Source organism: Nocardioides luteus (assembly GCF_014648595.1).
In the GTDB taxonomy this organism is placed as follows: Bacteria; Actinomycetota; Actinomycetes; order Propionibacteriales; family Nocardioidaceae; genus Nocardioides; species Nocardioides luteus.
In genome coordinates this window covers 1-170245 of record NZ_BMRK01000003.1, presented here as the reverse complement: position 1 = coordinate 170245, position 170245 = coordinate 1, and the positions used below count along the sequence as shown (strand labels likewise).

The 170245-nt window shown below is 69.9% G+C and carries 157 protein-coding genes, 1 tRNA gene and 1 pseudogene; 103 read left to right on the top strand and 56 right to left on the bottom strand.

What is annotated here, in order from left to right; genetic code table 11:
- The first annotated feature begins 365 nt into the window (after positions 1–365).
- The 8 genes from IEY81_RS05265 to IEY81_RS05230 all read left to right on the top strand — a co-directional run bounded on the left by IEY81_RS05265 (position 366) and on the right by IEY81_RS05230 (position 9874).
- Complete coding sequence (locus tag IEY81_RS05265; protein WP_189117410.1) at positions 366–2465, top strand: molybdopterin oxidoreductase family protein; 2100 nt, start codon at positions 366–368, stop codon at positions 2463–2465.
- Positions 2462–3961: an FAD-dependent oxidoreductase gene (locus tag IEY81_RS05260; RefSeq protein ID WP_189117409.1), complete on the top strand. Its 1500-nt coding sequence runs from the start codon at positions 2462–2464 to the stop codon at positions 3959–3961. Before IEY81_RS05265 ends, IEY81_RS05260 begins: the two co-directional genes overlap by 4 nt.
- Positions 3958–6555 carry a nitrite reductase large subunit NirB gene (gene nirB, locus IEY81_RS05255; RefSeq protein WP_189117408.1) on the top strand — a complete coding sequence of 866 codons (2598 nt, stop codon included), beginning with the start codon at positions 3958–3960 and terminating at the stop codon, positions 6553–6555. The genes IEY81_RS05260 and nirB overlap by 4 nt, the downstream gene beginning before the upstream one ends.
- Entirely contained in the window at positions 6552–6902 is a 351-nt protein-coding gene (gene nirD / locus IEY81_RS05250; protein ID WP_189117407.1) for a nitrite reductase small subunit NirD, read from the top strand. The genes nirB and nirD overlap by 4 nt, the downstream gene beginning before the upstream one ends.
- 9 nt (positions 6903–6911) lie before the next feature.
- Positions 6912–7424, top strand: a complete 513-nt coding sequence (locus tag IEY81_RS05245; RefSeq protein ID WP_189117406.1) for a hypothetical protein — start codon at positions 6912–6914, stop codon at positions 7422–7424.
- A gap of 111 nt (positions 7425–7535) precedes the next feature.
- Positions 7536–8690 (top strand): uroporphyrinogen-III synthase, encoded by a 1155-nt coding sequence (locus IEY81_RS05240; RefSeq protein WP_189117405.1) that lies wholly within the window; start codon positions 7536–7538, stop codon positions 8688–8690.
- Positions 8687–9367 carry a sirohydrochlorin chelatase gene (locus IEY81_RS05235; protein ID WP_189117404.1) on the top strand — a complete coding sequence of 227 codons (681 nt, stop codon included), beginning with the start codon at positions 8687–8689 and terminating at the stop codon, positions 9365–9367. The genes IEY81_RS05240 and IEY81_RS05235 overlap by 4 nt, the downstream gene beginning before the upstream one ends.
- A gap of 90 nt (positions 9368–9457) precedes the next feature.
- Complete coding sequence (locus IEY81_RS05230; protein ID WP_189117403.1) at positions 9458–9874, top strand: globin domain-containing protein; 417 nt, start codon at positions 9458–9460, stop codon at positions 9872–9874.
- Positions 9875–9879: 5 nt separating this feature from the next.
- Here the strand turns inward: IEY81_RS05230 and argJ are convergent, their stop codons facing one another.
- Positions 9880–11028 carry a bifunctional glutamate N-acetyltransferase/amino-acid acetyltransferase ArgJ gene (argJ, locus tag IEY81_RS05225; protein WP_189117402.1) on the bottom strand — a complete coding sequence of 383 codons (1149 nt, stop codon included), beginning with the start codon at positions 11026–11028 and terminating at the stop codon, positions 9880–9882.
- A 174-nt stretch (positions 11029–11202) separates the two neighbouring features.
- Complete coding sequence (locus IEY81_RS05220) at positions 11203–11664, bottom strand: hypothetical protein (RefSeq protein WP_189117401.1); 462 nt, start codon at positions 11662–11664, stop codon at positions 11203–11205.
- Between the two features lie 336 nt (positions 11665–12000).
- On the opposite strand from IEY81_RS05220, the gene IEY81_RS05215 reads away from it, so the two are divergent.
- The 5 genes from IEY81_RS05215 (at position 12001) to IEY81_RS05190 (ending at position 18214) form a co-directional block, all read left to right on the top strand.
- Positions 12001–13842: a phosphoenolpyruvate carboxykinase (GTP) gene (locus IEY81_RS05215; protein ID WP_189117400.1), complete on the top strand. Its 1842-nt coding sequence runs from the start codon at positions 12001–12003 to the stop codon at positions 13840–13842.
- A gap of 164 nt (positions 13843–14006) precedes the next feature.
- Positions 14007–14381, top strand: a complete 375-nt coding sequence (locus tag IEY81_RS05210; RefSeq protein WP_229787371.1) for a DUF805 domain-containing protein — start codon at positions 14007–14009, stop codon at positions 14379–14381.
- Positions 14382–14437: 56 nt separating this feature from the next.
- Positions 14438–14935 carry a PGPGW domain-containing protein gene (locus tag IEY81_RS05205; RefSeq protein WP_189117398.1) on the top strand — a complete coding sequence of 166 codons (498 nt, stop codon included), beginning with the start codon at positions 14438–14440 and terminating at the stop codon, positions 14933–14935.
- A gap of 206 nt (positions 14936–15141) precedes the next feature.
- Positions 15142–16029 carry a hypothetical protein gene (locus tag IEY81_RS05200; RefSeq protein ID WP_189117397.1) on the top strand — a complete coding sequence of 296 codons (888 nt, stop codon included), beginning with the start codon at positions 15142–15144 and terminating at the stop codon, positions 16027–16029.
- Positions 16030–17818: 1789 nt separating this feature from the next.
- Entirely contained in the window at positions 17819–18214 is a 396-nt protein-coding gene (locus IEY81_RS05190; protein WP_189117633.1) for a RidA family protein, read from the top strand.
- A gap of 66 nt (positions 18215–18280) precedes the next feature.
- On the opposite strand, the gene IEY81_RS05185 is transcribed toward IEY81_RS05190, so the two are convergent.
- Positions 18281–19636: a hypothetical protein gene (locus IEY81_RS05185; protein ID WP_189117396.1), complete on the bottom strand. Its 1356-nt coding sequence runs from the start codon at positions 19634–19636 to the stop codon at positions 18281–18283.
- Positions 19637–19660: 24 nt separating this feature from the next.
- Entirely contained in the window at positions 19661–20128 is a 468-nt protein-coding gene (locus tag IEY81_RS05180; protein WP_189117395.1) for a hypothetical protein, read from the bottom strand.
- A gap of 108 nt (positions 20129–20236) precedes the next feature.
- Here IEY81_RS05180 and IEY81_RS05175 point away from each other — a divergent pair, with 108 nt between their 5' ends.
- The 6 genes from IEY81_RS05175 to recD all read left to right on the top strand — a co-directional run bounded on the left by IEY81_RS05175 (position 20237) and on the right by recD (position 31498).
- The gene (locus IEY81_RS05175; RefSeq protein ID WP_189117394.1) at positions 20237–20836 is read left to right on the top strand and encodes a hypothetical protein; all 600 of its coding nucleotides are present in this window, start codon (positions 20237–20239) and stop codon (positions 20834–20836) included.
- A 546-nt stretch (positions 20837–21382) separates the two neighbouring features.
- Positions 21383–22587 (top strand): IS3 family transposase gene (locus tag IEY81_RS05170; RefSeq protein ID WP_189117393.1). Its coding sequence is split into 2 segments (ribosomal slippage): positions 21383–21667 and positions 21670–22587, totalling 1203 coding nucleotides; the frame shifts between segments, so codons are not numbered across the junction.
- Positions 22588–22641: 54 nt separating this feature from the next.
- Complete coding sequence (locus IEY81_RS05165) at positions 22642–22833, top strand: hypothetical protein (RefSeq protein ID WP_189117392.1); 192 nt, start codon at positions 22642–22644, stop codon at positions 22831–22833.
- 159 nt (positions 22834–22992) lie between these two features.
- On the top strand, positions 22993–26442 hold the full coding sequence (gene recC, locus IEY81_RS05160; protein ID WP_189117391.1) for an exodeoxyribonuclease V subunit gamma: 3450 nt from the start codon (positions 22993–22995) through the stop codon (positions 26440–26442).
- A gap of 2 nt (positions 26443–26444) precedes the next feature.
- Positions 26445–29738 carry a UvrD-helicase domain-containing protein gene (locus tag IEY81_RS05155; protein ID WP_189117390.1) on the top strand — a complete coding sequence of 1098 codons (3294 nt, stop codon included), beginning with the start codon at positions 26445–26447 and terminating at the stop codon, positions 29736–29738.
- Positions 29735–31498 (top strand): exodeoxyribonuclease V subunit alpha, encoded by a 1764-nt coding sequence (gene recD / locus IEY81_RS05150; RefSeq protein WP_189117389.1) that lies wholly within the window; start codon positions 29735–29737, stop codon positions 31496–31498. The genes IEY81_RS05155 and recD overlap by 4 nt, the downstream gene beginning before the upstream one ends.
- Before the next feature lie 12 nt (positions 31499–31510).
- Here recD and IEY81_RS05145 read toward each other — a convergent pair whose 3' ends face one another.
- From IEY81_RS05145 to IEY81_RS05130, 4 genes and pseudogenes are all read right to left on the bottom strand, one after another.
- Complete coding sequence (locus IEY81_RS05145; RefSeq protein ID WP_189117388.1) at positions 31511–32122, bottom strand: ACT domain-containing protein; 612 nt, start codon at positions 32120–32122, stop codon at positions 31511–31513.
- 71 nt (positions 32123–32193) lie between these two features.
- Positions 32194–32643 carry a nitroreductase family deazaflavin-dependent oxidoreductase gene (locus IEY81_RS05140; protein WP_189117387.1) on the bottom strand — a complete coding sequence of 150 codons (450 nt, stop codon included), beginning with the start codon at positions 32641–32643 and terminating at the stop codon, positions 32194–32196.
- 45 nt (positions 32644–32688) lie between these two features.
- Positions 32689–32988, bottom strand: a pseudogene (gene trxA / locus IEY81_RS05135) (thioredoxin); the annotation flags it as partial.
- A gap of 32 nt (positions 32989–33020) precedes the next feature.
- On the bottom strand, positions 33021–33311 hold the full coding sequence (locus tag IEY81_RS05130) for a MerR family DNA-binding protein (protein ID WP_229787367.1): 291 nt from the start codon (positions 33309–33311) through the stop codon (positions 33021–33023).
- A 190-nt stretch (positions 33312–33501) separates the two neighbouring features.
- Between IEY81_RS05130 and IEY81_RS05125 the strand changes: the two genes are divergently transcribed.
- Together IEY81_RS05125 and IEY81_RS05120 are read left to right on the top strand one after the other, a co-directional pair.
- Positions 33502–34449: a 1,4-dihydroxy-2-naphthoyl-CoA synthase gene (locus tag IEY81_RS05125; protein ID WP_189117385.1), complete on the top strand. Its 948-nt coding sequence runs from the start codon at positions 33502–33504 to the stop codon at positions 34447–34449.
- 103 nt (positions 34450–34552) lie between these two features.
- Positions 34553–35107, top strand: a complete 555-nt coding sequence (locus IEY81_RS05120) for a hypothetical protein (protein WP_189117384.1) — start codon at positions 34553–34555, stop codon at positions 35105–35107.
- Between the two features lie 28 nt (positions 35108–35135).
- Here the strand turns inward: IEY81_RS05120 and IEY81_RS05115 are convergent, their stop codons facing one another.
- Entirely contained in the window at positions 35136–35723 is a 588-nt protein-coding gene (locus tag IEY81_RS05115; RefSeq protein ID WP_189117383.1) for a TetR/AcrR family transcriptional regulator, read from the bottom strand.
- Positions 35724–35788: 65 nt separating this feature from the next.
- Here IEY81_RS05115 and IEY81_RS05110 point away from each other — a divergent pair, with 65 nt between their 5' ends.
- Together IEY81_RS05110 and IEY81_RS05105 are read left to right on the top strand one after the other, a co-directional pair.
- Positions 35789–36727, top strand: coding sequence for a hypothetical protein (locus IEY81_RS05110; RefSeq protein WP_189117382.1), 939 nt, complete (start codon positions 35789–35791; stop codon positions 36725–36727).
- A complete protein-coding gene (locus tag IEY81_RS05105) occupies positions 36727–37899 on the top strand; it encodes an MFS transporter (RefSeq protein WP_189117381.1) in 1173 nt (390 codons plus the stop codon). The genes IEY81_RS05110 and IEY81_RS05105 overlap by 1 nt, the downstream gene beginning before the upstream one ends.
- An 11-nt stretch (positions 37900–37910) precedes the next feature.
- On the opposite strand, the gene IEY81_RS05100 is transcribed toward IEY81_RS05105, so the two are convergent.
- Together IEY81_RS05100 and IEY81_RS05095 are read right to left on the bottom strand one after the other, a co-directional pair.
- The gene (locus IEY81_RS05100) at positions 37911–38708 is read right to left on the bottom strand and encodes an SDR family NAD(P)-dependent oxidoreductase (RefSeq protein WP_189117380.1); all 798 of its coding nucleotides are present in this window, start codon (positions 38706–38708) and stop codon (positions 37911–37913) included.
- 55 nt (positions 38709–38763) lie between these two features.
- Entirely contained in the window at positions 38764–39486 is a 723-nt protein-coding gene (locus tag IEY81_RS05095) for a PaaX domain-containing protein, C- domain protein (protein ID WP_189117379.1), read from the bottom strand.
- A gap of 63 nt (positions 39487–39549) precedes the next feature.
- Here IEY81_RS05095 and IEY81_RS05090 point away from each other — a divergent pair, with 63 nt between their 5' ends.
- Positions 39550–41193, top strand: coding sequence for an acyl-CoA dehydrogenase family protein (locus IEY81_RS05090; protein ID WP_189117378.1), 1644 nt, complete (start codon positions 39550–39552; stop codon positions 41191–41193).
- Positions 41190–41969, top strand: a complete 780-nt coding sequence (locus IEY81_RS05085) for a crotonase/enoyl-CoA hydratase family protein (protein WP_189117377.1) — start codon at positions 41190–41192, stop codon at positions 41967–41969. Before IEY81_RS05090 ends, IEY81_RS05085 begins: the two co-directional genes overlap by 4 nt.
- A gap of 251 nt (positions 41970–42220) precedes the next feature.
- Here the strand turns inward: IEY81_RS05085 and IEY81_RS05080 are convergent, their stop codons facing one another.
- Positions 42221–42640 (bottom strand): MarR family winged helix-turn-helix transcriptional regulator, encoded by a 420-nt coding sequence (locus IEY81_RS05080; RefSeq protein WP_189117376.1) that lies wholly within the window; start codon positions 42638–42640, stop codon positions 42221–42223.
- Positions 42641–42725: 85 nt separating this feature from the next.
- Here IEY81_RS05080 and IEY81_RS05075 point away from each other — a divergent pair, with 85 nt between their 5' ends.
- From IEY81_RS05075 to IEY81_RS05055, 5 genes are read left to right on the top strand one after another with little or no spacing between them, the layout of a single operon-like run.
- Positions 42726–43511 (top strand): crotonase/enoyl-CoA hydratase family protein, encoded by a 786-nt coding sequence (locus IEY81_RS05075; protein ID WP_189117375.1) that lies wholly within the window; start codon positions 42726–42728, stop codon positions 43509–43511.
- Positions 43508–45523 (top strand): acetoacetate--CoA ligase, encoded by a 2016-nt coding sequence (locus IEY81_RS05070; protein WP_229787365.1) that lies wholly within the window; start codon positions 43508–43510, stop codon positions 45521–45523. The genes IEY81_RS05075 and IEY81_RS05070 overlap by 4 nt, the downstream gene beginning before the upstream one ends.
- On the top strand, positions 45520–46476 hold the full coding sequence (locus IEY81_RS05065) for a 3-hydroxyacyl-CoA dehydrogenase NAD-binding domain-containing protein (RefSeq protein ID WP_189117374.1): 957 nt from the start codon (positions 45520–45522) through the stop codon (positions 46474–46476). Before IEY81_RS05070 ends, IEY81_RS05065 begins: the two co-directional genes overlap by 4 nt.
- A gap of 25 nt (positions 46477–46501) precedes the next feature.
- Positions 46502–48037, top strand: a complete 1536-nt coding sequence (locus tag IEY81_RS05060) for an acyl-CoA synthetase (protein WP_189117373.1) — start codon at positions 46502–46504, stop codon at positions 48035–48037.
- Between the two features lie 2 nt (positions 48038–48039).
- On the top strand, positions 48040–48924 hold the full coding sequence (locus IEY81_RS05055; protein ID WP_373292219.1) for an amidohydrolase family protein: 885 nt from the start codon (positions 48040–48042) through the stop codon (positions 48922–48924).
- Between the two features lie 80 nt (positions 48925–49004).
- Here the strand turns inward: IEY81_RS05055 and IEY81_RS05050 are convergent, their stop codons facing one another.
- Genes IEY81_RS05050 through IEY81_RS05030 form a run of 5 tightly spaced genes read right to left on the bottom strand, consistent with a single transcriptional unit; the run spans position 49005 to position 55158 of the window.
- Positions 49005–50372, bottom strand: coding sequence for an alpha/beta hydrolase (locus tag IEY81_RS05050; RefSeq protein WP_229787364.1), 1368 nt, complete (start codon positions 50370–50372; stop codon positions 49005–49007).
- Positions 50372–51601, bottom strand: a complete 1230-nt coding sequence (locus IEY81_RS05045) for an MFS transporter (RefSeq protein WP_189117370.1) — start codon at positions 51599–51601, stop codon at positions 50372–50374. Before IEY81_RS05045 ends, IEY81_RS05050 begins: the two co-directional genes overlap by 1 nt.
- A gap of 4 nt (positions 51602–51605) precedes the next feature.
- Entirely contained in the window at positions 51606–52850 is a 1245-nt protein-coding gene (locus IEY81_RS05040) for a 2-hydroxyacyl-CoA dehydratase family protein (RefSeq protein ID WP_189117369.1), read from the bottom strand.
- On the bottom strand, positions 52847–53923 hold the full coding sequence (locus IEY81_RS05035) for a 2-hydroxyacyl-CoA dehydratase family protein (protein ID WP_189117368.1): 1077 nt from the start codon (positions 53921–53923) through the stop codon (positions 52847–52849). The genes IEY81_RS05040 and IEY81_RS05035 overlap by 4 nt, the downstream gene beginning before the upstream one ends.
- On the bottom strand, positions 53920–55158 hold the full coding sequence (locus tag IEY81_RS05030; RefSeq protein ID WP_189117367.1) for a CaiB/BaiF CoA transferase family protein: 1239 nt from the start codon (positions 55156–55158) through the stop codon (positions 53920–53922). Before IEY81_RS05030 ends, IEY81_RS05035 begins: the two co-directional genes overlap by 4 nt.
- A 297-nt stretch (positions 55159–55455) precedes the next feature.
- Between IEY81_RS05030 and IEY81_RS05025 the strand changes: the two genes are divergently transcribed.
- From IEY81_RS05025 to IEY81_RS04975, 11 genes are all read left to right on the top strand, one after another.
- Positions 55456–56358: a transporter substrate-binding domain-containing protein gene (locus tag IEY81_RS05025; RefSeq protein WP_189117366.1), complete on the top strand. Its 903-nt coding sequence runs from the start codon at positions 55456–55458 to the stop codon at positions 56356–56358.
- Positions 56358–57275, top strand: a complete 918-nt coding sequence (locus tag IEY81_RS05020) for an amino acid ABC transporter permease (RefSeq protein ID WP_189117365.1) — start codon at positions 56358–56360, stop codon at positions 57273–57275. The genes IEY81_RS05025 and IEY81_RS05020 overlap by 1 nt, the downstream gene beginning before the upstream one ends.
- On the top strand, positions 57272–58114 hold the full coding sequence (locus IEY81_RS05015; RefSeq protein WP_189117364.1) for an amino acid ABC transporter ATP-binding protein: 843 nt from the start codon (positions 57272–57274) through the stop codon (positions 58112–58114). Before IEY81_RS05020 ends, IEY81_RS05015 begins: the two co-directional genes overlap by 4 nt.
- Positions 58111–59235, top strand: coding sequence for a CapA family protein (locus tag IEY81_RS05010; protein ID WP_189117363.1), 1125 nt, complete (start codon positions 58111–58113; stop codon positions 59233–59235). The genes IEY81_RS05015 and IEY81_RS05010 overlap by 4 nt, the downstream gene beginning before the upstream one ends.
- A 51-nt stretch (positions 59236–59286) precedes the next feature.
- Positions 59287–59838, top strand: a complete 552-nt coding sequence (locus tag IEY81_RS05005) for a MarR family winged helix-turn-helix transcriptional regulator (protein ID WP_189117362.1) — start codon at positions 59287–59289, stop codon at positions 59836–59838.
- Positions 59839–59948: 110 nt separating this feature from the next.
- The gene (locus tag IEY81_RS05000) at positions 59949–61253 is read left to right on the top strand and encodes an MFS transporter (RefSeq protein ID WP_189117361.1); all 1305 of its coding nucleotides are present in this window, start codon (positions 59949–59951) and stop codon (positions 61251–61253) included.
- Positions 61254–61352: 99 nt separating this feature from the next.
- Positions 61353–62549: a sensor histidine kinase gene (locus IEY81_RS04995; RefSeq protein WP_189117360.1), complete on the top strand. Its 1197-nt coding sequence runs from the start codon at positions 61353–61355 to the stop codon at positions 62547–62549.
- On the top strand, positions 62546–63208 hold the full coding sequence (locus IEY81_RS04990; protein WP_189117359.1) for a response regulator: 663 nt from the start codon (positions 62546–62548) through the stop codon (positions 63206–63208). Before IEY81_RS04995 ends, IEY81_RS04990 begins: the two co-directional genes overlap by 4 nt.
- Positions 63209–63345: 137 nt before the next feature.
- The gene (locus IEY81_RS04985) at positions 63346–64200 is read left to right on the top strand and encodes an alpha/beta hydrolase (protein ID WP_189117358.1); all 855 of its coding nucleotides are present in this window, start codon (positions 63346–63348) and stop codon (positions 64198–64200) included.
- Positions 64197–64937: an ABC transporter ATP-binding protein gene (locus tag IEY81_RS04980; RefSeq protein WP_189117357.1), complete on the top strand. Its 741-nt coding sequence runs from the start codon at positions 64197–64199 to the stop codon at positions 64935–64937. The genes IEY81_RS04985 and IEY81_RS04980 overlap by 4 nt, the downstream gene beginning before the upstream one ends.
- Position 64938: 1 nt before the next feature.
- On the top strand, positions 64939–65772 hold the full coding sequence (locus IEY81_RS04975) for an ABC transporter permease (RefSeq protein WP_189117356.1): 834 nt from the start codon (positions 64939–64941) through the stop codon (positions 65770–65772).
- Positions 65773–65898: 126 nt separating this feature from the next.
- Here IEY81_RS04975 and IEY81_RS04970 read toward each other — a convergent pair whose 3' ends face one another.
- The 3 genes from IEY81_RS04970 to IEY81_RS04960 form a co-directional block, all read right to left on the bottom strand.
- A complete protein-coding gene (locus IEY81_RS04970) occupies positions 65899–66456 on the bottom strand; it encodes a hypothetical protein (protein ID WP_189117355.1) in 558 nt (185 codons plus the stop codon).
- A 46-nt stretch (positions 66457–66502) separates the two neighbouring features.
- Positions 66503–66913, bottom strand: coding sequence for a hypothetical protein (locus tag IEY81_RS04965; protein ID WP_189117354.1), 411 nt, complete (start codon positions 66911–66913; stop codon positions 66503–66505).
- A 72-nt stretch (positions 66914–66985) separates the two neighbouring features.
- Complete coding sequence (locus tag IEY81_RS04960) at positions 66986–68161, bottom strand: beta-1,3-glucanase family protein (protein WP_189117353.1); 1176 nt, start codon at positions 68159–68161, stop codon at positions 66986–66988.
- 121 nt (positions 68162–68282) lie between these two features.
- Here IEY81_RS04960 and IEY81_RS04955 point away from each other — a divergent pair, with 121 nt between their 5' ends.
- From IEY81_RS04955 to IEY81_RS04940, 4 genes are all read left to right on the top strand, one after another.
- The gene (locus IEY81_RS04955) at positions 68283–68984 is read left to right on the top strand and encodes an NAD-dependent deacylase (RefSeq protein WP_189117352.1); all 702 of its coding nucleotides are present in this window, start codon (positions 68283–68285) and stop codon (positions 68982–68984) included.
- 31 nt (positions 68985–69015) lie between these two features.
- A complete protein-coding gene (locus tag IEY81_RS04950) occupies positions 69016–69732 on the top strand; it encodes a hypothetical protein (protein ID WP_189117351.1) in 717 nt (238 codons plus the stop codon).
- Between the two features lie 194 nt (positions 69733–69926).
- Positions 69927–71300 carry an MDR family MFS transporter gene (locus tag IEY81_RS04945; protein WP_229787432.1) on the top strand — a complete coding sequence of 458 codons (1374 nt, stop codon included), beginning with the start codon at positions 69927–69929 and terminating at the stop codon, positions 71298–71300.
- Between the two features lie 43 nt (positions 71301–71343).
- Positions 71344–72492, top strand: coding sequence for an acyl-CoA dehydrogenase family protein (locus tag IEY81_RS04940; RefSeq protein WP_373292218.1), 1149 nt, complete (start codon positions 71344–71346; stop codon positions 72490–72492).
- Positions 72493–72616: 124 nt separating this feature from the next.
- On the opposite strand, the gene IEY81_RS04935 is transcribed toward IEY81_RS04940, so the two are convergent.
- Positions 72617–73399, bottom strand: a complete 783-nt coding sequence (locus IEY81_RS04935; RefSeq protein ID WP_189117350.1) for a PE-PPE domain-containing protein — start codon at positions 73397–73399, stop codon at positions 72617–72619.
- A gap of 222 nt (positions 73400–73621) precedes the next feature.
- Here IEY81_RS04935 and IEY81_RS04930 point away from each other — a divergent pair, with 222 nt between their 5' ends.
- The 21 genes from IEY81_RS04930 to IEY81_RS04830 all read left to right on the top strand — a co-directional run bounded on the left by IEY81_RS04930 (position 73622) and on the right by IEY81_RS04830 (position 92129).
- Complete coding sequence (locus tag IEY81_RS04930) at positions 73622–74806, top strand: M24 family metallopeptidase (RefSeq protein WP_229787358.1); 1185 nt, start codon at positions 73622–73624, stop codon at positions 74804–74806.
- 23 nt (positions 74807–74829) lie between these two features.
- Positions 74830–76038 (top strand): aminotransferase-like domain-containing protein, encoded by a 1209-nt coding sequence (locus tag IEY81_RS04925; protein WP_189117349.1) that lies wholly within the window; start codon positions 74830–74832, stop codon positions 76036–76038.
- Complete coding sequence (locus tag IEY81_RS04920) at positions 76035–77198, top strand: M20 family metallopeptidase (RefSeq protein WP_189117348.1); 1164 nt, start codon at positions 76035–76037, stop codon at positions 77196–77198. Before IEY81_RS04925 ends, IEY81_RS04920 begins: the two co-directional genes overlap by 4 nt.
- An 8-nt stretch (positions 77199–77206) precedes the next feature.
- Positions 77207–78445, top strand: coding sequence for an amidohydrolase (locus tag IEY81_RS04915; RefSeq protein WP_189117347.1), 1239 nt, complete (start codon positions 77207–77209; stop codon positions 78443–78445).
- A gap of 2 nt (positions 78446–78447) precedes the next feature.
- Complete coding sequence (locus tag IEY81_RS04910) at positions 78448–78981, top strand: DUF8738 domain-containing protein (protein ID WP_189117346.1); 534 nt, start codon at positions 78448–78450, stop codon at positions 78979–78981.
- Positions 78982–79022: 41 nt separating this feature from the next.
- Positions 79023–79760: a VIT1/CCC1 transporter family protein gene (locus tag IEY81_RS04905; protein ID WP_229787356.1), complete on the top strand. Its 738-nt coding sequence runs from the start codon at positions 79023–79025 to the stop codon at positions 79758–79760.
- A gap of 140 nt (positions 79761–79900) precedes the next feature.
- Positions 79901–81319 (top strand): Rieske 2Fe-2S domain-containing protein, encoded by a 1419-nt coding sequence (locus IEY81_RS04900; protein WP_189117345.1) that lies wholly within the window; start codon positions 79901–79903, stop codon positions 81317–81319.
- Complete coding sequence (locus IEY81_RS04895; RefSeq protein WP_189117344.1) at positions 81316–81903, top strand: 3-phenylpropionate/cinnamic acid dioxygenase subunit beta; 588 nt, start codon at positions 81316–81318, stop codon at positions 81901–81903. The genes IEY81_RS04900 and IEY81_RS04895 overlap by 4 nt, the downstream gene beginning before the upstream one ends.
- Before the next feature lie 7 nt (positions 81904–81910).
- Positions 81911–82261 carry a hypothetical protein gene (locus tag IEY81_RS04890; protein WP_189117343.1) on the top strand — a complete coding sequence of 117 codons (351 nt, stop codon included), beginning with the start codon at positions 81911–81913 and terminating at the stop codon, positions 82259–82261.
- Positions 82258–83058, top strand: a complete 801-nt coding sequence (gene hcaB, locus IEY81_RS04885; RefSeq protein WP_189117342.1) for a 3-(cis-5,6-dihydroxycyclohexa-1,3-dien-1-yl)propanoate dehydrogenase — start codon at positions 82258–82260, stop codon at positions 83056–83058. The genes IEY81_RS04890 and hcaB overlap by 4 nt, the downstream gene beginning before the upstream one ends.
- Before the next feature lie 37 nt (positions 83059–83095).
- A complete protein-coding gene (locus IEY81_RS04880; RefSeq protein WP_189117341.1) occupies positions 83096–83293 on the top strand; it encodes a ferredoxin in 198 nt (65 codons plus the stop codon).
- Positions 83290–84537, top strand: coding sequence for an NAD(P)/FAD-dependent oxidoreductase (locus IEY81_RS04875; protein WP_189117340.1), 1248 nt, complete (start codon positions 83290–83292; stop codon positions 84535–84537). The genes IEY81_RS04880 and IEY81_RS04875 overlap by 4 nt, the downstream gene beginning before the upstream one ends.
- The gene (gene phtC / locus IEY81_RS04870) at positions 84534–85265 is read left to right on the top strand and encodes a 3,4-dihydroxyphthalate decarboxylase (RefSeq protein ID WP_189117339.1); all 732 of its coding nucleotides are present in this window, start codon (positions 84534–84536) and stop codon (positions 85263–85265) included. Before IEY81_RS04875 ends, phtC begins: the two co-directional genes overlap by 4 nt.
- 29 nt (positions 85266–85294) lie before the next feature.
- The gene (locus IEY81_RS04865; RefSeq protein WP_189117338.1) at positions 85295–86089 is read left to right on the top strand and encodes an IclR family transcriptional regulator; all 795 of its coding nucleotides are present in this window, start codon (positions 85295–85297) and stop codon (positions 86087–86089) included.
- A gap of 165 nt (positions 86090–86254) precedes the next feature.
- A complete protein-coding gene (locus tag IEY81_RS04860) occupies positions 86255–87433 on the top strand; it encodes an ABC transporter substrate-binding protein (RefSeq protein WP_189117337.1) in 1179 nt (392 codons plus the stop codon).
- Positions 87430–88308: a branched-chain amino acid ABC transporter permease gene (locus IEY81_RS04855; protein WP_189117336.1), complete on the top strand. Its 879-nt coding sequence runs from the start codon at positions 87430–87432 to the stop codon at positions 88306–88308. The genes IEY81_RS04860 and IEY81_RS04855 overlap by 4 nt, the downstream gene beginning before the upstream one ends.
- Entirely contained in the window at positions 88305–89306 is a 1002-nt protein-coding gene (locus tag IEY81_RS04850) for a branched-chain amino acid ABC transporter permease (RefSeq protein WP_189117335.1), read from the top strand. Before IEY81_RS04855 ends, IEY81_RS04850 begins: the two co-directional genes overlap by 4 nt.
- Positions 89303–90067: an ABC transporter ATP-binding protein gene (locus tag IEY81_RS04845; protein ID WP_189117334.1), complete on the top strand. Its 765-nt coding sequence runs from the start codon at positions 89303–89305 to the stop codon at positions 90065–90067. The genes IEY81_RS04850 and IEY81_RS04845 overlap by 4 nt, the downstream gene beginning before the upstream one ends.
- Positions 90064–90837 carry an ABC transporter ATP-binding protein gene (locus IEY81_RS04840; RefSeq protein ID WP_189117333.1) on the top strand — a complete coding sequence of 258 codons (774 nt, stop codon included), beginning with the start codon at positions 90064–90066 and terminating at the stop codon, positions 90835–90837. Before IEY81_RS04845 ends, IEY81_RS04840 begins: the two co-directional genes overlap by 4 nt.
- 107 nt (positions 90838–90944) lie before the next feature.
- The gene (gene thpR, locus IEY81_RS04835; protein WP_189117332.1) at positions 90945–91520 is read left to right on the top strand and encodes an RNA 2',3'-cyclic phosphodiesterase; all 576 of its coding nucleotides are present in this window, start codon (positions 90945–90947) and stop codon (positions 91518–91520) included.
- Between the two features lie 84 nt (positions 91521–91604).
- Positions 91605–92129, top strand: coding sequence for a DoxX family protein (locus IEY81_RS04830; RefSeq protein ID WP_189117331.1), 525 nt, complete (start codon positions 91605–91607; stop codon positions 92127–92129).
- 85 nt (positions 92130–92214) lie between these two features.
- On the opposite strand, the gene upp is transcribed toward IEY81_RS04830, so the two are convergent.
- Positions 92215–92856 (bottom strand): uracil phosphoribosyltransferase, encoded by a 642-nt coding sequence (gene upp, locus IEY81_RS04825; RefSeq protein WP_189117330.1) that lies wholly within the window; start codon positions 92854–92856, stop codon positions 92215–92217.
- Positions 92857–92937: 81 nt separating this feature from the next.
- Here upp and IEY81_RS04820 point away from each other — a divergent pair, with 81 nt between their 5' ends.
- From IEY81_RS04820 to IEY81_RS04810, 3 genes are all read left to right on the top strand, one after another.
- A complete protein-coding gene (locus tag IEY81_RS04820) occupies positions 92938–93450 on the top strand; it encodes a tRNA adenosine deaminase-associated protein (RefSeq protein ID WP_189117329.1) in 513 nt (170 codons plus the stop codon).
- A 26-nt stretch (positions 93451–93476) separates the two neighbouring features.
- Positions 93477–93944, top strand: coding sequence for a nucleoside deaminase (locus IEY81_RS04815; protein WP_189117627.1), 468 nt, complete (start codon positions 93477–93479; stop codon positions 93942–93944).
- Positions 93945–93954: 10 nt separating this feature from the next.
- Positions 93955–94042 (top strand) — tRNA-Ser (locus IEY81_RS04810).
- A gap of 162 nt (positions 94043–94204) precedes the next feature.
- On the opposite strand, the gene IEY81_RS04805 is transcribed toward IEY81_RS04810, so the two are convergent.
- The 4 genes from IEY81_RS04805 to IEY81_RS04790 all read right to left on the bottom strand — a co-directional run bounded on the left by IEY81_RS04805 (position 94205) and on the right by IEY81_RS04790 (position 96736).
- Positions 94205–95062: a fructosamine kinase family protein gene (locus tag IEY81_RS04805; protein WP_189117328.1), complete on the bottom strand. Its 858-nt coding sequence runs from the start codon at positions 95060–95062 to the stop codon at positions 94205–94207.
- Positions 95059–95520, bottom strand: coding sequence for a low molecular weight protein-tyrosine-phosphatase (locus IEY81_RS04800; protein WP_189117327.1), 462 nt, complete (start codon positions 95518–95520; stop codon positions 95059–95061). Before IEY81_RS04800 ends, IEY81_RS04805 begins: the two co-directional genes overlap by 4 nt.
- A gap of 53 nt (positions 95521–95573) precedes the next feature.
- Complete coding sequence (locus IEY81_RS04795; protein ID WP_189117326.1) at positions 95574–95963, bottom strand: phage holin family protein; 390 nt, start codon at positions 95961–95963, stop codon at positions 95574–95576.
- 71 nt (positions 95964–96034) lie between these two features.
- Positions 96035–96736 carry a GntR family transcriptional regulator gene (locus IEY81_RS04790; RefSeq protein ID WP_189117325.1) on the bottom strand — a complete coding sequence of 234 codons (702 nt, stop codon included), beginning with the start codon at positions 96734–96736 and terminating at the stop codon, positions 96035–96037.
- Positions 96737–96870: 134 nt separating this feature from the next.
- On the opposite strand from IEY81_RS04790, the gene IEY81_RS04785 reads away from it, so the two are divergent.
- From IEY81_RS04785 to IEY81_RS04745, 9 genes are all read left to right on the top strand, one after another.
- Positions 96871–97791: a dimethylarginine dimethylaminohydrolase family protein gene (locus tag IEY81_RS04785; RefSeq protein ID WP_189117324.1), complete on the top strand. Its 921-nt coding sequence runs from the start codon at positions 96871–96873 to the stop codon at positions 97789–97791.
- Positions 97792–97801: 10 nt separating this feature from the next.
- Positions 97802–98881, top strand: coding sequence for a histidinol-phosphate transaminase (gene hisC, locus IEY81_RS04780; protein WP_189117323.1), 1080 nt, complete (start codon positions 97802–97804; stop codon positions 98879–98881).
- Between the two features lie 129 nt (positions 98882–99010).
- Complete coding sequence (locus tag IEY81_RS04775; RefSeq protein ID WP_229787354.1) at positions 99011–99568, top strand: CDP-alcohol phosphatidyltransferase family protein; 558 nt, start codon at positions 99011–99013, stop codon at positions 99566–99568.
- 1 nt (position 99569) lies between these two features.
- The gene (locus tag IEY81_RS04770; RefSeq protein ID WP_189117321.1) at positions 99570–100055 is read left to right on the top strand and encodes a hypothetical protein; all 486 of its coding nucleotides are present in this window, start codon (positions 99570–99572) and stop codon (positions 100053–100055) included.
- A gap of 46 nt (positions 100056–100101) precedes the next feature.
- Positions 100102–102624, top strand: coding sequence for a circularly permuted type 2 ATP-grasp protein (locus IEY81_RS04765; protein ID WP_189117320.1), 2523 nt, complete (start codon positions 100102–100104; stop codon positions 102622–102624).
- Positions 102621–103532: a transglutaminase family protein gene (locus IEY81_RS04760; RefSeq protein WP_189117319.1), complete on the top strand. Its 912-nt coding sequence runs from the start codon at positions 102621–102623 to the stop codon at positions 103530–103532. Before IEY81_RS04765 ends, IEY81_RS04760 begins: the two co-directional genes overlap by 4 nt.
- A 16-nt stretch (positions 103533–103548) precedes the next feature.
- Positions 103549–104034, top strand: coding sequence for a hypothetical protein (locus IEY81_RS04755; RefSeq protein WP_189117318.1), 486 nt, complete (start codon positions 103549–103551; stop codon positions 104032–104034).
- Positions 104035–104050: 16 nt separating this feature from the next.
- Positions 104051–105058, top strand: coding sequence for a zinc-binding metallopeptidase family protein (locus tag IEY81_RS04750; RefSeq protein ID WP_189117317.1), 1008 nt, complete (start codon positions 104051–104053; stop codon positions 105056–105058).
- Positions 105059–105068: 10 nt separating this feature from the next.
- Positions 105069–106034 carry a glutathione S-transferase family protein gene (locus tag IEY81_RS04745; RefSeq protein WP_189117316.1) on the top strand — a complete coding sequence of 322 codons (966 nt, stop codon included), beginning with the start codon at positions 105069–105071 and terminating at the stop codon, positions 106032–106034.
- Positions 106035–106048: 14 nt separating this feature from the next.
- Here the strand turns inward: IEY81_RS04745 and IEY81_RS04740 are convergent, their stop codons facing one another.
- Positions 106049–106648, bottom strand: coding sequence for a hypothetical protein (locus IEY81_RS04740; protein WP_189117315.1), 600 nt, complete (start codon positions 106646–106648; stop codon positions 106049–106051).
- Between the two features lie 207 nt (positions 106649–106855).
- Here IEY81_RS04740 and pdhA point away from each other — a divergent pair, with 207 nt between their 5' ends.
- The 3 genes from pdhA to IEY81_RS04725 are packed head-to-tail and all read left to right on the top strand — an operon-like array spanning position 106856 to position 110294.
- Positions 106856–107992: a pyruvate dehydrogenase (acetyl-transferring) E1 component subunit alpha gene (gene pdhA / locus IEY81_RS04735; RefSeq protein WP_189117314.1), complete on the top strand. Its 1137-nt coding sequence runs from the start codon at positions 106856–106858 to the stop codon at positions 107990–107992.
- Entirely contained in the window at positions 107989–108966 is a 978-nt protein-coding gene (locus tag IEY81_RS04730; protein WP_189117313.1) for an alpha-ketoacid dehydrogenase subunit beta, read from the top strand. Before pdhA ends, IEY81_RS04730 begins: the two co-directional genes overlap by 4 nt.
- Entirely contained in the window at positions 108963–110294 is a 1332-nt protein-coding gene (locus IEY81_RS04725; protein WP_373292220.1) for a dihydrolipoamide acetyltransferase family protein, read from the top strand. Before IEY81_RS04730 ends, IEY81_RS04725 begins: the two co-directional genes overlap by 4 nt.
- 120 nt (positions 110295–110414) lie before the next feature.
- On the opposite strand, the gene IEY81_RS04720 is transcribed toward IEY81_RS04725, so the two are convergent.
- The 7 genes from IEY81_RS04720 to IEY81_RS04690 all read right to left on the bottom strand — a co-directional run bounded on the left by IEY81_RS04720 (position 110415) and on the right by IEY81_RS04690 (position 118184).
- Positions 110415–112070, bottom strand: a complete 1656-nt coding sequence (locus IEY81_RS04720) for an ABC transporter permease (protein ID WP_189117311.1) — start codon at positions 112068–112070, stop codon at positions 110415–110417.
- The gene (locus IEY81_RS04715) at positions 112067–113014 is read right to left on the bottom strand and encodes an ABC transporter ATP-binding protein (RefSeq protein ID WP_189117310.1); all 948 of its coding nucleotides are present in this window, start codon (positions 113012–113014) and stop codon (positions 112067–112069) included. The genes IEY81_RS04720 and IEY81_RS04715 overlap by 4 nt, the downstream gene beginning before the upstream one ends.
- 54 nt (positions 113015–113068) lie before the next feature.
- Positions 113069–113740, bottom strand: coding sequence for a TetR/AcrR family transcriptional regulator (locus IEY81_RS04710; RefSeq protein ID WP_189117309.1), 672 nt, complete (start codon positions 113738–113740; stop codon positions 113069–113071).
- A gap of 114 nt (positions 113741–113854) precedes the next feature.
- Positions 113855–114778: a hypothetical protein gene (locus IEY81_RS04705; RefSeq protein ID WP_189117308.1), complete on the bottom strand. Its 924-nt coding sequence runs from the start codon at positions 114776–114778 to the stop codon at positions 113855–113857.
- A 15-nt stretch (positions 114779–114793) separates the two neighbouring features.
- Positions 114794–115366, bottom strand: coding sequence for a hypothetical protein (locus IEY81_RS04700; RefSeq protein WP_189117307.1), 573 nt, complete (start codon positions 115364–115366; stop codon positions 114794–114796).
- Between the two features lie 345 nt (positions 115367–115711).
- Positions 115712–116620, bottom strand: a complete 909-nt coding sequence (locus tag IEY81_RS04695; RefSeq protein WP_189117306.1) for an exonuclease/endonuclease/phosphatase family protein — start codon at positions 116618–116620, stop codon at positions 115712–115714.
- Between the two features lie 91 nt (positions 116621–116711).
- Positions 116712–118184 (bottom strand): carboxyl transferase domain-containing protein, encoded by a 1473-nt coding sequence (locus tag IEY81_RS04690; RefSeq protein ID WP_189117305.1) that lies wholly within the window; start codon positions 118182–118184, stop codon positions 116712–116714.
- A 119-nt stretch (positions 118185–118303) separates the two neighbouring features.
- On the opposite strand from IEY81_RS04690, the gene IEY81_RS04685 reads away from it, so the two are divergent.
- From IEY81_RS04685 to nagB, 6 genes are all read left to right on the top strand, one after another.
- Positions 118304–119455 (top strand): LLM class flavin-dependent oxidoreductase, encoded by a 1152-nt coding sequence (locus IEY81_RS04685; protein ID WP_229787353.1) that lies wholly within the window; start codon positions 118304–118306, stop codon positions 119453–119455.
- Positions 119456–119775: 320 nt separating this feature from the next.
- Positions 119776–120231, top strand: a complete 456-nt coding sequence (locus IEY81_RS04680; protein ID WP_229787351.1) for an HNH endonuclease — start codon at positions 119776–119778, stop codon at positions 120229–120231.
- A gap of 170 nt (positions 120232–120401) precedes the next feature.
- Positions 120402–121439, top strand: coding sequence for an ROK family transcriptional regulator (locus IEY81_RS04675; RefSeq protein ID WP_229787349.1), 1038 nt, complete (start codon positions 120402–120404; stop codon positions 121437–121439).
- Entirely contained in the window at positions 121439–122905 is a 1467-nt protein-coding gene (locus IEY81_RS04670) for a glycoside hydrolase family 3 N-terminal domain-containing protein (RefSeq protein WP_189117303.1), read from the top strand. The genes IEY81_RS04675 and IEY81_RS04670 overlap by 1 nt, the downstream gene beginning before the upstream one ends.
- Complete coding sequence (locus IEY81_RS04665; RefSeq protein ID WP_189117302.1) at positions 122902–123843, top strand: ROK family protein; 942 nt, start codon at positions 122902–122904, stop codon at positions 123841–123843. Before IEY81_RS04670 ends, IEY81_RS04665 begins: the two co-directional genes overlap by 4 nt.
- Entirely contained in the window at positions 123834–124631 is a 798-nt protein-coding gene (gene nagB / locus IEY81_RS04660) for a glucosamine-6-phosphate deaminase (protein WP_189117301.1), read from the top strand. The genes IEY81_RS04665 and nagB overlap by 10 nt, the downstream gene beginning before the upstream one ends.
- A 207-nt stretch (positions 124632–124838) precedes the next feature.
- Here nagB and galT read toward each other — a convergent pair whose 3' ends face one another.
- The 4 genes from galT to IEY81_RS04640 all read right to left on the bottom strand — a co-directional run bounded on the left by galT (position 124839) and on the right by IEY81_RS04640 (position 129896).
- Positions 124839–125936 (bottom strand): galactose-1-phosphate uridylyltransferase, encoded by a 1098-nt coding sequence (gene galT, locus IEY81_RS04655; protein ID WP_189117300.1) that lies wholly within the window; start codon positions 125934–125936, stop codon positions 124839–124841.
- 165 nt (positions 125937–126101) lie between these two features.
- The gene (locus IEY81_RS24450) at positions 126102–127670 is read right to left on the bottom strand and encodes a serine/threonine-protein kinase (RefSeq protein ID WP_189117299.1); all 1569 of its coding nucleotides are present in this window, start codon (positions 127668–127670) and stop codon (positions 126102–126104) included.
- On the bottom strand, positions 127667–129070 hold the full coding sequence (locus IEY81_RS04645) for an FHA domain-containing protein (protein WP_189117298.1): 1404 nt from the start codon (positions 129068–129070) through the stop codon (positions 127667–127669). Before IEY81_RS04645 ends, IEY81_RS24450 begins: the two co-directional genes overlap by 4 nt.
- A complete protein-coding gene (locus IEY81_RS04640; RefSeq protein ID WP_189117297.1) occupies positions 129063–129896 on the bottom strand; it encodes a PP2C family protein-serine/threonine phosphatase in 834 nt (277 codons plus the stop codon). The genes IEY81_RS04645 and IEY81_RS04640 overlap by 8 nt, the downstream gene beginning before the upstream one ends.
- A 230-nt stretch (positions 129897–130126) precedes the next feature.
- Here IEY81_RS04640 and IEY81_RS04635 point away from each other — a divergent pair, with 230 nt between their 5' ends.
- From IEY81_RS04635 to IEY81_RS04620, 4 genes are all read left to right on the top strand, one after another.
- On the top strand, positions 130127–136432 hold the full coding sequence (locus IEY81_RS04635) for an Ig-like domain-containing protein (RefSeq protein WP_189117296.1): 6306 nt from the start codon (positions 130127–130129) through the stop codon (positions 136430–136432).
- A 13-nt stretch (positions 136433–136445) separates the two neighbouring features.
- Complete coding sequence (locus IEY81_RS04630) at positions 136446–137414, top strand: AAA family ATPase (RefSeq protein WP_189117295.1); 969 nt, start codon at positions 136446–136448, stop codon at positions 137412–137414.
- Between the two features lie 173 nt (positions 137415–137587).
- Positions 137588–138757 (top strand): DUF58 domain-containing protein, encoded by a 1170-nt coding sequence (locus IEY81_RS04625; RefSeq protein WP_189117294.1) that lies wholly within the window; start codon positions 137588–137590, stop codon positions 138755–138757.
- A complete protein-coding gene (locus tag IEY81_RS04620; RefSeq protein ID WP_189117293.1) occupies positions 138754–140997 on the top strand; it encodes a transglutaminase TgpA family protein in 2244 nt (747 codons plus the stop codon). The genes IEY81_RS04625 and IEY81_RS04620 overlap by 4 nt, the downstream gene beginning before the upstream one ends.
- A gap of 10 nt (positions 140998–141007) precedes the next feature.
- On the opposite strand, the gene IEY81_RS04615 is transcribed toward IEY81_RS04620, so the two are convergent.
- Together IEY81_RS04615 and IEY81_RS04610 are read right to left on the bottom strand one after the other, a co-directional pair.
- Entirely contained in the window at positions 141008–141373 is a 366-nt protein-coding gene (locus IEY81_RS04615; RefSeq protein ID WP_189117292.1) for a PPOX class F420-dependent oxidoreductase, read from the bottom strand.
- Positions 141374–141428: 55 nt separating this feature from the next.
- Complete coding sequence (locus IEY81_RS04610; RefSeq protein ID WP_189117291.1) at positions 141429–141896, bottom strand: DUF4383 domain-containing protein; 468 nt, start codon at positions 141894–141896, stop codon at positions 141429–141431.
- 135 nt (positions 141897–142031) lie between these two features.
- Between IEY81_RS04610 and IEY81_RS04605 the strand changes: the two genes are divergently transcribed.
- Positions 142032–142301 (top strand): type II toxin-antitoxin system Phd/YefM family antitoxin, encoded by a 270-nt coding sequence (locus IEY81_RS04605; RefSeq protein ID WP_189117290.1) that lies wholly within the window; start codon positions 142032–142034, stop codon positions 142299–142301.
- Positions 142301–142720, top strand: coding sequence for a type II toxin-antitoxin system VapC family toxin (locus IEY81_RS04600; RefSeq protein WP_189117289.1), 420 nt, complete (start codon positions 142301–142303; stop codon positions 142718–142720). Before IEY81_RS04605 ends, IEY81_RS04600 begins: the two co-directional genes overlap by 1 nt.
- Here IEY81_RS04600 and IEY81_RS04595 read toward each other — a convergent pair.
- Complete coding sequence (locus IEY81_RS04595; protein WP_189117288.1) at positions 142701–143882, bottom strand: PucR family transcriptional regulator; 1182 nt, start codon at positions 143880–143882, stop codon at positions 142701–142703. The genes IEY81_RS04600 and IEY81_RS04595 overlap by 20 nt on opposite strands.
- An 81-nt stretch (positions 143883–143963) precedes the next feature.
- Between IEY81_RS04595 and IEY81_RS04590 the strand changes: the two genes are divergently transcribed.
- Together IEY81_RS04590 and IEY81_RS04585 are read left to right on the top strand one after the other, a co-directional pair.
- The gene (locus IEY81_RS04590) at positions 143964–145115 is read left to right on the top strand and encodes a ferredoxin reductase (protein WP_229787347.1); all 1152 of its coding nucleotides are present in this window, start codon (positions 143964–143966) and stop codon (positions 145113–145115) included.
- Positions 145116–145143: 28 nt separating this feature from the next.
- The gene (locus IEY81_RS04585; protein ID WP_189117286.1) at positions 145144–146394 is read left to right on the top strand and encodes a fatty acid desaturase family protein; all 1251 of its coding nucleotides are present in this window, start codon (positions 145144–145146) and stop codon (positions 146392–146394) included.
- A 76-nt stretch (positions 146395–146470) separates the two neighbouring features.
- On the opposite strand, the gene IEY81_RS04580 is transcribed toward IEY81_RS04585, so the two are convergent.
- Entirely contained in the window at positions 146471–147367 is an 897-nt protein-coding gene (locus IEY81_RS04580; RefSeq protein WP_189117285.1) for an SDR family oxidoreductase, read from the bottom strand.
- Between the two features lie 76 nt (positions 147368–147443).
- Between IEY81_RS04580 and IEY81_RS04575 the strand changes: the two genes are divergently transcribed.
- Complete coding sequence (locus IEY81_RS04575; protein WP_189117284.1) at positions 147444–148007, top strand: TetR/AcrR family transcriptional regulator; 564 nt, start codon at positions 147444–147446, stop codon at positions 148005–148007.
- Between the two features lie 84 nt (positions 148008–148091).
- Entirely contained in the window at positions 148092–148643 is a 552-nt protein-coding gene (locus IEY81_RS04570; protein WP_189117283.1) for a RipA family octameric membrane protein, read from the top strand.
- A gap of 151 nt (positions 148644–148794) precedes the next feature.
- Here the strand turns inward: IEY81_RS04570 and IEY81_RS04565 are convergent, their stop codons facing one another.
- Together IEY81_RS04565 and IEY81_RS24515 are read right to left on the bottom strand one after the other, a co-directional pair.
- Entirely contained in the window at positions 148795–149508 is a 714-nt protein-coding gene (locus IEY81_RS04565; RefSeq protein WP_189117282.1) for a Type 1 glutamine amidotransferase-like domain-containing protein, read from the bottom strand.
- Positions 149509–149580: 72 nt separating this feature from the next.
- On the bottom strand, positions 149581–152652 hold the full coding sequence (locus IEY81_RS24515; protein ID WP_189117281.1) for a M4 family metallopeptidase: 3072 nt from the start codon (positions 152650–152652) through the stop codon (positions 149581–149583).
- A gap of 142 nt (positions 152653–152794) precedes the next feature.
- Between IEY81_RS24515 and IEY81_RS04555 the strand changes: the two genes are divergently transcribed.
- Positions 152795–153094 (top strand): WhiB family transcriptional regulator, encoded by a 300-nt coding sequence (locus IEY81_RS04555; RefSeq protein WP_271188394.1) that lies wholly within the window; start codon positions 152795–152797, stop codon positions 153092–153094.
- 4 nt (positions 153095–153098) lie between these two features.
- On the opposite strand, the gene IEY81_RS04550 is transcribed toward IEY81_RS04555, so the two are convergent.
- Positions 153099–153995, bottom strand: coding sequence for a sigma-70 family RNA polymerase sigma factor (locus IEY81_RS04550; protein WP_189117280.1), 897 nt, complete (start codon positions 153993–153995; stop codon positions 153099–153101).
- Positions 153996–154234: 239 nt separating this feature from the next.
- On the opposite strand from IEY81_RS04550, the gene IEY81_RS04545 reads away from it, so the two are divergent.
- A complete protein-coding gene (locus tag IEY81_RS04545; RefSeq protein WP_229787345.1) occupies positions 154235–154699 on the top strand; it encodes a carboxymuconolactone decarboxylase family protein in 465 nt (154 codons plus the stop codon).
- A 90-nt stretch (positions 154700–154789) separates the two neighbouring features.
- Here IEY81_RS04545 and pgm read toward each other — a convergent pair whose 3' ends face one another.
- Positions 154790–156478: a phosphoglucomutase (alpha-D-glucose-1,6-bisphosphate-dependent) gene (pgm, locus tag IEY81_RS04540; protein ID WP_189117278.1), complete on the bottom strand. Its 1689-nt coding sequence runs from the start codon at positions 156476–156478 to the stop codon at positions 154790–154792.
- A gap of 38 nt (positions 156479–156516) precedes the next feature.
- On the opposite strand from pgm, the gene IEY81_RS04535 reads away from it, so the two are divergent.
- Positions 156517–157308: a crotonase/enoyl-CoA hydratase family protein gene (locus IEY81_RS04535; protein ID WP_189117277.1), complete on the top strand. Its 792-nt coding sequence runs from the start codon at positions 156517–156519 to the stop codon at positions 157306–157308.
- Here IEY81_RS04535 and IEY81_RS04530 read toward each other — a convergent pair.
- From IEY81_RS04530 to IEY81_RS04520, 3 genes are all read right to left on the bottom strand, one after another.
- The gene (locus tag IEY81_RS04530) at positions 157290–158192 is read right to left on the bottom strand and encodes a hypothetical protein (RefSeq protein WP_189117276.1); all 903 of its coding nucleotides are present in this window, start codon (positions 158190–158192) and stop codon (positions 157290–157292) included. The genes IEY81_RS04535 and IEY81_RS04530 overlap by 19 nt on opposite strands.
- Before the next feature lie 87 nt (positions 158193–158279).
- Positions 158280–159221: an oxidoreductase gene (locus IEY81_RS04525; protein ID WP_189117275.1), complete on the bottom strand. Its 942-nt coding sequence runs from the start codon at positions 159219–159221 to the stop codon at positions 158280–158282.
- 48 nt (positions 159222–159269) lie between these two features.
- Complete coding sequence (locus tag IEY81_RS04520; protein ID WP_189117274.1) at positions 159270–159878, bottom strand: LysE/ArgO family amino acid transporter; 609 nt, start codon at positions 159876–159878, stop codon at positions 159270–159272.
- Positions 159879–159952: 74 nt separating this feature from the next.
- Between IEY81_RS04520 and IEY81_RS04515 the strand changes: the two genes are divergently transcribed.
- A complete protein-coding gene (locus IEY81_RS04515; RefSeq protein ID WP_189117273.1) occupies positions 159953–160876 on the top strand; it encodes an ArgP/LysG family DNA-binding transcriptional regulator in 924 nt (307 codons plus the stop codon).
- Here the strand turns inward: IEY81_RS04515 and IEY81_RS04510 are convergent.
- The 4 genes from IEY81_RS04510 to IEY81_RS04495 form a co-directional block, all read right to left on the bottom strand.
- On the bottom strand, positions 160846–161226 hold the full coding sequence (locus IEY81_RS04510) for a hypothetical protein (RefSeq protein ID WP_189117272.1): 381 nt from the start codon (positions 161224–161226) through the stop codon (positions 160846–160848). The genes IEY81_RS04515 and IEY81_RS04510 overlap by 31 nt on opposite strands.
- A 90-nt stretch (positions 161227–161316) precedes the next feature.
- Positions 161317–162540 carry an MFS transporter gene (locus IEY81_RS04505; RefSeq protein ID WP_189117271.1) on the bottom strand — a complete coding sequence of 408 codons (1224 nt, stop codon included), beginning with the start codon at positions 162538–162540 and terminating at the stop codon, positions 161317–161319.
- 112 nt (positions 162541–162652) lie between these two features.
- Positions 162653–164506, bottom strand: coding sequence for an acyl-CoA dehydrogenase (locus IEY81_RS04500; protein WP_189117270.1), 1854 nt, complete (start codon positions 164504–164506; stop codon positions 162653–162655).
- A gap of 114 nt (positions 164507–164620) precedes the next feature.
- Positions 164621–164812 carry a hypothetical protein gene (locus IEY81_RS04495; protein WP_229787343.1) on the bottom strand — a complete coding sequence of 64 codons (192 nt, stop codon included), beginning with the start codon at positions 164810–164812 and terminating at the stop codon, positions 164621–164623.
- Between the two features lie 210 nt (positions 164813–165022).
- Here IEY81_RS04495 and IEY81_RS04490 point away from each other — a divergent pair, with 210 nt between their 5' ends.
- Positions 165023–165475, top strand: a complete 453-nt coding sequence (locus tag IEY81_RS04490) for a nuclear transport factor 2 family protein (RefSeq protein ID WP_189117269.1) — start codon at positions 165023–165025, stop codon at positions 165473–165475.
- Positions 165476–165591: 116 nt separating this feature from the next.
- On the opposite strand, the gene IEY81_RS04485 is transcribed toward IEY81_RS04490, so the two are convergent.
- On the bottom strand, positions 165592–166629 hold the full coding sequence (locus IEY81_RS04485; RefSeq protein WP_189117268.1) for a calcium-binding protein: 1038 nt from the start codon (positions 166627–166629) through the stop codon (positions 165592–165594).
- A gap of 123 nt (positions 166630–166752) precedes the next feature.
- Here IEY81_RS04485 and IEY81_RS04480 point away from each other — a divergent pair, with 123 nt between their 5' ends.
- Positions 166753–167928: an IS30 family transposase gene (locus IEY81_RS04480; protein ID WP_444544144.1), complete on the top strand. Its 1176-nt coding sequence runs from the start codon at positions 166753–166755 to the stop codon at positions 167926–167928.
- A gap of 73 nt (positions 167929–168001) precedes the next feature.
- On the opposite strand, the gene IEY81_RS04475 is transcribed toward IEY81_RS04480, so the two are convergent.
- Both IEY81_RS04475 and IEY81_RS04470 read right to left on the bottom strand, forming a co-directional pair.
- A complete protein-coding gene (locus IEY81_RS04475; protein WP_189117266.1) occupies positions 168002–168634 on the bottom strand; it encodes a DUF2461 domain-containing protein in 633 nt (210 codons plus the stop codon).
- 36 nt (positions 168635–168670) lie between these two features.
- On the bottom strand, positions 168671–170047 hold the full coding sequence (locus IEY81_RS04470) for a class-II fumarase/aspartase family protein (RefSeq protein WP_189117265.1): 1377 nt from the start codon (positions 170045–170047) through the stop codon (positions 168671–168673).
- Between the last annotated feature and the right edge of the window lie 198 nt (positions 170048–170245).

Below are 170245 nucleotides of genomic sequence, written 5' to 3'. Positions count from 1 at the left end.
TCAGTTACGTCGGCCGAGACGTCAGTTGTGTCGGTCGAGACGTCAGTTACGTCGGCCGAGATGGTTTGGTGCCCGCTCGGTCGACCAAAGCGACGCTTCGCGCGACCGGGGTGACGCCTCGAGCGCCCGGGCTGACGCTTCGGTCGACGGCCGCGACGCCTCGGCCGCCCACGCTGACGCTTCGAGTGCCCGGGCTGACGCTTCGGCCGACGGCAGCGACGCCTCGGCCGACGGGGGAGACCTCTCGGCGTTGTGAGGTGGTGAGCGGAAGTTGACGGAAGGGGTACGGAGAGCCGGTCGGGGCGAAACCTTGACGCCGGAATGTAGAGGTCGCCAGTCCCCGACCCGAAACGGTGTGAGTACGCGTGACCGACACCCACTGCCCTTACTGCAGCTTGCAGTGCGGGATGACCCTTTCACGCAAAGGGCCCCGGCTGGAGGTCAGTGAGCGAACGTTCCCGGTGAACGAGGGCGCACTGTGTCGCAAGGGGTGGACGGCTGCGGGGCTGCGCGGGAGCCGAGAGCGGCTGACCACGCCGATGGTGCGCGACCGGGCGACCGGGGAGTGGAGCGCGGCGACGTGGGACGAGGCGCTCGACCTCGTCGCGGGGAAGCTCGCCGACCTGCGTAGCACCCACGGCGCTGACGCCAACGCCGTCTTCGGCGGCGGCGGGCTGACCAACGAGAAGGCTTACCAGCTCGGGAAGTTCGCCCGGGTCGCCCTGGGCACCTCGCAGATCGACTACAACGGCCGCTGGTGCATGAGCTCCGCAGCGACAGCCGGCAACCAGGCGTTCGGCGTCGACCGCGGGCTGCCGTTCCCGCTGGCCGACATCGAGCAGACCGACGTCTGCGTACTCGTCGGCTCCAACCTCGCCGAGACGATGCCGCCGGCGGCGCGCCATCTCGACCGGCTGCGCGAGAACGGCGGCAAGGTCGTCGTCATCGACCCGCGCTTGACCCCGACCGGCGAGCGGGCCGACCTCTTCCTCCAGCCGGTCCCCGGCACCGACCTGCCCCTCGCCCTCGGCGTGCTCCATCTGCTCGACGCCGCCGGCGCGGTCGACGAGGACTACGTCGCCGAGCGGACGACGGGCTTCGAGGACGTACGCCGCTCCGTCGCTGCCTGGTGGCCCGAGATGGTCGAGCGGGTCAGCGGTGTCGAGGCCGCGCAGCTGCGGGAGCTCGCCTCGCTGCTGGCCGGTGCAGGGAAGGTCATGGTGCTGACCGCTCGTGGCGCCGAGCAGCACGCCCAGGGCACCGCCACCGTCCTCGCCTGGATCAACATCGCGCTCGCGCTCGGCATGCCGGGCCGACCGTACTCCGGCTACGGCTGCCTGACCGGTCAGGGCAACGGCCAGGGCGGGCGCGAGCACGGTCAGAAGGCCGACCAGCTCCCGGGGTACCGGATGATCGACGACCCCGCGGCCCGCGAGCACGTCGCCGCGGTCTGGGGTGTCGCGCCCGAGTCGATCCCCGGCAAGGGCCGCTCGGCCTACGAGCTCCTCGACGCGCTCGGCACCCCGGACGGCCCCAAGAGCCTGCTCGTCTTCGGCTCCAACATCGTCGTCTCCGCCCCCAACGCCACCCACATCGCCTCCCGCCTCGCCGCACTCGACCTGCTGGTCGTCGCCGACATGGTGATGAGCGAGACCGCCGCTCTCGCCGACGTCGTCCTGCCGGTCACCCAGTGGGCCGAGGAGACCGGCACCATGACCAACCTCGAGGGCCGGGTCATCCTGAGAAATCAGGCGATCACCCCGCCCGAGAACGTACGTTCCGACCTCGATGTGATCGCCGGGCTGGCGGCGCGTCTCGAGATACTCCAGGGACTTTCCGTCGGTTACTCACCAGTAGACCGACCGAAACTCCCTGGACTACCCGGTCCGACCTGGTCCACCGACCCCGCCGAAGTCTTCGACGAGCTGCGAGCAGCCTCGAAGGGCGGCAAGGCCGACTACAGCGGCATCACCTACGACCGCATCCGCGAGGAGGACGGCGTCTTCTGGCCGTGCCCGGAGGGCAGCGAGGGCACTCCGCGGCTCTTCGCCGAGGAGTTCTTCCACCCCGACGGCAGGGCGCGCTTCGTCGACGTCGCCCACCGAGGTCCGGCCGAGGTGACCACTGACGACTACCCGCTCCACCTGACCACCGGCCGGGTGCTCGCGCAGTACCAGTCCGGCGCTCAGACCCGGCGCATCAAGGAGCTCCCCGACGAGGGTGCCTTCGTCGAGATGCACCCGCTCCTGGCCGGCCGCGTCGGCGCCCACGACGGCGACCCGGTCGTCGTACGCACGCCGCGCGGCGAGATGAAGGCGCCCGCTCGGATCGTCGCCACGATCCGCCCCGACACGATCTTCGTGCCGTTCCACTGGGTCGGCGCCAACAAGCTCACCAACGACGCCCTCGACCCCTCCAGCCGGATGCCGGAGTTCAAGGTCTGCGCTGCGGCGGTGAGCGCATGAGCAGCGAAGCGACCGCAGGTGACGTGTTATCCCAGTCCGCGCCGCCGCAGAAGCGCATCGTCATCATCGGCGGCGGCATGGCCGCAGCCCGTCTGGTGGAGGGGCTGGTCGCGCGCGGCCTGGGGTCGCAGACGACCGTGCTCGCGGAGGAGCCGCACGTCCCGTACAACCGGATCCTGCTCTCCGCCGTGCTCGAAGGGACCCACCGTCCCGGGGCGCTCGCGCTGCGCGAGAAGCAGTGGTACGCCGACCGGGGAGTCGATCTCCGCCTGGGCAGCCTCGTCGTCGACATCCACCGCGACACCAAGACGGTCGAACTCGCCGACCGGACGCGGGTCCCGTACGACGCCGTCGTGCTGGCGACCGGGGCGATCCCGACCCTGCCGCCGATCCGTGGCGTGGTGCGGATGGACGGCTCGATGGATCCGCGGGTGCAGGCGTTCCGCAGCCTCGACGACTGCGCGCGGCTGCTCGACACGCTCCACGACCATCCCCACGGCAAGCCGCGCAGCGCGGTGATAGTCGGCGGCGGCCTGCTCGGTCTCCAGGTCTCCCGAGCGCTCGCGGTCCGGGGCATCGAGACCGAGATCGTCGAAGGGCGCGACCACCTGCTCAGCAGCCAGGTCGACGCGTCCGCCGGCAAGGTGCTGAAGCGGTCGATGGCCAAGCTCGGCACCCAGGTCTACCTGGGCGCCCGCGCGACCAGGCTGACCGACGAGGGTCTCCGGCTCGACAACGGCTACACGCTCGAGACCGACCTGGTGGTGCTCACCGCCGGCGGCCGTCCCCGCGCAAATCTCGCCAGAAGGGCCGAGCTCACCGTCAACCGCGGCATCGTCGTCGACGACCAGCTGCGCAGCGTCGACGATCCCGACGTCTACGCGATCGGCGACTGCGCCGAGCACAACGCGACCACCACCGGCTTCGTCAGCCCTGCGTGGGAACAGGCCGGCGTCCTCGCCGAGGTGCTCGCCGGCAACGAGGCCGCCTACGAGGGCCACCGGGTCGTCGCCCGCCTGCGCGCCACCGATCTCGACGTCTGCGTGCTCGGCGAGCCTCAGCACGAGAGCGGCGAGGTCGTCGAGATCGCCAACCCGATCAAGGGCACCCACCGCAAGCTGGTCGTACGCGACGGCCGCATCGTCGCCGGTGCCCTCGTCGGCGACCTGAGCCGGGTCGGCCTGATCACCCAGGCCTTCGACCGGCAGACCGTCCTGGGCGAGCACGAGGCCGGGAAGCTCCTCCTGCCCGAGCCGTCCGCCGCCGGGTCCGGCGTCCCGACCCTGCCCGACGACGCCGAGATCTGCGCTTGCGCCGGGGTCAGTGCGGGCCGGATCCGGGCGTGCACCTCCCTCGAGGACGTACGCGACAGCACCCGCGCCACCACCGGATGCGGCGGCTGCGCACCGACCGTCCGTCAGCTCCTTGCCACTCGTCCCAACAGCACCCAGCAGCCCAGCGATACGAAGCTCAGTCTGGAAGGAACCACCTCATGAGCCCTCACCTCCGCAAGAAGGTCGTCGTGGTCGGCCACGGCATGGTCGGCCACCGCTTCGTCACCGCCGCGATCGAGCGTGGACTCACCGAGACCCACGACATCGTCGTGCTCGGGGAGGAGCCGCGGCCGGCGTACGACCGGGTCGCCCTCACCAGCTTCTTCGAGGTCGGCGCCGAGGCCCTCTCCTTCCTGCCCTCCGGTGCCTACGAGGACCCGCGGGTCACGCTGCGCACCAGCACGAGCGTCATCGAGATCGACCCCGCCGCCCAGACCGTGATGCTCGCCGACGGCGAGGAGATGGCGTACGACGAGCTCGTGCTCGCCACCGGAGCGGCCCCGTTCGTGCCGCCGGTGCCTGGGGCCGAGCTCGGCAACGTCTTCGTCTACCGCACGATCGAGGACCTGGAGGCGATCCGGCAGGCCGCCAGGACCGCGAAGGCGGGAGCCGTGATCGGCGGAGGGCTGCTCGGGCTGGAGGCGGCCAACGCGCTGCACCAGCTCGGCGTCGAGACCCATGTCGTCGAGATGAACCCGAGGCTGATGTCGGTGCAGATCGACGAGGCCGGTGGGCGCATGCTCGGGCGGCACATCGCCGACCTCGGGCTCACCGTGCACACGAGCGTGGTGACGGAGTCGATCTCGCCGGACGCCGGGGTCTCGACCGGCTCGACCACCGTGGGTGCGCTCAAGTTCAGGGACGTCGACGAGCCGCTCGCCGTCGACATGGTGGTCTTCTCGGCCGGCATCCGGCCTCGTGACGCACTCGCCCGCGCGGCCGGTCTCGACCTGGCCGAGCGCGGCGGCGTGCTGGTCGACGAGCAGTGCCGCTCCTCGGACCCGCACGTGTGGGCGGTCGGCGAGTGCGCCGCCCCCGCCGGGCGGATGTACGGCCTGGTGGCGCCCGGCTACGACATGGCCGAGGTCGTCGCCGACGCGCTCCTGGGCGGCCAGGGCACCTTCACCGGCGCCGACATGTCGACCAAGCTCAAGCTGCTCGGCGTCGACGTGGCGAGCTTCGGCGACGCCCACGGCACCACCGACGAGTGCCTCGAGCTGACGTACTCCGACGCGGTCGCCGGTGTCTACAAGAAGCTGGTGATCAGCGAGGACGGCACCCGGCTGCTCGGTGGCGTGCTGGTCGGCGACGCCTCCGCGTACGGCCTGCTCCGCCCGATGGTCGCCTCGGGCATGATGCTTCCGGAGAACCCGGAGGAGCTGATCCTCCCTCAGTCCACGGGCGGTGGGGGAGGCATCCAGCTTCCGCCGGAGGCGCAGGTCTGCTCGTGCAACGACGTGACCCGCGGTGACATCGAGGCGGCGGTCGACGACGGCTGTCAGAGTGCCGCGGAGGTCACGAAGGCGACCAAGGCCGGAAGCACCTGCGGCTCCTGCAAGGTGCAGGTGAAGACGATCGTCGAGGACTACTTCACCGCTCAGGGCAAGACCGTCGACACCTCGCTCTGCGAGCACTTCAGCATGACCCGCGCCGAGCTCTTCGACGTGGTCCTGATCCACGGCTACAAGACCTTCGACCAGATCATCGAGGCCCACGGCACCGGCCGCGGCTGTGACCTGTGCAAGCCGGCCGTGGCGAGCATCCTGGCCAGCCAGCTCAACGGCCACGTGCTGGCCAAGGAGAACCGCAAGCTCCAGGACACCAACGACGCCTACCTCGCCAACCTGCAGAAGAACGGCTCCTACTCGGTCGTCCCGCGCATCCCCGGCGGCGAGATCACCCCCGAGGGGCTGATCGTGATCGGTGAGGTCGCCAAGGACTTCGGCCTCTACACCAAGATCACCGGCGGCCAGCGCATCGACATGTTCGGCGCCAGGATGGAGGACCTGCCGGCGATCTGGAAGCGGCTGGTCGACGCCGGGTTCGAGTCGGGCCATGCGTACGGGAAGTCGCTGCGTACGGTGAAGTCCTGTGTCGGCTCGACCTGGTGCCGCTACGGCGTCCAGGACTCCGTCGGCCTCGCGATCATGCTGGAGACCCGCTACCGCGGGCTGCGCTCGCCCCACAAGCTCAAGGGCGGCGTCTCCGGGTGCGCCCGTGAGTGCGCGGAGGCGCGCGGCAAGGACTTCGGCGTCATCGCCACCGAGAAGGGCTGGAACCTGTACGTCGGGGGCAACGGTGGCGCGATCCCGGCCCACGCCCAGCTGCTCGCCGGTGACCTGAGCACCGAGGAGCTGGTCCGCTACCTGGACCGCTTCCTGATGTACTACGTCCGCACCGCCGACCGCCTCCAGCGCACCGCGACCTGGATCGACTCCCTCGACGGCGGCCTGGACCGCGTCCGCGAGGTCGTCATCGACGACGTGCTCGGCCTCGGCACCGAGCTCGAGGCCGCGATGGCACGCCACACCGAGACCTACTTCGACGAGTGGAAGGCGACGATCGAGGACCCGGAGAAGCTGCGCCGCTTCGTCTCCTTCGTCAACGCCCCCGAGGTCCCGGACCCGAACATCTCCTTCGGGTCCACGCGCGGCCAGATCGTCCCCGAGGTGGGCGCGGAGCCGGTCTCGCTGGGTGCCTCGATCCCCGTCGGCCTTCCCGATCTCGTAGAGCCCACCCTGGAGGAGTCGCGATGAACGCAGCTCAGACCGTCACGTACATCTCCGTCTGTCGTCTCGACGACATCGACCCCGAGACCGGCGTCGCAGCGCTGGTCCGAGGTGAGGCGGTGGCCGTCTTCCGCACCGTCGACGACCGCGTCTTCGCACTGTCCAACTACGACCCGTTCGGGCACGCCTCGGTGCTGGCCCGCGGCATCGTCGGGACCCGGGGCGAGGTGCCGTTCGTCGCGTCCCCGCTGCTCAAGCAGCCCTTCGCGCTGGAGACCGGCATCTGCCTCGACGACCCGTCGATCTCGGTCGCGACCTACGACGTCGACGTCGTGGACGGGGAGGTACGGATCGGCGCCCGCCGCCCGCACTAAGGTGTCGCCATGACCGATCCTGCCCTCGGGGCCACGCAGCCTTCGACCGGGCCGCTGGCCATCATCGAGTCCATGCGGTGGCCGACGCGTCAGTGGCTCAGCGTGGCCGTCTCGGTGGTGCTGACCCCGATCGCCCTCGCGAGCTTGATGTCCGGCGGATATCTGCACTACACCGAGGCCACCCTGCAGTTCGAGAACTCGCCGGTCGGAGTCGGCTTGATGATCCTGGGCGCGCTGCTGCTCCTCGTGGTCTCAGCCGTCGCTCGGGTCGCGGGCATCGGTCCGGTCGCCGCGGGCGTGCTGTGCGCGCTGTTCGGGGTGGTCGCGATGTTCTCTCGGCACTTCCTCTGGGACGCGACGGACCTCTTCGGCGTCCGCTCGCTGCAGATCGGCACCCTCAACTTCGCCATCGTCCTGCTGCCGGCCGTCGGAGCACTCCTCATCGGCACCGGGTTCTCCGGCCGGTGGAAGCGGGACGCGGCCGAGCGGCCCGCCACCGGTGGGGCGATCGTCGAGCTGTGACCGCCCCTGCTGCCGCTTCCGGATCGGGGGCTGTGAGACCGTGAGCGAAACTTAGCCCCCACGATCGAGCAGCCCGCGTACGCCGAAATGCGGCTGCCACAGGGTGGAAGCATGGCGGTGCAGAATGCGCAGGAGATCTACGATTCCGATGTGGACGGTGGCGCGCTGAGCGGCTTCCGCGTCGGTGTGACCGCGGCGCGGAAGGCCGAGGAGCAGATCAATCTGCTGGAGAGGCGGGGTGCCCAGGTGGTCTGGGCGCCCGCGCTCTCCGTCGACCCCAACCGGGTCGACGCCGGCGCGCTGCGCACGGTGACCGAGCAGATCATCGGGCAGAAGATCGACATGTTCCTGGCCACGACGGGCATCGGCACGCGTACGTGGTTCGACGCCGCCGAGGAGTGGGGCCTGCTCGACCCGCTCCTGGAGACGCTCGGCCGTGCCGAGATCCTGGCGCGCGGGCCCAAGTCGGTCGGCGCGCTGCGCCGACGCGGGCTGCGGGAGCTGTGGGCTCCCGAGTCGGAGGAGTTCGACGACGTCCTGGAGCACCTGCGCGGCCGCGACCTCACCGGCAAGCGGATCGTGGTGCAGGAGCACGGGCAGTCCCTGTCGATGGTCGCCCACGCGCTGACCCGGCAGGGCGCCGAGGTCGTCAACGTGACCGTCTACCGGGTCGAGTCGGCCTCCGACCCCGAGCCGATGTTCCGGCTCGTCGAGACCCTGGCCGACGGTGAGCTGGACGCGGTCACGTTCACCTCTGCGCCCGCCGTCGCGGCGTTCATGCAGGCGGCCGGGTCGGTCGGCCTGCGTGACGAGGTCGTGGCTGCGTTCCAGGCCGACGTGGTCGCCGCCTGTGTCGGGCCGGTGACGGCCGCGGCCTTCGAGATGTGGGGCGTACCGACCATGGTCCCCGACCGCTCACGCACCGCGGCGATGGTCAAGATGCTCGAGACGGAGCTGCCGCTGCGGCGCTCGGGGCTCATGGTCGAGCTCGCCGGCGGACACCAGCTGCTGCTCCACGACGACGCGGTCATCCTCGACGGCGCCGAGGTGAAGCTCTCACCCGCCCCAGCCGCGGTCCTCGGCGCGCTGGTCGCCAACCCCGGCAACGTCGTCTCCCGTCCTGCCCTGCTCGCCATGCTCCCCTCCGGCACCGCAGGCTCCGAGCACGCCGTCGAGATGGCGGTCGCCCGGCTCCGCTCCGTCCTCGGCACCAAGACGATCCAGACCGTCGTGAAGCGCGGCTACCGGCTGGCGGTGGCCTCGTGAGGCTCGTCGTGGTCGCCCACGGCACCCGCCAGCTGCTCGGCAACGCCGTCGCCTCGATCATCGCCAAGCGCGCCGGCCGGGTGCTGGTGATGGAGTCGCGAGCCGCGTACGTCGAGCTCTGCGAGCCGCTGCTCACCGACGTCCTCGCGGACCGGCAGCCGTCGGTCGTGGTCCCGCTGCTGCTCTCGAGCGGCTATCACATCAAGGTCGACCTGCCGCAGGCCGCCGAGGGGCTGCCCGTGGCGATGGGCCGCGCGCTCGGGCCAGACGGCTTGCTCGCCACCGCTCAGGTCTCCCGACTCGTCGCCGCCGGTGCGTCCCCTGGCCAGCCCGTGGTCCTGGTCGCCGCCGGCTCCAACGACCCGTCGGCGCGTGCCGACCTCGCCGGCGCAGGCCTTCTGCTGGAGGCGGTCTGGGGTGGCACGGTCCGGGTCGCCACGGTCTCCGGCTCGGGCGCTCCACCGATCGCCGAGGTCGTACGTCCCGGCGACGCCGTCTCCCCCTACCTGCTCGCCCCCGGCTTCTTCTCCGACCTGGTCCGGTCACGCTCGACGGCGGCCGGGGCGGAGATCGTCGCCGACGTGATCGGTCCCCACCCCGACGTGGTCGAGCTGGTCGTACGTCGCGCATCGACGCTCCTCGGCGACGCCGACCTCACCCGGTCGCAGGTCGGGTGACGTCCTGCTGTGAGGTTGTGAGATCGCATTCACCGCGGTCTTTCTCCGCGGTGGCCGTGGTCGTCACACGCGCACGAGACCGTGGTTGTCATGGACAAAGACATCCTCACCGAGAGCCTCCTGCTGGTCGACGGCCAGGAGCACGCCCTGACGCCACGCTTCTACTCGATCCTGTTCGAGCGCTATCCCGCCGTACGCCCGATGTTCTCGGCCGACATCGCCCCGCAGGCCAAGATGCTGCGCGAGGCCGTGGTCGCCGTGGTCGACCACCTCGACGACGCCGCCTGGCTCTCCGGGACCCTGGGTGCGCTGGGCCGTAAGCACGCCGGCCTGGGCGTCACCCCGCCGATGTACGACGCCGTGGCCGAGTGCATGATCGCCGCCATGGAGGAGCTCGGCGGGGACGAGTGGACCCCGGAGATGACCGCAGCGTGGACCGAGGCGCTGGGTGCGGTCGCCGGGCTGATGCTCGCCGGGGCGGAGGCCGATCAGGCCGAGGCGGTCTAGTCGGCTCAGGTGGTGTAGTCGGCGTTGATCCGGATGTAGCCCTCGGTGAGATCGCAGCCGTAGACCGTGAACTCACCGGAGGCGATGCCGAGGTCGACCTCGATCGAGACCTCGTCGCCAGACAGATAAGTCGATAAATCGGCCAGTAGATCTTCGGAGACCTGCACCGGGTAGATCTCCGTCCCGCCGAAGGCGATGCGGACTCGCTCGGGGTCGATGTCGGTCTCGTCGTGGAGCTTGCCGATCGCCATCGCGATCCGGCCCCAGTTGGGGTCGGCGCCGTGGACGGCGGTCTTGACCAGCGGCGAGTTCACGATGGCCTTGCCGACCCGCTTCGCCTGGGCGTCGTCGCGAGCGCCGCTGACGCTCACCTCGATCAGCGTGGAGGCGCCTTCGCCGTCGGAGGCGATCTTCTTCACCAGCGCCAGGGCGGCGTCGTAGAGCTGCGCCTCGAACTCGGCGAGGTCGACCGGGCCGGCCTCGCCGGAGGCGAAGATCGCCGCGGTGTCGGAGGTGGAGGTGTCGGTGTCGATCGAGACCGCGTTGTAGGTGCGGTCGACGACCCGGCGGAAGACGGCGTCGAGGTCTGCGGCGGACACCTCGGCGTCGGTGAAGAAGTACGTCAGCATCGTCGCCATGTCGGGCTCGATCATCCCGACGCCCTTGGCGACGCCGGTGATCGTCGCGCCGCCGACGGTGCGGGTCTCGACCTTGGCGATCGTGTCGGTGGTCATGATCGCGGTCGCGATCGCCTCGAAGTCGGCCTCGGCCGCCGTGCCGTAAAGCTTCTCGATGGCCGGGGTGATGACCTCCATCGGGTACTGCACACCGATCACGCCCGTCGAGGCCACCAGGAGCTCCTCGGGGCGGACGCCGACGACCTCGGCCGCCAGGCGGCGTACCTCTCTCGCGTTGGCCTCGCCCGTCGCACCGGTCGCGACGTTGGCGTTCTTCGAGATGGTCACCACGCCCCGGAACGCGGAGACGTCCGAGGCGCGCGAGAGCAGCACCGAGGCGCCCGCGAAGCGGGATCGGGTGAAGACCGCAGCGCTCGTGACCGAGCCGGCGGGGGCGGCGACGACGGCGAAGTCGTCAGCGCCCTCCTTGAGGCCGAGGTTGGCGGTGACTCCGACGAATCCAGCGGGCTGCGACATAGCCGGATTCTAAGCGGCGCGGGTGCTCGTTGGTCCGGCAGTCTCGCGGGCGTGGGCGGTCACATGGTGAGACGCCGAGGCGTACTTGACGGGCACTTCATGGACTTGACGGGTGTTTCAGTGCCCGTCAAGTCCAGGGATACCCGGTCGACCGGGTATCCCACGCCCGGTCCCTCAGGCCCGAACCCAGGCGAACGCAGCCGCCTCGAGGATCATCCACGACCGGAGCACGCGCCCCACGAACGTGATCCCGACGAAGAGGATGAGGTTGCACTTGAGCGTGCCGTAGATGACGGCGAGGATCGCGAGCGGCGGCAGGCCGCTGAGAGCGGCCGCGGCGAGGAGACCGCCGGCGTAGGCGGGTCGTCCCTGCGTACGCTGCTCCCACTTCGACCGACGCTGCTGCCACTTCTCCGTGGACATCTTCTTGCGGACGAAGGGGAGGGCGGTGGTGCCTTGGCCGGCGTAGTACCAGACCACCTTGGAGCTGGTCTGGCCGATGCCCGCCACCAGGGCGAGGAGGAGGGCGGAGAAGGTGAGGTTCGAGGCGGCCACCGCGAGGTAGGTCTCGAAGTTGATGATGGGGAAGAGGCCTCCGGTGAAGGAGGTGGCGAAGGTCCCGAGAATGAGCTCCATCAGCCGACCACTTGTCCGGTCACTGGTCCGGTGGCGCAAAGAGGGTTCGACTCAGCGAACATGTGTTGGGGGATCACGCGCAGAAGATTAGATGTAATCCGTGTCACTGCGCGACATGGAGCGTCTCATCCACATTACGGACCCCTCGCCGAAATGAGGCATTTGTCACTATGACGAGGGCTGACGAGGGTCTCCGGACCCGGCGACGGCAGTTGGATCGATCAATTGTCGCAGCCCGCGATCGATGACCCACTCTGGTGCACGGTACCCCGGTTGGAGCCCTCTTCAACTGGGGTAACGTGCCTGCAATCGGCGAAACTTTTGAAGGGTGTCGGAATGGTTGACGTGGAGAAGGTCCTCGATGAGGCGGGGCTGACGAATCCTCATGTTCGGGAGTACGTCTCCTACTGGGCAGGGATCACCGGAGCCGAGCGGGTCGAGGTCGTCAGCGCAGCCGACGACGAGCGGCTCCTCCAGGAGTCCCTCGAGGCCGGCGAGCTCCTCCCGGTGACCGGCGGCCGTTACTACAGCCGTTCCTACAGCAAGGACACCGCGCGCTCCGAGGAGCGCACTGTGGTCGCCACCTCCAACCCGGAGGACAAGGGCGTCTACAACAACTGGAAGCCCGCCGAGGAGGTCGTCAAGACCCTCACCGAGCGGATGACCGGCGCCTCGGCCGGCAAGACGATGTACGTCATCCCCTACCTGATGGCTCCGGCCGGCTCGCCGCTCGAGGCCTACGCCGCGGGCGTCGAGCTCACCGACAGCCGCCCCGTCGTGCAGCAGATGATCCGGATGGCGCGCGTCGGCATCGACTACATCAACAACCTCGAGGACCCGAACTCCTTCGTCCGCGCGGTCCACGTGACCGGCGACCTGCCCAACCTCGGCCAGGGCACCGACCGCGACCAGCGCCTCTTCGCGACCGTCGCCGACCAGCGCACGATCCTCCACTACGGCTCCTCCTACGGCGGCAACGCGCTGCTGGGCAAGATCGCCCACGGCCTGCGCCAGGCCTGCTACGACGGCCGCGCCTCCGGCAAGTTCCTCGCCGAGCAGTTCCTGCTGCTGGGCATCGAGGACAAGGAGACCGGCGAGAAGTTCCACGTCGTCGGCGGCTTCCCTTCGGCCTCCGGCAAGACCAACCTCTCGATGACCTTCACCCCCGACGCGCTCGGCGACCGCTACAAGGTCAGCTTCTACGGTGACGACATCGCCTGGATCTGGGTCGGCGAGGACGGCAAGCTCTACGCCTTCAACCCGGAGAACGGCGTCTTCGGCGTCGCCAAGGACACCAACGAGGGCTCCAACCCGGGTGCCATCGCGGGCATCGAAGAGGGTTCCGGCGCGATCTTCACCAACGTGGCCTACAACGAGAAGACCCAGGAAGTCTGGTGGGAGGGCAAGACCAAGCACCACCCCGACGACCTCGACGGCTGGATCGACTGGAAGGGCGAGAAGATCGCCAACCGGATCGCCGACGAGCTGGGCGACCCGTGGGCCCACCCCAACTCCCGCTTCACGATCCCGATCTCGCGCGTGCCGAACGCTGCCGACGACTACGACGCCCCGACCGGCGTGCCGGTCGACGCGATCATCTTCGGCGGGCGCACCCGTGACCGCGAGCCGCTGATCCGCGCGATCGGCGACGTCGCCGAGGGTGTGTACGACGGCCTGACGCTGGGTGCCGAGGCGACCTTCGCCGCCGAGGGTGTCGAGGGCCAGCTGCGCTACGACCCGATGTCGATGCGGCCGTTCCTGGCCTACGAGGAGGGCGACTACGCCCGCCACTGGCTGAACATCATCAACGCGGCCACCGAGAAGCCGATCTTCGCCCACGTCAACTGGTTCCAGCGCGACCCGGAGGACGGCCACTTCCTGTGGCCCGGATTCCGCGAGAACGTGCGGGCGCTGCTGTGGCTGCAGGCCTACCAGAAGGGCGAGGTCAAGGGCCAGGAGACCGCCGTCGGCGTGATCCCGACGCAGGAGGAGCTCGACCTGCGCGGCCTCGACCTGCCGCAGGAGGACCTCGACCGCATCCTCAACATCGACGTCGAGCGGTGGCAGCAGGAGATGGGCTTCCGCGAGGAGCACCTCAAGCAGTTCAAGCTGCCGGAGGAGATCTGGGAGGCGCACAAGCGCGTCGCGGCCGCCATCGACGAGGCTGCGAAGGGCTGACGTTCCACATCGAGGGGGCGGCGTACGGAGAATGCTTCCGTACGTCGCCCCTGATGTTTCCAGGTGCAACCGTTTGCTACGGGAAGATGAACTTTGCTGCTATCTGGAACAGATGCCCGGGCCGATATTTACGTGGCCGACGTCCCCACCTAAGGTTCCTGCCCGTGACGATCCCCTTGGACCAGCCGCTCCGTGCGGCCTCGATCACCGAGGCCTACGCGCGGTTCTGGAAGAAGTACGCGACGTTCTCGGGTCGCGCCAGCCGCACCGAGCTGCTCTGGCCGATGCTCGTGAACCTTCTCCTGCTCATCGTCCTCGTGCTGGCGCGCAACGACGTGGTGAGCCTCGTGATCAGCCTCTACGCGCTGGCGGCGTTCGTGCCGTCCATCGCCCTCGGCGCGCGCCGTCTCCACGACATCAACCGTTCCGGTTGGTGGCAGCTGATCCTGGTCGTACCCATCATCGGCGACATCGTTCTCGCCGTCCTCTGGCTCACCTTCCCGAGCCCTGAGGGCATCAAATACGACCTCGCCGCATGACCGATCGCAACCCACTCGTTGGTCTCGGGGTTGTACCTGAATGGCAGGCTATTCCCATGAAGTCCCTCGCAGGAGCCGCAGCGAAGCGGCTCGCCTACGAGACCGTCGGCTGGTTGCTGGTGGTCGCCGGCATCGCCGCGATGGTGCTGCCCGGCCCCGGACTGCTGATGCTCTTCGGCGGCCTCGCGGTGCTGTCGAGGCAGTACGCCTGGGCCCGCCGCTACGTCGAGCCGGTGCGGCTCCGGGCGATGCGAGGTGTGGCCGAGGGCGTCGAGACCTGGCCCCGCATCATCCTCTCGACCCTCGGGTCGCTCTGCATCGGCGCCGTCGGCGTCGTCTTCCTGATCAGCCCGCCCGCGCCCCACTGGTGGCCGCTGGAGGCCACCTTCTGGCTCCTCGGCGGAGCCTGGACCGGCGTCACCCTCCTCGCCTCCTCCGCCCTCGCCCTGGGCATCCTCTTCTACTCCTACCGCCGCTTCCACGGCCACCCCGACGCCCGCCACCAGCTCGACGAGGACATCGAGCACACCGGTGAGATGAACCGCGTCGCCTGAGCGTGTTGAAAGGATGCCCACGCCCTAGTCTCGAGGTCGATGGCACTCTGGTACGCCTTCCGCCTAGGCGGACGCGGGCTGCAGGTGCAAAGCACCAGAGCATCGTCACGCTGGACTACGCAAAGCCTCTGGGTGTGGTGCGCGAAGCGGGGGCGAGTTTATGAGAATGACGACAACTGGAAGATCACGGATCGAGGAGGGCGGTGGTGAACCGGTGGTCGACTGCGCGGTTGATCGTGGCTTCGGCCCTAGCGGGTCTGGCGTTGGTAGCGTGCTCATCGGAAACTGATGATGCTGGTCATGGGGTGCAAGCTGGTCAGGTCGAGAAGGTTTCGCCCGAGAAGATCAGCGGAGGCAGTAAAGCTGAACTGGGTCTCCCGACTGGGGTGCTGACCGTCAAGGTAGTGCCTGCGATGGACGAGGTTGCTAGCGATGCTGGCGACCTGAAACCTCGGGACGGGGTGACACTGGTCGGCTTGGCTTGGACTCTCAAACTTCATCCGAGTTCAGATGGGCGCGACGTACTTCTCGATGACCAGACCTTGGAGTCGCTGCCAATGCCTTCTTTCTCACTGCTTGATGGCAACAAGAAGGTGTCTCTTCCGGCAGAGGCGCCATCGCAGTGGTATCGCGGGCTGGTCGTAGGCGCGAAGAACCCTTCGGTCCTCCAGGTGGAGTATGACGGTGTGACGCAAAGCGTCGACCTTGAGACAGGTGTTGTCGAGGGAGATCAAGGTGCTCAGCTGAAGGACCTCGAGTCAGCGTCGACGACTCTCGACAGACGATGCCCGGCTGACGCGTTCAAGCCGAAGGAGGCAGCACTTACGCATGAGTGCGGAGTGCGGGCGGTGCATGTCCTCCCTTACGTCGCCGGGTCGGGCTGGGCGCCGAACGGTCAGACGTGGGTGGTGGTCGATGCCGATATTGAGGGCCAGGCGACCGTACGCATCGGGCAGGACACGGGACGCGAGTTGGCGAGTCCGTCGGACGCAGTGCATAGGTTTGCATTCGCTGCTCCGAACCTGCCCGCTGAAGTGACTTTCGATTTCGGGTCAGGGATTTCGCCGGTCTCGGTCGGTCTGTCCTCGAGTTAGCGATCCTCGATGATCCGCTGCGGAGGCGGCCTCATCGTCGACCCGGGATCGTTCCGGAACAAGAAGGTTTATCCATCGAACGCGCGCCGGCGAACGTCCGTTTCATCGCGACGGCGATGCACGGATGGAGGCTTCGGCCGTCGAGGGAGTTCACCGGGGCGGAACGGCAGGTTTGAGCCTAGCCGTAGTCCCGTGGTGGGCGACCTTCACTTGAAGGCCGAGCGAGTCCTGCGGCCTGACGACAAAGGGCTGCTGCGGTGGTGAAGCTGTCGCCGGTTCTGTTGATCCATCCCCGCCTCTTGCGTCCTGGCCCCTCGTCTTCCTCTTCTAGTCCTACTGCCGCTCCCACGGCCCCCGACGCCCGTCGCCAGCTCGACGACGACATCGAGCACTTGGGTGAGATGAACCGTGTGGCGTGAGCCTCTGCGCCCTCGCCGCATGTCCGGGGGTCGAGGTCGCCTGCCCTTACAAGGTACGTCGAAAAATCGCCTGCCTCCGCGAGTCGCAGGTCTCGCCACGATCGAAATCCGCACGTTCGGTCGCGCGCCGTACTTCGCCGTTGTCTTGCCAAGGTGCGTGTAGACGACACAGTCGGCGGGCTCGGTCCTCCAGGAAGACGTCGTTCCCGGTGTCCGGGAGCGACGTCGATCTGCTCGATACATCGCGTGTCGACGCTTCTGCTTCTAGACCAACGCCGGAGCCAAGTCTAGATTCCCGCGGCAGGCAAGGAGTATCGGTTCGCTACTGCGAGCGCCGTTCGTCCATCGCGCGGCGGAGCTCCGGCGGGTCCAGCGCTTCGACCTCGGCGCCGAGCTGCCACAGTGCCCCTCTGCGTGCCATAAGTCTTGGAAGGTGACCTCCAGACGGAGCCAGCCGTCCGGGTCTGGCGCCTCCGCGCGTACGGCCTCGGCCATGTCGAGCAGTTGGTCGCTCCGTACTGGATCGACACGAACCTGGACGGCGATGTGGCCGTCCGAAAGGAACTGCGCGCAGCGATCGGCCCAGATGCGATGGAGATCGACGTGCTCCGGCCGTTCAGCCGGATCGGGGAGGCGCTCGCTTCCATGATGCGCGACATCCGGAAGGTGCGGTCGACGCCGTCCTCGGTGGTCAGCAGGTAGCCCTTCTCGCGCACGGTGACCAGACCGATCGGGTCGACGATGCATCAGCGCGGCGCCTGGCCTCGGGAGGCGTAGTGGAGGTGCAGCTTGTGTCCGGTGAGCACTGCTTGTCGGACCTCGGCCATGGTGTGGTCGGGGACCTCGTCGACGTCGAGCCGGCGCGAGAGCAGGTCGGTCTCCGGGTCAAGAGGAACCGCTGCGCGGCGTCGCTCGTTGCGGTCTGGTGGCCTTCTGGGAGTGCGTCCACCATCTTCCGCATCGCTGACGCGAGCGCTGAGCCGAGCCCGAAGATCTGCTCGGCACGTCCCGAACCGGCGGTCAGGAGGGCGAGGGCCTCATCATGGTTCAGGCCGGTGAGCTCGGTCCGAAACCCGGGGAGCAAGGAGTAGACACCGTGGCGGCCGCGCTCGGCGTAGACCGGGACGCCGGCGGCCGAAAGCGCTTCGATGTCGCACAGCACGGTACGGGTCGAGCTCGAGCTCCTGGGCGAGGACGTCAGCGGTCAGCCGTCCGCGCTGGCGCAGGAGGAGCACCAGGGACACCAGCCGGTCGGCACGCACGGGTCAGAATCTAATCGAATACCTGACAGAGGATGTCGTGTTTCCTTGCGAGGCTGGATCCGCCGCGGGGGAGGCCCTCGCGTGAGCCGAACGGAGATGGACATGGCGATCGAACGAATCCCAGTGAACCCCGTGACCTGGTCGACGGGGCTGGGCTTCAACCAAGGTGAGGTCGTGACCGGTGCGACCCGCACGCTCTACTGCTCGGGCCAGACCGCGATGGGTGCCGACGGCAAGCCGCAGCACGAAGGCGACATGGTCGCGCAGATCCGTCTGAGCCTCGACAATCTGGAGGCTGTACTCGGTGATGCCGAGATGTCTCTGAGCAACTTGGTCCGGCTCAACGTGTACGCCACCGATGTCGACCTCCTCTTTCAGCATTACGACGCGCTCGCCTCACGCCTCGGCGCGGCGGGGGTAGCGCCAACGACCACCATGCTCGGCGTCACCCGTCTGGCCGTTCCCGGCCAGATGATCGAGCTCGAGGGCACCTCTGTCGCGTGAAGGAAACGACGAGAAGCGGTGCTGATCCGTCTTCTGCTGGATCAGCACCGCTTCTCTTTCACGTTGTTACTTGGACTGGCGAGGCCCGCTCTCGCCGCCGTCAGCGGGAGGGTTGGGAACCCAACCGCGCGATGCGCCAGGGTCCAGAACGTCGCTGGCGGTCTCGGTCCAGTCATCGGTGTAGTCGGCTGCCCACTCCTGGTTCTGGCTGCCGTTCTCGTCGCGCTTCTTGCCGCCGCGGCGACCGCCCACGCCGGCTCCGCGCCCGCCTGCACCAGCCCGACCAGCACCACGGCCGCCAGCCGCACCTGCACCACGGCCGCCAGCCGCACCTGCACCACGTCCGCCGGCTCCACGACCGCCTGCGCCGCGGGCTCCCGCACCTGCACCGGCACCCCTGGCGCCAGCCGCACCCGCACGGGCGCCTGTCGAACGAGCTGCGGCCGACCTCGAGGTGGCTGCCGGGGCGCCCGCCTTCGCGGACGCCCCGCCCGCGGCAAACTTGCTGGCGAGCGCCTTCGCCACGCCTGCGGTCAGGAGCGCGCCGCCGCCAGCAACGGCCATGGCGGTCATCCCGCCGGTTCCGCCCGCGAGCGGAGCCAGCCCGTTGGCCGTTTCGACCATCGCGTACGAGGTCGACGGCGCAGGCGAGCCGTCAGCGTTGATCCACTGGTTGCCGTCCCATTCCGGCTTGTTCTCCGCCTGGTGTGCCTCGATGTTCGCCTTCTCCTGCGCGATGATCTCGTGACCCCAGCCCTCGGGGTAGAGGGTGTTGGAGTTGATCTTCGAGATCCGTGCTCGAGATGCGGCAATCTGGCTGTAGGAGCCCGGGGACGACGGCGGCTTTGGCGCAGGGTCGTTCGGAGACCCGGGCTCTTCCGTAAGGGCACGAACTGGCGGCTGGGATGTGTAGTTTTGCGTATCGACCTGCTCGATTTGTCGTGCAGCAGCCTGTTCAGCGTCAGCGATAGTTGCTTGCTGAGCGTCGTACGCGCGGCGATCGGCTTGGAAGTTCTTCCGGTTTTGAACTGCTTGCGCCGAGTCGATGCCAGGACCGGTCTGGGCGTACTTCGAGGCCGACTCATCCGGGGCAGAGACCGGTTCGAAAGAAAGCTTCTGTTCGAGGGCCCGATGTTTCTCCTGCGCCCGCTTGACCTCAGCGCGGGCCTCACCGAGGGCCTCAATGGCATCTGTGAGTTGTTGGACCTTGCTGGTCAACTTAGTTGCAGAGGTCTGGAACGCAGCTTTGGCAGCGATGCTGGTGTCCGAGGTCTCCTCGAACGCCTCTGGGACCCTCTTCGCAGCTAGGTGGAGGTCTTTCACAAGTTCTTGGAACACCCTTCGGGCGTTCTCCCAGTCCTCCAGACGCGTTTGTATGTCGTCGGGGTCAGCGTTGACCACATACTCTCTGAGAATTGACATCATGGTGCCTCTAGGACCCATGGATTACCCCTCCGCCTTGTCGTCTTGACCAAACTTGGCTCGCGTCGCCGCTTCTTCCAGCGCTCCGAAGTCGGGGAGGAACGGCAGGTTGATGTCAGGTAGGTTCAGTCGAGCATCCTTGACCAAGTTGTCGAAGAACGGTTGGCTGATCAAGTCGACACCTGCGGTCATCAGGTTGTGAGCGTCCGTGCGAGCTTGCTCGTCCGCGTCCTCTACAGCACGGACAGCGTCGTCAAGGCCATCGACGAACGAAACCATGGCTTTCGAGGTCTCTGAGAGTGCGGAGTTGATGCGCTCGGTAGCGAGGTTCATCAGGGTCTCGAGAGTGTTGGCGGTCTGACTGCCCCCGAGACTGCCGGCGCGGGGCTTGTCGACGTGCACCTTGTCGAGTTCAACTGTGTCGTCGATGAGTACCTGTTTGATCTGATTGACGAGGGGCTTGTTGACCCCAGTCGAGCGTGGCCCTGTCATTGGCAGTCTCCCGAGTGTGTCCGGACGTTGACCTAAGTTAAACAGCAGACCCTAGGGGGTGTCGATCAGAAAGCCACTAGTCTGTGAAGAGCCGATACGCTCTCTGGCATGACCAGATCTCGGAGACGCTCCATCGCGTTCGCAACCGCGGCTGTGGTTGTGCTTCTTGGAACCGGCGTTGCCGGGTGCGGCAAAGACTCCCCGTCGGGCAAAGAAACGACGATGACGGCGCCCTCGTCGGGTGGTGCGGCGTCGCCTGAGCCCACCGACCCAGGGGCAGGTTGGCACGGCGTCGAGTCGGACGGGGTGCAGCTCAAGGCGCCGCCCGCTTGGGATGTGCGTATGGAGGACGGAGTCCACTACGTACTGAGCACGCCGAAGGACGAGCAAGGCTTCAGAGACGGCTTTGCAACCCTCATGACAGGGTCGACCCTCGCGGCATCAACTGACGAGCTCGCGTCGACCAGTCGTGAAAGCGTGATCGGTGACTACTCGGACGTCGAGCGACTGGACGATGTGCAGTTCAGGGGCACGAAGTTCTTCCATATCCAGGCCACCGGAGAGTCTCGAACGTACGACCTCTACGGTGCTCTCTTGGACGGCGGCACCGAGGTATCTGTGCATTGGTCGTTCGCCGGGGAGACGTCTCGCAAGAAGATCGATAAGTACATCAACGAAGTGATGGCAACGTTCAAGTTCGCAGGCTGAGCAACGAGCGAGCGCAGTGGCATCTACGAGGGGTCGCCGACGTCCATCGGTACGTCAAGGTCAATGACTCCCGTCCGCCAGCCACTATCCTCTCCGGTCATGGCTGGATCTCGGACGGGCGTCGCCCGATCCCTCACTGCGATCACCGTTGCGGCGATCACGGCGTTGGCGCTCTCCTCTTGCGGCGGAAACGATGCACCGTCGGGACCCGACACCTCATCCTTACCAAGCGCCCCGGAGGCCTCTGAGTCATCAACCGCGTCCGGTGAAGAAGAAACGGCGAAAATCAACGGCGCGCTCCTCACGGCTCCCGCCGGCTGGTAGGTCGAGTCCGGAGAATCCCGCTACGTGCTCAGCGCGCCAGACGACGACCACCCCACTGGTAGGGCGATCTTCAAACGCTGATGTGACCCTCGCCTCCGACGTGGACGATCTCGCCAAGGCCGCACTCTCGCGGGTGGAAACGGCGTACCCGGAGGGACTGCTGCAGGGTTAGGTGACATCTGATCTGTGGTGCCGAGAGGTGCTGCTGGAAGGATGTGTGCTGTGCCGAAGCCGTACCCCAAGGAGTTCCGTGACGATGTTGTTCGTGTCGCGAGAAACCGTGAGCCTGGTCAGCAGTTGAAGCAGATCGCTGCTGACTTCGGGATCAGCGAGTCGTGTCTGACCAACTGGCTGCGGCAGGCCGATGTCGAGGACGGGGCGAAGCCGGGGACCACGGCGGCTGAGAACGCTGAGCTGCGTGAAGCGAAGAAGCGGATTCGGTTGCTCGAGCAGGAGAACGAGGTGCTGCGTCGGGCCGCGGCCTATCTCTCGCAGGCCAACCTGCCGGGAAAATGATGTACCCGCTCGTTCGTGAGCTGGCTGTCGACGGGATCCCCGTCGCGGTGACGTGTCGGGTCCTCAAGATCGCTCGCCAGCCCTACTACCGGTGGCTTCGAGGACCCCTCACGCCCGCCATGCTGGAAGAGGCCTACCGAGCCAATGCCCTCTTCGACGCGCACCGCGACGACCCCGAGTTCGGTTACCGGTTCCTGGTCGAGGAAGCCGGTGCGGCCGGGCAGCAGATGGCGGAGCGGACCGCGTGGCGGATCTGCTCGGTCAACGGCTGGTGGAGCGCGTTCGCCAAGCCCAAGCGTGCGAAGGCGAAGAAGGCCGGCCCACCGGTTCACGACGACCTGGTCGCGCACGTCGACGAGCACGGTGTGACCCGGCACTGGTTCGCTGCGCACGCCCCGAACGAGTTGTGGTTGACCGACATCACCGAGCATCCCACCGGTGAGGGCAAGCTCTACCTGTGCGCGGTCAAGGACGTCTACGCGAACCGGATCGTGGGCTACTCCATCAGCGACCGGATGAAGTCCAAACTCGCGGTCAACGCACTCGAGAACGCGGTCCGGATGCGCCGAGCAGCCAGTGAGGACGTGGCCGGTTGCATCGTTCACTCCGACCGAGGCAGCCAATGTCGCAGCCGAAAATTCGTCCGAGCGATCAACCGCCACGGGCTGGTCGGATCGATGGGTCGCGTCGGCGCGTGTGGCGACAACGCGGCCATGGAATCGTTCTTCAGCCTGCTCCAGAAGAACGTCCTCGACCGCACGGCGTGGGAGACCCGCGAGGACCTCCGCATCGCGATCGTGACCTGGATCGAGAAGACCTACCACCGCCGACGACGACAAGCGACCCTGGGACGTTTAACTCCCATCGAGTACGAGACAATCAAGATCACGCCAGCCACTCAGGCTGCGTGACCCAACCTGTCACCCGATCCTGCAGCAGTCCCGGACGGGAAACGTCTCCCCGACGTGAAGTATGGCGGCAGCACGTTCTTCCACCTTCGAGGGACCAATGAGACCGAGCGGTTCGACCACTACGGAACCGTGGTGGGTGACTCTGAGGTCGTGGTTGCTTGGTCGTTCAATCCTGAGTGGGTCACGCGCGAGGAAGCAGATGCGTTCATCGAACAGGTGATGCCGACGTTCAAGTTCGGGGGCTGACAACCGCGCGAGGTCACCGCTGCGGGACGAGGCCGTAGAAAGTGATCGTCGCGTCGAACATGACAGATCGGTCTTCACCTACCGTTGCGCGGACACTTGCGACAAGCCGCTCTGGGTGCCTCAGAGGCGATGTCGGAGCTCACCGATAGGTTGCGGTCTGTGGTCGTACATCTGCACCGCGCGCCGCGGACCGATCTGCTCGCCGACTCGCTCGGCGAGCTGCTTTCGGTGCCTTCCGAGGATCCCTTCGCGACCGAGGTCGTGGTGGTGCCGGCGCGCGGGGTGGAGCGGTGGTTGTCGCATCGGCTCTCGCATCGGCTGGGGGCGGCTGAGGGGCGTGCGGACGGGATCTGTGCGGGGGTCGACTTTCGGTCGCCGTGGTCGCTGTTCGCCGAGATCGCGGGTACGGGCGACGAGGATCCGTGGGGGCCGGAGTCGCTGACCTGGCCGGTGCTGGCGGCGATCGACGCCTCGCTCGACGAGCCCTGGGCGCGGTCGCTCGCGCAGCATCTGGGTCACGGAGATCAGACGGAAGAAGGGGTACGCCGACGGGGGCGGCGGCTGGCGCTGGCGCGGAGGCTCGCGAAGCTGTTCGCTGCGTATGCGGACCAGCGGCCGAGCGTGGTGGCCGACTGGAGCGCTGGGCAGGACACCGACGGGCTCGGCAAGGAGATCGCCGACGATCTGGCCTGGCAGCCGCCGCTGTGGCGGGCCGTCGCGGACCTGGTCGGTGGGCCGACTCCGGTGGAGCGGCATGCTGCGACGGTCGCACGGCTGAAGGAGGCGCCGGGGGAGTTCGAGCTGCCGGAGCGGGTCTCGCTCTTCGGGCACACCCGACTCTCGGCGACCGACGTCGAGCTGGTCGCGGCGCTCGGGGAGCACCGGGACGTACATCTGTGGCTGCCGCATCCGTCTGAGGATCTGTGGCAGGCGCTGGCGGGGCTGGAGGGGACGGTCGCGCGTGCGGAGGATCGGGCTCATGCCGCTGTGGGGCATCCGCTGCTGGCGACGTTGGGGCGAGATACGCGGGAGTTGCAACGGTCGCTGAACCGGTTCTCGGGAGGTCTCGACGAGGTCGACCGGCGGGGGCTGGGTCTCGACAAGCTCGACCACCGGGGTTCAGGTCTCGACGAGGTCGACCAGCGAGGGCTGGGTCTCGACAAGATCGACCAGCGGGAGTCGAGTCTGCTCCGATGGCTCCAGGAGGACATCCGCGGCAACACGCTCGGGCAGCGCGAGGAGCGGGTGCTGGACCCGAAGGACCGGTCGATCCAGGTGCACGCCTGCCACGGTGAGACGCGGCAGGTGGAGGTGCTGCGGGAGGTGCTGCTGGGGCTGCTCGAGGACGACCCGACGCTGGAGCCGCGCGACGTGCTCGTGATGTGCCCCGACATCGAGACCTTCGCGCCGCTGATCGAGGCTGCGTTCGGGCTGGGGGATATGACCGGCGAGACCGGCCACCCCGGCCACCGGCTGCGGGTGAAGCTGGCCGACCGGTCGCTGACGCGCACCAACCCGCTGCTCGACGTGGCCACCAGGCTGCTCGACCTGGCCGGCGGTCGGGCGGGGGTGAGCGACGTACTCGATCTGGCTCATCTCGACCCCGTTCGGCGCCGGTTCGGGTTCAACGACGACGCGCTGGAGCAGCTCGAGGACTGGGCCAAGGACGCCGGGATCAGGTGGGGCTTCGACGCAGAGCACCGGGAGCCCTTCGGGCTGGAGTCGTACGTCGCCAACACCTGGCGCTTCGGCATGGACCGGATCCTCACCGGGGTGGCCATGTCCGAGGACTCGGCGACCTGGCTCGACACGACGCTGCCGCTCGACGACGTGGGCAGCGGGTCGGTGGAGCTGGCCGGACGGTTCGCCGAGATGGTCGACCGGCTCGAGTCGATTACCGACGAGATGGCGGGCGTGCACCCGCTGGCCCACTGGCTGAAGATCATCGAGGAGGGCGTCGCCGCGCTGACCTCGGTCTCGACCAACGACGAGTGGCAGGCCGGCCAGGTGACCCGCGAGCTGTCCCGGGTGCGCGAGGCCGCTGCGGGCCACACGGTGGACGAGCTGCGGCTGCCCGACGTGCGCGCGCTCCTGGGGGCGCGCCTGGCCGGAAGGGCGACCCGCGCCAACTTCCGCACCGGCACGCTGACCGTCTCCACCCTGGTGCCGATGCGGTCGGTGCCCCACCGGGTCGTCTGCCTTCTGGGCATGGACGACGGTGTGTTCCCCCGGGTCGGGATCACCGACGGCGACGACCTGCTGGCCCGCGACCCGCAGACCGGCGAGCGCGACCTGCGCAGCGAGGACCGGCAGCTGTTCCTCGACGCGCTGCTGGCCGCGACCGAGACGCTGGTGGTGACCTACACCGGTGCCAACGAGTACTCCGGCCAGCCCCGGCCGCCGGCGGTGCCGCTCGGCGAGCTGCTGGACACCCTCGACACCACTGCCGTCACCGACGACGGCACGCCCGTCTCCAACCGTGTGACGATGAGACATCCGCTGCAGCCGTTCGACCCGCGCAACCTGACCCCCGGAGCGTTGGTCGCCGACCGCCCGTTCTCCTTCGACAAGGCCGCGGAGGCGGGTGCGGTCGCCGCTGTCTCGGAGCGAGTCCAGCCTCCTGAGCTGCTGCCGACAGCGCTGACGCCGCAGCCGACCGGCGACGTGACCCTCGAGGAGCTGCTCTCTTTCTACCGTTCGCCGGTGCGCGCGTTCTTCCGTGACCGGCTGGAGCTGGCCCTGGCCCGCGAGGAGGAGCCGCTCTCCGACGGTCTCCCGGTCGAACTCGACGGCTTGGGGCAGTGGTCGGTGGGCGACCGGCTGCTCCATGACCTCCTCGCCGGTCTGTCGGAGGAGCAGGCGACGCAGCAGGAGTGGCGCCGCGGCGTACTTCCCCCGAAGTGGCTCGGCTGGCGCATCCTCACCGACGTGATCACCAAGGCGAAGCCGATCGCGGCCGAGGCGCTGCGGGTGCGCCAGGCAGGCATCTCGACCGGCCAGTCGCGAGCCGTCGACGTCGAGGTCGACCTCGGCGAAGGACGCCGGCTGACCGGCACCGTGCCGGAGGTCTACGGCGACCGGCTGGCGCCGGTGACGTACTCCCGCCTGGGCGCTCGGCGGCGGATCGAGTCGTGGGTGCAGCTCGTCGCGCTGGCCGCCTCCGACGAGGACCGCGCGTGGAGCGCCTGGACCCTGGGCCGACCGGGAAACTCCAGGTCACGCACACCCTTCGGGCTCTCCCAGCTCGGCCCGCTCGACCACACCGCGATCGACGTGCTGCGCGACCTGGTGCGGCTGCGCGACCGAGGCCTGACCTCGCCGCTCCCGCTGCCGCTGAAGACCTCGCTCGCCTATGCGCGCCAGCGGCGCACCCAGGCCGGGATCGACGACGCGCTCTACAAGGCCGGCTGGGAGTGGAACGACGGACGCTACGAGGGCGAGGAGTCCGACGTGGAGCAGGTGCGTGCCTGGGGCAAGGGCTCGGGCATCCCCGGGCTGGGCGATCAGCCGGAGCCGGGCGAGGAGTTCGACGGAGAGACCAGCCGCTTCGGTGCGCTCGCGATGCGGGTCTGGTCGCCGCTGCTGGCGGCGGAGCAGGGGAGCTGGTGACCATGGACGGATTCGACCTGACCGGTCCGCTGCCGACCGGCACGACGCTGATCGAGGCCTCGGCAGGCACCGGCAAGACCTTCACCATCGGCGCCCTGGTGACCCGCTACGTCGTCGAGGGGGTCGCGCGGCTCGACGAGATTCTCGCGATCACCTTCGGCCGTGCCGCCTCGCAGGAGCTCCGGGACCGGGTGCGCTCCCACCTGGTCGACGCCGAACGCGCCTTCGCAGCCACCGTCGCGGGCCAACGCCCGACCCCGCTCGACGCCCATCTCGAGCTGCTGCTGGACGTGCCCGAGGAGGAGGTCCGCGTACGTCACGAGCGCGTGCGCGACGCGCTCGCCTCCTTCGACGGCGCCACGATCGCGACGACCCACCAGTTCTGCCAGCTCGTGCTGCGCTCGCTCGGGGTGGCCGGTGACACCGACGCCGGTGCGGAGCTGGTCGATTCGCTCGACGAGCTGGTCGTGGAGGTCGTCGACGACCTCTACCTGAAGTGGTTCGGCGAGGTCCGGGAGCGGCCACCGTTCGGCCGCGACGACGCGCTGGCACTGGCGCGCACCGCGATCGAGGACCCGCAGTCCGCGCTCGCGGCCGCACCTGATGAGAACCCGCTCGCGGCCGCGCGGGTCCGGTTCGCGGAGGCGGTGCGCGAGGAGGTCGCCCGGCGCAAGCAGATGCGGGGCGTCCTCTCCTACGACGACCTGCTCTGCCGCCTGGCCGACGCGCTCGAGGACCCCTCGGCCCCGGCGCGGTCGCGGATGCGTCAGCGGTGGCGGATCGTGCTGGTCGACGAGTTCCAGGACACCGACCCGGTGCAGTGGCAGGTGCTGTCGCGGGCGTTCGACGGGCACGCCACGCTCGTGCTCATCGGCGACCCGAAGCAGGCCATCTACGCCTTCCGTGGCGGCGACGTCCACACCTATCTGACCGCCGCCCGGACGGCGAAGACGCAGTCGACGCTCGACATCAACTGGCGCAGCGACGAGCCGCTCGTCAAGAGTCTGCAGGTGGTGCTTCGCGGCGCCGCCCTGGGCTCGCCGGAGATCGTCGTGCACGACGTGCAGGCCCATCACACCGGCTCACGACTCGTCGGCGCTCCCCACCCGGCGCCGTTCCGGATCCGTCGCGTCGGTCGCACCGGATTCAAGCTCACCCGCGGCAAGATGATCACCGCCGGCGCCGCACGCAACCACATCGCCCGCGATCTCGCCGGCGACGTCGCCGAGCTGCTCGGCTCGGGAGCGACCTGGTGTGACGAGCCGGTGCGAGCCGGCGACATCGCGGTCATCGTCGCGATCCGCTCCCACGGCCTCCTCGTCCAGCGGGCGCTGCAGGAGCGTGGCATCCCCGCCGTGATGGCCGGTGGCGGCGACGTCTTCCTGACCCCCGCCGGTGAGGACTGGCTCGCGCTGCTCCAGGCGCTCGACTCGCCCCATCGGGCGCCGTTGGTGCGCGCGGCCGGGCTGAGCGTCTTCTTCGGTCACACCGCGGCCGAGCTCGACGCGGGCGGGGAGGCACTCACCTCACGCATCGCCGACACCCTGCGCGGCTGGGGGCTGCTGCTTCGCGGACGAGGTGTCGCGGCGCTCATCGAGGCGGCCGAGGAGCGCGGGCTCACCGCGCGCGTGCTGCAGCGTACCGACGGCGAGCGGCTGCTCACCGACGTACGTCATCTCGGGCAGCTGCTCCACGACATCTCGGTGCGCGACTCGCTCGGGCTGCCGGCGCTGCTGGCCTGGTTCCAGGACGAGCGGCGGCGATCGGCCGCGACCGAGCGGCCACGGAGGCTCGACTCCGATGCGGCAGCGGTGCAGATCGTGACGGTGCACGGCTCGAAGGGCCTGCAGTACCCGGTCGTCTATCTACCCTTCGCCTACGACTTCTTCGTGCGCGACCCGGAGGTCGCGCGGTTCCACGACGACGCGGGGCAGCGGACGATCGACGTCACCGGCGGCGGTGCGCAGTGGGCCCAACACTTGGCCCGCCACCAGGAGGAGGAGCTGGGGGAGGAGCTGCGCGACCTCTACGTCGCGCTGACCCGAGCGCAGTCGCAGGTCGTCGCGTGGTGGGCGCCGACGGCCAACACCGCGACCGGCGGGCTCCACCGGCTGCTCTTCGGGCGCGGCCCCGGCCAAGCGGTGGTGCCGGACACGGTCGCTGTGCCGAGCGACGAGGACGCGGCGAGCCTGCTGACCAACGTCTCGCGTCACGGCGGTCCCGTGGCAGAGGAAGCGGTGCCGGTCGCGGCAACGGCGCCGCGGCGAGAAGCGCCACCCGGCGCCCTCGCCGCCCGACCGTTCACCCGTGACGTCGACGCGGAGTGGCGGCGTACGTCCTACTCCGGACTCATCCGGGTCGACGAAGGCGTCGCGGCCACGACGACCTCGGAGCCCGAGGTCGAGGGCAAGGACGACGAGCCCGGGCTCGCCGACGCCGACCTCCCGGCGTCGGAGCTCGAACTCGTCGAGACCCCCGAGGTGCAACTCTCGCCGATGGCCGAGCTGCCCAAGGGCGCAGGGTTCGGCTCGTTGGTCCACGCCGTCCTCGAGCACACCGACCCCGAGGCGCCCGACCTGGCCGAGGAACTGCTGACCAGGACCAGGGAGCAGCTGCGCTGGTGGCCGGTGGCGGCCTCGGCCGAGGAGCTCGCGACGGCGATCCTCCCGCTCAACCTCACCCCGCTCGGCCCCCTGGCAGACGGGCTGACGCTCGCCCAGATCCCGCTGCGCGACCGGCTGCGCGAGCTCGACTTCGAGATCCCGCTGGCCGGCGGTGACGCGCGTGGGCCGGGGGCGCCCGACGTACGACTGCGTGACCTCGCGCCGCTGCTGCGAACCCATCTCCCGGCCGACGACCCGATGGTCACCTACGCCGACCGGCTGGAGGCTCCGCCGTTGGGGGACCAGACGCTGCGGGGGTATCTGACGGGGTCCGTCGACGTCGTCCTGCGTCTGCCCAACGGCCGTTTCGTGGTGGTCGACTACAAGACCAACTTCCTCGGTGTCGAGGCGATGGACTACACCCAGCCGAAGCTCGCCGAGGCGATGCTCCACTCCCACTACCCGTTGCAGGCGCTGCTCTACTCCGCGATCGTGCACCGTTTCCTGCGCTGGCGGCTGCCCGGCTACGACCCCGAGCAGCACCTCGGCGGAGTGCTCTACCTCTACGTCCGCGGCATGCTCGGCGCCGACACCCCGGTCGTCGACGGCATCCCGACCGGCGTCTTCACCTGGCAGCCGCCCGCCGCGCTGGCGGTGGCGCTGTCCGATCTCCTGGACGGAGTGGTCGCATGATCGAGCGCTGGGAGTCCGAGGACCCCAACGACCCGAGGCTGGCCCGGTCCGCGACCGGTCTGCTCGCCTCGTTCAACCGCGAAGGGGTGCTCACCGCTGCCGACGTCCACGTCGCGACGCGTGCCGCCGCGCTCGCGGGCGAGTCGCGCGACGAGGTCCGGCTGGCGGTCGCGCTGGCCGTCCGCGCGGTCCGCCACGGCTCGGTCTGCGTCGATCTGTCGACGCTGCCGGAGACCGAGGAGACGTTGCCCTGGCCCGACCCGGCCGGATGGTTGAAGGCCGTCGCCGACAGTCCGCTGGCAGCGCAGTCCGTGGTGCAGGTCGCCGACGGTCTGCTCTACCTCGACCGCTACCACCGCGAGGAGGGCCAGGTACGCGACGACCTGCTCTCCCGCCTGGCCTCACCGCGGCCCGTGGCCGACGAGCCCTTGCTCGAGGCGACCGCAGCCCGGCTCTTCCCAGGCGAGGGATACGCCGAGCAGCGGGCCGCCGCGCTCGCCGCCGCCCGCCAGTCGACCACGGTGCTCACCGGCGGCCCCGGCACCGGCAAGACGACGACCGTCGCCGGGCTCCTCGCCCTGCTCACCGAGCAGTCCGAGACCCCGCTGCGGGTCGCGCTCACCGCGCCCACGGGCAAGGCGGCCGCCCGGCTCCAGGAGGCCGTCGAAGGCGCCCAGCGGGCGCCGCAGTTCACCGCGGAGGACCGGTCCCGGCTCGAGGGTCTGACCGCGTCGACCCTCCACCGGCTGCTCGGCTGGCGGCCAGGGTCCTCGACGCGGTTCAAGCACCACCGCACCAACCGGCTGCCCCACGACGTGATCGTCGTCGACGAGACCAGCATGGTCTCGCTGACGATGATGGCCAGGCTGCTGGAGGCGGTCCGCCCCGAGGCGCGACTGATCCTCGTCGGCGACCCCGACCAGCTCGCCAGCGTCGAGGCCGGCGCGGTGCTCTCCGATCTCGTCGCCGGGCTCTCGGTGCGTTCGCCCGAGGCCGTGGCCGAGCTTCGGACCACCCATCGTTTCGGTGGTGCGATCGGAGCCCTGGCCGCGGCGCTGCGCGACGGTGACGATGGCGCCGACGCTGCGCTCGACGTGCTCCGGTCCGGCGACCCCGCGGTCGAGCTCGTCGACCCCGAGGACGAGGCCCGCATGGCCGAGGTCGAGCGCGACCTGATCACCCACGCCGCCGCCCTCCACGAGGCCGGCCTGGCGGGCGATGCGGAGTGCAGCGTACGCATGCTCGACGAGTCACGCCTCCTCTGCGCCCACCGCGACGGACCTTGGGGTGTCGCCCACTGGAACCGGTTGGTCGAGCGCGGCCTCGCCGAGACGACCGGTGAGCCGCTCGGCGCCGGCTGGGGCCACGAGTGGTATCCGGGCCGGCCGGTCCTCGTCACCGCCAACGACTACGGTCTCGGCCTCTTCAACGGTGACACCGGTGTCACCTACCGAGACGCCGCGGGTGACCTCCGGGTCGCGATCGCCGGCGGCGGGGCGTACGCGCCCTCACGCCTCGGCGACATCGAGACCCTGCACGCGATGACCGTCCACAAGTCCCAGGGCAGCCAGGCCAGGTCCGTCACCGTCCTGCTTCCGCCCGGCGACTCGCCGCTGCTCACCCGCGAGCTCTTCTACACCGCGGTCACCCGCGCCCAGGAGCGCGTCCGCGTCGTCGGCACCGAGGAGGCCGTCGCCGCAGCGGTCACCCACCGCGCCCAGCGAGCCTCCGGCCTCCGCCAGCGGCTCGGCCACGACTGAGGACGAGCCGGGTCAGGATCGTGCGATGGAGCTGGCCAGCGAGGCGAGGTGACCGAGCCGGGCGAGCTCGGAGTCGAGGAAGTCAGGGCCGCCGCGGCGGCCGATGATGACGATCTCGTTGCCGTCGATGCGGGCGCCGGCGAAGACGTTCTCGTCCGCGTCGTCGACCTCGATGCGCTCGGGCCGGTCGAGCTCGATGAACGGGACGTTCTCGGGGGAACCCTCGGTGGACCGGCCGATGCCGTTGACGCGGTGGACGCGGAAGGCCCAGTCGGCGCGGAAGGTCAGCGGCAGCACGTCGACGAGGCGGTCGAGGGCCTCGTGGGCGTTCTCGGTGAGGTCCTCGACGGCCTCGAGATCGAGGAACAGGTTGCCGCCGGCGGCATAACGGGAGATCCAGACGACGTGCACGTCCTCGAGCTCGTTGCACGCCGAGACGATGGAGTCGGGCATCGTGCCCGGCTCGGTCTCGAGGAGCACATCATCGACGGCTCTGCCGTCGACGGTGTTCTTCTCGACGATCTCGATCGCCTCGATGTCACCGCCGGCTTCACCGATGGCAGAGGCGAGGCGACCGAGAGAACCCGGGATGTCGGGCAGCTCGACGCGTAGCAGGAACGGCATGGCTATAGACCCTAGCGTCGCCAACCGACACTCGTCGCACCGTCCCGGTTACGTGCCGGTCAATTGGTTGGCTATGCGTCGACCGGCTCGAGAAGGAAGAGTGGGAAGATCCGCGACGTCTTGGGCTGGTACTCGCCGTACGTCGGCCAGGTCTTCACCGCGTAGTCCCACCACTCCTCGCGCTCGGCCCCGGAGAGCTCGCGCGCGACGTACGCCTTCTTGGTGCCGCCGTCCTGGAGCACCATGTCGGGGTATGCGCGGAAGTTGGCCACCCAGGCCGGGTTCTTGTCGCCGCCGCCGACGGAGGCGACCGCGAGGTAGCGGCCGTCGCGCTCGACCCGCATCAGCGGGGTCTTGCGGATCGCGCCGGTCTTCGCGCCGCGGTTGGTGATCAGGATGATCGGATTGCCGTCGCGCTCGAGGACGTTGGCCTCGGCGCCGTTGGAGGCCTCGAACGCGGCGACCTGCTCGCGCACCCAGTCGGCCGTGCTCGGGACGTATTCACCTTGCAGTTCGGTCATGCTCTCTAGAACACCAGCGAGCGCGACCTATTCCAAGGCCCCTGATCACGCGAGCGCCTTGTCGAGCTCGCGATCGATGTGCGACTTCGGCCGCGCGCCGACCAGCTGCAGCACCGGCTTCCCGCCACGGAAGAGGAGCATCGTCGGCACCGCCATGACCCGATAGTCGGCGGAGGTCGCCGGGTTCTCGTCCTGGTTCAGCTTCACCACGCGCAGGCTTCCCGCCCGTTCGGCGGCGATCTTCTCGAGGATGGGCGCCAGCTGACGGCACGGCGGGCACCACTCGGCCCAGATCTCCACGAGCACCGGCGTCTCGGACATGAGTACGTCCTCGACGAACTGGGCATCGGTGATGTCCTCGGTCACGGCGGTCTGGCTCATCGTCTGTCTCCTTCTGGGTTCGATGCTTCTGAATTCGATGCTTCGGCGGCCGGTCGGTACGACTCCGCTTCGCGCAGCAGCCCGGCGAGCTCGCCGCGCAGGGCGGTCAGCTCCGAGACCCTCCGGTCGATCTCGGCGATGCGCTGCCGATAGGCCTCGAGGGAAGCCGGGCACACGTCGGCACGGTCGTTGCCGGCGCGCAGGCAGTCGACGAACGGCAGCGTCTCCTCGGCGGTGAGCCCGAGCGAGAGCAGGGCACGGATCTCCCGCACCACCTGCACGTCCATGTCGGCGTAGTCCCGATATCCGTTGCGCGCACGCCGCGGCGAGCAGTCCCCGTGACTCGTAGTAGCGCACGGCCTTCACCGTCACGCCCGCCTGGTCCGCGAGCTCTTTGATCTGCACGTCGTCGACGGTAGACCTTGACCCTGGGGGCAAGGTCAAGCCGATAGAGGACCGGCCGGATAACCTCAGCCCATGAGCGCCATCGAAGGAGTCTCCAACACGTTCGACCCGAGCCGCTGGGACGAGGTGCCGGGCTTCGAGGATCTGACCGACCTGACCTATCACCGGGCCAAGGAGCACGGCACCGTACGCATCGCCTTCGACCGCCCCGACGTGCTCAACGCCTTCCGGCCGCACACCGTCGACGAGCTCCTCCGCGTCCTCGAGCACGCCCGCACCTCCGCCGACGTCGGCTGCGTCCTCCTGACCGGCAACGGGCCGTCGGAGAAGAACGGCAAGTTCTCCTTCTGCACCGGCGGCGACCAGCGCATCCGCGGCAAGGCCGGCTACCAGTACGAGGAGACCGATGCGTACGCCGCCGGCCGCACCGGCGCCGAGGAGCCGACCCCGATCGACAAGGCCAAGCTCGCCCGCCTGCACATCCTCGAGTGCCAGCGGCTGATCCGCTTCATGCCGAAGGTCGTCATCTGCGTCGTCCCCGGCTGGACCGCCGGCGGCGGCCACTCCCTCCACGTCGTCTGCGACCTGACCCTGGCGAGCGCCGAGAACGCGCGCTTCAAGCAGACCGACGCCGACGTCGGCTCGTTCGACGGCGGCTACGGCTCGGCCTACCTCGCGCGCCAGGTCGGCCAGAAGTTCGCCCGCGAGATCTTCTTCCTCGCCGAGGAGTACTCCGCCGAGGACGGCGTACGCATGGGCACCGTCAACCGCGCCGTCCCCCACGCCGAGCTCGAGGACGTCGCGCTCGAGTGGGGCCGCAAGATCAACGGCAAGTCGCCCACAGCGCAGCGGATGCTGAAGTACGCCTTCAACCTGCTCGACGACGGTCTCGTCGGCCAGCAGATGTTCGCCGGCGAGACCACCCGTCTGGCGTACATGACCGACGAGGCGCAGGAGGGCCGCGACCAGTTCCTGGAGAAGCGCGACCCCGACTGGTCGCCCTACCCCTGGTACTACTGAGCCGGCGCTTCCTCCAGAAAACACCGCGCGCGGCTCGCCCTCCCGACGTAGTCTTCGGCCGACACGGCGCGTCCGCCCGGACGCGCCAGGGATCGAGGAGCGCATGCCAGGACAGATCGTCGGATCGTTGATCGGCGCCTCCTTCGGGATGGTCTACGTCTTCGTGAACAGCGGGTCCTTGCCCACGCCGGTGCGCTGGATCTCGTGGCTGCTCGCCGCCGCGGCTTTCGTGGCGGTGGTGATCGCGGCGGTCGGCCTCGCGCGGCGTACGCCGGCGGTCGAAGACCGCGAGGTGGGGCGCGGCTTCCCGAAGAGCTACTGGCTGGTGGTGGCGATCGAGGCGGTGGCGCTCATCGGCGGCGCGCAGCTGCTCTCGGGTCCGCTCGACCTACCCGAGGCAGGGGTGGCGTGGGTGTCGGTGGTCGTGGGGGTCCACTTCATCCCGCTCGCCGTGATCTTCCGGCAGCCGTTCTTCCACTGGTTGGGGGCGGCGATCGCTGGCTGCGGTGCGGTGGGCATCGTGCTCGCCCTGCTCGGCTCCGGGGCGCTCCCGATCGACCTCGTGGCGGGCATCGTGCCCGGCGCGCTGCTGCTCGCCTTCGGCTGGTGGGGCGTGCACCGCTCACCCGAGCCGGTCGAGCAGCGCTCCGCAGCCTGAGCCCGAGACGAGATCGGGGTAGGCCAGGTCAGTGGGGCAGATCGAGCTCCGCGACGGCCCTGATCGCTGCCCGGATCGGGTTGTCGAGCCAGATCGGGATGGGCTCGCCGAGGAGCGTACGCACCATGCCCAACGGCGTGTCCCGGGCAGCGAGCGCCGTCACCTCGAGACTGCGCCGGCTGACCTGCCCGTAGCGCCGCTCGGCCAGATGCGCGATCAGGCCGCCGACCGGGGCGTTGAGGTCGGGCAGCACGTCCTCCAACCCGGCCGGCGGCGCGGCCACGAGATCGCGGTGGCGGTAGACGGTGAGCATCCGGGCATCGACAGGGTTGGCCCGGCAGAAGGTCGGGATGAGCATGCCCGTCTCGACGATGGCCTCGACCGGGTCGGAGATCTCACGTATGTCGTCGAACTGCGCGTGGAAACGACCTACGGCACGCACCCATGCCGAGGCGAACAGTGCGTCGCGCGAGGCGAAGCGGTGATAGATCGAGCCGGACGGTGCGCCGAGCAGGGCGGTGACGTGAGCGACGGTCGCCGACCGCCAGTGGGTATGCACCGCCTGGGCTGCGGCGTCGAGGATCTCTTCGGACGTAAAACGTGCGGGCTTGACCACGGGGCCAGCGTAGGTCAAGGTAGAGACCATCATCTAGAGACTCGTCACTAATTGAAGGACATGCCATGCAACGGCATCTGCAGTCGCTCGCCTTCGGCCTCGTGATCGTGGCCGTCGTGCCCTACACCGTCCTCAAGCTGGTCTGGCTCGCCGGATCCGAGATCGGTCTGAAGAACGCTGCAGCCGTCGCGGAGGCCGAGAGCTCGCGCATGCTGGTCGGCAACACCGTCACGATCGTGCTCGACCTGCTCGCGGTCGCGCTGGCCTACGCGCTGATCCGGCCGGTGGGGCGCAAGGTGCCGGCCTGGGTCGTGCTGCTGCTGGCAGGCGCGGCGACCGGCCTGCTCGCCCCGATCCTGCTCGGTCTGCCGCTGGGCATGGTCGTGCAGCTGGCCACCTCGGGCAACGTACGCACCAGCGGCATGGACAACCTCGAGCCGTGGGTGTTCGGCCTGGTCTACGGGGGCTTCGCGCTGATGGCCGTGGCCCTCTGCGTGCTGCTGTGGCTCTACGTCGTCGACCGCTGGGCGGGCATCCTGGCCGCGCCGCCCAGGCCGCCTGCGCTATGGGTCGTGGTGGCGGGAGCGCTCGGGCTGCTGCCCTTCGGTGCCGGCATGCTCTGGTGGGGGCTGATGGGCCCGGGCGGGGGAGGGCCGCAGGCCATGGATGCGACCGCGCAGCGCACCGTGCTGGTGGTCACCGGCATCCTCGCCGTCGCGGCGTTCCTGGCGCCGTACGCCACTCCCCGGCGCGAGAGCTACAGCCGTGCCGCGTGGCTGGTGACGTGGACCGGGTGTGCGGTCGCCGCGCTGCAGGGCCCGACCCAGGTGCTGCTCGCCAACGGCGGCAACCCGACCCCGGTGATGATCGTGCTCGCGCTGATCACCACGCCCGGCAGCTGCCTCTACGGCTGGATGGTGCTGAGGGGCCGCCTGGCCGCGGGCGAGGGTCGGGGCCAGTCCTCGACCGGGGTCGCGCTCGCCGCCGAGGGTGGCGCGCACTGATGCCCGGATGGCTCGTCGCGCTGTTCGCCGCGGCGTTCGTCTTCTACACCGATGACTACGTGATCGCCGGCATCCTGCCCGAGCTGGCCGACGACCTCGGCGTCGGCGAGGGGCAGGCGGGGCAGCTGGTCACCGCGTTCTCGCTGACCGTCGCCGTCGCTGCGCCGGTCGCCGCGGTGGTCCTCGCCCGCGTCCCGCGGCGCCGGCTGTTCGCGGTCGCGCTGGTGGTCTTCGTCGTCGCGAACGCTGCGGCGGCCCTCGCGCCGCCGTTCGCCGTCCTGATGGTGCTACGGGTGGTCGCCGCCCTGGCGGCGGCCAGTGCCACCCCCGCGCTGTTCGCCTACGCCGCCGGCCATGCGCCGGCTGACAAGGTCGGTCGCTACCTTGCCATCATCTCGCTCGGTGTCACCGGGTCGATCGCTGCCGGCGTACCTGTCGGCACCTGGATCGGCGGCGCGCTCGGATGGCAGGCGACCTTCGCCGCCGTGGCGATCGCCGGCGCGCTCGTCCTGCTGCTCGTCCTGCGTACGTTGCCCGGCGAGGATCGCCTCGATGAGGCGCCGGCGCTCGGTGAACAGCTGCGGACCCTGCGGCAGCCGGCCATCTCGCTGGGGCTGCTGGCCAACTGTGCACTGATGACCGGGTCGATGATGATGCTCACCTATCTGGCTCCCTACCTCGCGACCACGACGACCGGTGGTGTCGACATGCGCGGCCTCGCCTTCGGTCTGGCCGGCGTCGCCGGGATCGCCGGGATCTGGCTCGGCGGGCTCGCCACCGACCGCTGGGGTGCGGACCGTGCGCTGCTGTTCGGCGTCGGCGTGATCGTCGCTGCGATGGCAGGCCTGTGGGGTCTGTGGGGTGCCCGTCCGGCACCCCTGCTGCTCGTGCTGGTCGTGACGACGGTGTGGGCGGCCATGGCGTTCTGGAACTCGCCGGCGATCCAGGCCCGTCTCCACGCCCTCGCCGGCCCCGTCGCAGGGCAGGCGCTGGCGCTCAACACCTCGGGCACCTACCTCGGAGTCTCGATCGGCGCCGCGATCGGCGGGGTCCTCCTCTCCGGTGTCGGGGTCGGAGGTCTACCGATCGCCGCGGCGGCGTTCGCGATCGGTGCGCTCGTGCTGCTCGCGCTCGCTCGTCCGGTCGGTCGGGCGTCGACCCAGCCGGCGTGACCCCGGCCTGATCATTCCGCGAGACCCGGGTGGTTGCGCGCGACCATCGACAGCAGCAGTCGCCGGGGAAGGTGGTGGTTGAACGCTGCCGCGACGCGGTTGGGGGTGCCGGGGACGATGACCCGCTGCCCCCGGGCCAAGCCGTCGACCGCAGTCTTCGCGACGGCATCGGCCTGGCGCCACATGAAGGCCGGCAGCGACTTCTCGGCCTCCTCGTCCGGGATGCCCGCTGCCGCTCCGAAGCCGGTGCGCACCGGACCCGGGCACAGTGTTGCCGCGGTGACACCGGTGCCGCGAAGCTCCTCGTACATCGCGTCGGTGTAGGAGAGCACGAACGCCTTGGCGGCGCCGTAGGTGGCCTGGCCGGGCACCGGGCCGAAGGCCCCGACCGAGGCCACGTTCAGCACGGCTCCGCGGCCACGTTCGACCATGCCCGGGATGATCCGGCTGCACAGGTCGACCACGGCGCTGACGTCGACCTCGACCAGGCGCAGCTCGGCCGCCGGGTCGGACTCGGCGACCGGCCCGAGGTTTGCCATCCCGGCGTTGTTGACCAGGATGTAGGGGACCAAGCCGAGGTCGGCGATCTGATCCGGTAGCGCCGCGCGTTGCTCGCGGTCGGCCAGGTCGACCGGCAGCACCTCCGCACCGCCGAGCGAATCGGCGAGCTCGCGCAGGAGGTCCGTACGCCGCGCGACCAGCGCCACCCGATGACCGCGCCGGGCGAGCTCGCGAGCGATCTCCGCCCCGATCCCCGACGAGGCTCCGGTGACGACGGCGACCCCGTCAGGACTGGGAGGCGGAAGCATGACGAGGGAGCCTACCGGCCACGAGGCTGTCGGGCCGGTCCTAGCGCCCTGGCTTTCAGGCAAGCGTGACGAGGTCGCTCAGCTCACGCTGATAGGCGTCGTACGTCTCGCGCAGCTCTGCGGCCGGCCACCTGGAGGGCCGGAGGTCAGGAGGGAGGAGCGGGTCGGCGTCGATGTGGCGCACGATGGCGGCGGCGGTGGCGAGCCGGAGCGCGGGCTGCGTGGTCGAGTCGAGGCGTTCGAGCAGGTGCTCGGCCTCGCGCGTCCATCCGGCCAGGTCCCACAGGGAGGCGGCCAGCTCGCCCGGATCCTGCTCCGGCGTCGCCGTGAACGTCTGGAGCACCGGGTCGGAGAAACGCGGTCGCCGCAGGTTGGCCGGCCGGGTCCAGACGCCCTCGCGCAGCTCGGCGAGACGGTGGGACTTGAGCGCGTCACGCAGGACGGCCCGCTCGGGGCCCGGGCGCCCGGCCGCGACGACGACGGTCATCTCCCAGGAGCCGTCCCACGCCTTGTCGGCGGTGTGCACCGCCTCGTCCTGGTGCGCCTGGCGCTGGATGAGCCGCTCGCCGAGGCGATAGCCGTCCTCGGCGCGCGACAGGTCGCCGTCGGCGACCGCGCGGGCGGCCGCGACCCGCACGGTCGCGGGGGCGATGTCGAGCAGCTGGCCGGCGCGGGCGAGGTCGGCCGGGGTCAGCGGTGACGGGTGGGCGCCGAGCAGCAGGCTCAAGATCGCGGAGCGGGCCGAGAGTGGAGCCAGGTCGTCGAGCGCGGTAGCCACGCGAGCATCCTCTCATGCAACAACTATCGACACGACTGTTGCGATATCTGTAACATCGGAGCCATGACCAGCGCTCCCGAGCCCTACTCCACCCACGAGGTCACCAACCAGGTGCCGCCCCTGGAGGGCCACAGCACCGCCGACGACGCGGCGCTGCGTGAGGGCGTCGAGCGCGAAGGTGCGGCGTGGGCGCTGCCGGAGATCGACGAGCTGGGCCGCCTCGCCGGCACCGCCGAGGCGCAGGAGTGGGGCCGGCTCGCCGAGCGGGTGCCGCCGCGTCTGCACACTCACGACCGCTACGGACACCGGGTCGACGAGGTCGAGTACGTCCCGGCGTACCACCAGCTGATGACGACCGCCGTCGAGCACGGGCTGCACGCGGCTCCCTGGGCCGACGACCGCCCCGGCGCCCACGTCGCCCGCGCGGCGAAGTTCTACGCCTGGAATGTCGACGCCGGCCACGGCTGCCCGGTCTCGATGACCTACGCCGTCGTGCCGGCGCTGCGCGCCAACCCCGAGCTCGCCGCGCGGTTCGAGCCGCTGCTGACGGCCCGTGCGTACGACTTCGGGATCCGTGACCCCGAGACCAAGCGCGGACTCATCGCCGGGATGTCGATGACCGAGAAGCAGGGCGGCTCCGACGTGCGCGCGAACACGACGACCGCGACCGAGCAGGCTGACGGCACCTATGTCCTGCGCGGCCACAAGTGGTTCACCAGCGCGCCGATGAGCGACATGTTCCTCACCCTCGCGCAGACCTCCGCCGGGATCTCCTGCTTCCTCGTCCCGCGCGTGCTGCCTGGCGGAGAGCGCAACGCGATGCGCTTCATGCGGCTGAAGGACAAGCTCGGCAACCGCTCCAACGCCTCCTCCGAGATCGAGTACGACGCCGCCGTCGGCTGGCTCGTGGGGGAGGAGGGCCGCGGGGTGCGCACCATCGTCGAGATGGTCAACATGACCCGTCTGGACTGCGTGATCGGCTCCGCGGCCGGCATGCGCAACGCCCTCACGATGGCCAGCCACCACGCCTCGCACCGCTCCGCGTTCGGCAAGCTGCTCACCGACCAGCCGGCGATGCGCAACGTGCTCGCCGATCTGCAGGTCGAGTCGGAGGCGGCCACGACCGCGATGATGCGGCTGGCGGGTGCCAACGACCGGGCGATCCGCGGCGACGAGGGCGAGGCCGCGCTGCGCCGGATCGCGCTCGCGGTCACCAAGTACTACGTCTGCAAGCGCGCGCCCCAGATGGTCAACGAGGCGCTCGAGTGCCTGGGCGGCAACGGCTACATCGAGGACTTCGACATCGCTCGCATCTACCGCGAGATGCCGCTGCTCTCCATCTGGGAGGGCTCCGGCAACGTCGCCGCGCTCGACGCCCTGCGGGCGCTGGCCAAGGAGCCGCACACCCTCGACGCCTTCATGGCCGAGGCGGAGCTCGCCGCCGGCGCCGACACCCGCTACGACGCAGCGCTCGACCGGCTGAAGAAGGAGTTCACCTCCTTCGACGACCTCGAGTTCCGGGCCCGCCGGATCGTCGAGCAGATGGCCCTCGTCTTCCAGGGGTCGCAGCTCGTCCGGCACGCGCCCGACGCCGTCGCCGACGCGTTCTGCTCCTCGCGGCTCGGCCGCGACTGGGGCGGCGCCTTCGGCACGCTCTCGCCACGTGGCGACGTCTCCGCGATCCTCGAGCGCGCCCTCCCGGCATGACCGCGGACGCGTCGGTCGTCGTCACCAAGGACGGCCCGGTCACCACGATCCGGATCAACCGTCCAGAGGTACGCAACGCCGTCGACCGGGCGACGGCCGAAGCCCTGGTGGCTGCCTTCGAGGAGTTCGACGCCGACCCCGACGCCGCTGTCGCGGTGCTGCACGGCGAGGGCGGCGACTTCTGCGCGGGCGCCGATCTCAAGGCGGTCGCGAGCGGTGACCCCAACCGCTTCGAGCCTGACGGCCACGGCCCGATGGGCCCCACTCGGATGCGCCTGAGCAAGCCCGTCATCGCGGCCGTCGCCGGTCACGCGGTCGCCGGCGGACTCGAGCTCGCGGTCTGGGCCGACCTGCGCGTGATGGAGGAGGACGCGGTCTTCGGCGTGTTCTGCCGGCGCTGGGGCGTACCCCTCATCGACGGCGGCACCGTCCGACTGCCCCGCCTGATCGGCACCAGCAACGCGATGGACATGATCCTCACCGGCCGCCCCGTCGGTGCCGAGGAGGCCCAGCGCATGGGCCTGGCCAACCGCGTCGTCCCACCCGGTCAGGCCCTCGCCGTGGCGCAGGGGCTCGCCGGCCAGCTCGCCGCCTTCCCGCAGACCTGCATGCGCCACGACCGCCTCTCCGTCCTAGAGCAGGAGGGGCTCAGCGAGCAGGACGCTCTGGCGGCCGAGTACGCCCACGGCGCGGTCTCGGTCACCGCCGACACCGTCGCGGGTGCGACCCGGTTCGCCGGTGGGGCGGGTCGTCACGGGTCGTTCGAGACCGACTGACCGCCTTCGGGGCTGACGTCCAAGCCCTCCGCGAGTCGGCGCATCTGCCCCGGTTTGGAGCGTTGAGTCGGCGCATCTGCCCCGGCTCAGAGCGCTGAGTCGGCGCATCTGCCCCAGTGTCGACGCGATGTGGGGCAGTTGCGCCGACTCGACGTGTTCTGGTGAGGCAGTTGCGCCGACTCGGCGTGTTTTTCTGGGGCAGTTGCGCCGACTCGGGGTGTTCTGGTGGGGCAGTTGCGCCGAGTCGGCGGTCAGGACAGGGCGCGGCGGGCGGTGTCCAGCAACGTACGGAAGACGTCCCGGTCCTCGGGGCCGAGGTCGGCGAGCATCTGCTCCTCGAGCTCCTCGACGCGCGGGTCGTAGGTGTCGAGGAAGGCGCGGCCCTCGGGGGTGAGGCTGATCAGCATCCGGCGGCGGTTGTCGGGGTCGGTGCGGCGCTCGATGAGGCCGCGGCGCTCGAGGGCGCCGATGAGGTCGGCGGCCGACTGGGCGCGTACGAACGAGGCGCGGGCGAGGTCGGCGGCGCTCATCGTGGGGCGCCGCTCGAGCACCGAGAGCGCCGTGTACTGCAGGGCGGTGACCCCTGATTCCTTCAGTACGGCGTCCAGGCGTGCTCGCGTGGCGAGCTCGAGCTGTTTGACGACGTAGAGCAGCAGGGGTGCGTCGGTCATGCGGTCATTCAAGCATCGCGAGCGCTTGCGAGCGGGGCAGATGTCTGAGATTATCAGGATTCCTGTCAATCATGAGGAGTTCATCATGCTCGGAACCCCCCTGCCCGATGCCCTGCGGGCAGAGCGCATCGACGACGTCGCGGTGCTGACCCTCGCCCGTCCCGCGAAGCGGAACGCGCTCAGCGACGAGGCGGTGCTCGGGATCGAGCGGTTCTTCGACGGCCTCGAGCCGGACGTACGCGCGGTCGTGATCGACGCGGACGGCGACCACTTCAGCGCCGGGCTCGACCTGGCCGAGATGACCGAGCGCGACACCCTCGCCGGGGTGACCCACTCGCGGATGTGGCACCGGGTCTTCGAGAAGATCGAGCTCGGACCGGTGCCGGTGGTCGCGGCGCTGAAGGGAGCCGTGGTCGGCGGCGGTCTGGAGCTGGCCGCCGCCGCGCACATCCGGGTCGCGGAGGAGTCCACCTTCTACGCCCTGCCCGAGGGGCAGCGCGGCCTCTTCGTCGGCGGCGGCGCCTCGGTGCGCGTCCCGCGGCTCATCGGGGTCTCCCGGATGGCCGACATGATGCTGACCGGCCGCCGCTACGACGCGCAGGAGGGGCTGGCGCTCGGCCTGAGCCAGTACGCCGTGGCCGACGGCACCGGCCGCAAGGCCGCCCTCGAGCTCGCCGGCCGGATCGCGCAAAACGCGCCGCAGACCAACTTCGCCGTGGTGCAGGCGCTGCCGCGCATCGCCGAGGCCAACCCCCGCGACGGCTTCCTGATGGAGTCGCTGATGGCCGCGATCGCCCAGGGCACCGACGACGCCAAGGGGCGGATGCGGGACTTCCTCGACGGCCGCGCGAAGAAGGTGACCGACGAGTGAGCACCACCTGGCAGACCCCGGAGATCGACCAGGGCGACGTCGTCTGGACCCCGCCCGCCGACGTCCTCTCCACCTCCCGGGTCGGCGAGCTCCTGGCCTGGCTCGGCCGCGAGCGCGGCCTGGAGATGACCACCCACGAGGAGCTGTGGCACTGGTCGGTGAGCGACCTCGACGGCTTCTGGTCGGCGGTGTGGGAGTTCTTCGGGGTGCGGTCGCACGCTGCGTACGACACCGTCCTCGCCTCCCGCGAGATGCCCGGCACGCGCTGGTTCCCAGGCGCGACCCTCAACTACGCCGAGCACGCGGTCGGCACCGACGAGGACCTCGACCGGGTCGCCGTGATCGGTCGCTCGCAGACCCGCGACGACCTCGAGCTGACCTTCGCCGACCTGCGCGACCAGGTGGCCCGCACCCGCGCCGCCCTCCAGAAGCTGGGCGTACGCCGCGGCGACCGCGTCGCCGGCTACCTCCCCAACATCCCCGAGGCCCTGATCGCCTACCTCGCCACCGCCAGCCTGGGAGCGACCTGGGCGAGCTGCGCCAGCGAGTTCGGGCCGCGCAGCGTGATCGACCGCTTCGCCCAGATCGAGCCGGTCGTGCTGCTGGTCGCGGGCGGCTACCGTTACGGCACCAAGGACATCGACCGGCGGGCCCAGGTGGCCGAGATCCGCGCCGAGCTGCCCTCGGTACGCCACATGGTCGACGTCGAGTACGGCGACCACCGGGTCGACGACGCGCTCTCGTGGACCACCCTGCTGGCCCAGGACGACGAGGCCGAGCTCGCCTTCGAGCCGGTGCCGTTCGACCACCCGCTGGTGGTGCTCTTCTCCTCCGGCACCACCGGCCGGCCGAAGGCGATCGTCCACGGCCACGGCGGCATCCTCCTCGAGCACCTCAAGAACCACGCGCTGTCGTGGGACATGGGACCCGAGGACCGGATGCTCTGGTTCTCCACGACCGCCTGGATGATGTGGAACGCGCTGGTCTCCTCGCTCCTGGTGCGCTCCTCGATCGTCATGGTCGACGGCAACCCGATGCACCCCGACATCGCCTGGCAGTGGCGGCTCGCGGCCGAGACCGGTGCCACGATCATGGGCGCCAGCCCTGGCTTCGTGATGGCCTGCCGCAAGGAGGGGATCGACCTCCGAGACGCCGGTGACCTGCGGGTTCGCGTCCTCGGCTCGGCCGGGGCGCCGCTCCCGCCGGAGGGCTACGCCTGGCTGCGCGACCAGCTCCCGGGCGCGCAGATCAACGTCGGCAGCGGCGGCACCGACGTCTGCTCCGGCATCGTGCAGAACAACCCGCTGCTCCCGGTCTACGCCGGCGAGATCTCCGGTCGCTGCCTCGGCGTGGACGCGCACGCCTTCGACGAGTCGGGCAACCCGGTGACCGGCGAGCTCGGCGAGCTGGTCATCACCTCGCCGATGCCCTCGATGCCGGTCGGCTTCTGGGGCGACGAGGACGGCTCCCGCTACCGCAGCGCCTACTTCGACCACTATCCCGGCGTCTGGCGCCACGGCGACTGGATCCTCTTCCACGACAACGGCAGCTGCCACGTCGCCGGCCGTTCCGACGCGACCCTCAACCGCGGTGGCGTACGCCTCGGCACCGCCGAGTTCTACCGCGTCGCCGAGGAGGTGGACGGTGTCGCCGACTCGCTGGTCGTCCATCTCGAGGACCCCGACGGCGGCAACGGCGAGCTGCTGCTCTTCGTCGTCACCGACGAGGGCACCCACCTCGACGACCAGTTGCGGTCCCGCCTGACCGGCGCGCTGCGCTCGGCGCTCTCCCCACGACACGTCCCCGACCGGGTGATCGAGGTGCCGGCGGTGCCGCGCAACCTCACCGGCAAGAAGCTCGAGCTGCCGGCCAAGCGGATCCTGCAGGGCGTACGTCCCGAGGACGTCGCCAGCAAGGACGCGCTCGCCGACCCGGCAGCCCTGGACCCGTTCGTCGCGCTGGCCCACTCGCGCGCGGCGGACGGCACCACCACCACGAGGAGCAGGTCATGAGGAGCGGTGAGGACGTCCGTACGCTCGGCGTCGTCGGCACCGGCGCGATCGGCGTCAGCTGGGTGGCCCTCGGGCTCGAGCACGGGCTCGACGTCGTCGCCTGGGACCCGGCCGAGGGCGCCGAGGAGCGGCTGCGCGCGCAGGTCGCCCCGCTGGTCGAGCCGGGAGGCCGCCTGCGGCCGAGCGTGTCGAGACCGACACAGTCCTCCGGAGCGCTTCGCTTCGCCGAGAGCCTCGACGAGCTCGGCACCACCGCCGACCTGGTGCTCGAGAGCGGCCCGGAGCGGCTGGAGGTCAAGCGCGAGATCTTCGCCGCGCTCGACGCCGCAGCCGCCCCCGACGTACTGCTCACCAGCAGCTCCTCGGGCCTGATGCCGAGCACGTTCCAGGACGCCTGCACCCGACACCCCGAGCGGGTTCTGGTCGCCCACCCGTTCAACCCGCCGCAGCTGATGCCGCTGGTCGAGGTCGTCGGTGGCTCGGCGACGTCGCCGGAGGCCGTCGAGGCGGCCCTGGAGACCCTGCGCCACCTCGGCAAACGGCCGATCCACATCCGCCGCGAGGTGCCCGGCCACGTGGCCAACCGGCTCCAGGCGGCGCTGTGGCGCGAGGCCTACCACCTCGTCGACGAGGGCATCGTCTCCGTCGCCGACATCGACACCGCCATCTCCGACGGCCCGGGGCTGCGCTGGTCGCTGCTCGGCCCGTTCGCGACCCAGCACCTCTCCGGCGGACCGGGCGGCCTCGGGCACGTGCTCGAGCACCTCGGCCCGCCCATGGTCGAGTGGTGGGACGACCTGGGCCACCCCGAGCTCACCCCCGAGCTGACCGAGAGACTGGTCGAGGGGGTCGGCGACGAGCTCGACGGGACCCCCGCCGAGGAGCTGGTCGCCCGCCGTGACCAGGCGCTGCGGCGGCTGCTGGAGATCAAGACCGACCTCGGGCTCGGCTGAGCCCGCGAGACGAACGAGGATCGACATGTTGGACAGCGGGATCGGATCGTGGCCCGCCCGCCGGGCCCGGATGACGCCCGGAGCGCGGGCGTTCGTGCAGGACGAGTCGGTGGTGACGTACGCCGAGGTCGACCGCCTCGTCGAGGCGCTCGCCCACGGGCTGCGTGCGCGCGGCGTCACCGCCGGTGACCGGGTCGCCTTCCTCGGTCTGAACTCCATCGAGCTCGCGGTGACCCTCTTCGCCGCCGCGCGGCTGGGCGCGATCTTCCTGCCGCTCAACACCCGGCTGGCGCCGCCCGAGCTCGCCTGGATCCTGACCGATGCCGAGCCGGCGCTGCTGATCCACTCCGACGCCTTCGACGAGGCGGTCTCCGCGGAGTCGGTCGAGGCCGTCGACCTGCCCCGTCACCGCTTCACCGAGGCCGGCGGCCACGGGCTCGACGCGCTGGCCGGCGAGACGGCGCGGGAGGACCGGCCCGACCGGATCGACGTCGAGGTGGGCCTCGACGACGTCTTCATGATCCAGTACACCTCCGGCACCAGCGGCCGCCCCAAGGGCGTGATGCTCACCCACGGCAACATCGCCTGGAACGCCTTCAACCTCCTCGTCGACGTCGACGTCCGCTCCGACGAGATCGCCCTGGTCACCGCCCCGCTGTTCCACACCGCCGCGCTCAACCAGGTGCTGCTGCCGACTTTCCTCAAGGGCGGCACCTCGCTCATCGCGGCCCGGTTCGATCCCGCGAAGGCGATCGCGACCATCGAACGGGAGCGGGTGACGCTCCTCTTCGGCGTCACCTCGATGTACCAGGCGCTCGCCCAGGAGCCGTCCTGGAAGACCGCCGACCTCGACAGCCTCCGCTCGGCGCTCAGCGGCGGCGCCCCGATCCCGCGCACCCTCCTCGACACCTGGCAGAGCCGCGGCCTGCACATCATCCAGGGCTACGGCCTCACCGAGGCCTCGCCGGGGACCACCATGCTGCGCGCGGGCGACGGCCTCGACAAGCTCGGTTCCGCCGGCACCCCCTGCTTCTTCACCGACGTACGCGTCGTCGCCCCCGACGGCGACGAGGCGACCTCCGGCCAGCCGGGTGAGGTGCACGTCAGCGGCCCCAACGTGACCCCCGGCTACTGGCACGACGCCGCGTCGACGGACGCTGCCTTCGACGGCCCCTGGCTGCGTACCGGGGATGTCGCGGTGGCCGACGACGACGGCTTCCTCTACATCGTCGACCGGGTCAAGGACATGTTCATCTCGGGCGGGGAGAACGTCTTCCCGGCCGAGGTCGAGCAGGCGATCTACACCCATCCCGACGTCGTCGAGGCCGCCGTCATCGGTGTCCCGGACGAGCGCTGGGGCGAGGTCGGCCGAGCCGTGGTCGTACGCCGCCCCGACTCCGCCATCCACCCCGATGACCTGCTGAAACATCTCGACGGACGGCTCGCCCGCTACAAGATCCCCAAAGCGGTCGTCTTCGTCGACGAGATCCCCCACAACGCCTCCGGGAAGCTGTCGAAGTCCCGGGTGCGCGAGCTCTACGGCACCCCGGAAGGATCATGAGAATGCACTACGAGCCGCGCATCGACGTCGATGCGATCACCGCTCTCGACATGCACGTCCACGTGGAGAAGGACGGCCACGGCTGCCTGTCGCTGTCGGACGACCTGATGGACGCCTCCGCGGCGTACTTCCGCTCCTCCGACAACCGCACGCCCACGGTCGCCGACCTGGCCGAGCGCTACCGGGCCAAGCAGATGGCGGCGGTGGTGTTCACGGTCGACGCCGGCACCGCCACCGGCCACCCGCCGCTGTCGAGCGTGGAGATCGCCGAGCAGTGCGCCGAGCACGCCGACGTGCTGATCCCGTTCGGCTCCGTCGACCCCCACCGTGGTGCCGATGCGATCGCGCAGGCCCGGACGCTGGTCGAGGACCACGGTGTCCGGGGCTTCAAGTTCCACCCGAGCCTGCAGGCGTTCTCCCCGGACGACCAAGCCTTCTACCCGCTGTGGGAGGCCCTGGAGGGGCTCGGCGTGCCGGCGCTGTTCCACACCGGCCAGAACGGCATCGGCGCCGGTCTCCCGGGCGGTCGCGGGATCAAGCTGCGCTACTCCCAGCCGCTGCTGCTCGACGACGTCGCCGCCGACTTCCCCGGCCTCACGGTCATCCTGGCGCACCCGTCGGTGCCGTGGCAGGCGGAGGCGATCTCGATGGCCACCCACAAGGCCAACGTCTTCATCGACCTCTCCGGCTGGTCGCCCAAGTACTTCCCGGCCGAGCTCGTACGCGCCGCCGGTGGCATGCTCAAGCGCAAGGTGCTCTTCGGCAGCGACTACCCGCTCATCGCCCCCGAGCGCTGGATCTCCGACTTCGAGGGGCTCGGGCTCAAGCCGGAGGTGCTGCCCGGGATCCTCAAGGAGAACGCGATCGGTCTCCTCGGGCTGCGCTGACCGCGAGCCGACAGCCTCTCCCGAACCCCCACCCAACGGCCCCGGCCGGTCATCGCGACCGGCCGGGGCCGACTGGTCTCTCAGCCCCAGCTGGGGGAGTAGGGCCGGTTGAAGGCGTCGGGCCGGAAGGGGATGAACCTGGTCGGGCCGAGGTCGAGCGACTTCGCGACCTGGTTCATCCGAGGCGGCGTCTCCCGACCGTGCCAGCCGCCGGTGTCGAGCCGGTGGAGCAGCAGGTGGGCGGCCGCGACGCGCTCGGCGTCGGAGAAGCCGCAGTGGGTGGGTGCCTCGACGTACGTCTGACGCAGCAGGTGGGAGTTGCCGGCGCGGTCGACCTCGTCCTGGTACTCGCTCTGCTGCGCGACCGTCGAGATCTGGTCGCCGATGTTGCTCATCGTCACGACCGGCACGCTGATCCGGCCGTCGAACTCCGTACCGAGCTCGAACTGCTTCACCGCGTCGGGGTCGGCGCTGATCCGCGGCGCGCGGTCGACGGTCGCGACGTCGTCCTCGAGCGACAGCCCGGCCTCGCGGTAGAGCCGGTCGACCACGTGGCGGGCGGCGGGGGAGGCGGTGGCGAGCTGCTCGGCGTAGTCGACCCCGGTGTTCCACGAGGGGTTGCCGCCGAGGAGGGTCTCGAAGGTCCGGCGGCTGCTCATCGCCTGGCCGATGTAGGGGAGCGAGTCGGCAGCGAGGGCGCCGTACCAGCCCCGCTGGTAGGCGTCGGTGTCCCGCGGCGTCGGCCGTGGTGCCGACTCCGACCACGCCGGCAGCTGGCCGATCGTCGCGGCCAGTGCGATCCGGGCACGGCCCTCGGGGGTCTCCTGGGCCTCGGCGAGGCGCTGCTGCCACGCGGCGACCGACCCCGGGACGTCCTCGGGGATGCCGACGACGGGCAGGGCGCCGGCCGGATCGAGGAGCGTGGAGAGGACGAAGACCGTGTCGAGCTTCTGGTTCCACTGCGACACGGTGCCGGACAGGCCACCGCACATCGAGACCACGCCGTCGATCGCGTCCGGATGATGCTGCGCGACCCCGGCGGCGACGAACCCGCCCATCGAGCTGCCCATCGTGATCCTCCGGTCGGCCTCGCCGGCGGTCTCCTCGAACCGGTCCAGCGCCTCCACCTGGTTGGCGATGGCGGCCGGGATGTTCCAGCCCGTCACGGTGCGGGTCGTCCCGCCGTACGCCGCACCCTCGTCGACCAGGCGCTGGGCGGTCGGCGACGGCTCGGCCGAGCCGGCGAAGTCCATGTCGACGAAGACGGTGCCGTTCCAGTCGTCCGGGACGAGGAACCGGTAGGGCGTCGAGTCGGCCAGGTGTCCGCTGATCACGGTGTCCTCCGTCGCTCCCGTCGCAGGGCTGCTGGTCATCATCAGTGCCGACGCCATCATCACCGCCGCAGCGGCTGCGGCGATCGCAGCTCTCGGTCGTGCTCTGAGGTTCATCACAACTCACTTTCCTGGTCGGTCGTGCATCGCGGCGGTCGGTCGCCACGTCGGAGGGGCCGGAGGGCGACGACGATCGCGCAGGTCACCGCGACCGCGGCGCCCACCAGCAGGGACATCCGGGCAGAGGAGCGGTCGATGACCCAGCCGCTGATCAGGCCCCCGAACGGGGCCATCCCGACGTTGCCGAGCAGCATCAGCGCCATCACCCGACCGACGGCGCCCGGCGGTGCCGCCGCCTGTGCGGCGGCGTTGATGACCGCGGTGTAGAAGCCGAAGCCGAGGCCGAGCACCGGCGCGAGCAGGAGGAAGAGGGGGAGGGTGCCGGGCAGGGCGCTGGTGAGCAGGGTCGTCCCCAGCAGCGCGCAGCCCGTCGCGAGCGCGCCCGTCGACACCCGAGGCAGCGCGGTGGCGACCAGGCCGCCGGCCACCGCGCCGACCGCGTTGAGCGCGTGGTTGAGCCCGACGCTCGTCGCCGAGCCGTGGAAGGTCAGCGAGACCATCGAGGTGAGGACGATGTTCAGGTTGAGCGCCAGCAGCGCGATCGCCGCGTTGACGGCCAGGAGGAGCCTCAGCGACCCGTCGCGGAGCAGCCCGCCGAGCCCACCGCGAACGAGGTCCGGGCCGTGGCCGACGCGGTCCTCACGGGGCCTGACGAAGAGCAGCAGCACGAAGACGAGCACGAAGGACGCCGCGTTCGCCAGCAGGCACACCACCGGACCGGCCGCCTGGAACAGCAGCCCGGCCAGCCCGGGCCCGATCGACCGGCCGGCGGCCACCGCGATCGTGCTCAGCGAGACCGCACGGCCGAGGCGCTCCGTGCTCACCAGCGACCGGATGATCGCCTGCGCGGCGACCCGTTCGAAGGCGTTCACCGCGCCCAGGCAGGCGACCAGCACGTAGACCACGGCGAGGCCGGCGTTCTCGGTCGCGACAGCGGCGGCGAGCAGGAAGACCACGACCGCGGAGAGCGCCGCCCCGACCAGCAGTACCGTCCGCGAGCTGACCCGGTCGACGATGCGGCCGGCGTGGATGCTGAGCAGCAGGATCGGCAGGAACTGCGCGAAGGTCACCCCGCCCAGCGCCTGCGCGCTGCCGGTCGCCTCGAGCACCACCAGCGACAGCGCGAGGTTCTGGAACCAGGTGCCGACGTTGGTGACCACCTGACCGACGAAATAACGGAGGAACCCCGGGTGGGCGAGCGGCGACAGGATCCCGTCGTACGTCATCGGGTCAGCCCCGGGCCGGCACCCGATCGCGCAGGAAGTCGGCGATCCGCTCGGGGATGCGAGCCGCGTCGGTCGAGCGCGAGTCGGCGTTGTTCGCCCGGATCTCCAGGACGGGGATGCCCTCGGCCTCCAGTGCCTCGGAGATGAAGCCGCCGCCAGGGGTGTCGTCGGCGACGAGGTGGACGACGCCGTCGACGCCGTGGGTGCGGGCCTCCTTGACGTACCACTCCGCCGACCACGGCGGGACGTAGAGCAGGTCGGTCAGGCCGACGAAGCGGGCGGCCAGCGCGCGGAGCGGATCAGGGCCATAGCGGACGTAGCCGTCGGCGGCGATCGCCAGGTACATCGACCAGACGAACACCGCGCCGAACTCCTCCTGGAACCGCTGGTAGAGGTCGAGGTCGGACCAGAGGCCGCGGCCGATCCACATCAGCCGGCGCCGCTCGCCGGGGCAGACCGCGACACCGTCCTCGATGCGCTGGGCCACCTCGTCGTGGAGCCGGTGGGCGGCGTCGACCGCCCACTGCGTGCCGCGGTGCCACTGCGGCACCATCACCGCCGGGATGGTGTCGTTGACCAGCACCGGAGCCGGCCGTGCCTGCGCGAGCAGCTCACGCGTACGCCGGTTCCACTCGGCCTGCTCGTTGGCCAGCCGCATGATCTCGACGAAGCGGTCCTCGTCGAAGCGACGGCCGGTGCGCTCCTCCAGCCAGCCGATGAGCTCCTCGATCTCCCCCTGCAGCAGATCGAGGCGGTCGGTGCCGAACGCCGTCTCCCACTCGCGCGGCACCAGCTCCCACCAGCGCGGCGGCACCGGGTCGGCACCCGTCCGGGAGAGCTGGTACGTCTCGGTGCCGGGCCTGCGACCCCACTGCTCGAAGATCTTGTGGGTGACGTCGCCATGGCTGTCGGCGATCGCGAACGCCGGGTCGGGCAGGCCGCCCCACGGCTGCTCCTCGACGGGCAGGTCCTGCGCGCCGAGCGGCATCGCGTCGTACTGCAGGCTGTGGTCGGGCAGGCCCGCCTCCGCGACCTTGCGCATGCTGGCCGGGCCGAGCCGCTTGGCGGCGATGATCGACGCCCACCACTGGTTGACCACGTAGGGCACGTCGAACGCGCGCAGCACCTCGTGGGGTGCGTCGGCGTTGACGAGCGCGATCGGGTCGCCGGCCCGGGCACGGCGCGCGGTCTCGGCGAACCACGCCTTCTGGTGCTGCGTCGCGGCGCGCGCCGCGTCGAGGCGGCTCATGCGTCGGCTCCGGCCGTGGCGAGCAGCTCCCGGAGATCGGCCAGGCTCTCCCGCGCGGCGGTCGCGGCCGCGTCACCGGAAGGGATGCGGGTGCGTGCGACCAGCGCGATGTCGTGGTCACGCAGCGCCTGCCGCTGTCGGGGCAGGTCCCAGACCGGGGCGTCGTCGTGCTCACGCACCAGGGCGATCGCTGCTCGCGCGCGGGTGTGGGTGGCGCGTCGCAGGGTGTGTCCGGCCCGGGCTTCGGCCAGCCCGCCGGTCGCTGCTGCCGGCCGGGCGAGATGAGCGTCGGTGAGGGCGTCGGTCACCTCGTCGATGCTCGAGCCGTCGGCGGCCACGCCGAGCCAGGCGCCGTCGCCGGTGTCGTGGTCCTCGCCGACGACGACCACGTCGCCCGTGGCCTCCAGGGCGCGGTAGATCTCAGCGTCGGGATGGTTGCTGCCGGTCAGGTGCACGCGCGTCGCGCCGGGCGCCGTGGCGCCGCCGGCACCGGCCACAGCGGAAACCGCCACCTCGGGCGGCTCCGTCGCGGCCAGAAGGTAGGCCGTGAGGGCCTCCGTGCCGGTGCAGTCGCCCGCGCGCCGGCGCTCCCGCATCGCCTCGAGCGCACGACCGAGCTCGCGCTCCTGCTCGGCCGCGCGGCGCAGCGACGTCAGGTCGGTACGGTTGCCGGTGACCTGCGCGCAGAAGTCGAGCAGGCGAGCGTACTGCCTGCTCACGAAGCATCGCGCCGGCGCGTTCGCGCTCACCCGCGGGACGTCGACGAGATGGACGGGGAACGGCACCCGGCCCCGCTGGGCGAGGATGCGCAGGACGTAGAAGATCCGGAGGTTCGCCTGCGAGTCGTGGCAGACCACCAGCCCGGAGAGGTCGTCGTGGCGGCCGGCCAGCAGGTCGTCGAGAACCCGGCCGGCGGCTGCGTCGACGGTGCCGAGGAGCTCGGCGGCCTCGGGGGTGACCGGCTCGTGCCAGGAGCCGAGCAGACGGCGGGGGACGGCTCCGGCGGCGAACACGAGCTGTCGTGGGACGTCGTCGCCGATGATGCCGATCCGGGGCGCGTCGGCGTCGCTCACAGGACACCGGCCTCTCGCAGCTTCTCGACCCGGTCCGGGTCATAGCCGAGCAGGTCGCCGAGCACGCTGTCCGTGTGCTCGCCCAGGCCCGGCGCCGGGGCGCTGATGTCGATCTGGCTGCGGGAGAAGACCATCGGCACGCCGCTGCCGTAGAGCCCGTCGTGGTGCCCGAACTTCGGGTGGACCAGCGGGGTCACCTCGCCCCGGCCGGTGACGAGCTCGTCGCGTACGGCCGCGGCGGTGTCGCGCACAGGCGCGACCGGCACCGAGCTGGCCTCCAGTGCCGCGATCGCCGACTCCAGGCTCCGCTCGGCGGCCCAGTCGCCGATCATCCGGTGCAGCAGGTCGGCGTTGTCGACCCGGGCGTCCCGGGTGGCGAAGAGGTCGGTGTCGGCCAGCTCGGCCTTGCCGATCGCGGTGAGGGCCCCGCGGGCGAAGGCGTCGGTGGGCGCGCAGATGGCGAACCAGCCGTCCTGGGCGCGGAAGGTGCCGAACGGGGCCAGGCGCGGCACGAACGATCCGGTACGCAGCGGGAACCCGACCGACTCCAGGGCATCGAACGGCTCGCAGGCGACCAGCGAGGTGAGGCTGCCGAGCATGGAGACGTCGACGTGCTGCCCCTTGCCCGTGCGCTCGGCATCGAGGACGGCCGAGAGCGTTCCGATGACGGCGAACAGCGGGGCGACCAGGTCGCCGATCGGCAGGCCGAAGCGTACGGGCGCGTCGCCCGGCTCGCCCGCGGTCATCATCACGCCGCTGAGCGCCTGGATGATCGTGTCCATGGCCTTGCCGTCGCCGGGCACGCCCTGGGCACCGAAGCCGCTGATCGAGGTGTAGACGATGCGGTCGTTGACCGCGCTGGCGGCGGCGTAGTCGATGCCGAGGCGCTCGGTGACGCCCGCGCTGTAGTTCTCGACGACGATGTCGGCGTTGCGGACCAGGTCGAAGAAGACCTGCTTGCTCTCCGGCTGCTTGAGGTTGAGCGTGACGCTCTCCTTGCCGCGCCCGCGAGAGAGCATCGACACCGACATGTCGTCCGGCGAGGTGCGGCGCAGGCGCAGCCCCTCGGCGGTGAGGTAGGGGGAGTTGTTGCGCGAGGAGTCGCCGCCACGCGTCGGGTTCTCGACCTTGATCACCCGCGCGCCCAGACCGGCGAGCAGCAGTGTCGCGTAGGGGCCGGCAAGCGCGGTCGTCAGATCGATGACGGTCTTACCGGACAGGGGTCCCGAACTCATGTCATACCTCGGCTTCTCGTGGGTCCCGAGCAGCGGCGGGCGGGTCTGCGTCGTCGGCGTCGCTGAATCCCGTCGCTCTGTTATCAAGCAACTTGATATCACAGGAATCCTGATGATCACAAGAGTCGTCGTCCCAGGCCTCATTCCTCGCTTGAGCAGCGCCGTAGATAAATTTCTTGAGATGTATTGACAGGATCCCTGTCAGATGCTGATATCAAGTCTTATGAGAAGTGTCGTGGGTCACACGGACCGGGCGACGCGACCGGACCCCCACCGAAACTGGAGTGCACCATGCAGATGAGGACGACTGTCTCGCTCGTCTCGATCGCCCTTGCCGGAGTTCTTCTCACGGCCTGCGCGGACAGCGCGGCCGAGGAGCCCGGCGCGGCCTCGGGCGAGGTGGACACCAGCGCTCCGCTCTACGACTCCCTCCCGAAGGACGTCAAGGACGCCGAGGAGCTCGTGGTCGTGGGCGACGCGCACCCGCCCTACCGCACCGTCGAGTCCGACGGCGAGGTCACCGGCATCGACCCGGACATGTGGGCCGTGCTGGGCGCAGAGCTCGGCGTTCCGGTCCGGATGGAGGTCTCCCAGTCGATGCCCAGCATGCTGACCGGCATGCAGTCGGGCCGCTGGCAGGCCTGGAACGGGCCGGTGCAGGCCAACCCGGAGCGCGAGAAGGCGTTTGACGCCATCACCTGGCTGCAGACCCGGACCTCGTACGTCTTCCCCGAGGGCTCCGAGGTGAAGGAGGGCGAGGGCGCGCCGTGCGGGAAGAGCATCGCGATCGTCGGCGGCAGCATCACCGAGAGCGAGGTCGACAAGCTCAACAAGTGGTGCGCGGAGCAGGGGGAGCCGGCCAACAAGCGGTCCGACTACGCCGACACCAACGCCACGCTGCTCGCGGTGAAGAGCGGTCGGGCCGACCTGGCGGGCATGACCGAGACGGCCGCGCTGGACGTCACCGGCGCCGACGACAGCTACGGCTACGTCACCCAGACCGACGAGCAGGGCTCGGGTGTGAGCCTGCTGGCCCTCCTGACGCCCAAGGACAGCGGGCTCGGGAAGACGCTCTACCAGGCGTTCCAGAACATCTTCGAGAACGGCGAGTACGAGAAGGTGCTGAAGAAGTGGGGCCTGGAGCCGGTCGCGGTCGAGGAGCCGCTGATCAACCCGACCACGAAGCGTGAGCCTGCCTGATGGCCGTCGACACAGCACTCGCCAATCCGACGACGGCCCGCCCCGACGCGGCCATCGCCCGGCCGAGGTTCCGGCCGGGCCGGCTCGCGGCGGTCGTGGTCCTGGTGGCGGCCACCGTCCTGGTCCTGGTCTGGGCGGCGACCAACCCCCGCTTCGAGTGGGGCGTCGTCGGAGACCTGATGTTCGACCCGTCCGTGATGGCCGGGCTCGGGATGACGCTCCTGCTCACCGTCGTGTGCATGGCGCTCGGCACCGCCCTCGGCACCGCCGCGGCCGCCGGCCAGCTCAGCGACTTCGGGCCGGTGCGGTGGTCCTGCCAGATCTACGTCGGTCTGCTCCGCGGCGTACCTCCGCTCGTGCAGCTGATCTTCTGGTTCAACCTGGCCTACCTGGTGCCGCGTCTCTCGATCGGGCTGCCCGGCGCCGACCCGGTCGCCTCCTGGTCGGTCAACGAGCTGATCACGCCGCTGACTGCCGCGATCATCGGGCTCAGCCTGCACGAGAGCGCCTACATGGCCGAGATCATCCGCGCCGGGATCATGTCGGTCGACAGCGGCCAGCGCGACGCCGCCCGGGCGATGGGCTACTCGCGACACCAGACCTTCTGGAAGATCGTCGTGCCCCAGGCGATGCGGGTGATCGTGCCGCCGTCGGGCAGCCAGTTCATCGCGCTGCTCAAGGGCACCTCCCTGGTCAGCGTGATCACGCTGACCGACCTGCTCTACTCCGTCCAGATCATCTACGGCCGCACCTACCAGGTCGTACCTCTGCTCCTGGTCGCGGTGATCTGGTACCTGATCGTCGTGACGCTGCTGACCCTCGTGCAGCGCCGGATCGAGCGGCGGCTCGGCCGCGGCTACGACCGGACGACGTCCGCGCGAGTCCGCGCTCGTTCCCTGGAAGGTGATCCCGCATGACACAGGCCGCGACACAGGCCTCGACACCGGCACCGGCCGAGCCGGTCGTCCGGGTCGAGGGGCTCCGCAAGCGCTACGGCGACAAGCTGGCGCTCGACGGCGTCGACCTCGAGGTGCACGAGCAGGAGGTCGTCGCCGTCCTCGGGCCGTCCGGGTCGGGCAAGTCGACCCTGGTGCGGTGCATCCACCAGCTCGAGACGATCGAGGGTGGCGCGATCCACCTCGACGGCGAGCTGCTCGGCTACGAGGCCCACCGCGGTGGCTATCGCACCCTGAGCGAGAATCGGGTCTGCGTGCAGCGCCGGCGGATGGGCATGGTCTTCCAGCAGTTCAACCTGTTCCCGCACTGGACGGTGCTGAAGAACATCGCCGAGCCTGCGATGTCCGTCCACGGGCAGAGCCGGCGGCAGGCGGAGGAGCGTGCCCGCGACCTCCTCGACCGGGTCGGGCTGGCCGACAAGGCCGACGTCCATCCGCGTCATCTCTCCGGCGGGCAGCAGCAGCGGGTGGCGATCGCGCGAGCCGTCGCGACCCGGCCCCGGGTCGTGCTCTTCGACGAGCCGACCAGCGCGCTCGACCCCGAGCTCGTCGGGGAGGTGCTCAAGGTGATGAAGGATCTCGCCGAGACCGGCATGACGATGGTCGTGGTCACCCACGAGATGGAGTTCGCCCGCGACGTCGCGACCCGCTGCGTCTTCATGGCCGACGGCAAGGTCGTCGAGGAGGCCCCCTCGGACCAGTTCTTCTCCGCTCCGCGCAGCGAGCGCCTCCGCTCGTTCCTGTCCCGCTACTCCGGCGAGCGCCGCTCGCCGACCGATCTCGAGAAGGTGTCCTCATGACCGTACGTATCGCCGCGGTGGGCGACATCGTGCTGCAGCAGCCCGAGGCCGGGAAGCTCTTCGGGCCCAGCACCGAGGTGATCCGGGCGGCCGACGTCGCCATCGGCCAGATCGAGGTGCCTCACACGACCTCCACCGAGACGGCCGGCATCACGGTCCCCTCGCCACCGGCGGAGCCCGAGATGCTGCAGTCCATGGCGGAGGCCGGCTTCACCGTCGGCACCACCGCCGGCAACCACGCCTTCGACCTCGGCACCAAGGGGGTCCTCGACACGATCGAGGCGGCCGCTGCGTACGGGATCTCGACGACGGGCACGGGGCTGAACCTCGCCGCCGCCTCCACCCCGGTCGTGACCAGCGTCCGCGGTCGGACGGTCGGCGTGCTCAGCTACAACTGCGTGGGTCCGCGCGAGTCGTGGGCGACGAGCCTCAAGGCCGGCGCCGCGTACGTCAAGGTGATCACCCACTACGAGCTCGACGACGCCAACCCGGGCAACCCGCCCACCGTCTACACCTTCTGCGACCGGTCCTCGCTGAGGGCGATGACCGACCAGGTCGCGGCCCTGGCGGACCAGGTGGACGTCGTGGTGGTGGCGCTCCACAAGGGGATCGGGCACACCCCGGCGGCGATCGCCGACTACGAATACGAGGTCTCCCGGGCGGCCGTCGACGCCGGTGCCGACATGGTCGTCGGTCATCACGCGCACATCATGCGCGGCATCGAGGTCTACCGCGGCGCGCCGATCTTCCATGGGCTCGGCAACTTCGTGACCGTCACCGACGCGCTGACGCCGGATGCCGACAACGACTCCGAGGAGCTGAAGGCCTGGGCGCTGCGGCGCCGGGAGCTCTACGGCTTCGAGCCGGACCCGGCTATGCCGGGCTACCCGTTCCATCCGGAGAGCCGCAACACGGCGATCGCGGTGATCGACGTGGACGACGAGGGCCGGGTGCGTCCGTCGTTCGTCCCTTGCTGGATCGACGGGGAGGCGCGGCCGGTGCCCCTGAGGCGGGGCGAGCGCGATTCCGTGGTCGAATACATCGAGCGCATCTCCCGGGCTGCCGGGCTGTCGACGACGTTCCGCTGGCTCGACAGCGGGGATGCGGTTGCCGTGTCCTGATGGTCGCGCTCGCGCTCCAGCCCTCGTCTCGATGTGAAAGTGGTCCACCCCATGTCCGAAGAGCCAACGACGCCGCCGCGCCCCGCGCCGCCCGTCGGTCCGGAGCGGCTCCCCACGGCGGCGTTCTCGCGCATCGAGTACGTCTCCCAGCGGCTCGCGCGGGCGCTCCAGCGGGCGACCGAGCTGATCGCCGCGAGGCAGTCGATCTCGGTCTCCGAGTATCGGATGCTGCTGATCCTGAGCGACCAGGTGCCGCGCTCCAACGCCGACCTCGCGCGGCTGATGTTCGTCTCCTCGCAGGCCGCCCATCTCGTTCTCTCCGACCTGGTCTCGCGTGGCCTCGTGGAGCGCACCCCGCACCCCGACAACCGGCGGATCCGGCTCGCGCGTCCCACCGATGCGGGCATGGCCAAGCTCAACGCCTGCCTGGCGGAGATGATCGCGGTCGAGGACCGCATCTACGCGGGGATGCCGCCGGCCGAGCGCGGTCTCCTCCTCTCCTCGCTCCACCACGCCGCCGAGGTGCTGGCCGGCGGCTACTTCGGTGACGAGGCCACCGAACGAGAGGCGGTCCGCCTGCGGGCCGAGCGCAAGGAGCGCTGACACAGACCGGCGATCCCGGTCCTGGACCCCGTGGTGGGTTGACGACGTGATGCGCGTCACCCACAATTGGCAGGAATCCTGATAAACAGGAACCCTGAACGGAGTCCCCCATGACCCTCACCTCCGGCGGAAACACGACCGGCCCACGCACGAAGATGGGCAAGATCGTCGCCAGCAGCTTCACGGGCAGCCTGATCGAGTACTACGACTTCCTGCTCTACTCCACGGCCTCGGCGGTCGTCTTCAACGAGGTCTTCTTCTCCAACCTCGACCCGGTGACCGGCACCATCGCATCCTTCGGCACCTTCGCGGCCGGTTATCTGGCGCGCCCGCTCGGGGGCGTGGTCTTCGGCCACTTCGGCGACCGGCTCGGCCGCAAGAAGATGCTGGTCATGACCATGCTCATCATGGGTGTGGTCAGCTTCCTGATCGGCTGCCTCCCGACGTACGGGCAGATCGGCGCGGCCGCGCCGGTGCTCCTCGTCCTGCTGCGCGTCATCCAGGGTGTCGCGGTCGGCGGCGAGTGGGGTGGCGCGGTGCTGATCACCGCCGAGCACGCCACGTCCCGACGCGGGCTGTGGGCCTCGTTCACCAACGCCGGTGCGCCCGCGGGCATGGTGCTCTCCACCGCAGTGATGGCGGTGATGGCCTCGGTCACAACGCCCGAGCAGTTCCTGGCCTGGGGCTGGCGCGTGCCGTTCCTGCTCAGCATCGTGCTGCTCGCGGTCGGCCTGTGGATCCGGCTCAGCGTCACCGAGTCGCCCGCCTTCGAGAAGATGAAGGACAGCAAGGCCGAGTCGCGCACGCCGCTGCTCGAGGTCCTCCGCAACCACCCGCGTACGCTCCTGCTGGCCGTCGGCGTCGGCCTCGGCGCCTTCGTGGTGCAGGGCACCCTGACCACCTTCCTGATCTCCTACGCTCTCGGCGCCGGCTTCGAGCGGCCCACGGTGCTCAACGCGCTGACGGTCTCCTCGGCAGGTGCCGTGATCGGCATCCTCGGCTGGTCCGCACTCACCGACCGCGTCGGCCGGCGCCCGGTCGTCCTCTCGGCTGCGATCGCGACCGCGGTCTTCGCCTACCTGCTCTTCCCGATGCTCGACAGCGGCAGCGTCGCGCTGCTCTTCCTCGCCGTGATCCTCGGCCAGTCGGTCATCCATGCCGCGTTCTACGGCCCGCTCGCGGCGCTGATGAGCGAGGTCTTCAAGACCTCCTCGCGCTACACCGGCGCCTCGCTCGGCTACCAGCTCGCAGGCATGGGCGCGGGCTTCTCGCCGCTGCTGTTCGCCTCGCTCCAGAAGGCCGGCGCCGGGACGGTCATGCTGTCGACCGTCATCGCGGCCTTCTGTCTCCTCAGCGTCTTCTCCCTGCTCCGGCTCGGGGAGACCAGCTCCCGCGAGCTGGTCGACGCTTCCTGATTCCCCCACCCCGGTGCCCGCTGCGTGCGTCGCGGCGGGCACCGTCGGGGAGGCCGGTGAGCGGGTGCGTCGCACACAGCCCGCTGGTTTACTGAAAGCATGCTCAAGACGTGGACCGGGCGCGGTCGTCTGGCGCTGTACGTCGCCGCGACGATCCTCGGGATCGTGCAGGCTGCGGTGCTGGGCGACGCCTACCACGTCACCGGCGGGATCGCGCTCCTGCTCGGCTTCGCCCACGCGGCCTGCATCCCGCTGGCGCTGCGCCGTCCGGTCGAGGCGGCCGGCCTGTCGCTGGTCGCGGTGACCGTGGCGGCTGTTGCGTTCGCCGGCGAGGGGCTTCCCGGTTGGCCGTGGATGGTGGCGCCGCCGACGCTGATCCAGCTGCTGGTGCTGCTCATCGTGACCCTGGTCGCCGGGTGGCGGCTGGCCGCGATCACACTGGGCATCCAGGTGGCTGCCGGTGTCGCGCTGGCCATCCTGGGACTGGCATGGAAGAACCCCTTCCTCTCCTCGCTGGGCTCGGTGGCCAACTTCGCCCTGCTCGCGCTGCTGATCTGCGCGCTCGCGACGGTCGCCCGGCGGCTCTCGGAGTCGCGCAGCGCTCTGCGCGTCGAGCACGAGCGCCGCTCGGTCGTCGAGGAGAAGGCCCGCATCGCCCGTGAGCTCCACGACGTGATCGCCCACAACATGTCGCTGATCACCGTGCAGGCCAGGTCGGCGCCCCACCGGGTCGACGACGTCAGCCCGGCCGCGGAGGCCGAGTTCGCCGAGATCGCCGACCTGGCGGCCTCGGCGCTGCGGCAGATGCGCGGGGTGCTCGACGTGCTGCGTACGGAGGAGGGGCAGTCGGGCCGGGTCCCGGTGCCTGGCGTGGACGGTCTGCCAGAGCTCTTCGACTCCGCCCGCGGGACCGGTCAGCGGGTCGAGGTGCACGGCGACCTCCCCGGGCCGGACGACCTGGCTCCCGAGGTCGGCACCGCGGCCTACCGGATCGTGCAGGAGGCACTCAGCAACGCCCGCCGCCACGCTCCGGAGGAGCCGGTGACCGTCGACCTGGCCACGGGGGAGGGCGACCTCGAGATCCGGGTCGCCAACGCGCTCGACGGAGCCGCGGCCCCATTGTCGGAGAAGGAGACCGGTGGGCACGGGCTGATCGGAATGCGCGAGCGTGCCGGCGCGGTCGGCGGCAGCCTCACCGCCGGCGCCGACGGTGAGGAACAGTTCGTCGTCGAGGCCCGGCTGCCGACGCAAACGGCGGTGCGAGTTCGCTCCAAACGCGGTAGGAAGACTTCGTGACGGTGAAGATCGTGGTCGTCGACGACCAGGAGATGGTGCGCTCGGGTTTCGTGGCGCTGCTCGACACCAAGCCGGACATCGAGGTCGTCGGCACCGCGCCCGACGGCGCCGAGGCGCTGCAGGTGGTGCGGCGTACGCATCCCGACGTGGTGCTGATGGACGTCCGGATGCCGGTGATGGACGGGATCGAGGCGCTTCGCCAGCTGTCCGGGGACCCGGCCACCGCCCAGGTCAAGGTGGTCATGCTGACCACCTTCGACGCCGACGAGTACGTCCACGAGTCGCTGCGCCTCGGCGCCAGCGGGTTCCTGCTCAAGGACGCCTCGCCCGACGAGCTCGCCTCCGCGATCCGCGTCGTCCACGCCGGCGAGGCCCTGCTCTCGCCGTCGGTGACGCGCCAGGTGATCGCCCAGTTCGCCCGCGCTCCGCGCCGTCGCCGGGCCGACCCGCGCCTCAAGCAGCTCACCGAGCGCGAGCGCGAGGTGCTGGAGAACATCGCCCGCGGCCGCTCCAACAGCGAGATCGCCGCCGAGCTGTTCCTCGCCGAGCAGACCGTGAAGACCCACGTCAGCCGCATCCTCGGCAAGCTCGGGCTGCGCGACCGCGCCCAGGCCGTCGTCTTCGCCTACGAGAGCGGTCTGGTCGCCCCGCACGTCTGATCCGTCCGCCCCGGGTCTCGACCGGCTCGACCACCGGTCATGGTCAGGTAGGGGGCGTCCCCTACTACCCCGGTATCGGGGCGAATGGCTCCGCAGAGTGACGCGCGACGGGAAACCTGCTTCCTACCGTCACAGCCATGACAGTTGTGACGCCGCTCAGATACGGCCTCAACGAGGCCGCCGATGCCAGCATCGGACCCACCATCCTCGCCTCCGACCCGCCCGGAGGCGCCCGCGTCGTCGAGGCCTTCGGGGACGTCGCGACCGCTGACCACATCGCCGTTCTGGTGCCCGGCAACGGCCACCATCTCGGCAACTACTTCACCAGCACCGAGGCCCACTCGCCCCGCTCCCGCGGCCAGCTGCTGCTGCGTACGATGCAGGAGCTCGCGCCGGAGAGCCGCTCGGCCGTCGTCGTCTGGCTGGGCTACCACTCGCCGCCGGAGTGGTACAACGCGATCACCAACGAACCGGCCTACGCCGGGGCGAGCGACCTGGCCCGGCTGACCCGCTACCTGCCGCGCTCGGCCCACATCACCCTGGTCGGCCACAGCTACGGCTCCACCGTCGCCGGCCTGGCACTCGCCGTCGCCCGCGCCGAGGACTACGTCGCGCTCGGCAGCCCCGGCATGGGCGTGATGCGCCGCTCGGAGCTCGGTTCGCGCACGCGGCTCTGGGCCGCGTACGGCGAGACCGACCGGATCCGGCTCATCCCGCAGCTGCGGGTCGGTCGCTACGGCCTCGGCCGTAGCCCGCTCCACCGCGAGATCGGGGCGACCCGTTTCGGCACCGGCGACATCCCCGGCCACTGCGGCTACTACGCCGAGGGCAGCGAGTCGCTCCTCAACGTCGCGCGGATCTCGCTCGGCCGCTATGCCGAGGTCACCCCGGCCGGCGTGGTCTCGACGAGCTCGCCCACCGAACGCCGGGCGATCGCTCGGCACATCGCCGCAGCAGACATCACTGCAGAAGACATGGAGAAGGCAGCATGATCACCGACGAACCCGCCATCTGGACCCAGGGTCTGCGCAAGAGCTACCCCGGCCGCGGCGCCGCCCTGGACGGCATCGACCTCGCCGTCCCGGCCGGCACGGTCCATGGTCTGCTCGGCCCGAACGGCGCCGGCAAGACCACGACCGTACGTATCCTGGCCACCCTCGCCGGCTTCGACGCGGGCCAGGCGTGGGTCGCCGGCCGTAACGTGGCCCGCGACCGCGCGGGGGTGCGGGCGCGGATCGGTGTGGCCGGGCAGTACGCCGCCGTCGACGGTGTCCTCAGCGGTCGGCAGAACCTGGAGATGTTCGCCCGCCTGCACCGGATGCGGGCGAAGGCCGCGCGGCAGCGAGCCGACGAGCTGCTCGAGCGCTTCGACCTCGTCGAGGCCGCCGGTCGTCCGGTGCGCGGTTACTCCGGCGGCATGCGCCGGCGGCTCGACCTCGCCGTCAGCCTGATCCGCAGCCCGCGGGTGCTCTTCCTCGACGAGCCGACCACCGGCCTCGACCCGCGCAGCCGCATCGAGGTCTGGGACGCGGTCCGCGAGCTGGCTTCGTCGGGGACGACGGTGCTGCTCACCACGCAGTACCTGGAGGAGGCCGACCGGCTGTGCTCACGCATCACGATGGTCGACCGCGGTCGCGTGGTCGCCGAGGGCTCGCCCGAGGAGCTCAAGGCCAGCGTCGGTGGTCGCGACCTCGACGAGGCGTTCCTGCTCATCACCGAGGGGGCCTGAGATGACCACTGTGACCGACGCGAGCACCGTCCACGGATCACGCATCACGTGGGCGATCGTCGACACCTGGGTGGTCGCCAGGCGGCACCTGCTCCATCTCGTACGCCGCCCCGACGAGCTCCTCGGCACCCTGATGATCCCGGTCATGGCGGTGGCCATGTTCGGCTTCGTCTTCGGGGAGGCCTTCGGGGTCGCGATGGACGTGCCGGGCGCGGAGTACCGCGAGTTCCTCCTCCCCGGCCTCTTCGCGCTCACCATGGCCTTCGGCATCGGCAACACCACGATCTCGGTCGCCGAGGACGTACGCGGCGGGGTGCTCGACCGGATGCGGTCGCTGCCGATGTCGCCGGTGGCGGTGCTCGCCGGACGGGCCCTGGCCGACATGATCCTGGCCGTCGTCGAGCTCGGGATCCTGCTGGCGCTCGGGACGCTGTTCGGCTGGCAGGCCCATCTCGGCCTCGGGGGAGTGGTCGCAGCGTTGGGACTGCTGGTCCTCCTGCGCCTGGCCTTCTCCTGGGTCGGCATCCTGCTCGGCCTGCTGGTCAGCGGGCCGGAGGCGGCGATGAAGTACTTCGCCCTCGTCTTCCCGCTCGCCATGGTCGCCGACACGATCGTGCCCACCGACCTGATGCCGGGCTGGCTCAGCATCCCCGCCGCCTGGAACCCGCTCTCGTCCACCGTCATCGCCACCCGCGAGCTCTTCGGCAACGGCGTCGTCCCGGCCACGACCTGGGTCGGCGAGCATGCCATGACGATGGCCGTCGCCTGGCCGGTCGCCATCATCGCGGTCTGTCTGCCGCTGGCCATGGTGCGGCTGCGCCGGCTGGGTCGGTGACCCGGGCCCCAGGGATACCCGGTCGACCGGGTATCCCTGGACTTGACGGGCACTGAAACACCCCACAAGTCCACAAAGTGCCCGTCCAGTCCCCTGATCCGTCTCACCATCCGAGCATCAAGCCGGTCACGGAGCAGAGGCCGACAGCACTTCCCCACGGACCCGCCCGTGATCCGAGTAGTCCGGCTCGACCTCCACGACGCCGGCCCCGCCGACGCCCTCACGCCAGTCCCGGTAGAGCGCCTCGGCCTCACCGTCCTCACGAGCCCGCCGGTCGAACGAGATCCGCGTGACGTACCCGTTCTCGGAAGAGATCAGGACCCCGTCGACCTCGGCCTCGAACGACCGCCCGTCGGGCAGCACCAGCGAGATCCGCTCGCTGTCGTAGTCGCGCATCCCGGGGAACGACTCGCCGTCATCGGGGAGGCTGGAGAACCGGACGGGCTCGCGCAGGTCGAGCTCGATGGTGTCCGGGTCGCTGTCGAGCTGGGCGAAGACAACAAGACCGCCGATGGCGACCACCGGGATCGCGAGCACCCCGAGCCCGGTCCACAGCAGCGGGCGGGGGTTCTTCCCCGCCGTCCGCGCCACCAGCGAAGCCACGAGGAGCACGACCGCGAGCAGGACGAAGCCCAGGAGCACGGCTCCCAGGACGATGATCACGACCGCTCCACCCGCACCCATGGGCGTCAGTATCCCGGCCGCGGACGACGCCGGCAGGAGAAACGACCTAGCCGAACGTGTCGACGAGACAGATGGCCAACGAGGAGAAGTAGACGACCCCGGCGAAGATCGCGTGGAAGCCGACCCGCACCGGCAGCCGGCGCTTGAAGATCGAGCGGACGGCGAGCTTGTAGGCGTTGATCGTCGAGAGGTGGCTGCCACCGAGCCGTCGAGTACGTCGCAGCAGCATCGTGTCGCCCAGCGCGTTGCCGATGTTGAGGAGACCGAACGCGACCCAGCCCCACAGGACCCGGTCGGTCAGGACGTACGTGATCCAGCAGGCGACGGCGATGACGGAGATGGCGACGTGGGTGAGGACGATCCGCGGGTAGACGCGCCCGTGCCGGAGCCAGCCCGTCAGCAGCACCGCGCCGGCGGCCGCCTGGACGAGCCACGCCACGAGGACCACGTACGACATGTAGCGACCGTACGAGCCCTCGTGGCGTGGTGGAGGCGACTGACCGACGATCCCCGATAGAGGGGACGAGCCTCAGAACGGGGTGAGCGTGACCGCCATCTCGGAGGCGTTGTCCTCGACATACGAAGCGAACCCGCCGACGTCGTCGAAGGCGAACCCGTACGCCTTCCCGTCGACCGTGTTGTCGTGCAGCGCCTTGCTGTAGACGTGGTTCGGCGTGCCCCCGTAGAAGCCGCCCGGGTCGTCGGTCGGCTGGTTGGCGGAGGCGAGCAGCGTGGTGCGGTTGAAGCCGGCACCGAGCACGGCCGCGACCGGACCGGTGACGCCGTCGTTGGGCGCGGCCAGGGCGCCGTCGCAGAAGAGCACGTCGCGGGTCGAGGGCCGGCTGAAGGCCTTGACCCCGTTGTCGAAGACGAACTGGTCGCCGCTGACCCGGCCCGTGAAGGTCGTGTTGTTGGCGTTGACGACCATGTCCTCTCCGGCGTACTTCGACCACACCTGGTCGATGTAGGAGTCGAAGTACGACGAAGAGAATCTTCCCGAGTCCAGCCCGTGACCCGGCGCGATGATGCGCCGGTCGTCGACGACCAGAGAGCTGAAGTCGGGCGAGGCCGAGATCGCGTCGAAGATCTTCTGGCGGCCACCGCCGACGAGGGTGCCGGTGGTCGGCGACTCCTCACCGGTCAGCGAGATCGAGAGCGGCACGCTGAACATGTCGACCATGGTGGTGTTGCAGTAGATCCGGCCGTCCTTGTAGGTGAACTCCACGCAGTCGTGCAGCACCCCGTAGCTCGGGTCGGACTCGACCCACGCCGCCGGGTAGGCGAGCGCGTTGCCCTCGTTGACCTTGAACTTCAGCTTGTCGCCGAGCGAGAAGTAGATCCGGCCTGACATGTCGGCGGGGATCTGGGAGAGCGTGTCACCGCTGCTCGAGAACGGGATCGAGTAGTCGGCGTACCCGTCGGCACCGTTGTCGGAGAGGGAGACGGGCACGAGCGCGCCCTCCGGCGTGACCCGGGACTGCTCGCCCGTCGCCAGGTTGGTCCCGACGATGTAGTAGTGGATGGAGCCGTTGTCGTACGCGCCGGTCTGGTTGACGAAGCGGAGCTGGATGGCTGCCTGGGCGCCGATGCCGTGCGGGCGCATGGCCCGGGTGGCGGCCGAGGCGGGTTGCCAGCCGGTCCCGCCGAGGAGCGGCACGGCGAAGGCGGCAGAGGTGGCGGCGAGTACAGATCGTCTGGTCAGCATGGGACCTCCCGAGTGGGGAACTGTAGGAACGCGAGTTACAGTAAGGGGCCTTTACAGTAAAAGTCCATACCCTTGGACCGCGCCAAAGCCAGCGGAGGCCTCGCCGACCTCGCTAACCTGGATGCTCGTGAAGGTCGTCGTTCTCACTGGTGCCGGGATATCCGCAGAGAGCGGTCTCGCGACCTTCCGCGACGCCGACGGTCTCTGGCAGGGCCACAGCATCGACGACGTCGCCACCCCCGAGGCCTTCGTGCGCGAGCCCGCGACCGTCCACCGCTTCTACGACGCCCGCCGACGGGAGCTGCGGTCGGCGACCCCCAACCCGGCCCACCTCGCGCTCGCCCGCCTCGAGCAGGTCCTCGGTGACGACCTGCTGGTGGTCACCCAGAACGTCGACGACCTGCACGAACGCGCCGGCTCACGCCGGGTCGTACACATGCACGGCGAGCTCCTCTCGGCCCTCTGCGAAGGGTGCCAGGGCCGGTTCGTCTGGGACGACGACCTCGCCGGTGCGCCCGCCTGCCCGGGCTGTGGCAACACCATGCTGCGGCCCGACGTGGTCTGGTTCGGTGAGATGCCCTACGACATGGACCTGATCGAGCGGGCCCTCCTCGAGGCCGACCTCTTCGTCGCCATCGGCACCAGCGGTGCCGTCTACCCGGCCGCCGGTTTCGTACGCATGGCCGCCCTCGCCGGGGCCAAGACGCTCGAGCTCAACCTGGACTCCTCGGAGACCTCGCACCTCTTCGACGACTCCCGCCAGGGACCGGCCGGGACGATCGTGCCCGAGTGGGTCGCCGACGTACAGAGACTCCCGCGTTGACCCCTTCGTAATATCTGTCACGATAGGCCGCGTGTTTCGCCATGCCGTGCTCACGACCGCCCTCATCATCGCGCTGACCAGCGCTCTCGCCGGCTGTGGCGAGGAGGAGGGAACGCTGTCGCAGGCTCGCGAGTACGCCAAGGAGCCCGGCAACCAGATCGCCGAGCACGCCCGCACCGCGATGCACGATCTCGACACCGTCCACGTCGAGGGCGACGTGCTCGACCCGAAGGGCACCAAGATCACCGTCGACCTCGACGTCTCCGCCGAGAAGACCTGCGTCGGCACGGTCAGCATCGGCAAGGGCGAGATCTCGCTGCGCTCCATCGCCGGGTCGGCCTGGTACCAGGGCGACAAGGACTTCTGGCTCTCGATCGCGCCGAGCAAGGCCGAGGGCGAGCGCATCGCCAAGCGCGTCGGCGAGAAGTGGGTCGCGCTCGAAGGTGAGCTGGCCAGCGTGCGCGCCTTCTGCAGCATCGACAGCCTCACCGCTCAGATGGTCCCGGCCGAGGCCGAGGCCCAGGCGATCGGCCCGACGATGTCGGCCGAAGGCCCCGCCGTACGCCTCGACGTCACCCACGGCGAGACCGAGAGCACCACCTTCGTCCGCGCCTCCGAGCCCCACCGGATCGTGAAGTGGACCCAGGGCAGCTCCGGCGAGCTCAACTTCTCTGACTTCGACAAGGACTTCCAGGTCGAGGAGCCTCCCGCCGACGAGGTCTTCGACCTCGCCGAGCTGGAGAAGTGAGAACAACGCCCTCGCTATTCTCACTTTTCAGTGAAAAGTGAGAACAACTTGCCTCGTGCGCCCTTCGTCGCCAGCGCTCGAGCGGAATGAAACAACCGTCGGGAACCTTGCTGAAGAACATGCCGACCTCGACCAGACCCACGCGCAGCTCCATCGGCCTACGTAGCGAACGTGGGCCGATCCTGCTCGCGGTGATGGTGTCGCTGAGTCTGGTCGCGATCGACCTGACGATCCTGGCGACGGCGGTGCCGAGCGTGGTGAAGGATCTCGGCGGGTTCGAGCAGTTCCCGTGGCTCTTCTCGATCTACGTCCTGGCCACCGCGGTCACGACGCCGCTCTACGCCAAGGTCGCCGACCGGCTCGGACGCAAGCCGGTGATGGTCGCCGGCGTCGTCGCCTTCCTGATCGGGTCGCTGCTGTGCGGGCTGGCGTGGTCGCTGACCGCGCTGATCGTCTTCCGCGCGATCCAGGGCATCGGCGCGGGCGCGATCCAGCCGATGGCGATGACGATCGTCTCCGACATCTACACGCTCGAGGAGCGGGCGGTCGCCACCTCGTACGTCGCCTCGGTCTGGGCCACCGCCGCCATCGTCGGGCCGACGCTCGGCGGCATCTTCGCCGACTTCCTCGACTGGCGGCTGATCTTCCTGATCAACCTGCCGGTCGGAGCGGTCGCGCTGTGGCTGCTGCGCCACTTCCACGAGGTCCGCAAGCCGGCCCCGACGACCAGGATCGACTGGTCGGGCGCTGGGCTGCTCACCGTCGGCGGGATCGCGCTGCTGCTCGGGCTGCTCGAGGGCGGTCACGCCTGGGCATGGCTGTCGCCGGTCTCGCTCACGATCTTCGCGATCGGTGTCGCAGCGCTCGTCGCCTTCGCGTTCGTCGAGCGGCGTGCCGCCGACCCCGTGCTGCCGCCGTGGGTGCTGCGCCACCGCGTGGTCGCTCCCGCCAACGCCGCCAGCCTGACCGTCGGTGTGATCATGCTCGGGCTCACCACGTACGTCCCGCTGTACGCGCAGAGCGTGCTCGGCCACTCGGCGCTGGTGGCCGGCTTCGCGCTCGCCGGGATGAGCATCGGCTGGCCGATCGCCGCGTCGACCGCCGGCCGGATCTACCTCTCGCGAGGTTTCCGCACCGCGGTCGCGCTCGGTGCGCTGCTGGTCATCGCCGGTCAGGTCGTGCTGGCCACGGTCGGGGAGGGCTCGTCGTTCTGGCACCTCGCGCTGCCCTGCTTCGTCCTGGGCCTCGGCTTCGGCTGGTCGGTCAACCCGGGCGTGGTCGCCGCCGGGTCGGCCGTGGACTGGGAGGTACGCGGCGTGGCGACCGGGTCCAACATGTTCGCGCGTTCGGTCGGCTCGGCGCTCGGCGTCGCGCTCTTCGGTGCGGTCGCGAACGGGCTGGTCCGTCGTGAGTACGCCGGGGGAGAGGTGCCGCCGCTGGAGGAGCTGCCGGCCGACGTACTCGCTCCCGCTCTGCACGTCGTCTTCCTCGTCGGCCTGGCTGTCTCGGCCGCGTTGCTGCTGGTCGCGTGGTTCACGCCGGTGCGGATCAGGAAGACTGAATTCTGAGAGGGTTACCACTGAGTAACCACTGAGTCGTAGACTCCGAGTCATGCTGAAGCGCGACCACTATGAGGAAGACCACGAGGACTTCCGAGCCTCCGTCCAGCAGTGGCTGGAGCGTTCGGTCAAGCCCCACACCGACAAGCACATCGCCGACAAGGCGCTGCCCCGCGAGTTCTGGCTGGAGGCTGGCGAGAACGGCTTCCTCGGGCTCGCGATCCCGGAGGAGTACGGCGGCGCCGGCGCCGAGGACTTCCGCTTCAACGCGGTCCTCGCCGAGGAGCTCGCCAAGATCGGCGCGGCCTACCCGACCTGCGTCGGCATCCACTCCGACATCACCGCTCCCTACCTGGTGCGTCTCGGCACCGAGGAGCAGAAGCAGCGCTGGCTCCCGGGCGTGGCCTCCGGTGAGATCCTGCTCGCCATCGGCATGACCGAGCCGTCCGGCGGCTCCGACCTCGCCGCGCTGAAGACCACCGCGGTCCGCGACGGCGACGAGTGGGTCATCAACGGCTCCAAGACCTTCATCACCAACGGCTACTCCTGCGACCTGGTCATCACCGCGGTCCGCACCGACCCGGAGAAGGGCGCCAAGGGCATCACCCTCTTCGCGATCGAGGCGACCAAGGAGGGCTTCTCCCGCGGCCGCAAGCTCGACAAGGTCGGCATGGAGGAGTCCGACACCGCCGAGCTCTTCTTCGAGAACGTACGCGTCACCGACGCCGAGATCATCGGCGAGCTCAACCGCGGCTTCATCCACATGATGGAGGAGCTCCCGCAGGAGCGCGTCTCCTGCGCCGTCGCCAACATCGCGCAGGCCAAGCAGATCCTGCTCGAGACCGTGCAGTACGCCAAGGACCGCAAGGCCTTCGGCCAGTCCATCGGCGCCTTCCAGCACAACAAGTTCCTGCTCGCCGAGCTGGTCACCCAGATCGAGGTCGCCGAGGCGTACGTCGACAAGTGCGTCGCCGCCCACGCCCGCGGCGAGCTCTCGCCCGTCGAGGCGTCCAAGGCCAAGTGGTGGTCCTCGCAGGCGCAGTCCGAGGTCCTCGACCACTGCGTCCAGATCCACGGCGGTTACGGCTTCATGAACGAGTACCGCGTCGCCCGCGCCTGGCGTGACGCCCGCGTCACCAAGATCTGGGCCGGCTCCAACGAGATCATGAAGGAGCTCATCGGCCGAGACCTCGGCTTCTGAGCTGACCTCGAGGGTCGAGCTCGTCGAGACCCGTACGCCGCGGGAGGCCCCTCCACGGGGGTCTCCCGCGGTCGTTTCTGCGTCAGGTCCGTGCAGGGCGCCGTGGCAGGCCAGGCCGCCTCGGTCAGACCGGGTACGGCGGCCTGCAGTCCTGTCGACCCAGCCGGTGAGCGTTGTTGATGTAGACGCCGTCAGCGATCGAGTCGCCCATGATCGAGCGGTGGTCGGTCGGCCGGTCCCACTGGTAGCACCAGTGCTGGGCGAAGTAGCCGCCCAGGCCCGCACCGAGGGGCGCGTCGAAGTTGCAGATGCCGTCAGTCTCGATGCAGTACCGGATGTACGGGATGCCGCCGAAGTCGGAGCGTCCCGGGCCAGGGGAGACCCAACCGGTGAACGGCACGCCCGCGCCTGCCGGCACGACCGCGCCGATGCCGGCGCCGGCCGGTCCGGCGGGCTGCATCGGGTCGGCATACAGCTTGGCCCGGAACCGCGACTTGTCCACGCCGGGCACGTTGCCGTCGGCTAGGTCGTTGAGGACGAGGTTGGCGACGATCGCACCTTGGGAGTAGCCGACCACGACGTAGGTGGAGTCGGAGCTGTAGTTCGCCCGGATCAGGTCGATCGCGTTTCGCCGGCCGATCTGGACGCTCTCGTTCATCGGCGTCTGGTCGGGGCACGACGTGCCCTGGCCACCTGCGGGGTAATGGACGCGCAGGGGGATCCCGCCGCGCAGCCATTCGTCGCGGTAGACATCCGCGGGGCTGTCACAGGTGCCGCCGATCAGCACATAGTAGGTGGCTCCGCTCGTCGCTGAGGCCGGTGGCGACGAGGCGACTGAGCCGGGCACAGCCGCTGTGACGGCGCCCAGGAACAAGATGAGACTGCGAACGAGTCGTCTGCTGGCCATGCGTCCTCCCGAGATGGTGTCCGGTGGCCCGTGCTCGGGATCCCGGCGTACGCCTATAGCGCATCACATCCGGGACGGTTTCGTACTGGGAAGTCGCATCGCCAGGCCCTGAACATTTCGTGGTGTTTCGGCGACGCTACGTCCGATCGAAATGTTCGGTTTGTCTATTGTCAACAATCAGCGCCTCAGTCACCATGGCCGAATGGCAGGGACGGTTTTCGCGTGGTGAGTGTGTTCGGCTCCGAGGAGTACGCGGAGCGGCTGCGGAAGGTGCAGCAGCGGATGGTGGAGCGGGGCTGGTCGGCGCTGGTGGTGGCGGACCCGGCGAACCTCTACTACCTCACGGGCTATAACGCCTGGTCGTTCTACGTTCCGCAGTGCGCGGTGGTGCCGGCTGAGGGTGAGCTGCATGTGTTCCTCCGGGCCATGGATGCGCACGGAGCGACGAACACGGCTGTGCTGCCGGAGGAGCGGATCCACGCCTATCCGGAGGAGCTGGTCCACCGGCCCGACGTCCATCCGTACGACCACATCGCCGCCCAGGCGCGGGCGCTCAATCTATTTGTCGACAATCCTGACGAGGTCTTGGCGATGGAGCTCGACGCCCACTTCCTGCCGGTGCGCGGCTTCCTGGCCGTCCAGCGCGCGCTGCCGCGCACCCGGATCGTCGACAGCGAGGAGCTGGTCAACTGGGTGCGGCTGGTGAAGTCGCCGGCCGAGCAGGACGAGCTGCGGGCCGCAGGCGCGGTCGCCCAGCGGGCGATGACCGCGGCGCTGGCGGGCGTGACGTCGGGCCGGCGCGAGTGCGACGTCGTCGCCGACATCCAGGCCGCGCAGACGGTCAGCGTCGGCGGGGTCGGTGGTGACTACCCCGCGCTGGTGCCGCTGCTGCCGACCGGTGACAGCGCCGACACACCCCACCTGACCTGGACCGACAGGGTCCTGAGGCGTGGCGAGGCGACCACGATCGAGCTCGCCGGCGTACGCAACCGCTATCACGCTCCACTCGCCCGCACCGTCTGTCTCGGGCCACCGTCGGCGAAGCTCCTCGACTGCGCCGCCGCGACCGCAGAGGGCATGGAGGCCGCGCTCGGGTCGATGAAGCCAGGGGCGGCCGGGGCGGACGTACATGCCGCCTTCACCGACGTGATCGCCTCCTACGGGCTCGGCAAGGACTCCCGGATCGGCTACTCGATCGGCATCGGCTTCCCGCCGGACTGGGGCGAGCGGACCGTCAGTCTCCGGGCCGAGGAGCAGACCGTCCTCGAGCCGGGGATGGCGTTCCACGTGATCCTCGGGATGTGGATGGACGGCTGGGCGTATGAGCTCTCCGAGTCGGTCCTGGTCACCGAGCACCTGCCCGAGCCGCTGACCCAGATGCCGCGTCAGCTGATCGTCAACGAGTGATCGCCAAAGGATAGGAGCGTCAAGTGTCGACAATCCACGCAGAAGCCCGGTTGCCCCTGGCTGCACGCAGCGAGCACCTGGTCGGCTCGGTGATCGACTCGAGCACGTCGCTGCTGGCCGGGCAGACCCACGACATCGTGCGCCTCGCGATGGGCAGTCCGGCTCAGGACGCCATCCCGTCCGAGGCGCTGTCGGCGATCCCGCTGGCGTCGCACGCCTTCGACTACGCGGCGACCGAGGGCGACCCGGCGCTGCGCGAGGCCCTGCTGGCGCAGCTCGCCGGCACGAGCGACGCGACCACGCCCGACCGGCTGACCATCACCTCCGGCGGGATGCAGGGTCTCGACCTCGCCCACAAGCTCTTCACCGACCCCGGTGACCTGGTCGTGGTCGAGGCGCCGACCTACACCAACGGCAGCGCCACCGCGCTCTCCTACTCGGCCGATCTCCTCGAGATCCCGGTGGACGAGGTGGGTCTCGACGTGGAGCGGCTGGAGGCGGAGGTACGCCGCACCGGCCGTCGTCCGAAGGCGATCTACTCCATCCCGACCTTCCAGAACCCGTCGGGCGCGACGCTGTCGCTCGAGCGCCGGATCCGGCTCATCGAGCTGGCTCGCGAGTGGGGCTCGATGCTGATCGACGACGACCCGTACGGCCTGCTGCGGTTCGCCGGTGACCCGCTCCCCACGCTGCACGAGCTGGCCGAGGGTGACCCGCTGGTCTTCTCGGTGCGCACCTTCTCCAAGACCGTGGCGCCGGGGCTGCGGGTCGGCTGGGTCGACGCCGACCCGTCGCTGAGCCGGCTGCTGATCAACGCCAAGCAGGCCATGGACACCTGCACGAACCTGCCGGCGCAGCGCCAGCTGGCCGGTTTCCTCGACTCGGGCGGGTTCGACGCCCACGTCGCCGATCAGAGGATTGTCTACAAGGAGCGGAAGGAGGCGATGCACGCAGCGCTGACCGCGCACTTCGGTGGCCGGGCCACCTGGACCGACCCCGACGGCGGCTTCTTCCTCTGGGTCACGTTCGACCCACCGGTCGACACCACCGCACTCTTCGAGGTCGCGCTCGCCGAAGGGGTCGCCCTGATCCCGGGCAACGCGTTCTCGCCCGGCGGCCTCTTCCCGCACTCGATGCGCCTCTGCTTCGCCTCGACCCCGCCCGAGCGGATCGCCGAAGGCGTCGCCCGCCTCCGGCGAGCCGTCGACAGGCTCCTCCAGGAGGGGCGGTGACGGCGGGCCCGGATGCCGAGGAGGTCGTCGAGCTCGCGCAGCGGCTGGTCCGCGCGCGGGGTCAGAACCCGCCGGGGGAGGAGTGCGCGACCGTCGAGGTGCTCGCTGACGAGTGCCGGCGACGGGGTTTCGAGGTCACCCTCGAGGAGGTGGCGCCAGGCCGGGTCAACCTGATCACGCAGGTCGGCCACGGCCCGGGCCCGGGCCTTCTGGTGGTGAGCCACTCCGACGTGGTCCCACCCGGCGACGGCTGGGCCGGCGACCCGTTCTCCGGAGACGTACGCGACGGGCGGCTGCACGGCCGCGGCAGCGCCGACACCAAGGGCGGCCTGGCGGCAGCGATCGTCGCATTGTCTACAATCGACAACGCCACCGACCAACCCCCGATCACGCTCGCCGTCCTCGTCGACGAGGAGGAGTTCGGCCTCGGCATCCGTCACTTCGTCCGCGATTTGTCGACAAATAGCCACTCGGCCTGCGTGGTCGTCGAGCCGACCAGCCTCCAGCCGGTGGTCGCGGCCCGCGGGGACGCCTACGTCGAGATCACGCTCACCGGGCTGGCCGCCCACTCCGGCAACCCGGCCGACGGCCGCAACGCCATCCACGGGATGGCGCAGGTCGTCACCGAGATCGAGCGCTGGCACGCCGAGCTGGCGGCCGACCCGCACCCGCTCTGCGGACCGGCGACCTGGAGCGTCGGCACCATCGAGGGTGGCCAGGCGACCTCGACGGTCGCCGCGCACTGTCGGATCACGGCCGACCGCCGGCTGCTCCCGGGCGAGTCGGCCGACGACGTGCTCGGGCAGGTCGAGCGCCGCCTGGAGAAGCTCGCCCTCGACGATCGTGGCCTGTCCCTCGACCTCGAGATGACCATGGACATGCCCGGCTTCGAAACCGGTGTCGACGATCCGATCGTCGACAAGATCGCCACCGCGCTCCAAGCGGCCGGCTCCCCCGCCGCCGCACCCACCGGCTGGACCGCAGCGTGCGACGGCGGATTCGTAGCGGCCCGAGGCATCCCGACCGTCGTGCTCGGCCCCGGCTCCGTCGCCGAGCAGGCCCACCGTCCGAACGAGAGAGTCGAGATCGACGAGCTCGTCACCGCCGCTCGCGCCTACGCCCACCTCTTCCGTCACGCCACCGACCTGGGCCCGGCATGATGGCCGTCATGACTCAGCGTTCCTCTGTCGCCATCACCCATGCGTACGTCGTCCCGGTCTCGGGCGAGCCGATCGAGAACGGCACCGTCGTGATCGAGGACGGGGTGATCACCGCGGTCGGAGCCGACGTCGAGGTCCCGGACGGCATCGACACCATCGACGCAGCGGGGAAGTGGCTGCTCCCTGGTTTCGTCGAGGGCCACGGCCACATCGGCACCCACGAGCAGGGCGAGGGCTGGGCCGGTGACGACACCAACGAGATGACCAACCCCGACGGCGCGGCGCTGCGGGCGATCGACGCGATCAACATCGAGGACGAGGGCTTCCGTGACGCCCTCGCCGGCGGCGTGACCACGGCAGTGATCAAGCCCGGCTCCGGCAACCCGATCGGCGGCCAGACGCTCGCGATGAAGACCTGGGGCGGCCGCACCATCGACGAGCAGGTCGTCTCCGACTCGGTCTCGGTCAAGAGCGCCCTCGGCGAGAACCCCAAGCGCGTCTACGGCGACCAGAAGAAGACCCCGTCGACCCGGCTGGGCGTCGCCAACATCATTCGGATGGCCTTCGTCGAGGCGCAGAACTACGCGGCCAAGAAGGCCGCCGCAGACGAGCGCGGCGAGCCGTTCGAGCGTGACCTCGGCAAGGAGACCCTCGCCCGCGTGCTCAGTGGCGAGCTCGCCTGGGACCAGCACACCCACCGCGCGGACGACATCGCCACCGCGATCCGGCTGAGCGAGGAGTTCGGCTACCGCCTCGTGGTCAACCACGGCACCGAGGGCCACCTGCTCGCCGACGTGCTCGCCGAGAAGGACATCCCGGTCATCTACGGCCCGATGTTCGTCTCCCGCTCGAAGGTCGAGGTGCGCAACCGGGCCAACCGCAACATCGCCGCCATGGCCGCCGCCGGCGTCCGGGTCGCGATCACCACCGACCACCCGGTCATCCCGATCAACTTCCTGGTCCACCAGGCCTCCTTCGCCGTACGCGACGGCCTCCCGCGCGACACCGCCCTGGCCGCGATCACCACCAACCCGGCCGAGTTCCTCGGTCTCGACGACCGCGTCGGCGCGATCGCACCTGGCCTCGACGGCGACGTGGTGATCTGGTCCGGGGACCCGCTGGACACCGACCATCGGGCCGAGCGCGTCTTCATCACCGGCACCGAGGTTTACAGCTGGGACGCCGAGGCCGACGCGGGTCGCGGCGCCGGCGTCACCCGCGAGCGTGCGACGCGCTTCGGGATCTGAGCATGCGCAACGAACCTCGGACGGCACACGTACCCAAGGACATGACCCCCACCACCTTGAGCAACGCCACGACCACCGCCGCGAGCGCCGAGAGGAGCACGCGCCGCAGGGTCCGCCGCACGGCGTACGTCCTGCCGGTCCTGGCGCTCGCGCTGGCGCCGTTCATTGCCGGATGTGGCTCCGAGGCGAAGGATCCGGGCGCTAACGTGTCTGACGTGCCCACCTCATCGAGCCCGACGCCCGACGACCCCAACGTCGCAGCCGCGATCGCCGACCTGACGAAGCGTCAGGGAGTGAAGAGCGAGGAGATCACCGTCGTCTCCAACGACGAGGTCACCTGGCGCGACGGCAGCCTGGGCTGCCCGGAGCCGGGGAAGATGTACTCGATGGCCCTCGTCGACGGCGTACGCATCGTGCTCGAGGCCGGCGGGAAGAGCTACTCCTACCACGGTGGCAAGACCGGTTCGGTCAAGTACTGCGAGAACCCGCAGGAGCCCGCGCCCGACAAGGGCAGCAGCAGCGACGCACCCCAGTGACCGGTGAGTGACCCCAGTGAGTGACCCAGTGACGGTGACGAGTGACCACGACCAGTGACGGCGGTGCCCACGCGGGCCACGGAGACGCCGAGGAGCGGGCCGAGGGCCTGAACAATCGGCTCAACTGGCTGCGCGCGGGCGTCCTGGGCGCCAACGACGGCATCGTCTCTACGGCCGGCGTGGTCATGGGTGTGGCCGGCGCGACCACCGACGACACCGCGATCCTCATCGCCGGTGTCGCCGCGGTCGTGGCCGGTGCGATCAGCATGGCGGCGGGGGAGTACGTCTCCGTCTCGACCCAGCGCGACACCGAGGAGTCGCTGATCGCCAAGGAGCGCCGCGAGCTGCGGGACATGCCCGAGGAGGAGCTGGCCGAGCTCGAGGGCTTCCTCCGCGAGCGCGGGCTCGAGGACGAGACCGCAGCCGACGTCGCCCGTCAGCTCACCGAGCGCGACGCGCTGCGCGCCCACGCCGCCCTCGAGCTCGGCATCGACGTCGACGACCTCTCCTCACCGTGGGCCGCCGCCGGCGCCTCGATGGTCTCGTTCACGCTCGGGGCGCTGCTGCCGCTTCTGGCGATCATGCTCTTCCCCGACAGCGTCCGCATCTGGGCCACGGTGCTCGCCGTCACGGCCGCGCTCGCCGTCACCGGCTGGACCAGCGCCCGCCTCGGCTACGCCCCGCCCCTCCGGGCCGCCCTGCGCAACGTCGCCGGTGGTCTGCTGGCGATGCTGGTGACCTACGTCGTCGGCGACCTCCTCGGCGCCAACATCGGCTGACTGATCGAGGCGCAGATCCGGCGCCTGTCACCTCAAGCTAGTTCTTCTCTGCATAGAAGAACTAGCGCCCTTCTCTTGCCTTGCGACTCTCTTTCTAGCAGAATCGCTCTCTGAAAGGCAGAAGAAACAGAGGAGCAGCGATGGCAGACCAGACAGCGGTGTTCGAAGCCGTGCGCGAGGGCATGATTCCCGCGCACGTGTACAACGACCGCGAGATCTTCGAGCTGGAACGGGACCGCCTGTTCAACCGCTCCTGGATGTTCCTCGCGCACGAGTCCGAGATCCCCGACGTCGGCGACTACGTCGTGCGCCACGTTCTGGAGGACTCGTTCATCGTGACTCGCGACAACAAGGGCGAGGTGCGCGTCATGTTCAACATGTGCCTGCACCGCGGCATGCAGGTGTGCCGCGCGGAGATGGGCAACGCGTCCAACTTCCGCTGTCCTTACCACGGCTGGAGCTACCGCAACGACGGCCGCATCCTCGGCCTGCCGTTCCACCAGGAGGCTTACGGTGGCGAGGAGGGCTTCAAGAAGAAGGGGCAGACGCTGCTCCCAGCGCCTTCGATGGACACCTACAACGGTCTGATCTTCATCAGTCTCGACCCCGACGCCGAGCCGCTCGAGGACTTCCTCGGGGACTTCAAGTTCTACCTCGACTACTACACCAAGCAGAGCGCCGACGGGGTCGAGGTCCGCGGTCCGCAGCGCTGGCGGGTGAAGGCCAACTGGAAGATCGGCGCCGAGAACTTCGCCGGCGACATGTACCACACGCCCCAGACCCACACGAGCGTCGTGGAGATCGGTCTCTTCCGGGAGCCGAAGGCGGAGAAGCGGAAGGACGGCAACACCTACTGGGCGACCAGCGGCGGTGGCACGACTTACAAGCTCCCCCCGGGCACGCTCGAGGAGCGGCTCGCGTACGTCGGCTACCCGGCCGAGATGATCGAGCGGATGAAGGAGAGCTGGTCGCAGGACCAGCTCGACGTCATCGGTCGGGACGGCTTCATGATCTCGGCGGCGTCGATCTTCCCGAACATCTCCCTGGTCCACAACTGGCCCAAGGTCGAGGACACCGACTCCGACGAGGTGCTCCCGTTCATCTCGCTGCGGCAGTGGCAGCCGATCTCCGAGAACGAGACCGAGGTCCTGTCCTGGTTCATCGTCGACAAGAACGCGCCGGAGGAGTTCAAGGCCCTCTCCTACAAGGCCTACCTGATGTGTTTCGGGTCGACCGGAATGTTCGAGCAGGACGATGTCGAGAACTGGGTCTCGCTGACCAACACCGCGGCCGGCTCGATGGCTCGCCGCCTGCATCTCAACTCCCGGATGGGCATGAAGATGGACGGCTCCGAGGTCGTCCCGGCGCTCACCAAGGAGCAGTTCGCCGGTCCGGGCAAGGCGTACGTCGGTTACGGCGAGTACAGCCAGCGCAACCTGCTGAGCAAGTGGGCCGACTACCTCGAGCGTGAGCCCGAGCCGGCGAAGGGCATCAGCCTGGGCGGAGCGATCCGCGGCGAGCAGGGCCGCACGAGCTGCAGCGAGGAGCAGAACCGATGACCACTCACTACCCGATCGACGCCCGCCGTTCCCAGCTCGCCGGGCACGCCTCGACGACCGAGAAGGTCGGCGAGTCGCTCCCCTTCGACGACCCGCGGCACCTCTCGGCCCACCGCTGGATCGTTGAGGAGACCTACCTCCTGGACGAGCAGCGCTACCAGGACTGGCTGGCCACGCTCGCCGACGACATCCACTACTACATGCCGGTCAAGGTCACCACGGCCCTCGGCGCCGGCTACGACACCGCGCCCGGGATGGCGCACTTCGACGAGAACAAGTACTCGCTCTCCCGTCGGGTCGCCCGATTCGAGACCGAGCACGCCTGGACCGAGGACCCGCCGTCGCGACTGCGCCACTTCGTGACGAACGTACGCACCTTCGCGACCGACAACGACGACGAGATCGTCGTGGAGTCGGCGACGCTGCTCTTCCGGAGTCGAGGCGACATCAACGAGCCGGCGATCGTCTCGGCCGGCCGCCGGGACCTGCTCCGCAGGAACGGCGACGGCTGGCTGCTCGCCCGCCGCCACCTGGCCGTCGACGAGTCGGTTCTGCGTACGCAGAACCTCGCCATCTTCCTGTGAGGTCATGATGAGTGATGAACGGCCCCACCTGGAGTGGGAAGGCGAGTCCGAGGACCGCGCCGCCGCGATGTCGGCCGCCCGGCGACGCGCGGAGTTCCTGGAGATGGCGGTCGGCGATCCGATCGTGATCGCCAACGAGTTCTCCGAGATCCGAGTCGTGCGGGTGAACACCCGCAACGGCGCCCGGCTTCTCATCGATTCTCCGAAGTCGGGTCAGTGGATCACGCTCGACCCGCTCGAGCTCGAGGCCCTGACCTGGCAGAACGAGGCCACCTTGTCGGCCATGGTCGGCAACATCGCGGCGCCGCTGATCCCGGACGCCCAGGAGACGAACGGATCCGAGGAGGAAGACCGATGAACCGGTGGCTCGAGGGCCGACGTGCGCTCGTGGTCGGAGCCGGCTCTGGTATCGGCCGTGCGGTCGTCGACGCCTTTCTCGACGAGGGTGCGCGGGTCGCCGTGCTGGAGCTGTCGCGGGAGAAGTGCGAGGCGATCTCCGAGACGTACCCCGACATGCCTGTCGTCGCCGGGGATGCCACCACCTTCGCCGCGAACCAGGAGGCGGTCGCCGCCGCGGTGGACGCGTTCGGCGGTCTCGACGTCCTGGTCAGCTGCGTCGGCATCTTCGACTTCTACAAGGGGATCAGCGAGCTCGACGCCGACGTGCTGGACTCGGCGTTCGACGAGATGTTCAACATCAACGTGAAGTCGCACCTCATGTCGGTCAAGGCTGCCCTGCCGGCGCTGGAGGCGGCCGGCCGCGATCACGGCACGTCGATCATCCTGACCGAGTCGACATCGGCCTACTACCCGGGCCGTGGCGGGATCCTCTACGTCCCCTCGAAGTTCGCGGTCCGCGGCGCGGTCACCTCGCTCGCCCACGAGCTGGCCGCCAGGAAGATCCGGGTCAACGGTGTCGCTCCCGGCGGCACTCTCAACACCGACCTCCGCGGCCTCGACAGCCTCGGGCTCAATGACAAGCGCCTCGACGACACCCCGGGCCGGGAGAAGGAGCTCGCCGGCCGAGTCCCGCTCGGCGTCGCGCTCAGCGGTGAGGACCACGCCTGGAGCTATGTCTTCCTCGCCTCCGACCGCGCCCGCGGCATCACGGGGGACGTCGTCCATCCCGACGGCGGCATCGCCGTCAAGCGCTGATCACGCACAGACCCAACAGATTCGAAGGAGCGAACCGATGGCCAAGCTGACCGCCGACTTCGGCGCCTGCCAGGGCTACGCCAACTGCGTCGTGGCGGCCGACGATGTCTACGACATCGACGACGACGGGATCGTGGTGCTGCTCAAGGAGCACATCGAGGAGTCCGATCGAGCACGCGTGGAGGAAGCCGCCCGCAGCTGCCCGGTCAACGCGCTCCAGGTCGTCGACGGATGAGTGTCGCCAAGATTCTCATCGTCGGCGCCTCGGTCGGCGGCGTACGCACGGCTCAGGCGCTCCGCGCGGATGGTTTCGCGGGGCGGATCGTGCTCGTCGACGCGGAGTGCGAGCTGCCCTATGACAAGCCGCCCCTCTCCAAGGGCCTGCTGCTCGGCATGACCGACTCGGAGAAGATCCGCCTCCTCACCGAGGAGACGGCCTCCGAGCTCGACCTCGAGCTGCGGCTGGGGGTCGAGGTCGTCGGCCTGGACGCCGAGGCCAAGCAGGTCACTCTTGCGGGCGGGGTCGCCGAGACGTACGACGGGCTCGTCATCGCCACCGGGGTGGCCGCCAGCTGGGGACCTTGGGGTGGCCTCCAAGGGCAGGGCGTCCACGTGGTGCGCACCCTGGCCGGCGCCGCCGAGCTGAGAACCGAGCTGGCCGCAGGAGGGCCGGTCGTCGTCATCGGTAGCGGCTTCATCGGTGCCGAGGTGGCGGCGAGTGCCCGCGCACTCGACCTGGAGACCCACCTGATCGACCTCGTGTCGACTCCGATGAGCCGCTCGTTCGATCCCGAGGTCGGCGAGTTCTTCGCCAGGCTCCACGCCGACCGCGGGGTCATCACCCACTTCGGGGTGGGGGTGGACGAGGTCTCGGGCGCCCGGGGCGACCTGACCCTCCGCCTCACCGACGGCTCGGCCCTGAAGGCCGCCGTGGTGGTCGTCGGCATCGGCGCTCGGCCGGCCACCGACTGGCTGGACGGGTCGGGCCTGAGGCTCGAGGACGGGGTCGTGTGCGACGAGCACCTGCGTGCAGTGGGGGTCGACGACGTCTACGCCGTCGGCGACGTGTGCCGCTGGACGGACGCAGGCACGGGGGAGCTGGTCCGAGCCGAGCACTGGACGAACGCTGTCGACCAGGCCCTCTGCGTAGCACGCAACATCATGCGCCCCGAAGAGCCGACCAGCTATCGCGCTGTCGAGTACGTCTGGACCGATCAGTACGACTGGAAGATCCAGATCGTCGGTCGTCACGAGACCGCCGTAGTCAGACAGATCCTCGGGGATCCCAACTCCGGCCGGTTCGTCGTGCTCTATGGCGGCGAGGGCGGTGTCTTGACCGGAGCGGCCGTGGCCAACTGGCCCAAGGCCCTGGTCACCACCCGCAAGGCGATGGCGGCCGGTCGACTGTTGGCAGAGGTCGTCGACAAGCTGGATGGTGGAGCCGCACCCGAGGCTGCGCGGGTCGGGGTGCGAGCATGAGCAGAGCGAGTCATGCCGCTGGGCGTGAGCTGATCGCAGGCGCCTGCAGGGTGCTGGCCGCACGCGGGCTGGCCGACGGCATCCTCGGCCACATCAGCCTGCGTGTCGAGGAGGACCTGATCCTGGTCCGCTGCCGCGGCCAGGATGAGCGAGGGCTGGGCCGGACGTCCCCGGATGACATCCGGCTGGTCCACCTGGACGGATCCGAGGCGGCCCCCGGCGAGCTGGACGGCTACGCCGTGCCCAACGAGCTGCCGCTGCACAGCGCCGTGCTGCGTACGCGCCCGGAGGTCTCGGCCGTCGTGCACGCGCATCCGCCCTCGGTGGTGGCGGCCGACCTGGCCGGGATCGCGATCCGACCCATCGTGGGCGCGTTCGACATACCCGGGTGCAGGCTGGCTGCCGGCGGCGTGCCTGTCTATCCGCGCGGTGTGCTGGTCCGCAACGACCGGCTCGGCGCTGAGATGGTCGAGGCGATGGGGGACCGGCCGGTGGTGCTGCTGCGCGGTCACGGGCTCACCAGTGCCGGCGTCAGCGTAGAGCAGGCGGTGCTCCAGGCAATCAGTGTTGACACCATCGCCGAGCTCTCGCTGAGAATCACGGCCGCCGGCGGGGAGCTGGCGGACCTGGCTGAGGAGGACATGGCCGAGCTGCCCGATCTGGGAGCCGGTTTCAACACCGGCACCGCGTGGAGGCACGAGCTCGTGCGAGCCGGACTTCGCGACTGAAGGGTGCTGTCACGACATAGGGTTCTCTCGTGACAGCGACCACTGACGGCTTCCCCTCCGCGCCCGAGCACTCGGCTCCTCCGCAGTATCCGATCGAGTCGGTGGACAACGCCCTGCGGCTGCTCTGGCTCCTCAGCGAGCGCCGTTCGCTGAGGCTCACCGAGGCGAGCCAGTATCTCGGTGTCGCCTCCTCGACAGCCCACCGCCTGCTGGCGATGCTGCAGTATCGCGGTTTCGTCCGGCAGGATCCGAGCACCAAGGCATACGAGCCGGGACCGTCGCTGGACCGGATCGCGTTCGCGCTGCTGCGTCGGCTCGACATCCGAGATCTCGCCCGCCCTGTTCTGGAGAAGCTCAACGAAGCGACCGGCGAGACGGTTCACCTCGGCACCCTCGAGGGGGCAACGGTGCGTTACCTCGACTCTCTGGAAAGCCCCCGCGCCGTGCGGGTCGCCTCGCGTTCCGGCGGAGCGATGCCGGCACACTGCACGTCGACCGGGAAGGCGATGCTGGCGACCCTCGACGACGCCCAGGTGATCGCGCTCTATCCCGATGAGGCGCTGCCGCAGCAGACGTCGAAGTCCGTCGCGACTCGTACTGCCCTCCTGGGTGAGTTGGCCACCATCCGGGCTCAGGGCTTCGCGATCAGCGACGAGGAGAGCGAGGAGGGTGTCTGGTCGGTCGCGGTGCCGGTCGGCGGCGCTCCTATGCCCACCGCGCTCAACATCTCGGTGCCGATCAGCCGGATGAACGTCAAGCGGCGCAAGGAGATGGCCGGGCTTGCTCGCAAGGCGGTAGCCGACCTGGAGACAGAGTTGAGATGACGCGTTGAATCCCCTGGTAAGGGCCCTGCCGACTCCCGTCGGCAGGGCCCTTCGGGTTGTAGGAGGTGCGACGACCGGAGCCAAGCAAAAGTGTGAACGCGACCCTTGACCTGTGACGGCGCTCACTGTAGAACAGAATCCAGTTCTTCAGAGAGGAAATCTTTTATGAGTGCGATGACCGCGACGCGGCCGCGAGCACGGCTCTTCGGGCCGCTCGGTGTGGCCGCCGCGCTGGCGCTCTCGGGATGTTCTGCCGTGGCGGCCGCAGAGGGCGAGGCCATCCGGATCGGCTTGATAGCCAGCCAGACCGGCCCCGGCAGTCAGCTCGGGATCGGAGAGGTGCGGGGCGCCGAGCTGGCCGTCGAGCAGATCAACGCCGACGGTGGTGTCAACGGTCAGCGGCTCGAGCTGATCACCGCCGACGACCAGAGCAATCCGTCCCAAGCGGTGCTCCAGGCTCGCAAGATGCTCGGCCGGGTCGATGCGTTCGTCGGGCCCTCGACGTCCGGTCCGTGCAAGGCCATCGGCCCGCTGGCCGAGAGCGCTCAGGTGGTCAACTACTGCCTCTCGCCGGGCCTCAAGCCCGAGCCGGGTGGATGGCAGTGGTCGGCGAGCGTCGCGACGCACGACCTGACCAGCCGGCTGGTCGACTACTGGAAGAGCCAGGGCATCACCCGGATCGGCCTGCTGACCCAGACCGACTCCTCCGGTGCGGAGGGTGCCGAGTCCACCAAGGCAGCGATCGATGCGGTCGACGGGATGGAGCTCGCGGGCGAGGCGACCTTCAGCCCTGACGCGGTGTCGGTGACCGCGCAGCTGCAGCAGATCGCCCGGCACGAGCCGCAGGCGCTGGTCGTCTGGGCCACGGGCGCGGGCGCAGGTGTCGCCTTCAAGGGGATGGGCCAGGTCGGCCTGGACGTCCCGGTCGCGACCACCGACGGCAACCTGACCTATGCCTTCGTCGACCGGGTCCAGAACTTCCTCCCCGACCCGCTCCTGATCCCTGCGACGCGCGACTTCTGGGATCCCGCGGAGTACCCGAACGACGAGGTGCGCGAGATCGAGGCGAACTACCACGACGCGTACGTCGCGGCGCACGGTGAGCAGCCCGACTTCGGTCCGGGCGTCGCCTACGACGGTGTCCACCTGGTCGCCGAGGCGCTGGAGCGGGCCGAGGGCGACGCCGCGCAGGCGCGTGCCGAGCTGGAGAAGATCACGGACTTCGACGGGGTCGTCGGGACGTACAACTTCTCACGCGAGGACCACCGCGGCCTCGCCGAGAAGGATGTCGCGATCGTGCAGGCGACCAAGGACGGGTTCGAGTTCATCGGAGGAGTCGAATGAGCGACTACCTGCAGTCCATCCTCGGCGGTCTCGCCGACGGGTGCGTGTACGCGCTGATCGCGCTCGGCATGTCGGTGATCTACTCGATCAGTCGCATCATCAGCCTGGCTCAGGGCGGCTTCGTCGTGCTGGCCGCGCTCTGCGCGGTCTCGTTGCAGAGCGGACTGGGCATCAGCCCGCTGGCCACGCTGCCGATCATGGTCGTCATCTTCTCGGTCGGCATGATCGGGGTCGCTCAGATCGTCATCCAGCCCGCCGCCAAGAGGGCCACCCCGGAGCGGTTGCTGCTGGTCACTGTCGGCATGCTCCAGGCGGTCGGTGGCCTCCTCCTGATCGGTTGGGGGAATCTTCCCTACACGATGCCGGCCTTCACCGGCGACGCTCCGGTCAAGGTGGCCGGGTTGAGCCTGCCGACGCAGTACTTCTGGCTCGCCGGGGCCCTCGCCGTCTCCGTGCTGGGCCTGTGGCTCCTGCTCACGAAGACCGACATCGGTCTCGCGATGCGGGCCACCGCCTCCAACCCGGGCGCGGCCGCGCTGCAGGGTATCCGCGTCGACCGGATGCGGCTGATCGCCTTCGGCCTCGCGGGTGCCATGGCCGCGCTGGCGGGCACCACGATCGTCCCGATCACGTTCCTGCAGTTCACCACCGTCACCCCGTACGCCGTCGCCGGCTTCATCGCTGCCGTCGTCGGTGGTCTCGGCAGCAACATGGGTGCGGTCACCGGTGGCCTGCTCCTAGGTCTGCTCCAGGGCGTGTTCGGCCGCTACTGGAACGCCGACCTCGCCCAATTGACCGCGATCGCCCTGCTCGTGGCCGTCCTCGTGATCCGCCCGCAGGGCATCTTCGGAACTCCGGAAAGGGTGCGTCGATGACTGTCGCTCAGATTGCTCCGGTACGCGTGAGCGCTGCGACCGGGCGGACCTGGCTCGGTCTCGCCGTCGGCGCCCTGGCGGCGCTCGCGCTGCCCTACCTGATTCCGACCCAGATGAGTCTGCTGGTCACCGTCGGCATCTTCTACCTGGCCTGCATCGGACTCACGCCGCTGATCGGGCAGGCGGGCCAGGTCTCGCTGGGCCAGACCCTGTTCATGGCGATCGGTGCGTACGGTGCCGGTCTGCTCACCTTGAAGTGGCAGTGGCCGACTGCGCTTGCTGCTGTCGTGCTGGCCCTGTTCTGCGGCGGACTGGCGCTGATCTTCGGTGCTGCCTTCCTGCGGCTTCGCGGCTACTACTTCGCGCTGGCCACGCTCGGTCTCGCGGTCGCCACCGCGGCGCTGAGTACAGCTTGGATCTCGGTCACCGGTGGTCCGTCGGGGATGGTCGACATCCCGAGTCTCAGCCTCTTCGGCTACGAGGTCTTCTCGGATCAGGCCAACTTCTACCTGCTGGTCGTGCTCGGCGGCATCGCTGCCTGGATCACCACCAACCTGCGCACGTCGCAGACGGGCCGCGCACTGGCCGCGGTCGGCCACGACTCGGTCGCGGCCGGGATGCTTGGCATCAACGCCTCGCGTTACAAGGCCGTCGCGTTCGCCATCTCGGCGATGACGGCCTCCCTGGCCGGCAGCCTGTACGCCTTCTACCTGCGGTTCTTCTCCCCGGAGATCATCACGGTCACGGTCGCCTTCAGCATCGTGATCATGGTGGCGATCGGCGGCTCACGCAGCGCCTTCGGGCCGCTGATCGGCGCGCTGGTGATCCAGGGTGTCCCGCAGATGGGCCAGACCTTCGCCACCTGGGTGCCGTTGTTCGCCGGCCTCGTGCTGATCGTGGTGATGACCTACTTCCCAGGCGGCCTGTGGGGTGCGATCGGCGATGCCGTCGGAGCCCTCCGTCGCCCCGCCCCGTCCCACGCGAAGGAGCAGAGATGAGCCCACTGTTGACAGTACGCGGCCTGAGCCGAAGCTTCGGCGGCGTCGCGGCCGTGCAGAGTGTCGACCTGGAGGTCGAGCAGGGGACGATCCGTGCGGTGATCGGTCCCAACGGCGCCGGCAAGACGACTCTGCTCGACCTGGTCACCGGTTTCACCAAGCCAGACATGGGGACCGTCGACTTCGACGGCCACCAGCTGGTCGGCCGTTCGCCTCGCGACCTGCCCTCGCTCGGGCTGATGCGGACCTTCCAGTCCGCGCGCCTGGTGCCCTCGTTGACCGTGCGGGAGAACGTCATGCTCGGGGCGTACCGGTTCACCAGGGCCCGTTTCCTCTCCGACGCTCTGCGCCTGCCGAGGACCCGGCGGGAGGAACGCGAGCTCCGCTCGCGTGCCGACGAGCTGATCGGCTTTCTCGACCTGACCCGCTTCGCGGACAGCAGGGCCACTGACCTTCCGGCCGGTGCGCAACGACTGGTGGAGGTGGCGCGCGGTCTCGCCGGTGCGCCCAAGCTGCTGCTCCTCGACGAGCCTGCGGCAGGTCTCGACGACAGTGAGACCCGCGAGCTCGCCGACGTCCTGCACGCCGTGCGGGAGGGCGGGGTGACGATGGTGCTGATCGAGCACAACATGTCCCTGGTGCTGGCGATCAGCGACCAGGTCACGGTGATGGACGCCGGCAAGGTGATCGCCGACGACGTGCCGAGCACCGTTCGCGAGGACGCGGCTGTCCGCAAGGCCTACCTGGGAGTCGCCTCATGATCGAGCTGAAGAACCTCTCCGCCCGGTACGGCCGGGTCGGTGTCCTACGCGAGGTCGACCTGCACGTCGCGCCCGGTGAGGTGGTCGCGCTGCTCGGCGCCAACGGTGCCGGCAAGACCACGTTGTTGCACAGCGTCGCCGGCGTGCACCGTGCCGTCACCGGTGCGGTACTGCTGGACGGCGACGACGTCACCGCGCTCGATGCAGCCCGGCGTACGCGGCGAGGGATCTCGCTGGTCCCTGCCGGCCGGCAGGTCTTCGCGGAGCTGACCGTCGAGCAGAACCTCCAGGTCGGTCTGCACGGGACCCGGCTGAGCGCAGCGGAGCAGTCGAAGCGCTTCGAGCAGGTGCTCTCGATGTTCCCCGTCCTGCGTGACTTCGCCTCCCGCCCGGCAGGGCTGCTCTCCGGCGGACAGCAGCAGATGCTCGCGATCGCACGCGCGCTGGTGCGGCAGCCGGCCTACCTGCTGCTCGACGAGCCGTCGCTCGGTCTGGCGCCACAGATCGTCGAGCAGATCCTCGGCGTCCTCGAAACGCTGACCGAGAGTGGTGTCGGCGTGCTGCTCGCGGAGCAGAACGCCGGCGCTGCACTGGGAGTTTCGCAGCGCGGAGTCATCGTGGAGAACGGAGTCATCGTCCGCGCCGACAGCTCCGACGGGCTTCTCAACGATCCCGAGGTGAGCAACCACTACCTCGGTGTCGAGCAGGAGGCCGTCGAGGTTGCCGACCGGGCAGTCCTCCCGACGAGCATCTTCGAGCCGATCGATTGACGTCTCAACGCGATGCGGCACCCCCGTCCAGGGCCGGGGTGTCGCATCGCATCCGTGCCCGATAACCCACGTGATCCTGTCGGCCCCGCCCGGCACAATGGACAGCGATGAATCGAATGTTCGTGGCGGTCGTGCCGCCGGAGTCGGTGATCGAAGATCTCGACGAGTTCCTGTCCGTACGCCGCGACGCGGCCACCTTCCGCTGGTCGACTGCCGACCAGCTCCATCTGACGCTCGCCTTCGCCGAGCACGTCCCGGACAGGTCCCTCGATGACGCGATCGAGCGGCTGGAGACGGCCGCGGGGCGGCGCACTCCCTTCGAGATGAGCGTCACCGGAGGCGGCGCCTTCCCCAACGTCGCCGAGGGCAAGGTGCTCTACGCCGGGGTCGAGACCGACGCCGGCGAAGAGCTCGACCGGGTGGCCGCCGGCGCCAAGAACGCGCTGGTCAAGGCAGGGGTAGAGGTCGACGGAGGCCGCTTCCGGCCACACCTGACCGTCGCCCGCACCGGCTCGCCGACCGAGCTCAGCAACTGGGTGCGGCTGCTCGATGCGTACCGCGGGCCGGCCTGGACCGTGTCGTCCTTCGACCTGGTGCACTCCCGGCTGGGCGAGGGTCCGCGCAAGCGTCCTGTCTACGAGACCGTCGCGACCTTCCCGTTCGGGGACGGTCCCCTCAGCTGAGACGAAAGCCCCGGGCGGTAACGCCCGGGCTCGGACCCCGCTACCGTGTGCGGCTCGTTCTGACCTGACAGAGGAGAACCGGACATGAGTCGTCGAGTGGGGCGCAACGCCTACACCGGGCTTTTCAACGATGTCGTGCTGCTGGCCGCCCGGGTGGTGGTCGGCGGGATCTTCATCGCGCACGGCTGGCAGAAGTACGACCAGGGTTTCGCCGGCACCGAGCAGTTCCTCGGCGGCCTCGGAGTTCCGCAGCCCGCCATCGCCGCACAGGTGGCGACCTACGTCGAGCTCGTCGGCGGTGGCCTGCTCGTGCTCGGCCTCTTCGCACCGATCGTCGGGATCGTGCTGGCGGGTCAGATGGCCGGAGCGATCTGGTACGCCCACCGCACCACCGAGGTCTTCGTCGACCAGGGCGGCTGGGAGCTCCCGGCCGCACTCGGTGTCGCCGCCCTCGCGCTCGGCCTCGTCGCTCCCGGCCGAATCACCCTCGACCAGCTCCTCACCTGGCCCTTCCGCGCTCGTGCGCGCCGGAAGGCCGAGGACGAGCAGGCTTCCGAGCCCGCCGAGGAGCAGCCGGTCGTCGAGGAAGCTGTCGCGCTCAAGGCCTGAGCCGTCGGTGGTCGAGCTTGTCGAGACCTCCTACTGTGCGAGGGTCTCGACAGGCTCGACCACCGGACCCACCGACCAGCGTGGCTCAGCCCGCGACGCCGTAGAGACGGTCGCCGGCGTCACCGAGACCGGGGACGATGTAGCCGTTCTCGTCGAGCTTCTCGTCAAGGGCGGCGGTGACGAGGCGAACGGGGGCCTCGATGCCGTCGAGGGCCTTCTCCAGGGCGGCGATGCCCTCGGGGGCGGCGAGCAGGGTGACGGCGGTGATGTCGTCGGCGCCGCGCGAGACCAGGAAGTCGATCCCCGCGGCGAGGGTGCCACCGGTGGCGAGCATCGGGTCCACGACGTAGCACTGCCGCCCGGAGAGGTCGGCGGGGAGACGCTCGGCGTAGGTGGTCGCCTCGAGCGTCTCCTCGTTGCGGACCATGCCGAGGAAGCCGACCTCGGCGGTCGGCAGCAGCCGGATCATCCCGTCGAGCATCCCGAGACCGGCCCGGAGGATCGGGACGATCAGCGGCTGCGGGTCGGTGAGGCGTACGCCCTGGGTCGCGGACACCGGCGTGACGATGTCGACCGGAGCGACCCGGACGCCGCGGGTGGCCTCATAGGCGAGCAGGGTGACGAGCTCGTCGGCGAGACGCCGGAACGTCGACGAGTCGGTCTCCTTGTTGCGAAGCGTGGTGAGCTTGTGGGCGACGAGCGGGTGGTCCACGACGAGGGTCTCCATGGGCTGAACCCTACGATCGGATGCCCCCGCGGTCACCAATTCCCCCTAGACCCAGGGCGGTTTCGGTGTCACTCTGGTCGTGTGTCTGATCAGCTGGAGCAGATCGAGAGTGTGGACTTCGCCGTCGCGATGTATCGCGAGAACGGCACCTGGGTCGTGCGCGAGCTCGCGCGTGACCTGCTGACCGATGTCGAGACTCTGACGCACGCGCTCCACCGCTTCCCGGGTGACGGCGGCGCGATCGCGATGGCGGCGATCGACGAGGACTTCTTCCTCATCGTCCGAGTCTCCGGTGCGGCCACCAAGGTGCTGCTCTCCGACGTGACCGCGGCCGACGAGTGGGAGCTGGCGGCGTCGGCTCTCGACGTGCTCGGGCTGCCGCTGCCGGAGGAGGTCGAGGAGGAGGAAGAGGCGGATCCCGCCGGTGACCTCGGCATCCTCGCCGACTTCGGGATGAGCGCGGTCGACATGGGCATCCTCATCGACGAGATGTTCGAGGAGGACCTCTACCCCGACGAGACGCTCTCCGAGATCGCCCGCGCGATCGGCTGCGGCGAGGCCTTCGACGACGTCGTCGGTCTCACTCCCGCGTGACCCCGACCGCCCGCTGGGAGGGCCCGATGCGGGCCGCTCTCGACGAGGGTCGCGCTGCGCTGGCGACCGGCGACGTACCGATCGGCGCCGTCGTCGTGGACCCCTCCGGGGTCGTGATCGGCACCGGCCGCAACGTACGCGAGGCCGAGGCCGACCCCACCGGGCACGCCGAGGTCGTCGCGCTGCGCGAGGCGGCGAAGACGCGTGGCGAGTGGCGCCTGGAGGGCTGCACGCTCGTGGTGACGCTGGAGCCGTGCACGATGTGCGCCGGCGCCGCGGTCCTGGCTCGGGTGGAGCGGATCGTCTTCGGCGCCTTCGACGACAAGGCCGGTGCGGTGGGCTCGCTGTGGGACGTCGTACGCGACCGCCGGCTCAACCACCGACCCGAGGTCGTGGCCGGGCTGATGGCCGATGAGCAGCGGGTTCTGCTGGAGGACTTCTTCGGTGCCCAGCGAGCCACCCCCGATTTAGACGAAGGCACCCCGAGGTTGTAACTTATTCGGCGGTGACGTGTCCGAGCGGCCGATGGTGCAACACTCGAAATGTTGTGTAGGGAGACCTACCGTGGGTTCAAATCCCACCGTCACCGCCATCAGACAAGGGCGCTCGATCTGCGGGAACGCAGATCGAGCGCCCTTTCTGCATCTTGCCGGTGACTCACCGCGATACCTCCCGGGCTGAGGCGGCGAGATCGACCTTTCGCGGTCGAGAACTGACCTCTCGGCGTCGATTTCTGACTTCTCGGCGCGGCGGGTCAGAGGTAGCGGGCGGCCACCGTGGCGGCGCGGGAGCCGTAGCCGCCACCGAACATCGCGGCGTGGACGAGCAGCGGGAAGAGCTGGTGGAGACCCTGTCGGTCCTCCCAGCCCTCGGCGAGGGGAGTCGTCTCCTCGTAGGTGGCCATGGCGCGCTCCAGATGCGGGAGGCCGAAGAGGGCGAGCATGGCGAGGTCGACCTCGCGGTGACCGGCGTACGCGGCGGGGTCGATGAGCCAGGCGTCGCCGCCGCGGTCCCAGAGCACGTTGCCGTTCCACAGGTCGCCGTGGAGCAGCGCGGGCGGCTCCTCGGGGACCAGTGACGGGAGCTTCCCGACGACCTGCTCGACGCAGTCTGCGCCGTCGGCGTCGATGGCGCCGCGGTCGCGGGCGGCGCGGAGATAGGGGAGCAGGCGGCGTACGGCGTAGAACTCGGCCCAGGTCTCGGTGGGCTTGTTGGGCATCGGCAGCCGGCCGATGAAACCGTCCCGCTCGGCACCGAAGCCGGCGACCGGGGTGCTGTGCAGGCCGGCGAGCGCGCGGCCGAGCTCCTCGGCGGTCTCGGCGTTGGGGCGGCCGGGCTCGATCCATCGGAGCACCAGGCAGTCGGCCTCGGCGGCGAGCACCTCGGGGACGTTCACCGTGCCGGACTCCGCCAGCCAGCGGAGGCCGCGGACCTCGGCGGCGACGAAGTCGTCGCGAGCCGGCGAGAGCGCCTTCATCAGCACCAGCGAGCCGTCGCTGAGCCGGATCTTGGTCGCGGTCGAGATGTCACCGCCCGCGACCGGAGACGTGCTCACGACCGCCGCCCCGAGCAGCTGCTCGGCGCGACGGGCGACCGCGGGCTGCCGGGTCACGAACCCGGCCTCGACGCGGCCAGGGACGCGGTGATCGCATCGCTCGTGCGCTCCACCATCGCCAGCACCTCCCGGAACCCCTCGGCACCACCGTAATAGGGGTCGGGCACGTCCCCGGGCCCTTCGGGATCGAAATCACGGAACATCCGCAGCCCGCTCGGCGGCGCCTGACCAGCCAGATCAGCGAAGTTGTCGGCGTCCATGGCGAGCACGAGGTCGTAGGTCTCCGGGTCCCCGACGGGCCACTGCTTGGCCCGGTGACGCTCGGGGTCGTAGCCCGCCTCGAGCAGCGTCGCGGCCGCCCGACGGTCCATCTTCTCGCCGGCGTGCCAGCCGCCGGTGCCGGCCGAGACGAGCTCGACGTCCTGGAGCCCGGCACCGTCGAGACGGTCCCGCAGCACCACCTCCGCCATCGGAGAACGGCAGATGTTGCCCAGGCAGACGACCGCGATCTTCATGGCCCGAGTTTTACATTTTGACCAAGAATGCGGGGCGGATGCCCGAATTGGTCTCAGTCGTCGCTGTCCGGCCAGACGCGGTCGACGGCCCAGCCGACGATCGAGATGATGATGCCGCCCAGCACCGCCGCCCAGAATCCGTCGACGTGGAAACCGACGCTGTCCGGGAGGATCCATGCGGTCAGACCGAGCATCGCCGCGTTGATCACCAGCAGGAACAACCCCAGGGTGAGCAGGATGAACGGGAAGGCGAGGACCTTCAGGATCGGCTTCACGAACGCCGAGACGATGCCGAGGACGAGGGCGACGAGGAGCAGCGGGAGCAGCTTCTCCTTGACCTCCGCCATGCCGCTGGTCGGGCCGTCGAACGAGATCCCGCCGACGAGCCAGGTCGCCACGGCCAGAGCGATGGCGTTGGTGATGAGCCAGGTGACGATGCGCATGCTGGTGAGTCTGGCAGGCCTGCCGGGCGTACGTAAGGGGCGGGCGCCAGGTGTGGAGACCGTGTTGGTTTCTACCCCTCCAGCTCGAGCGCCTTGCAGATGGAGTGGGCCGCGTCGGAGAGGTGGTTCTCCAGGAACCGCTCCGCGTCGTGGATGCGGTCGGCGTCCAGGAGCCGGACGAGCGCGGCGTGGTCCTCGGCCTGGTCGTGGGCGTTGCGGCGGATGCGGTCGACCTGGGCGAGCGCGAGCTTGAGCTCGAGCACCAGCTGCTCCTGCATCGCGACCAGCCGCGGCGACTCGGTCAGCGCCACCAGCGAGAGGTGGAAGGCGAGGTGGCGCTCGTTGAGCTCGCGATAGCTGGAGGACTCCGAGTGCACCGCAGAGATGTACGCCTCGAGCGACTCGTGCACCGCGCGGCGGGCCTCGGGAGAGGCGTCGAGCCAGTTGCGGACCCCGGCCCCCTCGAGCACCCAGCGGGCTGCGCAGACGTCGCGGACCGAGGCGGCCTCGGGGCTCGCGACCGCGACCCCCTTGTTGGGGGCGCGGGTGGCCAGGCCCTCGGCGACGAGGATGGTCAGCGCCTCGCGGACGGTCGAGCGGCCGACGCCCAGCGACTCGGCGAGGCCGTGCTCCCGCAACGGGGTGCCGGACTCGAGCTCGCCCTCGAAGACCGCCCGGCGGAGCTCGTCGGCCACGCGGTCGACCGTCGAGGCCGGTTCGTCCAGGGCGAGCGACTCGAAGGCGTCGGACTGCTTCGAGCTCTGCTTCACCATGGGGCCCATTGTCCTACCTGCTCTGTCTTCCGGTGATGGCCGTTCATGCCCTAACCTATCGGGACACGATTGTCAGACAATCAGGCAATCGGACGATCTGGCGATCTTTCGATCTGAACCGAGAGGGGTTACGAGTGAGCACTTCGCTGAGCTGGGGCCGTCACTACCTGATGACAGAGCCGACGCACTACCGCATCGACTACGCCATCAACCCGTTCATGGACACCGATATCCAGCCCGATCCGGCGCGTGCTCGCGCGCAGTGGGAGACCCTCAAGGCCACCATCGAGGAGCTGGGCGGACGCGTCGACGTCATCGCGCCGCGCGAGGACAGCCCCGACATGGTCTACGCGATGAACCTGGGCTTTGCGGCCACCCTCGCCGAGGAATCCGCCGATCGCCTCGGGCTCCGCTTGGGCAGGCGCCACGTGCTCCTGTCCCACATGCGCTTCCCCGAGCGCCGCAACGAGACCCGCTCCGCGATCGAGTGGTTCGCCGAGCACGGGTGGAGCGCGGCGTACGTCGGCAAGGACGGCGTGGGTCCGACCTTCGAGGCCGGCGACGTCTTCCCGTTCGCGGGCCACCTGGTCGCCGGCACCGGCCCGCGCACCGACGAGATGGCGCTCAAGACCCTGGCGACCGAGATGGGTGTGCGGGTGCTGAGCGTGCGTACGACCCACTCGGGGATGTACCACCTCGACCTGGCCTTCTGCCCGCTCGACGACCGCCGCGCGATCATCTGCCCGGACGCGCTCGCGCCGGAGTCGGCGGAGGCGCTCCTGGCCATGATCGACGAGCCACTGGTGATCACCGAGGAGGAGGCGCTGACCACCTTCGCCGCCAACTCGATCGTCATCGGTCGCACCATCGTGATGCCGGCCTGCCCGGACCGGATCCGACCGATCCTCGAGGGCTGGGGATTCACGATCCGGATCGTCGACATGAGCGAGTTCCACCTCGGCGGCGGATCGGTCCGCTGCGTCACCAACCCGCTCGACATCGTGGTCGGCCGGGACGTTCCCGTGGTTTACGGCGGCGAGGTCGTCCCCACCTAGAATTGTGATCATGACCACCCCGCAGCCTCGTCCCAGTGTCGCCGCCATGCCCGCCTACGTCGCGGGCAAGCCGCCGGCCGAGCGACCGGGGCTCGTGACCTACAAGCTCTCCTCCAACGAGAACCCCTACCCGCCCCTCGACGGCGTCCTCGACGTCGCCGCCGAGGCGGCCGGACGGGTCAACCGCTACCCCGACGCCGGCAACACCGAGCTCTACGACGCCCTCGCGCAGGCCTACGACGTGCCTGCCGAGGAGCTCGCCCTCTCCACCGGCGCGGTGGCCCTGATCTTCCAGCTGATCTCGGCCTACTGCGGTCCCGACGACGAGGTCGTCTTCGCCTGGCGCAGCTTCGAGGCCTACCCGATCGCAGTGCTCGCCGCCGGCGCGACCGCGGTGAAGGTGCCGGTCACGGCCAGCGGTGAGCACGACCTCGAGGCGATGGCGGCGGCGATCACGGAGCGTACGAAGGTCGTCTTCGTCTGCAGCCCCAACAACCCCACCGGCACCTCGGTCACCCAGACCGAGCTCGACGCCTTCCTCGCGAAGGTGCCCGAGCACGTGCTGGTCGTGGTCGACGAGGCCTACGCCGAGTTCGTCCGGATGGACGACGCGATCGACGGCATCGCCACCTACCGCAGCCGGTCCAACGTGGTCGTCCTGCGCACCTTCTCCAAGGCCTACGGTCTGGCCGGCTTCCGGGTCGGCTACGCCTTCGCACCGGCGCCGATCGCGGCCACGCTGCGCGCGATGGCGCTGCCGTTCGGCGTCAACGTGGTCGCCCAGGCGACCGCCGTCGCCTCGCTCGAGCGCCAGGCCGAGCTGCTCGCCCGCGTCGACGACCTGATCACCGAGCGCACCCGCGTGGTCGAGGGCGTACGCGCCGCCGGCTGGGACATCCCCGACGCCCAGGGCAACTTCGTCTGGTTCGCCTTCGACTCGGCCGAGCGCTGCGAGGAGTTCGCCGCGGCGGCCGACGAGGCCGGTCTGATGGTCCGCCCCTACCCGCCCGAGGGGGTGCGGGTCTCGATCGGCGAGCCCGAGGCCAACACCCGCTTCATCGAGCTGATGGGCCGTTTCTCTCGGGGTTGACCCTGAACCTGGCCGCGAAACACCCCCTGGATCTGCGTCAACTGGTTCGCGGGCGGGCCTCTTGTGAGTACCGTCACCGCCATGACACTTGCTGTGACGGCGCCACGACCGGTTCTGCGGGAGCGGCTCGTGTCCATACCCAACACGGTCACGGTGGCACGCACCGTGGTCGCGCTCGGGCTCGGGATCGCCGCGGTGGTGGTCGACAGCCTGCCGATGCTCGGGGTGGCGTACGTCTGCTACTGGGCCGGTGACTCGCTCGACGGCTACCTCGCCCGCAGGCTGGACCAGGAGACCAAGATCGGTGCGGTCTTCGACTGCGTCTGCGACCGGGCCTCGACCTGCCTCCTGGCGGTCGGTCTGATCGCGCACGCGCCGGAGGCCTGGCCGCCGGTCGCGATCTTCCTGGCCAACTTCATGGTGCTGGACTTCATGCTCTCGCTCAGCTTCCTGTGCTGGCCGCACGTGGTCAGCCCCAACTACTTCCACCAGATCGACGAGCGCGTGTTCCGGCTCAACTGGTCCCACCCCGCCAAGGCCGCCAACACCGCCGGCGTGGTGCTCATGGTCGTCCTCGGGCTGACCTGGCCGGTCTTCCTCTGGGTGGCGTCCACGGTCGCGGTGGCGATCTTCGCGGTCAAGGTCTGGTCGACCGTACGCGTCGCCCGGCTGCTGGCGTTGAGCTGAGATGCTCGACCAGGTCTGGCAGGCTCTGGCCGCGACCGGCTACGGAGTGGTCTCCGCCCTGGTGCCGATCTTCAACGCCGAGGCCTACGCCGCGGTGGCCGGTGCCGCCGGCTCCTGGCCGACCGCCCTCGTGGCGGTCCTCGGGCTCGCGCTCGGGCAGACGACCGGGAAGCTGATCATCTACGAGGCCGCCGGGCGCGGCGGCAAGTGGTGGGGACAGCGCTTCGCGCGCGGCGCCGAGAAGGAGCGGGACGGGTCGAAGGGCCGCCGGTGGTGGGACCGCGCCGTCGTCGAGCTCGCCCGGCCCCGGACGGCGACGCCGCTGCTCGTCGCGGCGGGGGTGGCCGGCGTACCTCCGCTCGCCATGCTCGCGCTCGCCGCCGGGGTGGCAGGCACCAACCGGGTGCTCTTCGTGGCGGTGTGCTTCGCAGGACGGGCGGTCCGCTTCGGTCTGTGCGCCTTCGGCGTGGGGGTCTGGTTCGACTGAGACGGTTGGTTGGCGCTGCACGCCGAGGATCGGCCAGTCTTGACCCATGACGGTCCTCCGTGAGTACGCCGAAGCGCTCGGCCTCCGCGCTGCGACCGACCAACCCGACGGCCGGCCCGACGGTCGACCCGACGGCCGACCGGACAGCCGGCCCTATGACGAGGTCGTCGGACCCGACGGCACCCTGCGCCCGGCCTGGAAGCCGATGGCGGAGACGGCCCTCTCGATCACGCCGGCCACGCTGAGCCGGATCGGCCACGACGTCGAGCGGTTCCTCGCCGACGACGGGGTGACCTACCTGCGCCCGGGCGCGCGGCCCCAGCCGTGGCGGCTCGACCCGGTGCCGCTCGTCATCGACCCCACCCAGTGGCGCACCCTCGAGGTCGGTCTGGTCCAGCGCGCCGAGCTGCTCAACGCGATGCTCGTCGACCTCTACGGGCCGCAGCGGCTGCTCGCCGACGGGATCGTGCCGGCTGCCGTCGTCTTCGGCCATCGCGGCTTCCACCGCGCCGTCGCGCGGCCGAGCAACCACGACCCGCGGCCGCTCGTGCTGGCCGCCACCGACCTCGGCCGCGGCCCTGACGGCGAGTGGCGGGTGCTCGCCGACCGCACCCAGGCGCCGAGCGGGATCGGCTACGCGATGGAGAACCGGCGGGTGGTCAGCCGGGTCCTGCCCGAGCTCCACCGCGACGCCGGGCTGCACCGGATGGAGCCCTACTTCGCCGCCCTGCGGTCGGCCCTCCTCGAGTCCGCCCCCGGCGACCAGGCCGACCCCCGGGTCGTCGTGCTCTCCCCGGGCACCCACTCCGAGACCGCCTACGACCAGGCGTTCCTCGCCTCGACCCTGGGCTTCCCGCTGGTCCAGGGCGCCGACCTGACCGTCCGCAACGGGGAGGTCCTGATGCGCGGCAACGGCGACCGGCTGGAGCGCGTCGACGTGATCCTGCGGCGGGTCGATGCGACCTGGTCGGACCCGCTCGAGCTCCGCGGCGACAGCCGGCTCGGCGTGGCCGGCCTGATCGAGGCCGTACGCCGCGGCACCGTGCGCGTGGTCAACGGGCTCGGTGCCGGGGTGCTCGAGAACCCCGGCCTCGTCCCCTACCTGCCGGCCGCGTCCGAGGCCCTGCTGGGCGAGCCGCTGCGGCTCGGCTCGATCGCCACCTGGTGGTGCGGTGACCCGGTCCAGCGCGCGGAGGTGGAGCAGCGGCTGGCCGGCCAGGACCTCGTCGTGCGGACGCTCGAGGGCGCCATCGTCGAGGGCACCCCCGAGGAGCTCCTCGCCCGGATCGCCGCGGACCCCTATCGCTTCGTCGGTCAGGAGCAGATCACGCTCTCCCGGGCGCCGACCTGGGCGGAGGGCCGCGGTGCGGTCGGTCGTCCGCTGACGCTGCGCACCTTCTCGCTCCGCTACGGCTCCGCCTACCGGCCGCTGGTCGGCGGGCTGGCCTCGGTCCGCGCCGACGACAGCGGCCTGCCGCCGTGCAGCAAGGACGTCTGGGTGCTCAAGGAGTCGCCGGAGGCTGCCGACCAGGGCCTGGCCGACGTGCTCCCGATGACCCACACCCGCTCGGTCACCGTGCTCGTGCCGCGTGCGCTGGAGGACATGTTCTGGTCGGGGCGCTACGCGGAGCGTGCCGAGGACCTCGTCCGGCTCGTCCTGGCCACCCAGGCGCTGGCCGAGGCGCCGGATCGTCCGGCCGGACCCACGCGGCCACAGACGTCGGCCGACGTCGGTGTCGAGGTGATGCGGGGCGCGCTCGGCAGGCTGGTCGGACACGTCCACGCCGAGATCGACGCCGAGCTCCGCTCGCTGCTGCTCGACGCCGACCGCCCCGGGTCGGCGGCGCAGTCGCTGGTCGCGCTGCGGCGTGCCTTCAGCGGCGTACGCGACCAGCTCAGCCCCGACGTCTGGCGGATCTTCACCTCCGCCGACCGAGCGGCCCAGGAGCTGTGGGACAACCCGCACTCGCTCCAGATCGCTGAGTCGGGAGCCGAGATGCTGCACGGGATCCTGGCGATGCAGGGGATCGTGGCGAGCATGATCCGCGACGAGGGCTACCACTCGATCCGGATGGGCCGGTTCCTGGAGCGGGCGATGCAGCTGTGCCAGCTGCTCCGGGCCACCACGACGGTCCGCCGTGGCCTCGAGGTCGACCGCGCCGTGCTCGACGCGGTGCTCACCTCGGCCGAGTCGGCGGTCACCCACCGCCGCCGCTACCGCGGCTACGTACGCACCGGGGGAGTGCTCGACCTGCTGATCATGGACCGCGACAACCCGCGTTCCCTCGCCTTCTGTCTCCACGAGCTGCGGCTCCATCTCGACCAGCTCCCGGGGTCGACCGGCTCCTCGCGCCCCGAGCGGCTCCTCGACGACCTCATCGAGACGGTCGACCGCACCGAGGTCGCCGGCCTGGTCGCGATCGGCGGCGTCGGCCGGCCCAACCTGGAGGCCTTCCTCGACCAGGTCCACGCCCAGCTGGTCCGGCTCGCCGAGGCGATCAGCGACCTCCACTTCACCACCGGCCCGGCCCCACGGCCCCTCAACGCGCTCCCGGCGGTGCACCGATGAGATACACGGTCGACCACACCACCGTCTACGCCTACGACGACGACGTCACCGACTCGGTCGGGATCGCCAACGTGACGCCGCGGGAGCTGCCGCACCAGCACGTCGAGACGACGCAGGTGCGGATCACCCCCGCGCCCGCCGACCAGTCGACCGACGTCGACTTCTACGGCAACACGGTGACCTACTTCCAGGTGCTCCAGCCCCACCGGCGGCTGGAGATCTCGGCCACGTCGGTCGTCGACGTCACCGGCCCGACCTGGGACGAGACCGCCTTCGACCAGCCGTGGGAGCGAGCCCGGCCGCTGGCCGACACGGCCCTTCCCGGCGCCTGGCGTGCGGCCGACCTGGCGGTGGCCTCGCCGCTGGTGGAGCAGACCCAGGAGGCGTACGACTTCGGTGCGGTGTCGCTGACCGAGGGGCGAGGGCTCGTCGAGGCGGCGGAGGATCTGATGCACCGGGTCCACGCCGGGTTCGACTACGACGACACGGCCACCACCGTCACCTCGACCATCCCGGAGGTCTTCGCGGCCCGCGGTGGGGTCTGCCAGGATTTCGCCCACCTGATGTTGGCCTGTTTGCGAGCGCACGGCCTCGCGGCCCGCTATGTTTCCGGCTATCTCGCCACCACCCCGCCACCGGGGAAGCCGCGGCTCGTCGGAGCCGATGCCTCCCATGCCTGGGTGGAGGTGTGGCTGCCCCACCTCGGGGCGGACCTCAACGGCGCGGGGTCGGGCCAGTGGCTCGCCCTCGACCCGACGAACGACACCAGAGCCGATGATCGTTACGTGAGCGTCGCCTGGGGTCGCGACTATGCCGATGTCCCTCCGGCGAAGGGGGTCATCTACACCGAGGCCACCACCTCGACGCTGACCGTCTCCGTCGATGTGGCCCCCGACCAGCAGGAGTGAAGTTACGGTGTTGCTCGTGCCTGTATCTGATCGTGGGGGCCACCCGCAGCGGGCGAGCATCGTGACCCGCGGCAGCCGTTGGCGACGTGGGGCACAGATCTCCGGTGTGCTGGTGGTGGCCGCGGCTCTGATCGCGCTCACGCTCTGGCTGCTCGCGCGCGACTCCAACCCGGCCGAGGTCAGCCGTGAGTTCATGGAGACCGACTCCGTCACGACCCTCTACGAGCTCGCCTCCGACGAGGGCGACCAGCTCCTCGACGACGGTGGGGCCAGCGCGATGATCGACGCCGCCGAGGGCAAGCGCACCTACGCCGACCCCAGACGCCGGGCGGTCAGCCGCACCCTGACGTTCGGCGAGCCCGAGATCCAGGGGGACTTCGCCCGGGTCACGGTCGCGGTCTCCTACGCCTCCGAGAGCGGTCCGGTCCCCGACGAGTCGCTGGGCGTGGAGCTGGTCCGGGAGGGTGGCGTCTGGCGCGTCGACAGCTGGGGGATCAGCTGAGGCGGATGATGGAGGCATGAAGGCGTTCACCTGCCGGGAGTGCGGCAACCGGCTCTACTTCGAGAACTCCGCGTGCGTCTCCTGCGGCACCCGTCTCGCCTACTTCCGCGAGGACCGCGAGATCGTCCCGGTCTCGCCCGAGGGCAGGTACGTCGATCGAGACGGCTACATCTGGTGGGTCTGCGCCAACGCCGTCGACACCGGCTGCACCTGGCTGGCCCGCATCGAGGGGCAGATGTGCTTCGCCTGCGAGCTGACCCGAACCCGCCCCAACGACGCTGCGCCCGACCGGGTCTGGGACCAGTTCTCCCGTGCCGAGCAGGCCAAACGCCATCTCGTGGTCGAGCTCGACTCGCTCGGTCTGGAGCTGCGCACCCGGGCGCAGGACCCGCAGGAGGGCCTCGCCTTCGACATGCTCGCCAGCGACGGCGACGCCGCCAGCCAGGACGTGGTCATCGGTCACGACAACGGCGTGATCACGATCGACCTCGCCGAGTCCGACGACGCCTACCGCGAGCAGGTCCGGATGCGGCTCGACGAGCCCTACCGCACCATGCTGGGTCACCTGCGTCACGAGGTCGGCCACTACTTCGAGTGGCAGCTGGTCCGCGGTCCGGAGCTGATGGCGCGCTGCACCGAGGTCTTCGGCGACGAGTCGGTCTCCTACGACGAGTCGCTGCAGCGCCACTACTCGCAAGGCCCGCCGGACGGCTGGGCGGAGCGCTACATCTCCACCTACGCCACGATGCACCCTTTCGAGGACTTCGCCGAGACCTGGGCTCACTATCTGCATATCCGCGACACGCTCGGGTCGGCCGCTGCGTACGGGCTGGCCGACCCGGTGCCGGACGGGATGCCGTTCCGCCAGGTCGTGACCGACGTCTGGGTGCCGCTCTCGGCCGCGCTGAACGTGATCAACCGGTCGATGGGCCACGAGGATCTCTATCCCTTCGTGATCCCGCCCGCCGTGCTGGACAAGCTCGACTTCGTGGACACGTTGGTTCAAGGGTCAACCGAGCCCTAGGGTGAGGCCCATGGGGCAGCAGGCGACGTACATCGAGCCGGGCAACGAGTTCAACCGGGACATGAACTACATCCCGGACCGGATCACCAAGGACGCGCGGACACCGGAGTTCGGGCCGCGCGACGTGCCGTTGTGGCCGGTCGAGCCGGGTCGCTACCGGCTGATTGCGGCCGCCGCGTGCCCGTGGGCCAACCGGGCGATCATCATCCGCAACCTGCTCGGGCTGCAGGACGTCATCTCGCTCGGCCTCGCCGGCCCCACCCACGACGCCCGGTCGTGGACCTTCGACCTCGATCCGGGCGGGGTCGACCCCGTCCTGGGGATCGAGCGGCTGCAGCAGGCCTACTTCGAGCGCTATCCCGACTATCCGCGCGGCATCACGGTGCCGGCGATCGTCGAGGAGTCCTCCGGCAAGGTCGTCACCAACGACTTCCCGTGGATCACCCACGACTTCTTCCACGAGTGGACCGACTTCATCGCCGAGGACGCCCCCGACCTGTGGCCGCGTGAGCTCCGCGAGGAGATGGACGAGGTGAACAAGCGGGTCTTCACCGAGGTCAACAACGGCGTCTACCGCTGCGGCTTCGCCGGCTCCCAGGAGGCGTACGACGCTGCGTACGAGCGCCTCTTCGCGGCTCTCGACTGGCTCGAGGAGCGACTCTCCGGGCAGCGCTACCTCGTCGGTGACCAGCTCACCGAGTCCGACATCCGGCTGTTCACCACGCTGGCGCGCTTCGACGCGGTCTACCACGGCCACTTCAAGTGCAACCGGCAGAAGCTCGCCGAGATGCCCGCGCTCTGGGCCTACGCGCGCGACCTCTACCAGACCCCCGGGATCGGCGAGACGATCGACTTCGCGCAGATCAAGGCGCACTACTACATCGTCCACACCGACCTGAACCCCACCTCGATCGTCCCGGCCGGGCCGGACCTGTCCGGGTGGGACGAGCCGCACGGGCGTGAGGCCCTCGGCTGAAAGAAGTCTTTCTTTCAGCCGGCGTAGTAGCCGGTCTGCTGCTGGTGGCCCTGCTGCTGGTGGCGCTGCTGCTGTCGGGCGGCGCTGACGGCGGCGAAGTAGGCCGAGGACGGCCGCAGCCACAGCAGCACCAGGATCGTGATCGCCAGCAGCGGGTCCACGACCGCGAACACCATGCTCAGTGGTGACCCGGGGACGCCCGGGCCGCCGAGCGCTGCGCTGCCGGCTGCGCTGCCGAGGCTCGACAGGCTGCCGGCCAGCGCGAGCGCGCCGAAGACGGTCGCGGTCACGCGCGCCCAGTTGCGGCCCCGCCCGTTCATCACCGCCATCCAGATCCACAGCCCCATCGAGAGCAGTGCGAGGACCGCGCCGCCGACCACGATGATCGGGATGAGCACGTCAACCAGCTGCTGCGCGTCCAGGGTCGAGGAGTCGTACGTCGGCTGACCCTCGATCTCCGAGATCATCGTCGACTCGAGCTCGGCGGTGTCCAGGGTGAACAGGGAGAGCAGCGAGGCGATCTCGAGCACACCGCCGAGCCACATCCCGTAGACGGCGTACGTCAGGGTCCGGGGCCTCTCGAGGGCCTGACTGTGGGGGTGCGGGTCGGACATCGTGTGCCTCCGGGCGTCGCGGGGCGGCAACTCTAACGGCGCGCCACGGGTGCGACCACCGTATTTCCGGCCCGGTCGGTGCACTCGGTTGACCTCCGTGGCTCACCGGGGGCGAGTACCGTGTGGCTATGCCGGTGTGCCACGGATCACAAGTCCGTGATCGGCGTAGCCAGCGGTGGCAACCCCACCCCGTGTGAAGGAAGCGTGATGACTGAATTTCTGGATCCGAGTCCCAGCCACACCGACATGGTGCAGCTGTTGAACCCTGAGGGAGAACGGGTCTCGCACCCGGACTTCGAGTTCTCACCCGACCGGCCCGAGGACGAGACCGTCCGCGGCTTCTACCGCGACATGGTGCTGACCCGTCGCCTCGACGTCGAGGCCACCGCGCTGCAGCGCCACGGCGAGCTGGGCCTGTGGGCACAGCTGCTGGGCCAGGAGGCGGCGCAGATCGGCGCGGCCCGCGCGCTCGCACCCCAGGACTTCGTCTTCCCGACCTATCGCGAGCACGGCGTGGCCTGGTGCCGCGACGTCGACCCGATGCAGCTGCTCGGGCTCTTCCGCGGCACCGACCAGGGCGGCTGGGACCCCGACGAGCACAACTTCGGGCTCTACACGATCGTCATCGGCGCCCAGACGCTGCACGCGACCGGCTACGCGATGGGTGTGCAGATGGACGGTCTCGTCGGCACCGGCGACCCGACCCGGGACACCGCGGTCGTGGCCCACTTCGGCGACGGCGCCTCATCCCAGGGCGACGTCAACGAGGCGATGGTCTTCGCGGCCTCCTACAACGCGCCGGTGGTCTTCTTCTGCCAGAACAACCAGTGGGCCATCTCCGAGCCGGTCGACCAGATGGTCAAGGTGCCGCTCTACAAGCGCGCCCAGGGGTTCGGCTTCCCCGGCATCCGGGTCGACGGCAACGACGTGCTCGCGACCTACGAGGTGATGAAGTCGGCGCTCAAGCGGGCTCGTGAGGGTGGTGGCCCGACGATGATCGAGGCCTACACCTACCGGATGGGCGCCCACACGACGACCGACGACCCGACCCGCTACCGCCTCTCCGACGAGGTCGAGGCGTGGAAGCTGAAGGACCCGATCGCCCGCGTGGAGGCCTACCTCCGTCGCGGCGGCGGCGCCTCGACGTCGTTCTTCTCGAAGGTCGAGGCGGAGGCCGAGGCGCTCGGTGAGCGGCTGCGCGCCGGCATCCACGACCTGCCCGAGCCCGACCCCGTACGCCTCTTCGACAACGTCTACTCCGAGCTGCCGCCGGAGCTGCAGGAGCAGCGCGACGGCTACGCGGCCTACCTCTCCTCCTTCGACCTGGAAGGGGCTTCGCGATGACCAAGATGACGCTGGCGAAAGCGCTCAACGCCGGGCTCCGGCGAGCGATGGAGGACGACCCGAAGGTCGTCCTGATGGGCGAGGACATCGGCCGGCTCGGCGGTGTCTTCCGGATCACCGACGGGCTGCAGAAGGACTTCGGCGAGGCGCGGGTCGTGGACACCCCGCTGGCCGAGTCGGGCATCGTCGGCACCGCGGTCGGGCTCGCGCTGCGGGGCTACCGGCCGGTCGTGGAGATCCAGTTCGACGGGTTCGTCTACCCGGCCTACGACCAGATCGTCTCCCAGGTGGCCAAGCTCCACTACCGCTCCGGCGGCCGGGTGGCGATGCCGATGGTCATCCGCATCCCGTTCGGCGGCGGCATCGGCGCGGTCGAGCACCACAGCGAGTCGCCGGAGGCGCAGTTCGCGCACACGCCCGGCCTCAAGGTCGTGGCCTGCTCCGACCCGGTCGACGCCTACTGGATGATCCAGCAGGCGATCGAGCATCCCGACCCGGTCATCTTCCTGGAGCCGAAGCGGCTCTACCACTCGACCAAGGCCGACATCGACGTCGACGCCACCCCCGGACCGCTCTTCGCCTCCCGGGTCGCCCGGTCGGGCTCCGACGTGACCGTGCTGGCCTACGGGCCCACCGTGAAGACCGCGCTGACCGCGGCCGAGGCGGCAGCGGGAGAGGGCAAGTCGGTCGAGGTGATCGACCTGCGCGCGCTCTCCCCGCTGGACATGGCTCCGGTGGTCGAGTCGGTGCGGCGTACCGGCCGGGCGGTCGTCGTCCACGAGGCCCACGTCAACCTCGGCCTCGGCGCCGAGCTCGCCGCCCGCATCACCGAGGCCTGTTTCCACTCGATGGAGGCGCCCGTCCTCCGCGTAGGTGGCTTCGACACCCCCTACCCGCCGGCCCGTGCCGAGGAGTACTTCCTCCCCGACCTCGACCGGGTCCTCGACGCCGTCGACAGGAGCCTCGCGTGGTGACCTCCCAGGAGTTCAAGCTGCCCGATGTCGGCGAGGGCCTCACCGAGGCGGAGATCGTCGGGTGGCACGTCGCCGTCGGCGACACGATCAAGGTCAACGACCCCGTCTGCGACATCGAGACCGCCAAATCGGTCGTCGAGCTCCCCTCGCCCTACGCCGGGGTCGTCCAGGAGCTGCTCGTCGAGGTCGGCACCGAGGTCCAGGTCGGCACCCCGATCATCCGCATCGGCGACGCCGCCGCCGAGCCGTCAGAATCCGACGCCGAGACGTCAGAAATCGAGCCCGAGAAGTCAGAAATCGACGCCGAGACGTCAGCTCCTGAGCCAGAGGCAGAGCAGCCGCTGACGCTGGTCGGCTACGGCTCCAAGGAAGACGCGGTCGTACGCCGCTCCCGCACCGTCTCCACCCAGAACGGCTCCGCGGCCGGCGCCGGTGTGCTCGCCAAGCCGACGGCCCGGAAGCTGGCGCGGGACCTCGGCGTGGACCTCGCGACCGTGACCCCGCAGCGGGAGGACGGCGTCATCACCACCGCCGACCTGGAGGGACTGGGCGACGCCCCGGAGCCCGCTGCGCCCGCCCCAGCAGCCCAGGTCGAGTCGGTCGGCGGCGAGCGCCGCGAGCCGATCAAGGGCCTGCGCAAGCAGATGGGCCAGGCGATGGTCGACTCCGCGTTCACGCTGCCGCACGTGACCATCTGGACGACGGTCGACGTGACCCGCACCTCCGAGCTGATCACCAGTCTCAAGGCGCACCGCGACTTCGCCGATGTGCGGGTCGGCCCGCTGCTGGTCGTGGCCAAGGCCGCGCTGCTGGCGATCCGGCGCAGCCCGATCATCAACTCCTGGTGGGACGACGCCGCCCAGGAGATCGTGTTCAAGGACTACGTCAACCTCGGCATCGCCGCAGCCACGCCGAGGGGCCTCCAGGTGCCGAACATCAAGGGCGCCGAGCGGATGTCGCTAGTCGAGCTCGGCATCGCGCTCAACGAGCTCACCGCCACGGCCCGCACCGGCAAGACCCCGCCGGCCGACCAGACGGGCGGGACCTTCACGATCACCAACATCGGCCCGTTCGGCATCGACGGAGGTGCGCCGATCATCAACCCGGGGGAGTCGGCCATCCTCTCCGTCGGCGCGGTCAAGCGGCAGCCCTGGGTGGTCTCGACAGGCTCGACCACCGGAGAGGTCGAAGAGCGCATCGAGCCCCGCGACGTCTGCACCCTCGCGCTCAGCTTCGACCACCGCCACATCGACGGTGAAGCCGGCTCGCGTTTCCTCGCGGACGTGGCGAGGATCGTGGAGGACCCGAGCACCGCCCTCCTGTTCTGACCGGCCGAGACGTCAGCTGCGTCGGTCGAGTGGGCACATCGGTGCCCGCTCGATCGACGTACGTGACGTCTCGATCGACGTACGTGACGTCTCGGCCGGCGGGGCTGACTTCTCGGCGGGTCAGCCGTGGACGTCGCGTCGGCGGAAGCCGACGAGGGCGACCAGGACCAGCGCAACCGCGACACCCAGCAGGCCGAGCGTGTGGCTGACCGGCATCGGGTCGGAGAGCGTGTTCTCGACCCACCAGTAGGGCGACAGCCCGCGGAGCCAGTCGGGCAGGTCGAGCATGTCGGCGAACATCAGCACCAGGAACATCCAGCCGAAGAGCGCCCACGCGAGACCCGAGGCCCGTGGGGCCCAGGCGTAGACGGCCAGGGTGAAGGCGAGGACGACGAGCACGGCGGGGGTGTAGGCGAGGGCCAGGCCGGTGAAGTCGCCGAAGCCGATCGAGTCGAGCCCGGCGGCGTACCCGCCGAGCGCCATCGCCCAGATCCCGGCGAAGAGCACCACCAGCGAGCCGACCGCGGCGACCAGGGCGCCGGAGAGCAGCCACCTCAGCCGGGCGACGGGTTTGGCGAGGACCAGGGCGGCACGGGTGGCGTCCTCCTCGGCCTTCGCGCGGAGCATCATCACGATCGCGTACGCCCCGGCGCCGAAGGCGGAGTAGGCGGCGATGAACGCGGCGAAGATCCGCACCATCTCGTCGCCGGAGCCCTCGAGCAGCTGGTCGTAGAGCGGGTTGTCACCGACGGCCTCGAGCATGTTCGGGACCTCGGTCAGGATCGTGCCGGTCGCGAACCACATCGCCGACAGCCCGAGCGCGGTCCAGAGCAGGGCGGTCCGCTGACGCACCCAGGCCAGGGCGACCGGCCCGCTCAGCAGCGGTGAGGCGTCGGCCCGGCCGCTGCGTACCTTCACCATCCCGGCTCCGAAGTCGCGGTGGGACGCGAGCACCGCGGCGAGCACGAGCAGTGCGAACGCCACCACGACGGCGATGCCGAGCGGCCAGAGCCGGGTGTCGACGAAGACCCGCGTCTGGTGGACCCAGGCGATGGGGGAGAGCCACGAGAGGGCGCTGCCGTGCGGCTCCTGGATGTCGCCGATGACACGGGCGACGTAGGTGACGCCGAGTACGCCGAAGGCCATGCCCAGCGCGCCGCCGCTGCTCTCGGAGAGCTGGGAGGTGACCAGCGCGACCGCGCCGTAGACCAGCGCCCCGAGCGCGATGCCGAAGGCCATGATCGCCGACTCGACGGGGTCGAGACCGACGCCGGCCAGCGCCAGGGTGCTGCCGACGGCGACGATCAGGTTGGTCAGCAGCACCTGGACGATGACCGCTGCCAGGGGTGCGTGGCGGCCGAGCACGCCCGCCCGCATCAGCTCGGAGCGGCCGGACTCCTCCTCCGAGCGCGTGTGGCGGACGACCTGCAGGATCGTCATCGCGGCGAGCGCGATGGTCACCCAGAGGATGAGCTCGTTGGCGGCCGCCGGGCCGCGCCGATAGTCATCGAGGCCGTAGCCCGGCCCGCCCATCGCGATCATCGCCGGGCTACTCAGCGTCGCCGCCCGGCCGGCCCGAGCCTCCGGGTCGTCGTCGAGCACCGAGTACTCACCGCCCGGCGCGAGCGAGCCCAGGTAGAGCAGCGCGATCAGCACCGTCCACACCGCGATCCGGATCCGGTCGCGCCGGAGCATGAACCGGATCAGGTGGCCGGCACCGGTGAAGCTCGCCAGGGCCGTACGCCGCGGCGCGGCTGCCGCCGCCACCGCGCTCATGATGCTTCCTTCTCGGTCTCGGGCTCGATGACGTCGCCGTAGTGACGCATGAAGAGCTCCTCGAGCGAGGGCGGGGTGATGGTCAGGCCGCGTACGTCCAGGGTGGTGAGGGTCTTCATGACCTCACCGACCGCGTTGTTGTCCACATCGAAGGCGACCCGGGTGCCGGCGCCGTTCTGGCTGGTCACCAGGTCGTTGACCGCAGGGAGCGTGGCCAGCCGGGACGGGTCGCTGCCGACGGTGGCGACGACCGAGGAGCGGGTGAGGTGGCGGAGCTCCTCGAGGGTGCCGGACTCGACGGCCACCCCGGCACGGATGATCGTGACGGTGTCGCAGACCTTCTCGACCTCGCTGAGGATGTGACTGGAGAGCAGCACCGACGAGCCCGCGGCCTTGGCCTCACGGGCGTACTCGGTGAAGACGGCCTCCATCAGTGGGTCCAGCCCCGAGGTGGGCTCGTCGAAGATGTAGAGGTCGGACTCGTCGAGGAACGCCGCGACCAGTGCGACCTTCTGCCGGTTGCCCTTGGAGTAGGTGCGCGCCTTCTTGGTCGGATCGAGGTCGAACCGCTCGAGCAGCTCGGCCTTCCGCGCCTTGCGCCGGGCTTTGTCCCCGCGCGGCTTGAGCCGGGTGAGGTAGTCGATGCACTCGCCGCCGGAGAGGTTCGGCCAGAGGTTCACGTCGCCGGGGACGTACGAGATCCGCTTGTGCAGCTCGACGGCGTCACGCCAGACGTCGCCGCCGAAGAGGCGGGCGGTGCCGGCGTCGGCGCGCAGGAGTCCGAGCAGGACCTTGATGGTGGTGGACTTGCCGGCTCCGTTGGGGCCGAGGAAGCCGGCGACCTGGCCGTGCTGGACGGTGAGGTCGAGGCCGTCGAGGGCCTTGAAGGAACCGAAGGACTTGTGGAGACCCGCGATCTCGACCGCGGGGTTGGTGTCGGACATGAGCAGCTCGCTTCCGCGCTGGGAGGGATGAGGGCGATGCCGACGGGGCGGGCGTCAGTCGGACGCGGGCTCCGCGGCGGCGTCGTCCGGCGGGTCCGGGACGTAGAGGAGGTAGTCGTCGAGCATTCGGCGCGTGGTGAAGACGCCCTGGGTGTAGAGCTCGATCATCGGGAGGTAGCCCGTCGCCAGGAAGCTCCGCACCGTGCCGCCGATGTCGCGGGGGTCCCGCGAGGGATCCAAGGACAGCTCGAGCGTCAGCGCGCCGAGGGCCGAGAGCACCAGGTAGCGCGCCCGGGCGCGCTCGTCACGGCTCGGCTTGATGAGTCCGGCCTCGATGCCGTGCTTGGTGTAGCCGACCGCGTCCTCGATCATCTGCTCGATGAAGGCACGGCCGACCGGCCCGCCGCTCTGCAGCGACCGAAGGACGTAGCCGAGCATCGGCGCGTACTCGTCCGCGTTCGCGAACCGGTGCAGGATGCCCTGCCCGGACGTGATCTCGTCGATCGTCGCACTCTTCGTCGCCCGGATCTCCGCGAGCACCCGCTCGTCGCACTCGGCGTGGAGCTCGTCCTTGGTTCCGAAATGGTGGATCACCAGCGCCGGGCTGACTCCGGCGTCGCCCGCGATCGACCGCACCGACGCACCGAAGCCTTCCCGTGCGAACCGCAGCACCGCGGCGGAGAGGATCCGGTCGCGGGTGGTCTCATCGGCAGGGGCTGAACGCATGTTCAATGCTAAACACGTGTTCAGTCAGGGTGCAAGAGAGTTGCTAGACCAGGGCGCACTCGACGGTGAACTGACCGAGGTCTGCTTGGGCTCGTCTTGGTGGGTCTGTGCCGATCAGTTCGGGTGAATCCCCTGGGCGACCTTCTCGCCGTAGGCGGCACAAGACTCGGCGGTGATATCCGGGAATCGCTTGTCCTTGTAGCAGGAGAGATCGACCTCGAGAGTATTGCCGTAAAGCATGGTCTTGTACGTTTCGGACCAAATGCCATCGGACTCGTGACTGACGTGGGCGAGCAGGAGACCTCCGTCCGAGGTGACGTTGTCGTGCCGACGCACGTTGTCGTAGAACTTCTTCGTCACGGGGAGCTCGAACTTCATCATCTTCTCGAGGTCCTCAGCAGTCGCCTTCCCGCCACTGCCTCCCGCGACCTCGTTGCGGACCTGTAGTTTCATCGGTGAGCTCTGGTCCTTCTGGAGCTTGTCGTAGTAGGCCAACGGGCTCCGCTTCTTCGGGCCGGCGAGCACGAAGTGCCACTTGTCGTCAGGGACGCTGATCGTGGCGTCCGGGACCCAGATCCCGGGGATCTGGTCATGGAGCTTCGGAGGCCATGTCGCGGGGTCGATCGACACTGCCGTTCCGGGGCTGTCGGATGACTCGTCCTCTTCTCCGGCAGCCGCGCCCATGCCGTTCTTCGCGCAGGTCTCGAGCACACGATCGAGATAGGGACGTCGCTCGGACCCTGCTGGGGTCTTCGACCGGAGCTCCTCCGCGGTCTTCTGCAGGTCGGCGTTCTCGGCGTAGTCGCTCATCATCAGGAACAGGACGTTCCACTGGCTGTCAGTGTCATCTTCCAGTGCGGGCAGATTCTTCGCCTTGCTGCAGAACACCTGGTCACGCTCGGAGAGCGTCAGCTTGGCCGGGGCCTTCCTTCCGTCGTCGCTCTTTGTGTCCTTGCCGGCGTTGCTGTTCGTGCTCCCTCCACAACCGGCCAGAGCGATGGCGGCGGTGACCATGAGGGCAAGTGCTGTCTTACGCATCGGGTCTCCTCTTGGTCATCCGAACTCGAGGGTGGACATGATGTTGTCGAGATGGTCCTGGACCTCGGTGCCAGAGGCGTGCGAGCTGAACGTCCAGCTGAACCAGATGTGTCTGCCGTTGTGCCAGGTGCCGAACATGTGCCACCGAGAGCCCACCTCACCGCCGTCGGGTTCGTACTTCACGAAGTGGTAGAACTCCTTTCCGCTTCCTCGGACGTTCGGCAAGCGGAAACCGCGTTCCGGCTCATTGAAGTGCACCTCGATCTGCTCGTCGAGGTACTCGCCGAAGCGCGCAGGATCCTTCGGCGGGCTGCCGTCATCGCCGCCACCGAAAGACAGCGGCACCTGAGACTCGACCGTGACGAAACCCGTCCACTGCACCGTCGAAGGCCCCCACTGCGGCGCGGAAACCACGACCTTGTCATCGCCGCCACCGCCAGGCACCTCGAGGTCCGGGACCGAGCCCAGCTCCGTGTCCTCCTTCCACTTTGGCGGCACCTTGAAGCTCACCTTCGCCTTGGAGTTGGTGAATGTCTTCCAGCCATCCGGTGCAGCCTCGGCCTTGAACTTCTCGACCTTGCCCGGCACGTACGCCGATGGCATCGAGATGCCAGCCTCAGCAGACGAAGACGGCGCGGGCGTCGAGGAGGAGCGCAAGTTGTTCGCGCTCTCCGCACTCGCCGAGAGCGGTGCTGCTGTCGCCAGGACGCCGACGAGTGCCAGACCGAACCGAATTGGACGATGAGAACGCAACAGAGCCTCCCGAGACCACCGCAACGACGTTTGACTGTTATAGCGCCTGAATGCATGATTTTGCATCCATCACCTTAAGTAAAGACGATCGTAGTATGCCTTGTCGCCACGGTGGCTGTTTCTCGTGTCGAACCTTGGTCAGGCCGTAACTCTGTGCGCGGCGGCCAGTGAACGCGCGGATCAGTCGGTGGTCCAGGTGAAGTCGACGGCGATCGGGAAGTGGTCGGAGAGCATCAGGCCGCTGCCGTCCTCGCGGAAGTCGGCGTCGAGGTTGCGGAAGGAGGTGGCGGTCAGGTCGAGGTCGTCGCCGTCGCGGTAGAGCACCTTGTCGATGACCTCGCACTCCACGCCCGGGTCCACGTCGGGGCAGCCGAGGGCGGGACTGCCGCGGTCGGGCTCGTCGCCGCCGCGGACGAGCTCCACCCACGCGTCGGTCAGGCCGTTGGCGGCGACGAAGTCGGAGATCCGGTCGCCCTCGGTCGTGTAGCGGGTGTTGGTGTCGCCCATGACCAGGACCGCGTTGCCGGCGGAGTGCTCCGAGATGTACGCGGTGAGCTGCTCGAGGTTGTTGCGGCGGGCGGCCTCGTCGAGGCTGTCATCGCCGGCGTCGGCGTGCAGGTTGTAGACGTCGATCCAGGTGTCGGGTGCGATCTGCGCGCGGTGGAAGGTGAACCCCTTGGGCGTCAGGCAGTCGGCCTGGTTGATCCAGCAGCGGTTCCAGGTGACGCGGTCGAGCGCCTCGTACGGCAGGTGGTGCAGGCTGTTCAGTCCGCTCCCGAACGGCACCCCGCCCGAGGTCGGCGTGCGGTGGGCGTGCACGTCGGTCTCGTAGAGATAGGCGTGGTAGTTGAAGTCCTCCTGGACGTTGACGATGTCGAACTCGCTGATCCGGCGGCCGATCTCGTTGGTCGCGCTCTTGCGTGGCGTCGGTGCGCTCGAGATGGGTTCCGGGAGGCCGGCGATGTTGTACGTGAGCGCGCTGATGCTCCCCTCCTGGGCCTGCGCGGGTGGAGCGCCGACGAGGGAGACCGCGGTGGCGGTGGCGAGGGCGCTGGTCGCTACGGCGAGGAGCCGGTTGATCTGAGGCACGAGAAACTCCGATCGATGGTGGGGTGCTGCCGAGAGCAGCTCCGAGCCAACCCATCGTGGCGGAGTTCGCGGTCGCTGTCCGCAGATCTTCTCAGCCGGTGTAGCGCGCCGCGCGGGCCGTCGGCTCGCCCGGGCCCGAGCGGAGCAGCCCGAGCAGCTCGTCCTCGAGGATCGAACCGACCCGGCGGCAGAACTCCTCCGGCTCGTCGGCGGCGTCGGGCGACTCGGCCACGATCCGGTCGACGACGCCGATCTGCTGGAGGTCGACGGCGAGCACCCGCTGCGCCTCCGCCATCTCGGCGGCGTGGTCGGAGTCGCCGTGGACGATCGCGCTCGCGCCCTCGGGCGGCAGCGGCGAGAGCCACGCGTGCTGGGCCGCGACCACCCGGTCGGCGGGGAGGAAGGCGAGCGCACCGCCGCCGTTGCCCTCGCCGAGCATCAGGCTCAGCGTCGGGGTCTCAACGTTGACGAGCGCCCCCAGGGTACGAGCGATCTCGCCGGCGATGCCGCCGTTCTCGGCCTCGGGCGAGAGCGCGGCACCGGGGGTGTCGATGACGGTCACGACGGGGAGGCCGAGCCCGGCGGCGAGCTTCATCCCGCGCTGCGCCTCGCGCAGCCCTTCGGGGCCCAGCGGCTGATGGGCCTGCTCGCGGCGGTCCTGCGCCAGCACCAGGCACGGCGCCGACCCGAACCGCGCCAGCGCGATGATCAGCCCCGGGTCGCGCTCGCCCTGCCCGGTGCCGTTGAGGGGTACGACGTCGGAGGCCGCGATCCGGAGCAGCGCGCGTACGCCCGGGCGGTCGGTCCGGCGGGACCGGGTGATCGCGTCCCAGGTGTCGATCTGCCCGCTGGTCTCGACACGCTCGCTGGCGCTCGCGGCTCGACCAGCGTTGGACCTGAGGTCGAGGATGGTGAGGACGCGGTCGACCAGCCCGGCGAGCTCGGCGGGAGGGGCTACGCCGTCGACGAGGCCGTGGGCGAAGAGGTTCTCGGCGACCTGTACGCCGGAGGGGAACGGGCGTCCGTTGAGGACCTCGTAGACCTTCGGGCCGAGGAAGCCCAGGAGCGCCTCGGGCTCGGCCACGGTCACGTGCCCCAGCGATCCCCACGAGGCCATCACGCCGCCGGTGGTCGGGTGGCGCAGGTAGACGAGATAGGGGAGCCCGGCGGCCTTGTGGCGGGTGACCGCCTCGGCGATCCGCACCATCTGCACGAACGCCGGTGTGCCCTCCTGCATCCGGGTCCCGCCGGAGGCCGGCCCGGCGAGAAGGGGCAGCCCCTCACGGGTCGCCCGCTCCACGGCTGCGATCAGCCGCTCGGCCGAGGCGCGCCCGATCGACCCGGCCAGGAACCGGAACTCGGAGAGCACCACCGCCACCCGTCGGCCGGCGATCCGCGCCTCACCGGTGACCACCGACTCGTCGGTGCCGGCTCGCTCGCGCGCCTTCGCCAGGTCGGCGGCGTACGCCTCGGAGATGTCACCGTAGGACGGCGCCATGTCCCAGGACGTCCAGGTCCCGTCGTCGAGGACTAGGTCGATCAGCTCGGCAGAGGTCAGGCCCATGTGCCGACCATACCCCGAGTTGGCTCATTGGCTGAGCCTCTGTCCACGAGTGGACACCCTCGATCGATAGTCGACAAAGTCAATTAACATTGATCAAAAGATCGACGAAGGAGTCCGGCATGACCGTCCCCCACGCCCCCGAGTTCCTCTGGTACCTGCCCAACTTCGTCGAGGCCGGCCACCGCGGCGACACCGAGTCGGCCGAGGACGGCCACGGCACCCTCGAGCACCAGGTCGGCCTGGCCGAGGCGGTCGAGGAGGCCGGCTGGACCGGCGCCCTGCTCGGCACGAGCTGGGGGAGACCCGACACCTTCACCGTCGCGACCGCGCTGGCCGCGCGCACCCGCACGTTCGAGCCGCTGATCGCGATCCGGCCCGGCTACTGGCGCCCCGCCAACTTCGCCACCTCCGCGGCCACTCTCGACCAGCTCAGCCGGGGCCGGGTGCGGGTCAACATCGTCTCCGGGCAGGACGACCTGGCCGCCTACGGCGACCGTGAGGAGTCGCGCGCCGCCCGCTATGCGCGCACGAAGGAGTTCATGCGCCTGGTCCGTCGCCTGTGGACCGAGGAGGACGTCACCTTCGCCGGCGACCACTTCCAGGTCATCGGCTCCACCGTCGCGCCGCGTCCGTACGCCACCGAGGCCCGCCCCCACCCGCGGCTCTACTTCGGCGGTGCCTCTGCGGAGGCCGAGGCGGTGGCCGCGACCGAGGCGGACGTACAGCTCTTCTGGGGCGAGCCGCTGGACGGCATCGCCGAGCGGGTCGAGCGCCTCCGCGGCCTGGAGCAGGAGCTCGAGCGCGACCTCCCGCCGCTCGAGTTCGGGCTCCGCATCACCACGCTGATCCGTGACACCCGCGAGGAGGCCTGGCATGACGCGGAGGAGCGGGTGCGGCAGATGGCCGAGTCGGCGGGCGACCGCGAGCTCCGCCGCTCCGGGAGGGCCGCGGTCGGCCAGAGCCGGCTCCTCGATCTCGCCGAGCGCGGCGACGTCCTCGACGACTGCCTCTACACGGCCCCCGGGCGGTACGGCGGTGGCGGCGCCGGCACCACCTGGCTGGTCGGCTCCGCCGACGACGTCGCGGCCGCGCTCAGCCGCTACCAGGAGCTCGGCGTCAGCCACTTCGTCCTCTCGGACACGCCCTACCGCACCGAGGTCGCCCGGGTCGGGCAGGCGCTGATCCCGCGGCTCCGCGACGGCGATCCGGCGGTGCCAACGGCACCAAACGGCGTACGCCTGCCGCAGGCGACCGGAAAGACACGCTTCTGACCTGCGAAAACCGTTGGAGACTGAGGGGTCTTCGCTCTATTCTGGTATCACCCGGTCTCACCACCGGGCCAAGACCACCCGTCCCATTGAAGGACCGCACATGAGCACGCAGCACTCGACCACCGCCCCGGCGGCCTGGTCGCTGACCGCTGCGCACGAGCGCGACCCTCATGCCCGCGGGAGCCGACAGTGACCTGGGTGCATAGCCACACCGGATCATTCCGGGCCGCTCCTGCGAGACATGCCTGTCTCGTCGGGGCGGCCCTTTTCGTTTCCCGAACGTACGCCATCTATCCGACTCTCCTGGGAGGTAACCGAGTATGACCACGACCATGGGCGCCGTGACGCTGTATAACGCCTCCTTCGAGCCGCTCGGGAGGGTCTCGTTCAAGCACGCCGTGCGGATGCTCTTCCGCGAGGTGGCGGTGGTGCACGAGCAACAGGGCGACAAGATGATCGGGCCACATCCATGGCCGAAGGCGGTACGGCTGGTCCGCTACATCGCGATGCACTGGATGTATCGCCCGGCCGGCTACTCCCGCGAGGGAGTGCTCAAGCGGGACCATCATCGCTGCGCCTACTGCGGCGGCGCCGCCCGCACCATCGACCACCTGCTGCCGCAGTCTCGCGGAGGCAGATGGACGTGGCTCAACACCGTCGCCGCCTGTGGGAAGTGCAACGGCCGCAAAGGCAATCGCACGCCCGAGGAGGCCCACATGGTGCTCCGCATCGAGCCGTACGTCCCCACTCGGGCTCAGCTCGCCGCCATCGTCTGATCCGCGATGTGCAGCTTTCTGCCCGAGGCGTGGGCAAAACGGCCTTATCGACTTGACGGAGCATTAATAAGTACGATGGACTAACAAACATGTCCAAGGCGAGACGGCGAACTCTGCGACCCATCGGGAAGCTGTTGCAGGAAGACGCGCGCCGTCACCATCGCTCGCTCGTGCTCCAGCACCTCTTCGCGGTGGGCCCCGCGAGCCGCGCCGACCTGGCCCGCGCCTCGGGACTGACCCGCGCGACGGTCTCCGACCTGGTCGGCAGCCTGCTCGCGGACGGCCTCGTCGAGGAGCTCGGTGCGCCCGTGGAGAGCCGGGTCGGGAAGCCGCCGATGCTGATCGGTCTCGCCGCCGATGCGACCCACATCGTCACCATCGACGTCTCGGGTGACGACTCGGTCGTCGGCGCGGTGCTCAACCTGACCGGCGATGTCGTCCACCGCACCACCCGCTGTCGCGAGGGACGCACCGGCAGCGAGGCCGTCCGCCTGGTGAAGGACCTGATCACCGAGCTGATCGCGAGCACGGACCGCCCGACCCTCGGCATCGGGATCGGCAGCCCCGGTGTCGTCTCGGCCGACGGCACCGTGGTCGCCGCGCCCAACCTGGGCTGGTCCGACGTCGCGCTCGCCGAGCAGGTGCGCCGGGACACCGGCCGGCCGACGTACGTCGCCAACGACGCGAACACGGCGGTGCTGGGGGAGTACACCTTCGGCCAGTCCGGAGACGGTGGCCTGATGCTCGTCCGGGTCGGCACCGGTGTCGGTGCGGGGCTCGTGCTCGAGGGCGCGCTGCTGCACGGCTTCGTCGACGCGGCCGGTGAGGTCGGGCACGTGACGGTCGACCCCGACGGTCCGCAGTGTGCGTGCGGACGCAACGGCTGCCTGGAGACCTTCCTCGCGGTGCCGCGCCTGCGCGAGCGCCTCGAGACAGCTCACGCCGATGCGCTCGTGGAAGCCGGCGTACATCTTGGAAAGGCATTGGCGCCCGTGGTCGGAACCCTCAACCTTCACGAGCTGGTCCTCTCCGGGCCGGCCGATCTCCTCGACGGGCCGCTGCGGGAGAGCGCCGACCGGATCATCCGCGAACGGACGATGCCGGTCAGCGGCGAGCCGCTGGAGTTCCGTACGTCGACGCTCGGCGAGGACGTGGTCATCGTCGGCGCCGCGGTGCTGGTGCTCGCCGGAGAGCTGGGGGTGTCGTGATGCCCGAGGCCTCCCGCTCCCACGTGGAGACGCTGGCGCTGCGCGTCCAGGTGCCCGCCTTCGCCGGTGCCACGCTCCCCGACGACTATGCCGAGCTGCTCGGCGCCGGCCTCGGCGGGATCTGCCTCTTCGGCACCAACACCGCCGCTGGCGAGGAGTCCGTACGCAGCCTGGCGGCCGAGATCAGGGCGGCCTCCGCCACGGGTGGCTGGGACCCGGTGATCACCATCGACGAGGAGGGCGGGGACGTCACCCGGCTCGAGGCCCTGACCGGCTCCTCGGTGCTCGGTGCCGCCGCGCTCGGCGCGGCCGACGACCTGTCCCTGACCGAGGAGACCGGCCGGGCGATCGGCACGCGGCTGGCCCGAGCAGGCGTCAACCTCAACCTGGCGCCCGTCGCCGACGTGAACTCCAACCCCGACAACCCGGTGATCGCGACCCGGTCGTTCTCCCGCGACGCCGGCGTCGCAGCCAAGCACGTCGCCGCCTGGGTGCGAGGCATGGAGTCGACCGGCGTCGCCGCCTGCGTCAAGCACTTCCCCGGTCACGGCGACACCGGGCAGGACAGCCACGTCGCGCTGCCCGTGCTCGACGTCGACCTGGCCACGCTGCGCGACCGCGAGCTGGTGCCGTTCCTGGCCGCGGCCGAGGCCGGCGCGGCCTCGGTGATGACCTCCCACATCGTGGTGCCGGCGCTCGATCCCGAGCTGCCCGGCACGCTCTCCGCGCCCGTCCTCGGGATGCTGCGCGACCTGGACTTCGAGGGGCCGATCGTCTCCGACGCGCTCGACATGGCGGGTGCTTCGGCGACCCGCGGCATCCCGGCAGCAGCCGTGCTCTCGCTGCGGGCCGGCGCCGACCTGCTGCTCCTCGGCCCGGAGAAGCCGGTCTCGCTGGTGCGCGAGACGGCCGATGCGATCGTCGCCGCCGTCGAGTCCGGTGAGCTGCCGCTGGACCGGCTCCAGGACGCGGTCGCACGCATCGACCGGCTGCTCGCCGACCTCGCCGACTCCGCAGAATCCTCGTCGGACCGTCTCGGCGACCCCGACCCCGACCCCGGGTTCGCGAAGCGCTCCGTCGAGGGCGCCCGCCGCGCGCTGGCCGCCGTGAGCGACCTCACCGGCATCCCCGACCTCACCGGAGCCCGGGTCGTGACCGTCGACACCGCTGCCAACATCGCCGTCGGCGACGTGCCGTGGGGGATCTCGCCGGACCTCGTCCTGCGGCCCGGCGACCCGCTTCCCGACCTCCCCGACGTGCCGCTCGTCGTGCAGGTGCGCGACGCCCATCGGCGTCCCGAGGTCGCCCGGATCGTCGCCGACCTCCCCGGTGTGGCGGTGCTGGTGGAGTGGGGATGGCCCGGTGCGTACGACCCGGGCGTGCCCCGGCTGTGCCCGCAGGGCTACTCGCTGCCGGGCGTGGCCGCGGTCACCGAGGTGCTGAGACGATCGGGCTGGACCCGGTGAACGGCTCACGGGTCGGCCTCGACATCGGCGGCACCAAGATCCACGGCATCGCCATCGGGCCGGACGGCGACGTACTGGCCGAGGACCGCGCCGCCACCACCCTCGGCCCCGAGGGGGTCGTGAAGAGCGCCGCGGCCGTCGTCGCGAGCCTGCGCGCCGCGCTCGACGGTGGCGAGATCAGCTCGATCGGCGTTGGCATCCCCGGCATCGTCGACACCCGTGCGGGCACGGTGAAGCACGCTGTCAACCTCGGTCTCGACGGGGACGCGTTCCCGCTCGCCGCGCTGCTCGGTGAGCGCACCGGAGCGGTCGTCACGCTCGAGAACGACACCAACTCGGCCACCCTGGGCGCCCACGCCGTCGAGGACGTCGACGACCTCGTCTATCTCTCGCTCGGCACCGGCCTGGCCGCCGGCCTTTACCTCGGCGGAGCGCTCCGCCGCGGGTTCCACGGCGCCGCTGGCGAGGTCGGGCACCTCCCGGTCGACCCGGAGGGCCCGGTGTGCGGGTGCGGCCAGCGCGGATGTCTCGAGCTGGTCGCCTCCGGAGCAGCGCTCGCGGCCGCCTGGCCGACCCCCACCGGCCACCCTGCCGAAGCGCTCTTCGCGGCAGCCGCCGCAGGTGACCCTGCTGCCGTCGCCGTGCGCGACCGCTTCGCCGACGGTGTCGCCGCCGCCGTACGCGCCCTCGCTCTCGCCGTCGACCCCGAGCGTGTGGTCATCGGCGGCGGTGTCGCCGCCATCGGCGAACCGCTGCGCGAGGCGATCGCAGCCGCGCTCACCCGGCAGGCCGAGAGCTCGCCGTTCCTCACCTCTCTGGAGCTCGCCTCCCGCCTGCGGGTCGTCTCCGCCGCTCCCGTCGCGGCCATCGGCGCCGCCCTGATCACCCCGTCGAACCGCTCGCGCGGACCGATCGAAGGAGGACTGGCATGGAAGTAGTCGTTCTCGAGGACCCCGCCGCGGTCGCCTCCCTGGCCGCGGACACCATCGAAGACGTCGTACGCCGCCGGGCAGCCGCCGGCACGCCGGCCGTGCTGGGCCTGGCCACCGGCTCGACGCCGCTGGCGACGTACGAGGAGCTCATCCGGCGCGCCCGAGCCGGCCACGGGCCGTCCTACGAGGGCGTGCAGACCTACAACCTGGACGAGTACGTCGGGCTCCCCGACGGTCACGAGCAGTCCTACCTGGCGACCATCCGGCGCGAGTTCACCGACGCGATCGGCATCCCGCCCGAGCGGGTCCACGGTCCCGACCCGACCGAGGAGACGCTGCCGACGGCGGGTGAGCGCTACGAGGAGGCGATCGTGGCCGCGGGCGGGATCGAGGTGCAGATCCTGGGCATCGGCTCCGACGGCCACCTGGCCTTCAACGAGCCCGGCTCCTCGCTGGCCTCCCTGACCCGGATCAAGACGCTCACCGCGACCACCCGGAAGGACAACGCCCGCTTCTTCGGCTCGCCCGAGGCCGTGCCCCACCACGTGCTCACCCAGGGGCTCGGCACCATCACCCGGGCCGGCCACCTGCTGCTCCTCGCCACCGGCGAGGGCAAGGCCGAGGCGGTCGCTGCCGCGGTCGAGGGGCCGGTCTCGGCGAGCTGCCCGGCCTCCGTCCTCCAGCTCCACGGCCACGTGTCCGTCCTGCTGGACGAGGCCGCGGCCTCCCGTCTCGTACGCCGCGACTACTACCGCGAGGTCTACGCCGGAAAGCCGGACTGGCAGGGTCTTTGACAAAGTTCCGCGCGATGTCGACCGATCGGCGGGAAAGCCGCAGGTCAAAATTGCTGTGCCACATGTGAACCCACCCGGCGCTCCTCCCCGGGGATCGGGGGCGAGCGCAGCAACCGCACCTTCGGCGTCAACGTCATCGGCGTCGTCCACACCGAGTTCGAGCAGGGTGCGGGTGCGTGGCTCGACACCGACGTTTCCTGTGTCCGGTCAGACTCGGACCGCGCGGAGCCGCTCGGCAGCGGTCTCCGGCGGGATGTCGTTGATCCAGAACGCGACCCCGGACTCGATGCCGGCCAGATACTTCAGCCGGCCCGGCGCGCGCCGGATGGTGAAGATCTCCGCAGCCAGGTGCCAGGTGTCCTCGCGACCGGTCGGGGCCTGCTGCCAGCCGGCGATGTAGGGCACCGGCCCGGCGTCGTCGAGGCCGTCCATCCGCTGCAGGCACTCCTGGTAGAGCGCGGCGAGGTCGCCCATCTCGTCGGAGGTCAGTCCCGGCAGCGAGCCGACGTGCCGCCGTGGCACGACCCGGATCTCGTAGGGCCAGCGACCGGCGTAGGGCACGTACGCCACGAACGACGCGTTCTCGGCCACCACCCGCGACCCGTCGGCGACCTCGTCGGCGAGCACTTCGCACTGCAGGCACTCGCCGGTCGCCTCCCGATGGGCGTCGGCGGCGTTCACGAGCGACTCGATCCGCGGGGGCAGCACCGGCATCGCGTAGATCTGGCCGTGGGGGTGCTGCAGCGTCACCCCGATCTCCTCACCGCGGTTCTCGAAGCAGAAGACGTAGGCGATGTCCGGCATCGCGGACAGCTGCTCGGTGCGGTGCGCGAGCGCCGCGATCACGGTGCGCACCCGCTCGGGTGGGAGGTCGACGAAGCTCTGCTCGTGGTCGCTGGTGAAGCAGACCACCTCGCACCGGCCATAGCCCGGCCGTGACACGAACGGCTCTCCGGTCGCCGCCATGACGCTCGCCGTCGACAGTGACGGGAAGCGGTTCTCGAAGGACACCACGTCGTAGCTCTCGGCCGGGATCTCGGTGAGCCTCCCGTCGGTCGACGGGCACAGCGGACACTCGTCCGAGGGTGGCTTGAACGTACGCGTCTGGCGGTGTCCCGCCACCGCCGTCCACGTCGCCGTCAGCCGGTCCCAGCGCAGCTGCGAACCACCCGCCCGCGGCTCCAGCGGCCGCTCGTCGTGGACGCTGCGCAACGTCGGCTCCTCGTCGAAGAACCAGATCTCCCGCCCGTCCGCCAGCTTCGCTGACGTCGCTATGGGATTGGTCGGCGATGGGGTGTTCGGCATGCTGCCAGTATCACCCTCTGCGTACCCGTGATGAGGGCGGGGTTGGTGGTGCGAATCGGGGTACTCCAGGGAGTTTTGGCCGGTTACTCGCCAGTAAACCGGCCAAAACTCCCTGGAGTACCCCGGCAGCATGATCCGACGACCGCCCGCAGCCCCCCGCCCGAACTACTTGCTGACGCACCCCTGCGCGGCACCCTGCGAGACGTTCCCGTTCTCGCCGAGCGAGCGGACCTGGATGCAGACCTTGTCGGCGCCGTCGAGGCGTACGACGGCCTTGGAGCGGTCGACCTTGCCGCTGGTGGAGTTGTCGCCGACCCATTTGTAGCCGGTCGCGCCGGAGACGCCGGGCCAGGTGAAGACGGCGCGGTTGCCCTTGAGGGTGCCGGTGACCTTGGTGGGTGCGGCCGGGCCGGTGACGCCGGGGAGGTCGGTCTCGACGGGTGGCGGCGGGACCTCGTCGGGCTTCTCGTCCTCGCCGCCGCGGGAGAGCACGATGCCGATCACGGCGGCGACGAGGAAGAGGACGACGACACCGATGATCGCCGGGGTCTTGCTGCGGCCCTCCGCGGGGCGGGCGCCGGTGAGGACCGAGGGGCCCTCCTCCGTACGCGGGTAGCTGAACCGGGTGCGGTCGGCGGAGGCCGAGCCGGCATCCGGGTGGGGTGCCGAGGCGAGCGAGGCCGGGGGCTGGGTGATCGGTGCCTGCGCGAGGACCTGGGACGGCGGCTTGAGCTCGGTGGCCTTCTCCAGCTCCGGGTCCGCAGGCGGGTAGGGGAGGTGGGAACGCCCGGAGCCCGTGGTCGGGCCCTCGCCGCGCGCGGCCGGGATGTCGGGGACGACCGGGATCGAGCCGCTGCCGCCGGCGTCGCGGTCGAGCACCTGCACCTCGGTGCGTCCCAGCCGCAGCTCCTGCTCGATCCGCTGGAAGTGGCGGGCCAGGTCGAGCGCGGTGCGCGGACGGTAGGCCGGGTCCTTGGCCATCGCCTGCTGCAGGACGCGGTCGAGCGAGGGAGGTACGTCGGGCCGTCCCGTGGCCGGGGGAGCGGTGTGCAGGATGCGGGAGAAGACGGCACGGTCGGAGTTGTTGCCGCGCTCCGCGAACGGCGAGCGCCCCACGAGCAGGTGCCAGACGGTCGCGGAGAGCGAGTAGACGTCGGAGGCGACGGAGCCGTTGGAGGCCGAGGTGAGCACCTCGGGCGGCGACCACGGCAGCGAGACCCCGATGTCGCCCTCGTCGTCGCGCGGGCGGCCGGCGATGCCGAAGTCGGCCAGACCCGGGACGTCGTAGCGGGAGAGCAGGATGTTGGACGGCTTGATGTCGCGGTGGATGATGCCGGCGCGGTGGGCGGTCTCGACGGCGGAGGCCATCTGGATGCCGAAGCGCAGCGCGTCCTGCACCTTCATCGGGTTGTTGCGGACGCGGGCCCCGAGGTCGGCGTTGGGGTAGTAACCCATCACCAGATAGGGGCGCCCGTCCGGCGTCTCACCGGCGCTGTGCACCGGCACGATGAACGGGTGCTCGGCCAGCTCGGCCATCACCGCGGCCTCGGCCGCGAACTGCGCCCGCTGCGTCTCGGCGAGGTCGGAGGAGCGCATCAGCTTCACCGCGACCCGCACCTTCGGGTGGTGACGCTCGTAGAGGTAGACGTCGGCGAAGCCACCCGAGCCGAGCCGGCCCAGGCAGGTCATCCCGGGCAGCTCGGGGCCGAGCTCCGGGTGGGGCGCGCCGCTCACCCGAGGACCTCGTAGGTGAGGTTGATCGAGCCGGCGAGGCTCACCACGGCACCGGGCTCCAAGGCGTACTCCTCCATCGGCCGCATCTGCTGCGGCCGCCCGCCGGGCAGGGTCAGGTAGGAGCCGTTGGCCGAGCCGAGGTCACGCACCAGCACCTGCCACTCCTCCAGCCTCACCTCGGTGTGCAGCCGGCTGATGTCGGGCAGCATGACCTTCACCAGATGAGGAGGTACGCCGCCGGCCCCCGTGTTGCCGTTGGCATCCGTACGCGGCGACCGCCCGAAGACGGCGCCACGGTCGAGGACGACCACGCGTCCGTCGTCCAGCTTGAGCTGGCCGAGCGCGGGCCGCGGGACCGAGACCGGCTGCTGGTGGGGCGGCAGCGCGAGGCGGCAGATGCGGCAGGTCGGGGAGTAGGGCGGTGAGGCGTGGCCCTGCGGGCAGTAGACCGCCCACACCGTCGGCCCGCCCGCAGGCGGGATCGGAGTGGGTGTCGGGGTAGGTACGTCGCGTACCCGGGTCGCCATGTCCTGGGGCGGGTTCGGCGCGGACGGGGGCCCCGGCGGTGGCGGCATCACCGGCTGGTGAGGCGGCGGACCGGGCGGCTGATACGGCGGCGGGCTCTGCGGCTGCGGCGCGCGCGGGGCCGGCTGCGGGGTCGGCTGCACAGGCTGCCGGTCCGGCGGACCCCACGCAGGCTGGTCGGACTTCTTGGCGCCCTTCTTGCGCCACGGCAGCCCGTCGATGAGGCCCTTCTTCGGCTCAGGAGCAGGCTGGGGCGGCGTCACCGGTGGCGGTGGCGCCGGGGCGGGAGTCGGCGGAGGAGCGGGGTAGGACGGCATCGCCGGAGGCGGCGAGACGGGCGCGGGCCCGGGCATCGGCGAGGCAGCCAGGTCCGAGCGCCGGATGGTGTGGTCGAGCGGAGCCATGGCCGCGTCGACCTGCGCCTGCGCGGCCCCGTCGGGGTCGAAGACCACGTCGAGCGAGCGGGCGTGCGCAGTGTCGAGCAGCGGCTGGTCCTCCTCCATGCCGCCCCAGGCGCCGTTGGCGAGCTCGGCCCGCTCCGGCACTGCGGCGAAATGACCGTCGGACCACTTGCCGGGCACGTCGATGCCGTCGATGAAGACCGGCACCTCGTTGACGACCGCGGTCACCTTGGCTGGGGAGCGCACGGCGTACCGCACCCGCGGCCCCTCGCGCCCGACCAGCGCGAAGCCGGGAGCACGTGGTCCGTCGGCGGAGAGCAGCCCCGCGATCGCGTCGACCGGGCGCGGGTCGGACAGCGCGGCCTGCACGCCGCTGACGCGCGGATCACCGGGGCCGAGCTGCACCAGCGCCCAGCACCGATCTCCCCGCAACGCCAACCAGTGCCCCGCGCAGTAGGTAGCGGAATCACTCATGATGCGCCGAAACGTCACTTCCTGACGTCGAGACGTCAGTTTCCGACGCCGAAGCGTCACTTTCTGCCGGGGCGGTGAAGAGCGAGGGCGGAGGTGTCACGAGTACCACAGTGACATTGTCGCGCCCGCCCGAAGCAACCGCAGCGTCCACCAGCCGTTGGGCCAGGTTGTCGATGCTTCCGCCGACCCCGAGCGTCTTCGAGGTGATCTCGTGGATCTCGTGGTCCTCGAGCTCGCCGGTGAGCCCGTCGGAGCAGAGCAGGAAGATGTCGTCGGGCGCGATGTCGATCAGCCAGGTGTCCGCCTGCGGCGCCGGGTAGGTGCCGAGCGAGCGGGTGATGACGTTGCGCAGCGGGTGCACCCGGGCCTCTTCGGGGGTGATCATCCCGGCCTGGACCATGACGGCGACCTCGGAGTGGTCGACGGTCACCTGGGTGACGCCGGCCGGCGAGAGCCGGTAGACGCGCGAGTCGCCGACGTTGAAGACCAGCCAGTGGGGCGCACCCTCCGACTCCACGAGCGCGACGCCCGTCAGGGTCGTGCCCATGCCCTGCTTCGCGGAGCTGCGGGAGGCCTCCGAGGTGATCGCGGAGTTGGCGGCCTCGACCGCCTCGACGATGTCCTCGGGAACGGGGTTGATGGAGGCGAAGCGCCGCTGGAAGGTCTCCACCGCGAGCGTGCTGGCGACATCGCCGCTGGCGTGACCGCCCATCCCGTCGGCGACGACCGCCACCGCGGGCAGCATGACGAACGAGTCCTCGTTCACCTCGCGGACCCTGCCGACGTCAGTCGCTCCCGCAGCACGCAGGGCTGGGTATGCGGTCATGCTGTTCCTTTTATCGGACATTTGTCGGACATCCCGGTCGGGATGCGAAATAGTGATGCTGGAAGCGGACACTTTAGAACATCCCGTACCGTACCGGTGAGCGTGTTCACTGAGCCGTGTGCCAGGTTTGGCTGATTCGTGTGGCTTCGAACCCCGAGGCGCGCCTAGAGTAAGCCCGGCTTTTTGTGTCTGCTGGCTGTTTTGCAGGGAAGGACTTGGGGAGAGTCTTGGTGGCACGTTTCGGGATGGCGCCCGGCTGGATGCGGCGCCACAGGACCTCCATCGCGTCCTGGGCCGCCCTGGCGGTGGTCGTGAGCGGGTTGACCGTCTACGCGATCCAGTCCTCGGGCTACCCCGTGCACAAGGCCGACCTCGACGACGGCGGCATCTGGGTCACCAACCAGTCGTGGGGCACCCTGGGCCGGCAGAACCGCCCGGTCGCCCAGCTCGACGGTGTGGTCTGGGCCGACAACGAGACCGGCTCCCGGTCGGAGCGGGCCGGGCTCGACGTGGTGCAGAACGGCATCGCGGTGGCCTCCGTCGACCGCGACGCCCGCACCGTGACCCCGGTCAACACCAAGCTCGCCGAGGGGCTCGACGACGACGCCGTGACGGTGAAGGACAGCCGCGTGGTGATGGGCGGCACCACCATCGGCGTCGCCGAGCAGAAGACCGGCAAGGTCTGGCTCACCTCTGTCGACCCGACCACGGGCGTCGGCGACCTCTCCGACCTCTCCGCCTCCACGAAGCCGACCGAGACGGTCGGGGCGGATGCGGTGCTCACGATCGGCACCGACGGCACCGCGTACGCAGTCTCGGCCGCGAAGCGGACGCTGACCGCCTTCGCGACCGACGGTGACGGCTTCCGCGAGCCGGAGGAGACCAAGCTCCCGAAGAGCCCGGAGTACGCCGAGACCCCGACCTCCGCGACCGTCGTCGGCGACGAGGTGATCACCCTCGACGGCGCCGGCTGGCTGCTCGGTGCCTCCAAGGGCTCCGACGTCGCCGAGGACTTCGGTGACACCGCGGAGAGCGCGGTCCTCCAGCAGCCGTCCGAGGCTGCCAAGGAGGTCCTCGTCGGCGACGCGACCGGCCTGAAGGCGGTCTCGCTGAGCAACGGCGAGATCCGTCACGTGGCCGAGTCCGCCGGTGACCCCGCCGCTCCCGTACGCCTCGGCGACTGCGTCTTCGGCGCCTGGGCCAACGGCTCGACCGGGTCGGTGGTGACGCAGTGCGGCGAGGGCGAGCCGGTGCTGGGTGAGATCCCGACGCTGGGTCCCGCCGCCGAGCTCGAGTTCCGGATCAACCGCGGTCAGCTGGTCCTCAACGACCTGCGCAACGGTGACGTCTGGGAGATCGACGGTGCCGACATCAAGAAGATCTCCAACTGGGAGTCCTTCCAGCCGCAGACCCAGAAGCAGAACCAGAAGAAGGACAAGCAGCAACAGCAGACCAAGGCCGCGCAGGCTCCGAAGGCCAAGGACGACAACCTCGGCGCCCGCGCCGGGCGCACCACCGTCCTGCACGTCCTCGACAACGACTCCTCGGCCAAGGACTCGATCCTCAGCGTCGTCTCGGTCGGCAAGGCGTCCATCAAGGGCGTGGAGACCACCATCGCCCCCGACCGGCAGTCGATCCTGGTGACGACCCCGGAGTCCGCCGAGGGGAAGAAGACCAGCTTCAAGTACACGGTCGACGACGGGCTGAAGGGCAAGGCCGGCCAGGACGACGCCAGCGTCGAGCTCAAGATCCAGGGCTCCGGCGGCACCGGCAAGCCGACCCTGCGCGAGCACTACACGCCGACCGACTACACCGTCGCCGCCGGCGGCACCGTGGAGATCCCGGTCGTCGGCGACTGGCGCGACGAGCGCTACGGCGACCCGGTCACCGCCCAATCCCCGTCCGCCGACAAGGGCTCGGCGAGCGTGACCCCCGACGGCCTGCTGCGCTACACGGCGGCCACCGACGCCTCCGGCACCGAGAACCTCGGCTACCAGGTCACCACCGGCGGCAAGCCCGCCAAGGACAAGGTCAAGATCAACATCGTCGAGGGCGCCAACACCGCCTCCCCGGAGCCGAAGGACGACGTCGCCGAGGGCACCCAGGGCTCCTGGGTGACGATCCGGCCGCTCGACAACGACATTCCCGGCGCGGACCCGTCCAACCTCGACGCGACGCTCACCCTCGCCGGCGACGTCCCGCCCAAGGGCGGCCTCGAGGTGAGCACCGACCGGGAGACCGGCGTGGTGCGCGCCAGGGGCACCTCGCCCGGCACCTACCAGCTCAGCTACAACGCCGGTTTCGGCGCCGCGAAGCCGGCCTCGGCGAAGATCCGCGTCGACGTGAAGCCCGCCTCCCAGGCGGCCGACGAGCCGATCGCGACGCCGGACACGACGGCCGTGCTCGGCACCTCCACCCGCACCCTCGACGTCCTCGCCAACGACTACGACTCCCGCGGCCGGCTCCTCGCCGTGACCCATGCCGAGCCGGTCGGCGACAGCGACCTGACCGTCGCGGTGCTCGACGGTCGCTGGCTGCGTATCCAGGCGTCCAAGCCCGACATGAACCCGTCCACCCAGGCGATCCGCTACACCATCAGCAACGGTGCGGCCGAGGCCGAGGGGTCGGTGACGGTGAGCCAGCGCCCGCCGCTGCGCGGTGCCGAGAACGCCCCCGAGGCGGTGGACGACGAGGCGACCGTACGCGCCGCCGACTCCGTCTCCATCCCGGTCCTCGACAACGACTCGACGCCGTCGGGCGACCCTGTCGGCCTGGTCGTCGACCAGACCATGGAGACCAAGGGCCAGCTGCAGGTGCTCGGCCAGCCGACGGTCGGCGAGGCCTACATCGACGGCAACCGGGTCCGCTACGTCGCCCCCGACGACGTGAAGGGACCGGTCGACGTCGACGTCCGCTACGTCGTGCAGAACACCGGCGACCCCTCCGCGGAGCACTCCTCGGGCAACATCCGCATCCACGTCAAGCCGCTGCCGAGGAAGAAGGCCGACAACTCCCCGCCGGCGCCGAAGGCGCTCGAGTCGCGGGTCGTCCAGGGTGACGAGGTCACCCTGCGCCTGCCCACGGTCGGCACCGATCCCGACGGCGACTCCGTCTCGGTGACCAGGATCAACAGCGCGCCGTCCTACGGCCGCGTCCTCGCCCACGGCGCCAACACGATCACCTACCAGGCTTTCCCCAACGCGGCCGGCACCGAGGAGTTCACCTACGAGGTCAGCGACCCGTTCGGCGCGGTCGCCACCGGCACCGTACGCATCGCCGTGGTCGCGCCCGGGGCTCCCCAGCGGCCGGTCGCCGTCGACGACCTGGTCACCCTGGACCCGTCCAAGAAGCTGACCTACGACGTGCTCGCCAACGACCTGCGTACGCCGGGGACCGAGCTCCACCTGGCCGTGACCGACGCGGCGGAGGGCTCCGGCGTCGAGCAGCGCTCCGACGGCATCGTCACCGTCGAGGGCGGCTCCGAAGAGCCGTTCCAGCACATCCCCTACCGCGCCACCACCGGCCTCCACGAGGACACCGGCGAGCTCGCGATCCGCTATCAGGAGGGTTACGACAATCCGCCGATGGCCGGGATCGTGGTCGCCGAGCCCGAGGGCGACTCCGCGACCGCGACCGTCGACGTGATGACCAAGGTGACCGACATCGACGACGCGCTCGAGGACCTCGAGGTCGACGCGGTCAAGGGGCCCTCGGTCGGTGAGGACGAGGCGAAGCCGAAGATCGACGACGGCAAGGTGACCCTGCCGGTCGGCGACACCACCCGGGTGTGGACCTACCGGGTCACCGACCCCGACGGTGCCCAGGCGGTCGGCTCGATCTACGTCCCCGCCCGTCCCAAGGACGCCCCCTACCTGAAGCCGGGCTCCGAGCTCCAGCTCAACCCGGGCGAGACGAAGAACGTCGACATCACCGACTACGTCGAGGACCCCGAGGGTGACCCGGTGGTGCTGACCACCACCGACAAGATCGTGCCCGCCCCCGAGGGGATGCTCAACACCGGCGACACCACCGCTACGACGGTGAAGGTGACCGCCGGCGAGACCAAGGGTCCGGCGACGCTGACCTTCGAGGTCGCCGACCGCGAGAAGATCACCTCCGCCGACGCTCACCTCTCGGTGATCTCCCTGCCGGTGCAGATCGGCAAGGAGGAGCCGGAGATCAACTGTCCGAGCACCCCGGTCGAGGTGCCGGAGAGCGGCAACGGTGCGCTCGTCGACATCGCCGCGATCTGCCACGTGTGGACCGCCGACCCGGCCGACGCCGACGACCTCGACTTCACCGCCGAGATCGGCGACGGGCTCGACGGCGTGGACGTGAAGCAGGAGAACGGCGGCCTGCGGCTGCTCGCCGAGCACGCCGACGCCGGTGCCCAGGGCGCGCTGGAGATCGGCGTCGAGGGCAGCGACGCGAAGGGCCAGCTGCTGGTCAAGGTCATCGCGTTGCCGCCGCCGTCGCTCTCCCCGATCAAGCCGCTGCAGACCGAGGCCGGCAACCCGGTCGCGATCGACATCGCCGACTATCTGCAGACCCCGGTGCCCGCGGAGTCGCAGGAGATCGTGATCACCAAGCTCGATCCCGTCAACGGCGACTCACCCGACATGGGCAAGGCCAGCGGCTCGAAGATCACCTTCAACACGCCTGAGGAGGGGCACGGCCACTATCGCTACGCGATCGAGGTCAGCGACTCCGGCAAGGACTCCAAGCGAGTCAAGGCCACCGGCGTCATCGAGGTGGACGTCATCGACGTCCCCGGCGCGCCGACGGGGCTGCGTACGACCTCCGACTTCCTCTCCAACGTGGTCGCGCTGTCGTGGAACGCGCCGAAGGACAACGGCGACGACCCGATCCAGCGCTACGAGGTGGAGGCCAACGGCGACCACGTCCAGGACTGCCCCTCGACGTCGTGCCGGATCACCGGGCTGAAGAACGGTGTCGTCTACGACTTCCGCGTCCGCGCGGTGAACTCGGTCGGCCCGAGCCGCGAGTGGAGCAACTCGGCGGAGGGCGAGCCCGACGCCTACACCGGTCCGGTGCAGAACCTCCGGGTCACCCGCCAGCGCGACCACAAGGTGGAGCTGAGCTGGAGCAAGCCGGCTCCGTGCGACTGCTCCGAGGTGCAGAAGTACCGGATCAGCTGGCCGGGCGGCGGCATCAAGGACATCTCCGCCGGCCAGACCACCTATCCGGCCGCGGTCAGCTCCAACGGCGACCCGGTGCAGTTCACGGTCGTGCCGCTCAACGACAAGGGCGTCAAGACCAACAAGGGCCCGTCCTCGACGGTCGAGGGGATGGGCGCCGGCAAGCCGGACACCCCTGCGACGCCGACGTTCACCTGGGCCGACACGGCCAACAACACCGGCAAGACGGTCACGGTCTCGTGGAGCCCGGTCGCGCCCAACGGCCCCGCGCCGGTCGCCTACGAGGTACGCCGCACCGGCGGCTCCGGCGAGAAGATCGTCTGCTCGTGGGTGGCCGAGACCAGCTGTCGCGACGACGTCGCCAACGACGGCACGATCTACACCTACGCCGTCCGCGCCCGCAACGCCGAGGCGACCTCGCCGCGCGAGACCGGTGGCGGTGGCTCGCCGGAGGCACACATCTCCAGCTACTCCGCCGGCGGCAAGGTCGAGGCGGCGGCGACGCCCGACTCCGTCTCGTTCGCGAGCGCGACCCCGACCGGGGCCAACGGCACCGCGCAGATCGTCTTCACCCCGCGCGCCTCGCACGGCAAGACCAACCGCGTCGAGTGCGTACGCAACGGCTCCTCCTGCGGGAGCTGGACCTACCCGCCCGACGGCGCCGGTCAGCAGACCAAGACGATCACCGGCTTCACCAACGGGAGCTCGACCCAGGTGTCGCTGCATGCCTGCAACGGGTCCACCGGTGGCACCGGATCCGGGAGCTCCTGCGGCGCCAAGACAACGAAGAACGTGACCACCTACGGCCCGCTGGGCACGCCGTCGATCTCGGCGAGCGTGGACGGCAACAAGGTCAACTGGCGGGTCAGCTACAACCCCAACGGCAAGGCTGCGACCGTCACCGTGAAGCGCGGCGGCAACCAGGTCGCGCAGTTCAACACCGGCACCGGCGCCGGCAACCGGTCGGGCACGGACACCGCGCCCAACTGGGACACGTCCTACACCTACACCGTGACCATCAGCTCGTCCGGCCGGGCGAGCAAGTCCGACTCCGTCACGGTGAAGACCGACAAGCCGCCGGACCCGACGATGCAGGTCAACAAGGCCGGCGAGTGCTCCGGCAGCGCCTGCCCCCAGCCGGAGACCCAGTGTGGCGGCACGTGCTGGTACGTCGGGTCCACCATCACCGACCCCGCCTTCCCGGGCAAGACCTGGGAGTGCCGCACGAGCGCCACCACCTCCCGCTGGAACGTGAACATCGGGAGCAACGGCAAGGGCACGGGCAGCGGTCGCGGCTGGGTCGGCGCGAACACCCCGTTCAAGGTGACCTGCACGACCTCCGGGCGACCCAACCTGTCGAAGAACGTCACGTGGTAATGGAGAGAAGAAGATGACCGTCACCCAAGAGCAGGCTCGTTGGTTCCACGACACCTTCGAGAAGCTTGCCGACAATGTCGAGAAGGCCGTTCTCGGCAAGCGGAACGTGATCCGCCTGGTGCTGACCGCGCTGCTCTCCGAGGGTCACCTGCTGCTCGAGGACTACCCCGGCACGGGCAAGACCCAGCTCGCCCGCGCGCTCGCCAACACCGTGCAGGGCTCGCATGCCCGCATCCAGTTCACGCCCGACCTGCTGCCCTCCGACGTCACCGGTGTGACCGTCTACGACCAGGGCAAGGGCACCTTCGAGTTCCACCCCGGTCCGATCTTCCACTCGATCGTGCTCGCCGACGAGATCAACCGAGCCTCCCCGAAGACCCAGAGCGCCCTGCTCGAGGTCATGGAGGAGGGCCGGGTCACCGTCGACGGCGCGACCCGTGAGGTCGGTCGTCCGTTCATGGTGATCGCGACCCAGAACCCGATCGAGCAGGCCGGCACCTACCGGCTGCCCGAGGCACAGCTGGACCGCTTCCTGCTGAAGACCTCGGTCGGCTACCCCGACCAGAACGCCACCGTCGAGCTGCTGATGAACTCCTCGGTACGCGACCGCGCCACCCTGGTCACCCCGATCATCACCGCCCCGACGGTCACGCAGATGGCCGAGATGGCCGACCAGGTCTACATCGACCCCGCGATCGTCGCCTACGTCTCCGCCCTCGTCGACCACTCGCGCCGTCACAAGCACGTCCGCCTCGGCGCCTCGATGCGTGGCTGCCTCGCCCTGGTGCGTACGGCCAAGGTGTGGGCGCTCGCCGAGGGCCGCTCGCAGGTGCTGCCCGACGACGTCAAGGCGCTCGCCGAGCCGGTGCTCTGCCACCGCCTGATCCTCGACCCGGAGGCCATGTTCAACGGCGTGACGGTCGAGGACGTCATCGGTGACCTGCTCACCTCGGTCCCGGCTCCGCAGGAGCGCGTTTCGTGACCTCGCCCCCGCTGGTTGAGCCGCCGGAGCCGCTAGGCGGAGGCGTGTCGAAACCAACACGGTCCCCTCGGCGTTCGGCGGGTGGTGTGTTGGTCTCGACACGCTCGCTGGCGCTCGCGGCTCGACCAGCGGTCGGGGCGGTTCGATCAGCGGTGGGCATGATTCGGCGAGCGGTGGCGAAGTGGTTCGGCAACGTCACCTCGATCGGCTGGGGCGTGCTGCTCCTCGGCGCGATCGCCTGGGTCGCCGCGACCGCGCTCGGCTGGATCGAAGCCGCCGTGGTCGCGATGGCGGCGCTCTTCCTTCTCATCGGTGCAGCCTTCTTCATGATCGGGCGCACCCGGCTCGCGGTCGCGACCGTCGTCGAGCCGCCGCGGGTCGCCGTCGGCCAGGCACTGACCGGCGAGCTGCGCGCCCGCAACGAGGCGCGCGGCCCCCTCGTCTCCACGACGCTGGAGTTCCCGATCGGGGCCGGCGGGGTGACGTACGACCTGCCGATGCTGATGCCGGGTGCCGAGCACACCGAGCTGTTCGTGGTGCCGACCCAGCGCCGCGGCGTGATCGACGTCGGCCCGGTCCGCACCGTGCGCGGCGACCCGCTCGGCCTCTTCCGGCGCGTGCAGGAGTGGACCGACCGCACCGAGGTCTTCGTCCACCCGCGCACCACCCACCTGGAGCCGTTCGGGGTCGGTCTGGTCCGCGACCTCGAGGGCTCCACGGCCCAGAACACCTCGATGAGCGACCTGGCCTTCCACGCGCTGCGGGAGTACGTCCCCGGCGACGACCTTCGCCACATCCACTGGCGCTCCTCCGCCCGCCACGGACAGCTGCTGGTGCGGCAGTTCCTCGACACCCGCCGCTCCCACATCGTCGTCATCGTCGACTCCTCGCCGACGTCCTACGACAGCGAGGAGGAGTACGAGACGGCCATGTCGATCGCCGGCTCGCTGCTGCGGCGCGGCATCCTCGACGAGTTCGACGTCTCGCTGGCGACCGGTGACGTGCTGCTGGTGCGGGCCACCGCGGCCGGCGGGGGAGGGCGCTCGGCGCTCGACGCCTGCTCGCGGGCGACCCCGCAGCCGAACAACCTGGTCGAGATCACCGCCGAGGCGGCCGGGCAGGCGCCGGACGCGTCGCTGGTGATGCTGGTGACCGGCCGCTACCCGGAGTTCGTCACCCTGCAGCGGGCGGCCGGCCAGTTCTCGGTCGACGCGACCACCGTCGCCGTGCGGGTCGACTCCTCCCAGCGGGCGGGCTTCAAGGCCGTCGCCGACCTGCCGATGCTCACCGTGCCCGACCTGGACCAGCTGCCGATCGTGCTCGCGAAGGGGTTGTCCGGATGACCAAGCAGCAGGCCGCCGTGGACGGCACCCTCCTGTTCCTCCTCGGCACCATCGCCTTCCTCGGCTTCGACGACACCTACGCCGGCTGGACCTACCTGATCGCCGGTGTGGCCGGGCTCCTCCTCGGCATCCTCATCGCCTTCGTCGGCCGCGGCCAGCCCGTGGTCGTGCTCGCCGTCGGCCTCCTGGCCGCCTTCTTCGTGCTCGGTGGCGCGGTCGCGCTCCACGGCATCGGCGACCTCTCGTTCCTGCCGGTCCCCGACACGGTCGGCACCCTCGCCGACAACTCCGTGCACGGGTGGAAGCGGCTGCTGACGACGCTGCCGCCGGTCGACGGGGGTGCGCTCCTGACCATCCCCTACATCCTCGGTCTGCTCGCCGGCTGCCTCGGCTTCGCGATGGCGCTGCGGATGAAGGCGGCGCTGCCGCCCGTGCTCGTCGCCTTCGCCCTGCTGGCCGGCGTCATCCTGCTCGGCGTGCAGGACCCGTCCAAGACCGCGCTGCTCGGCGCCCTCTTCGGGGCGCTCGCGATCACCTGGCTCTGCATCCGCGGGATGCGCGCCCGCACCCTCGCCTCCACCGGCGGCCGTCGTCTCTCGCGCACCGCCATCGGTGCTGCGCTGTGCCTCGGCGCGGCCGGGCTCGCGTTCCTCGGCGGACCGCTGCTGCCGGGCCTCGCCCCGGAGCGTACGGTCCTGCGTGGTGAGATCGAGCCGCCCTTCAACGTGGGGCAGTACCCCTCACCGCTGGCCGGCTTCCGGGTCTACACCAAGGGCTACCAGACGCCCGAGGACGACCGCCGGCTCTACGAGAAGGACCTCTTCACGGTCTCGGGGCTGCCCGAGGGCACCCGCGTCCGCGTCGCGGCGATGGATTCGTACGACGGCACCGTCTGGCGCGCGGCCAACGACTCCGGAGTGACCGAGGGGCCCGAGGACACGTTCCGGAAGGTCAGCTCGACGCTGCGCAACCCGCTCGCCGACGGCAAGCAGGTGAAGGGCACGATCACGATCGGCGAGGACTTCGGCGGCGTGTGGGTCCCGCTGCCGACCGCGCTCACCCACATCTCGTTCGACGGCCCCGACGCCGACTCGTTCCGCTACAACCTGGCCACCTCGACCGGTGTGCTGCCCTCGTCGCTGAAGCCCGGTGACTCCTACTCCTTCACCGCCTCGGTCGACGATGCGAAGGTCGGGGAGAAGAGCGAGCCGTGGTCGGGCGGGTCGCCGATCGGCGACGAGGCCGCCCAGTTCCAGGCGCTCGCCGCCGAGTACGCAGGCGGCGGCGACTCACCGATGACCAACGCGCTGGCGGTGGCCGAGAAGCTGAAGTCCGAGGGCACCTACACCGACGGTGAGCCGCCCAACCAGCAGTACCCGGCTGGCCACTCGCTGCGCCGCCTCGCCGACTTCACCGCCAAGGGCGGCCAGCTGGCCGGCAACGACGAGCAGTACGCCGCGCTGATGGCGATCCTCGCCAACCAGGTCGGCGTGCCGGCCCGGGTCGTTCTGGGCGCGGTCGTCGGCTCCGACGGCGTCATCCAGGGCAAGGACATGCACGCCTGGGTCGAGCTGCGGATGTCGGACGGCTCCTGGGCCACCCTGGACTGGTCCGAGTTCATGAACACCGAGAAGCCGCCCCAGCAGAACGCTCCCCAGCCCGAGGAGCTCGTCACCGGCAAGGTCGTCCCGCCGCCGGCGCCGGTGCGCCCGCCCGCGACCTCGGGCGACCCGCTGGACGAGTCGGTCAACCAGAAGGCCAACTCGCGACCCGACGGGTTCACGCTGCCCGGCTGGCTGGTCGCCGTCCTCAAGTACGTCGGTGTCCCGATCCTGCTCGTCGCCGCGGTCTGCGGAGCGATCATCGGCGCCAAGCTCTGGCGGCGACATCGCCGGCGCACCCGGGGCACCCCCGTCGCCCGCCTCTCCGGCGGCTGGCGCGAGACCCTCGACAACGCCCGCGACTACGGCGTCGGCGTGCCGGTCGGAGCCACCCGCCGCGAGCAGGCCTCGGTCCTCTCGGCCGCGCCCGGGCTCGACGCTGCGCCCGGCCTCGCGCTCCTCACCGACACAACGATGTTCGGTGAGGAGCACCCGGCCGACGCCGAGGTCGAGGCGTTCTGGGAGCAGGTCGGCTCGCTGCGTACGTCACTGTCCGACTCGCGCACCCGGTGGCAGCGCATCCGCGCCGCGATCAACCCGCTCTCGCTCGTGCCTGCGAGGGTGTGGCGCAAACGCTGAGGCCGGTGGGTCAGTCGTCGAGGCCGTAGTCGCGGACCCACTCCGGAGTGATCCGGATGATCTCGCGAGACGTCCCCTTCATCGGCGGCTCGACGTCCTCGAGCGCCTCGGCGGTGCCGCGGATCTCGACCATCCGTGGCTTCCAGGGGTCGGTCGCGGCGAGGTCGTCGACCACGAACGCGACCCGGTCGTGCTTCTGGATGTTGCGGAACTTCCGCGACCTGCCCATCGCGAAGCCGCCGATGACGATCCGATGCTCGTCGTCGATCTGGAACCCCACCGGATTGTTCTGCAGGCCGCCGTCCGGGGCGAGCGTGGCGAGCCGCCCCAGAGGCTGGGAGCGGAGGTATCGGAGCTGGGTGTCGGTGAACGTCATGGCTCAACGGTCCTCGCTCAAGTCGGGTTGAGGTCAACCCGGTCGTGCCGACCCGTCAGTGGGAGTGACGCGGTCGCGCGCGCACGGTCGGCTTGCGCCCCAGCACGACGCCGAGTGCGACCATGCCGACTCCGAGGATCAGGTGGAGCCAGTTGTCGGCATCGTCGAGCGGCACGAAGTTCGCGGCGCTGTGGTGGTCGACGACCAGGCCGTAGATCCACAGCACCAGGTAGACGGCACCGCCCCCGAGCAGAAAGGCACGAGCCCCGCCGAACGAGGTGGCCATCAGCAGGCCGGCGACCCCGAACAGGAGATGCACGATGTTGTGCAGGATCGAGACCTGGAAGATGCCGAGGAGCTGCGCCTCGGACTCGTGACCGGCGAAGGTCATCGTGTCGTAGCCGGTGGTGATCCCAGGGATGAAGCCGAGCACACCGACGAGCAGGAAAGCGGCACCCACGACCGTCGCGGCGGTCTGCAGCGCCGTCGCGGTCCTGGACCGAAGGGCAGCGGTATCAGTCATAGCCCGCCGGTACCCCGATCCGGGCCCCCAGATGCTGTACACGGCCGGGGGTATCCATTCCTGTTCACGCTGGGTGCGGTAGACCATTGGCTCGGCGTCGTAGAAAAGTTCTACGCAGCGGCCTATCATGGACAGATGAGCGAGGTACGCGTGGGAGAGCTGAATCAGCAGACGGGCCGGGTGCTGAGGCGCGTCCAGAACGGCGAGTCACTGATCGTCACCGATCATGGCCGGCCGGTGGCGATGCTCGTCCCTGCGCCCAAGAGCAGGTTCGACCAGATGGTCGCTCTCGGCCGAATCCGCCCGCCCCGGGGCGGCGGCGGTGGGTGGAGGTCGGTGAAGGGCGTGTCAAGGGACGAAGACCTGGACGACGTCCTCGCTGAGCTGCGCGAGGAGAGCATCTGATGCTGGTCTACGTCGACACCTCTGCGCTGGGGCGGATCCTGGTGAACCATGCCGACCGACCAGCGTTGGAGAACTACCTGGACGGGGTCGTGGCGCGGGGCGACCGGCTCATCTCCTCAGATCTGCTGGACGTCGAGCTGGCTCGGCTCAGAGTTCGGATGGATCTCGATCCGGTCGACGTGGAGCGCGTCTGCGAGGGCATCCACTTCATGGGCATCCTGCCTGAGGTCGTCGAGTCTGCGAAAGACATCGAGCACACCCTCAAGTCGCTCGACGCGATCCATCTCGGCACCGCTCTTCTCCTGGCCGACGAGGCCGAAGGAGAAGATGCGGTCGAGCAGGTGGTGACCTACGACAAGCGGATGGTCCATGTCGCCGAGGAGCTCGGCTTCGAGGTGGTCAGCCCAGGGCGACGGTGAGGGCGAGGACGGTCGCGGGGTCGTCGAGGCGGTCGCCGTAGACGTCGCGGAGCTGGCTCATCCGATAGCGGACGGTCTGCGGGTGGATGAAGAGCTCGGCGGCGACCTCGTCGCGGCGGCCCTGGTGGAGGAGCCAGGAACGGAGCGTCTCGGTGAGCTTCTCGGCGGTGGCGGGGCGGAGGTCGGCCAACGGGGCGAGGACCTGGGCGCGGAGGTCCTCGCGGGCGTCGGCGTCGGCGGAGAGGACGAGCTCGACGAGGTGCTGCTCGGTGTCGGAGCCGAGGCCGGCGAAGTGGGCGCGGCGGGCGCGCTCGTAGGAGATCCGGGCCTCGCGCCAGGGCTTGGCCGGGCCGACGACGGCGCGACGCCCCTCCAACGCCTTCATCAGCGCCCGGCGCCGGCGGCCGTGGGCGTCGGGGACGAGCAGCAGGGTGTGGTCGTCCAGGTCGCGCAGGTCGTCGAACTCGAGGGTGGCCTGGTTGACCTTGGCGAGGATGGTGCCGACCTGGGAGTTGGGGACGAGCACGGCGGTCAGTGTGCTCGGCGGGGTCCACTCGGCGCGTACCGCCGCGTCGTCGAGCTGCTCCGGCGTCACCCCGGCGAGCAGCTGACGGGCCAGCCGCTCGCGCAGCTGACGCTGGACACGGCCGGTCGTGGCGCGCTCGTCGGCATGGCCGGCCGCGGAGGCCTCGGAGATCTCGTCGATCCAGGCGAAGACCAGCGCAGCGAACTCGGCGAGCGTCTCGGGTGCCATCCCTCCTTCGACGGCCCGGCTGGAGAGCTCGCGCCAGGCGACACGGGCGCCGATCCGGTAGGCCGCGAGCAGCGCCTCGGTGGTGCGGCCGGAGCGGGCCTCGCCCCGACCGAGGCTGTAGGCGCCCTCGAGCGCCGGGGGAGTGGCGGTCGCGGCCTCAGCGGCGAGGCCGTCGCCGGAGGCGAGCGAGAGGAAGCCACCCAGGGCGATCCCCACCGCGGTACGGATCGTCTCGCCCATCTGGCCCGAGAGGGCATCCTGGTAGGCGGGGACCTCGGCGATGATCGCGGCGACGACCTCGTCGCTGACCCTCGGCAGAGCCTCGCGGACCGATTCGACGATTTCTGGGCTCAGATGGACCTTGTAGGACGAAAGAGCCGGGAACTCACGGGAACTTTTGTTCGTCACGTATAAATCCGCCCTTCAGATTCACGTCGCTGGCACAGGAGTTTACCTCGGACAAATAGCACCATGGAAAGCATGGTTGAGATGTCCACATCCCCCGCCCTGCTCGCACCGGGCGAGGTCAGGCGACCCGCCTGGCGGGAGCGCTTCTCACGCAAGGCGTGGGAGGTCGCCGAGTCGATCGCGACGCCGCTCGCCCCGGCCGACTACCTGGACATGTTCAATCCCTTGCGGCCCGGTGCTGACCTGCGCGGACGTGTCGTGAAGGTGACCCCGGAGACCGCCGACGCTGCCACGATCGAGATCAAGCCGGGCGCCGACTGGCGAGACCACGTCCCCGGTCAGTACGTGCGCGTCGGCGTCGACGTCGACGGCGTGCGCCACTGGCGCGCCTACTCGCTGACCCACGGCCCCCGCAAGGACGGGCTGATCTCGATCACCGTGAAGGCCGTCCCCGGCGGAAAGGTCTCCAGCCACCTGGTGCGCCGCCTGAGCCCCGGCAAGATCGTCCACCTCGAGCAGGCGGCCGGCGAGTTCGTGCTCCCCAGCGACCTGCGCGGCCACAAGTTCCTGATGGTCACCGCCGGCTCCGGCGTGACCCCCGTGATCGGGATGCTGCGCAACCTCTTCCCCGTCACCGACGAGGGTGTCGTGCAGCACCAGCGCCTCGACGTCACCGTCGTGCACGTCGCGCCGAGCCGTCCCGACTCGATCTTCATCCGCAACCTCGAGTCCCTCCACGAGGCCGGCGCGATCCGCCTCGTCACCCGCTACACCGGCAGCGAGGGCCGCCTCGACGTCGACACCCTGAACGAGCTCGTCCCGGACCTGAAGGAGCGGCGGGCGTACGCCTGCGGTCCGGCCGGGCTCCTCGACACCCTCCAGGCCTGGTACGACGCCGAGGGCCTGCCGCTCCAGACCGAGCAGTTCCGCCTGGCCACGGTTGTCACCGGCGAGGGCGGCACCGTCGCCTTCACCGGCAAGACCGTCGACGCACCTGGTGACCGGCCGATCCTCGACGCCGCCGAGGACGCCGGCGTCCTCATGCCGAGCGGCTGCCGTATGGGCATCTGCTTCGGCTGCGTTCTCCCGATGAAGGAGGGCGCCGTCCGTGACCTCCGCAACGGCGAGCTGACGGTCGCCCATCCGGGTGAGACCGGACCCGAAGGGGTACCGATCCAGACCTGCATCTCCGCCGCCGCCGGCGAGTGCGTCATCGACCATCCCGCTTCTTAGACACGTCCCCCACGAGAGTGAGACATCCATGACCATCGCACCTGATGCCCCGGCCTACACCGGCCCCATCGCCCACCTGACCCGCGAGGACGTCGAGCAGCTCGGCCGCGAGCTCGACGCCATCCGCCAAGAGGTCATCGACACCCGTGGAGAGCGCGACGCCGCGTACATCCACAAGGTGATCAAGGTCCAGCGCTCGCTCGAGCTCGGCTCCCGTGCCGTCCTGCTCGCGAGCATCTTCCCGCCGGCGTTCGTCGTCGGCACCGTCGGCCTCTCCATCGCCAAGATCCTGGACAACATGGAGATCGGCCACAACATCATGCACGGCCAGTGGGACTGGATGCGTGACCCGAAGATCCACTCGACGGTGTGGGAGTGGGACAACGCTTCCACCGCGGAGGGGTGGAAGCACTCCCACAACGAGCTCCACCACACCTACACGAACATCGTGGGCAAGGACAACGACCTCGGGTGGGGCATCATGCGCGTCGACGAGGAGCAGCCCTGGACGCCCTCCAGCCTGTTCCAGCCCGCGATGAACTTCATCAACATGTGCATCTTCGAGTACGGGATCGCCGCCTACGATCTCGAGCTCGGCCGGGTGCTGCGCCAGAAGAAGAAGGGCCGCCGGCCGTCCGCCGAGTGGGAGATGGCGGCGAAGAAGACGGTCGCCAAGATCCGCCGCCAGGCGTTCAAGGACTACGTCGCCCACCCGCTGCTCTCGATGATCGCGCTGTCCGGTCCGACCACGCTGGTGGCCAACCTGACCGCCAACTTCGTCCGCAACGTGTGGACCCACTCGGTGATCATGTGCGGTCACTTCCCCGAGGGCGTGGAGACCTTCGAGCTGAAGGACATCCCCGAGGACGAGGGCCGCGGTGACTGGTACGTCCGGCAGATGCTCGGCTCGGCCAACATCTCCGGCTCGAAGCTGCTGCACATCATGACCGGCAACCTGAGCCACCAGATCGAGCACCACATCTTCCCCGACCTGCCCTCGAACCGTTACGCCGAGATCGCTCCGAAGGTCCGGGCGCTCTTCGACAAGTACGGTCTGAACTACCACACCGCGCCGATGCCGCAGCAGGTCGCGTCGGCCTGGCACAAGGTGCTGCGCCTCTCGCTGCCCAACGGCTTCATGGAGTCGACCAACGTGCGCAACGCGCCGTCGCAGCTCGGCAAGCTGGTCAAGGCCGTACGCGGCGACAACCGCACCCGCCGCCGGATCCTCAAGGAGTTCGAGGCCGCCGGTGCGGCCTCCATCGGCACGGCTGTCTGAGGCCGAGTCGAGTACGACGGGGAGTTCTGCAGGGCGTACCGGTAGGTGACCCCTGCGGAACTCCCCGTCGTATCTGTCAGAGGTCGTAGGCCCCCGCGGCCATGTTCTCTGACATCGTGGGGCCGGTCGGGACCCAGCCCAGCAGGTCTCTCGTGATCTCCGACGAGGCGGGCATGTCGACGCCGAACATCATCGCCATCCATCCGAAGTGGGCCTCGGCGTCCTCCGGGCGGATCGACTGCGTCGGCACGCCCAGCCGCTCGCTCAGCGCCTCCGCGATCGTCCGGGCGGTAATGCCGGTCTCGGCGACCGCGTGGGCACGGAAGCCGGCGGGCGCCTTCTCCAGTGCCAGTCGCACCAGACGCGCCGCGTCGGAGCGGTCGACCATCGGCCAGCGATTCGCGCCGTCGCCGATGTAGCCGGAGACACCCCGCTCCTTGGCGAGCTGGGCCAGGTAGGCGAGAAAGCCGTGGTCGCCGCCGACGCCGTGGACGATCGGGAAGCGCAGCGCCACGGGACGTACGCCTCGGTCGGCGTAGCCGAGCGCGAGGTTCTCGCTGCCGCCGCGCATCGAGTCGGCGCCGTGGTTGGGGCTGGCGTCCTCCTCGGTGGCCGGGCGTCCCACGGCTGCGCCGGCCGCACCCGAGGCGAACAGGAAGGGCTTGTCGGTTCCTTCGATCTCGGTGAGCATCGCCTCGACCGTGGCGCGCTCGGTGTGACCTGCGCCGATGTAGTCGTTGAAGTCGTGCTTGAAGGCCAGGTGGATGACGCCGTCGGCCGCCTTGGCGGCGGTGGCGAGCGAGTCGGGGTCGTCGAGCGAGCCGCGGTGGACCTCAGCACCCTTCGCCTCGAGGGCGGCGGCGCTCGCGTCGGATCGGGCCAGGCCGGTGACCGAGTAGCCGTTCGCGAGCAGCTCGTCGGTGACCGCCGAGCCGATCCAGCCGGAGGCCCCGGTGATGAAGATGGTGGTCATGCTTCCTCCTATGTCAGTGACTGACATCAACGGTAGCACGCGATGTCATGAACTGACATCACGCTAGGATGGAGGCATGGCGAGATGGGAACCGGACGCGCGTGGTCGGATGCTGGCGGCCGCCCTCGACCTGTTCGCCGAGAAGGGCTACGACAAGACGACCGCCGGTGACATCGCCGCCCGCGCAGGGGTCACCGAGCGCACCTTCTTCCGCCACTTCGCCGACAAGCGCGAGGTCCTCTTCGCCGGTCCCACCGCTCTCGACGAGGTGGTCGCGGAGGCGATCGCCAAGGCCGACGAGGCGGCGAGCCCGCTGGAGATGGTCTTCGCCGCGGCCCGCGAGGGGGCTGCCCGCATCGCCGAGCAGCGCACCCGGGAGCAGGCCGCCCGGCGCACCCGGATCGTCCAGGCCAACCCTGCCCTCCAGGAGCGCGAGCTGCTCAAGATGGCCGCGATGAGGAGCGCTTCGCAGAAGGCGCTCGCCGAGCGGGGAGTGGGCGACCCGGCCGCCTCGCTGGCGGCTCACAGCGGCGTCGCGGTCTTCCAGTCGGGTTTCGACCGGTGGGTATCGGGGGAGACGGATCTCAGTCTTCCCGAGTGCATCGACGAGGCGATCGTCGCGCTGCACGACCTGACCTGACCTCACGGCTCGACCACGGTGACGTATCTCGTATGGACATCGTCCCTCGGGAGCGGTAGACAACTACGCACTATGGAGAACCAGTTGATTCCCGGAGCTGAGTCGCGGACCGCGGTGCGCAGCTATGTGACCGCCAACCAGCCCAACCCGTCCGCGCTCGCGGAAGGTCTGTGGGTGCTGCCTCCCGACGTGCTCTCCAGCGGCGACCGCGCGGTGCTCTTCGACCAGTACAAGCTCTACGTCGCCGAGAACGAGCGGCTCAGCGTGCGGCGTACGATCACCAGCGCCTTCTTCCTGGTCCTCAACATCGGTGTCCTGGTCGCCGGCACGGCGCTGATCGCCAGCGCCCCCGAGCGCCCCTGGCTGTTCACGGTCGCCCTGATCGCCGCCCTCGGCCTCTGCCTCGGCTGGTTCTGGATCGTCCGGTCCTACCGGCAGATGGCGAGCGGGAAGTACGCCGTCATCTCCCACCTCGAGAAGCAGCTCCCCGCTGCGCCCGGCGTCGCGGAGTGGTCCGCCGTCGGCCTCGGTCGCGACAGCTCGCGCTACCTGCCGATGAGCAACGTCGAGGTGTGGGCGCCCGCGCTCTTCGGCTTCTGCCACGTCGCGACGTACGCCCTGCTCTACATCCCCTGACGCTGGTCGAGCCGCCGGACCAGCTCCGCTGGTCGAGCCGCCGGAGCCGCTAGGCGGAGGCGTGTCGAGACCAACACAGTCCCCTCGGTGCTCGAGCCGACCGTGTTGGTCTCGACACCGCTCGCTTGCGCTCGCGGGCTCGACCGCCGCCTCATCCGAGCGTACGAACCTTCAGCGGGGTCTCCCCGTCCGGCCCGACCGCGGCGGCGACCCCGTCGGGCCGCTCGCTGATCGCCTCGACCAGCTCGCCGTCGCGCCACAGCAGCGCGATGCCGTCGTCGGCGGCGTGGCCGGCGGGCAGGGCGCCGGAGCCGACGAAGTCGAGGTACGTCTCGCGCCGGTCCGCCTCGCCGAGGTAGTGCGGGCAGAACGAGCCGGGCAGGAAGCCGAGCCCGTCGGGGAGCGGCGCGGTGGGGCCGAACGAGTCGGTCGAGGAGGCCTCGTACCAGCAGTTCGCGCCGGCAGAGATCCCGGCCAGGATGGTGCCTCCGGCCGCCGCCTTCTCTAGGAGCGTCGGCAGCCCGTGCAGCCGCCACACTGCGAGCAGGTTGGCGGTGGAGCCGCCGCCGACGTACACGATGTCCTGGTCGAGGAGCCGCTCGAGATCGTCGATCGGGAGGGCGTACCCCTCCGGTGCCTTGTTGAACAGCGAGAGCACCCTCGCCTCGGCCCGGTCGGCGTACGCGGCGAGGAACTTGTCGTGATAGCTGTCGGCGTCCCCGCTCGCGGTGCCGATGAAGCAGACCTTGGGCCGCTCCGTGCCGCTCAGTCGGATCAGCTCGGCATCGAGGGGCGAGAAGCCGCGCCCGTGCACCTCCGGCATCGAGAAGCCGCCACCGCCCAGGGTCAGGATCGTTCCGCGCATGAGGTGAGTGTAGGTACGCGGAAGGCCCCGCCGGGATGGAATGTCCGGCGGGGCCTTCGTGGTGGTGAGGAACTACTTGACCTTGACGGTCACCGTCTCGGTGACGGGCTCGTTCTTCCGGTCACCCGAGTAGGACACCGTGAAGGTGTGCTTGCCCGGGCTGGAGCGGAAGGTCGCCTGCTCCTTGTTCTTGTTGAGGTGGAAGCGGCCGACGCGGTGACCCTTCTCGGAGACCACGATCTCGCCGGAGGCGCGGTCGCCGTCGACGGTGACCGTGACCTTGCCCTTCTTGAGCGAGGCCGCGGAGATCTCCGGGACGGCCTTCTCGGTGCAGAAGCTCACCGAGACGTTGTCGACGGCCCAGCCCTCGACACCGTTGCAGCCGTCGCGACCGAGGTCGAAACGGAACTGCACCTCGTCGCCGGCGTCGGCGATCGCGTCGAGGTCGACGATCGTGGTGCCCCACTGGCCGGTGAAGGCGCCACCATCAGTGCCGGTCCAGGCCGGCTCGCCGCCGAGGTAACCGCTGTCCGGGTCCATCGTGGCGCCCGGCGCGTTGAAGAGGTACGCGGCCTGGTCGACGAGCGTGAACTCGCCGCCGTTGACCGACACCTTGACGTTGCCGCCGTCCCAGCTCGCCTCGGTGCGTACCGAGTGATCGAAGGTGAAGCGCGGCGACAGACCCGCGGGCACGGTGATCTTCGGGGAGATCAGACCGTTGCGGCTGGTGATGTCACCGTTCGCGTCACCGCACTGGCCCTCGACGGGGTCGGGACCCCAGGCCAGGCCCGTCTCGTTGCCCTCGACGTCGCTACCGGCCTCCCAGGGGTAGTCGTTGCCGGGGACCAGGGACTCGGCGTCCTGGGTCCAGCCGGCGAGACCGTCCTCGAAGTCCTCGGTGTAGGTCGTGACCTCGTTGGTGCCCTCGCCGCACAGGGCGGGGGTGTTCGGGTCGAGCATCGGGCCGAAGTTGCACTGGACCGGCTCCTCGGTCAGCTCGGTGGCCGTGTTGGCCGCCGCGACCGACGCGCAGTCAGCAGCCGTGATCGGCTCCAGGGCCGGCGCCTCGGCCTCGCCACCCGGGGTCTCGCCGCCGCCGGTCTGCGGGGTCGAGGTGCCGAGGGTGAGCTTCTTGAGGGTGGTCAGGCCGGTCAGGTCGGCGCAGGAGGAGACCATCGCCTGGGCGTACTCGGGGAAGCCCGAGGTCGGCGTCAGGTAGTTGCTCTGGGCGTGCCAGATCAGGTTGGCCGCCTTGTCCAGGCCGATGCCGGCGACGTCGACGTCGTTGTAGGAGCCGCCGTCGACGAGCAGGGCGTAGTGGTGGTTGATCACACCGGAGTTGGAGTGCACGCCGCCGGAGTCGTCGGTGGTGCAGTGGTACTCCGCGTCGGAGACCTTGCCCGGGTCGCCGTAGCAGGTCGGGTTCCACATGTCCCGGATCGCGCCGCCGAAGGCGGTCGAGTCCTCACCCATCAGCCAGCGTACGGACTCGTCCTTGGCATCGGTCGAGGCGTCCTTGATGGTGATGTTGACCGCGCCGGAGGCGTTCTTGATCTTCTGGCCGGTGGCGTAGTCGGTCGTCGCGCCGTAGATGTCGGAGACACCCGCGATGCTGCCGATCGCCTGGCCCTCCAAGAAGGCGATCACGACGCCGAGCGCGCCGGCGTTCTCGGCGTTCTCGACCTTCTGGGTGAAGGGGCAGGTGCCGCGGTCGACGAGCACGAACTTCCCGTCGACGGCGGCCGCGTTCTCCAGCGGCGAGCAGCCGTCGGTGGTGGACGGCCCGGCCTCGTCGGCGGCGTCGGTGCCGACCACGATGTCGCTGGTCACGCCGGCGGTCGGGAAGACCGGGCCGAAGCTGGCAGCCGCTGCCGGGCAGTCACCGGCGACGTCGGCCGGCGAGTTGATGGTGAGCGAGATGTCGCCACGGGTCTCGGCGGAGCAGTGCCCGTCGGTGCGGGCCACGTCGTCGGTGGTGTTCTCACGCGCGTTGATGAAGTCGAGCGTGTTGCCCCACATGTCGGAGTACGCCTCGTTGAGCGCACCCGGCTGCCACTGGTAGATCAGGCCCGAGGTGTACTCGGTGTAGGCGTGGCCCCACTCGTGCGCGACGACGTCGTCGGAGGTGACGCCGGAGCAGTAGTTGGTGGTCGCGCCGTTCCAGTTGGCGTTCGGGCAGTCGATGGCCGGGTCGTTGTTGACCGTGACCATCTTCGAGCCGGCGCCGTCGTAGGAGTCGCGGCCGAAGGTGTTCTTGTAGAGCCAGTAGGACTCACCCGTGGTGGCAACCTCGTTGGCCTGGTCCTGGTCGAGGTCGCCCGGAAAGGCGTCGTTCTCGACCCAGACGGTGGCGTCGTCGCCGGTGTCGGGGGTGTTGTGCTTCTCGATCAGCTCACGGTCGGTCGCCGTGTGGAGCATCGAGTAACGGTTGACCGGCTTGCCGGTGGCGGCGTCGATCACGACGGTCTCGCGCACGGTGGACTTGTTGGACACCTCGATGACCCAGGCGAGCAGGCTCTTGCCGCTCACGCCCTGGGCCGCGCCCATCCGGTAGACGTTCAGGTCGGCCTTGACCACCTCGACACCGGTGGTGTCCGCCTTCGTCTCGGAGTGGGCGGTGGGCTTCGAGCGCACCAGCTCCAGCGCCTTGGCGCTGGCCTTCTCCTGCGACCACTTCGGGGTGGTGGAGAGGTCGAGACCGGGGGCGGCGAAGCCGTTGACGGAGGTCAGGTCGCCGGCTTTGTCGACGTGGGCCTTCAGGACGCCGCCGAAGACCGGCACGTCCTTGTAGGTCTGCTCGAACTCGACGGTCCAGCCGGCCGGGCTGCTGCTGACCTTGGTCTGGTCGAGCTGACCGGCCTCGGCACCGAAGACCGAGGCGTACTTGTCGAGGTACTTGCGTGCCTTCGCGGCCGCCTTCGACTTGCTGTCGGCGGCGACGTCGGGCATCAGGTCGCCCTTGGTGGACGCGTGGCCGATCCGGCCGGTGGCGCCCTCCTTCTTGAGCGTGACGGTCTTGTCCGCATCGGCCTTGAGCTGGTCGATGACGCTGGGATCCGACTCCGCAGCGACTGCAGCGACCGGTGCGATCACCAGGCTCGCCGTGACGAGTGCAAGGCTGATTCCTTGCTTTCCGAGCTTCACGGGTTGCTCCTCTCGGGATGTCGCCGCGCCAGATCGCGGCGATTTCGCATCGTAGAGAGATTTGCGATCCGGAAAGTGCCAAACGCGAATCACGAGTCCGAAACGATTTCATCCGTCAGGGGCGATCTAAGGTACTTTCCCGATGTGCGGGCCTACCTCAGGCGAAGATTCTCAAGGGGTGTCCTTGGAGATCATCCCGCCTTTGTACGCCGCCGGCCTGCCGTGCCACGGAGACGACTCTGCGTTGTGGTTCTCAGAGTCCCCAGCCGCCCTCGAGGTGGCCAAAGATCGCTGCCTCGACTGCCCGGTGATGCGTGAGTGCCTCTCCGGGGCGCTTGCGCGCTCCGAGCCGTGGGGCGTGTGGGGCGGCGAGATCGTCGAACGTGGCCGGGTGGTGAGCCACAAGCGTGGCCGTGGCCGCCCCCGCCGTCAGGCCGCCTGACCCCTCAGCCGTGCGCTGACTCCAGCCCCAGGCTCGCAGCGAGCTTCGCGACCTGGGCTGGGGCGGCGTACGCCTCGATCTCGGTGATGACGCCGTCCTCGACCGTGAAAGCCATGACGCTGAAGAGCTTTCCGGCGATGGTGATGACGACGCCGGGCGAGCCGTTGACGAGGGCAGCGTGGGTGCGGCGGTCGGAGTGGGCGTACATGACCGCGTTGCCGGCCACCTTCGCCGCCCCGCGGTAGGTGGTGACGCCGGAGCCCAGGTCGGCGCGGAGGACCACATCGGGATGGAGCGCGGCGACGAGACGGTCGAGGTCACCGTTCTGGGCGGCTGCGAAGAACGCATCGACGACCTCGCGCTGGGCTGATCCGTCGTCTGTCGGTGTGCGGCCTCGGACCCGGCGCCGCGCGCGGCTGGCGAGCTGGCGCGTCGAGTCGGGTGTTCGATCGAGCATCGACGCGATCTCCTCGAAGGGCACGGCGAAGAGATCGTGGAGCACGAACGCCAGCCGCTCGTCGGGGGAGAGCTGGTCGAGCACGACCAGGAGGGCGATGCTGACCGAGTCGGCGAGCACCGCACGCTCGGCCGGGTCCTGGGCGGTGGCGTCGTCGAGGACGACCGTCGGCTCCGGCAGCCGGTCACCGAGCGCGTCGGCGTCCAGGGACAGCTCACCGCGGGTCTTGCGGGAGCGGAGCACGTTGAGACAGACCCGCGCCACCACGGTCGTCAGCCAGCCGCCGATGTTGTCGATCTCCTCGGCATCGCTGCGGCTCAGCCGGAGCCACGCGTCCTGCACCGCGTCCTCGGCCTCCGCCGCCGACCCGAGCATCCGGTAGGCCACCGCGAACAGCTGTCGCCGCTCCTCCTCGAACCGCTCCGCCAGCCACTGCTGTTGCATCGTCTGTCCTCTCGGTTGGCGACCGTGTGGGATACCCGGTCGACCGGGTATCCCTGGACTTGACGGGCACTGAAACACCCGTCAAGTCCATGAAGTGCCCGTCCAGTTCGCTCAGTCGTCTCATCTGGTGATCCCCCACACCCGACACGTGACACGACCCAGATGTGACCGATCCTGGAAGGAATCTTTTCTTTCCCCGAACCTGTCACATCCCCGGCACGCCCCGGGTCGGGGATGGCATGAGCAACCGAATGAAGAACCCAGCAGAAGTCATCCCGCAGGCCTTCAAGGGCATCGGCAACCTCCTGGCCGCGGTGGCCGACGGTGGTCTCCCGGAGACCACGACCGAGCTCGTCGCGATCCGGGTGAGCCAGCTCAACGGCTGCGCCGCCTGCCTCCAGGGCCATGTCGCCCGTCTCGACGACGTCGGTCTCTCGATGGAGAAGGTCGTCGGCGTCGCCGCCCACCGCGAGTCGCCCTTCTTCGACGAGGCGGAGAAGGCGGCGCTCGCGCTCGCCGACGCGGTCACCCGCCTCGCCGACTCCGAGGACGCCGTACCCGACGAGCTCTGGCGCGAGGTCACGAAGCACTACGACGAGCGGCAGACCGCCGCACTCGTCCTCTGCATCGCCACCCACAACCTCTTCAACCGTGTGAACGTGACGGTACGAGAGGACGCCGAGCACCCCTTCTGGCTCCGCTAGTCGACCGCGAGAGGTCGAAAATCGGCGCCGAGTGGGACCACTCGGCGCCGATTTTCGACGCTTCGGCGTCAGATTTCGACTTCTCGGGGATCAGGAGAGGGCGGCTTGGACTACTGCCTTCGCTTCTTCCTGGACCTGGGCCAGGTGGTCGGGGCCCTTGAACGACTCGGCGTAGATCTTGTAGACGTCCTCGGTGCCGCTCGGGCGGGCCGCGAACCAGGCCGACTCGGTGGTCACCTTCAGGCCGCCGATGGCTGCACGGTTGCCGGGGGCCTCGGTGAGCTTGGCAGTGATCTCCTCGCCGGCCAGGGTGGTCGCGGTGACGGCGTCGGGGGAGAGGGCGGCGAGCTTCGCCTTCTCCTCGCGGGAGGCGGGGGCGTCGATGCGGGCGTACGCCGGGTCGCCGTGCTCCGCGACGAGCTCGGCGTAGCGCTGGGAGGGCGACTTGCCGGTGCGCGCCAGGATCTCAGAGGCGAGCAGGGCGAGGATGATGCCGTCCTTGTCGGTGGTCCACACGGAGCCGTCGAAGCGGAGGAACGAGGCGCCGGCCGACTCCTCGCCGCCGAAGCCGAAGGAGCCGTCGAGAAGACCGGGTACGAACCACTTGAACCCGACCGGCACCTCGACCAGCGGCTTGTCCAGCGCACCCGCGACCCGGTCGATCATCGAGGACGAGACCAGGGTCTTGCCGATCCGGGCGGTCGCCGGCCAGGCGGGCCGGGCGCCGCCGAAGAGGTGGTCGATGGCGACCGCGAGGAAGTGGTTGGGGTTCATCAGCCCGGCGTCGCGGGTGACGATGCCGTGGCGGTCGGAGTCGGCGTCGTTGCCGGTGGCGATGTCGAACTCCGGGGTCTCCTCGAGGAAGCGCCGCAGCTCGGCCATCGCGCTGGGGGAGGAGCAGTCCATCCGGATCTTGCCGTCCCAGTCCAGCGGCATGAACCGCCACGTCGGGTCGACCAGCTCGTTGACGACGTTGAGCTGCAGATCGTGCCGCTCGGCGATCTCGGCCCAGTAGGCCACGGAGGCACCACCGAGCGGGTCCGCCGCGATCCGCACCCCGGCCTCCCGGATGGCGTCGAGGTCCACCACGTTGGGCAGGTCGTCGACGTAGGAGCCCAGGAAGTCGTACGTCTCGGCTCGTTGCTTCGCGGTCGCGAACGGCACCCGCTTGACCCCGGAGAGCCCGGCGCGGATCAGCTCGTTGGCGCGCGCGGCGATGACCTTGGTGGCATCGGAGTCCGCCGGGCCGCCGTGAGGCGGGTTGTACTTGAAGCCGCCGTCGGTCGGCGGGTTGTGCGACGGGGTGACGACGATCCCGTCGGCGGCTCCGGCGTTCGAGCCGCCCCCGTTGGTCGAGCCGCCCCCGGTGGTCGAGCTTGTCGAGACCGCGTTCGCTCGCAGGATCGCGTGCGAGACCGCGGGCGTGGGTGTGTAGCCGTCGCGGTCGTCGATCAGGACGCGTACGTCGTTGGCGACCAGCACCTCCAGCGCACTCGCCCAGGCTGGCTCGGAGAGGCCGTGGGTGTCGCGCCCGATGAAGAGCGGGCCGTCGATGCCCTGCGAGCGGCGGTAGTCGACGATCGCCTGGGTCGTGGCCAGGATGTGCGTCTCGTTGAAGGCCGCATCGAGCGAGGATCCGCGGTGACCGGAGGTGCCGAAGACGACCTGCTGGGCCGGATCCTCTGGGTCGGGTTGCAGGTTGTAGTAGGAGGCGACCAGGTGAGGTACGTCGACCAGGTCGTCGGGCTCAGCGAGCGTTCCAGCGCGTGGGTCAGCCATGTGTCCCATCATGCCTACTGCCCCGTAATGTTCTCCTCATGCCCCTCGTCACCACCGAAATCAACGACGGCATCGCTCAGGTGCGTCTCAACCGCCCCGAGAAGCTCAACGCGCTGACCCTGGACCTGCTCCGCGAGCTGGTCGCCACCGCCAAGGAGCTCCGGAAGAACCGCGACCTGCGGGCAGTGGTCATCGCCGGTGAGGGGGACGCGTTCACCGCCGGCCTCGACTTCGCCTCGGTCCTGCGCGACCCGAAGAAGATCGTCGGCGCGTTCACGCCGGTCCCCTTCCGCGGCACCAACCTCTTCCAGGAGTCGGTCTGGGCCTGGCGCCGGCTGCCGGTCCCGGTGATCGCGGCCGTCCACGGTCACTGCCTCGGCGGCGGCGTACAGATCGCGCTCGGCGCCGACTTCCGCATCGCCGAGCCCGACTCGCAGTGGTCGGTGCTCGAGGGCAAGTGGGGCATCATCCCCGACATGACCGGCATCCGGTCCCTCTCCGAGGTGGTCGGCCTCGACACCGCCAAGAAGCTCACCATGACCGCCGAGCAGTTCTCCGGCGAGCGTGCCTACGAGCTGGGTCTGGTCACCGAGCTCTCCGCCGACCCGGTCGCCACCGCGACCGCCTTCGCCCGCAAGCTCTCCGAGCGCTCCCCGGACCAGCTCGCCGCGGCCAAGCGCCTCTTCAACGACACCTGGTACGCCCCCATCAAGCGCACCTTCTCCCGCGAGCGCATCGAGCAGCTCCGTCTCCTCTTCGGTGAGAACACCAAGATCGCCCGCGAGGCCGCCTTCAAGCGCGAGAAGCCGACCTACAAGCCCCGCCGCTGACCAGTCTCAGCCGAGACGTCAGTTTGGTCGGCCGAGACGTCACCTGCGTCGGGCGAGAAGTCAGTTAGGTCGGCCGAGATGGCAGTTTGGTCGGCCGAGTGGGCACTTGTGTCGATCGAATCTGACGTTTCGTTCGACGTAGCTGACGTTTCGGCCGACGTAACTGACGTTTCGGCCGCCAGAACTGACGTCTCGCGCGACGGTTCTACCTTCTCGGCCTGCGCGGCCGACGCCTCGGCGTGCTTGCGACGCCGCCGAATCTCGCCCTGGGCGAGCACGAAGGCGAGGACGATCGGCCAGACGTACTTCGCGTAGCCGAAAATCCGCTCGAGCCAGTCCGGCACGTGCAGGGAGGGTAGGTCGGGCCAGGGGATCGACGGCCAGGGGATGCTGGGGAGGTCGGGGAGAGGGAGGTCCGGCAGGTCGGGGAGGTCCGGGAGCGGGATGCCGGGGAACGAGATCCGGGAGACGATCCAAGCCACGACCATCGCGCCGACGACGCCGGCGAGCACGCTCGCGGCGCCGCCGAGGGTCTCGACGAGCGCGTAGCGGCGCGGATGATCGATCACCTTCCGTTCGTACGCAGCAGCCCGCGACCCCTGCTCCGGAGTGAGGTCGACGCCACCGACGCCGGCCAGCCCGGCCAGGCCCTCACCGGGCGCGAAGTAGGTCGCGCGGCGGGGCGTGCCGAGACCGGAGTGGGCCACGAGCATGCTGCCGTGCTCCTTGGTCTCCAGCCGTGCGCGGTCGTCGGCGGTCTTCTTGTCGAGGATCTCCTCGCCGTCCACCGTCCACACGAACCGGCGCACGATCTCGCCGGTCACCTCGAGATGGTGGGTGTGCCCGTCGATCGTGCGCGACCAGGTCTGGACCTTCTTGCTCACCCTCCTGAATCTAGGAGCAGGCGGCCGGCCGTGGCATCGGCCGGAGGTAGCGAAAGGGTACAGACTTTGGTCGACCGGCGACGTACCTCAGGGGTAGGAGACTCCGGTGGTCTGCTCGGAGAGCTCCCACAGCGCCCGCGCTGCCTCCCGGTCGCGAGCGAGCCGCGAGGAGGAGACCGGCTTGGGCGCGCCGCGACCCTCGAGGCCACCACCCGGACCGACGTACGTCCCGGGCTCGAGGTCGGGGAAGGTCGCCGCCATCAGCGCCGGCCATGCGCCCGCCTCCGGCGTCTGTGCCATCGCCCTGACCGCTGCCTCGCCGATGCTCGCGATCGGCGCGATCATGGTGCGAGAGGCACCGTTGGCCATCAGCTGGCTGGAGGCGAGCCCCGGGTGGGCGGCGTACGCAGCGACCGGCAGCCCCGCCTTCTCCAGGCGTCGCTGGAGCTCATAGGTGAAGAGCAGGTTGGCGAGCTTCGACTGGGAGTACACGTTCCACGGCGAGTAGCGGCCGACCTGCACCGTCGGGAAGCCGAGCGGTGCCTTGCGGGCCATCCGGTGCATCATGCTCGACATCGTCACGATCCGGCCTTCGCCGCTCTCGGCCAGCGGCTCCAGCAGCAGGCCGGTGAGCAGGAACGGGCCGAAGTGGTTGGTCGCCATCTGCAGATCGAGATCGTCCACGGTGCGCGCCTGCGGGGTCGCCATGACCCCTGCGTTGTTGACCAGCAGGTGGAGCGGCCCACCGCCGTCGAAGGTCGCCGCAGCGATCGCCTCGGCCCCGGCGCGTACGGCCTGGAGCGAGGCGAGATCGAGCGCGACCCGGTCGAGGCTGGCGCCCGGGACCTCCTCGGTGAGCGCGGCAGCGGCGTCGTCGAGCTTCTCCCACGAGCGCCCCGCCAGGATCACCCGAGCTCCCGCAGCGGCGAGCCCGCGCGCGATGAAGTAGCCGATCCCGCCGATCGTCGGTCCGGTCACCACAGCGTTCTTGCCGGTCAGGTCTGGGATGTCGGAGGTCGTCCACGCCATGCGGCCACACTAGGCGGCCGGTCAACGCCCCGGCGGGATTTGAGGCACTCACCCCAGCCCGCCGACTGCGAGACCGCCCGCGATCGCCAGCATCGTGACCCCGATGAGGCTGTCGAGCACCCGCCACGCGCGCCGGCTGGCGAGCAGCGGAGCGAGGAGGCGGGCACCGTAACCGAGACCGGCGAACCAGATGATGCTGGCCAGGCAGCCGCCGACCGCGAACCCCCACCGCGCCGCGCCGTACGTCGCCGCGATCGATCCGTGCAGCACCAGGGTGTCGATGTAGACGTGCGGGTTCAGCCAGGTGAAGGCGGCAGCCTTGGCTGCGACGCGGAGGAGCGAGTCGGCCGGTGCGTCTGCCGCGTCCAGACCGGAGGGGCGAAGCGCCCGCCGGAACGAGCCGATGCCGTACCACCCCAGGAACGCCACCCCCAGCCACCGCAGCACCTCCATCACCCAACCGGCGCGTTCGACGACCGCGCCCATCCCACCGACGCCCGCACAGATGAGGATCAGGTCGGAGGCCGCGCACACCGCCACCACGACGAGGATGTGCGAGCGGAGGATGCCCTGCCGGAGGACGTACGCATTCTGGGAGCCGATGGCGACGATGAGGGTGAGCCCGGTGAGGAGACCGGCGAGGCTGGCGGTGAGCACGAGACCGACGCTAAGTCGCTCAGAGCATGCAGACCAGCGAAAGAAACTAACCGAAGACAAGCCACACTTAAGCCATGCCCGCGCTCGACCCGACCCAGCTCGAGACCCTCGTCGTCATCACCGAGGAGGGCACGTTCGACGCCGCGGCGCGTCGTCTCCACATCACTCCGAGCGCCGTCAGCCAGCGGATCCGCGCGCTCGAGCGCGCGGCCGGGCAGGTGCTGGTGCGGCGTACGACTCCGTGCACGCCCACCGAGGCGGGCGAGCCGCTGATCCGGCACGGACGCCAGCTCCGCCTGCTGCTCGCCGAGGCCGCCGCGAGCCTGGCGACGGAGGAGACCACCGGAGAGGCCGTCATCGACCTCTCCGTCGTGGTCAACGCCGACACCCTCGCGACCTGGTTCCGCCCCGTGCTCGACGAGGTCGCGACCTGGGAGCGGACCGCGCTGCGGATCACCGTCGAGGACCAGGGCTACTCGGCCGACGCGCTGCGCCGGGGCGAGGTGTTCGCCGCGGTCACCAGCGAGCCGAAGCCGGTCCAGGGCTGCAGCGTCGAACCTCTGGGAAGGCTGCGCTACACCCCCGGCGCGACGCCTGCGCTCGTCGAACGCCACCGCAAGGGTCGCGGCGTCGACTGGAGCGCGATCCCGATGATCGTCTACAACGAGAAGGACCACCTCCAGGACGAGGTGCTGGCCGCCCACGGCGCGACCCGGCCGCCGGTCGTCCACCGGGTCCCGAGCAGCCACGACTTCCACGAGGCCATCCGGCGCGGCCTCGGCTGGGGGATGCTCCTCGACGCCCAGGCCGAGGCCGACCTCGAGTCCGGCATCACGATCCCGCTCCCGGGAGCGAAGCCGATCGACGTCGACCTCTTCTGGCAGCGCTGGCGCCTCGACTCGCTCGCCCTCGACGACCTGAGCGAGGCCGTACGCCGCGCCGCGCGTGCCCAGCTGCGCCGACCGCGTCAGTCGAGTCGGCCGCGACCGCCCGGGTAGCCACCCTGCGACGGGCCGGGACCAGGCGGGTAGCTGCCCTGCGGCGGGCCAGCGGGCGGGTAGTTGCCCTGCGGCGGGCCGGGGTAGGGCCCCTGCGGGCCGCCGTACGCCGGGCCGTCGCCGTACCCGGGCCCCGCGTCGTAGCGACGGTGCTCGACAGCGGTGGTGTGCTGGGATCGGTTCACCGAGAGCAGCACGCCGATGACGATGGCGAGGCCTCCGGCGATGACGAAGATCCAGCCGAGCGGCTCGCTGGCGATGGCGTTGGCGAGGTCGTCGGGCAGGTCGACGGCGCCGGTGAGCAGGATGAGTCCGAGGACCAGCAGGATGATCCCTAGGCCGATGGTCATGATGTGCTCCAGACTTGTGGGGGTGGCGCGCCACGCTACCCAGCCGGATCAGGCCCGCATACCGTCCCCCGCATCACCGCCGCAGACCGCTCAGGACGTACGCCCCGCCCCGGTCACCCCGCGGGCGGCGACCCCGAGCAGCACCAGCAGGAGAGCGCCGAAGGCGAGCATCGCGGTGTCGATCGTCAGGTACTGCACCAGCACTCCCAGCAGTACCACCGGCACCGTGATCCCCAGATAGGCCATCAGGAAGAGCCCGGCCAGCGCCTCGCCCCGGCTCGTCTCCGGCGCCACCGAGATCACGGTCGCGACGGCCGCCTTGAACGACATCCCGGACCCGGCCCCGGTGACGAGCGCGCCGACCACGAGCACCCAGAAGGTGCCGGACAGCAGGGCACCGACCACGAGGAGGAGCCCGGCGGTCAGGGCGACCAGCCCGGTGACGTACAGCCTCCGCCGCGGCCAGCTCCCGGCCAGGACCTGGAAGAGCGCCGCGGCGCCGAAGATCGAGAAGCCGACCACGCCCGCGACGAGGTGGGAGTGGAGGTCGAGGTCGTCAGCGAGGAACGACGGCACCAGCGAGGTGAAGAAGCCGAACATCGCGAAGGCCACGAAGCTCGCCATCCCGGCGGCGAAGTAGGCGCCGCGGGCGTCGGCCGGCACGCGCACCCGCTGCGGCTGGTAGCGCCACCCGGGCTGGTCGGTGTCGACCGTCTCCGGCACCGCCATGACCGCCAGCAGCCCGAGCACCATCAGGAACGCGAAGACGGCGTACGGCGTGTAGAGCGGCCGCGGCGCCCACTCCGCCAGCGCACCGGAGACGAGCGGCCCCAGGCCGAGCCCGCCGATGTTGGCCGCGGTCGAGACCACCTCGACGCGAGTGGTCGGGGCGCCCGGCCGCCCGATCCGGTGCAGCTCGGCGAGGTGAGCGGTCGCGGTGGCGGTCAGCATCCCGACGCCGATCCCGGAGATCAGCCGTGCCAGGAGCAGCCACCCCAGCTCGTGGGTGGAGAGGAAGATCAGCGCGGCGAGCACGTTGAGCAGCACCGCCGGGCCGGCCATCCGCCGTCGCCCGAACCGGTCGGAGAGATGACCGGCGAGGAAGAGCGAGATGGCCACGCCCGCGCCGTACGTCGCGAACACCGCGGTGATCACGAACGAGCCCCAGCCCTGCTCGTCGACGTAGAAGACGTAGAGCGGTGCCGGGGCGGAGGCGAAGCCCATCGTCGCTGCGAAGAGGAACGCGACGGCCCAGAAGCCGCGCGCGTGATGCGCGGAGCCCGTACGCAGCGGGGTCTCGATCACAGAAGTCACGAGTCACTTGAACCACCGCCGGTAGGCGAATCATTCCGTACGACGCACCACGGCCCGCCCGGAGAACCGGGCGGGCCGCTCGTGCGTGGGGGTCAGAACCCCCGGTTCAGCCTCAGAAGGCCGACTCGGGGAGGTCCATGATCGAGTTGTCGATCGCCTCGGCGATGGCCCGCTCAGCGGTCAGCTTCGGCAGGTTGTAGGAGGCGAAGAACTTCGCAGCGGCGACCTTGCCGGTGTAGAAGTCCGTGTCCTTGCCAGCGTCACCGGCCAGGGCGGCGAGGGCGACCTCGGCCTGGCGCAGCAGCAGCCACGAGACGACGACGTCACCGACGGCGAGCAGCAGGCGCGAGGTGTTCTGGGCGACCTTGTAGATGTTGGTGATCTCCTCCTGGGAGGCCATCAGGTCGTTGAACATGTGCCCGGCGATCGCGTTGACGTCCTCGAGCGCGGTCGCGAGCAGCGCACGCGACTCCTTGAGCTCGGCGGAGCCCTCGGCGTCGAGGAAGGCCTGGATCTCGCCCGCGAGGTGGCCGAGCGCAGCGCCCTGGTTCTTCACGATCTTGCGGAAGAAGAAGTCCTGGCCCTGGATCGCGGTGGTGCCCTCGTAGATCGAGTCGATCTTGGCGTCACGGACGTACTGCTCGATCGGGTACTCCTGCAGGAAGCCCGACCCACCGAAGGTCTGCAGTGACTCGGTGCCGAGCAGCGTCCAGGCGCGCTCGGAGCCGTAGCCCTTGACGATCGGCAGCAGCAGGTCGTTGACCGCGGCGGCGAGGGTGTTCTCCTCGGAGCCGTCCTCGGTGAGGACGACCTTCTCCTGCCACGAGGTCGTGTAGTAGACCAGCGCGCGCATGCCCTCGGCGAACGACTTCTGCACCAGCAGCGAACGACGCACGTCCGGGTGGTGGGTGATCGTGACGCGCGGGTCGGTCTTGGCGGCCTTGGTCAGGTCGGCGCCCTGGACGCGGGTCTTGGCGTACTCCAGCGCGTTCAGGTAACCGGTCGACAGGGTCGCGATCGCCTTGGTGCCGACCATCATCCGAGCGTTCTCGATGACGTCGAACATCTGGCGGATGCCGTCGTGCACCTCGCCGAGCAGCCAGCCCTTGGCGGGCTCGCCGCCGCCGACCTGCGGGTCGCCGAAGGTGAGCTCGCAGGTGTTGGACACCTTGATGCCCATCTTGTGCTCGACGTTGGTGACGTACGCACCGTTGCGCTCGCCGGTGAGCTCACCGGTCTCGTGGTCGAAGTGGTACTTCGGGACGAGGAAGAGCGAGAGGCCCTTGGTGCCCGGGCCGCCGACGCCCTCGACGCCCTTCGGGCGGGCGAGGACGAGGTGGAGGATGTTCTCCTGCAGGTCCGACTCGGCGCTGGTGATGAAGCGCTTGACGCCGGTGATGTTCCAGGAGCCGTCCTCGTTGGGGGTCGCGACGGTCTTGCCGGCGCCGACGTCGGAGCCCGCGTCGGGCTCGGTCAGCACCATGGTGGCGCCCCACAGCTTCTCGACCATGATCTCGGCGATGCGCTTGTCGCGCTCGTTGCCGTTCTCGTAGACGACCTTCGAGAAGAACGGGCCGGCGGCGTACATCCAGATCGCCGGGTTCGAGCCCAGCAGCATCTCGGCCATCGCCCAGGTCAGCGAGCTCGGCGCGGCCTGGCCACCGATCTCCGCGGGGGCGGTCAGCGACCAGAAGCCGGAGTCCATGAACGCGTCGTAGGACTTCTTGAACGCAGCCGGGACCGGCGCGGTGTTCGTCTTGGGGTCGAAGACCGGCGGGTTGCGGTCGGCCTCGACGAACGACTCGGCGAGGTCCTCGCGACAGAGCCGCTCGACTTCGGCAAGGATCTCCTTGGCGGTGTCGACGTCCAGGTCCGCGTACGGGCCGGTGCCAAGGATCTTGTCCGCGCCGAAGACCTCGAACAGGTTGAACTCGATGTCGCGCAGATTGCTCTTGTAGTGGCTCACTGATCCACCTTCATACCTCGTCGGATTTACCAGCTGCGGGAGCGCCGATCGGCGCGAACTACTGGCGGGTAACATTAAGAATAGGCATGCGATTCGGGGGTGGCAAGCCCGGGGCTACTCACAGGTAGGTTTCTTTCTCGTAACTGAATGCCACGGGAGCAGCGCCGAGGAGAGCAGGAGTACGCCGCCGGCCACCGCGATCGCGGTCCGTGGGCTCGTCGCCGCCGCAAGCGCCCCGGCCGCGAGCACCCCGACGGGCTGGGCGACCTTCATGGTGATCGACCAGGCCGCCTGCACGCGGGACATGTGGTCGTCGTCGGTCGACCAGCGGCAGCGCCCCGTAGGCGATGCTGGAGCCGGCCTGGCTCGTCGCGGTCGCCAGCCAGAGCCGGTTGAAGTCCCGTCCCGGCGTCGCCGCCCGGGGTTCGGTCTCCGAGACGGCCACCCGCCGACCCTAGCCGCGCGAGCCTTCTCGAGTGGGTAGAACACGTTGCAGTTTCGGCGTACGATCGCCGCATGATCTCCTCCGACGCCATCACCTGGAACGCCCCCGACGACGAACACCCCGCGCGTACGGCCGGCCAGCGCTCCTACGCCGCCGTCGCCAAGGGTGACCTCGACGAGTGGTTGACGATCTACGCCGAGGACTGCGTGCTCGAGGACCCCGTCGGGCCGTCGATGTTCGACCCCGAGGGCAAGGGCCACCACGGGCACGAGGGACTGAAGGCGTTCTGGGAGAAGGCCATCGCCTCGGTGCACAAGTTCGAGTTCGAGATCAACGACTCCTTCGCCAACCCCGGCGGTAACACCTGCGCCAACATCGGTCGCATCAAGACGTCGTTCCCCGACGGCAGTCACACCACCACCGACCTGATCATGGTCTACACCGTCAACGACGAGGGCCGGATCGTCTCCATGAAGGCCTTCTGGGAGCCCGATCGCACGATGGCCAGCTTCACCTCTGCGTGAGTTCGGCGGGCGGGTTTCGGGATAGTCCAGGGAGTTCTGGTCGCTTTACTGGTCAGTAACCGGCCAAAACTCCCTGGACTATCCCGAGATCCCGGCAGCAGGCCCCCAGGTCCGGCTCAGGGGAGCCAGTAGCTGGCGCCGCTCGGGACGCCCGGCCTCAGTCCCCGTTCGACCGAGCAGGAGTACGTCCGGCCGGCGCCGGGCTCGGGTGCACACCGGTCCGTACCCGCCTCGCCCTTGACGATGTCGGCGTTCTCGTTGCCGACCAGAACGTCGTTGCCGCGACCGCCGATGACCCGGTCGCGACCGCGGCCGCCGCCGAGGGCGTCGCCGTCGGCTCCGCCGTTGAGATAGTCGTTGCCCGACTGCCCCCGGATCGCATCACGGCCGGCGTCGCCGTAGATCACATCGTGGCCGGACATACCGTGAAGACTGTCGCGGCCCGACCGCCCGTGGATGCGGTCGTCACCTTCGTTGCCGATGGCGACGTCCGCGCCGCTCCCTGCATCGATCACGTCGTTGCCGAGGCCGCCTCGCAAGACGTCGGCACCTGCGCCGCCCCACATCTTGTCGTTGCCGCCGTTGCCGCTCAATCCGTCCGGGCCGTCGCCCCCGTAGAGCCGGTCGTTGCCGCCCTGTCCGTAGAGGGCGTCTCGGCCGGGGCCGCCGTAAAGGGCGTCGCTGCCGTCGGTCCCCGCGGTGGAGTCGAACGTACCCGCGAGGTAGTGCCCAGCGATCGAGTCGCTCCCCCGGCCGCCATAGATCGTGTCGGAGCCGGTGCCGCCGGTGAGCTCGTCGTCTCCGGCCGTTCCGTAGATCGTGTCGTTGCCCGATTCTCCGTTGACCCAGTTGCTGCCCCGGATCTCGTCGTTCCCCGGGCCGGCGAGCACGCGGCTCCCGCCGCGGATCTTGTCGTCGCCTGCACCTGCGCAGACCACGTCGTTGGAGTCAGCGACGATCGAGTCGGCACCGGGCGTACCGAGGATGACGTCGCGGGTTGCCGAGTCCGTCCGCTTCTCACCCTTGTTCAGGTCGACGGTGACCGGCCGGTCGATGCATCCGGCCGCAGCCACGCTGCTCGAGCTGGTGAGCAGGAGGAAACCGGGGATGACGAGGATCGATGCGGCGACGGCGCCGGCGAGTGGGGTACGCACGGCGAGACACCCTAGGGGGTTCCGGGTCGGGTGGCGGGGTAGTCCAGAGAGTTTCGGTCGGTTTACTGACCGGCGGGCTCTACCTAGTGACGCAACACCTCGATGTCGAGGAGTTGTTGTCCGATGGGTCGTCCGAAGAGTCCGCGGGAGTTCGATCGCCGGTTCTGGGCAGGGATCCGTGCTGGGTTGGGAGTGACGGGCGCAGCCGCTGAGGCTGGCATGTCGTTGACGTCTGCCAAGCAGAGGTTTAGGAAGGCTGGCGGGGTGAATCCCACTCGTCGTGGTAGCCCGGTGGGCCGATATCTGTCGTGGTCGGAGCGAGAGGAGATCGCGGCACTGGTCCATGCCGGCCATGGTGTCCGCGAGATCGCGCGCAGGCTGGGGCGCAGCCCGGGCACGATCAGCCGAGAGCGTGACCGGGGCGCAACCGCACAGGGTTATCGTGCCTCGATCGCGCAGGCCAGGGCTGATGCTGGCCGGTCGGCGCCGCGGGCTGCGAAGCTGGCGACCAACCTGCGGCTGCGTCGGGAGGTCCAAGCGCGCCTCGAGCGACGAGACAGCCCTGAGCAGATCGCTGGCAGACTCAAGATCGACTTTCCTGATGAACCGGAGATGTGGGTGTCGGCCGAGACGATCTACCAGTCGCTGTACGTGCAGGCTCGTGGCGGGTTGAAGCGAGAGCTCACCGCCTATCTGCGCACGGGTCGTTCGGTCCGCAAGCCGCGCCGTCGTGAGGGTGAGCGACGCGGCCGGATCCCGGGGATGGTGTCGATCAGCGAGCGTCCTCCCGAGGTCGAGGACCAGGCCGTGCCCGGCCACTGGGAGGGCGACTTGATCCTCGGGTCGGTGGCATCAGCATCGGCGGTGGGCACGCTGGTCGAGCGCACGACCGGGTTCGTGATGCTGCTGCACCTACCCGAGAACCACGGCGCGTTGGCGGTCCAGGAAGCGCTGGTGGCCAAGATGGCCACCCTGCCCGAACAACTGCGGCTCTCATTGACCTGGGACCAGGGCAACGAGATGGCCAACCACGCCCAGATCGCCGAGGCCACCGGGCTGGAGATCTACTTCTGCGACCCACACTCGCCATGGCAACGCGGATCGAACGAGAACACCAACGGCCTGCTGCGTCAATACCTACCCAAGGGCTCCGACCTGTCGTTCTACGGGCCCGGCATGCTCGACAACATCGCCGCCGAGCTGAACTCCCGACCCCGCAAACGCCACAGCTTCCAAACCCCGGCCGAAGTCCTCGACCAACTACTCTCAGAAGCCGCCACCAACCACGGTGTTGCGTGACTGCCTAGATTCCGCCGGTCAGTAACCGGCAGGAACTCCCTGGAGTATCTCGAAAACCCGGAACCCGACCCGCTCAAGCCACCGCGTGCTCGGCGATCCACTCCACCAGCGGACGTATGGCCCGCCAGTCCTTCTTCACCTCGCCGACGAGGTCGGGGGTGTGGATGATCGGCTCGAAGCCGATGGTGCGGCCGAGGTGGATCGACTTGTGGCGCAGCAGCTCGATCTTGGGGTGGTCCTTGGGGATGCCTCGCGGGGCGGTCTTGAGGCGGTCGCCGGTCACCTCGTAGCCCTTCTTCTCCGCTACTGCGAGCCGCTTCTCCAGCTCGGCGCCGTAGTGGTCGTGGACGATGGCGTCGCGGAAGGCCGCCAGGCGGGGCGGCTCGAACCAGTAGCAGCCGCCGCCGGTGCGGATGCCGCGCGGCGAGACCTCGACGTAGTAGCCGGTCTGCGGCGCCACGGCCACGAAGGCACCCTGGTGCGTCTTGTAGGGCACCTTGTCCTTCGAGAAACGTACGTCGCGATAGGGCCGGAAGATCTTGGCGGCGCCGAACTCCTCGGCGAGCTCGTCGGTGAGCGCCTTCATCGGCGCGTGCACGGACTCCTTGTAGATGTGCTTGTTGGCCTCCCAGAACGACTTGGTGTTGTCGACCTCGAGGTCGTCGTAGAAGTCGAGCGCTGCAACGGGGAAACCTTCGAAAGCCACGTACGCCAGCCTAACGACGCCCGCGCAACCCCGGCCTCACGCGCTGGGGATCTGGAGGGTGTCCGCCACCCGCCGAGCGTGCTCGGCCATCGAACGAGCGATGTTGGCGGACTCGCCGAGGTGGCGGCCGGGATCGAGGAGGGAGACGATCTCGTCGCGACTGAAGTGGGCGGAGACCGCGGGGGAGTCGGCGAGGAGGGTGGCGAAGTCGAGCTCCTCGACGGCTGCGCGCTGGGCGAGCTCGAAGACGACGTCGTGGGCGACCTGGCGGCCGATGCGCTCGCCGAGCTCGAGCATCAGCGACTCCGAGCCGATGAGCCCGCCGGAGAGCGCCAGGTTGGCGCGCATCCTGTCCTCGTCGAAGGTCAGGCCGGTGAAGATGACCACCAGCCGGGCGAGTACGTCTCCGGCCAGCCGGGACGCCTGCGCGACCGCGTCCTCGAGGATGCCGGTCATGGCACCGTTGGCCTCGTGGTCGTGGAGCATCGACTCCATCGCCGGGGCGACGAGCCCGCGCAGCTGGGTGGCGGCGGTGATCACGTCCAACGTCAGCTGCGGGTTGCGCTTGTGAGGCATGGTCGAGGAGCCGATGGTGCCCTCGGGGATCGGCTCGAAGGCCTCCCCGAACTCGGGCTGCATCATCGAGTAGACGTCCTTGCCGATCTTCCCGGCGGTGCCACCGAGCATCCCGAGGATGGACACCCACTCGACCATCCCGTCGTTGATCGCGCGCGACGGCACCGGCATCGAGCCCATCGACAGCCGCGATGCGGTCTCGGTCTCGATCGCGCGCGCCTGCTCGCCGAAGGACGCCATCGTGCCCGCGGCGCCACCCATCAGCAGGCGGAAGAGTCGGTCCTCGACCGAACGGAGCCGGTCGACGTGCGCGGCGACCTCGTCGATCCAGATCGCGACCTTGAACCCGAAGGTGATCGGGACGGCATGCTGGGAGTGCGTACGCCCCGGCATGGGCACCTCGGCCCCGGCCTCGGCGACCTTCGAGAGCGACCGGAGCAGGTCGCCGAGCAGGTCGAGGATCGTGTCGTGCGCCCGGCGCAGCAGGATCAGGTCGGCGGTCTGGGTGATGTTCTGCGTGGTGGCGCCCCAGTGGACCCACCCGCCGTGCTCGGTGCCGACGACCCGGCTGAGCTCGTCGACCAGCGGTGTCAGCGGGTGGCTGTGCTCCGCGGTCGCCCGCTCGATGCGGTCCAGGTCGAGCTTGTCGAGGTCGGCGGCCTCGGCGATCGCCTCACCGGCCTCTGCCGGGATCACCTCCACGGCCGCCTCGGCCTCGGCCAGCGCCGCCTCGACGTCCAGCCGCGCCTGCAGCCGGGCCTCGTAGGTGAAGAGGTCTCCGATGCCGTGGTCGGGCACTCGGCCGTCGGTGAATCGGTTGCTCGAGCCCGCGGGCATGTCGAGTCATCCTTTACGCGTCGTTCACACAGTGATGGGAAAACCGAAACCCGATCTTAATCGAGTCGGCGCGCGGACGCCCGGGATCGTGGGCCGCATCACTCGGAGGGTGAGATGGAAACAGCCCGTGCCAACCGGCACGGCCTGGATCATTGGAGCGGACGACGAGACTCGAACTCGCGACATCAACCTTGGGAA

Coding starts and splice junctions, on each gene's coding strand:
- IEY81_RS04645 (WP_189117298.1), bottom strand. CDS start 129,070: ATGAGTGATTCCGCTACCTACTGCGCGGGGCACTGGTTGGCGTTGCGG.
- IEY81_RS04955 (WP_189117352.1), top strand. CDS start 68,283: ATGCTCGTGAAGGTCGTCGTTCTCACTGGTGCCGGGATATCCGCAGAG.
- IEY81_RS04685 (WP_229787353.1), top strand. CDS start 118,304: ATGACCGTCCCCCACGCCCCCGAGTTCCTCTGGTACCTGCCCAACTTC.
- IEY81_RS04970 (WP_189117355.1), bottom strand. CDS start 66,456: ATGGGTGCGGGTGGAGCGGTCGTGATCATCGTCCTGGGAGCCGTGCTC.
- IEY81_RS04740 (WP_189117315.1), bottom strand. CDS start 106,648: ATGTCCGACCCGCACCCCCACAGTCAGGCCCTCGAGAGGCCCCGGACC.
- IEY81_RS04585 (WP_189117286.1), top strand. CDS start 145,144: ATGACCATCGCACCTGATGCCCCGGCCTACACCGGCCCCATCGCCCAC.
- IEY81_RS04855 (WP_189117336.1), top strand. CDS start 87,430: ATGAGCGACTACCTGCAGTCCATCCTCGGCGGTCTCGCCGACGGGTGC.
- IEY81_RS04550 (WP_189117280.1), bottom strand. CDS start 153,995: ATGCAACAGCAGTGGCTGGCGGAGCGGTTCGAGGAGGAGCGGCGACAG.
- IEY81_RS04620 (WP_189117293.1), top strand. CDS start 138,754: ATGACCAAGCAGCAGGCCGCCGTGGACGGCACCCTCCTGTTCCTCCTC.
- IEY81_RS04600 (WP_189117289.1), top strand. CDS start 142,301: ATGCTGGTCTACGTCGACACCTCTGCGCTGGGGCGGATCCTGGTGAAC.
- IEY81_RS05230 (WP_189117403.1), top strand. CDS start 9,458: ATGGACAAAGACATCCTCACCGAGAGCCTCCTGCTGGTCGACGGCCAG.
- IEY81_RS04750 (WP_189117317.1), top strand. CDS start 104,051: ATGAAGGCGTTCACCTGCCGGGAGTGCGGCAACCGGCTCTACTTCGAG.
- IEY81_RS05185 (WP_189117396.1), bottom strand. CDS start 19,636: ATGTCAATTCTCAGAGAGTATGTGGTCAACGCTGACCCCGACGACATA.
- IEY81_RS05245 (WP_189117406.1), top strand. CDS start 6,912: ATGACCGATCCTGCCCTCGGGGCCACGCAGCCTTCGACCGGGCCGCTG.
- IEY81_RS05075 (WP_189117375.1), top strand. CDS start 42,726: ATGCTCGGAACCCCCCTGCCCGATGCCCTGCGGGCAGAGCGCATCGAC.
- IEY81_RS05005 (WP_189117362.1), top strand. CDS start 59,287: ATGTCCGAAGAGCCAACGACGCCGCCGCGCCCCGCGCCGCCCGTCGGT.
- IEY81_RS04995 (WP_189117360.1), top strand. CDS start 61,353: ATGCTCAAGACGTGGACCGGGCGCGGTCGTCTGGCGCTGTACGTCGCC.
- IEY81_RS04765 (WP_189117320.1), top strand. CDS start 100,102: ATGACGGTCCTCCGTGAGTACGCCGAAGCGCTCGGCCTCCGCGCTGCG.
- phtC (WP_189117339.1), top strand. CDS start 84,534: ATGAGCAGAGCGAGTCATGCCGCTGGGCGTGAGCTGATCGCAGGCGCC.
- IEY81_RS05025 (WP_189117366.1), top strand. CDS start 55,456: ATGAGGACGACTGTCTCGCTCGTCTCGATCGCCCTTGCCGGAGTTCTT.
- IEY81_RS05055 (WP_373292219.1), top strand. CDS start 48,040: ATGCACTACGAGCCGCGCATCGACGTCGATGCGATCACCGCTCTCGAC.
- IEY81_RS05110 (WP_189117382.1), top strand. CDS start 35,789: ATGCAACGGCATCTGCAGTCGCTCGCCTTCGGCCTCGTGATCGTGGCC.
- IEY81_RS05020 (WP_189117365.1), top strand. CDS start 56,358: ATGGCCGTCGACACAGCACTCGCCAATCCGACGACGGCCCGCCCCGAC.
- IEY81_RS04590 (WP_229787347.1), top strand. CDS start 143,964: ATGTCCACATCCCCCGCCCTGCTCGCACCGGGCGAGGTCAGGCGACCC.
- IEY81_RS04985 (WP_189117358.1), top strand. CDS start 63,346: ATGACAGTTGTGACGCCGCTCAGATACGGCCTCAACGAGGCCGCCGAT.
- IEY81_RS04710 (WP_189117309.1), bottom strand. CDS start 113,740: ATGCGTTCAGCCCCTGCCGATGAGACCACCCGCGACCGGATCCTCTCC.
- IEY81_RS04745 (WP_189117316.1), top strand. CDS start 105,069: ATGGGGCAGCAGGCGACGTACATCGAGCCGGGCAACGAGTTCAACCGG.
- IEY81_RS04790 (WP_189117325.1), bottom strand. CDS start 96,736: ATGGTGAAGCAGAGCTCGAAGCAGTCCGACGCCTTCGAGTCGCTCGCC.
- IEY81_RS04860 (WP_189117337.1), top strand. CDS start 86,255: ATGAGTGCGATGACCGCGACGCGGCCGCGAGCACGGCTCTTCGGGCCG.
- IEY81_RS04670 (WP_189117303.1), top strand. CDS start 121,439: ATGCCCGAGGCCTCCCGCTCCCACGTGGAGACGCTGGCGCTGCGCGTC.
- IEY81_RS05090 (WP_189117378.1), top strand. CDS start 39,550: ATGACCAGCGCTCCCGAGCCCTACTCCACCCACGAGGTCACCAACCAG.
- IEY81_RS04800 (WP_189117327.1), bottom strand. CDS start 95,520: ATGAAGATCGCGGTCGTCTGCCTGGGCAACATCTGCCGTTCTCCGATG.
- IEY81_RS04525 (WP_189117275.1), bottom strand. CDS start 159,221: ATGGCGTGGACGACCTCCGACATCCCAGACCTGACCGGCAAGAACGCT.
- galT (WP_189117300.1), bottom strand. CDS start 125,936: ATGCCGAACACCCCATCGCCGACCAATCCCATAGCGACGTCAGCGAAG.
- IEY81_RS05000 (WP_189117361.1), top strand. CDS start 59,949: ATGACCCTCACCTCCGGCGGAAACACGACCGGCCCACGCACGAAGATG.
- nirD (WP_189117407.1), top strand. CDS start 6,552: ATGAACGCAGCTCAGACCGTCACGTACATCTCCGTCTGTCGTCTCGAC.
- hisC (WP_189117323.1), top strand. CDS start 97,802: ATGACCACCCCGCAGCCTCGTCCCAGTGTCGCCGCCATGCCCGCCTAC.
- IEY81_RS04910 (WP_189117346.1), top strand. CDS start 78,448: ATGCGCAACGAACCTCGGACGGCACACGTACCCAAGGACATGACCCCC.
- IEY81_RS05175 (WP_189117394.1), top strand. CDS start 20,237: ATGACCAGATCTCGGAGACGCTCCATCGCGTTCGCAACCGCGGCTGTG.
- IEY81_RS04490 (WP_189117269.1), top strand. CDS start 165,023: ATGATCTCCTCCGACGCCATCACCTGGAACGCCCCCGACGACGAACAC.
- IEY81_RS05030 (WP_189117367.1), bottom strand. CDS start 55,158: ATGAGTTCGGGACCCCTGTCCGGTAAGACCGTCATCGATCTGACGACC.
- IEY81_RS05260 (WP_189117409.1), top strand. CDS start 2,462: ATGAGCAGCGAAGCGACCGCAGGTGACGTGTTATCCCAGTCCGCGCCG.
- IEY81_RS04615 (WP_189117292.1), bottom strand. CDS start 141,373: ATGACGTTCACCGACACCCAGCTCCGATACCTCCGCTCCCAGCCTCTG.
- recD (WP_189117389.1), top strand. CDS start 29,735: ATGATCGAGCGCTGGGAGTCCGAGGACCCCAACGACCCGAGGCTGGCC.
- IEY81_RS04770 (WP_189117321.1), top strand. CDS start 99,570: ATGCTCGACCAGGTCTGGCAGGCTCTGGCCGCGACCGGCTACGGAGTG.
- IEY81_RS05105 (WP_189117381.1), top strand. CDS start 36,727: ATGCCCGGATGGCTCGTCGCGCTGTTCGCCGCGGCGTTCGTCTTCTAC.
- IEY81_RS04715 (WP_189117310.1), bottom strand. CDS start 113,014: ATGTCCGACACCAACCCCGCGGTCGAGATCGCGGGTCTCCACAAGTCC.
- IEY81_RS05180 (WP_189117395.1), bottom strand. CDS start 20,128: ATGACAGGGCCACGCTCGACTGGGGTCAACAAGCCCCTCGTCAATCAG.
- IEY81_RS05120 (WP_189117384.1), top strand. CDS start 34,553: ATGCCAGGACAGATCGTCGGATCGTTGATCGGCGCCTCCTTCGGGATG.
- upp (WP_189117330.1), bottom strand. CDS start 92,856: ATGGAGACCCTCGTCGTGGACCACCCGCTCGTCGCCCACAAGCTCACC.
- IEY81_RS05040 (WP_189117369.1), bottom strand. CDS start 52,850: ATGAGCCGCCTCGACGCGGCGCGCGCCGCGACGCAGCACCAGAAGGCG.
- IEY81_RS04980 (WP_189117357.1), top strand. CDS start 64,197: ATGATCACCGACGAACCCGCCATCTGGACCCAGGGTCTGCGCAAGAGC.
- nirB (WP_189117408.1), top strand. CDS start 3,958: ATGAGCCCTCACCTCCGCAAGAAGGTCGTCGTGGTCGGCCACGGCATG.
- IEY81_RS04935 (WP_189117350.1), bottom strand. CDS start 73,399: ATGGCCAGCAGACGACTCGTTCGCAGTCTCATCTTGTTCCTGGGCGCC.
- IEY81_RS05100 (WP_189117380.1), bottom strand. CDS start 38,708: ATGCTTCCGCCTCCCAGTCCTGACGGGGTCGCCGTCGTCACCGGAGCC.
- IEY81_RS04945 (WP_229787432.1), top strand. CDS start 69,927: ATGGTGTCGCTGAGTCTGGTCGCGATCGACCTGACGATCCTGGCGACG.
- IEY81_RS05060 (WP_189117373.1), top strand. CDS start 46,502: ATGTTGGACAGCGGGATCGGATCGTGGCCCGCCCGCCGGGCCCGGATG.
- IEY81_RS05145 (WP_189117388.1), bottom strand. CDS start 32,122: ATGCCGTTCCTGCTACGCGTCGAGCTGCCCGACATCCCGGGTTCTCTC.
- IEY81_RS04940 (WP_373292218.1), top strand. CDS start 71,344: ATGCTGAAGCGCGACCACTATGAGGAAGACCACGAGGACTTCCGAGCC.
- nagB (WP_189117301.1), top strand. CDS start 123,834: ATGGAAGTAGTCGTTCTCGAGGACCCCGCCGCGGTCGCCTCCCTGGCC.
- IEY81_RS05155 (WP_189117390.1), top strand. CDS start 26,445: ATGGACGGATTCGACCTGACCGGTCCGCTGCCGACCGGCACGACGCTG.
- IEY81_RS04720 (WP_189117311.1), bottom strand. CDS start 112,070: ATGAGCGCGGTGGCGGCGGCAGCCGCGCCGCGGCGTACGGCCCTGGCG.
- IEY81_RS04555 (WP_271188394.1), top strand. CDS start 152,795: ATGTGCGGGCCTACCTCAGGCGAAGATTCTCAAGGGGTGTCCTTGGAG.
- IEY81_RS04975 (WP_189117356.1), top strand. CDS start 64,939: ATGACCACTGTGACCGACGCGAGCACCGTCCACGGATCACGCATCACG.
- IEY81_RS04470 (WP_189117265.1), bottom strand. CDS start 170,047: ATGCCCGCGGGCTCGAGCAACCGATTCACCGACGGCCGAGTGCCCGAC.
- IEY81_RS04900 (WP_189117345.1), top strand. CDS start 79,901: ATGGCAGACCAGACAGCGGTGTTCGAAGCCGTGCGCGAGGGCATGATT.
- IEY81_RS04535 (WP_189117277.1), top strand. CDS start 156,517: ATGCCCCTCGTCACCACCGAAATCAACGACGGCATCGCTCAGGTGCGT.
- IEY81_RS05010 (WP_189117363.1), top strand. CDS start 58,111: ATGACCGTACGTATCGCCGCGGTGGGCGACATCGTGCTGCAGCAGCCC.
- IEY81_RS04965 (WP_189117354.1), bottom strand. CDS start 66,913: ATGTCGTACGTGGTCCTCGTGGCGTGGCTCGTCCAGGCGGCCGCCGGC.
- IEY81_RS04895 (WP_189117344.1), top strand. CDS start 81,316: ATGACCACTCACTACCCGATCGACGCCCGCCGTTCCCAGCTCGCCGGG.
- IEY81_RS04510 (WP_189117272.1), bottom strand. CDS start 161,226: ATGACCATCGGCCTAGGGATCATCCTGCTGGTCCTCGGACTCATCCTG.
- IEY81_RS04605 (WP_189117290.1), top strand. CDS start 142,032: ATGAGCGAGGTACGCGTGGGAGAGCTGAATCAGCAGACGGGCCGGGTG.
- IEY81_RS04890 (WP_189117343.1), top strand. CDS start 81,911: ATGAGTGATGAACGGCCCCACCTGGAGTGGGAAGGCGAGTCCGAGGAC.
- IEY81_RS04515 (WP_189117273.1), top strand. CDS start 159,953: ATGCCCGCGCTCGACCCGACCCAGCTCGAGACCCTCGTCGTCATCACC.
- IEY81_RS04850 (WP_189117335.1), top strand. CDS start 88,305: ATGACTGTCGCTCAGATTGCTCCGGTACGCGTGAGCGCTGCGACCGGG.
- IEY81_RS04875 (WP_189117340.1), top strand. CDS start 83,290: ATGAGTGTCGCCAAGATTCTCATCGTCGGCGCCTCGGTCGGCGGCGTA.
- pdhA (WP_189117314.1), top strand. CDS start 106,856: ATGACTGAATTTCTGGATCCGAGTCCCAGCCACACCGACATGGTGCAG.
- IEY81_RS05045 (WP_189117370.1), bottom strand. CDS start 51,601: ATGACGTACGACGGGATCCTGTCGCCGCTCGCCCACCCGGGGTTCCTC.
- IEY81_RS05085 (WP_189117377.1), top strand. CDS start 41,190: ATGACCGCGGACGCGTCGGTCGTCGTCACCAAGGACGGCCCGGTCACC.
- IEY81_RS05215 (WP_189117400.1), top strand. CDS start 12,001: ATGGTTGACGTGGAGAAGGTCCTCGATGAGGCGGGGCTGACGAATCCT.
- IEY81_RS04640 (WP_189117297.1), bottom strand. CDS start 129,896: ATGACCGCATACCCAGCCCTGCGTGCTGCGGGAGCGACTGACGTCGGC.
- IEY81_RS04545 (WP_229787345.1), top strand. CDS start 154,235: ATGAGCAACCGAATGAAGAACCCAGCAGAAGTCATCCCGCAGGCCTTC.
- IEY81_RS04580 (WP_189117285.1), bottom strand. CDS start 147,367: ATGACCACCATCTTCATCACCGGGGCCTCCGGCTGGATCGGCTCGGCG.
- IEY81_RS04960 (WP_189117353.1), bottom strand. CDS start 68,161: ATGCTGACCAGACGATCTGTACTCGCCGCCACCTCTGCCGCCTTCGCC.
- IEY81_RS05220 (WP_189117401.1), bottom strand. CDS start 11,664: ATGGAGCTCATTCTCGGGACCTTCGCCACCTCCTTCACCGGAGGCCTC.
- IEY81_RS04480 (WP_444544144.1), top strand. CDS start 166,753: ATGGGTCGTCCGAAGAGTCCGCGGGAGTTCGATCGCCGGTTCTGGGCA.
- IEY81_RS04840 (WP_189117333.1), top strand. CDS start 90,064: ATGATCGAGCTGAAGAACCTCTCCGCCCGGTACGGCCGGGTCGGTGTC.
- IEY81_RS04680 (WP_229787351.1), top strand. CDS start 119,776: ATGACCACGACCATGGGCGCCGTGACGCTGTATAACGCCTCCTTCGAG.
- argJ (WP_189117402.1), bottom strand. CDS start 11,028: ATGTCGCAGCCCGCTGGATTCGTCGGAGTCACCGCCAACCTCGGCCTC.
- hcaB (WP_189117342.1), top strand. CDS start 82,258: ATGAACCGGTGGCTCGAGGGCCGACGTGCGCTCGTGGTCGGAGCCGGC.
- IEY81_RS04760 (WP_189117319.1), top strand. CDS start 102,621: ATGAGATACACGGTCGACCACACCACCGTCTACGCCTACGACGACGAC.
- IEY81_RS04575 (WP_189117284.1), top strand. CDS start 147,444: ATGGCGAGATGGGAACCGGACGCGCGTGGTCGGATGCTGGCGGCCGCC.
- IEY81_RS05240 (WP_189117405.1), top strand. CDS start 7,536: ATGGCGGTGCAGAATGCGCAGGAGATCTACGATTCCGATGTGGACGGT.
- IEY81_RS04880 (WP_189117341.1), top strand. CDS start 83,096: ATGGCCAAGCTGACCGCCGACTTCGGCGCCTGCCAGGGCTACGCCAAC.
- IEY81_RS04730 (WP_189117313.1), top strand. CDS start 107,989: ATGACCAAGATGACGCTGGCGAAAGCGCTCAACGCCGGGCTCCGGCGA.
- IEY81_RS05080 (WP_189117376.1), bottom strand. CDS start 42,640: ATGACCGACGCACCCCTGCTGCTCTACGTCGTCAAACAGCTCGAGCTC.
- IEY81_RS04915 (WP_189117347.1), top strand. CDS start 77,207: ATGACTCAGCGTTCCTCTGTCGCCATCACCCATGCGTACGTCGTCCCG.
- IEY81_RS04705 (WP_189117308.1), bottom strand. CDS start 114,778: ATGCGTAAGACAGCACTTGCCCTCATGGTCACCGCCGCCATCGCTCTG.
- IEY81_RS04630 (WP_189117295.1), top strand. CDS start 136,446: ATGACCGTCACCCAAGAGCAGGCTCGTTGGTTCCACGACACCTTCGAG.
- IEY81_RS04795 (WP_189117326.1), bottom strand. CDS start 95,963: ATGCGCATCGTCACCTGGCTCATCACCAACGCCATCGCTCTGGCCGTG.
- thpR (WP_189117332.1), top strand. CDS start 90,945: ATGAATCGAATGTTCGTGGCGGTCGTGCCGCCGGAGTCGGTGATCGAA.
- IEY81_RS05205 (WP_189117398.1), top strand. CDS start 14,438: ATGAAGTCCCTCGCAGGAGCCGCAGCGAAGCGGCTCGCCTACGAGACC.
- IEY81_RS04830 (WP_189117331.1), top strand. CDS start 91,605: ATGAGTCGTCGAGTGGGGCGCAACGCCTACACCGGGCTTTTCAACGAT.
- IEY81_RS05065 (WP_189117374.1), top strand. CDS start 45,520: ATGAGGAGCGGTGAGGACGTCCGTACGCTCGGCGTCGTCGGCACCGGC.
- IEY81_RS04815 (WP_189117627.1), top strand. CDS start 93,477: ATGCGGGCCGCTCTCGACGAGGGTCGCGCTGCGCTGGCGACCGGCGAC.
- IEY81_RS05125 (WP_189117385.1), top strand. CDS start 33,502: ATGAGCGCCATCGAAGGAGTCTCCAACACGTTCGACCCGAGCCGCTGG.
- IEY81_RS05015 (WP_189117364.1), top strand. CDS start 57,272: ATGACACAGGCCGCGACACAGGCCTCGACACCGGCACCGGCCGAGCCG.
- IEY81_RS05050 (WP_229787364.1), bottom strand. CDS start 50,372: ATGAACCTCAGAGCACGACCGAGAGCTGCGATCGCCGCAGCCGCTGCG.
- IEY81_RS04845 (WP_189117334.1), top strand. CDS start 89,303: ATGAGCCCACTGTTGACAGTACGCGGCCTGAGCCGAAGCTTCGGCGGC.
- IEY81_RS05130 (WP_229787367.1), bottom strand. CDS start 33,311: ATGGACGTGCAGGTGGTGCGGGAGATCCGTGCCCTGCTCTCGCTCGGG.
- IEY81_RS04610 (WP_189117291.1), bottom strand. CDS start 141,896: ATGACTGATACCGCTGCCCTTCGGTCCAGGACCGCGACGGCGCTGCAG.
- IEY81_RS04495 (WP_229787343.1), bottom strand. CDS start 164,812: ATGTCCCGCGTGCAGGCGGCCTGGTCGATCACCATGAAGGTCGCCCAG.
- IEY81_RS04690 (WP_189117305.1), bottom strand. CDS start 118,184: ATGGGCCTGACCTCTGCCGAGCTGATCGACCTAGTCCTCGACGACGGG.
- IEY81_RS04565 (WP_189117282.1), bottom strand. CDS start 149,508: ATGCGCGGAACGATCCTGACCCTGGGCGGTGGCGGCTTCTCGATGCCG.
- IEY81_RS05140 (WP_189117387.1), bottom strand. CDS start 32,643: ATGACCGAACTGCAAGGTGAATACGTCCCGAGCACGGCCGACTGGGTG.
- pgm (WP_189117278.1), bottom strand. CDS start 156,478: ATGGCTGACCCACGCGCTGGAACGCTCGCTGAGCCCGACGACCTGGTC.